This is a genomic window from Dermatophilus congolensis (assembly GCF_900447215.1).
GTDB classification, from domain to species: domain Bacteria; phylum Actinomycetota; class Actinomycetes; order Actinomycetales; family Dermatophilaceae; genus Dermatophilus; species Dermatophilus congolensis_A.
On record NZ_UFYA01000001.1, the window covers coordinates 1267495 to 1498180 of the forward strand.

Consider the following 230686-nt stretch of genomic DNA (forward strand, 5'->3'; position numbering starts at 1 on the left):
TCTACTGCCTTGCGTGTTTCGAGGCGCTCCCCCAGGTCGGCGATCTCAGCCTCAAGTTCATGCATCTCTTGCCAGCGGCTGCGGGCAATATCGATCGCCGGACGCAGATCATCGATAGTGAAAGGCTTAACCACGTAAGCCATGACGCCTGCTTCACGCGCTCGCTCAACCAGGTCACGGTCACTGAAAGCGGTCAACATGATCACAGGGGCGATGCGTTCGGCGTGCAGTTTCTCGGCGGCCGAGATTCCATCGAGGACTGGCATTTTCACGTCCATGACTACGATGTCGGGGCGCTCTGCGGTGACTAGCTCTACAGCCTCTTCACCGTCAGCGGCCTGCGCCACGACCTCGTAACCGGCTTCTGCGAGCATTTCGGCCAAGTCAAGGCGGATCAGTGCCTCATCTTCGGCCACCACGACCCGCAGGGCGTCGGATTCACGTTCGGGGGTCGACTTAGCAGGGGCCTGCTCTTCAGTCGTCTCGTTGGCTGTCACGCATCGATTCTAGGCGCCTACCGCACCTGCTGACACCGGGTGTGTTGACGTTGTTGCATGCCGCAGAACGAAAAAGAGCCCCACATCACACTTACCGACACGTAGCGATAAAGCGCGCTTGCCTCACACAGGGGCCAACACCCTGCCAGCTCGAGCTCGCAAGCCTGCATTACGAGAAACAATCACCCACGTGGTTGGCCACTCATCGGGAGGTTCCACAGATGAGCCAGTGGACGTAAGTCCGCAATATATGACTGATACCTCTGCTAGGCATTGTCGATCGAGGACTAAGAGTCCCTAAAGGTCAGAGCGCCGGCAGTAGGTCTATTCAATGACGCCGAGCCTATTCAGGCATCCCCCCAAACGCAGTGAATCCCCGAACCTTGTAGGTTCGGGGATTCACCATCAGAGTGCCGGGAGCGGGATTTGAACCCGCACGACCGTTAGGTCAAAGCATTTTGAGTGCTCCGTGTCTGCCATTCCACCACCCCGGCGGGCCCGGGAAAACCCGGCGTAGAACAGGTCTCCACTATAACCCCTTACCCCTCCAAGCCAATAATCGACGTCCGCAACACACCCCCCACACCAGAAAGTGCACCCAAAAAGCAGGTGGGGCACCCATCCGAAGACGAGACGCCCCACACAAGCTGCCATCACTCAAGGCAGCACAACCCTCACGTCATTCCAAAGAGCTACCAACCTTGTGCACCTGGATGCTGTTCGTCGTGCCCTCTACTCCACGACGTGTACCTGCCACGATCACCACCAAATCACCGGGAACAGCGCGCGCGAACTGCGTGCTCTCCGACAGCAACACTCGATCCACTGCCTCAACCATTTTGCGCGTCGAGTTGTAATCAGGAACCAAGTGAGCATTGATACCCCAGGTCAAACACAGTTTATGTTGAGTTTCCTCACGCTGAGTCAATGCAATCATCGGCACATCAGGGCGAACCCGAGACATACGGCGTGCAGAGTCACCCGAAGTAGTAAACACGGCCAAATACTTAGCGCCGAGGTAGTTCGCGATCTCCGAAGCTGCACGCGTAATCGCGCCCCCTGGGGTGCGCGGCGTCGTCATCAACGGACGAATCTGTGACAACCCCCGGCCTTCTGTCGAAGAAATAATCTTCGCCATCGTCCGCACAGCTTCAACCGGGTACTTACCTACGCTCGTCTCACCCGAAAGCATGATCGCGTCCGCGCCATCCAACACCGCATTAGCGCAGTCACTAGCCTCAGCCCGCGTAGGCCGCGAGTTCTCAATCATCGACTCCAAAACCTGCGTGGCAACCACCACCGGTTTAGCGTTACGACGGCACAGCTCGATAGCGCGCTTCTGCACCAGCGGGACCTCCTCCAACGGAAGCTCCACACCTAGGTCACCACGAGCCACCATCACGCCATCGAACGCAGCCACAATATCGGCGAGGTTCTCCACCGCCTGCGGCTTCTCGATCTTGGCGATCACCGGCCGGAAAATCTCTTCTTCGCGCATAATTTCGTGCACTCGATCAATATCAGAGGCATCCCGCACGAACGAAAGTGCGATCCAGTCCGCACCCTCACGCAAGCCCCAGCGAAGATCATCTTCGTCCTTATCGGACAAGGCAGGAACACTCACTGCCACACCAGGCAAGTTGATGCCCTTATTGTTCGAAATAACCCCACCCTCAATAACCCGGGTGACCACGTCCGTGTCCGTCACCTCAACGGCCTCTAGGCGCACTTTCCCATCGTCGATGAGGAGCGGATCCCCCACCTTCACATCGCCAGCTAGACCCGAGTAGGTAGTCCCCACCATTTCCTGATTACCGTCAACCGGCCGTGTAGTGATCGTGAAAGAATCACCATTTTCCAGGCGCACCGGACCTGCCGAAAAACGCCCTGTCCGGATCTTGGGTCCTTGCAAATCAACCAGAACAGCAACTGGCCGCCCAGCTTCATCGGCAGCTTCACGCACCCAGGCAATTTGCTGCGAATGCTCCTCATAATCACCGTGAGATCGGTTAATCCGAGCGACGTCCATACCCGCGTCGACCAGCTCCTTAATCTTTTCAAGGCTGCTGACAGCGGGACCGAGTGTGCTGACAATTTTGGCTCGACGCATAGTTTTCATTCTACCGAGCACCCATCAGGTAGCGATTCCCCTTAGATAGAGTTCCCGCCCTATTGCGCACGAATTACGACAATAAATTGCGCGAATGCGCATATGAAAACGATTTTCCGCATTTATTGCATGATGTATCTAATAAAAATACTGCGGGGTGTGAGACAGAACACTGTTTCACACCCCGCAACACACTCACGAGAGCACTCAGACAAGCAAAGGCCGATCCGTCGGTGAAATCGGACGCGGCAACATCGTGCCGCCCGTCAGCCACGCATCCACCGCAGCCGCTACCGACCGTCCCTCAGCAATAGCCCACACAATAAGCGACTGCCCCCTACCAGCGTCACCAGCAGAGAACACTCCCGGAACCTGCGTCATAAAGTTCTGATCCCGACGCATATTGCCCCGCTCATCCAGAGCGATACCCAGCTGAGAAACAATCCCGTCACTCTCGGGGCCCACAAAACCCATCGCCAGCAGAACAAGCTGCGCATCAATGACCCGCTCCGTGCCTTCCACAGGCACAAAGCGCCCATCCTCCAGCACCACCTCAACAACCTTCAGACCAGCAACATTGCCCTGGCCATCATCAAGGATCTCCGTGGTACTCACTGAATAGACGCGTTCACCGCCCTCCTCATGCGCACTAGCAACACGGAAAACAGTCGGATACGTCGGCCACGGCTGATGCGCCGGACGTTCTTGCCCCGGCTGCGGCATAATCTCAAGACTCGTCACCGATTTCGCGCCCTGACGCAGGGCCGTACCAACACAGTCAGCACCCGTGTCACCACCACCGATGATGACCACATCCTTACCCGTAGCAAGGATCTGCCCATCCACCGACTGCCCCACACTCGAACGATTCGCCTGCGGCAGATACTCCATTGCCTGATGCACACCATTGAGCTCAGTCCCCGGAACCATCAAGCCACGTGGCTTAGTGGAACCCACCGCAAGAACAACCGCGTCATAACGCCGACGCAAATCCTGACCAGTCAGATCCACACCCACGTTCACGCCCGTACGGAACCGTGTCCCCTCAGCCCGCATCTGCGCCAAACGTCGATCAAGAACCGACTTTTCCAGTTTGAACTCCGGAATGCCATACCGCAGCAAACCGCCAGCCTTATCAGCCCGCTCGATCACCGCCACCGTGTGCCCAGCCCGTGTGAGCTGCTGCGCAGCAGCCAACCCCGCAGGCCCAGACCCCACCACCGCAACAGTGCGGCCAGACAAACGCTCCGGCGGGTGCGGCAACACTTGACCGCTCTCAAACGCCCGCTCGATCACCGTCTGCTCCACCTGCTTAATCGTCACCGCAGGTTGATTAACACCCAACACACACGCCGACTCGCACGGCGCAGGGCACAAACGTCCCGTGAACTCCGGGAAGTTATTCGTGGCATGCAGCCGCTCAATAGCCGCATCCCAACGCCCCTCCCAAGCGAAGTTGTTCCACTCCGGAACCAAGTTCCCCAACGGGCAACCGTTATGGCAGAACGGGATACCGCAATCCATGCACCGCCCAGCCTGCTCCTGCAAAGACTCCACCGGGAACGGCCCATAGACCTCTTTGAAGTCCATCAACCGCAATGGAACCGGTCGCCGCTGCGGCAGCTCACGCTCCCGCTTCGTCAAAAAGCCACGCGGATCAGCCATGGGACACCTCCAAGATACGACCCCACACCTCGGAGCCGTCGACGTCGAGACCCTCACGTTCGGCCTCAGCACGAACATCGAGGACGCGCTGATAAGCGCGAGGAAGGATAAGAGAGAACCGGGCACGCGCAGCAGCCCAATCCGCAACCAACGAATCCGCTAACGGTGACCCCGTCTGCTCCACATGCCGACGCAGCAAATCAAGAACCAACTCATCGTCGCTCTCACGCAGCGGAACCACGTCAACGAACTCACCATTAACCACCCCAGGGTCAAGATCCAGCACAAAACCCAAACCACCGGACATACCAGCAGCCAAGTTCCGGCCGGTAGGACCGAGAATGAGCGCAACCCCACCGGTCATGTACTCCAACCCGTGATCGCCGACTCCCTCAACAACTGCCTCTGCGCCGGAGTTACGCACACAGAAACGCTCACCGACCGTGCCGCGCAAGAAAATTTCCCCGCTCGTGGCTCCGTAACCGATCACGTTCCCGGCAATGACATCCGTCGCGGCAGCCGCTCCTGCAGGGCGCACAACCACTCGACCACCAGAAAGCCCCTTAGCGACATAATCATTGGCCTCACCAGTAAGAGCGAGAGTGATTCCCCGAGGAACAAACGCACCAAACGACTGGCCCGCACAACCAGTGAAGTCCACATGAATACTGTCCTCATCCATGCCGAACGGATGCGCAGCTGTCACCTCATGGCCAAGCATGGTGCCCACCGTGCGGTGCGTATTGCGGATCTGTGAAGAAATAACGACACGGCCACCTGAGTCGATAACCTCCCTGGCCTGAGCAATCAGCGAATTGTCCAACGCGCGCTCAAGACCATGCTGCTGCTCACGCACAGCGCGACGCTCCCCCGAAACCGGCACCGCTTCGCGAAGAATCGGGCTCAAATCCAGGCCAGAAGCTTTCCAATGGTCAACTGCCTGCTGCATCTCCAGCACAGAAGCCTGACCAATAGCCTCATTAATAGACCGGAACCCCAGCTCTGCCAAAAGCTCACGGACTTCCTGAGCGATGTACTCGAAGAACGTCACTACGAACTCCGGCTTACCGGAGAACCGCTGCCGCAGTTCAGGGTTCTGTGTAGCGATACCTACCGGGCACGTGTCCTTCTGGCAGGCTCGCATCATCACGCACCCAGAAACCACCAACGGAGCGGTAGCAAAACCGAACTCTTCGGCCCCCAGTAGCGCAGCGATCACCACGTCACGGCCCGTTTTCAACTGGCCATCAACCTGCACGACGATGCGGTCACGCAATTCGTTCTTCACCAAGGTTTGTTGAGTCTCAGCAAGGCCCAACTCCCACGGCCCACCTGCGTGCTTCAACGACGTCAACGGCGCGGCACCCGTGCCACCATCGTGCCCAGAAATCAGCACCACATCTGCGAACGCTTTCGACACCCCCGCAGCGACAGTGCCCACACCAATCTCAGAAACCAACTTCACGTGAACACGAGCCACCGGGTTGGCGTTCTTCACATCGTGGATGAGCTGCTTGAGATCCTCGATCGAGTAGATGTCGTGATGCGGCGGCGGTGAAATAAGTCCAACACCCGGGGTGCTGTGGCGGGTAGTTGCCACCCACGGGTACACCTTCGGTCCCGGTAGCTGACCGCCCTCGCCTGGCTTAGCGCCCTGCGCCATCTTGATCTGGATGTCTTTCGCCTTCGACAAGTACAAACTCGTCACACCGAAACGCCCAGAAGCAACCTGCTTGATAGCGCTGCACCGCTGCGGATCCTGCAGCCGCTCCGGATCTTCCCCGCCCTCACCGGTGTTTGAGCGGCCACCCAAACGGTTCATAGCGATCGCGAGAGTTTCGTGTGCCTCACGGCTAATCGACCCGTAGCTCATCGCACCAGTGCTGAACCGTTTCACGATTTCTGAAACAGGCTCAACCTCGTCAATCGGAACAGAAGGACGAAGATCCGTGCGAAGCCGGAACAAACCACGCAGCGTCATAAGCCGCTCGGCCTGCTCATTCACCCGAGTCGTGTACTGCTTGAAGATGTCGTAACGACGTTCACGGGTGCCGTGCTGCAGCCGGAACACCGTCTCGGGGTCAAACAAGTGCGGCGGCCCTTCACGGCGCCACTGGTACTCCCCACCCACCGGCAGCAGACGGTGGGTCGGGCTGATCCCATCGCGGGGGTAAGCAACCGCGTGCCGGTCAGCTACCTCGCGAGCGATCTCCTCAAGACCGATGCCACCCAAAACTGTGGTGGTTCCAGTGAAGTACGCCTCAACCAGATCTTCAGCCAACCCGATGCACTCGAAGATCTGCGCCCCACGGTAGGAAGCTGCCGTAGAAATCCCCATCTTCGACATGACCTTCAACAGGCCTTTACCGAGCGCCTTAATGACGTTCTTGCTCGCGGTTTCTGCGCTCACCCCACGGATCGCGCCTCGCCGGACCATGTCTTCCACGGTCTCGATCGCCAGGTATGGGTTCACCGCCGCAGCGCCATACCCGATGAGGGTGGCCACATGGTGAACTTCACGCACGTCTCCAGCCTCAACGATGAGGCTGACCTTCATACGGTCTTTTGTGCGGACCAGGTGGTGGTGCACTGCCGCAGTGAGCAGCAGCGAGGGGATCGAGGCGTGATTGGCATCAGAGTCACGGTCAGAGATCACGACATACCGGGCCCCTCGGCTGATAGCGGTCGTGACCTCGTTGAAGATCAGGTCTAGGCGTTTCTTCAACGCCGCTCCCCCACCAGCAACCTCGTAGAGCCCAGAAACCACAACTGTGGCTTCACCTGGAGTATCCGAGTCAGCGTCGATGTGGACAATCTTTGCCAGATCATCGTTATCCAGGATGGGGAAGTCGATAGCGATCTGGTGAGCGTGCTGCGGGTCCGTTGCCAACGGATTAACCTGCGGGCCCAGCGTCGCTTGCAGGCTCGTCACCATCTCTTCACGAATCGCATCAAGCGGCGGGTTCGTGACCTGCGCGAACAGCTGCTGGAAGTAGTCGAAAAGCAACCGAGGACGCGAAGACAGAACCGCCATAGGCGTGTCGGTTCCCATCGAGCCGATAGCTTCAGCCCCGTTGAGGGCCATTGGCTGCAGAATGAGGCGCAAATCTTCTTGGGTGTACCCGAACGCCTGCTGCCGCCGCGCCACGGACCGCGGCGTATGGAACACGTGTTCACGTTCAGGCAGATCAGCCAAGTGAATGACCTGATCTTTCACATATTCCTGGTAGGGGTGCGCCGAAGCAAGCTGGGACTTGATCTCCTCATCAGGGATGATCCGCCCTTCAGCGGTATCGAGCAAAAACATGTGGCCAGGGGCAACGCGGCCACGCGTGACGATCCGTTCTTCGTCAATATCCAACAACCCAGCTTCCGAGCCGAGCACAACGAGACCATCGTCTGTGACCCAGTAACGGGAGGGGCGAAGCCCATTACGGTCCAAGACCGCACCCAGCACAGACCCGTCCGTGAATGTCACAGAGGCCGGGCCGTCCCAGGGCTCCATAAACATGGAGTGGAACTGGTAGAAGGCGCGCCGATCAGCAGACATCGCTGTGTTGTTCTCCCACGCCTCAGGAATCATCATGAGCATGGCATGCGGGAGAGAACGCCCCGCCAGATGCAGCAGTTCGAGGACCTCATCGAAGCTGGCTGAGTCTGATGCTCCAGGGGTGCAAATGGGGAACAAACGCTCAATGTTGGGACCGAAGGCATCCGAGGCGAGCAAGCTTTCGCGGGCACGCATCCAGTTACGGTTACCCCGCACCGTGTTGATCTCACCGTTGTGCGCGATCAACCGGAACGGGTGAGCCAAAGTCCAGCTAGGGAACGTGTTTGTGGAGAAACGAGAGTGCACGATGGCCAACTCGGATTCGACACGTTCATCAGACAGATCCGGGAAAAACTCCGGCAACTGCATCGTGGTGAGCATGCCTTTATAGACATGCGTGCGGCTGGAAAGCGACGGGAAGTAGACGTTATCCAGCTCATGTTCGGCACGTTTGCGCAGGCAAAAAGCCAAGCGTTCTAGAGCTAAACCATGATTCTCTTTATCACTCGGCGCGAGGAAAACCTGCCAGAAAGAAGGCATGACCTCACGGCTCATTGCGCCCAAAACATCTGGGTTCGTGGGCACTTCTCGCCACCCCAGGACTTCTAGTCCTTCTTCGGTAGCGATGCGTGTGATGCCGGCGCGGGCGTCGGCTGATCCACTGAGGTCAGCAGGAAGGTAAGCGAAGCCGGCAACGTAGTGGCCGCGCTCAGGCAGCTCCACACCAGCAACGTCACGGAAGAACCGGTCCGGCACCTGCATCAAAATGCCTGCACCATCACCCACGAGCGGGTCAGCGCCAGTAGCGCCGCGGTGATCCAGGTTGACCAGCGCGGTAACCGCGTGTCGCACGATGTCGTGGCCAGGTGTACCACGTAACGTGGCGACCATCGCGACACCGCAGGCATCGTGCTCGTGACGCGGATCGTAAAGACCGTCACGCTCGGGTAGGGCGGAAAAAGGCAGAACGGACACGGGATTCACCGTCCTATGGCATGAAGGGGAGCGCCGCTGCGTCCCAGGCGGGGGTTTTCGGACGTCACTGTCCGTCACGCGGCCGCACTGTTCAGGGCCTTGGGCACGTGCAAGCGCTCCAGTAAGCCACATGAATCACCTCGAGCTCGGGTACAGAGTTCGAGGATGCGAACCGCCGTTTGGATACTAGGGGACGTCAACGCAGGCCCGGTGCCGTATCTCGCCCACCGGAGCGATGATTAACGAGACCGAAACATGGGAGTTTTGTGGGAGAAACACCGCTCACACGTCGGACATCACTGCGCAGGTTTTTCCTCTGAAGAAATTTCCTTCCCGCTGTTGTCAGTCTGGCTGGTGGTGCGATGGCGGCGCCCCAGCATCCACCACAACACCGCGCCGAATACGAACACAATGATCGACGTCCATACGTTGAGGCGCAGCCCAAAAACAATCTCGGCTGTGTCAATACGTAAATACTCGATCCAGACTCGCCCCAACGTATACCCCATGATGTACGCCGCGAACAGCTGCCCCGGGCCCCCCCTCCCCCGGCGAGCCTTCTCAATCCCCACCAGCACAAGCGAAAGCGCCGCACACCACAACGCCTCGTAGAGGAACGTGGGATGGAACGTCCCCACAATCACTGCGTGACCATCTGGCCCAACCTGTGCCCGACCTGCAGCGAAATCCCAGGCATGAATCTGCAAACCCCACGGAAGATCCGTGGCAGCTCCATACAGTTCATTGTTAAACCAGTTACCGAAGCGACCAATGGCTTGAGCCAGGGGGAGCGCAGGAGCAACGCTCTCGGCCACGGCGAGGAACGACACCTTTGTCTGGCGGCAGCCAAGCCACACACCCACAGCCCCTAAGGCGACTGCACCCCAAATCCCGAGTCCGCCTTCCCATACCTTGAAAGCATTCCAAGGATTGCCGTTGGGACCCCAGTACGGAGCAGGCGTAGAGAACACGTGGTAGATGCGGCCACCGATGATGCCGAACACTACGGCCCACATCGTGATGTCCCACATCGCATCTGAGTCTTCACCGCGCGCAGCGAGTCGTTTCGATGTCCACCAGGCCGCGATCACTACACCCAGCAGAATGCACAGCGCGTAGGCCCGGATAGGCACCGGGCCTAGAAACCACACGGCCTGTTCTGGACTCGGGATACTCATCAGCACGAGGAACTCCTGGATTGTTCAGTATTCTCCCCGCAGCGGGGATGGTCGTCGGTGGGGTGTGGCGAACCTACCGGATAAGCCCAGGCGGGTACAGGGTGTCCTGTACCCGCCTGGGCAATTCTGCTGCTTTCACCACGATGGCCAAGAACGGCGCGCGGTGGATCAGTTGGTCGGCTTCGTTCCGGCAGGTTTGCCGCCAGCGGCGGTCACCGCGTTGATGAGGTCTTCACCCGTCGTTGTTTGTTTAAGCTCGAAGTCTTTACCGTTCAGACGGTAGGTGGGCGTCCCTGCAATCTTGTCATCACGGCTGGTGCGTTCTTCGACCGCTTTGAGGTACTTGCCGTAGCGATCATCAGAGAAGCAGCTCTTCCACGTTTGCAACTCGTTTCCGCTAATTCCCGAGTCGGTGGCGTACTGCTGCAGCTGAGCATCAGTCCAACCCTGTCCTTCTTCTACAGGACGGTTCTTCTCTGCGAAGAGGGTGTCGTGATACTGAACGAACTTGCCAGCATCGACGGAGCACATGAGGGCATTACCTGCCCGTTTCGACGAATCGTTGCGAAGATTGTCGTCCAAGAATGTTTTTACGTGATAGGTGACTTTTGCCGACCCTGCGTCACGAATCTGCGCCACAGCCGGACCCAAAGCCTTCTCCGCGAAAGCACATGCCGGGCACTGCGGGTCTTCGTAAATGTCCAGAGTCGGAGCCTTCGGGTTGGCCTTGTCTGCGTTAACTACGACTCCACCAGCAGGCCCTTCTATGCCCTTAGGGATCGGATAAGAAGCTGAAGAATCGCTCGAATTCGATTGCATCCCTGCGAAAATCGCCCAAGCCACTCCAGCGACCACCGCAACCACGATCACGGCAGCGATCACCGGCGTCGCTTTTGACTTCTTCGGTGCGGCCGCGGCGATTTTCTCTGCCCGGCTCGAGGAAGGCTGCTTTGAAGCCATGTGTTTGGTTCTCCTGCGTGTGGGAGTAGCGGAGCGCAGCGCGCCTCGCCAGCACCCGTCCGATATGACGGCGTAGCGGTCGCCCCGTACTGATTCAACTACGAAGTAATGATTGAACTACGAAACGAAGCTAGAGATTCCCAGCGACGTACCCAATCAGTCAAACTTTCAACCTGCGCGCCGCGACAACCACGCATCAAGAGAAAGAGCTGTGACCGGGCGCCACAACAGCCAGGCGCCAGCGGCAACAAAAACCACGTCCCGGGCAATATCTTGCGGGTATTTCGTTTTCCCCGGCTCTACAAACCCGCCATCACCGAAACAGCCACAGTCAATCGTCAACCCGCGCGCCCACGCCGAGGCGATCCCAATGATGAAAATCACCATGATGACCGTGCCCAACAAAGCAGTCCACCGCGTGAACAAACCGGACACAATCAGCAACCCCAATGCAATCTCCACCACCGGCAAGGCGTACCCGATGACAGCAGCCACCTCAAAGGGGAAGATCTGATACGCCTGCACCGACCGAGCCGAGGTTAAAGGGGTAAAAATCTTCGAGAACCCGGCCAGCAAAAACGCCCCACCCAGCACGAACCGAGCCACCAAGCCAATCCACGGCGAGTACCGAGCCAACCGGTCGCCAGCGGTGGCATCACCAGAATTTTCTTGTCGACTTAACCGCGTTTGTTCATCCACTGCAGGGTCGTTCACTGCCACTCCTGATCGTTACTTTCACACGCGCCGGCGCGCTCCGAGAAAGAAACGACCAACGCTCCCCCAACAATTCCCGTGACAGCTGTCACGGGATATTCAGCGTCCTTCACGCACACCAGCACAAAGCTGACGAGTCAGCTCAGCCAGCGCAGGCAAGCTCTGGGCGAGAGGTTGCTGCGCATCGACACATTTCACCAACGCCGACCCCACAATTACTCCATCAGCATAGCCAGCGATCTCAGCCGCCTGCTCACGGTTAGAGACCCCCAAGCCCACCGCCAACGGGGCGTGCGTAACTGCACGAGCGCGCTGCACAAGCTCACGCGCTGGATCACCCACGCTGGAGCGAACCCCTGTCACACCCATCGTCGAAGCCACATACACAAATCCACGGCAATGCCCCGTCGTCATCGCCAATCGCTGCGGCGTACTCGAAGGAGCCACGAGAAAAATAGGAGCCAACCCATACTTGTCAGCAGCAGCCAACCAAGCACCGGCCTCATCTGGAGTTAAATCAGGGATGATCAACCCACTGCCGCCAGCCTCAGCCAAATCGGCAGCGAACTGCTCCACCCCGTAGTGGAGAACAAGGTTCCAGTACGTCATAACCACCGCAGTGCCACCGGCAGCAACAACCGTACGCACCGCAGTGAACGCATCGCGGGTCCGTACCCCATTCTCCCTGGCTATGTCCCCAGCCAGCTGAATCACTGGACCATCAAGCACCGGATCACTGTACGGAAGCCCCACCTCAACGACGTCGGCGCCGTTATCCACCAAGGTGGTGAACACATCTAAAGAGTCCTCCACCTTCGGATACCCCACCGGGAAATACGCCACAAGAGCAGCCCGACCCTCTTGAGACGTCCGCGCAAAAACATTGTCCAAACGCGCCTGCCCCGATTCAGCCACACTCATCAGCGATCCCCCTGCCCCGCAACGCCTTCACTGCCACCTGCACCAGAATCCGGGAGCATGCCGAACCAACTCGCAGCCGTATCCACATCTTTATCGCCACGCCCCGACAGATTGACCAGAATCACTGCCTCCGAGCCCAACTCACGCCCCACCTTCATGGCGCCAGCTAACGCATGAGAACTCTCAATAGCTGGGATGATGCCCTCAGTCCGGCTCAACAGCCTGAACGCCTCCATCGCTTCCTCATCTGTAATCGGCGCATATGTGGCACGACCCGAATCATGCAGATACGCATGCTCTGGCCCCACGCTCGGGTAATCCAACCCCGCCGAAACAGAAAACGAATCAATCGTTTGCCCGTCAGGATCCTGCAACACATATGTCGCCGCACCATGCAAAACACCAGGGGCCCCACCACTAAAACGCGCAGCATGCTTACCCGTCTCCACACCGCGGCCACCAGCCTCGAACCCGTACAACCGCACCTGCTCATCAGGGACAAAAGCGTGAAAAACACCCATCGCGTTCGATCCGCCACCTACACATGCACACACCGCATCCGGCAGACGCCCAACCTTGTCCACAATCTGCTGCCGCGCCTCAACCCCAATAATCCGCTGGAAATCTCGAACCATCTCCGGGAACGGGTGTGGCCCAGTCACCGTGCCCAAGGCGTAATGCGTGCTGTCCACATGCGCAACCCAGTCGCGCAACGCCTCATTAATCGCATCCTTAAGCGTGCGGCTGCCATGCGTAACCGCGATCACCTCGGCACCAAGCAACCGCATCCGCGCCACATTCAGAGCCTGCCGCTGCGTGTCCTTCTCCCCCATATACACCACGCACTCCAGCCCCATCAGCGCTGCAGCCGTAGCAGTAGCAACACCATGCTGGCCAGCACCTGTCTCAGCGAGAATGCGAGTCTTCCCCATTCGCTTGGTCAACAACGCCTGCCCAAGCACATTGTTGATCTTGTGCGAACCCGTGTGATTCAAATCCTCACGCTTAAGGAACACCCGCGCACCGCCGCAATGCTCAGCAAAACGCGCCACCTCCGTCACAACGCTCGGGCGGCCCACATACTCACGCTGCAAACGCTCCAACTCGGCCACAAACTCCGGGTCTTCCTGAGCTTTTCGCCATTGAACGTCGACTTCATCCAGCGCCGCAACCAGCGCCTCAGGCATATACATACCGCCATAAGCGCCAAAACGCCCCGGAACGTCATCACCCTGCACAGACACGCGATTCACCGACCAATCTTTCCCTGCGTAGACGGATGCGCACCGGCCGCGACAAGGTCACGCACCGCACCACGTGGGTCTCCCCCCGTCACCAGTGACTCCCCCACCAACACCGCGTCTGCTCCATCACGAACAAAATCCATCACGTCATACGGCCCCCGCACCCCAGACTCAGCCACTTTCACAACCCCAGAAGGAATCACCGAAACCACCCGCGCAAACGTACTCCGATCAACCCTCAACGTTTTCAAATTACGGTTATTAACCCCCACCACCCTGGCCCCAGCAATCACCGCACGCTCACACTCTGCCTCATCATGAACCTCTACCAACGCCGTCATCCCCAGCGAATGCGTCCGCTCCACTAAGCTGATCAGCTGCTCCTGCTCCAAAGCCGCCACGATCAACAACACCGCATCCGCGCCGTAAGCCCGCGCCTCCCACAACTGATACGGATCCACCACAAAATCTTTACGCAGCAGCGGAACATCAACCCTGGCCCGCACCGCCTCTAAATCGACCAAACTGCCGCCAAAACGTCGCTGCTCAGTCAAAACACTGACCATCGAGGCCCCACCAGACTCATACTCCACCGCCAACGCAGCGGGATCAGCAATCGCTGCCAACGCCCCCTTACTCGGACTTGACCGCTTCACCTCCGCGATCACTGCGACACCATTACCGTCACCACGCAACGCAGCCTCAGCGTTCAACGCTGAATCCCGTGAAGCAGCAACGTCTTTGAGCTCCTCCAGCGAAACAGCACGCTTACGTTCAGACAGGTCCTCTACGACCCCTGCGATGATCTCGTCAAGAACGGTACCCACCCTCGACAGGGTAGCCGTCACAGAAAAACCCGCTGAATCGTCTCAGCGAGCGGCCCGCCACCAAACCCGCCCGGCGACGAGCCACCCACCAACACCAAAAATCAATGACCGTGCGGTTTTTCCTGATTAAAACCCATGCGGTTCATCGCAGCCCACACCACGACACCAGCCACCACACCCACAACACCAACTATCCACATCCACGACTGCCCCAACACCATGCCCAAAGAAATAAGAGCAGACGCCACGAGCAAAATCACCGTACCTGTCCACGCCGCAGGAGTGTTGCCATGCCCAGGCTCAGCGTGAGTGCTCTGCTGGACGGGCTCAGGGGCCTGATGACTCATCGGAAATCTCCACTCTCCTGACAATGCGAGGCCCTACGCCCCACGAATCTGCATATTGGGTTTCCACTACATAATCGGCGCCACGCCACCAGTCATGCGTTATCCAGAACAACCAGATAGCGCGCCACAGCACGTAACACCCAACCACACTCAATTGTTACAGCCGAAACCATATCCCCGCACCGCCCTCACCAGGACCGGCGCGCCACGCCAGCATCCACTCACACCGTCGGATCCTCACCCCGACTCAACGCATCCCAGTCCGAGACCGCATCACCTCCACCTCTACCTCCACCAGCATCAACACCAGCCGGCGAAGAAAACCGCGACGACGCACGACCCCACCTGCCTGCCACACACGCACCAACCCCACCTGCCACACACGCAACTACTCCCCCAGCCACAGCAACCCACCCAGCAACACCAGCCACAGCCCCACCAGCCACAGCCACCCCCGCCAACACCGCCACTCCAGCTCCCGTGGCACACACCAACCCACCAGCACACCGCGCCCACACCCCCTGTGTAAACGCACCAAAGGCACCAGCAGCTAACCCCGCCAACGCCATCGCCAACACACCCGGAGCCACCTGCGCCCCCGTCAACGTCACCGCACCCGCAGGCCCCACCCCTGCATCAACAGTCCACGGCACCTGCGTCACCACAGCAACCACCGCATGCGCAACTAACCCCGCAGTAAGAACAACACTCTTACGAGCCCACACAACCCCACTAGAACCAGACACTTCCACACTCACGGGCACCCCATCGTCGAAGCAGCAGCAACCGCACGCAACACAGCCATCGCCTTATTCACCGTCTCCTGATATTCCAACTCAGGAACCGAATCAGCAACAACCCCCGCCCCCGCCTGAACATGCGCCTGCCCACCACTCAACAAAGCCGTACGAATAGCAATCGCCACATCCACATCACCATGCACATCCAGATACCCCACAACCCCGCCATACAACCCCCGACGGCTCACCTCCTGCTCATCAATAATCCGCATCGCACTGGGCTTAGGGGCACCCGACAACGTCCCCGCCGGGAAAGTAGCCACCAAAGCGTCATACGCACCCTTCCCCTGCTGCAACACCCCCTCCACACTCGACTCAATGTGCATAACGTGGCTATACCGACGCACCCTCATGAACTCCACAACATCAACCGTGCCCGCACGACACACACGCTGCAGATCATTACGCGCCAAATCCACAAGCATCACATGCTCAGCACGCTCCTTCGGATCAGCTAAAAGCTCCTCCTCCAAACGCTGATCCTGCACAGGAGCCACCCCCCGCGGACGCGACCCCGCAGTCGGATGCGTAATCACCCGATTCCCCGTCACCCGAACCAACGCCTCCGGACTAGACCCCACCACGTCATACCGACTGCCATCCGGACGCTCAAACCGAAACATGTACATATACGGACTCGGATTACTCGCCCTCAACACGCGATACACATCCAACGCATCAGCCTCACACGACATCGAAAAACGATGACTCGGCACAACCTGAAACGCATCACCAGCCCGAATATGCTCCTTCGCAGCCTCCACCATCGCCACGAACTCCTCCGCCGTGCGATCCGAAACCGGCTCCGGCACAGGAGTATCAAACACCGCCACCGAACTAGGCGCAGGCCGCGATAAACCAGCCACCATACGGTCCAACCGCGCCACAGCACCCGCATACGCATCAGCCACCCCCTCATCACCGCCATCCCAATTAATGGCATTAGCAACAAGCAGAAGCGACCCATCCGAATGATCAAAAACAGCCAGATCATCCACCAAATTCATCGCCAACTCCGGCACCCGCACCACATCCGGATTGCCATCAGGAACCGAGGACTCCCACCGCCGCACCGCGTCATACGAAATATGCCCCACAAAAGCAGAGGTCATCGGCGGAAGCCCCACCAACGGGTCCGAAGCCAACAACGCCAACGACTCCCGCAACGCCTCCAACGGATCACCACCCACCGGCAACCCCGCCGGAGCAGACCCCAACCAAAAAGCCTGACCATCCTTCTCCGTCAACGTGGCCCGACTCGACACCCCCACAAACGAATAACGATCCCACTGCCCCTGCTCAGCAGACTCCAGCAAAAACGTCCCCGCAGCATCCCCCGCAAGCTTGCGATACACCCCCAACGGCGTCTCACCATCAGCAAGCACCCGCCGCACCACCGGAATCACCCGCCGCCGCGCAGCAAGCTCCTCAAAAGTCGACAACTCAGGCCACGTCACACCCCACCCCACCTGCGGAACACTCACCGACATCCCACCAACACCCTGCTGACTGCATCGCTCGTCACTCACGCCCCCATTCTGCCGCCCCGACACACCACCCAAAACGCCACAACCCCAACCTCCCACGCCAGAACAACCCCAAGATGGTAAAAGTGAGCAATCCCCTCACTCACGCACAGTCCACACACACTCGAAGGAGAGGACGTGGAACCCATCGCGTCCCCCACAGCATCGCGACAAAAAATCCTCTTCTGGAGCGGACTCACCCTCGCTGCAATCACCGCAATCAACAGCAACAACGAACTCATCCTCGACCTGGTCTGGCTCCTATTCGCCATCACCATCACCATCGGACCCCACTGCCACAAACTCAAACCCAAAACCGCCGCCCTAGCCTCAATACCCGGAATCCTCCTCACCCTCGACGGCATCCTCGAACTCATCCCCGCCACCTCAAACACCATCATCGGACCACTCTGGCTTAGCGAATACGTCTTCCTCCTGGCCTACCTCGCCCTCGCCATCGGCCTCATCAAACTCCCCCGACCAGCCGGACACACCCACCGCGCCACCGCGCTCACCGACGCTCTCGCCACAGCCGTCGCCACATTCCTTGCCTTCTGGACCGTAGCCAGCGGCGCCGTACACGGCGGCGAAGACCTCCCCCACGCCCTCATCATGGCCACCTACCCAGCCATGGACACTCTCCTACTCAGCCTCAGCACCCACCTAGCCATCCAACGCCGCAACATACCCACCAGCCTCTGGTGGCTCATCGGCACACTCACCGCCGTCACCGCACTCGACGCAACCCTGTCCACCTACGAACTCATCGCCCCATCCGACACACCAGCCATCCTCGACTCACTTCAAGCCTTCACCGTCTTCGGCGTGGCAGTCGTAGTCATCCACCCCACCTTCCCACGCCTATTCACCTACACACCCCCACCCCAACACGCCCCCCGCACACACATCGCCCTCCTACCCCTCACGCTCTCCCCCACCGCCCTAGCAGCAGCCACCCCCGCCACCAACACCATCGACGCACTCGCCCGCGCCTTCCTCGTCATCACCCTCCTGGCCCTAGTCGCATTACGACTCTGGATTACCTTCGGCCACCTCAACACCGCCGTCAAAGACAGCACATACCGCGCCACCCACGACCAACTCACCGGCCTGCCCAACAGAGCAGCCACCCTCGAAGCCCTCAACCACAAACTGCTCGACACCACCCCAAAACGACACAACACCACCGCCGTCATCTTCCTCGACCTCGACGAATTCAAATCCGTCAACGACCAACACGGACACGACACCGGCGACCAACTACTCCGCCACATCGCCGCGATCCTCTCCTCCGTCACCCGCCCCGAAGACATCGTCGGCCGATACGGCGGCGACGAATTCGTCATCATCGCCGACAACCTCACCCCCGCAGACGCACAAAGCGTCGCCGAACGCATCCTCAACCACTTCACCTCCCCCCTGCCCCTACGCGACGGCATCACCTGGACCGCAACCTTCTCCATCGGCATCGCCCTAGCCACCCCAGAAACCACCTGCACCCCCCAACAACTCCTCGCCCAAGCCGACGCAGCCATGTACAACGCAAAAAAACAAGGAAAAGGCAGATGGGCCATCGCCACATAAACATCACCAACACCAAAACCACCGCACCCTGACAAAATGACCCCATGACCGGACTGGCGAAAATCGAACGACAACAGTTCGCATCTACCCTCATGCGAGTCGGCCCACAAGCGCCCACCCTCTGCGAAGGCTGGAGAACCAAAGACCTCGCGGCACACGTAGTGCTACGCGAAAGACGCCCCGACGCAGCCATAGGCGTCCTGCTCAGCGCCGTCGCCGAACACACCCAACGCGTACAAGACGAATACGCCGAAAAAGCCTGGCCCCAACTCATCAACATGGTCCAAGAAGGCCCCCGCGGCTGGTCCCCTACCCGTCTGCCACACATGGACGACGCCATCAACCTCGTCGAGTTCTACGTCCACCACGAAGACGTCCTACGAGCCGCCCCCGACTGGACCCCCGAACACACCCGCACCCTCAACGCCGACTTACAAACCGCCCTATGGGCACGCCTGAAACAAGCCGGACAACTCATGTTCCGCAAATCCCCCACCGGCGTCGTTCTCGTCACACCATCCCACGGCCGCTGCGCCGTCCACCGCCCCACCAAAAACGGCACAGTCGTACTGCGCGGCGAACCTTCCGAACTCGTCCTCTACGCCACCGGCCGCACCCACGTAGCAGACATCGAAATCACCGGCGAAGGCGAAGCCATCACCGCCTTTTGCGAACTAGAACTGGGCCTATAAACCCACACCCCGGGTCACAACCCAAGCACACGCTCCAGTGACCCGGGAACAAGATGTTCAGTCAACGCATCCGCCACCGCATCAAGCATCCTCTCCCGACGCGAAGCAAAACCCAACGACGAAGACGCCACCCACCCCTTACCCACCCGCGAAGAAACCTCCGCCAAAAACACACGCCGAAACGCATCATTCTCAAACGCACCATGCCAATGCGTCCCAAACACCCCACCACGACGCACCCCATCAAGAAACGCCTCGCCATCCCCCTCATCCACAGGAGCAGTGAAAACCGGCGTTCCATGATGAATCTCGTACCCACCAACCTCAGCGCCACGCCACACACCACGCGGAGTTCCCAAATGCTTCTGCGCGGTAAACACCACCTGCACCGGAAGAAGCCCCAACCCCTCCACGTTCACCGGACTAGGCGCCTCCACACACTCCTGATCAATGACCCGCTCAGCAAGCATCTGATACCCGCCACAGATACCCAGCACCGGGCGCCCCACACGAGCCCGCTGCGCCACCACCTCATCCAAACCATCAGCACGCAAACCCGACAGATCAGCAAGCGTGGACCGCGACCCGGGCAAGACAAGCAGATCAGCCCGAGCCAGCACATCCGGATCGCGCGTCACCGTCACATCGACGCCTGGCTCCGCCGCGAAAGCATCCACATCCGTAGAGTTCGAAATACGGGACAACGCGACCACAGCAACCGTCAGCCGATCCTGGCATGCCTTATCGGCACCTGCTCCGGATCGCTCGAATGCCCCTATGGTCAAAGCATCCTCACCATCTAGCCACGCATCTGCCAGCCACGGCACCACTCCCAACACCGGCACACCGGTGCGCTCGTGCAGGATGTCCAATCCCGGACGCAACAGCGCCTCGTCACCACGGAACTTGTTAACTATCCAGCCAGTAATCCGAGCCCTGTCCTGAGCATCAACAATCCCCCAGGTGCCGTACATCGCAGCCAAAACGCCACCGCGATCAATATCCCCAACAACAACCACCGGAAGGGACTTCTCTGCAGCCAAACCGAAGTTGACGTAATCACCGGCCCGAAGATTCACCTCAGCAGGGCTGCCAGCTCCCTCAGCAATGACCACCTCGTAACGAGAGGCAAGGTCATCCCATGCTTCATACGCCGCTGCAGCTAACTCCCGACGCCCCGTGGCCCACTCACCCGTCCCCAGGCGTCCATGCGGCCGCCCCATAAGAACAACGTGGCTCGTTCGATCTGTCCCCGGCTTCAATAGCACCGGGTTCATCGCCGCTTCTGGAACGGCGCGAGCAGCCAACGCTTGCAGCCACTGCGCACGACCAATCTCTACACCGTCGGGTGTGACCATGGAGTTGTTGGACATGTTCTGGGACTTAAACGGAGCTACACGCACTCCTTGTCGCGAAAAATAGCGACACATCCCGGCCACGAGCAGGCTTTTTCCTGCATCAGAGGTCGTTCCGGCAACAAGAAGGCCATGAGCGGTCACAGCGTGCTCCTGGGGGTAGTAATGCGGCGTCGACCAGGCAGCACCCATGCAAGGGCTACACAGGCCGCGGTAGCTGTTGCAGCTACCGTGCGAGTGAGGGTGATGGCGCGGCGTACGTCATCCACGACTGGAGCTGGCCCTGTTCCAAGCTTGCCGCGTGTTTCCCGGCTACCTGCATACGTGTTGGTGCCGCCTAGAGAAACTCCCAATACACCGGCTGCGGTGGCTTCAACCGGGCCCGCGTTGGGGCTGGGGTGAGCAGGGGCGTCATGCCGCCATGCCAGGCAAGCTCTGGTCACTGCCGCGTAGCCACCAAAGGCTGGAGCGATAGCGACTGTGACCGCTGCGGTAACCCTAGCGGGGAGGTAATTGAGCAGATCATCCAGGCGTGCAGAGGCCCACCCGAATTTCTCGTAACGGTCGCTGCGGTATCCGACCATTGCATCGAGAGTGTTGGCTGCGCGATACAGGACTATGCCCGGTACGCCAGCTACAGCCCCCCAAAAGACTGCGCCAGTGACAGCATCCGATGTGTTTTCAGCCAGTGATTCCACTGTTGCGCGTGCGAGCTCATCGGCGGTGAGGGCACTTGCATCACGACTACACAGGTGCGAAAGGCGTTCCCGGGCCGCGGTGAGGTCCCCTGAGATGGCCGCTGTGTCCAGGCGAGTGGCCATTGCTTCGCCTTCTGCTTCAAGCGATTTACCCCCAAGAGCGACCCAGGTGCTAGCGGCGGTGAGTAAACAGCGTTGCCAGGGGGAACGGGTTTGGGAGTTGATAACCAGGGCAGTTCCGGTCACTGCGGTGAGCAGTAATGATGTGTAGAGGATCCCGTGCTTGCGACTGTTGGCCCATATGTGTTTTTCGGTTGTTGTGGCTAGCTGCCCAAACCATGCCACGGGGTGGTGTCGGGGAGGATCTCCCAGAATCCGGTCTGCTACGTACCCCAGGCATAGGCCAACCGCTACGGATCTACTCACACACACATTTTGCCCGTATATAGGTGGCGTGTGCGCTCGCCCACGCCACCTGCGCGGTGGTGCGTCGTAGGCTCGGGGTCAGGATCCTTCGTTGAGCGCTGGGAGCGTGACTTTTCGTGACGGTAATGCTGGTTCTAGGCGGTGTTCGTAGCGGGAAAAGTCGTTTGGCTGAGCGGCTGGCTGGGGCGTATGAGCGGGTCACGTATGTGGCTCCTGGGCCGGTTCCAGATCCAGTGGCTCCGCAGGATGCTGAGTGGCGGGAGCGGGTGAGGGCGCATCAGTTGCGCCGGCCGACTCATTGGGTGACGCGTGAGACTGGTGATGTTCCGGGGGTTATCAGCTCTGTCGCCGGTGAGTCTGCAGGTGGGCGCGGGGCTGTTTTAGTTGATTGTTTGGGCACGTGGACTACTCGGCTTATTGACGATGCGGGGGCGTGGGATGAGCGTGATCAGGCAATGGGTGTGGTGGAGCAGGGGTGTGCGCGGTTGGGTAGTGCGTTGGAGTTGACCGGTGGTGCGGGGGTCGATGTGATTTTGGTGTCGAATGAGGTGGGCTTTGGGGTGGTTCCGGCTCATATGTCGGGACGGCTTTTCCGAGATGCGCTTGGTCAGGTGAATCAGTGTGCGTCTGCTGTTGCGGACCGGATGGCGTTGGTTGTTGCTGGTCGGGTGGTGGATTTGACGGGGTTTCCTACGGTCGATGATGTGGCGATGGGGTGGGGAAATGCGCGGTTTGGTCGTAGGGGTGCGTGATGGTGCGTGATGTGTTGTGTTTGGCGTTTGGGACGTTGACGACGTGGCGTGTGCCGCCGCCGAGAAATATTGATGCTCGGGTGGCTGCGGGAGCGATGTTGATTGCTCCGGTGGTTCTTGTGCCGTTGCTTGTGTTGATGGGGTTGGGGGTGTGGGTGGGGTCTTTTTTGTCTGTGTCTCCTGCGGTGGTGGCTGCGTTGTTGCTTGCTGTTCTTGCTGTTTCGAGCCGGGGGGTGCATCTGGATGGTTTGGCTGATACGGCTGATGGGCTGTCGGCGTCGTATGACCGCGCGAAGGCTCTTGATGTGATGAAGCGCAGCGATATTGGCCCTAGTGGTGTGGCTGCTGTGGTTTTGAGTGTTTTGGTGCAGTTCAGTGCGCTTGTTGCTTTGGTGCAAAGTGGTGCGGGTTTGGTTTTGTCTGTGGTGGCGGTGGTGGTGTCGCGGGCGTCGTTGGCGTGGGGGTGTCGGCGTGGGTATCCGGCGGCTTCGTCTTCGGGGTTGGGGGCTACTGTGGCCGGTTCTGTTTCGCCGGTGGCGTTGGCGGTTGTGTCGGTGGTGATTGCGGCTGGTAGTGCGTTGGTTACTCATGTTTGTGGGGGCGGTTGGTGGCATGGTCTGGTTGTGTTCGGGGTGGGAGTGGTGGCTGTGTTGTTGTTGTTGCGTCATGCGCGGGCGCGGTTAGGTGGGATGACTGGTGATGTTCTTGGTGCGGGAGTGGAGATTTCTTTGAGTGTTGCGTTGGTTGCGGGGGCAGTGCTTGTGGCTGCTTCGTGATGTGAGGGTGGAAAGCGGCGAGGGTGCGGACCGGGTAGTTCCGGTTCGCACCCTCATTGTTGGGCAGGGGTGGATCAGTCGGCGACGCCGGTTTCAACGAAGGGTGGGCGCTGCACGATGGCTTTCAGCTTGCGGTTGCGTACGGCGATGAATACCTCGTCTCCGGCTTTGATGCCGCGGTCGATCAGGCCCAGGGCGATGCCTTGTTTGAGAGAGGGGGACATGGTTCCTGATGTGACAACGCCGATGACGTTTCCGTCGGCGTCAAGGATTTCGCAGTCTTGGCGCGGGATGCCTTTGTCTTGGACTAGCAGGCCCCAGGAGAGGCGGGCTTTTTTCTCTGCGCGCTGGGTGGTGAGGAAGTCTTTGCCCCAGAAGGCGGGTTTGTCCCATCCGATGGCCCAGACGGCGCGGGCCATGTTGGGGGTGATGTCGAGGTTGAGTTCGTGGCCGTGGAGGGCGTAGCCCATTTCCATGCGGAGGGTGTCGCGAGCGCCGAGTCCGCAGGGGCGGCCGTTGAAGGGTTCGATGGCTTTGAGGAGTTCGCGCCATAGGTCTGCGCCTTTGTCCCAGGGGCAGACGAGTTCGTAGCCTTTTTCGCCGGTGTAGCCGGTGCGGCAGACGGTCATAGGGATGCCGTTGTGTTCTGCCTGTTCGAAGGACATGTATTCCATGTCGGTGGGTAGGCCCATGGCGGTGAGGACTTTGGGGCTGTCGGGGCCTTGGACGGCGATGATGGCGTAGTCGGTGTGTTCGTTGGTGACGGTGATGCCTTCGGGGGCGGCTTCGGTGAGGAGGCGGACGACTTCGCTGGTGTTGGCGGCGTTGGGGATGAGGAGGATGTCGTCTTCGGCTCGGACGTATTGGATGAGGTCGTCGACTACGCCGCCGGTTTCGTTGCAGCACATTGTGTATTGGGCTTTGCCGGGGCCGATTTTGCGTAGGTCGTTGGTGAAGCAGGAGTTGACGAAGTCGAAGGCGCCTTGTCCTTTGACGGTGGCGTTGCCGAGGTGACTGACGTCGAAGATGCCGACGCGTTCGCGTACTGCTGCGTGTTCGGTGAGTACTCCTCCGCCTGCGTATTCGATGGGCATGAGCCAGCCGGAGAAGTCGGCCATTTTGGCGCCGAGGGCGAGGTGTTCGTCGTGGATTGGGGAGAGTTTGTCTTCGCTCATATGGGTCACGTTAGGGCCGTGGGCGTTTTGGCGCAGCTACATGTCGCTTCCGGGCGGGGTGGGGCGTGTTAAAAGTGGGTGTTTTTTGGGGATCGGCCTGTTTGGTGTGGACAGGCCGATTGGGTTGGTGTGGGTGGTGGTGTTATGGGCGGGGGTTGACGACCATGGCTGATCCACCTCCGCCGCGGGTGCGTTCGGCGGCGGGGATGAATACGCCTTGGGCGGGCATGGCGATGGCGGTGGCGCGTCCGAGGGTTTTGGCTTCGGTCATGGGTTGTCCCATGGCGCGGAGTGTTTCGCCGGTGGCGGATTTCATGAGTTGTGGTTCGGCGCCGGCTGCGGTGTTTCGTGATGACAGGCGTGGGGTGTTGATGGCTTCGACTGCGGTGAGGTTACGGTCGAGGTAGCCCAGGAGGATTTGGGCGGTGGTGCTGATGATTGTGGATCCGCCTGCGGCGCCGGTTGCGAGGATGGGGCGTCCGTTGTTGGTGACGATTGTTGGTGACATGGATGAGCGGGGGCGTTTGCCGGGGGCGGGGAGGTTGGGGTGTGGGATTCCTTTGGTGGGGGTGGTGAATTCGAAGTCGGTGAGTTGGTTGTTGAGGAGGAATCCGTAGCCGGGGACGACCATGCCGGAGCCGCCGAATTGTTCGATGGTGGAGGTGTATGAGGCGACGTTGCCCCATTGGTCAGCGACGGTGAGGTGTGTTGTTGAGGCGCCTTCGTTGATTTTTCCGGGTTTGCCTGCGGGGTGGGGTTTGCAGGGGCCGTATTTTCCGTCGGGGTTTCCGAAGGCGATGGGGCGTTGTGCGGCTTTGTCTGGGTTGAAGCCGCAGGCGCGTTCGGTTGCGTAGGCCGGGGAGATGAGTTCGTTGACGGGAGCTCCGGGGACGTCGGCTACCCATCGGTTGCGGTCGGCGAAGGCAGCGGCACTGGCTTCGGCGAAGCGGTGGAGGTATTGGGTGTTGTCTGTTTTTGATACGGGGATGCCTGTTTGTTTTTCGGTTTCCTGCATGAGGTTGAGGATTTCTGCTACGGCGGTGCCTCCGCCGCTGGAGGTGGGCATGCCGTAGATGGTGAGGTTTTTGTGTTTGCTGATTATGGGGTCTTTGGGGAGGGCGCGGTAGTTGGCGAGGTCGTTCATTGTCATTCCGCCGGTGGGGACGGTGACGCCGGGGGCGGTGGCGGGGTGGTTGACGGTGTTGACGATGGCTTTGCCGATGGGGCCGTGGTAGAGGGCGTCGGGGCCTTGGGTGCGTAGGAGGTGGTAGGTGCGGGCGAGGTCGGGTTGGCGCAGTACGGTGCCAGGTTGGATGGGTTTGCCGCCGGGCAGGAAGATCGCTGCGGTGGCGGGGAATTTGGCGAATCGTTTGGCGTTGTCGGCGGTTTCGGTGCTGAATGCTTGGTCGACGACGAATCCACGGCGGGCGATTTCTTCTGCGGGTTGGAGCATTTGGGATAGGGATCGTTTGCCCCATTGTTTGAGTGCCATTTGCCAGATGGCTGGGTTGCCGGGGACGCCGACGGATAGGCCTGAGTTGACGGCTTTGTCGAAGTTCATGGGTTTGCCGTCTGGTTCGAGGAAGGATGTTTCTCGGATGGAGTTGGGGGCGGTTTCGCGTCCGTCGATGGTCTGGACTTTTTTGGTTTTGGCGTCGTAGTGGACAAAGAATCCGCCGCCGCCTAGGCCGGTGGCGTAGGGCTCGACGACGTTGAGGACTGCTGTGGCTGCTACTGCTGCGTCTGCTGCGGTGCCGCCGCGGGCGAGGACGTCGATGGCGGTTTGTGTGGCGATGGGGTCGACGGAGGCTGCTGCGCCTCCGGAGCCGGTCATGGTTGCTTTTTTGGGGAGGCGGTGGCTGATGTGGCTGTTGCTGTGGGGATGAGGGCTAGGGATAGGGCGAGCGCGAGCGCTGTGCGATTTTTCATGAGCGTGACCATACGTCAACACTGTTGTGCCGCAGCTGTGTTGGCGGGTGTTTGCGCTGTGAGGTGGGGTCGTTGTGCTGGTTGGCCAGCCGGCTGGGGGTTTTGTTGGGGCTTGTTGTTTCTCTTGCCTTTTGGGCAGGCTGGGCGCTCTATTGTCGGTGGTGACACGCATGTCCAGGTTGGCTCGTTAACGCCATGCTTATCCCTCATGTGAGAAGCCACATGTATGGCTGGGGCATGCACACAATGGGGGACGAGTTGTCCGTGTTTTCTTCAATTTGAGAGGTTTTTCGTGATCGATATCAATGTGAGTGTCCAGAGCGCTGCTGAGGCTGGCGTTGATGCTGTGGTGGTTTTTGCGACGAGTGTTTCTGGGCGGGCTGTGCTTGTTCCTGGTTCGCGGTTGCCGCAGGAGACGCAGGCTCATGTGGAGTCGGTGTTGGAGGCTGTGGCTGCTTCGGGCAAGGCTGATTCTGTGACTGCTGTGGTGGGCGCCCCTGGTGTGGCTGCCAAGCTGATTGTGGTCGTGGGATTGGGTGCGGGTGTTCCGGAGAAGTTGGCGCCGGAGAAGTGGCGTCGGGCTGCTGGTGCTGCGGCGCGTCATTTGTCGGCTCACCGTCAGGTCGCGGTGGTTGCGCCTGTGGCTGATGAGGATGTCGTGGGTGCGCTGGCTGAGGGTGCGGCGTTGGGGTCGTACCGTTTTGTGGGGCACTTGTCTGCGAAGGTGCGGGAGCGTCGTGCGGCTAAGCAGGTGGGGCCGACGTCGGTGACGGTGTTGTTGGAGCAGTCGTCTGAGGAGCTCGCTGATGCTGTGGCGCGGGCGAGTGTGGTGGCTACTTACCAGTGCTTGGCTCGGGATTTGGTCAACACGAGCCCGAATGTGTTGTACCCGGAGACGTTCGCTGATCGTGCAGTGGAGCTTGCTGGCGAGCACGGCTCGTTGTCGGTAGAGGTTTTAGACGAATCTGCTCTGGTTGAGGGCGGCTTCGGCGGGATCGTGGGTGTGGGGCAGGGGTCGGTGCACCCGCCGCGGATTGTGACGCTTTCTTACCGGTCTGAGGGCGCAACGACCACGGTGGCGTTGATTGGTAAGGGCATCACCTTCGATTCGGGTGGTTTGTGCATTAAGCCTGCCGACAGTATGGCGACGATGAAGTGCGACATGGGTGGCGCTGCGGCGGTGCTTGGCACGGTGTTGGCTGCTGCTGAGTTGGAGCTGCCGGTGGCTGTGACTGCGTACCTGTGCTTGGCTGAGAACATGCCTGGTGGGGCTGCGCAGCGCCCGGGTGATGTGGTGACCATGCGTGATGGTTCCACGGTGGAGATCATCAACACAGACGCTGAGGGTCGTTTGGTGATGGCTGATGGGTTGGCTCTGGCTGTGGAGTCGGGGCCGGATGCGATTATCGATGTGGCTACTCTTACCGGCGCTGCCATGGTGGCTTTGGGGTCACGTACGGCTGCGATCATGGCCAACGATGATGATTTGCAGGTAGCGCTCACTGAGGCTGGCGGGTTTGCTGGTGAGGCTGTGTGGCCGATGCCGATTGCTGAAGAGATCCGGGCAACGTTGGATTCGGATGTGGCGGACTTTAAGCACACGGGTAGCCGTTTGGGTGGTGCCATGTCTGCTGCGGCGTTCTTGCGTGAGTTTGTGCCTTCCGGTGGCGCTCATGGTGTTGGTGCGGCTGAGTCTGGTGATGGTCAGGTCACTGATGGTGCTGAGGCTGTGGCCGCCGATGACAAGAAGCACATTCCGTGGGGTCACATTGATATTGCTGGGCCTGCTTTCAATGAGGCGAGCGCGTATGGGTACACGGTTAAGGGCGGCACGGGATATGGCGTCCGCACATTGATCGCTTTCTTGGAAGGGCTTGAGTAACAGCGAAATCGGTCGATTCGGGGAGGAGTGATCTCCGGTCCTGGCTCTAGTGCCGGGGCTGGAGGGGTCACTCCTCCTTGACGTACCGCGTGGTGCGTTCACCTCGAATTAGTGGAGGCACCTCCCTCGTGACCACGTTGCTCAATAGTCCTGCTCAGCGCGGTACTCGCGCTGCCCGTCATACGCGGGTGGATTCTTTGGATGGGATTCGTGCGTTGGCGGTGATCGCGGTGATCGCTTATCACGTGTCGTTGCCGGGGGCTGATGGTGGTTTCCTTGGGGTGGATGTGTTTTTTGTGTTGTCGGGGTTTTTGATCACCACGTTGCTGATGCGGGAGCTGACTGGCACGGGGCGGATCGATTTGGGTGGGTTTTGGGTGCGGCGAGTGTTGCGGCTGCTTCCGGCTTCGCTGTTGTTGATTGTGACTGTGGTTGGGGTGTCTGCTTTTGTGGCTGCGCCGTTTCGGCGGGCTGATATTGGGGCGGATGCGTTGTGGTCGTTGTTGTATGTGGGGAATTGGCGGTTTATTGATGCCGCTGGGTATTTCAGTAATGACGGCAGTACTTCGCCTTTGCAGCATGTGTGGTCTTTGGCTGTGGAGGAGCAGTTTTATGTGGTGTGGCCGTTGCTGTTGGTGGCGTGTGTAGCGCCGTGGGTGCGGGCGTGTAGCCGTGTTGTCGGTGTTGAGGGTGGTCTTGATTCTGCGGCGCGTTCGGAGATCGCTGCGGTGCGGCGGGTGGCGGTGCGGCGTGGTGTTTTTGTGGTGGCGTTGGTGGTGGGGGCGGCTTCGGCGGTGTGGTTTGCGTGGCTGTATGACCCGCACACTGCTGAGCGTGCCTATATGGGCACTGATACGCGGGTGTTTGCGCCGTTGGTGGGGGCGGCGGTGGCGGCGTGTATGCAGGTTCGTGGGGTGCAGTTGTTTGTGACGCGTCGGGCTCAGCCGTTGATGGCTTTGGGGTTGGTTGGGGTGGTGGCGGGGTTGTGTTTGTTGGGTGGCCAGCACAGTCCGCGCCCGGCGTATTTTTTGGGTGGCGGGGTTGCGTTTGCTGTGGTGGTGGCGGTTTTGGTGGCGGCCACGAGTGCGGCGGATCGGCGTGAGGGGCTCACGCTTGTGTTGGGGTCGACTCCGTTGGGGTGGATTGGGCGGATTTCGTATGGCATGTATTTGTGGCATTGGCCGTTGGTGGTGTGGATCATCGGTGATCGGCAGTGGAGTCCGGTGCGTGCGGCTGTGGTGGTGGTGGCTACGGTTGTGGTGGCTCAGTTGTCGTACACGCTGGTGGAGGTGCCGTTGCGTACGGGTCGGTTGCGTGCGGTGGCGCCGGTGCGGTTGCTTCCGGCTGCCGCTGGTGTGGTTGGGGTTGCCACGATGGTTCCGGCGGTTTTGGGTGGCACGGTGTGGAATCGGGTTATTCCTGCTGTTGCTGGGCCTCAGGTGGGGGAAACGTCGTTGGTGTTGGTGGGCGATAGTGTCATTCAGCGTTTGTTGCCGGCTTTGGATGTTGAGGCCAGGCGGCGTGGGGTGACGGTGCTTAGTGGTGCCCGGGGCGGTTGTCCGGCGTTGTTGGTGAAGGCTACTAATGCCAGTGGGGCGCCGTTGAGTGGCGGTAATTGCGCGGCGCAGGTAGGTGAGCGTCAGGCGAAGGCTGTCGATGAGGCTAAGGGGGGTGTGGTGGTGTGGTGGTCGCGGTATGAGATCGCGGATCGGGTGGGTGCTGATGGTCGTTTTTTGGCTGCGGGGTCTGCGGATTTTTGGGATGCGCAGATCGCGGATTTCCGTAAATCTGTGGATGCGTTGACGGTGCGGGGTGCGCGGTTGGTTGTGGTGGAGATGGATCGTCCGGGGGTTGGGTTGGATAGTCGGTGTTCGCCGACGGATTGTCCTGAATTCCTTTCGCGTATGCGTAACCGTGATGAACTTCGCGTTGAGTGGAATTCTCGTTTGCGGGAGTATGCGGCTTCTGACCCGCGGGTGAGTGTGATTCGTATGGACGATTTGTATTGCCGGAATGATGTGACTCCGTGTGATGATCATGCCCCTGCTCGCGCGTCGGCCAAGGATGTTTTCCCTTCTCCGGAAGGTTCTTTAACGCGACCGGATGGGGCGCACTTCTCGCCGGCAGCGGCTCCTGGGGTTGCTGCTGCGCTTCTTGACCGCGTCGCTGCTGGCTGAGGCCGCGGTGGGTTGCGCGGTGGTTGAGATACCGCTGGCCGCTGTGAGGTCGTCCTCATGGCACGTGTCCACTGACACATCGGCCTAGAGTGGTACTGAACAAACGACTACGGAGGGATCGCTTTCATGTCCGATCGCGTCACAATGCCGACTCTCGGTGAGTCTGTCACCGAGGGCACCGTCACCCGCTGGCTCAAGAGCGTGGGCGACGAGGTGGCCGTTGACGAGCCGCTTCTCGAGGTTTCGACCGACAAGGTCGACACCGAGGTGCCGTCCCCGTTCAGCGGGACGCTTGTCGAGATTCTCGTCCCCGAGGACGAGACCGTTGAGATCGGTACCGATCTCGCCGTGATCGGTGACGCCTCCGAGGCGTCTTCGGCCCCTGCTGAGGAGGGCGCGCCTGAGCCGGCCGCTCCCGCCGAGGAATCTGCCCCTGCTGAGGAGGCCGCTGCGGCTGCTCCGGCTGGTGAGGTTTCTGGTGGGCAGGAAGTGAAGATGCCTGCACTGGGTGAGTCTGTCACCGAAGGCACCATCACCCGCTGGCTCAAGGAAGAGGGCGAGGAGGTCGCCGTTGACGAGCCGCTGCTGGAGGTTTCGACCGACAAGGTCGACACCGAGGTGCCGTCCCCGTTCGCGGGCAAACTAACCAAGATCCTTGCCGCAGAGGACGAGTCCGTCGCGGTGGGTGGCGTGTTGGCGATCATCGGTGGCGAGGCCGCTGCTGCTGCACCGGCTGAGGAAGCCCCGGCTCCTGTGAAGGAAGCCCCGGCTGCTCCGGCGAAAGAAGCCGCTGCCGCACCGGCAGACTCGGCTGACTCTGGTGCTGCCGCGTACGTCACCCCGCTGGTGCGTAAACTCGCCGCGCAGCACGGTGTGGACCTGTCTAAAGTCAAGGGTTCGGGTATCGGTGGCCGTATCCGTAAGCAGGATGTCCTTGAAGCCGCTAAGCCTGCTCCGGCCCCGCAGGCCCCGGCTGCTGCTGCCCCCGCTCCGGCTGCCGCTGCTGCACCGGCTGCTGCTCCTGAGGTGAAGGTCTCGGAGAAGCGCGGCACCCGCGAGAAGATGACCCGTTTGCGTAAGGTCATCGCTCAGCGCATGAACGAGTCGCTGCAGATTTCGGCTCAGCTGACCAGCGCTGTCGAGGTTGACATTACGCGGGTTGCGCAGCTGCGCGCGAAGAACAAGGACGCGTTCCTTGCTCGTGAGGGCGTCAAGCTGACCTACCTGCCATTCATCTCGTTGGCCACGGTTGAGGCGCTCAAGCAGTTCCCTGAGCTGAACTGCCAGGTTGAGGGTGAAGAAATTGTCTACCCGGCGGCTGAGCACCTGGGCATCGCCGTGGACACCCCGCGTGGTTTGCTCGTGCCGGTCATCAAGGATGCTGGCGACCTGAACATCGCTGGTATTGCGCGCAAGATTTCTGACCTTGCTTCTCGTACTCGTGACAACAAGGTCACACCGGATGAGCTGGGTGGCGGCACATTCACCATCACGAACATCGGTTCTAACGGTTCGATCATCGACACCCCGATCATCAACCAGCCGCAGGTTGGCATCTTGGGTACGGGTGCGATTGTTAAGCGCGCAGTTGTTGTCACTGACGAGCTTGGCAACGACAGCATCGCGATCCGTCACATGATGTTCTTGACCCTGACCTACGACCACCGCGTGGTTGATGGTGGCCTTGCTGGCCGCTTCTTGACCACGATCAAGAAGCGCCTCGAGGGTGGCGCCTTCGAGATCTGAGTTGTGAATGCTTGTCTGGGTGGCTAAGCCCAGATGGACATAAGTGAGGGGCTGTTTCCTCCTGATCGAAGGAGGCAGCCCCTCACTGTTGTTGGGTTTTCTCACCTTGTGGGGAAGATCTTCGGTGATTGCACTGACTGCGCAGCTGGCCAGGTGGGGGGTCTAGGCTGGTGTTATGCGTTTCGAGCACGTGGGTTTGGCGCCTCATTTCGTCGATTATCAAGCCGGCTGGGACTATCAGCGTGAAGTGCACGCGAAAGTTGTGGCTGGTGAGCTCGAGGACACTGTGCTGCTGTTGGAGCACTCCCCCACCTATACGGCGGGTAAACGCACACAGGACAAGGACCGCCCCAAAGACGGCACTCCTGTGATCGATGTGGACCGGGGCGGGAAAATCACGTGGCATGGCCCGGGGCAGCTGGTGGGGTACCCGATCGTGCACTTGCCTAACCCGATTGATGTGGTGGCGCATGTGCGGCGTTTGGAGCAGGCGATCATGAATGTCTGTGACCATTTCGGGGTGCCCACGATGCTCGTTGAAGGGCGTTCGGGCGTGTGGGTGGCTGCAGATGAACGCGGACCGGAGCGTAAGATCGCCGCGATCGGTATTCGGGTTACGCGGGATGTGACGATGCATGGGTTCGCGATCAACGCGAACTGTGATTTGTCGTGGGCGCAAAACATCATTCCGTGTGGGCTTGATGATGCCGGGGCGACAAGTTTGTCTTTCGAGCTGGGGCGAGATGTCACGGTCACTGAGATCCTGCCAGTGGTGGAACGTGAGATTTTCCAAGTGATTTCGCCTTACACGAGCGTCGCGGAGCAGGCGCACCGAGCCGCAGATCGGGTATTGGGTTTGGGATAGAGGTGAAGCGCTGACCGCCGCGGCGGCGCTACGCTCACCATGACCTGTCCTGTCTGGGCGCGCCATGATGCTCCCGCCCGGGCGTAGTCTGTTAGGACACATTCGTCGATGCCCTTGGAGACACTTTCGTGACCGCAGCACCTGAAGGCCGTCGCCTCCTTCGCGTGGAAGCGCGTAACGCCACCACGCCGATCGAGCGCAAACCCGAATGGATCCGCACGACGGCCAAGATGGGTGAACAATTCACCCAACTGCACGGCATGGTTAAACGAACCGGCCTGCACACTGTTTGCCAGGAGGCGGGGTGCCCCAACATTTACGAATGCTGGGAGGACCGGGAAGCCACATTCCTTATCGGCGGTGATATTTGCACCCGCCGATGCGACTTCTGCGATATCGCCACTGGCCGTCCTCGACCGATGGACCCGAGCGAGCCGCGCGCGGTGGCTGAGTCGATTAAGTCGATGAATCTGCGGTACGCCACGGTGACGGGTGTTGCCCGTGATGACCAGCCCGACGGGGCCGCCAAACTGTACGCGGACACCATCCGCGAAATCCACGCATTGAACCCCAACACGGGCGTGGAGATCCTTCCTCCTGACTTCGGTGCACAGCGTGAACTAGTGGAGCAGGTGTTTGAGGCTCGACCGGAGGTGTTCGCGCACAACCTGGAGACGGTGCCGCGCATTTTCAAGCGGATCCGGCCGGCGTTCCAGTACGACAAGTCGTTGCGGGTTATCACGATGGCCCACGAGTACGGGCTGGTAACCAAATCGAACCTGATTTTGGGGATGGGCGAGGAAGACCACGAAATTGAGCAGGCTATTCGTGACCTCCACGAGGCTGGCTGCGACATCCTCACCATTACGCAGTACTTGCGCCCCTCTAAGCTGCACCACCCGATTGATCGTTGGGTCAAGCCGCAGGAGTTCGTAGCCTGGTCTGATTTCGCTAAGTCGATCGGTTTCGCTGGAGTGATGGCTGGCCCGTTGGTGCGCTCCAGCTATCGCGCTGGCCGCCTGTGGGTGCAGGCGATGCGGGAGGCTGGCCGTCCACTTCCGGAGAACCTGAGCCATCTTGGTGAGGGCATGGATGAGCCCGCACGTCAAGAAGCCGTGTCGTTGGTGGAGAAGGCAGCTGCCAAAGATAAGGCGGCTTGCTGACAGCCTCTGACGTGGCACGCGACCGATTCGGTAGGCTTCACCGGGTCGGTCGCTGCGTGCATACGCCCGCACGTTACGGCCCTTGATAGACATCACTCTTTCTGCGGTTTCACCCTCATTCTTCGACGAGGAGCCCCACCGGACATGGCAACCAGCGAACGCGGCAACGACAAGCCCAAGAAGAAACGGTTCAGCCAGCTCAAGCAGGTATTTGAGCTTGCCTCTCGTGAACGCCCGCGCATCCTGTGGGAGATGATCGGGATCGTCGTCGGGATGGCGCTGCTTGGCGCTGTGATCGGCGGGTCTTTCGGGCACCCGATTTACGGCGGTTTCTTGGCTGTTTTGATTGGCGTGTTGGCGGCAATGTGGCTTCTGAGCAAAACTGCTGAGCGGGCTGCGTATGCTTCTCTTGAAGGCCAACCGGGTGCTGGTGGGGCTTTGCTGCAGAGCGTGCGCGGCTGGGCAGTAGAGCAGGAGCCTGTCGCTATCGAAGGCGGCCGCAACCCCTCCATGCACGACGCAGCCCTGGTGTACCGCGCGGTTGGTCGCCCCGGTGTAGTTCTCGTGGCAGAGGGCCCTCGTGGGCGCGCCACCCGCCTGCTGGCTAACGAATCGAAGAAGACTGCCCGTTTGGTCCCGAATGTGCCGGTTCACACTTTCCGCCTAGGCCACGATGAGGGTGAGGACGCCACCCGCCCCACCATGTTGACCAAGCAGATGCGTAAACTTCCCAAAAATCTGACCAAGCACGAGGTCGGTGAGGTAGATCGGCGTTTGCATGCTCTTGGGCGAGTGAAGGCACCGATCCCCGCAGGGATCGACCCCACGAAGGCCCGCCAGATGGGTAAAGGACAGCGCCGTCGCTGACCTTCACCGAAAGGTCTGCAATTCGTGTTGGGGGTGTGCACACCCCCAACACTTTTATGCGCTGCTGCGGGTTTTAGCGCCGAACAATCACTGTTCCAGCCAAGAGATCATGCAGGCCTCGCCCATCGGTGTCATTGATGAACGGGGGAATCGCTAGACACAGCAATACCGCCCGAATCGTCCCGGCTTTCCATCCGACCCACCCCCGGGGCAGCCGCTCCACCCTGATCCCCAACAGACGATGACCGATAGTGGTCCCCACCGTAGAGACGAGCACGATATTCATAACACCCAGCACGAGCAGCGGTTTAAACGCATCAAGTCCGGGCGCATTTGGGGTGAACCCCAACAGTCCCACGGCGATGATCTGGCTGATGAAACCATCAATCAAGATGGCCACAACCCTGCGCCCGATACCGGCCATCGAGCCGCTGCCTTCTTCAGGTAGGCCTAGACGTTCTCCCGGGTAGGCTCCCCCACCCACTCGCTGGGGGCCTTCCAGCCACGAGCCAATGTCTTCACGATTAACCACACCACCAGCTTAGGGTGGATGCGGCCCTGCGTAACGTGGCCGAAACAATAGGGTCATTGCGGGGAAACCGGCACCAACTAAGGTTCGAACCGAACGACCATCACGTCTCATGCAATGGGTGAGGCGACGACAGGAGGCTGGCGTGTTCACCAAACCCGAGGAAGTCCTCAAATACATCAAGGACGAGCAGATCGAGTTCGTCGACATCCGATTCTGCGATCTGCCGGGCGTGATGCAGCACTTCAACATCCCCGCTTCCACCGTGGATGAAGATTTCTTCACCGAAGGTCAGGCCTTCGATGGCTCCTCGATTCGTGGTTTTCAGGCCATCCACGAATCCGACATGAAGCTGATCCCGGACATCAAGTCCGCATATCTGGATCCGTTCCGCATCAACAAAACCCTCATCATGAACTTCTCGATCGTGGATCCGTTCACGGACGAGCCCTACTCCCGCGACCCGCGCAACATCGCAGCCAAAGCAGAAGCGTACTTGAAGTCCACAGGCATCGCGGACACGGCATTCTTCGGCGCCGAAGCCGAGTTCTACGTCTTCGACGACGTACGTTTTGAAACCAACGAACGCTCCGGCTACTACTTCATCGACTCTAAAGAAGCAGCCTGGAACACTGGCCGCGTCGAAGAAGGCGGAAACCTCGGTTACAAAACGCCGTACAAGGGTGGCTACTTCCCCGTCCCGCCGGTAGACCACTTCGCCGACATGCGTGATGAAATGTCCAAGGTGATGGCGCAGGTCGGGCTCGAGGTAGAGCGGGCACACCACGAGGTCGGCACCGCTGGTCAGCAAGAAATCAACTACAAGTTCAGCACCTTGCTGCACTCCGGCGATGACCTCATGAAGTTCAAGTACGTCATCAAAAACGTCGCCTGGCAGGGCGGGAAATCCGCGACTTTCATGCCCAAACCGCTGTTCGGCGATAACGGCTCGGGTATGCACACCCACCAGAGCCTATGGAAAGACGGCAAACCGCTGTTCTACGACGAGGCCGGCTACGGCGGCCTGTCTGACATCGCCCGCTGGTACATCGGTGGCTTGCTTGAGCACGCCCCGGCAGTGCTGGCATTCACCAACCCGACCGTGAACAGCTACCACCGCCTCGTGCCTGGGTATGAAGCACCAGTCAACTTGGTGTACTCGGCACGTAACCGCTCGGCGTGCATCCGCATCCCGATCGCTGGGGCCTCCCCGAAAGCCAAACGTATCGAGTTCCGTATCCCGGACCCCTCAGCTAACCCGTACTTGGCGTTCGCAGCACAGCTCATGGCAGGCCTGGACGGCATCCGCAACCGTATCGAGCCGCCGGAGCCGGTCGACAAGGACCTGTACGAGCTGCCCCCGGAAGAGCACGCACAGATCAAGCAGGTTCCCGGATCGCTGCCGGAGGTGCTGAAGGCACTGCGTGAGGACCACGACTTCCTCACCGAAGGTGACGTGTTCACCGAAGACCTCATCAACACGTGGATCGAGTGGAAGACGAAGAACGAAGTGGACCCGATCCGCTTCCGTCCCCACCCACACGAGTTCGAGATGTACTACGGCATCTGAGGCGTAACTAGCTGAAAGACCAGACAAACGTGGTGGGGTTTCCTGAACCAACTGGTTCGGAAAACCCCACCACGTTTTTGCTGATATGGGTGCGTACTTTACGCAGCCGGGCCTGGACGGACCTGCCCTTCAGGGTCAACACGTTGAAGGATCTCGTTCGTGATCTCACCGAAACGGCAAATCTGTTCCCGGGTGAGTGGGTCCATAAGGAGTTCACGAACCCGTGCAACATGCCCCGGCGCTGCCGCCTCAACTTTCTCCCGACCCAACGGGGTCAGCCGGGCCAGCGTCGAACGACGATCCGCAGGATCCGTAGCCCTGACAATGAGACCTTCCCGCTCTAGCCGTTTAGCAACATGGCTCAGCCGAGAAAGCGACCCACCAGTCAGGACCGCCAAGTGACTCATCCGCACCTGAGGTGGCTCTTGTTCGCTGAGCATGGCCAATACCATGTACTCAAAGAACCTCAACCCAGAATCGCGCTCCAACTGCCCATCCAGCAGGGTGGGTAATTTAATGAGCAGCCCAGCAAAGCCCACCCACGCTTCACGCTCATCACTGTCGAGCCATCGTGGCCCCTGCGGCTCTGGCACTGCATTGCCGGCCGCATGGGCGCCACCGCTCTTACAATCCCCTGACATGTGTTCAAGTCTACGGCAGTAGTTGAGTGTTTCTCTGGGCTACTTCGCTGGTACCCAGGTCATCTCATCGGAACCCACCAGTGCAGCAGTGTCCCTCCTTCGAGACGGCGATGGGCGATAAACGCTCCCCCATGACTGCGCGCACGGTCAGCCAAATTATCCAGACCGCTACGGCGCCCGCCATCAGCGATCCCTACCCCATCGTCAATAATCACTACCGACACCGCTTCATTATTGACTCGCACAGTCACTGACCCATCTGTGGCCCGCGCATGCCGCACCATGTTCGTCACCCCCTCACGGGCGACAGCAACAACATCGCTTTTTACCTGCACGGGTATCTGTTCGACACGCCCTTCAATCACTAATGCGGGAGCAAAAGGCCCCGCCGCCGCTGCCTGGCGCACCAAGGACTCCAGCTCGTCTTTCACCTCACCTGCAACGGGGATCAAGCTTGCGCCAGCAACCACCTCACGCAGCAACGTGACTGTCTCTTCCATGTCACGCACAGCATCATCCAGGCGGGTTCGGGTAGCACCACCAGCGGTACGTGCCGCCACCTGCAACGACATCCCTGAGGCGAACAACCGCTGAATCACGTGATCGTGGATATCCCGCGCGATACGTTGCCGCTCCCGAGAAACTTCCTGCCGGGCGTGCGCACACGCACGGCGCTGCTGCTCACGAGCCGCCTCAATGACCCGAGCCGCCCAGGTAGCAAACCACGACAACTGCCCAACCCCGCCACGTGGGGCACCAGCAGACATCGGCCACCCGAGCACCAAAAGTCCCACATCACGTACCGCAGTGAACATCGGCAAAACCAATAGTACCGTCGAGCCCTCAACACCGATACAGCTACGCAGGTCCTGCACAAGTTCCCCCGGGCATTCCCCTTGCTCACCTTGCGGGAAAATAACTGGGTCATGATGACGCAGAATCCGCCCCCACACACGGCTACGAAAAACACCCTCACCGACAGCAACATCCCACGAAGGATCGACCGCCTGCATACGCAGACATCCCCCCTCACCAGGCAAAGCAACTACAGCAAAACTAGCCGCACTAGCCTGCCTAGCCTGCTGCGCCACCACAGCAAACAACTCCGCTTGCGCGCATCCCTCCAGCGCAGCCATCGACAGCATCAGCAGCGCCTGCACCCACGATTCCCGCTCAGTTAAAGAGGTCATCACTGTGCGTTGCTGCAAACACCGCGGCCTGAGTACGTCTCTTCATTCCCAGCTTGGCCAGGATCGCCGTGATGTAGTTCTTCACAGTTTTCTCCGCAAGGAACAAATCCTCACCGATCTGCCGGTTCGTCATTCCCTGCGCCACCCGCGCCAGGATGCGCAGTTCTTGCGCAGTCAAGCTCTGCAGACGTGGATCAGAAACATCAGTCCCCCGATCAGTGCTGCGCTGTGGAGTGCAGACCGGACGGCGAGCATCCAGCCGTGTCTGTCCCGCGGCGAGCGCACGCACGTCGGCAAGAAGTTTTTCACCCCTGACGTCTTTAATGGCGTAGCCGCAGGCTCCAGCGCGCAGCGCTGCGGTGAGAGCTTCTTCGTCATTGAAAGAAGTGAGGATGAGTGAGCGGATTTTTTCATCGTGGGCGCGTACCGCCCGACATACATCGACACCCGACCCATCGGGAAGTCGCATGTCGAGGATGGCAACGTCCGGGTGGGTGGATGGGATGTGTTGTACAGCTTCTGCTACCGAGGAGGCCTCACCGACCACAGTGATGTCTGGTTCTAGCTCCAGCAAGTCGCGCAGGCCACGGCGCACGATTTCGTGATCATCGAGCAGGAACACGCGGATCGGTTTGGAGGGGGACGCGGCCTGCAGCGTGGTCATAACGTCTCCTGTCCGTAAAAGCGGCGTTCCATCACCTCGCGTGAATGACGCGCCAGTCGTAGGTAATGCTCACCTGTTTCTGGCCCAGATCCCGGCCCCCAACCGAGAATACGGGCCATCGCTTCTGCATCGACGACATGCTCCGGTACCGAATCAGCGGATCTGCCTCGCCACAGCATCACCGCGTCACGCATTTGGGAGGCGGTGACCCATGCTTCCTCTAACGCCACGCCCTCGATCTGAGTCAACAATCCCAGATCAACGGCGGCTTGTAGAGCTTCTAGGGTGCTGGTGGTGCGGAGTGTCGGGTGTTTGTGGGCATGTTGTAGCTGGATCAGCTGCACTGTCCATTCCACATCTGAGAGACCACCGCGTCCCAATTTGAAGTGCCGGCGAGGGTCGGCGCCGCGCGGGAGCCGTTCACCCTCCATGCGGGCCTTGAGTTTGCGGATCTCCCGGACCTGTGCATCGGTAAGTCCACCTTCGGCCCAACGGTAGGGGTCCACCGCCTGCACGAATTCTTCTCCCAAGTCGTCGGGTCCTGCGATCGGCCGTGCACGCACCATCGCCTGCCGTTCCCAAGCTTGCGCCCATCGTTGCATGTAGCTGCGATACCCGGCGATGGACCTACTCAATGGCCCGGTTTTACCTTCGGGGCGCAGGTCCATGTCGAACCCTAAAGAAGGGTCTGGACCCGGGGCGCTAAGCAAAGAACGCACCTGTTGGACGATCTCTTTCGCAGCTGCTGCGGCGTCTTCATCACTGACTGCCTGACAAGGACGGTGCACAGCAAGAACGTCCGCATCCGAAGCGAACCCGCATTCCCGCCCCCCCAAACGGCCCATCCCGATGAAAGCGACCTGCACCGGCAGCTGCCCATGCTCGACGATATAGATCCGTTCAGCGACATCCAAAGCCGCCTGCACAATCGCTTCATTCAGGTCAGACAATCCACGCATCGTCTCTTCGGTAGAAGAGGTATCGATCAGGTCACCCAACGCACACCGGAACAATTCCGAACGCCGCACTTTCCGGGCCGTCACCATCGCCTCAGCTGGGTCGTCTTGGCGTTTCATCGCAGCGCGCATCGTGGCTAACACCGCTTCCCGCGAGCGCGGCAGCACTGCGGCATCACCGGAAAGGATTCGTGCTGCATCGGGGGTTTGTTCCAGCAGCGACACTAAAAACCTGCTGCGCGCCAACACTCGGGCTAGCCGTTCTGCTGCTTTGCCTTCATCACGCAGCATCCGCAGGTACCAGGTGGTGTGCCCCAAAGATTCACTGATACGCCGGAAGGCGAGTAGCCCGTTGTCTGGGTCGACTTCTTCGGCGAACCAGCCCAGCATCACTGGCAGCAGTGTTCGCTGGATCGCTGCTGTGCGGGAGACCCCTGCGGTGAGTGCTTCGATGTGCCGTAGCGCTCCGGCGGAATCGCTGAACCCCAATGCGGCGAATCGTTCTTTCGCTGCCTCTGGGCGCAGCCTGGCGTCTTCGGGGCGTAGCCGCGCCACCGCGGACAACAACGGTCGGTAGAACAACAGTTTGTGGATCTGGCGGACTGTGCGTTTGTGTTCTTGCCACACCGCGGTCAATGACTCCGCCGCGGGCGCGGCCAGGCGCAGTCCCCGCCCGATTCGTTGCAGGTCGTGTGGCCCCTGCGGCATGAGGTGGGTGCGTTTCATCTTTGCGAACTGCACCCGGTGCTCCACTGAACGCAAAAACCGGTATGCCGCATCTAACGCGGCTGCGTCTTCACGGGCTACATAGCCCCCGGCGGCGAGCGCCGCTAACGCCTCCAGCGTGTTACGTGATCTGAGGGATTCATCGGTGCGGCCATGTACTAGCTGCAGCAGCTGCACGCTGAACTCGACATCTCGTAATCCGCCTGACCCCAGTTTGAGTTGGCGGTCTACCTCTGCTGGTGGGATGTGGCGTTCTACGCGTGCTCGCATGGCCTGCACATCCGTGACGAAGTTTTCACGGCTGGCTGCCTGCCACACGAAGGGTCGGATAGCTTCCTCGTAGGCCTGCCCAAGCTCTGCGTCTCCGGCGACGGCGCGGGCTTTCAGCAGCGCCTGGAACTCCCACGTTTTGGCCCAGCGTTTGTAGTAGCGCACGTGCGATGCCACGGTCCGCACAAGTGGCCCTTGTTTCCCCTCAGGCCGCAGTGCCGGATCCACCTGCCACAATGTCCCTTCACCCGTGTGGGCAGAGCAGGTCCGCATCACCTCAGCGGCCAATACTGTGGCTGCTTCGATGCCTTCCTCCTCGCTGACTGCCTCAGCGGGTTCGCTAACAAAAATCACATCCACATCCGAGATGTAATTGAGCTCCCGGCCACCGCACTTACCCATCGCGATCACCGCTAACCGGGCCTTACTGCCCGCCTGCGGGTGGGTTTCGTGTGCCACGGCTACTGCGGCCTCCAGTGCCGCCCCAGCTAGATCGGCTAACGCCGCGGCAGTGTGATGGACCGTTGCTTGCGGGTTCGGTGCGCTCACATCAAGGGCAAGGATGCCTAGCAGCTGCCGCCGATACGCCACCCGCAGCGCATCCTGACTGCTCAGATCACCGCGCCCCTGCGGACAGACGGCCTGGAGAAGATCACGCACTCGCTCTGAGGCCTCCATGGGGACGGCATCAATCACAGCGCAGATGTGCTCTGGGTGGCGCACCAAGTGATCCCCCAACGCCACCGACTCCCCCAGCACCCGCAGTAGCCGATCCCGGCCAAGGGACTGTGTCGTTAACAGGTCCTCTAACCGGCCCCGTCCCACCGCCGCGACCAGCCGGACCAGAGTTTTTAACGCCAAGTCCGGGTCAGCGACCTGAGATATCGCCGTCAGTAATGACCCGCCTGGGGCGCTCCATCCTTCCAGTTCTGCAGCGGTAGCAAACCGTGCCGCTGAGGCCGTATCTTCAAAACCTGCACGTGCCAACCAGCCCGTCAAGGACACCGAACGCGTATCCATGTCAGCGGTCGGGCAAGAACTGCTCGAGCTCGAACTTGGTCACCTGTGCTCTATACCGATCCCACTCGTCGTGCTTGTTCCGCAAGAACGCCTCGAAAAGATGCTCCCCCAACACTGCGGCCACCAAGTCAGAGCGTTCCATCTCCACGATCGCTTCCTTCAACGACTCCGGCAACGGTTCAAAACCAAGCACCTGGCGTTCCCGGTGCGTCAACCGAGAGACATCATCTTCTGCCTCCTCAGGCAACGCGTACCCTTCCTCGATGCCTTTGAGCCCGGCCGCGAGGATCACCGCATACGCCAAATACGGGTTCGCCGCTGAATCCAGTGTGCGCAACTCGATCCGGGTGCTGGCTTCCTTATCCGGTTTGTACATGGGGACACGGATCATGGCACTGGAGTTGTTGTGCCCCCACGAGATATACGCCGGTGCCTCCGCCCCGCCCCACAGCCGCTTATACGAGTTCACCCACTGATTCGTCACCGCGCTGATCTCACGGGCATGCTTCAGCAGCCCTGCCATGAAAGACCGCGCAGTTTTACTCAACTGATACGGCGCCCCCGGCTCATAGAACGCGTTGCGCTCCCCTTCAAACAAACTCAAATGCGTGTGCATCCCCGACCCGGGAGCGCCAAACATCGGTTTAGGCATAAAAGATGCCAACGCGTTCTGATCGAGCGCGATCTCCTGCACCACAGTCCGGAACGTCATGATGTTGTCGCACGTGGACAGCGCATCCGCGCTACGCAAATCAATCTCGTTCTGCCCTGGACCAGACTCATGATGCGAGAACTCCACCGAGATCCCCATCTGCTCCAAAATTTGAATCACCGTGCGCCGGAAATCCTGGCCCAACCCATGCGACACGTGATCGAAATAGCCAGCACGGTCAACCGGATCCAACGGGTCACGGGAATTAGCGGGCTGATTGAACAGATAAAACTCGATCTCCGGGTGCGTGTAGAACGTGAACCCCATATCGGCGGCCTTCTGTAACTGACGCCGCAAAGCAAAACGCGGATCAGCGTAACTCTGCGACCCATCCGGCAACAAAATATCCGCGAACAACCGACCCGTACTCGGCGCCTGCCCCCGCCACGGCAAAATCTGGAAGCTACTCGGATCAGGCTTAACCAACATGTCAGCTTCCGTGATACGCGTGAACCCCTCGATCGCACTACCGTCGAAGCCGATACCCTCCTCGAACGCGGACTCCAACTCCGCCGGCGCAATAGCCACAGACTTCAACGTGCCCAACACGTCGGTAAACCACAACCGCACAAAGCGGACATTGCGCTCCTCCACGGAGCGAAGGACGAACTCCTCTTGGCGATCCATACCGCCGATCATGCATCATCCCGGCGCCGCCTCGCTGGACGACGGCGCCTCACACCCAACCAGTCACCCCAATAACCCCTCCCCCGGCTCACGACCCGAGAAACGAGCCTCCTCTTCCTGGCGGCGACGATCCTCCGCATCCCAGGCCGCTGTCCGCTCCCGAGCAGAACGCAACGCACCAGCAGCAGCCTCCCGCGTCGGATACGGGCCCATCAAATCCCCCTTACGGCTATGCGAAAAATCCTCCTCCACCTGACCAGTAGCGATGTTGAACCAAAACTTCTGCTCGACCTCAGACACACGAACCTCCCAGAAAGAAAAACAACACCACAACACATACCCGCACCAACACACCCAGCTTAACCATCAACCCTCAACGCCACATCAACAAAACCCGCGCATGCTCACGAAGAGTGTCAACGCTCACCACCCAACCCCCTACGAACACGACATACCTCATGCGTAAACTCGGCAAACATGAGCGAGGCCCCCCAGAAACACCTCCCCCCCACCGCCACCGCCACACTCGACAGTGACCTGGAACTCCTCTCAACCCTGCACTCACACGTCCTACGCGACATCGGCGGTGAAGCCCTCCTCACCCGCGTCGCTGAACTCGTCGACGCCTGCCGCGCCCCACACACCACCAGTAGCACTGTCGAAGACATCCTCACCGACCTCACCCCCACCCAAGCCCGCGACCTCGTCAATGCCGTCACCGTCCACCTCCACCTAGCTAACCTCGCCGACGAACGCCACCGCGTCCGCTCCCTACGCCACGAAAACGACGACTACACCGACAGCATCGAAGCAGGCGGAGTCGCCGCCGCCATCACCGCGCTAGGCCCCACCGCCGAAAACGCTCTCACCGGCCTACGCATCCACCCCGTACTCACCGCACACCCCACCGAAGCACGCCGCCGAGCCATCACCTCCGCCCTACGCCGCCTCGCCTCCTGGCTCGACGAACACGACGACCCCACAGCCGGCCCCACAGCCCGCCACACCGCTCGGCAACACATGCTCGAAGAAATCGACATCCTCCAACGCACCAGCACCCTGCGCCGCGAACGCCCCCAACCTGGCGACGAAGTCAAAACCATGACCTCCATCGTCGAAAACACCCTCTTCGACGTTGTCCCCCAGGTCTACCGCGCCACCGAAAACGCCCTCCCAGACCGTGAAAACCCCACCAGCCCTCACATCCCCGCATTCATCCGATTCGGTTCCTGGATCGGCGCCGACCGCGACGGCAACCCCTACGTCACCGCAGCAGTCACCCGCGCCACCGCCACCCAACAGTTCCGCGTCACCCTCGACCTACTCGCTCACCGTGTCGAAACCATCGCCCGCACCCTCACCATGGACGAGCACGACACCCCCGCTACCGACACCCTCATCGACGACCTCGCCCGCGACGCCGTCCGCATGCCAGAACAATTCACCGAAATCACCAAAGACGCCCCCGGCGAACCCCACCGGCAAAAACTCATGGTCGTCGCCGCGCGCGTCAACGCCACCCGCAACGAACACGCAGGACTGGCCTACGCCTGCCCCCAGGAGATGCTCACCGACCTACGCCTCATCCAAAACAGCCTTCACGCCGCCGGAGACCACCGAGCCGCTAACGGAAACCTCCAAAACCTCATCTGGCTCGTCGAAACCTTCGGATTCCACCTCACCGAACTCGAAGTACGCCAACACAGCGCCGTCCACGAAGCCGTCCTCACCGAAGCCCTCCACCTCGCCGGCCACGACAACGCCGCTGAACTGGCCACCGACGCAACCTTCCTCGACCATCTCGCCACCCACGGATGGCCCCAACGCATCACCCCCACCAGCAGCAAAGCCACCGAAGTCCTCAACACCCTCCGCGTCATGGAGTACATCCAAAGCCGCTACGGACACCGCGCCTGCGGACGCTACATCGTCAGCTTCACCCGCAACGCCGCCGACCTCGCCGCAGTCCGCGCCCTGGCCCGCCTAGCCACCGACAACAGCGAACTCCACCTCGATGTCATCCCCCTCTTCGAAACCGGCAAAGACCTCCAAGCCGCCCCACACATCCTGCGCAACTGGGCTGAACTACCCAGCACCCAAAACTGGCTCACCCACACCAACCGAGCCGTCGAAGTCATGGTCGGCTACTCCGACTCCGCCAAAGACGTCGGTCCCGCCAGCGCAACCCTCACCCTCGACACCGCCGAACGCGCCCTCGTCACCTGGGCCAACGAATCCAACATCCACCTCACCCTCTTCCACGGACGCGGCGGATCCCTCGGACGCGGCGGCGGCCCCCTCCACCGCGCCATCATGGCCCAACCCACCGGCTCAGTCGCCGGACGCTTCAAATGCACTGAACAAGGCGAAGTCATCTTCGCCCGCTACGGTGACCCCACCATCGGACAACGCCACCTCGAACGCCTTACCTCCGCCGTCCTCCTAGCAGACTCCCCCGGCATCGCCACCCCCCGCGAAAACGCCACCGAGCAATACCGCGAACTCAGCAACACCATCGACACCCAAAGCCGCGGCGCCTTCCTAGCCCTCATCAACAAACCCGGATTCGCCGACTTCCTCGCCAACGTCAGCCCCCTCGACGAAATCGGCGAACTACGCCTAGGCTCCCGCCCCTCCCGACGCAGCGGCACCGACACCGGACGCAGCCTCGAAGACCTACGCGCCATCCCCTGGGTCTTCTCCTGGAGCCAAACCCGCATCAACCTCTCCGGATGGTACGGACTAGGAAGCGGACTGGCAGCCGTCGACGACATCCCCCTCCTACGCCGCACCTACACCCAATGGCCCCTCTTCGCCGCCATGATCGACGTGGCAGAAATGAGCCTAGCCAAAGCCGACCGCACCATCGGAAACAAATTCCTCGACCTCGGCAACCGCCCCGACCTCACCGAACAAATTCTCACCGAATTCGACCTCACCCGCACCCTCATCCTGGACATCCTCGAACAAGACGAACTCCTCGCCCACAAACCCCATCTCCAAACCGCAATCCGGCTCCGCCAGCCCTATGTCGATGCCCTCAGCCACCTCCAACACCATGCCCTCCTAGCCCTGCGACACCACACCAGCACCCAGGACTTTCACGCCTGGCACCGCGTCTTACTCCTGTCAGTCAACGGAGTATCCGCAGGCCTACAAAACACCGGCTGACACCCACCCAACCCCCGCACCTATCCACCACACAGAAAGGCAATTTGTGAGCACTGTTTTCACCCGCATCATCAACGGAGAAATCCCCGGACGATTCATCTGGTCAGACGAACACTGCGTCGCCTTCCTCACCGCTGGCCCTATCACCCCCGGCCATACCCTCGTCGTCCCCCGCGACGAAATCACCCAATGGACCGAAGCCACCCCTGAACTCATCGCCCACCTCACCGACGTGGCCCACACCATCGGCAAGGCCATCCAAACCGAATGGGGAAGCCCCCGCATCGGCCTACTCGCCCAAGGGTTCGAAGTACCCCACCTACACCTGCACGTCTGGGCCGCTTACAGCACCAAAGACTTCGACCTGTCAGCAGTTGATGACTCCCCCGACCCCGCCATGATGGACCAAGCCGCCCAACGACTACGCAACCGCCTCCACACCCAACTCGAGGGCATCCCCACCGCCACCCACATCGCCTAACCCCACCCCGGCAACAAAAATGTGTGCCTGCGCGGCCCCCACCGCGCAGGCACACGTATCAGCCCTGACGATCCGTCAAAACCGGATGCGGCGTAGGCTGCAACCCCGCCGCCGGATCAATCGGAGCAGGCGGTTTCCTCACCGAATATTCCGTGTCATGCGGGTCAACCCCCACCACGGAGTAATCAAACGGATCATTGCCCGCCAACACCAAACGCGCCCGCTCAACATCCAACGTGCCCGTCCACTTGCCCACCAAAAACGTTGCCACCGCATTACCGGAAAAGTTCGTCAACGCACGCGCCTCGGACATAAACCGGTCAATCCCCACAATCACATCAACCCCGGCAACCAGATCAGGGCGGTACGCCTGCAACCCACCAGCCAACGTCGCCAGCCCCGCACCAGAAACCCCAGCAGCCCCCTTAGACGCAACGATCATGAACACCAACAAACTGATCTGCTCACCCATCGCCATAGGAGTACCCATCGCATGCGAAATAAACACCGCTGACATCGTCAAATAGATGGCAGTGCCATCCAAGTTGAACGAATACCCCGTAGGCACCACGATCCCCACCGTGGACTTGGACACCCCCGCATGCTCCATCTTCCCCATCAGCGAGGGCAACGCCGACTCCGACGAAGAAGTCGCCACAATGAGCAGATACTCCTTAGCGAGATACTTCAACAACTGGAACACGTTCAGCCTGGTCACGGCCCACAAAATCAGTCCCAGCACCACTACCACGAACAACACACACGTCACATAAAAAGCGACCATCACCAAACCAAGCTGGGCTAGCGCCTTGGGTCCAGTGCTGCCCACCACCGCAGCAATCGCACCGAAAGCACCAATCGGTGCCACCCACAGCACCATCGACAACACCCGGAAAACCAACTTCTGCAAATGCGCAACTCCACGCAGAATTGGCTCCCCATCTTTACCCATGCCCTGCACCGCAAACCCGACAAGCAGCGCCACAAACAGCACCTGCAGCACCGACTCTTGAGTTAAAGCACTCACGAGAGTGGTCGGCACAATACTTCGCAAAAACTCGATCGTCCCACCCGCATGCGCAGCCTTAGAGGCGTGTCCGTTCCCTGCTCCCGTATGCGGAATTGCCAACCCATCACCAGGGTGAATCACGTTCCCGACAAGCAGACCAATCCCCAACGCCACCGTCGACATGGCGATGAAATACACCAGCGCAATGGCCCCAACCTTGCCCACTGACGCCGCAGCCCGCACTGAACCAATACCCAGAACAATCGTGCAGAAAATAACTGGGCCGATCATCATTTTGATCAGCGCAACAAAAAGCTCTCCAAGCCATTTGAGACTTTTAGCGAACTCCGGAGCACTTAACCCGATACCGATGCCTGCGATGACGGCAACGATAACGAGGATGTACAGCCAGTGAGTGCGGTCGCGCCGTGGTTTCTTGGGCTCAACAATGTGTGCTTCATTGACGGCATGCGCCATTGCATGACTCCGATCTACAGAAGGGGGCTGGTGGAGCATCACGTTTCTGGCTAGAAAACGTGACCAGAGTATGTGACAGGCCAGCAGGTGACCGTCTCTATAGAAGAGAACGATCACCTGCTGGATACGTGCCGAACAATCCCAGACAGATCAGGCCTTCGCCAGCGAGCGCAGAACGTACTGGAGAATGCCGTCGTTACGGTAGTAGTCAGCCTCCCCAGGAGTGTCGATGCGCACGACCGCATCGAATTTCACTGCGGTGCCGTCTGTTTTTGTCGCGGTCACTTCAAGAGTTTTCGGTGTGGTTCCTTCGTTGAGGGCAGTGATGCCGACGATATCGAAGGTTTCAGCGCCATCAAGGCCGAGGCTGTCGGCTGATTCCCCAGCGGGGAATTGCAGCGGAAGCACACCCATGCCGATGAGGTTGGAGCGGTGGATGCGCTCGAAGCTTTCGGCGATGACGGCTTTAACTCCCAGCAGGCGGGTTCCTTTCGCGGCCCAGTCACGTGAGGAGCCCGATCCGTATTCTTTGCCTCCGAGAACAACAAGGGGAACACTGGCTGCTTGGTAGGCCTCAGCTGCCTCGAAGATGGTGGTTTGTTCACCGTTGTTGAGGAAGTTGCGGGTGAATCCGCCTTCAACACCATCGAGAAGCTGGTTCTTCAGACGGATGTTGGCGAAAGTACCTCGCACCATGACCTCGTGGTTACCGCGGCGAGAACCGTAGGAGTTGAAGTCTTTGCGCTCCACGCCATGGTCGGCGAGGTATTTGCCTGCGGGGCTGTCGGGTTTGATGGCGCCTGCGGGGCTGATGTGGTCTGTGGTGACTGAGTCGCCCAGTTTGGCTAGGACGCGTGCGCCGGTGACGTCTTGCACGGGGGTCAGCTCCATCGACATACCGTCGAAGTAGTTGGGTTTGCGCACATAGGTGGAGTTTTCGTCCCAGGCGAAGGTGTCGCCGTCGGGGGTGTCCAGGCCTTGCCAGCGTTCATCTCCGGCGAAGACATCGGAGTATTGAGAAGCAAACATGTCTCGGTCGATGGAGGCGTCGATAGTTTTCTGGACTTCCTCGGCGCTGGGCCAAATGTCGGCGAGGAAGACGTCGTTGCCGTCGTTGTCTTGGCCAAGTGGTTCGGTGTCGAAGTCGAAGTCCATCGTTCCGGCCAGGGCGTAGGCGATGACTAGCGGCGGGGAGGCCAGGTAGTTCATCTTCACGTCGGGGTTGATACGGCCTTCGAAGTTGCGGTTACCGGAAAGCACGGAGGTGACTGCCAGGTCGTTGCTGTTGATTGCTTCGGAGATGTCTTGAGGCAAGGGGCCGGAGTTACCGATGCAGGTGGTGCAGCCGTAGCCGACGAGGTGGTAGCCCAGTTTCTCCAGCGATGGCCACAGGCCTGCCTTGTCGTAGTACTCGGTGACGACCTTGGAGCCTGGCGCCATGGAGGTTTTGACCCAGGGTTTGACTTGTAGTCCTTTGTCTGCGGCTTTCTTGGCGAGCAGGCCCGCTGCGAGCATCACCGACGGGTTCGAGGTATTCGTGCAGGAGGTGATAGAGGCGATGGAGACAATGCCGTGGTCAATGTCGAATGTTTGCCCATCGCGGGTGATGGCAACCCGTTTGTGGGGGCGGCGCATTGCGCCAAGCATTGAGGTGCGGGGGGCGTTGCCACCGGAGTCGGTGTCGCTGCCGGGTGCAGGTGCATCCGATGCGGCCATCGACTCGGCTCCGCTTTCGGTTTCGGTGTCCAGGGCGTTCTTGACGTAGGCGGGCAGGGTTTTGCGGAAGGAGGTTTTGGATTCCGAGAGGAGGATGCGGTCTTGGGGGCGTTTGGGGCCGGCGATGGAGGGGACCACTGTGGATAGGTCGAGTTCGAGGTATTCGGAGAAGCGGGGTTCGTTGTTGGGGTCGTGCCAGAGTCCTTGTTCTTTGGCGTAGGCCTCGGTGAGTGCGATTTGTTCTTCGCTGCGGCCGGTGAGTCGCAGGTAGTTGATGGTTTCGTCATCGATGGGGAAGATCGCGCAGGTGGAGCCGAATTCGGGGCTCATGTTGCCGATAGTGGCGCGGTTGGCCAGGGGGATGGAGGCGACCCCTTCACCGTAGAACTCGACAAATTTGCCGACTACTCCGTGTTTGCGGAGCATTTCGGTGATGGTCAGGACAACGTCGGTGGCGGTGACGGCGGCGGGAATGTGTCCGGTGAGTTTGAAGCCGACTACGCGGGGAATGAGCATCGAGACGGGTTGACCCAGCATGGCGGCTTCTGCTTCGATGCCGCCGACTCCCCAGCCGAGCACACCGATGCCGTTTTCCATGGTGGTGTGGGAGTCGGTGCCTACGCAGGTGTCGGGGTAGGCCTGGCCGTCGCGGTTCATGACAACGCGGGCGAGGTGCTCGATGTTGACCTGGTGGACGATGCCTGTGCCTGGGGGGACGACTTTGAAGTCGGCGAAGGCTCCTTGGCCCCAGCGGAGGAATTGGTAGCGCTCTTTGTTGCGGCCGTATTCGAGTTCTACGTTGCGGGTGAAGGCGTCGCGGCGTCCGAAGACATCGATTTGTACTGAGTGGTCGATGACGAGTTCGGCGGGTGAGAGGGGGTTGACTTTTTCGGCTTTGCCGCCGAGTTCAACGACGGCTTCGCGCATGGTGGCCAGGTCGACGATGCAGGGAACGCCAGTGAAGTCCTGCATGATCACGCGTGCGGGGGTGAATTGGATTTCGGTGTTGGGGTGGGCGTTTTCGTCCCATGAGCCGAGAGCTTTGATTTGTTCTGCGGTGACGTTGGCGCCGTCTTCGGTGCGGAGCAGGTTTTCGAGGAGCACTTTGAGGCTGTAGGGCAGGGTGCGGCTGCCTTCGACGGCGTCGATGCGGAAGATGTCGTAGGAGGCGCCACCGACCTGCAACGTGTTTTTGGCTTGGAAGCTGTTCTGGCTCACACTCGCTCCTTCACTGGGGGTGTTTGGTGCGGTGGCTGCTCGCCTAGGGCAGGGCGTGCGCGACCGTTGTGTCACACACTACCCGAGATATCTTGACATCAAGATACTTTTGGGTTTCGCGGCACGTCACACACTCCGCATGACGCACAAACTCGAAAACCCAAGTGGCCCTCACCGTCACCGAGGGCCAGGCCGATCAGTCGATGGGGCTAACTCGGATGAGGCAGCCGTCACACGAGTCCCTGAGCGTAACTACGCACCCTTATCAGAGATGCTCTTCATCGCCCCTTCTGGATGGTCATTGCGGCCCCGTACGGCCTGGCGAGCAAGGCTGGCTCGTGGTACCTCGTAGCCGATGTCGATGGGCAGCCCCGCATGTTCAACACCAGCCGCATCGAAAGTCGAGAGTTTCTTAGCGATACCGCGGCGCTGCGACCAGAGTGCTATCTACCGCCCACTACCCTGACGTCGAATCGGTGCGGCGGCTGCTCCAGTTCGGTGACCACATTCGTCTCTTGAGCCTACCCGAAGCAGTCGAACGGTTCGGCGCCATTGCTACCCAAATGATGCGAGCTCATCAGTCGAGCAGCTCATCCACCTTGCCAGGTCACTAAACCCCCGCCGGTCAGGCGAGAGCTTGCTTAGGGAGCCTTTGGCTCCCACGTGCGCGGCGCCTGACCAAACGCAGCCCGCACACCCTTGACCACTGCCCCGCCAGCGGCATAGTTAGCGGCCCCACCAAGCACCGCTCCCACACCAAAAGGCAACGCTCGACCAACAATTCCCGCGCTCTTACGCACCGCGAACCGGGTGATAAACGTGCGTCCCAAGCTGCTCCCGCCGCGCGAGCTGGGCAGCCGTGCCCCCAACTGCCTGGCCCAGCCTTTCTCACTCGACCCCACGGTCCGCTGCGCTGCCCGCACACCAGACTCCCCCAGCATTACCCCCACCACCAGAGCACGACGCCCCTCAGAATTGGCAGGCAGATCCCCGTAGATCGCCGCGACAGTCAGCACATACCGAACCGTCAACTCAATAAACGACACCACCTCACCGGCAGACAACGCCAGCGATGCCGCTGTCCCCACACCAGGAATAGCAGCAGTCGCCCCGATCCCCGCTCCCGAACCAACCGTGACCCGTGTGTACTCGGTAGTCAGATGCTCAACCAACTCGGCAGGTGAGGCTTCGGGGAATTTCTTTCGCAGCCCCGCCACCCGCCGATCAGCCGCGCTGCCGTAACGCTCAACTGCTGAATCAACAAGCTTAACGATTAACGAGTCGCGTCCTTTGTCCTGCAGCAGGTTCATGGCTCACCTTCACTGTGCATGTGGGCCAACCGTGGACACACCACCACGCACCGCTGTTACACGCGCGGGGAGTCACCGTGCCAGGCGCGAGCGTCGGCCCAGTGACTCCCCGCACCCGAATCAGATGCTGCCTTGTCTGCAGACAGTAGCGACGCATTCGACATGGTGAGTCATCGGAAACATGTCGAATGCACGTAGGTCCGTCAGCGTGTATCCAAGCTCACCGGCGCTGCGCAAATCACGCGCAAGAGCTGCTGGATCACACGCGACGTACACCATCACCCGCGGCTCCAACGCAGCCAGATGGCGCATAACTGCAGCACCAGCGCCTGAGCGAGGTGGATCCAAAACCACAACGTCAGCTCTGCCCCCGGCTAGGCCTTTGTCTAACGCATCCTCGGTACGTGATTTGATCACCTGCACACGAGCGTCATCGTTAAAGCGACGCTGTGCGCACACCACCGCAGCCGGATCTGACTCAACAGCGATCACCGACCCACCTGGGCCTACCTGAGCAGCCATCGCCGCCGCGAAAAGCCCCACTCCCGCATACAGGTCAAGACAGGTATCTCCTGCGGTAATCGCAGCACCTTCAAGAACCGCATCCACCAATGTGGATGCTGCACCTGGGTGAACCTGCCAAAAACCACGCGTAGGCACGGTGAAATCTCCGGTGAAACCGTTGTGCCGCTGCCCTGCTGGCACAGCGACATGCTCGGTCACTGTCTTGGCTCGCTTGGTTCCACCAGGCACTGGCACCACCTTGGTGTCGCTGCTATTAGGGACCACAACTTCAACAGCCCTGGCCCCGCCCCACCGCCTAGCGAACACCCCAGATTCAGTGACTTCCTCAGCGGCGATCGGGCAGTCCTTTAACCGGATGACGTCCCGAGACCGGAACCTGCGCAACCCGGCGCGGCGAGAACGGTCGACGGCGAAATCCATCCGAGTCCGCCAACGCAACCCGTCGTGGTCTCCCGGTACCGGCTCCACCTGCACATCACGATCAATGCCACCCAGTCGGGTGAGCTGCTCGCTAATGACTTGTGCTTTCAACTCGCGCTGATGGTCAAGATCAACGTGCTGGAAGTCACAGCCTCCGCAGCCGCCGGGCCCGGAAACCTCACAACGCGGCTGGACCCGGAACGCGGATGTAGTGAGGATTTTTACCGCATCAGCGAAAATAAACCGGTCGCCTGGTTTTCCTTTGGTGACGACAGCCTCGACATCTTCACCTGGCAGGCAATGCCGGACGAACACGACCTGCCCGTCGTCAGTGTGGGCGACTGCATGCCCGCCATGGGCAATGCGTTCGATGTGGAGCTGCAATCGTGTACCGATCACGCTTGACCTTTCCTCGTGATGCTGCCGGGCACCAGCGTGTTATCCCGGGGGCCGTAAATAGACGATGCTCGGGCACCGCCGCCATTACGGAAATGTTGTTCGGCCCCGTCAGAGGATTCCAGACGCCACGGCACACTCACCATGACCACCCCCGGTTTGAACAGGAGCGCGGCTTTGAGTCGCAATGCACTTTGGTTGTGCAACAGGTGTTCCCACCAGTGTCCGAGGACATATTCAGGCACATAAACGCTGACGATGTCGCGGGGGTTCTTGCGACGCAAATGGTCGATATACCCCAGCACAGGCCTGGTCATTTCTCGGTACGGGGAGGCAAGCACGGTAAGAGGAACAGGAATTTCACGCCGCTCCCATTCGTGGACCAGGGCCTCGGTGGCTTCAGGGTCGACAGCAACAGTCACCGCCCCGATGTTCGAGCTGCGGGAGGCACGGGCATACGCCAGAGCACGCATGGTGGGCTTGTGCACTCTGCTCACAAGAACAACGGCGTGCACCCGTGAAGGCAGGGCGCGTTCTTCACGCACATCCTCAGATAGCTTCAGTTCTTCACCAACAGCGCGGTAGTGCTTCTTGATGCCGAGCATCATCACGAAAAGGATGCCCATCCCTGCCACGGCGAACCCAGCACCGTGGGTGAATTTGGTTAGCAGTACCACGATGAGCACCGTTCCACTCATGGTGGCGCCGATAGCGTTGATGACCCGTGAACGCCGCATACGGGAACGTTCTTGACCTTCAGCCAGCTCCAGGTTGCGGTTCCAGTGCCGCACCATGCCGATCTGGGACAGCGTGAAAGAAACAAACACACCGACGATGTACAGCTGGATGAGTCGGGTGACGTCAGCGTCGTAGATGATCACAAGAGCCAAGGCAGCGGTAGCCAAGATGAGGATGCCGTTGCTGAAAGTCAGGCGGTCACCTCGCTGGGCGAGCTGCCGTGGAAGCAACTCGTCGCGAGCCAGAACTGAAGCCAGCACTGGGAAACCGTTGAAGGCAGTGTTCGCGGCGAGGATGAGGATGATCCCGGTGACCGTGGCCATGTAGAACATGCCGGCGGGGAAGTTGTTGAAAACGGTGTGGGCGAGTTGACCGATGACGGTTTCTTGGATGTACCCAGTACCCACGGGCTGTCCATTGAGGAGAAGTTGCTCGCTGGGGTGCTCGGCAAATTTCACGCCGGTGAGGTTGGCAAGTGTGACGGTAGAGAGCAGCATCGTGATCGAGATGACACCCATGAGCACGAGCGTGGTGGCGGCGTTTTTGCTGTGCGGTTTTTGGAAAGCCGGCACCCCGTTGGATACCGCTTCGACACCGGTCAAGGCTGCACACCCGGATGAGAACGCTCGAAGAAGCAAAAAGACTAGGGCCAGCTGGCCTAATTGTTCGTAGCCGTTGGCGGGGGCCATCTCGAATGGGGCGCTAGGAGCCATCGGCAAAGTGCCAGTGAAGTGACGCACAAAACCCCACAGACACATGCCGATCACCCCGATCATGAAGGCATAGGTGGGGATGGCGAATGCGGCACCGGATTCACGGACACCGCGCAAGTTCAATGTAGTGAGCGTGACGATCAAGACAGCAGCGGCTATAGCTTCATGACCGCGAATCCAGGGAAGGACGAGCGCGGCGTTCTGAACCCCGGAAGAAACCGACACAGCGACAGTAAGGACGTAATCGACCAGCAAGGCGCTGGCGACTGTCACCCCCGCTTTTGTGCCGAGGTTAGTGGTGGCGACCTCGTAGTCTCCTCCACCGGATGGGTAGGCGTGCACGTTCTGACGGTATGAGAGCACCACGATGACCATGACGAACACGACGGCCAAGGCGATCTGCCATGAATGGGTTGCGGCGAAAGCTCCACCAGCCAGGCCGAGGGTAAGGAGGATCTCATCGGGGGCGTAGGCGACGGACGAGAGTGCGTCGCTGGCGAATACGGGAAGAGCGATGCGCTTGGGAAGCAGCGTCTCGCCGAGCCGGTCTGAGCTCATCGCCCGCCCGACGATCGCACGCTTCAGGGCGCGGGTGAGGTTTGACACGGAGAACACTGTAGAGCCGAACGCCGTGAACGGTGGGGTCGTCGCGTGTTGGACGCGTCGCAGCGTTCTGGTCTGATTCAGCTGAGTCTGGGTGCTGCACTGATGGCTGCCTGGTATACGGTCGTGACGTGCACTTCGTCATCATGGGCTGTGGCCGGGTGGGAGCATCTCTCTCCCGCAATCTTGCCGAGCGTGGCCACGATGTGGCCGTCATAGATCAGGATCGGCGTGCTTTTCGCCGTTTAGGACCAGATTTTGAGGGCCGCCGCGTGGTCGGGCAGGGCTTCGATCGTGAGGTGTTGATTAAGGCGGGCATCGAGAATGCGTACGCCTGCGCAGCAGTGAGCAGCGGCGATAACTCCAATATCCTCACGGCGCGGTTAGCTCGGGAAACATTTGGGGTACAGAACGTCGTAGCGCGTATCTACGATCCCGGCAGAGCGGCCGTATATCAGCGGCTCGGGATCCCTACGGTAGGAACCGTGCGCTGGACCAGCGACCGGATCATGCGGCGTCTGCTACCCCATGGAGCAACGCCCCAGCACGCTGACCCAAGCGGCCGCGTAGTAGTAGCGGAAGTGGCGCTGCATCACGCCTGGATCGGGTTGACGTACTCAACGATGGAACAGCTCAGCGGCGCCCGTGTCGCGTACGTGATGCGGTTTGGTGAAGGGATGATCCCAACAGCAGAACACGTCTACCAGGCCGGTGACATCGTAAGCGTGATCACCACGGCCGAAGCGTTGGGCCAGACCGAACGGATCCTCGAGTCCGCACCGGAGTTCGAATGAGCATCAACGCCATAGTTAGCGCAGCTGTTGCGCAGTCGTTCATTGTTCGAGGGGAACAGGCATGAGGGTCGTTATTGCTGGGGCAGGCAGCGTAGGGCGCTCTATTGCCCGCGAGCTGATCGGTAACGGTCACGAAGTACTACTCATCGATAAAAATATCGACGTCGCTGAAACCAAAGTAGTCCCCGATGCCTCCTGGCTCCTGGCTGATGCCTGCGAGCTGTCTTCTCTGGAAGAGGCCGGGCTGGAGTCAGCTGATGTGATTGTGGCGGCCACCAGCGACGACAAAGTGAACCTGGTGACTTCACTGCTGGCGAAAACAGAATTCGCGGTGCCGCGCACAGTGGCACGCATCAATAACCCGAAGAACGAGTGGCTCTTTGATGAGAGTTGGGGTGTAGACGTAGCAGTGTCTACACCACGGTTGATCACCGCGCTCGTTGAGGAAGCTGTCACAGTCGGTGAATTGGTGCGAATTTTCGAGTTCCGTCAATCTGGGGCAAGCCTGGTGGAGATCACCCTCACTGAAGACAGTCCCTGGGCCACTACGCGCGTCGGAGATGTGCCCTGGCCGCCAGATACGGTGTTGACCTGCCTGGTGCGCGATGCGCGCCCCATCGGCCCTACTGCGGACGATCTCCTCGAGGCCGGCGACGAACTGATCATCGTGACTACTCAGGCTGAGGAAAACGAAGTACGACAGCTTTTCTCAACCGCCGACAACATCGAGGACTAAAACGCAACGAAGAGGGCGGAACAGTAACCCTGTCTGTTCCGCCCTCTTTTCATGTTTTATGGCTTCAGGAAAAAACCATCATCGCCGCTGGAGACGGTGATGATCTTCCGCTTATCTGCTGGCTGACTATTTTGTTGCCGAGGCCGGGGCAAGCACATCAAAGCTCGGGTTATGCATAACAACCTTGTTGCCGTTACGCATCACACGGCCCTCCACGCGCATCCGCACTCCCGGAACAATTCCGGGAATCTCGCGGCGCCCCATCCACACCAACGTCAGATAGCCAGAGCCGTCAAAAATCTCCGCGGAGATGGAAGGCGTGGACCCAGCAGCCGGGCGCGTCACCGACTTGACCATTCCCCGCATCGTGTAAAAGCCACGATCAGCACAGTCACCAATCTCGGTAGCGCCGCACCCGTTGCACTCTTTGCGCAGGGCAGCGTTGTCAGCTTTCGCCTGGGCGCCCGCCAACCGCTCAAGCAGCGATGAGATTGCCGCCATTACCAAACCTTTCACACATCATGACAAACCCTTCAGGCAGGTATACCTTTGGGGCGAAAACGACTGTAAACCCACCAATCCTGTGGGCGCACTCGCGCCGCGCTTATGCGCATCCACGCAGCGCAGCAGCAAGAACAATCAGACTCAGCGGATCTCAGTGATCTCCGGTCCACGCTCGAACGGGTCCAGTGTGGGAGCTTGCTCTCCATTGTCGTGTTCACCGATGTCACGCGGCATGTGCATAGGCAGCAACTCACGCGGCGCCATCGGCTGACGCCCACGGTGCACAACAACCACCCGCAGCAAATCGATGAATGCCTGCCCCACATCCGGGTCAGATGCAGCCGGTCCGCTAATCACACCACGCAAGAACCAGCGAGGGCCATCCACACCGATAAACCGCATCGGCATCAACCCCGACGGTGTGGGCACAGCAGCCATCAGTTCTGCCCCATAAGGGCCTTCAGTGATGTCTGCCTCGCCACCACCGTTACGCAAGCTGGTTGCGATTTCCTCACGGATATCGCCCCACAAGAACTTCGATTTCGGTGCCGCGAACACCTGCAGCTGCAACACCGACTCCTCGATCTGCAGACGCATCCCCGTAACTTCGTTGCTCTGCTGATCGGTCTCCACCATGTACGTCACACCAGGGATGTTCGGCAGCCACACCGAACCAAAATCGAGGAACCCCTCTGGACGAACAACATCACCAGAGTCGAAAGGACCCAACTGCTCAGCCGTGTGCTGACCAAGCACAGGCACACCCGCGACGGGTTCTTCCTGCCAGTGGGCACCTTCGTCAACAGCCGCGTCATGCTGCGGCACAGACTTAACTTTGGATCGTTTACGACCGAACAGCCCCATGTCTGCTTCCCTCCTCGCGCCGACGGCGCTCCTGAACCCGACGCTGCACAACACAACCATCGGGGACGGCACAACGACTCACTTCAGAACGAACGCGCATCGGCCGCAATACGATCCCGACTAAGCTCGCTTTAGTCTGTCACAGGCACACACTGGCGATGTCGGGCTGGCCACAACGCGCCAACCAGCCCGAAATCACACCACATGATCAGTCGCGGCGCTCACCGAATCCACCGGAAGCACCGAAACCACTTTCACCACGTTCAGTGCTGTCTAGTTCGTCAACCTCGTTCCACACGATTGAGGCAACCTCTTGCAGCACCAGCTGGGCAATGCGGTCTCCGCGCGTAATCGTGAACGCTTCAGACCTGTCTACATTGATGAGCGGAACACACACCTGGCCGGTGTAACCAGCATCAATCGTTCCCGGAGCATTCACCACCGTCACACCATGACGGATAGCCAATCCAGAACGCGGATGAACCAAACCGACAAAGCCACGCGGCACCGCGATAGCTAAACCGGTCGGCATAAGAAAACGTGCCCCCGGTTCAAGGACCGTATCGACACGCGCGCATAGGTCGACCCCGGCATCCCCATCTCGCGCATAGCGCGGAAGTGGGAGTTCGGGGTCAAGCCGACGTACATTTACACGAACCTCAGGCAATGCATTCCTTACAGACAGCCAAACCGTTGTTCTCACCCGCGTACTGACTCCGGTGACGCACCAGGAAGCAGCTACCGCAAGTAAATTCATCAGCCTGCTTAGGTACGACGCGCACCGTTAACTCTTCATTCGACAGGTCTGCGCCCGGAAGCTCAAACCCCTCTCCAGAGTCACGAGCGTCGTCGTTGTCGACGTTCGCCGAGGACGACTTCTCGACGCGCCGCGACTTCAGCTCTTCGATCGAGTCCTCTGCGTCCTCGTCGGATTTACGCGGGGCATCGTAGTCAGTGGCCATTCAAGCCTCTCCATTTCATAAAGATGTCGGGCGGCTTCACAAGGGGGTCGGGCGACACCGCCATCGCACACACCATCCCCGGACGTACTCGCTCCGAAGACAACGCACACTGCGGCAGCGATGCTCCCGCAGGGCAACGCTGAACCCGACCACACCATTCCATGAGCCGGGACGGTGAGGGGATTGTGCACCACAAGACAGGTGTTAGTCACGTCCTGGCGTCTTCATGCCCGTGTGTCACCTCACACGGGCACCCAAAACCCTCACACAGCCCGACCACCCTAGACCGAACCAGCAACTCACAGCGACTACCGGACTGGCGTAGTAATCACCGACAACGCCTCCCGCAACGCACCATGAACCCCCGGCGCCGCAGCAATCACCCCATCAGCCAACGGCGCCTCAGCACCAATACCACTAACCACCGCGCCAGCCTCCTGAGCAATCAACCGCGCCGCAGCCACATCCCACACATGCACCCCCCGCTCGTAATACGCATCCAATGTCCCCGCAGCCACATCACACATATCCAACGCTGCACTCCCACAACGGCGCACATCCCGAATCCGCGGCAACAACGCAGCCAACACAACCCCCTGCTCAGCACGCCGCTCACTGGCATACGCAAACCCCGTCGCCACCAACGACTGCCCCAAATCCGTCGTCCCCGACACACGCAACCGCCGCCGACGCCCCAACAAATCCACCGCAAACGCCCCCGCCCCCAACCTCGCGTGATACGTCAACCCCCGCCCCGGCGCCGAAACCGCACCCGCCACCGGCCACCACAACCCAGGCGCCGAAACATCCCCCACCACCACCGACACCGACACCGCAAAATCCATCCGGTCATACAAGTAATTGACCGTGCCATCAATCGGATCCAACACCCACGTCAAACCCGACTCCCCCACCTCTAAAGCCCCACCCTCCTCCTCCCCCAAAACCCCATCACCCTCACGAATCCGGCGAATGCGCCCCACCAAATACTCCTGGGCACGACGATCCATCTCCGTCACCACATCAGTCTCGGTTGTCTTCGTATCCACCTCCATCCCCTCCGGCCGCTCCGTCACCACCAAACGACCAGCCCCCGACGCCAAATCAACCGCAAAAGACTCCAACTGCGCCAACACATCAGCATCCGGAACCAACTCAGCCGGAATCACTGACCCCAATGACGCCCCCGCAACACCAGACCTACCCAAAGAAAGACCCATCACAACAACACTCCTCTCTGAGAAAACATCTAACGAAACAGCACATTCACGACGCGCAACCGCGCACAAGCCGTGACCTACTTCACCCCTCAAACGCAGCCACCGGCCGTTGCGTCCCCGGACGCAACGGCGCAAGACAACAATCCACCTGACACACCCCCGGCTCTTGCCCGGCATTTAACGCCAACTCCACCAACCGTTGCGCCACCGCTTGCTCATCACGCAACGTCGGCGCCCGCAAAAACTCCATCCCAATCCCCGCAGCCGTGTCCGCAGCCTCGGTATCCAAGTCCTGCACCACCTCCATGTGGTCAGCCACAAACCCGATCGGAACCAGCACAACGCTGCGCACCCCTGACCCTTGCAACGCTGCAATCGCATCATTGATATCTGGCACCAACCACGGCTGCTCCGGACGCCCTGACCTGGAACAAAACACCAGATCCCACCCGGGCTGAGCTCCCAAAAACTCCTCTACCGCCTGCACACAAGACTGGGCAACTGCCATCAACTCACGCTCATACGTCCGCGGATTCCCCTGCGGCCCCGAATGCACAGCTGCTCCTTCTGGAATCGAATGCGCCACAAACAACACCCGAACCTCATCCAGCGACACATCCCCCTGCACCGCACGCCCCACAAACTCCACCGCACGCCGCTGCCAAGCAGCCACCACAACTGGCTCCAGCCCCCACGGACGCACATACACCAGCTCTGGCACCCGCTCCCCTGCAGCTTCCAATCGAGCCACCGCAGCGGCAATATCTTCTCGATACTGCCGACACGAGGAATATCCTGAATACGCACTCGTCACCACCACCGCAGCGCGCTGCACCCCAGCCTGCGAAGCTGCCAACAACGCCTCATGCACATACGGATCCCAGTTACGATTTCCCACAAAAACAGGAACATCCCCCCGCCCAGCTCGCTCCAATGCCGAGCGCATCGCTTCAGCTTGTGCCTGCGTCTCAGCATTAATCGGGCTCACCCCACCGCGAGCGAAATAATGCTCCCCCACCACCATCAAACGCTCCCGCGGAACACCTCGACCGGCAGTCACGTTCTCCAGAAAAGGCACCACATCGGCCTCGCCTCGCGGTCCCCCAAAGGACACCAAAACGATTCCATCAATCATTTCTGCATTCACATGACTCACCGATCCAACGTATTACTGACACGATCCAGGGTGCGACCCCGATAGGCTTCCTTTGACGCGGAAAGTGCATACAGCGCTGAGACGGGCCACGGTGACCCCCGAGACCGAGACTCCCGACTCCGACCGGATCCCGAGGCGGTCGGCATCGGCATCCCGCGCAGCAACGACAGACGGGAGACTGACACATGCGTGACCTCTACCTCATCGGCGTTCACGAGAGCGGTGAATACGTACTACTGGGCTCGCACGACAGCGATATCCGGTACCGCCTCACCCTCGACGACGCCTTCCGTGAGGCCGCGAGGTGGGAACGCAGACACGTCGCCCACGAAGAACCCAAGCAGATCATGCGTCCCGCCGAGGTCCAAGCACTCATCCGCGCCGGCTACACCACCGCGGAAACCGCTGAGCGCGCGGGATGGACGGAAGAGAAGGTCAGACGCTTCGAAGGACCAATCCTGGCCGAACGTGATCACGTTGCCGGCCTGGCGCGTCGCGCTCACATTCGGGGGCACTCTTTCGGTCAAGCTGTCGAACTTCGTGAATTGGTGGACACGTATCTACGCGAGCGTCATATCGACACCTCCGCTACACATTGGGACTCCTACCGCACCGATGACGGCCAATGGGTCGTGGAAATTACCTTCGTGGCCGATACACAGGCACACCTGGCTCGGTGGCGTTTCTCCCGAGGAACTATGACCGTTTCGGCCTTGAACGCTCAGGCCGCGGCAATCACGAACGAGGAATCCCCTGGCGCGGATCATTTCGCGCGTTCTGCCCCTCTGATTCCCCGTTCGGAAGAAGATGCTGGGGCTGAACACGGAGACTGCGAATTGGTCGCTGACCTACGCGAACGTATCTACGCACGTAATCGGCGACGCCTCAAAGGCGCAGAAGAGCTACCTGCACCAACGCCCGTTGCAGCTATAGCGCCACCGGAAGAACCAGCGGAAGAAACCGCTGGAACGACATCGCCTGCCGAAGAAGTACTCGAGGCCGTTGTCGTGGAAAGCAATGTTTCTGTCGAGCAGGATGCCCAGCCCCAGGAGCTTACTGAAGTAGCCGAGGAAGCTGCCCCGCACGCAGCAGAGGAGCCCCCTGCCGCCCCGGAGCCGGTGGCTGAGGAGCAGGAGGCGGATTCTGCTGCGGATGCGCAAGCGGTTACTGAGCCCTCAGCTGAGGAAGCCACTGCCAGTGAGGAAGAGTCTGCAGCAGAGCCAGTCGCCGAGGGGAATTCAGAAGAACCACCTGCTGAGGTCTCTGATGCCACACCCGAGGAAGACACTGCCGCGCAAGCCCCGGAGCCAGTGTCTGATGAAGCAGATAGCGAGCCAGCAGATGTCCCTGAAGCGCCGGTAGCAGAGGCTGAGCAAGAAACACCAGTGGTAGAAGAACCGGCCGAAGCATCCGTTGCTGAGGTGGAAGATTCTCAGGCGCAAGCTGCGCAAGAGCCCGCACCAGAAACGGAACCAGACCCAGAGCCCACATCAGAGGCAGAAGCTGTCTCGGAGCCAGAGTCAGCGGAAGATCCTGCTGTGCAAGCCGATCTAGCACCTGAATCTGATGATGCGCCTCAACCTGAGGGTGAGGTTACTCCCGAACCAGAACCGGCTCCCGCACCCAAGGATGCAGCCGAATCGGAAGCTGAATCTGATTCGGACAAAGCCACGCAAGAACCTGACTCAGCCGAATCCGCTGTTGGGGAAGCAGCTAGCGAACCTGCTCCCACGACGCGACGCAAACGCACTGCACCGCGCAAAACAACATCGCCACGGAAAACAACCACTCGCAAAACGTCAGGAACGCGCAAGACAAGCTCGACGAAGACCGCTGGCGCCAAGACTTCAAAACCCAAGGCCTCTGCAGCGAAATCCACGGCGAAGGAACCGGCTGATTCTGCTGTTGAGCAAGCAGCTGAGGCCTCAACGCCTTCTCGCACTAAGAGCAAGTCTTCGCGTGGTCGGGCGAGCGTGCCTTCGTGGGACGACATCATGTTTGGGGCCAGGCCAGGAGGTAACTAAGCCCGTAATTTGCGGCGTGCCCACTCCCCTAGCAGCTTCAGGGAGCGGGCACGTCGTTTTTGTCTGTGGTTAGCGGGGCGGCAGGCTCAGCAGTGGTACTGCGAGTTCATCGACGGTGGTTGACCCGTGGTGGCCGACCAGGCGCAGCAGGCCGGGTTTGTCGCGGCGGGAGTCCAGGATGACGTGGTTGTCGTTCATGATGACGATGAGGTCACCGATTCTGGCAGCGACTTCATCACGGACGGGGCCGAAAACACCTGTTTCGATTGCTTGTTCGCGGGTGAGGACAGTGCCGCGGTGGCCGAGTTCAGCGCTCCAGGTGGCGGCAGTGTCGGCGCTGGTTCCGGGTTTGAGGTGTAGGTGGGGTGCCCGGGGGTCGCCGGTGACATGGCTGATGTTGGTGGTCATGGCTGGGCGCAGGCCGATGTCGAAGCGGGTGCTGTCGTTGGTGTCGATCATGCCGTGGTCGGCGGTGATGTGGATGGCGGTTCCTGTTGGGACGCGCCGGGCCAGTTGTCGTAGTGCGGCGTCGATGCGTTCGAGTTCGTCTCCCCATTGCCACGAGCCGCATCCGTGTTCGTGGCCTACTTTGTCGACTTCGCCCCAGTAGAGGTAGATGAGGGCGCGTGGGTGTGTGCGCAGAATGGTGACGGCGGCGTCGATGCGGTCGTCGAGGTCGTCGGCGGGGTTGTATCGGGGTCCGCGTAGGGATGCGCGGGTTAGTCCGGAGCCTTCGAAGTGGGTGGGGCCGATGCTGAAGGGCTCGAGGTGGGGGGCGACTTTTTCAAAGACGGTGGGGAATGGCTGCCATAGTTCGGGGTCGGGTCCGTTTTCCCAGCTGAGGGCATTGAATCGTTGGTTGTTGTCGGGGTTGTGCCCTTCGTATCCGATCATGCCGTGGGCGCCGGGGGGTAGTCCGGTGCCCAAGCTGGTGAGGCTGGTTGCGGTGGTGGAGGGGAATCCGGCGTGGAGGCGGCGGCCGTTGTTGAGCAGGGAGCGTAGAAAGGGGGCGTGGCCGCTGCGGCGGCGGAGGAGTTCATCGCCGAGGCCGTCGACGAGGACGACGACTGCGCTGCGTGCTTGGGGTAGGTCGGTGTCCCATTCGCTGAAGCCTGGGACGTTTAGGGAGTGCGCGACTGAAGGTAAGACGCCGAGCAGTCCGTGTGTGTCGTAGGTGGGTTTTTCGTGCTGTCCCCCGGTGTTGGTCATTATTCTCCTGCTCCAGCGGTAGCGCTTTGGAGTGCGTGGGCGAATGCGATTGCTTGGGTAACTGCGTTTTCTCCATCGGCCATGGCGCTGACGCGGACGCTGATGTCGTCGGCGGTGATGGTGCCTTCGTAGCCGTGGTCGGCTTCGCAGTTGGGTTCGCCGCAGGAGGCGGGGATGAGGTCGATTCGGGAGACTGATCCCCAGCCGATGGTGACGGTGAGTTCTTGGCCGTGGCTTTCGGGGGTGTAGGAGGCGGGGTCGCTGACGACGTGGGTGAGCATGACTGCCCGGATACGGCTTAATGGCACAGATTCGCTGGTGGCGGTGGCGGTGGCGTGGGCGGTGCCGGCTTGGGAGTCGTCGTCTGCGTGCATGACGACCAGGCGGGTGGGGGTGATGACCAGGACTGTGATGTGTCGGCGGATGGAGTCGTGGTCGAAGGTGGTTTCTTGGTGGACCAGGTGTGAGACGACGCTTTCGCCGGCGAGGGCTGTTTGCACTACCTCGTGGACGAGGGCTGGGTAGTAGCCTGCTCGTTCGACGTCACGAACCAGGTCGGCAGGTAGTGATGAGCCGTGGGCACTACGGCGAGGAAAACTCATGATTCCCATTGTGGTCCACGTTGCGGTGGTTGCGGGTATGGCGTGTCGACTACGTGTGTGGTGGTGTGGCGGGTGGTTGTGGTGCGGGAGTTTGTCTGTGTGAGTCGGGATGTTTCACGTTCGTGAAAGCAGTGAACGGATTAGGCTGTGGCCGAACCTCTCAGGCGTCTACTGGTCGGATGTGTCCAAGGTTGTTTGCGACGTGCGGCGCGCGAGGTTGTTGGTTCCCAGGCAAGGAGAATCGTGAGACTGATCACCACCGAGCATGTGGCATTGGATTTAGTTAGTCAGGAGCGCAGGTCAGCTATTGCGTCTTTGACTGATTTGCTCGCTTCGGCGGGGCGTGTCACCGATAGTGCGGCGTTTATCGCTGATGTTGAGTATCGCGAGTCGCAGTTGGCGACGGGCCTTCCTGGTGGGGTGGCTATTCCGCATGCGCGTAGCGTTGCGGTGACTGAGCCGAGTGTGGCGTTTGGTCGGTGTGTGGGGGGTGTCGATTGGGGGTCGGTTGATGGTCCTGCTGATTTGATTTTCCTTATTGCTGTTCCGTTTGGAGCGCCGACGGATCATTTGGCTATTTTGGCGAAGTTGGCGCGGCGTCTTACGCATACGGATTTTCGTGGGCAGCTTCGCACGTTTACTGATGCCGCGGCTGTTGCGGATTTAATCCAGGAGGCTCTTGAGCGGTCCTGATAGACAGGGGAACCCACGCTCTTTGTTGGTCGGTGGGGGCAACTATGGTGGCTTCGCTCGTGCGTCGTGTGCCACCTGCCCCTCGGATGAGGGATTATGAACCGGGCTTGCGCTCGTGTCGTGTCTTGATCGTGTGATTGGGATGTGGTGCGCCCGCTGGCTTGTCCCCCGCCCCAACGTTCCCGGAGGTCCCCGGATTTATGGCCCCCTCGAAGAAGTCCACGCGTTCTGCTGTACCGGTAGAGGAGCGCATCGTTGACATCGATGTCGAGGAGGAGATGCAAGGCGCGTTCTTGGAGTATGCGTATTCGGTTATTTATTCGCGGGCGCTGCCGGATGCTCGTGATGGGTTGAAGCCGGTGCAGCGTCGCATTATGTATGCGATGCGGCAGATGGGGTTGCGGCCGGATCGTTCGCATGTGAAGAGTGCGCGTATCACTGGTGAGGTGATGGGTAAGTATCACCCGCACGGTGATGTGGCGATTTATGACGCGATTGTGCGGTTGGCTCAGCCGTTTACGATGCGGGTTCCGTTGGTGGATGGGCACGGGAACTTTGGTTCGCTTGATGATGGTCCTGCTGCTGCGCGGTATACAGAGGCGCGGATGGCGGCGGCGTCTCGGGCGCTGGTGGAGAACCTCGATGAGGACACTGTTGATTTTGTTCCGAACTATGACGATTCGTTGACGCAGCCGTCGGTGTTGCCGGCGCAGTATCCGAATCTTTTGGTGAATGGGGCCAGCGGTATCGCGGTGGGTATGGCTACGAATATGCCGCCGCATAATTTGCGTGAGGTGGTGGCTGCGTGTCAGCACTTGTTGGCTCATCCTGATGCGTCGTTGGATGACATCATGCGGTTCATTCCTGGCCCGGATCTTCCTGGTGGGGGCCGGATTGTTGGGCTGGATGGTATTCGGGATGCGTATGCCACGGGTCGAGGCACGTTTAAGACGCGCGCTACGGCGCATATTGAGAAGGTCACTGCCCGTAAGCAGGGCATTGTGGTGACTGAGCTTCCGTATTTGGTGGGTCCGGAGAAAGCGAAGACGAAGATCGCTGATCTGGTGAAGGCGAAGAAGATTGAGGGCATCAGCGATATTGATGACTTCACGGATCACGAGAATGGTTTGCGTCTTGTGATCGAGATTAAGAATGGTTTCAATCCTGAGGCTGTTCTGGAGAAGTTGTACAAGTTGACGCCGTTGGAGGACAGCTTCGGCATTAACAATGTTGCGTTGGTGGACGGACGCCCGCAGACGATGGGGCTGCTTGACCTACTGCACGAGTATGTGAATTTCCGTATCACGACGGTGCGTAGGCGTAGCCAGTTCCGGTTAGGCAAGCGTAAGGAACGTCTGCATCTGGTTGAGGGGTTGCTTGTCGCGATCCTGGATATTGATCGGGTTATTGCGCTTATCAGGGCCAGCGATGACACTGCGGCAGCGCGGGCTGGGCTGATGGAGCAGTTCTCGTTGACTCAGGTGCAGGCTGATTACATTCTTGAGCTGCAGTTGCGGCGTTTGACGAAGTTCAGCCGTATCGAGTTGGAGAATGAGCAGGAAGAGCTGCTTGCTGCGATCGCGGATTTGGAAGAGCTCTTAGCTGATGAGGGCAAGCTGCGGGAGTTGGTGTCCTCGGAGCTGGGTGAGGTCGCTGATGAGTTGGGTACTGCGCGGCGCACGGTTTTGCTTGAGTCGGCGGGCACTCCGGCCGCGGCGGCTGCTCCTTTGGAGGTGGCTGACGATCCCTGTTACGTGTTGATGTCCAGCACTGGGTTGATTGCGCGTACGCGTGGCCGTGATCCGTTGCCTACTGGGGGGTGTCGTAGCAGCCATGACGGTATCGCTGCGATTGTTCCTGCGACTGTGCGCGGTGAGGTTGGTGTGGTGACTTCGGCGGGCAAGATCGCTCGGGTTTCGGTGTTGGAGTTGCCGACGTTGGTGAATACCACTGGTTCTCCTGATTTGTCGGGGGGCACTGCGGTCAGTGCGTATGTGTCGTTGGCGGCTGCGGGTGAGGCGTATCGCGGTTCTCCTGCTGAGGTGCCGTTGACGTTGTGTTCGTTGGCGCCGGATTCTGCTGGGCTTGCTCTTGGTACGGCTGAGGGTGTGGTTAAGCGTGTGAACACTGACTATCCGCCCTCGGGTAAGGGTGATTGGTCAACGATCACGCTCAAGGGCAAGGACCGGGTTGTGGGCGCGGTGGAGTTGTCCACGGGTGAAGAGGACCTTGTTTTTATTACCTCGGATGCGTATTTGCTTCGTTTCTCGGCTGAGAAGGTGCGTCCGCAGGGTCGTGCTGGTGGTGGTGTGGCTGGTATCAAGTTGGCTGAGGGGGCGTCGGTGTTGTTCTTCGGCGCTGTCGATACTGCGGTGGAGAATGTGGTGGTTACTGGCGCGGCGGTGGCTGGGCGTAGTCCGGGGTCACCGGTTGATGCGTTGAAGGTGACGCCGTTGTCGGAGTATCCGAGTAAGGGCCGGGCTACGGGTGGGGTGCGTACGCACCGGTTCTTGCGTGATGAGACGCATTTGGGGTTGGCGTTTGCGGGTGCGGCGCCAGTGTTTGCTGCGTCGTTGAAGGGTGCGGCTCGTTCGTTGCCTGAGATTGTTGGGCGTCGTGATGGTTCGGGGTCTCCGTTGAAGGCTTCGGTTGCGTTGATTGCGCCGTCGTTGCCGCAGTGGGCTACTGCCACGGATGAGGATGTGCAGGTGAGCGCAGAGGCAGGCCCGCAGGAGCCGTCGGTGGTGGGGCGTGCGCGTGGGTTGGCTACTCAGCCGGGGTTTGATTTGGATGTTTCTGCGCCGGCGCGGCAGCGGCCGCATGTGAGCCGTGATGACTATGACCCGGACAGTCTTGAGGATGTGGTGCAGACCGGGCAGGAGTAGTCATGGTGTTTCCTGCACCTGGGTTGTTTGACCCACTGCTGTGTGGTTAAGCGGGAGGATGGGTTCATGGAGAACATCATCGAGTGGACCTTGGTGCAGGAAACGGATATCCCTGCTGATGTGCAGGATTTGTTGGTGCCTGGGGAGTCAGCGGTAGCGGCGTATAAAACTTTCCGGGACTCGGCCACGTTCACCACTCACCGTCTTATCGTGCGTGATGCGCAGGGGTTGCGGGGCAAGAAAGTCCAGGTGTATTCGTTGCCGTATTCGGCGATCAATATGTGGTCGACGGAGAACGCGGGCACGTTTGACATGAACGCAGAGATTGAGCTGTGGACCCGTGCGGGGCATATCAAGATCAATGTTGGTTCTGGTATTGATGTGCGGGCTTTGGATCGTGTTATTTCTCAATCTGTGCTTGGTTGATGACAGTGTGGAGCGGGCTAGTCGGGGCCTTTTACTTGGCCTCAACTAGCCCGCTCGTTTTCACCTATCTGTGTATGTGTGGGGTTATTTGACGGGCTGCATCCGGATGAGGGCAGTGCCTGCTGACGGGTTCGCGATTTTGCTGAATGCGGCGGCGGATAGGTCGAGGCAGCGGCCGCCGACGTAGGGGCCGCGGTCGTTGATGCGGACGGTGACTGTTGCGCCGGTGGTGGGGTTGGTGACGCGCAGTTTGGAGCCCAGGGGAAGGGTTTTGTGGGCGGCGGTGAGGGCGTTGGGGTTGAACCGTTCACCGCTGGCGGTCATTTGGTCTTCGTCGTAGAAGGAGGCGCGGCAGGTGGTGGCGGGGCCGGTAGCGGCGGTGGTGGTGGTTTTCTTGTTTGTGTCGGTGGTGGTTTTTTTCTTGGTTTTCGTTGTTTTTGTTTTTGTTTTTGTGGTTTTGGCGTTGGTGGCTGGTTTGACGACGGCGGGCTGGTTGGTTGTGGGAGCGGGTTGGGCTGAGGTCAGTGGGGAGACTGCGATGGCTGCGGCCATGAGTAGGTACAGGGTGGTAGGCATAGTTGTTCCTCCGAAATGTGTCGGTGTGGGTCAGGCGAGACGGCCGTAGCCAGCAGGGGTGCCGTAGATAGGTGCGATGGCGATGTTTTTCCCGGTGTGTGGGGCGTGCAGCATGAGTCCGTCGGCGAGGTAGATGCCGACGTGGTGGGCGCTGCGCCCGTAGAAGACGAGGTCGCCGGGGCGGGGTTTGCTGGTGGGTGTGAGGGCTTGTTGTTGCTCTGCTGCGGTGCGTGGTAGGCGCAGCCCGGCTTTTTTGTAGACGTATTGCGTGAATCCGGAGCAGTCGAACCCTGTTGGTGTGCTGCCGCCCCAGAGGTATGGGGTTCCTACCTGGGTTTTTGCGATGGCGATGATGCGGTCGCGGAGGCTGATTCCTGGCATTTTCATCGCGGTGGCGAGGTGGTTGGCGTTGCTGGCTTTTTGTTGCCAGGTCGCGTGGGGTGCTTGCTGGGCGTAGGCCTGGGCAGTGGTGAGTGCGGCGTGGCGGGTGATGTTCACTGAGGAGAGCGCCAGGGCCGCGTAAGGGGTGGTTTCAGTGCTGGTTGTTTCACCGGGGGCTGCGTGAGCTGGTGAGGCGATGATGGACATGCTTGTTAAGGCGGCTGCGGCCGCCGCGAAGATGTGACGCATATGCGTGGGGTATCCGGAAACCGCCTACGGAAGGTCCATCTGTCGGGCTAGCGAATCCGGTTCGCTGCGTGTGTGCTGTGCCCCGAGCCGCGCTGGCGCGGCGGTGGTGATGGCTCCCGTTCTCGTCCTTGCCGTCGTTCCTTCCTGGCGTGGTGGCGCTCATCTTCCTTGGTGAGTGCGGTAGGTCAAGGTGTGCTGCTGCGGCCCCAGGGACGAGATTCGGCGAGGGCCGCACAGGCTGTGTCGGTAGTGCTGTGCAGCAATCGTTGCCGGCTGGGGGTGTTGTTGGCGGCGGGTGTGGGACGGGTGACCAACTTGGTGGCGCTGGGCGTGGTGAGCGAATGCGCTGCTGCTTCAGTGTTGTTGGGGCTTTTTAGGGCGTGGCTGTGTTGCATGCATCGCGCGAGTTTGGGGGTGGGGTGCTGGCCGCTTCCCTCGCAGAAGTGGGCGTGTTTTATTGCGCACTAAATAGTTTTTTAACGCCGAGTTGGTCGGAGGCATCAATAAAACAGCGTTTTACGATGGGGGCCATGCTCACGCCCCACCGTGCCCACAACACCTCATCAGGACGTCAGGTGAGCAGCGAAAATCAAAAAAATGCAGGTACTGCGAAAACACTTATGAAGGGAATGAGCTGGCAAACGAGCTGTCAACTTATTCCTCTCATTGTCAATCTGGCTATGACGCCGTGGATCATCCATGGTCTTGGTCCTGCTCGGTACAGCATTTTTATGCTGGTCACGAGCTTCACTACTTTGCTGAGCCAGTTTGATGGCGGTATCGGCCCGAGCGCGATGCGCTACTTCACTATTTATGCCGGGCGTGATGACCGTGAGTCCACCACCCGGCTGCTGTTGTCGGTCGCAGCTATCGTTTTTACCGGCGGGTTGATCATTTCACTGACTGTTTTTCTCACCACTGAGAGTATCTTGCAGTTTTTCCGCGTCGATCCGCTTTTCCTTCCCGAAGCGTCTTTTCTTCTACGCACGCTCACGATGATCATTGCTTTCATCTTGGTGCGGAATCTTCTCAATGCTGTCATCAACGCTCGGCAGCTGTTTCGTTACACCTCGATGGCGATCTTGGCTGGGTATGGGGTGTATATCGTCGGGATCACTGCGTCGATCATGTGCGGGTGGGGACTGTATGGCCTGGCGTGGACGATGGTGATGCAGCAGGTTGTTGGTTCGATTATCACGGTTCCTGCTGCTGTGCGTTATCTGCGTCGAGCCACTCCGTGGCATATGAATCGTGCGGATCTTGGTGAGTTTTTCCGTTACTCCTGGAAGGTGCAGATCACTGGGCTGACGGGTCTTCTTACCAGTCAGAAGGATCAGTTGGTTGCTGGGCGGCTGCTTTCTGCTCAGCAGTCGGGGCCGATTGGTCAGGGGACGAACTTTGCTCAACAGCTTCGGCAGATGCCGTTGAATGCCACTTATCCAATGCAGGCGTTGACGGGGACTGAGGTTGCGCGGGTGGGTTCTGCTGATGCTGTCGCGAAGATTGAGAAACTGCAGCGCATCTGGGTCCGCGCCATCGTGGGTTGGTGTGTGATTGGCGCTATTGCTGCGCTTTTCGCCGTGCGTGCGTGGCTTCCGGATTCTTTCACTTTGGCGGCGCCTGTGGCGGCTGCGTTTATTTTTGGTTCTGTTTTCCAGTTGATCCGCCATGTTGCGAATCTTTGGTGTTTGACGCTGGGGCATTCTGAGATTGAGATGCATGCTGGGGTGGCTAGTTTTATTGTCAATGTCGTGCTGTCGGTGGTGCTTTACTTCCCGTTTGGTGTGGGGGGTGTGGTTGCGGCCACGGTTTTGGCGCAGTTGGCCTCTGTCCTCTTTTTTTCTTGGCAGTATCATTCGCGGGTTCCGGTGCGGCCGCGTTTGTACACTCATGAGGTCCCGTTTGTGGGGCTTGTGGCCGGGGTTGGTGTTGCGGTGGCTGTCGAGTGGCTTGTGCACCCTTTTCTTCCGCGTGGAGCGCTTGGTTTACTGAGCGGGGCGCTGTTGGCCGCGCCTGGCATGCTTGTTTATTCGGTGTTGGCTTTTAATAAAACTGACTTGGCCACTGCTAAGGACATTTTCCGTCGTACTCCCCCATCGCGCTCATAACGGAAGATTCATCCGCACTCGGTTTTTATATATGCAAAAAATTTCACGGAGGCTGGATATCTTTTCTCGTAGTTTTCGGTCTCATCGTCTCCGGTGGCGCTGCGGGTTTTGATGGTCCTTCGATAGATGCCTCTGCTCGGTCTCTTATTACGCCTGCTGAGTTTCCGCGGGCGATGAGTGCAGAGCAGGCGCGAAGTTCCACTCTTCATATAGTTGGAAGCCCAGCCTCGGGAGCCATGTATTCTGCACTTCCAGCTTTGCCGTTTGTTCTTAGAATCGTATGCGATGCAGGCTTTTTGCTGACCCTGTGAAGAGTTAATAAAGATTTGAGGCCAACCGGAACTGAAGGTCTTGATTCGAAGTTGAAAACTTTAGTCAAGTCAATGTCTGGGTATAGAGAATCATTTGCTTTCATACAAAGCAAATAGGCCTTGATGCGCATCCAAGTAGCGGCACCTCTAGTAAATCTGATGGTTTTTTCGGTACGTCGTAGGCTATTTTTAATATGTCTCATTCTGGTGCTGGCGGCTTGACTGCTTGTTTTACTGTTTCTGGGTTTGCGATTGGGGTGCTTCTAGTAAGTCCGATCGCCCTGTTCTTAACCGATAAGTTTACTCCGGGCATGCCTGCAATCTCTGGTCTTTCTTGAATGACTCTGATTTTTGCCCTCTTGTTTATTTACGGGGAAACCCGTGGGCACTATTTTTTCTTGCGATTTTAGGCATGGCTCCCTCTCCAGCTTTAAATGGCAGTCTTTTTGGGCATGTTTTCACTGAAACCCCTGGGGACATGCAGGGAAGGGTGATGGCTACATTCAGCCTTGTTGCTGGGTTGGCGGCCGTAGTGGCTCCAGTTTTTTCAGGGTGGGCAGTTCAGGAAGATTTGAATGTCTTGTTAGGTTTCGCTACGTGCTCGGTTGGGCTTATTGGAATTTTGATTCTTACATCATCTTCCGCGGTAAGAAATATAAAAAAATTAATTAGCTATCGAAGTGCACGCATTGCAGTGAACTGAGCAGTTTCTTGCACATCGCAGGATTTTTAGTTTCCCTGAACACACATGAATTGGGCTAGTTTTTTTGCGCGATGCAAGTTAATGTCTAGGGAAGAACTCGTGCATGTGGCTCTCTGGGGAGGAAACTTGAGCAGCGTAACTAGCAGCAGCAAAGATGAGCGGGGGCAATCTACTCATCTAAAGCGTCGCCAGCGATTCATGCTTGCGTTTATTTTCATTTGGGGTCTCTTGCTCGCTTTTAGTGCGATAGTAGCTCGGGGGCCATCTTTTCTAGGCAGAGACGGCTTTGTTCTGCTTTTTTCTATGGCCGCAATAGCATCAATTTATGCAGCAAGTGAAGCTGGCAAAAAAAGCTGGGATTAACACCACGGCTGCGCACCTTATGTTTGCACTTGGGGCCGTGGCATACTTTCTTTATTTTAAATTCTTCATCGCATAGAAGTGCTCAGATTTTCTTTTTCTTAAGGAAATGCTACTTCGCAGGAGCAGTGCTCGTCTTAGGCATCGCCATCAGCAGCAGTAGTCATTTTTAGGGCATGGCCCATCCCGACATGAAGAATTTTTTATTATTACTCCCCCTATCGGATCACTTTCGCGACCGCGTTGTGGAGCCTCAGGCGTAAGGGATAGATGAGCCGCAAAGTTACGACACGATGGAATTTAAGCGCCCTCAATATGCCGATAGGCATGCGCGATAGCTAGAGTCTTGGAAATCAGGAGTTCTCTGCAGTTCCTGTCATCATCGCCCGCTAGAACTCGTGAGGTAATCTCCAGTGGGAAAGATCCATAAGTCGGAGCAAATAACATCAGCAATATTACTTGCCTTCATAGTAGTCTTCCTTAACGACTTGCAGTTCACACGCACTACGAGAGACTTTCTGTTGATTTTCCTCGCTTTTACTTTGTCTTTTCTTGCCACAGGCGCATTCTCCTATGGATACAATCGACTAAGTGACCGATTCTCCGGAGAGAAAAAGCATTAATCAATTTTTTTAATTGCATTACTGCGAGACTGCCTGTGTATGATTCAACGACAACTGCCTAAACCGCACATCGTATGCTTTACCGCAAATAATTGGTCTTTTTGCTCTTTAGCGATAGCGATCATCGGATTATTTAGTGATGCGGTCGCTCGTTCCTCCTGAATTTCCCATTTAGGAGGAACGAGCTTTTAGCAGAATTGATGAGGCCCGCAACGTGCTCTTTAAAACTCAACTTCTTTTTGAAAAGAAACTTGCTAGGTCTCTAATCGTTCGTGAAATAACTGCACCGCTAGCCATAAAGAGGATGGCAGACTGAATTGCGTCCTCCCTAAGGTTCCATGCAAGAAGAATAAGCACGACACTGATTACAAGTAAGGCGATTACAGAATAGATATTCAGCCCTGACCCTTCAGGGCTGGAATCTAATCCAAAATATTTTGTCATGCTTTTTGGACTACCGGAACTCATCGGGCTATCCCCTTCCGTAAGTTACACACAGCGTCTTCTGACCGACGGTTGTTAGGCAAACTCTGCAACTTTGGATGTGTGTTGGGCATAAGGTAACAAGAAAGTTCATGAAATCCAGCGAAACGCGCCCAAAGTAACTTTGTCGTCCAGACTTTTACCGCGCATACAGGCCGCTAGGGATGGCAGCAGCATCCTGTGGGTTATGGCAAAGGCCCCGCCTAGGCTATGTGAGGAATGTGGTCAACGAGGCATAGTTTTTTCGATGATGCTTAGAAGTAGAAGTGACAGATTTTGACAAGAATCTTGAAAAGTATGGACCCCAAGTTTACGGAGAACATGTTCCTTCATGGATGCGCGATGCGAAACGTTAGATCTTGATGGCTGCGGAGTTGGAGATGGAAGATAAGCGGGGAGCACGGCATATAAATGCTCTCCGTTTCTCTTCTGGGGTATTTATCGACTACGCCCTGAAGGTACTCCAATTAATCCAGTGTGGGGGTGAGTTTGTCTTCGATATTGGAGATTAGCTAGAGACTTTCTGGGAGTTTTCCGTATACACCGGCGCATCTTCTTGCCGTATGCAACCCGCGTCCGGATCGAGCAGAGGTAGCAGTTCTAACTGACTATATTTGTGTCTTCCGGAACGGAATATCTGAAAATAAACCTGTTCAATCGATATTAAGTGCGAGGAGATTTCATCTCCTTGAGAACCCGGATGCTGGAAACGTTATATGGTGCTGATTTTTTCTTCATCGGACGGTAGCCGATTTAGGGTCAATATTCCGCATTAGGGGTGCATTAGTGATACGTAAACTCGTCCACGCTACATCAGTATTGGCATCGGTTAATACTAGTAATTGACCAGAGGCCAATAATCCCTCCCTGAGGGGCGGGGAGTGCATGATTTGAATAAAAGCAGAGTTCGTATCCTGAAGTAGGTAGGAAGATTTTTCTTTTATTTTGTTGGAATTTCTGGGTTGGTCTTGTTGATTCTAAGTTTCTAGTTCGATACTAAAAAAACCGGAGGCAACTTCTGTATGGTTGCGATTATTCCCGGATGATGCAGAGTTCCGGTCGGCCTTCTTCGCCTATGCCGAGTGGGGTTCGCGCCGCGCCATGGCAACATCTAAACCTGGCGCGCCCCTCAGCTGCCGCGAATCCATGCCCCATTGGGGCTGGGGAGAAACTCCTCCCGGCACCGACTAAGAGGCTCCAGTCAGCACATCGGTAACACCGGTGCTAGACAGCGCCACTGGCGCGGTGTGGTGACAGCTAGTTGTGGGTCCGGTATCTCCATGACTTCTCCCGAGAAATCAAGAAGTGTTTCCTAAAACGCAGCGGGATGCGTTGACAAGGATTCCTTTATAAGAAAGGTTTAATCATGCATCTCAATGCTGGAAAACTTGTCCAGGCTGCCGTTGTCGGGGTTGGAGCGACCCTGGTGATGGACGGAGTGGCCGAAGTGCTTCGCCGAACCCGCGGTACCAGGTCTTTGGACTACGCCATAGTTGGCCGGTGGATCGGACACATGCCGGACGGTGTCTTCAAGCATGACGCAATCTTCGCCGCCGAGCCTGTCCGGCATGAGAAGGAGCTGGGTTGGGCTGCTCACTACACCATTGGAACGGGCTTTGCTGTCGCCTTCGCTGTTGCCACACCAGAATGGCTGAATCGTCCGCGATTCTTTCCAGCTGTTGCATGGGGACTTGGTACGTTGGCGGCTCCTTGGTTTCTTATGCAACCCTGCTTCGGTATGGGAGTGGCTGCATCGAAGACCCCCAATCCCACTCAAGCGCGCTTGGGAAGCATCCGCGCACATAGCGCTTATGGAGCTGGCCTTTGGCTTTCAGGGCTGCTCGTCCATGGGATCGTCAGCCGGAATAGCTGAGTCGAGATTTAGCAATTCTGCGAGTCGGACCCATTCATCTGGGCCCGTTAGCTGGCTCATGTTTTCCAGGTGCAGCATTTTGTTAGCGCCACACAGATAATGTCATGAGTAGTTGATGCGTTGGCACCATACGTGAATGAGACACATTTGCGTTTTTCCAACTCAATCCGCTTCCTTGTGGGAGTGACCGGATCTATGGCGGCCACTCGAGTAGCTGACCACTTAGGTGCCCTACGGGCTGAGTTTAGCGGTACATACACCGTCGTCATGACAAAGACAGCCGAGCATTTCGTCACTCCCCAAATTCTGAGACTGGCGGCCGACAGAGTCGGTACACGGTGAAGACCCCGCCGACTGGTCGACCAATCAGCCCTCACGACTGGCAGGTGACCATGACCTCGTCATCGTGCTGCCGTCGACTGCTCACATGCTGGCCATGGTTGCAAGCGGTGCAGCACCAAACCGGCTTGCTACGGCAATCCCCTCCTCACCGCGACCAAGCGTATTTTCCCCACATGGGCTCTGCGATGTGGAAGGCGCCGGCCGTCATCTGTAAGGTCGCTCAGCTGCGCGCTGATGGCGACTTCGTTGTCGATCTTGTATGGGAGGAGGCCTACGACATCTTGACTGGCAAAACGAGTCAACATCCTGCCTTACCTACTCCCGAGGGCGTGGTAGCCGAAGTACAGCGGATTCTTGAAAGCAGCGAACTAGCTTTTTAATCCACATGAAGAGTCGGACATATTGTTGGGTTGCGACTCGGAGCCCGAGACATGAGCACATTTGCAGACGCCCCCGTAGGTATACGGCACTGCAAAAAGAGAACAAAAACAACACGGCGACTACACCCCACCGCTTGAACGATGGATTCCATCGACTCACCACTGGCGTAACGCTGCCTGACTGTCGCTGCCTGGGCAGCATTTAGTGCCGGGCGGCGGCCTTTGTAGACGCCTCGGGCTTTAGCTGCTTCGATCCCTTCGGGCTACCGCTCCCCGATCAAAGCGCGCTCGAACTGGGCAAAAGCGGCCAGCATCTACCGCTGAAACACCGCAAACAGGTCGCTCTCCCCCGCGCTGAATGTCAGCCCATTCGAGACGAGCTCAACCGTCACTCCCCACCTAGCCCCCCTCAGCTGACAAAAAGACTGCTCAAATGCTAAAGACGTTTAGCCACGGTGGTGAGGGTGCCAGGGAGAATAGCCCGGTAATACTCCTCTGACTGCCCACGTGTGAGGTGCCGGTGCCCTCGTGGAGGCAGTTGTGGCCTCCATTGATCCTGTGGCAATAGGCGTGAGTGATCGAATGCTGTGGCGCACGCCTCGGACGCGTGAGCACCTCATCGAGGCAGTGATAGGCCTGACCGGCACCACCGTTTATGAAATGGACCCTCATCTGCGATAGGCCTGGTGCAGGTCCTGGCCAATATGGCCGGACCTATGTTCGGCGGAGGTCAGCGCTCGGCACCCTCGTACCACAGCGCGACGCTCCAGCACGCAGAAGGATGATCTGACACGCCTTCACTGAATTGGGGGGAAGTCAGGACTGAGGCGAACTCGGTAAGTCGGGTCTGGCCGCACGAGCAAGAATCGCAACCCCCACCAAAAGAACACCTAGGGTGACCAACAGGCCAGCAGGGGCACTACCGCCCTGGGAGAAAGGCAGCGCAACTGCCAGGATGAGCGCAATACCAAGCAAAACTATGATGGTCATGCAGGCCAGAAAAATCTTGTAGGACTGCTTCATGTTCGCCTCCTAGAAGCAACTTGCGATGGCAGTGATAGAAGCACCTCCGGCCACTGCAAAGCCGCCCGCGAGAGCAGTCGCAGCCTGCTTGAGTCCCTTACGCTGCTGAGCCTCGGAAATATATCCGACACCTGTATCTTCATTGCTCTTCTTAACCACACCATCTACATAGGTAGTGATATGGAAGTTACCCGAGCTTGCCTTAGTAAACACAGACTCCGCCTGCTGGACGGGCCTACCGGAAGAGTTCAGAAGGATCGTCCGCCATTTGGCCATACCTCAGTTGAATCAACTTGGGCTGTCATGCAGTGCACTGCATGACAGCCCAAGTTAGCGAGTTTTAGCGCGCTGAGCCTTGTCCAAGAATCTTCCGGAAAGCAACATCAGCTGCGCAGATGTGTCCCTTCAGGCTTTGCTCGGCCCTTCATTAAGGTTGTGAGCTTCGCGGTAAGCCTGCTCAAGACTGGCTGGGATACGGCCACGGTCTTTAACCTCGTGCCCTTGAGCACGAGCCCACTGGCGGATGTTTTGCAGCAGTTCAGGTGAACGTGCCGTGTCCCCTGCCTTGGCCTTGCTCTTCGTGGTTCGGCGGCCGCTGACTCGGTGAGCTTTCGCAACCCAATCAGCAAGTTCGCTTCGCAAAATTCCGGCGTTCTCGGCAGAAAGGTCGATCTCGTACTGCACACCATCAAGCTCAAATTTCACGACCTCATCGGCTTTACCGCCGTCCATGTCGTCGATGAGAGTGACCTCAACCTTTTTCGCCATAAAATTTTTCTCCGTTCAAGGAAAGTTTTATTGATTATTGATCTTGGGTCGTATATACCCAGCCGGATCGGGATGACAACGCTGCTGTAAATATCATTCTCACCGCGGGGATAGCGAGTAGAGAAAACAGCTATGGAGAGGTCAATGGCATAGTTGCCGGTTGCCTTAGCAACTGAGGCCGCTATCTCGTCAAGTATTAATTTACTTCCAGGAAATCTAACACTCAATATTCGGATACATACGCGTCTGAATATTGAGTGTCATGCAGCTTCTACCATCTGGTCAGTGACTCGGCAGCATCGCCCCTGCCTCAGAGGGCACCATCGGCTACACACACCTGCCACCACCTCAAACCTCACCTTAGATGAAATTGTAACCCCGCAAACGTTAGTCCCCTAATCTCTGCTGTGAATAATTGCTCAAAGGGGCACAGGCCAGTGATGTTTTCAACGATGTTCTTACCCAAAACACCTATACATGGAGGCCAGCATCAGCAACCCGAGACGTAAGATCAGCTTCACTCGAATCGCAACAGATGTGGCATTGCTTCCCATAATTTGTCCCCAAAATTATTGGGAACAGATAATCCACGATGAAGGTGAAATTTTATGGCCGATCGGCGCACGAGAAAATTCAGCAAGGCCCTCAGCAAGGCACTATTTATACTCCTCGTTCTCACATTGGCTGCCACACCAATGGCCCTTTATCACTCAATCACCCTGGAAATAAGTTCCCTAGGATCAGGTTCTTTCTTGTCTTTCTTGAGCACTTTTGCGTGCATCCTTGCATTTATAGTGCTTTGGTGGCGTATTGAATTCGCCTGGGAGGTAAGGAAAGATAAAAATCAGAAATCCATAAGTCCGATAACCCAGACCTAAAGTCAGGAATTCAGGGGAAAGTTAAAGATCGCTCTCAAGATCAATGATCACAGCAAACGGAGGCGCTGGTGAAGAAATAAATTTTTCATGCGGCAGCTGAAGACCCGCGCAGCTTGCGCCGAGAAAGCATGAGGTGCCACCCGTGAGCAATCACTCCGAAAAAGATGGACATGTAAGGACTGAAAAGAATAAGCAGTATGGATACTGCCGGAATAGACCGCGGCATAGAACTCCGCTTAACGATCGCAACCAAATTTGCAGAAAACGCCAATGCAGCAAATAACACTAAACCGTACCAAAGTACATTCAATGAAGGATTAATCATCCTCAATGGCCCCCTACGTTTCATTAAGTTCGCAAGCAACTTACCGCACGCGCGCCGACAGCAGTAACTGTTATGTACCGGCAGAACTGTTAACACTAGCCCGACAACCGACATACGTTGATGTGTTCACCTACATGTATCAACCCGGGATGCGTCACATTCGCATATACATCGATGGTCATATCCCGTTGGAGGGCGAGAGGTTTAAGCCAACCTCCCGTGGCCTCGACACCATCTTGATTGATGTCAATCATGCGGCAACGTGGGATTTTTTGACGAAGTCAAGGTCAGCTGCCCCAAGAGAGGCAGAGCACCCCAACCAAGACTCTTCGATAAATGGCTCGCTAGTTTCGAGCACAATATTGACTCGCAGACGGCGAGGGTCCGCATTAAGTCCCCATTTATCGGCACACCACTGCAATGTGGCTGTACCGATAAGCGATAGCGACCCCATATCTTGGTGAGGAACGGCTTGCTCGGCGGACACCGTTACGGGCTCGCCAACATTCTCCGACAAGTGCGCATTCAAATCAGGATCACCAACGAACCAGTTTCCTCCATCACCGTGGGTGACGCGAACATCATTCCCTACCGTGGCAGCTGAGTATTGAAACACCTCGTCGTGCCGCCGGAAACGGCGCGTGTTTTCCCGGATGCAAAGTGGCCTTCACTGTCACGGACCGCGAACCAGCGATCTCGGATTATCCCGCGCTCATCAAGAGCTACCGAAGGAACATCCTCACCCCCCCATCGACTTAACCGGATACCGTCGAATCCGAATAATCTTTCCCTCCATAGGAAAAAGATATCAGCAACAGATCATTCATGCGGCATCAAAGATAAATATTTATTCGATACTTTTTCCGAAGTATCTTGAAATCCTAAAAGCTAAAGAATATGAAGGGTCGCACTTATTCTTCTCAAGCGAGATTACAGCCTGATGAGACGCCTGTAGAGCCCCTGCTAAAGCGGTCTGCGATACCCCTTTTAGCTTCCGCAGGTCGAAGATCCTGTTTTCCCACGCCAGGATTCCCGTCGACATATAATTAAATTATTAATTAAAAGGGAAAATGCGGCAACTATCCCTATGTGCGTAGATGCAATAGGTGACAACTGAGGAATCAATTCCCAGACTCTTCCCGGTACATCAATCCACACAAGAAGCAACTTCCATAACAAAACCTGTTCACCATCGGCAGCTACGCAATGAAAGACTCCAGCAGAAAGCCCAGTGACCACCAAAAGGCTAGGAGTTTCTTTGATGTCAAGTTTCTGCTCACAGTGATCCCCTAGGTTGTCATGTAAAGCTTCCTTTACATGACAACCTAGGGGTGTCAACTATTTTTCACCGATGCGTGGCTAGTGGTTTTAATGTGTTGGGTCTTGTTCGTGTGCCTCAGCGAACCATCGCCGCGTTTCTTGCTCAGGTAGGCCGATCTCTTTTGCAATGCTTTCCCAAGAAGTGCCAGTCAGTCGAGCTTTGCTGATCGTGGTACGTAGTTGACTGACAGCATGAGCAACCTTGCTCCCCGGTTCTTCATGACTGGCACCATAGCTGGTTAGGATGTCATCTAACGGGCCTGCCGCCTGCTGAATCGCTTCGACAATCTCCGACGCCGAGGAATACCTCGGCGGATTACATGCCAGTAGGTAAGCAATAAGGAATTTCCGGTCGTCTGCAGTGAGAATGTCACTGAGACGTGAAATGACTTCGAGCAGGGATGTATCTGCCGCGTAGTTACGTCCCATCAGGCTTTTTACTTTCCCCCAGTGAGGTTGTGAGCTTCACGGTATGCCCGTTCAAGGTGTGCCGGTATGCGGCCGCGTTCGTTGATCTCATGCCCATGGGCACGCGCCCACTGGCGAATGTCTTTCAACAACTCAGAGGAGCGTGCCATGCCTGCAGCCTTGCCCTTCGCTGCGCGGTCGCTACTGACCCGACGGGCTTTCGCTACCCAATCTGCCAAGGTCTGCCGCAGGCGTTCAGCGTTCGCAGCGGACAGGTCTATCTCGTATTGCACCCTGTCGAGTTCGAATTTCACGACCTCTTCAGCCTGCTTGCCGTCCATGTCATCGAGCAGGACGACCTCAACCTTTTTCGCCATGCGTGTTCCCTTGCGGTAGCTGGATGTTCCGGTGAATCAATGAGATATGAAAATACTCGGATTCGGCTCCGGATAGCCACGCTGTGAAAATTTTGTCCACATCGCTCGCTGGCGGCAAGCGTGCACTCTTGCGCCTAAGGCACCCAAAGCAGTTAACAGCAGCACAAAGGATAAAAGTTTGCCTTCACCAATAAATTTTTTGTTAGAGAGCCACTTCCTCACGGAGATTTCTGTATCAAGTTTCCGCATGCCAATTAAACTGACATAAAGAAACTATCAACAACCTAGACGTAGACATGGTCTCGTGACTCTCTAAACCCTTTGCAAAGATGCAGAAACTTTTAGTTATTGGTCAGTGACAAGTAGCTCCGCACTTCGTAACGTCAACGCATGTCCCCCGAGCGTTTTCTCCCCAGACCTCGCCCAACCCACAAACACACTTCTCGCCCCGCTCAAACACTGTGGGAATCGCTGCATCAGCACTCCGGCCTGAGCACCCTCACCTCAGGGCGTTTGGGCTACACCGGCCGAGCCCGAACCACAGCACGCATCCTGCAGCGCAGTGCACGCGCACTCACCCACTCCGCAGTTCTGCGCTCACCTACCCTCATCGCGGCATTTTGGTGGGAAGAAGTAAAAAACTTCGGAGACCTCATCACTCCCCTACTACTGCGTGACCTGGGCATCATCCCCATCCTCACGCCCGCTGCCCGCGCAGCATTGATCGGTGTCGGCTCTCTTATCCAACACATCGATGACAACTATTCCGGCACCATCTGGGGGGCTGGCCTCATCGCAAACACCCCCCGCACTATCCCCGCAGCCACTACTTTGGCTTTGCGTGGCGAACTCACCCGCGAGCAGTGCGGCTCCCCGCATGTCGAAGCCCTCGGGGATCCTGGCCTCCTCTTGGCCGAATACATTTCTCGACAACCAAAACGGTGGGATGTTGGCCTGGTCCCCCACTATGTTCACGTCGGGGACAGTGACCTAACCCGCCTGCTCCAGTCAGCTTCGCAGACGGTCACTGTTGTAAATGTTCAGTCAGATCCCCTGCGCGTTGCCCGCCACATCGCTGCATGCAGAACCATCATCACTACGTCGCTGCATGGGCTGATTGTGGCCGACTCCTTAGGCATCCCAGCTCTATGGCTGCGTCTGCCGCGCGCGTTGAGCGGGGGTGACTTCAAATTCCGTGACCACGAGAGCGTGGTTCGCCCTTCTCGGCCACGAGGCATGGATATTCGTGATGTGGAATCGATGGCTCATGCCGTCTCAGTGGCACGCAGAGCAAACGCGCAACGTGTCGAACACGCGATCGGCGCTATTAAACGCTCAGGCCGGATGATCTTGGATGTAACTCGTCACGAAACTACGAGTCTTCCCCGTGCGATTATGCGTTCCGTGATGAGCTAGCTGTGTTGGTTTACGAGGGGTGCATGCCGTGCTGACGCCGCCGGCCGGGTGCGCGAAAAGTTCCGTAAACCCGGCCGGCAAGCCCTACCGCATCGATCGCGGCACGCGATGCCCGCACTGAGTCGCGGCGCCACGCCGCGGCAGCGATATTCACCGGTAACCAGCGAGCGTCAGTAAGCACTGAACGTAGCGCCGCGCCTTTGCCGTGCTGACGCGCGGCGCGATTGCCGGTGACCTGATTGCTCAGAAAAGCCCGACCAAAAATGGCTGCAGCTGTGAGCCGCTCGGGCCCTGCAGGTTCAACCACTTCGGCTTCATCACACCAGGCAAATGTGCCGCCGCGTTCCTGCAATCGAGCGAAAAAGTCTGCATCTTCGCCGCCTACACGCCCCAGCTCTGTAGCGAAAGGCGATTCACCGAGCAGGTCGATCGCCCGGCGTGAGACCACAATGTTCTGCGCTCCGTTCAGTCGATCAACGAAGCCCGTTGGTTGCCGAGTGCGTCCTGCGTACACGCTTCCCCTTGCTAGCGGTGAAGCACCGTCAGGTAGTTTCCCAAGTACCGGACCTGCAGTGACGTCAGCATCGAGCTTGTTCACCGTATCCATGAGTGGGGTGAGCCATCCGGGCAGCACGTACCCGTCATCATCCAACATCACTACATGGGTCCAGTCTGGGCGTACCTGGTTGGCAGCAGCGAGAATCGCGTTACGCACTTGGGATATGCCTCGCTCAGCCACCGGCACGTAGGTCACAGGTAGATCTGTATCGGCGAGGAGCTGCGCGATTTTCTCGTCGCAGTCGTTGTCTGCGACGAGAATCGCAACCCCGGTTCCTGTTACTTCTGCTCGCAGGCTTCCCAAAAGTCGAAGCAATAAATCTGGGCGCCGAAATGTCGGAATACCAATGACCACCCGCTCATATTTGGCCACCTCTCACCACTCCCGCCCGGAAAGAAACTCACCGCCGCTGTTGACGACTGTCCATCACGCTTGAAACAGCAAAGGCGCATCGCCCTCACCCGACCAGCTTTTCACCCGATGCCCTCTGCTCAGCGATCTTGGGCAGCGACACGCAGATATGTGTGAGCATCGAAGATAGCTATTTACGGAAAGGGCTGATGCGCCAAAACAGCACCGCCGAGATAATCAGCGCTCCTGTTACCCACACCACCAAGGAAAAGAAGGCTGCCTGGTTGCTCATGTCGTAGGAGGAGAAAACAGAAGATCCAGAAAGGCGACTGGTGGCAGGTTTCATCAAAACTGCGGCCCCATTTCTGGGGTCCCACACACCCAATATGGGAAGAGCAACGATACCTAAAACCATGATCGATGAGCAGATGGCAGCCGATCCAATAAGTAACCCAATTGCTCTACCAGCAAACGCAGCCAGAAAAACCATGAATAGGCTGGCAAGGAACGCAACCCACACCACAGAGACATCGGGGAAAACGTCGAGTCTTTTACTACGTGAGGGACTTTTGCGGCATTGTATGCGGCTTGCGTACCGAAAGCACCTAGCTGCATTCCACACGCCGTTGCAACCACCGCACCGAAGGTCACGAAAAGAAGCTCGAGGGTCTGCGACAGGTAAACCCCGGCGACGCCCTAGAAGACACATGCGAACTTTGAGCATGCCACTGTTCTTTTCCGAGGTGGATAAAACAACACCAACGCACGCAGCCACCAGACTCAAGAAAACAGAACTAAAGGGTATCGACTCAATTAGAGGCCCCAAGCCTGGGGAAAGCGACTTCCATGCAGTAACTGCTTTTTCGAAGTCATAACGGAGCGAGTTCTCTATATGAATACTGTGTGCATCTTCTTGAGCAACAACAGGGCGAGATAATGCGTCCTGTAAAGTCTCCCCATTTTTAGCACTGAACTGCACAGCAGAATCAAATACCTCCATACTGTTCTGGAACTGATTCAACCGCGTACCTTGAAAACCAACACCCACCACAAAAGCTGCAAGAACCAACCACCGCACATACGGCTGCTGCAGCACCCGACGCACTTCACACCCCACCCAGCTACCCCTGACGCCCCCACCAGCCGTAACGCTCTCATTCACAGGCATTGAACGAGCCTTCCTTTGTCGAGCTCAAACACACGATCTTGGACCTGAGAGAACGCTCTTCGATCATGCCCCGAGGCCAGGAGCACACACCCCGCATCTTTCTTTGCCTTCATGATTTTCACGAAAGCTTCAATCCCAAGATCGTCAAGACCATTAGTGGGCTCATCTAACAGAACAACTCGAGCATCGGAAAGAAAAACCGCAGCAAGACTGAGCCGCTTCTTCTGCCCCAATGAATAGCTACTCACCCGACGACCAAGCAGCAAAGGGTCGAAAAAATCTTCAACAAGATGCCCGACCTCTCTCATCGAGAGAAACCTGCCAGACAAATACACAAGATTCTCCAAACCAGTAAGGTTTGTCATCAACGGCGAATCATCAAACAGCCCAAAACACTGCCGCGCCCGCGCATGCAGCGGTTCACCATCAAACAACACCTGCCCCTCCACCGGCACAAGCCCGCCAATCGCAGCCAATAACGTTGTTTTCCCAGCGCCGTTCTTCCCCCGAATAACCGTCAAACTTCCCGGACAGGCAGAAAAATCCACCCCCGGAAAAAACAACAGTCTTATATTTTTTCTTCAACCCTTTGACCGAAAGCACACTCTATCCCTCACCCAAAAACACTCCGGCCCCTCATTAAACCCCACCGCACCAGCCAAAACACCTAAAACACATCCGTGCACCCCAGCGCTATCACCACGCCACCCCAAGCGGGATACGCTCAAACCATGGCCGAGCCACCCACCACCCCACAACCCCCCTGCTCCATCCAGTGGGACAAAGCCACCGACCCCGCCTGGGGAACCACCTCACCAGCCCTATTCTGGATCGCGATGGAACAACGCGGGCCATGGGGACGCAAAGCATTCACTCAATCCCGGCTCGACCCCACCATCGGTCAAACCCTCGAAAAAAATGCTGAAACAGCTGGCGGACGCGCCCTACTCATCCGGCAACCCAGCGCGGCCCGAGAAACCGCAACCCCCTACCCCCGACACGTCTTCCTCAGTGGCGGTATGGCACAAGGCAACCCATGGCTCCTCCACGGCATCCACCCTGACCCCGCCGTCATCGCAAACCTGCCTTTCGAAGCCGCAGCAGCAGGAGACATCGACACCGTCCGTGAGCACGCCCCCTGGCTTACCCCCACCCACACATCCATCCTCTTGATCTGCACCAACAGCAAACGCGACCAATGCTGTGCAAAACGAGGCCGACCCATCGTCGACACAGCATCACCACAATTCCCCGAACGCATCTGGGACTGCACCCACACCGGCGGGCACCGCTTCGCTCCCACCGCAGTCCTCCTACCCCACGGCCTGGGACTAGCCCGACTCAGCGACACCCACACCATCCCCGACCTCCTCACAGACACCTCAGGAACCCCCAGCGACACCACCTTCACCACCGCCACCACCCCCCACACCCTCACCACCAGCTACCACCTGCGCGGCCTATCCCACCTACCCGCCGCCGAACAAGCTGCCGACGCCTACATTCGCACCCACCTAGCCACCAATAACGAAGCCGTCCCCATCCTCGCCCTGACCACCACCGCCACCATCACCGAAGAACGCACCACCCCCGTCACCGTCACCCACACCGACGGACGCACCTGGAACCTCCTCGTCCGCCAAACAGACCGCCACGACCTGCCCGCCTCCTGCGGCGGCGCCCCCATCACCGCCACCGCCCACTACGTCGAACCCGCCACCTAAAACAACCGCGCCCCCACTCCCACCACGGGGAGCAGGGGCACCGATCAACCCAACCGGGCTACCACCCATCAGGCATCAATACGCTCGGCATTCAACTCATGCGCCGAAGCCACAATGAAATCCTTACGCGGGGCAACATCAGACCCCATCAACAAATCAAACACCCGACTCGCGGCCTCCACATCAGCGACCTGAACCCTGCGCAACGTCCGATGCGAGGGATCCATCGTCGTCTCCCGCAACTGCGCAGCATCCATCTCCCCCAACCCCTTATACCGCTGCATCGGCTCCTTCCACCCCTTACCCGACTTACGTAGCCGCTTGGTCAACGCCAACATCTCAGCCTCCGAGTACGTGTACACGTACTCGTTCTTCTTCCCAGGGCCAGCATTGACCTCCAGCCGGTGCAACGGCGGAACCGCCGCGAACACCCGCCCCGCCTCCACCAGCGGACGCATATACCGGAAAAACAACGTCAACAACAACGTCCGAATATGCGCACCATCAACATCAGCGTCGGTCATGATGATGACCTTGCCGTAACGGGCAGCCTCAACATCAAACGTGCGCCCCGACCCCGCACCCAAAACCTGAATAATCGACGCGCACTCAAAGTTGTTCAACATATCCGCGATAGAAGCCTTCTGAACGTTCAGAATCTTTCCGCGAATCGGCAACAACGCCTGAAACTCACTATTACGCGCAGCCTTAGCCGTACCCATCGCCGAGTCACCCTCAACAATGAACAACTCCGAACGCTCCACATCCGAAGTACGGCAGTCATACAACTTCGGCGGCATCGACGAAGACTCCAACGCCGTCTTACGCCGCTGCGTCTCCTTATGCTGACGCGCCGAAATACGCGCCTTCATCTCCGCAACGACCTTCTCCAACACGCCCGTAGCCTGCTGCTTCGTTGGCCGCTTCGTCGACTCCAGCAACGCCGTCAACTGCTTATCCACCACCCGCGAAACAATGCCGCGCACCGCACTGGTGCCCAACACTTCCTTCGTCTGCCCCTCAAACTGCGGCTCAGCCAGACGCACCGTCACCACAGCCGTCAACCCCGCCAACACATCGTCCTTCTCCGGCTTATCACTGCCAGGACGCAACGCACGAGAACGTGCCTCCACCTGCTTACGCACACACTTCAACACCCCGGCCTCAAAACCAGCCAAATGCGTCCCCCCCTTGGGGGTCGCAATGATGTTGACGAACGTACGCACTTTCGTCTCATACCCATCCCCCCACCGCAGCGCCACATCCACATCGCAATCACGCTGCACATCCGTAGGCGTCATATGCCCCGACTCATCCAACACAGGCACCCGCTCGGTAAACGTACCGTGCCCCTGCAACCGCCACACATCACTCACCGGCTGATCCGTAGCCAAAAACTCCACAAACTCAGCAATCCCACCCTCATGCTGGAACCGCTCCTCCACCGGGCCGCTCTCCCCCGGCGTCCCCGGCAAACCACGCTCATCGCGTACCACAATCCCCAACCCCGGGATCAAAAAACTTGTCTGCCGCGCACGACCAGCCAAATCCTCATACGAGAACTGCGCCGTCGACAAGAAAATCTGTCGATCCACCCAATACCGCACCCGCGTACCAGTCACACCACGCTTAGCCTTACCCACCACCGGGGGAGGCGTGGGCTCCTCATAGGCAGTAAACGGCGCATCCGGACGCGGATTACCCGGATCAGCATCATCAAACACCCCTGGCACTCCCCGACGGAATGACATCTGATACGTCTTCCCGCCACGATCCACCTGCACATCCAGCCGCTCCGAGAGCGCATTCACCACCGACGCACCCACACCATGCAAACCACCCGAAGCCGTGTATGAACCGCCACCAAACTTGCCACCGGCATGCAGCTTGGTGAACACCACCTCCAGCCCGGACAGCCCCGTCCGCGGCTCCACATCCACCGGAATACCACGCCCATAGTCACGAACCTCTACACACCCATCCGGCCGCAACACCACCTCAATCGAATCACCATGACCACCCAGTGCCTCATCCACCGAGTTGTCGATGATCTCCCACAAACAATGCATCAACCCCCGCGAGTCCGTAGACCCGATGTACATCCCCGGGCGCTTACGAACAGCTTCCAGCCCCTCCAGAACCTGCAAATGCCGCGCCGTATACCCCGCCGGCTCTCCCGACTTACCGTTCTTCGCACCAGCTGCGGCCACTACCACACACCTACTTCCATCCAGCGGACACCCGACCAAACCAGCCGAAGCACCACGCAATTCACCAAAACACACCCCACCGAGCGGCCCAAAACCCACCCAGACGGAGACGATTCCTCACGAGGCTACCGTCAGGGCCGATGAGGCTCGAAGATCTCACGCCCACCCCGCTGCTCGGCAACCACCGCACACAGCTCACAAACACTTGCAGACAACGGTGACAAACCGGGAAGGATTTGGCGTGATTGACTGTTAAAGACGGCGAAAGGAACTCCTCATCGCACGGATGAGTCCTCCCGACACTGACGTCGACAGCAACACACCCAAGCGAATCGACGGAGTTTCGACAACGACGCCACCGGCATCCCGGCAGGCGTCCTGAATGGACGGAGTAGGGCTGACGTGACTACCGCTGTTTTGACACCGATGACCTCGGCCGACCGCTGCGACCGGTGCGGAGCACAAGCATACGTACGAGCAACCCTGCGCAGCGGCGGCGAACTGCTGTTCTGCGCCCACCACGCACGCGAACACGCCGACCGACTCACCGAGATAGACGCCACCATCCACGACGAGACTGAACGTCTCCACACGAGCTAACCACCAGCCCAACAACAACTCCATGTGTGGGGGGGAGCTACCAAAATTGGTAGCTCCCCCCCACACATGGAAAAACTTTTTTCAGCAGCACACCACGCCGCAGATCAAAAACCGTTCTCCCGACGACGCCGCTCCCACCGCTGCTCCAAACGCTGCGAGAACGACCCCGATGACGAAGCACGACGCCCCCCAGCAGAACGCCCAGAAAAACCTCGCCTCGGCGCAGACTCTGCCTGCTTACGCTTCAATGTCGCTGGCGTGAAAGCCCAGGCCATACCACCCACCATCGCAACAAAACCCACCACACCAAGCCAAATCAGGTTCCCGGCAACACCACCCAAAACCAACCCCAAACCCACCACTGCTCCCACACAACCAACCACCACCCGCTGACGAGACGACCCCCCGGCCACCCCACCACGCATAGACGACGCAAACCGCGGATCCTCCGCATACAGGGCGCGCTCCATCTGATCGAGCATCTTCTGCTCGTTCTCGGACAGGGGCATCGCAACCTCCTCGACCAACAAACCACCGACCGCCCCACACCGGGGACGCACCACAACAACTCCAAAAACCCGCACCCCATAGACAGGGCTGAACACCAGAATAGGTGTCGGGCCACAGTTTTTACCAGGGATTAGGCCGCGGGTTGCGTCCCACCCTCTCCATCAGCCACCCAACCGCGTGACCCACCTCACTCACGCAGCCTCATCCCATCCTCGCCAAGGTCACGTTTCAACAAACTCGCCGGCCGAACAATCCCCTGACCAAATCGTGCACTCACCGCATCTACTGCCACCTCTGCCTCACGCCACCCTTGCTCTGGCGCGAACAGATCCCGCTGCACCGCAACCTCAGCACGACGCACCAGACCTTCCAACCGCACCCCCACCAACCGCACCCGCATTCCCTGCACACCAAGGTTGTCGAACAAACCTCGCGCCTGAAGAAAAATTTCCCGACCCACATCAGTGTGCTCCTGCACAGTCACCGACCTAGTCACCGTCGTGAAATCTGAAAAACGCACCCGCAACGTAATCGTTCGCCCCACCATCCCTGCCGCCCTAGCGCGAGCAGCGGTCTTTTCACACATCGCCAACAACCGCCGCTGCAACTCAGCCACATCATCAATATCGTGCTCAAAAGTTTGATCCGCCCCGATACTCTTCTCCACCCGTTCAGGGGTCACCACACGCGGATCTTTACCCCAAGCCATCGCATACAAATGCTCACCGGTAGCACCCAATGCGTGCCGCAGCGTCGATACCGATGTAGTGGCGATATCCGAGACGTACCGCAACCCCAACCGATGCAAATGCTCCTCAGTTTTATCCCCTACACCCCACAACGCCCCCACCGGCAACTGCTGTACAAACTCGACCATCTCCGCCGCCGGAACCACCAACATGCCGTCCGGCTTAGCCATTCCCGAGGCAATCTTCGCCACAAACTTTGTCGACGCCACCCCTACCGAGCATGTGATGCCCTGCTCAGCAAAAATCGCTGCCCGGATCTGCTCGGCGATGACCGCCGGTGAACCCAACCTGCGCACCGCACCCGACACATCCAAAAACGCCTCATCCAACGACAACGGCTCAATCACAGGCGTCACCGTCGCGAACGTTTCCATCACCGCAGCCGAAACCGCCCGATACCGCTCATGCTGAGGCGGCAATACCACTGCCTGCGGACACAGCCGCACCGCGCGTGACATCGGCATCGCCGAGGCCACCCCAAAAGCTCGCGCCTCATACGTGGCAGATAAAACCACCCCTCGCGTCCCACCCCCGATGATCACCGGCTTACCTATCAAGTGCGGGTGATCCAGCAACGTGACCGAGGCATAAAACGCATCCATGTCGACATGCAGAATGACGCAGCCAGTGTCATCAACAGGGCTGTGGCTGTGCCGCGCCGGGACCGGAAAACGTCGTCTACTCACCGTGAGCACCCCGACACGACACAACCACAACTCACCACTGCACCTATGCACACAGCAAGCACAGCACCATCAAAATCACTGCCCCGAATCAATCGCAGCTTTGCTCGCCAACACGTGCAAAGACGCCCCAATGTGCGCCAAATGCGCCGATGCCGGATGCCCCGCCACGGCACGCTCCAGCGCCCGTAGTGACTCACGCTCAGCATCACTGGAAACCAAAGCGGCTGGCACAAGCCCCTCAAACACGCGCACGCCCTCTGCATCCACGATTTCCAAACCGCTACCTGCGAGCAGTTCAGCAATCTCTGCAGCATCGAAACGACGACGCAACGGATCCTTTTCACCCCAACGCCCATCTTCACTGAGCAACACCTGCCGAGCTTGCTCGAAACGACCACTCAGCGCCCGCGACATCACTGCGCCCACTCGCTGTGCCACTGTCAGACTGAGTACCCCGCCATGGGTGAGCACACGCGCAAGCTCGGCAACAGCATCGGCAGGGGCCTCCACGTGCTCTAGGACACCGTGGCACAACACCGCATCCACTCCCGCTGCGGGCACAATTTGGCTCAAGGAATCCACGTCGCCTTGAACAGCGGTGATGTTCTCTAATCCACCAACTTCCTGTGCGCGTTGAGTCAGGGACGCCAAAGCGTTGGGGCTGGGGTCAACAACAGTGATCTCATACCCTCGCCGCGCTAGCGGCACAGCTAACCCACCGGCTCCTCCACCAAAATCAAGGATCCGTAGTGGCCGCCCTACGGCCTGGGCTCGTGAGCGCAAGGATGCAGTGACAGCCTCCCAGACTGCGCTAGAGCGAGCAGGGCTTTCGCCGAGGGGGGTGAGTTCACTCGCTTCTTCGGCCATGGGCAGGCTCCTTCCTGAGATGGATTGCATGGGTATCAAAACCCATTGCTCACCATACGTTCCATGCGTTGTTCATGGCCGTCTGTTCGTGGTGGCCTAGTGGTATTGGCTGATGGGACTAGCAGGAGTTAAAGGCACTCCGAGGACAGCTGCTGTGAGGTCGACGAATGTTTTTGCTGCCTCAACAAACGAGGCTGCTTCATCGTCGCTGGGTTCCCACAGGCCGTTTTCGATGCGTTGTCTGCGTGTGGTTGCGCGGGCGAAATAGATAGACCAGTCACTGAGTTCGGGAGCAAGCTCAGCAACAGCGGCCCAGGCTCCTCTGGGCGCGGGAGTGCCCAGCTTGGCGGCCACAATTGCTCCCGCGGCGCGCAATGCCGCCAGATGGGCGTCGACGTAGCGTTCGGGTGCTGTTTGTGCATTGAGCGTTCGAGTGCAGATGCTGTGGGCTTTGGCCAGTAGATCCAGGGCGGCGGTGTTGCTGGCTGTGCTGCGTTTTCTGGTGGCGGTTCGTGGAGCCATTGTGAGGTCTTTCGTGGCTGGTGGCCTTAATAGCCAGGGCTACAGGCTGGAGGGTGCGGCGTAGATACATTTTCTTTCTCGCATGCACCTGTCGTAATACTCGAAAAGACAGCTGAAATGTGAACTTCTCGAAGATCAAAGTAAAACCAAATACAAGCAGAGCAGAACACCAGGGCGTGCTACTTGCAATAATACAATTAAGTCACCACATAAACCCCTAATGAGAAGAACAAAAACAATTCTGTTTCACCTGTTAATCAGCCCAGGTTCCTCTTGATTTCAATCCCTGCTCCACGCCGTGGGGAAAACAAACTGACAGAAACTCTTCATCATCGCCGCGCTTTCGATAACCCACCAGAATCGCTGCTATTTTCGGAAAGTGACCTCAGAACGATGTGGTCGCCTACCTGCCTGGTAGCCTCCCACGGTCCTTACCCAAACCCCATCCGCCGCCATGCACTCGGGTGCCTGTAGCACGGCACGATGGGTGGTGTGCCGCTGGCACCCGTCGGCACTGCCAGACGTAACACACCTAGCCAGCAACGCTCGAGAGTGCATACAAGCACTAGGCTGGAACGGACCACCCGCTCTGGAGGACCCGTTGAACTCTTCCCTTCCCCTGGCCGATTTCCGCCACGAAGTACAACAGGCAATCGACTCCGCCTTGTCGGAGCAGCGAGCCCTCGTGACACCTGTCGGCCCGGAAACCGATCAACTCCTCGACGCCATCGCGCAGCTACTGTCAGGCGGAAAACGCTTTCGTGCTCTCTTCTGCTACCAGGCATATAAAGCAGCAGGAGGCACACATGACCACGCAGCTGTACGCGTCGGAGCAGCTCTGGAGTTTTTCCAAGGCGCAGCACTCATCCATGACGACGTCATGGATGACAGTGCCGTACGCCGCGGAGCCCCTGCAGCCCATGTCGCTTTCGCCCAAGCCCACCGCGAAGCCGGCTGGGAGCGCTCCCCTGAGCGGTTCGGGCTCTCCGGCGCAGTACTAGCAGGTGATCTATGCCTAGTCGCCAGCGAACAACTTTTCCTCGACAGCGGACTACCCCTTGAGGAACTCAACCGAGCCCGTATCGAATTCAACACCATGCGTAGCCAACTCATGGCAGGACAATGGCTCGAATTCGTCATCTCAAACCGTGGCTGGAAAAACATCAGCACAGCCGAACGCATCGAACAAGCCCGCAAAGTCGTTCAGTTCAAAAGCGCGAAATACTCCATCGAACAACCCGCCCTCATCGGTGCTGACGCCGCAGGCATCAACCCCACTGACCGAGAACTCCTATCCCGCTATGGCCTAGCCGTCGGTGAAGCATTCCAACTACGTGACGACGTCCTCGGCGTTTTCGGGAATCCTGAAACGACCGGAAAACCAGCCGGAGACGACCTACGCGAAGGAAAACGGACCGTACTACTAGCCCTCGCGCTCGATGCAGCCTCTCCAGAAGAAACACACTTTCTCGCCTCGCTTATTGGTGAAGAAAACCTCACCAGCGAGCAAGTAGAACGAGCCCGTGAAATCTTCATCACCACCGGCGCGATGGAACGCCACGAAACCATGATTCGTGCCGGGGCCCAAACCGCCCACGAGGCGCTCGCTGCAACTACAGAACTCACCGTCGAAGGCAAAGCAGAACTAGCCGAACTCATCCACGTCGCCACTGAGCGCAACACCTGAGTGCACGTGAAAGGGCGGGGCATATGACTGACCCCGCCCTTTCACAAAGTTCGATACGCCTCTTACAAAGCGCTTTCCATCGCGCGGCGACGCACCTCGGTGACGAAACCAGCATCAAAGGCATCCATTGCGCTGCCACCGCCAGGGAGCGTGGCATCTGGGGTGAAAAGCCATTCGAGTAGTTCCTCGTCAGACATCCCACCATCACGCAAGACTGTGACGGTCCCTTTCAGCCTGGGCGCAGGCGCGTTGTCCACGAGGAATCTCGCTGGAACATAGACCGCGTTGCTCTCTGTACGGCGAATGCCCACAAGGTCGCCGTCCTTGAGCTGCCTGCGCACGTCGTTCAAGCGCAGCCCCTGCATTTCGGCAAGTTCGGGGATGCTCACCCACGCGTCCACGAGTTCTTCCAAAGCTGCCGCGCGACGCTTCTGCTCGTCACTCGGCTGCGGCGTCGAGTCCTGTGGTTGGCTCGATACGTTCAGTTCGTCGTTCACAAGATCAAGACTGCCACCTACAGACAAATGTGGATGGACTCACCTGACTAGACGTCCTCTTAGACTGGAGCAATGGACGCAGTGGGGGACGTGACGGGTAAGGTCTTGGACGGTCGTTACACGGTGCTGCGCCACATCGCCGATGGCGGTATGGCTGCCGTCTATGTGGCTCGCGACGAACGTCTCAGTCGTGAAGTGGCGCTGAAAATCATGCACCCCAACCTGGCTCAAGATCCTGAGCGAGTAGCTTCTTTCCGACACGAAGCCCAATCCATCGCCCGACTGGATGATCCACACGTCGTCGCCGTGCTCGATCAAGGAGACGACGGTGACCTCGTTTTCTTGACCATGGAATTTCTGCGGGGAACCACCTTGCGGGCGCGTCTACACGAGCTAGGTGCCTTCACTCCTCGTGAAGCCCTCAAAACATTGGACGGCATCCTCGCTGGGCTATCAGCAGCGCACAAACTCGGAATCGTGCACCGCGACATCACACCCAGCAATGTGATGATTCGTCATGACGGCATCGTTAAAGTCACTGACTTCGGTTTGGCTGCTGCAGTAGGAGCAGCAGCAGCCGGATACATCACCCTTGCTTACGCTGCCCCCGAGCAGCGCGTCGGCGGTGTCAGTGACCCGCGCACAGATGTCTACGCTGCCGGTCTGGTTTTGGCTGAGATGCTGACTGGTAAGCCTGCCTACGACAATGACGGCCCCCCCGAAGGGGCCACTTCAGCTGACATAGCCGCTATCGATGCCGAACTTCCAGCGACACTAGTTGAGCTCGTCGCAGCCGCCACTGCCACCAATCATCTTTTGCGCCCTGCGGACGCCGCCGAGTTCCGTGATAGGGCACGTGAAGTACATCAGGGACTCACCGACGAAGAACTAGACCGTCTTCCTCCCGCAGCGCTGGAGCGCCCCGCAGCACAGGAAACTCCCGCCCCGCACGACTCCACCCAGAAGTACGTCAGTGACGCCACGCAAAGCTTGGCTGTCATCGGCTCCCCAGAAACCCGCAAGCTACCTGTTATCACTCCCCCATCAGCATCTGAAGAAAAAAACCCAAAAAAGAAAAAGGGCTGGAAGAAAAAACCCGCAGCAGCGAAATCTGCCCGCGCTACGCGCCCCAAAAACACGAAGCGACGCATCCAGGCCGGGATCGTCGCGGCTGTTTTGGTCGCTGTCATTAGCACTGGGTCTTGGTTCTTCACCGCAGGACCTGGCGGAGCAGTAGACATCCCCACCCTTGCTGGCGTGACTCGTAAAGATGCCGAAGCCGCGCTTAATGGTTTGGGTCTTGAGTCCACCGTGACCCAAGAATATTCAGAGACAGTGCCTAGTGGCAGCGTCATTCGCACTGAACCACCTGCCGGCACAGCAACTCACCGCCAAGATCCGGTGACCCTCATCATTTCAGGGGGACCGGAACGGTACAACGTTCCCGAGCTCGCCGGATCAACACCGGATGCAGCTGCCAAACTCCTTGAGCAAAATCACCTCGTTTTGGGTAAGCGCACAAAAGAGTGGAACGAAAAAGTACCCGCCGGGACCGTGATTAGTTCCAAACCTGCTGCGGGCACATCGCTGCGCCCAGGGACCGAGGTCAGCGTCGTTGTTAGCCGTGGCCGAGAACCAATCAGCGTTGATGACTTCACCGGCCGTAGCCTCTCTGATGCCACTGCTGAACTGGAACGGCGTGGCCTGCGCGTGCGCGTGACCGGTAAAGAATTCTCTGACCGTGTCCCGCCTAATGCTGTACTCCGGCAGTCTCCATCCGGCGGCAAGCTGCACCGCGGCGACACGGTAGAGATCGTTGTCAGTAAGGGACCAGACGTCGTCAACGTTCCGGATGTCTCTGGCATGTCTGAGGCTGACGCGCGGAATGCTTTGGAGTCAGCTGGGCTTGCGATGCAGGCAGAAAAAGTCGTTGGTGGCTTGTTTGACACTGTCCGCAGCACCGACCCAGCTCCGGGCACAGCAGTGCCGCGTGGCAGCGTCATCAAGGTGTATGTGGTGTGACTGTGAGGTCACTCTTGGTGAGCGTAAATGTGGCCATCACTGACTTTCCCCACCATGTGATAGCCACGGCATTCCCAGAATCCTGGTTCTGGCGCCGTGAGGTAGCTGATCTCCAGCAGCCATTTCACGCTTTTCCACCCGAACAGGTGCGGCGCGAATAAGCGCAAGGGGGCTCCGTGCTGAGGCGTCAAGGGAACTCCATCAACGCACGTGGCCAGAATCGTTTCCGGATGATTGAGGTCACGTAAACGAAGAGTGCTGGAAAAGCCGTACGCCGCAGCAGCTAAAGCGTGGGTGGCCTTGGGGTCTGGCGGAGCGATGCTCAGCAGGTGTGAAGTGGGTACTCCCCGCCAGATCTGGGTAATACCTCGGCCTTGTTGAGCACAGTGGATCGTTCCAGGCACGTCGATCATGGGCATGTCGAGTATGTCGTCCCATGTGTAGCAATACATGCCTTCACAGGTGGCGCCAGTGATAGCTAATCGCCACCTGTTTATATCTAGGCGGGGCACAGGGCCATAGTGACGAGCGCTGGCGCGTTGGGGCCCATTACATTCCTCGCCTCTACCAGTACCCGTCACATCGCCATGGCCCATACGTTCTCGTCCCGTTCAAGGATTCCGTTCGCGACCGTGCCGTTTGCTTAAGCTCGGTGAAGAAGTTCTTCACCTGTTCTACTCTGTTCGGACAGGATTTCGGCAATGACGAAAGCCATCTCAAGACTCTGCTGGTGGTTAAGTCGCGGGTCACAGAGGGTTTCGTATCGCCGTTCGAGATCGAGATCGTCCACCTTGAACGTGCCGCCTAGGCACTCGGTGACGTCATTGCCGGTCAGTTCTAGGTGAATGCCGCCTGGAACAGTTCCTACGTCTCGGTGGGCGTCAAAGAATCCACGGACCTCTTCGACAATGTCTTCGAATCTGCGTGTTTTGAACCCCGTAGAAGACTCGAATGTGTTGCCGTGCATAGGGTCACAGACCCACGTAATGCATGCCCCTGCTTCTTTCACTCCAGCCAATATCGGTGGGAGTTTTTCGCGGATAGTTTTTGCTCCCATCCGCGTGATGAGGGTCAGGCGCCCAGGGGCGTTAGTCGGGTTCACTTTTTCAGCGATGGCGAGGATGTCTTTTACATCCGCGGATGGGCCAACTTTCATTCCTACCGGATTAGTTATTCGAGAGATGAAGTCAATGTGAGCGCCATCAATGTCCCTGGTCCGCTCACCCACCCACACAAAATGCCCTGACGTGGCGTAAGGCTTTCCCGTACGAGAATCAATGCGTGTCAATGGTTTCTCGTAGTCAAGGACGAGAGCCTCGTGGCTGGCCCACACATCGACGGCTTTCAGCGCGTCGAAATCAACACCGCACGCCACCATGAAGCGCATGGCTTTATCGATATCGTGCGCAATCCGTTCGTATTTGCTGTTGGCGGAAGATTTAACAAACCCTTTGTTCCACTCGTGCACATAGCGCAGATCAGCGAAACCACCCTGCGTGAAAGCACGAACAAGATTCAGCGTTGAGGCACTGGCGTGATAGGCCTCAACGAGCCGGTGAGGGTCAGGGGTTCGTGCCTGCTCAGTGAAAGCGAAGTCATTAACCAAATCACCACGGTACGAAGGAAGAGTGACCCCGTCCCGCGTCTCACTGTCTTTGCTCCGCGGTTTCGCATATTGCCCCGCAATACGACCAATTTTCACCACTGGCATACTCGCGCCATACGTCAAAACCGCTGCCATTTGCAGAATAGTTTTAACCCGGTCACGAATATTGTCAGCGGTTGCTGAAGCGAAAGTCTCCGCGCAGTCACCACCCATGAGCATGAATGCTTTGCCTTGCGCAGCCTGTGCAATACGAGAACGCAGAATGTCCGCCTCACCTGCAAATACAAGGGGCGGGAAACTGGCCAGCCGTGCCGAAGCGTCAGCGAGCGCGGCCTTGTCTGGCCAAATCGGTTGCTGACGTGCTGGCAGATTGGGCCAGGTCAGAGGCGAAGCAGAAGTCACATGCCCAAGAGTACGACGCACCCATGGCCACATCACCCAACTGCTGGGATACGATCACCACATCCGCTCTACCTGCCCTTACCGCAGAAGGAACAGCTGCACGGAAAACGCTTAATTCGCTGCGGGGCTGCTATCTTTTGGCCCGCTGCGCGCGGCTTGCTCCTGCAAAAATTTTTTCCGATCAGCGGCGTATTCGTGGACATATTCCTGCCCGGAAAGGTCCGCTAACGCCTGCATGACCTGATCTGTTGCGGCACGAATAAGAGCTTGGTCATCTTCTTTTCCGACAAGATGGTCGAGGTGAATCGGGTCACCGAAACGCACTTCGATGGGAACGAGTTTGGGAATTTTTTGGCCGGTGGGTTGCGCGATATCAGTGCCTATCATGGCTACTGGAATGATTGGCACGCCAGCGCGCATAGCCATCCGGACCATGCCTGTTTTTCCTTTGTAAAGGCGCCCATCGGGTGAGCGGGTACCTTCTGGGTAAATACCGAAGAGTTCGTCTCGGCTAAGAACTTCCAGTCCTGCTTCGAGAGCGGCAGCACTTTTGGGACCACCGGAGCGATCAATGGGGATTTGCCCTACACCGGTGAAGAAACCTCTTTTTATGGCACCGACCAGACCGGGCTGGGTGAAGTATTCAAGCTTGGCTGGGAATGTGATTCGGCGTGGAAGTGCCACGGGGAGAAAGATTGAGTCCGAGAAGGACAAGTGATTGCTCGCCAGGATTGCTGGGCCTTGGGTGGGGACTTTCTCCAACCCGTGCACCTTCATGCGGAACGCAGTGCGCAACACCGGTCCGAGCAGTCGCTTCAGTGTCCAGTACAGCAACGTAGGTCCTCCCCTATGGCACCCCGTGTGGGCGGCTGGGTGCTTCATCACAACGCGTTTGGCTTAGCTGTCCGCTCTGGTGCGAAGAGGCCGCGGTAGCTGCATCGGGTACGCGCCTGGGTCACTTTACGGGAGCTTGGTCCGCCCCACACGCTATGTGCGATCTCGGTTCGTTTCTGCGCCACGTGCCACACTTGTTTTAGCCGTTGGGTATGCCTGCGGCCCGGTGGGTGTCGCTGCGGCAGTGTTGCGGTCTCACCGGTGTGCACCGTTGAGTCAGAAAGGCTAATCCGATGTCGCGCATGGACACTCCGCGCCCCGGCTCACACGGCGATGACAAGGACGGGATCGATGCTGCGTTCGCTAGGATCATCGCGAACTGGGATCAAGTAGCCGACCAGAAACCCCCCACGCCGGAATCTTCCGCTCATCAGGACAACTCCGCGCAGGGCGAGGAACCAGGTGCAGGCGTGCGCCGCCCTGCAACTCCGCAAGAAGTTTTCGGTTCACGAGTAGACCTTCCTCGCGGGTGGCGAACATACACCCCTGCCGAAGAGGGCGAAGAAGAGTTCATCCCCCCGAACCCGGAAAATCCTTTCCATTTCCACAACCCAACCTTGTGGGGCGCGGTGCTGGGAATGGTCGGGGGGCCGCTGATGCTGATCGTTCTTGTCGTGTTCGCTCCGGGGGCGCCTCGGTATCTGTTCTGGCTTGCAGTGGTTGGCACGTTTGTGGGCTTCGGTCTCATGGTTTCTCGGCTTCCTGCCCGTCGAGACCCTGAAGAAGAAGACCGCAACGACGGCGCTGTCGTCTAAGCCTTCACGGGATTAGCTCTGTGCTTCTGATCGCGCTAAATCTGCAGCACCGATCAAACCAGCGTCATTACCCAACGCAGCCGCAACCACTTTGGCCACCGGCCGGTACCCCCGGCCAGTCAACTTTTTAGCGAACATCTCCCGCGCTGGTTTCACGAGAAGATCCCCCGCGGCGCTCACACCGCCTCCCACAACAAACAGTCCCGGATCTATCGCGGCAGCGAGGTTGGCCATCCCCACCCCTAACCATTGCCCTACCTCGGCGAGTAGCTCCACCGCAGTAGCGTCACCGTTGCGCGCCGCTTCCGTCACCAGCGGCCCAGTCAGCACCCCGCCTGCCTCCTGCACGCGTGCAGCCAACTCCACACTCATTGGCGACTCGTTCTCGATCAATGCTTTTGCCTCACGCACCAACGCATTGCCCGAGGAGTACTGCTCCCAACAGCCACGGTTGCCGCATTCACAACGCCGTCCATCCGGAACCACCTGCATATGCCCATACTCACCCGCAATGCCGTACCGACCCCGGCGTAGCCCGCCCTCTTCAAGCAAACCTCCCCCGATACCAGTGCCCAACGTGATCATCACGACGTGCGACTCTCCCGCAGCGCACCCAAAGCGGTATTCCGCCCACAATGCCGCATTAGCGTCGTTCTCCACATGGACCCGCATCCCCAAGCGCTGCGCTAAAGAATCCCGCAATGGCTCATTCCGCCACGACAAATGTGGCGCAAAAACGACCCGGGCTCCATCCACCGACACAAAACCAGCAGCGCCGATACCGACCGCCGAAACTTCTAGCCCATCAGTCAGCTCATCAACCACAGCCACGATGGTGTCTTCAACTACGCGCGGACTTTTTGACCGATCTGGTGTGTGCCGCCGCGAACGCCGCAAAATCCGGCCATCCTCACCCACAACCCCACCGGAAACCTTGGTACCGCCGATATCGATACCTACGGCCAAACACTCACTCATCTGGCATAACCCCTTCCGCAGACCTTCGACATCACACACTTACCCACCAGGAGTGCCCGGCCGCGCCATTCTCACCCCTACAGCCCACCTGGCGATAATCAACCCCCTCCAATAAACAGTCGTGGCGCACAACACCGAAAGGTCATGAAACACTAACGGCACCCTCGGCTCGTCCGCACCGCGACGTAGCCCGTCCCCTCTCTTGCCGGAAGGCCACGATGAAGGAAATCCACGTCCCTAGCCCGGAGCACCAACCGCTTCCCTACAGCACACTCGCGGACCTGCTCACCGTGCAGGCGGACGAGGACCCACAACACATCCTCTTCGACATCAAAAACATGGCCAGCAATGACCACCTCTGGGAACCGCTGACCGTGCAACAAGCTCACGACCGCATGGAAGCCACCGCCCGCGGTCTGCTTGCCTCAGGTATCAAGCCTGGAGACCGCGTAGGCATCATGAGCCGCACTCGCTTCGAGTGGACTCTCATCGATCTGGCCTGCTGGCGCATCGGCGCAGTAACTGTCCCGATCTACGAAACCTCCTCCGCCGACCAGGTAGCCCACATCCTGGGGCACAGCGAAACCACCGCCGTGTTCGTTGAAACATTCGAACACGAAGCAACAGTGGACTCCGTGCGTGATCGGCTCCCCGCCCTGCAACACGTGTGGCAGATCGAAGGCGGCGACGTCGACATGATCATTAGCCGCGCAGACCAGACCGACGAAGAGACCCTGCGCGCCTCCCGCGAACATCTCACTCCCGATTCGCCGGCCACGATCATGTACACCTCCGGAACCACCGGAACCCCCAAAGCCTGCCCCCTCAGCCACGCCAACTTCATTGAACTCACCGAGTCAATCCGTGAAGTCTTCGCCGAAATCCTGTTCGCCGAAGACGCTGCCATGCTGATGTTCTTGCCACTGGCGCACGTGCTCCAGCGTGTTATCTCCGTAGCCGCGATCTCCGCTCGGATGCGCACCGCCCACGCCCCCGATGTGAAAAACCTCATGGACGACCTGCAGTCGTTCAAACCCACCTTCATCCTTGGCGTACCACGAGTATTCGAGAAGGTTTACAACGCCACCAACAGCAAACTTTCCGCACAAGGCCACCGAGGCCTCTTCACCTTGGCCACCCGCGTCGCGATCGCCTACAGCCGAGCAATCGACAAAGGCCGCATCCCTGCACCATTGCGGCTGCAGCACAAACTGTTCGACGTGCTCGTGTACTCCAAAATGCGTGAAGCCATGGGTGGGCGAATCCGCAATTCCGTCAGCGGAGGAGCGCCCCTAGGTTCCCGGCTAGGGCATTTCTTCCGCGGCATGGGCGTGGACATCTACGAGGGTTACGGGCTCACTGAAACCACCGCACCAATCAGCGCCTGTAACCCCGCCCTGCACCGTATCGGCAGCGTCGGCCGCCCCATGCCCGGAACATCAGTGCGCATCGCTGACGACGGAGAAATCCAAGTAACCGGCCCTGGAGTGTTCCACGGATACGACGGCGACGAAAAAGCCACCGCGCAGGCGTTCACCCCCGACGGCTGGTTCCGTACCGGCGACCTAGGCAGCCTGGACTCCGACGGGTGCCTGTACATCACCGGCCGATCCAAAGAAATCATCGTCACCGCAGGCGGGAAAAACGTCTATCCAGCACCTCTGGAAGAGGCAATCAGGTCACATCCTCTCGTCTCCCAAGTCATGGTGGTCGGTGACCAGCGCCCCTTCGTCGCTGCTCTCATCACGTTGGACGCAGACATGATCCCTGCTTGGGGTAAAGCACACGACATGCCTGACCTCACCCTCGAAAAAGCCCTCCAAGACGAGTTTGTCAAAGAGCGCATCCAGCTTGCAGTCGACCGCGCGAACAAAGGCGTCAGCCGAGCCGAATCCGTGCGAAAATTCCGCCTCGTCAAAGAAGACTTCACCGAAGACAACGGCATGCTCACACCTTCCTTGAAGGTCAAACGCGAAGTCGTCCTAAAGAAAAGAGCCCGCGAAGTAGAAGCCCTCTACGCTGAGCCACGCAACTAACAGGTAGCCCTCAGCACCGACGAGCCGCTCTCACCGCCCGCATAGGCAAACGAGAGCGGCTCAGCTGTGAACTCCCCACCACGCCCACAAACCTTGTCAGTCGTAGACGTTAGGGTCACGAAATGCACGCCATCCAGGGGACTCTCGACGAACTGGGCACACCGTTGTCACAAGTCACGTTCGTGGTAGTCGACCTCGAAACAACCGGCAGCAACGCAGCCAGCGGACGAATAACCGAGATCGGCGCCGTCAAAATCTGTGGCGGAGAAATCACTGGCGAATTCCAAACACTGGTCAACCCCACCATCCCCATCCCACCGTTCATCGCCGTCCTCACCGGAATCACTGACGCGATGGTCGCCCAAGCCCCCGAAGAACACATCGCCGTCCCTGCATTCCTAGAATTCGCCGCAGACGCAGTGCTCGTGGCCCACAACGCCCCCTTTGATATCGGATTCCTCAAAGCCGCCACTGAACGACTCAACCTCACCTGGGGCAACAACCACGTCGTCGACACCCTGCCCCTGGCACGCAAGCTCGTCTCCCGAGACGAAGCCCCCAACCACAAACTCGGCACCCTCGCCCACCTCTTCTCCACCGAGACCACCCCCAACCACCGAGCCCTCGACGACGCCAAAGCCACCGTCGATGTCCTCCACGCGCTCATCGCCCGTGTAGCAGGCCACGGCGTCACCACCCTCGAAGAACTCGACACCTTCTCCACCACAGTCACCCCAGCACAACAACGCAAACGTAACCTCGCCGACAACCTCCCCTCAGCTCCTGGGGTGTATATCTTCAAAGACAACTCTGACCGGGTGCTATATGTCGGCACATCCGTAGACATTCGCCGCCGTGTCCGCTCCTACTTCACCTCCTCGGAAAACCGCTCACGCATCCGCGACATGATCAACATCGCCGCATGCGTCACCCCTATCGTCTGCCACACCATCCTCGAAGCACAGGTACGCGAACTGCGACTTATCGCTGAGCACAACCCTCCCTACAACCGCAGATCCACCCGACCCCACAACGCCCCGTGGGTAAAACTCACCAACGAGCCTTTCCCGCGCCTATCAATCGTGCGAGCCGTCCGCGACGACGCCGCCACATACGCTGGCCCCTTCTCCTCACACCAACGAGCCCGCGACGCTTTGGACGCCCTCAACGACTCCCTACCCCTGCGCAGATGCACAGACCGACTCTCCCCCACCCGACACACACACCGATGCGCCCTAGCCGACATAGGCCGCTGCGGCGCCCCCTGCGACGGTTCCCAAAGCCACACCGACTACTCCCGCATCGCTGCGGACGCACGCGCCGCACTGCGCGGCGACGCCACCGCAGTCGCCGACAAACTCGCCCACCACATGGTCACCCTGTCACTGTGTGAACGGTTCGAAGATGCCGCAACTGCCCGTGACAGGGCTCACGCCCTCATGCGCGGCGCCCAGCGCGCCCAAGAAGCACTCACCTTCGCCGCCATACCCCACATCGTCGCTGGCCGCAGACGCCCCGCCGGAGGCTGGGAATTCGCGTGCATCCGCCACGGGCATGTCGCAGGAACCACCGTTTCACCACCCCGAGCCGACCCCATGCCCTACATCGAGGCCATGGTGGCCACCGCCGCGCACATCCCCGCACCTACCAACGGTTTGGGGTCAGCGCTAGCCGAAGAAATCACCATCATCCTTCACTGGCTCACCACCGAAGGAACACGACTAGTGGAGATAGAAGGAACCTGGACCTGCCCAGTCGGCGGAGCAGGAGCCCATGTGCATCGGTTTATCGAACACGTGGAGTGAACTAAGCACGCACGCTCAGCTCACCCCACGTGATTCGCTACACCGAAACAGTCGTCGCAGCTCTCCACGCCTCAAGCGTGGCAAGTGCGGCACCAGAATCGATTGCCTCACAAGCTCGATCCACGCCGCGCTGCAACGCCAACTCAAACGTTGCTTGATCAACCACCGCGTGAGCATCCCTGTCAGCGACAGCTACCGCCAAACCAGCATTAAGGGCCACAGCATCCCTCACCGCATCTCGGCGACCCCGCAGAAGCGCCCACACGACCTCAGCATTCTGGGCAGCATCTCCTCCACGCAGCGTATCGACCGGAGCACGGTCAATGCCGAAACGAATCGGGTCAACCGTGAACTCCGCGATCTGACCTTCACGAACCCACAACACTCGTGACGTAGTCGCCAACGTGAGCTCATCGAGACCATCATCACCACGACACACCGCCGCAGAAGTTCCTCGCTCTGCGAGCACACCTGCGATCACCGGAACCATCCGTTCTTTGGCCACTCCAATCACCGAATATTGCGGTTGAGCGGGGTTGGTGAGCGGCCCCAGAACATTGAAGATCGTGGCAATTCCCAACTCACGACGTGGGGCCGCAGCATTGGTCATCGACGGGTGAAACACCTGCGAAAAACAGAAAGTGATCCCCGCTTCTTGGGCTACAGCTGCGACCTTTGACGGAGGAAGAGTCAGATCTACTCCCAACGCCTCCAGGCAGTCAGCAGCGCCAGATTTTGACGATGACGCCCGGTTTCCGTGCTTGACCACAGTGATCCCCGTAGCTGCCGCCACAATCGCAGCCATCGTGGAAATGTTCACCGTGTTGGATGTATCTCCCCCGGTTCCCACAATGTCCAGACTGTTCTGCGGCACATGCAGTGGCCGAGCATGCAACAACATCGTGTCAGCAATGCCTCTCACCTCGGCAACGGACTCCCCCTTGGCGGCCATCGCCACCAAAAAACCTGCTATCTGCGCAGGCGACGCGAAGCCCCCCATGATCTGCTCCATCGCCCACGCAGATGCTTGCGTGGACAAATCATGCCCAGCGATGAGATCCGTAAGCAGGTTCGGCCACGTGAATCCGGCCGAACCATCGCTCATCGGGCGACCTCTGCCCCAGCTGGGATAGAACCGGTTTTCGATTCACGAGCCACATCGGCAACAGCGTTGGCCATCACCAGCGGGTCGATCGGCTGCGGGACAGCCCGGTCAGCCAAGGACCAAGCCGCCAGCCACGCATCCTGAGGACGCCCTGTGAGCACAATCACAGGGGGGCAGTCATACACCTCACATTTGAGCTGCCGACACAGCCCCATCCCCCCTAGCGGAACCGACTCCCCATCAAGGATGAGCAGATCCAGCCCCCCGGCTTTCACATGCTTTTCGGCGATCACTGGTGTAGCGCATTCAGTCCAATCAACGACCTCGACATCACGGGCAGGCTTACGGCCAACCGACCGCTTTACCTGCTCACGCACGGACGCATCGTCGCTGTATAGCAACACACGCACCTTGTGCGTGCTCTGGCCCGTCGTCCCGGACACTGCTTCGGCTTGCACACCCCCCGCAGCAGCGGGTGTAGGCGTGGTGCTCGACCCTGCCAATTCACTCATGGGCCGATCCTAACGACCTAACTCGTCGACATCCGCTCTGCAGCACGAAAGACCACATTCGTGCCTGTCAAAGCACCATTGAGCAGCGAAATTAGCGCCGAAACCGAGAAAAACCTGAGATTCGAGTCGGACTCACGTGCATACTGGGCCACCCGAGGGTGATGTTCGAGACATAATGGCCTGCGTGACGAGCGTTACCCCCAACTCATTCAGCAGTCCGAACCCGCGCCCCCATCCGAGGTTCGGCCAAGGTCCCGTGACACGACCAAACATGGCAGCCGTAGGCACCATGGTTTGGCTAGCTAGCGAACTCATGTTCTTCGCAGGCATGTTCGCAATCTTCTTCAGTATCCGCGCAGTCCGCCCTGACCTATGGGCCGAGGAAACTGCCAAGCTCAACGTCCCCTTTGCTGCAGCGAACACACTCATCCTGGTTATCTCTTCGATCTGGTGCCAGTTGGGTGTTTTCAAAGCCGAACACGGCATCGGCAGCCGCCAGGGCACTATCTGGCAGTTCAGCAAGTGGGGCATGCGCGAGTGGTACGTGCTCACCTACATCTTCGGTGGCATCTTCGTCGCCGGGCAGGTCATCGAGTACGCCACCTTGTGGTCCCACGGCTACGCACTACACACCAACGCGTACACCTCGGTCTTCTACCTCACCACCGGATTCCACGCGATCCACGTGGTCGGCGGTCTCGTGGCATTCCTCATCATCATCGGCCGCAGCATGACGACACGCACGTACACTCACCGCCAAGCAACCGGGGCGATCGTGACGTCCTACTACTGGCACTTCGTCGATGTCGTGTGGATCGCCCTGTTCGCCGCGATCTACCTCCTCAAATAACCCGCCGAGAACGTATACGCACCGCAGGTGCCGACGCCGACCGGCCCCACCTGCGCGATCGTCACCCGACCGCTAAGGAAATCCCGTGAACGCTCAAGCCATCCACCGGCGCCATCCCGCCGTCTTCGTCGTACTGCTCATCGTTGGCCTCATCGCCATGGGCTCCCTGTACGCGCTCGTCGCACCCGGCAGGGCCGACGCCGGTGCTCCCGTCGCAACCGCCAGCGGTGACGACGTGTCCGTGGGCAAACAGCTGTTCCTGACTAACTGCGCGTCTTGCCACGGCTCCAACGGCGAGGGGACCAAATACGGCCCCTCGCTTGTTGGTGTCGGCGCGGCCTCTGTCGACTTCCAGGTAGGCACCGGCCGTATGCCGCTAGCCGGCCCCGGCGTCCAGGCACAGCGCAAGAACCCCCAGTTCGACCAGAAACAGATCGACCAGCTCGCCGCCTACGTCGATTCCCTCGGCCCCGGACCGGCCGTACCAGACAGCAAATACGCCAGCGGCGTCGGCGGAAACATCGCCCGCGGTGGCGAAATCTTCCGCGTCAACTGCGCCATGTGCCACAACTTCGCCGGCTCCGGCGGCGCACTCACCCGCGGAAAGTTCGCTCCCCCACTGCACAACATCGAAGGCAAGCACATCTACGAAGCCATGGTCACTGGCCCCCAATCCATGCCGGTCTTCAACGACCAGAACCTCAACCCCGAGGCCAAACGCGATGTCATTGCTTACCTGCACAACCTCGACAAAAACGAAAACCACGGCGGGCACGCCCTGGGCAACCTCGGACCGGTTGGCGATGGCTACTTCCTCTGGGGCCTGGGCATCCCGATCATGATCGGCGCCGCAGTCTGGCTCACCCGCAAAGCGGCCTGAGCCCACACACTTTCCTCACACCAGCACCGACAGGATTGACACCAACATGAACGAACACGGAAGTCCCGGATCGGGGATCGCCGGCCAAGAACCGAGTAGCGAGGCTGTGTCTCTCAACTCGGGCCATGTCGTCGGAGACGGCGGCATCCCCGAGCGGTTCACCAACCCCGGCCTGCCCCCGCACCAGCCACGCCACGCCGACCTCGACCCTAAAGCCGCCAAGCGCGCCGAGCGGCAGGTCCTGTTCTTCTTCACCCTGTCGATCCTGGGCACGATCGGCTTCGTCATCGCCTACTTCGCGATCGACCGCTCCACGCTGTTCTTCATGCCCTTCTTCGGCTACGTCAGCCTTCTGCACACCGTCATCGGTGTGTGCATGGGTCTGAGCCTGCTCGGTATCGGCTTGGCTGCCGTGCACTGGGCCAAAACCCTCATGCCCGAAGAAGAAGTCGTGGAACAACGCCACGTTCTACGCTCCAGCGACGAAGACCGCATCGGCTTTGCTGAAACCCTCTCCGAGGGAGCCAAAGGAGCCCAGCTCGGACGCCGCCCCATGATCGGCATCCTCGGCGGCACCGCACTGGGCATCTTCGCCGTCCCGCCGGCCCTCCAGCTCGTCGGAGGTCTAGGACCGCTTCCCGAAGCCGACCTGTCCGAAACTTTCTGGCAGACCGGCATGCGCCTCATGCGTGACCCTGAAATGACCCCCATCAAAGCCTCCGATGTCACTATCGGCTCGGCCTTCCACGTTCTCCCCGAGCACATGGAAGCCAGCCTGGCCGAACTGGACAAACTCGGTTACGTCTCCGCAGAGGAAAAGCGCACCGGCAAGTACCGCTTTGACCAGGACCTGGAATACCTCGAGCGCAAAGCCAAAGCCCCCGTCCTTCTCATGCGCCTGAACCCAGACGACATCGAAAGCCAAAAAGAACGCGACTGGGGCTACCAAGGCATCGTCGCCTACAACAAGATCTGCACCCACGCAGGCTGCCCCGTCGGCCTGTACGAACAGCAGACACACCACCTGCTCTGCCCCTGCCACCAGTCAACCTTTGACCTCAAGCAGGACTGCAAAGTGGTTTTCGGTCCGGCGCACCGCGCCCTGCCGCAGCTGCCGATCACAGTCGATAAAGAGGGATACCTCGTCGCTGCGGCAGGCTTCAAAGAACCTGTCGGCCCGAGCTTCTGGGAGCGTGGATGAGCACCACAACAGCCAACGACGCAGCAACCACCCCCGCCGATAACGGGCCCCGCAAGCCCGCAATAGGCGGAAAAATTGGTGGCTGGTTCGATGACCGGACCGGCCTAGCTGGCCCCGTCCGTCACCTTCTTCACAAGGTCTTCCCGGACCACTGGTCCTTCATGCTCGGTGAAGTGGCGATGTACTCCATGGTCGTCTGCCTCATCACCGGCGTGTTCCTGACCATGTGGTTTGTCCCCTCCATGAACGAGGTGACCTACGAGGGCTCCTACGCACCACTGAACGGTCTGCACGTCAGTGCAGCCTTCGACTCCACCATGCACATCTCCTTCGAGGTGGCTGGTGGTCTTCTCATCCGCCAGATCCATCACTGGGGCGCGCTGTTCTTCGTGGCTGCGGTCGGTTTGCACGCAGCACGCGTGTTCTTCACCGGTGCTTTCCGTAAGCCCCGCGAGATCAACTGGGTCATCGGAACCGTCATGTTGCTGCTAGCCATGATCGAAGGTTTCGCCGGATACTCCCTCCCCGATGACCTGCTCTCTGGAACCGGTCTGCGCGTGATGCAAGGCTTCTTGCTCTCCTCGCCGGTGATCGGTAGCTACATGAGCTACTTCCTCTTCGGTGGCTCGTTCCCCGGAACGATGATCATTCCCCGTCTCTTCACGGTGCACGCGCTGCTCATCCCAGCGATTCTCATCGCTCTGCTGGCAGCCCACCTGATTCTGCTCGTCGTGCAGAAACACACCCAGTACCCCGGCCCGGGGCGCACCAACGACAACGTCGTTGGCTACCCCGTCATGCCGGTGTACGCCGCCAAAGCCGGCGGTTTCTTCTTCATCGTGTTCGGTGTCATCACGCTCGTCTCGGCGCTAGTGGCAATCAACCCCGTGTGGATGTACGGCCCCTACGACCCCTCGCCGGTGACCGCAGGTGTCCAGCCTGACTGGTACATGTGGTTCTCCGACGGCGCGCTGCGTCTGCTGCCCGGCTGGCTGGAGTTCGAGATCCTCGGTTTCACACTTAGTCTCAACGTTGCGCTGGGCTCGATCGTCCTACTCCCGGTGGTCTTCATCATCATGGGCGCATATCCCTTCTTGGAAGCCTGGGTCACTGGCGACAAGCGTGAGCACCACCTGCTCGACCGTCCCCGCAACCAGCCGGTCCGCACCGCTATCGGTGCTGGAGCACTCACGGCTTACCTGTGCTTGGCACTAGCCACCACCAACGACATCATCGCGATTAAGACAGGCCTAGCAATCAACGACATCACTGTCTTCTTGCGGATCTTCTTCTTCGTTGGCCCGGTTCTGGTGTTCTTCGCCGTCAAGCGGCTCTGCCTAGCTCTGCAGCTGCAGGACCGTGAGAAGGTGCTACACGGCCACGAATCTGGTGTCATCCAGCAGACCGCTGATGGCCGCTTCTACGAGGTGCACGAGCCTCTGTCGGAGTACGAGAGGTGGGCACTGGCTGGCCATGAGGTGCAGCGTCCCTTGGAGCTTGTCACCGGGCAGGACGGCAACGGTGTTGACGCCCCCACCGCGGGTAATGACAAGCGCCGTGCCGCATGGTCACGCTTCTTCTTCAGTGACCGTGTCGAGCCGCCGACACCAGCGGAGGTGGAGGCTGCTCACCACCACGGACACGACGATAACAACGACAGCCATGCTCTAACTGGCCGTCACTAACTCGCACTATCCAACAACGCCGTGGCGGGGCCCCGACCTTCGGGGCCCCGCCACGGCGTTGTTGTCCTAGCGTTACGTGACACCGCTATGCGGGACTCAACTGGCCAGCCTCGATTACTCCGCCGTCGATCTGCGTGCGAGACGGTTGGAAAGCCTCGCGCTGTCTCGCGCGATTTCCTCCAAATCCGCTGTGGGCCAGCTAGCGTCCGGCGACTTAGAGTAAGCAACCATCTCGCTCGTGACATATTCGGTTACCTCATCCAGCCTCGCCGCAAAGTAGCGGCCAAACATCACAAGCCCGCGATCTGTCGCATCCGGCTGATCGACCAGCACAGTCTCATAGTGTCCCAAGAGCTCCGCTACCAGCTCGGGCGGGAACTTGGCGCCTGAAGCGGCAAGCACAGTTTGGATGAACGTGTCGAAACGCTCACTATTGGCCTCTTTCCAATCCCAGTTGCACCCATTGCCCCAGTCTTCGGGCACGGCCGAGCCGAGTTCTGCCACTACGCCAGCAACGTCCCCCTTCTCCACACGTTCGACAAATTCCGCTAGCTGCTCATCCCGCATCACTTCCCCCTTTTGTCACTCATTCACACTTGATCCTGCCGCAGGAACAGTCAGAGCCGCGATTATTTATTGACCTGGTGTGGTAGAGCTACTAGCTGTAGGCGTTGGCTCCGCGGGTGCCAGTGCACTGAGCTGTTTCCATTCTTTCCACGTGTACAGCCACACTGGCATGCCATCTTCTGGGGACATCTTTCGACTAGAACCAACAAACTCGGCGGGATCCCCGATGATCGTGCTGTTAAAGAACTCTCTTGCTGCCCTAGGACTCATATTCACGCAACCATGCGAGACGTTCCGATAGCCCTGCGCAGACACAGACCACGGAGCAGAGTGGAAAAACTCTCCCGTGTTTGTGACACGCACTGCGTACTTCACCTCAGTTTTGTAATAGTTCGGATCGTTAGCTCCGACGCCGAGAGTGCCTGCATCCATGACAAGGCTTTCATGCAGCTCAGTGATCACTTTGGTGCCCGACCGGGTTTCCCAAGAACCGATCTCCCGGCCTGCGCTAATCGGATACTGCGCTATGACTTTCCCGTTCTCGACCACTTTCATGTTGTGGTCACTGAGGTTGACTTTCACTACGCGTGCCCTGTTCGCGATCGTGAAAGCAGCTTTCTTACTCTTGCGGGTCCATTTACCAGATCCGGTCTGAACGCCTTCCAGGTCAGCGTTGACTGAAACCTTCGTTTTCGGTTTCCAATACGACATAGGGCGCCACATCAACGTGAACTGGTCAGTCCATCCCCATGCGCCTTTTGTTTTCGTGGAAGTTCGCACAGATACGCGTTTTTCTACTTCAGCGCGTTGCGCGTCGGTCTCCACCGGGCTGTCAAACCTCACCACCACTGGCATGCCCACTCCCACCGTGGACCCGTCGGGGGTGACCGTGTAGGTAGCGTCCACTTTCGGGGTGACTGTGGAAAATGTTTGCTCGATTTCGGTGGACTCGCCCGCCGCATTGACGGCAGTTGCTCTCACTACGTATTCGGTATCTAAAGAAAGCGGCTCACTATTGACCCACGTTCCTGTCTGATCAATGGCTCCACTGAGCTTTCCTGGTTTGTCTTTAACGGCGACTTCCACCTTCGATAGTTTGCCGTCGGTGGTGATCCGCAAAGGAGTCATCGGAGTGACATTCTTTGCTTTGTCTTTCACGGAAGATTCGACTTTAGCTGCCGGAGCAGACGTCGTCGTTTCCGATCCGCCGTTACACGAACTCAATCCAGCTACTCCGGCCAAGAGCACCGCTGCAGCCCATGTCAGCGTGCGGGCACGCGCTGAGAACACAGGAATCGTCATCCTCTCCTTAGCCCCCATCAGCGTGCGTTAGACACCACGCACGCTTTGACGCGGCAGTGTCTGATCTACCTGAGGCTAGCCAACTCATGAGCTTAGACCCGGCATTCAAAGACGTGCCTCTCCCCCTTGTATACCGAGGTCAGCCCTTTTTTCATCGCCGCCTCAGGTATATAAACACAGGCCGTAACACGAATGGCCGAGATCCCTCACAAATTGAGGGAATCCCGGCCATTCAGAAGAAAAATTGACTCAGATCACATCGCCACGGAAGTACTCAAAGCACCATCCGAGCAAAGCAACAATGCTGAATACAACACCGATGATGAACATCCACCATCCGATAGCCAATCCAGCGAACACGGTGGTCGCCCCGAAGGCTAGGAAGACCGGCCACCCGGATCCAGGACTAAAGAAGCCGTAGTCGCCCGCAGCCTCAGCGATCTCAGCACGAGGGTTGTCTGCTGGGTCCTCGTCTAGCTTCTTGCTTGCCGAGCGCAGCCCGAACGTGCCCATGAGGCTCATGATGCACAGCAGCCACAAGGCCACCGATCCGGTCCACTCAATCTGGCCCGTAGCGTTGGTCCAGAAAGTGTAGATAACAGCAATCGGCAGGAAGAAAATTGCCATCAATGTGAAGACATTGCTGACTTCCCTCATCGCTGACCACCCTTCGCGTCGTTGTGGCTGGTGCCGCTGAGCTGACTGAGAACCTCGCGGTCAGCGACCGGCGAGGCGACCTCAGCCACCTGCGGGTGGTGCAAGTCGAACGCGGGACGCTCTGAACGAATCCGGGGAATGGAGTCGAAGTTGTGGCGCGGTGGCGGGCACGAGGTTGCCCACTCCAACGACGCACCGTATCCCCACGGGTCATCAACGGTGGCCTTCGGAGCGTACTTCCAGGTCTTCCACACGTTGTAGAAGAAGGGAAGCATCGAGATCGCAAGCACGAACGAGGCAACCGTGGAAATCTGGTTGAGCAGGTGGACGTTGTCCTCGATGAGGTAGTCACCGTAACGGCGAGGCATGTTCTGCATACCCAAGACGTGCTGAACAAGGAAGGTGCCGTGGAACCCGAAGAACAGCAGCCAGAAGTGCAGCTTGCCAAGCTTCTCGTCGAGCATCTTTCCTGTGAACTTTGGCCACCAGAAGTAGTAGCCAGCGAACATCGAGAAAACAACCGTGCCGAAAATCGTGTAGTGGAAGTGCGCCACCACGAAGTAGCTGTCCGAGAGGTGGAAGTCCAATGCTGGGCTGGCGAGCACAACACCGGTCAACCCACCGAAAAGGAAGGTGACGATGAAGCCGATCGTCCAGAGCATCGGCGTCTCGAAAGTGAGCGACCCGCCCCACAAAGTGCCGATCCAGTTGAAGAACTTCACGCCAGTAGGAACGGCGATCAGCATCGTCATGATCGAGAAGAACGGCAGCAGCACCTGGCCGGTGACGTACATGTGGTGAGCCCACACAGTCACAGACAACGCGGCGATAGCGATCGTGGCGAAGATCAGGCCCTTGTAACCGAAAATCGGTTTACGGGAGAAGACCGGAAGGATCTCCGAGACGATGCCGAAGAACGGCAGCGCGAGGATGTACACCTCAGGGTGTCCGAAGAACCAGAACAGGTGCTGGTACAGGATGGGACCGCTGTGTGCTGGGTCGTAGATGTGCATTCCGAACATGCGGTCACCAGCAAGAGCGACCCAGGCCGCAGTCAAAACGGGGAAGGCCATCAACACCAGGATCGAGGTGACAACAACCGTCCAGCTGAACACTGGCATCCGGAACATTGTCATGCCCGGTGCACGCATGCAGGTGGCGGTGGTGATGAAGTTGACCGCACCCATGATCGAGCTGAAACCGGTCACAGCGAACCCGAGGATCCACAGGTCGCCGCCCAGGCTGGGGCTGTAGGTGGCGTTCGATAGCGGCGTGTAAGCAAACCAGCCGAAGCTCGCGGCCCCCGAAGGCAGAAGGAAGCCAGAGCAAGCGACCAAGCCGCCGAAGAGGTACAGCCAGTAGGCCAGCGCATTCAAGCGGGGGAACGCTACATCGGGGGCGCCGATCTGCAAGGGAAGCAACGCGTTCGCGAAACCAGCGAAGAGAGGAGTCGCGAACAGCAACAGCATGATCGAGCCGTGCATCGTGAACATCTGGTTGAACTGCTCTAGGTTGCGCACGATCTGCAATCCTGGGTCGAACAGTTCAGCGCGGATCACCAGCGCGAGGAGGCCACCAAAGCAGAAGAAGAACATCGTGGTGGCGAAGTACATCATGCCGAGTAGCTTGTGGTCGGTGGTGGTGAGGATTTTGCCCACCAAACCACCCTTAGGGCCACGCGGTTGTTGTGTGCTCTCAGTACGTTCGATGAGGGCGCTCATCCGATCAATCCCTTCCGTTGATGGACGGCTGGTTCGGGGCCATCGGGTGACGGTTCAAATCTGTTCCGAGAATCCCGGTGTTACCTGCGGCGCGAAGCTTTTCGATGTGTGCGTCATATTCGGCCTGGGGAACGACCTTGACGTTGAAAAGCATGGTGGCGTGGTAGGCGCCGCACAGCTCCGCACACTTACCTTGGAATGTGCCCACTTGGGTGGGGGTCACCTGGAACTTGTTGACGTTGCCGGGCACCATGTCGAGCTTTTGCTGGAAAGCCGGGACCCAGAACGAGTGGATGACATCACGCGATGTCAAAGTGAACTCGACGCGCTTGTTCACCGGGAGATAGAGAGTCGGGAGAGTCTTAGAGACACCGTCTTTACCAGTCAGGTCTGCTTGCACACCGGAGTCGTGGACGTTGGAGTCCATGTAGTTGAAGTCCCAGCTCCACTGCTTACCAGCGACGTTGATAACAACATCGGGCTTCTGCGAGGTGTCAGACAGGACCCGCTCGTCCTGGTAAACGAAGTAGAACATCACCCCGACCATCATGACCGGGATTACGGTGTAGAGCATCTCGATCGGAACGTTGTACCGCAGCTGTGGCGGGAGGCCGACGTCGTCTTTTTTACGTCGGAACCGAATCATGCAGTAAATCGTCAAACCCCATACCAGGGCACCAACGGCCAGGGCAGCGATCCACATACCGATCCACAACTGCGTGACTCGTTGTGCACCTGTGGTGGCGCCGTAAGGAAGCCACCCCGTGGAAATGTCTCCTTTACCGCACGCGGTGAGCGCGACCATGAGCAGGCCGAGCGTACCGACCGCGGTGGTCAACCGCCGGGCACGGCTCCTCGTCGGTGTGAGTTGTTGCGTGCGCAATGTGCACCTTCCATCCAGATCCATCGGCAAGCATCGGGCCTCGACCCTGCCGCGACGACGCGGCCTGAACCCAGTTAGCCACAACCGACCCTGAGTGTGACCTGGAAGTCAGATGAGAGACTTAGGCCACGTCGATACCGACTGCAAGCATACGTCGCTCGACGACACGATCGGGGCCGGTCGTGTCCCTACAAGCAACGGAATTACTCAATTTGGGAACTTTTGGCCCCTCTCACGCGACCTCTCAAGCGCTACACCCTTCCCTTCGGCTGCTGCACAGGGGTCGTAGAGCATTCTTTCAGATCACACAGTGCTGGACATGCCGCCTCGCCCATTCGCTAGCGAACCCTGCCGGGACGGGCAGTTGGACAGCCTGTTGTGCTGCCACTATGTACTCATCCCTGCTTATTTCGCTCACACCTAGGCTGGCCAGGTGCGCAGTAGCCCACTGGACGTCAATGAGGCGTCGCTCATCGCCGTCATCGCCAACAATGTCGACCAATTCCATCAGTGCCACTTTTGACGCATCTCTGCTTGCGTGGAACATCGATTCGCCAGCAAATAGACCACCAATGCTGACTCCATAGAGGCCACCTACTAAATCCCCGTTAGACCAAACCTCCACTGAATGAGCCCACCCCATCTCGTGGAGAGCTACGTATGCATCCACGATGTGATCGGTGATCCATCGGCCCTGCCGATTCGGGTCAGCGCATCTGCGCATCACCGCCTCAAAAGCACGATCCACGCTCACCGTGTAATGCCGCGCAGACTTACGCAACGATCGATGTACTCGCAGATCAGCCGGGCGGAGCACGCCACGCTGCAACGGCGACCACCACCCCATCGGCTCGGCCCCGCACTCCCCTAACCCCATGGGAAAAACACCATTGATGTACGCGTGCAACAACGTCGCCGGGTCTAGATCACCACCAACCCCCACCAGATCGTCTTCCGGAGAGAGCCGCAGCGGCGGAAGACCGCTACGGCTCTCCGGAACAACAGGTGGGAAAACAGGATCCCCCGGACCCCGACTTTCCTCATCCATCATGGGTGTACCTCAGCAATTCGTTCATGAGGTACATCATCAACTCACTCAGGCAAACGTAGGCAGGTGCGCGCCGATCTCATTGGCAGCTTCCTCGCCGTACGCCGCACGCAGACGCTCCAAGGCGTTACCAAGGTTGTGCTCGTACTCCTGGGTGCCGACTGTCTCAACTACGTGAGTGGCAAGCATCGCGCCAGTCTGAGCGCAGCGCTCGTGTGAAAGGCCCCAGTGCAGTCCCGCCAGGAACCCAGCCCGGAAGGCGTCGCCAACACCCGTGGGGTCAACAACTTTCTCCGCAGGGACAACGCCCACTGTGATCGTCTCGCTGCCCTTGGTGGAAATAGTCACGCCATCTTTACCGTGAGTAATGACGCGAGTAGTAACCCGCTGGGAAATCTCTTCGGAGCTCCACCCCGTCTTCTGTTCGGTCAAGTGAGCTTCGTACTCATTGGTGAACAAGTATTCGGCACCGTCGATGAGGCGGCGGATGTCCTCACCCTCCATAAAGGCAAGCTGCTGCGAGGGGTCGGCTGCGAACTTCATCCCGCGCGAACGGCACTCATCAGTGTGACGAACCATCGCCTCCGGGTCATTGGGGCCAATAAGAACCAGGTCAAAACCGCCAACCGACTGCGAGATCGGCTCAAGCTCGATCTCACGCGCCTCAGACATAGCACCGGGGTAGAAGGTTGCGATCTGAGCCGAATCACGGTCCGTTGTGCAGGTGAAACGAGCGGTGTGACGCTCGGTCGATACCTTGACACCCTTGGTGTTCACGCCGTGACGGTCAAGCCACGCACGGTAGTCATCAAAATCAACACCGGCGGCCGCCACCAGGTACGGCTCCAATCCAAGGACACCCATACCGAAAGAAATGTTGCCGCCCACACCCCCACGACGCACCTGCAAGTCGTCAGCGAGGAAAGACAGGGAAACTTTGTCGAGCTGCTCAGCCACGAACGAGTCGTGAAAACGCCCCGAGAACGTGAGCAGATTGTCATGGGCTAGAGAACCAGTGATAGCAATACGCACTCCACCACGGTATCGGACCAACGCCGCCCTGACACTCCCCCATCCCACCCCGTGCACACACGAAACGGCTGGGCCTGTGCGCCACGCACACACCCAGCCGTCACCGATCCCGCACATACACGGGAATACGCACACCAGCGATCAGCTGAAGCTGTCACCACAAGCGCAAGAGTTACCTGCGTTCGGGTTGTCGATAGTGAAACCTTGCTTCTCGATGGTGTCTGCGAAGTCGATCGTGGCACCGTCCAAATACGGAGCGCTCATGCGGTCAACAACTAGCTCAACGCCATCGAAAGATTTCACAGCATCCCCATCAAGGGTGCGCTCATCGAAGTACAGCTGATAGATCAAACCCGAGCAGCCTCCCGGCTGCACACCAATGCGCAGACGCAGATCGTCACGGCCTTCCTGCTCCAGCAGGCTCTTGACCTTAGCGGCAGCAACGTCAGTCAACACCACTCCGTGCGTGGCGGTCTCGTTCTGGACGGTCATAGTGACTACCTCTCGACCTCGATGTGGCAGCAAGTACCAGCGACGGCACCAGCCTGCACACCCTCGCGGTGCTCTCGTTCGATTGATCGGTCCTGCGACCGAAGTCCATTCTCAGGCTACCCGCAGTCCACGCAGACTGACAGCCAGGCCCGCCAGCAACAACACTGCCCCACCCAGGGGTATTCCACCCGCTGAGCAACGCTCATCATCTACTCCATGTGCGAGCTAGACGCTGCGCACGATCGGCGATTGCCGAAGCCGGATCAGCCATCACACTGGCCACATCCCCGCCTCTACCGACAATCCCATACACCGCAGCAACCCCCGCACTCATCGACTCTCGCCGCCCCACCTCGACCTGGCCCGCCAACACCATTGTGGGAAGAGCGAACTCCGCTGCCGCAGCCGCCACGCTGACCACCACCCCCGCATGCACAGAACGGCCGTCAAAACATCGCTCCCCCGTGACCACCAAATCATGCCCACCCAACAACTCACGCATACCCCACAAACCCATCACATGCGAGACCGCGTCCTCAACCCGCGCACCCAACACCACAAGCCCATACCCCAAGCCACCACCAGCCCCCGCCCCAGGAACCCGCGTCACCCGCCGCGGCAACCCCGTCAACAAATCAAGCCCCGCCGGCAAAACCCGCTCCACCACATCCACGAAATGCCCCAACGAACGCTCCAACTCCTGCGTCTGCTCCACCGAAGCGCCCTTCTCCGGCGCAGTCGTGGCCGAAGCCCCACTGAACCCCAACAACGGCAACGCACCCTCCGCCGCAACCACCAACTCCACCCCAATCAAACGGTCCCGCACCGCCTCCAACCCCGCCACATCATCTGGCGAAACCTGACCCAACGCGCCCCCACCTGAACACAACGCAGGCCCCTGCCCCGCCCCCAAAGCAGCCAACATGCCCGCACCAGCATCATTCGTACCCGTCCCCCCACACGCCACCACAACCCGCGAAGCGCCCTCAGCCACCGCCACCTCAATCATCTGCCCCACCCCAAACGTGCTCGTCACACACGGGTCACGATCAGCGGCATCCAACAAATGCAACCCCGCCGCCTGCGCAGCCTCCACAAACCCTGTACGCACCCCACCAACCTCAGCCAACAACACCGTCGCAGGCACATCACGCCCCAACGGATCAGCAACTGTCACCCCCACCGAAACCCCACCAACAGCCGCCTCCACCACACTGGCGAAACCAGCCTCACCAGCAGACAACGGGGCACACGTCACCACATCACCAGGAGCCTGCCGAGACCACCCATCAGCCATCGCGTCAGCGACCTGGCCAGCCGTCAACATTCCGGAATACTGCGAGGGAGCGAACAAGACACGCACGCTTCACATGGTGCCAAACCGCTCCCCCGCAGCGGAACAAATCAGCCCTTCCACACCTGCGCGATCTTCTCAAACATCAGCGCTTCAGCCACACACGCATGCTCAAAATCACCCAAGTGCAGCCCCTCATCAGTACTGTGCGCACGCGTATCCGGGTCTTCCACCCCCGTCACCAACACCACTGCCTGCGGGAAGGTGTCATTGAACTGGGCCACAAACGGAATCGACCCACCGATACCGGCATCCACCGGCTCAGTGCCCCACGAAGAGCGCAAAGCCGAACGGGCCGCTTCCACAATCGGACCCGAGGCGGGCAACGCAGAACCCGGCGCTGCATCCTCAACCTCAACCTCAACCTGAGCCCCCCAAGGTGCGTTGTCCTGCAAGAACTTCGTCACCGCCGCAGCCGCAGCCGCAGCATCCTGCGCAGGAGCAATCCGCACCGACAACAACGCCGAACACGAAGGCGACAACAAATTCGCCGCACCCTCCACCGCAGGGGCGTCAAAACCAACCACAGTCACCGTCGGCTGCAACCACAAACGCGAGGCAAACGTGCCCTTACCAATCAGCTCTACACCATCAAGAACACTGGAGTCACGGCGAATCTCCTCCGCGGTGTAATCCACCCCCGAAGTTTCCTCACTCACCAACCCCGGCACCGCCACCGAACCATCAGCGTTATGCAACGTCCCCAAAAGACGACACATCGTCGTAATCGCATCCGGCACCACCCCACCAAACATGCCCGAATGCAATCCATGCGCCAACGTCGACAACGTCACCTTCAAACGCACATTGCCCCGCAACGACGTCGTCAACGCAGGCGTACCCACCGCCCAGTTCGACGAATCAGCAAGCACAATCACATCGCACTCAAGCTCATCCCGATACTTATCCAACAAGGCAGGAAGACTCGCCGAGCCAGACTCCTCCTCACCCTCCACAAACACAATCACCTCAACCGGAGGCTTACCCCCAAAAGCACGCAACGCAGCAAGATGCGCCATCACACCAGCTTTATCGTCAGCAGTACCGCGACCATACAAACGCTCACCACGCTGCTGCGGCTCAAATGGCGCACTGGCCCACTGCGACTCCACACCAGCGGGCTGAACATCATGGTGGGCATACAGCAACACCCGTGCCGGCCGTTTCCCACCAACCGGCTCAGGGCCCGCCACACGGCCAATCACCGCAGGCTTACCGCCCTCAGCAACCACCTTCACCTCAGCGCCTTCAGCACGCAATAATTCCGCCACAGCTTCCGCGCTGGCTTGCACGTCTTTATCGTGCTCAGGCAACGCAGACACACTCGGAATCCGCGCCAACGCCATCAAATCTTCTAGTACACCTGGCATAAGATCAGCGATTTTGGTTCGCAACGCCTCTGTATCCGTCATGGCCGAACAATATCCCCGCCAACACCACCCAGAACCCCAATAACACTGACAACGCACCTCATCTGACCTAGATCCTCCCCCCCATCTGGCCACAACACAAAACCATCACCTACACCGCAATCCCTGCAGATCAACAGCACCTACCACCGCGCAGATCACCCATTCAAAGACATCACCAAGCTAGAGTGTCCAAGGTGTCCAGCAAGAAATCCGCCGACCAGCCCAACGGCGCCACGGAAACCACGTCCACCGTTGATCCAGCACCCGCGCCTGCCACCACCAAATCCACAGGCAAAGGGCGCCCCACCCCCACACGCAAACAAGCCGAAGCAGCCCGCAAACGCCCTCTCGTTCCCGCCGACCGTAAAGCCGCCAAACGGCAATCACGGCTAGAAGAACGAGAACGCCGTTACAAAATCCGTCTCGCCATGGAAGCTGGCGAAGAATGGGCCCTACCCCGCCGCGACCGCGGAACCGAGCGCCGCTTCATGCGTGACTGGATCGACGCACGCCGCTCCTTTGCTGAATACCTTTTGATCGTCATGGTGCTGGGCCTGCCCGTCACACTCATCACCCACCCCACGATCATGGCAATCGGATACTGCATCGTCTACGGCGCAGTACTCATAGCAGCCATCGACGTCACCGTGATGTGGTTCCAAGTCAAGAAAGCAGTCACCACCAAATTCGGCGCACCACCAGCCAAAGGTGGCCTGTGGTACACCATCACCCGCGCACTACAAATGCGCGTAGGACGCGTCCCCAAACCCCAAGTCAAACGCGGCCAGTACCCCTCCTAACCACTGGGCACGCCACCTGCCAACACACCTGTGAAGGGCTGTTTTCCTCACCAAGGGAAAACAGCCCTTCACACATATGCACCACCAACATCACTCCTGCTCAAGCGACATCGGCCCATACACAACCTCACCCCCACACAACAACGACACCGACACCACCCCCAACTCCGTCAACCCCAACCACGACTCCCCCAACCACGCCTCCGCATCCTCCCGCGACTCAAACGGCACCTCAGCATCAGCAACCCGCACCTGAGCGCCACCATCATCAAACGCTTTCCACACCCAATCACTCATAAACCCACCCTAGACCCACCCCTGAGCCCCAACCCATCAACCTGCTCAAACAACACCTCACGCTCCCGAGCCCCCCGCACAGCAATCCGCAACCACTGCGGACCCAACCCCGGAAACGTATCCCCACGCCTCAACCCCACCCCTCGCTGCCGCAACACCTCACGCACCCACACCGCCCGCTGATGCCGCACCAACACAAACGGCCCAGCAGCCCCCGAAACCACATCAAACCCACGCTGCTGCAACCCCTGCACCAACACCTCACGATCCCGCACCACCCGCTCAGCCACCCCCGCCGCAAACTCCTCCCCCTGCCGCGAACACACCGCACGCATCGCCGCCAACGCCGGAACATTCACCGACCACGGCGACTGCACCTGCCGCAACTGCTCCACCAACCCCGGCTCAGCCACCACAAACCCAGCCCGAACACCCGCCAACCCAAACGTCTTCGTCAAACTCCGCAACACCACCAACCCCTGCGTGCGTGCAGCATCCACCAACAACGACTCCGACCCCCGCACCCCACCAACACCGACCGCAACATCCATAAACGCCTCATCCACCACCACCACACGCCCCGGCCTCAACAAACTCAACACCTCACCACGCGGATGCAACACCGACGTCGGATTAGTCGGATTCCCCACCACCACCACATCAGCACCCTCATCCACCTTCCCCGCACGCAGCACAAACCCATCCTCAGCATCCAACAGATGCCGCACCACCTGATGCCCCGCACCCCCCAACGCCGCCTCCGGCTCAGTGAACTGCGGATGCACCACACACGCCCGCTGCCACGACCGCAGCCGCGCCACCAACCCAAACGCCTCCGCCACCCCATTCACCAACAACACACACCCCGGATCAACCCCCACATGCTCAGCCACCACCCGTCGCGTCGGAAACTCATCCGGATACGCAGCCACCCCACCCAAAGACTCCCGCAACGCCTCGGCCACAAACAACGGAGGCTCCCCCACCGCAACATTCACCGCAAAATCCCAACACACCCCCCGCGCCTCCACATCACCGTGATGACGCAAATCCACCCCCTCAATCACCGCACACCACCCCGCCATGCACACGCTTGCGCCACCAAACGAGCCGCGAACTGCGGCGCACCAGCCCAATGCGTGTGCAAATACCCCGCCACCACATTTCCCGACACCACACCATCAACCTCGACCCGATCAGCATGATCACGCAACACCCATGCCCCCGGAACCACGCCCGCATCCGGGGCTGGCGCCACCCGCGTGCGATGGAACACATGCCCCGTCACACGATCACCAGCAGCAGACAACACCGAGTCACAATCAGCCACAGCCTGCCGATACCCCAACACCAACCGCGGATGCATCGAGGCAATCAACGGCAATACACCCGTCATCTGCGTGCCATCCAACTCCTGCGCCAAATAAAGCATCCCCGCGCACTCAGCCACCACCGGAGCCCCCGAAGCTGCAAACCTGCGCACCGCATCCAACATCGACCGGTTCGCCCCCAACGCCGAGGCATACACCTCTGGGAAACCACCCTGAATCACCAACGCATCAGCCTCAGGTAACTCTCTATCCCGCAGCGGATCAAACGACACCACCTGCGCCCCCGCAGCCTCCAACAACTCCACATTCTCTGCATACCCAAACGTGAACGCAGCCCCACCAGCCACAGCAACACGCACCCCACTACCAGTAGAAACACCCCCAACAGAGGCCAATGCAGCCCCAGGAGACCACACCTGACCCTCCAGCTCAGGCGCAGACTTAGCCACCTCCACAATCGCATCAAGATCCAAATGCTGCTGCGCCATACACGCCAACGCATCCACCGCAGCCAACGCCTCCGGACGCCGCTCCGCCGCCGGAATTAACCCCAAATGCCGACTCGGCACCACAATGTCCGGCAACCGCGGAATACACCCCACCACCGGAACACCCACCCCAAGCACCGCAGCCCGCGCCTCCGCCTCATGACGCGGCGAAGCCACATTATTAAGAATGACCCCCGCCACCCTCACCTGCGAATCAAACGAAGCAAAACCATGCACCACCGCCCCCACACTGCGCGACGCCGACGCACAATTCACCACCAAAATCACCGGAGTCTGAGTCAACTTCGCCACATGCGCCGACGAAGCAAACCCCTCCCTACCCAACGCGCCATCAAACAACCCCATAACACCCTCAATCACCGCCACATCAGCCACCGACGGCGACAACGCACCATGCAACAACAACGGCACAATCCGATCCACACCCACCATGTGCGCATCCAAATTCCGCCCCACCCGAGCACACGCAGCCTCGTGATACCCCGGATCGATGTAATCAGGCCCCACCTTGTGTGGAGAAACCACCAACCCACGACGATGCAACGCCGCCAACAACCCCGTAGTGATCATCGTCTTGCCACTACCAGAAGCAGGCGCCGCAATCAGCACACGCGGCAAACTATGAGTCCTCACCATTCGATCCCGCGCTGCCCCTTCTGACCAACATCAAATGGATGCTTCACCTTCGTCATCTCCGTCACTAAATCTGCCGCATCCACCAACACAGCCGGCGCCCTGCGCCCCGTCACAACCACATGCTGTTTACCAGGACGCCCCCGCAACGTCTCCACCACCTCATCGACATCCACCCATCCCCAATCCAGCGGATACGTGAACTCATCCAGCACATAAAAATCGTGCTGCTCCTGCCCCAACCGCCGAGCAACCTCCACCCACCCCTGCCGCGCAACCTCAGCCTGCTCCACCTCAACATCACCACTATTGGAACGCGTCCACGACCACCCCGACCCCATCTTGTGCCACTCAACCGGCGCCCCCACCGCCGGATCCTCCTCATTCAGCTGCCCCAACCGCCGTAACACCGCCTCCTCACCCACCTTCCACTTCGGCGACTTCACAAACTGAAACACCACCACCGACAAACCTGCATTCCACGCCCGCAACGCCATCCCAAACGCAGCCGTGGACTTCCCCTTCCCCTCCCCCGTATTCACAGCCAAAACCGCGCGATCCCGCCGCTCACGCGTAGTTAACCCATCATCAGGAACACAACTCGGAACACCACGAACCACAACAACCTCCTCAACAACAACCCAACAACAACCAAAATAGCCCCCACCCCACACTCCCCCAGAACCAGACCAAACACCGCCACACCCAGGCAACGAACACAACACCCCCCACCCCTGTGAAAGAGAACACCCCCACAGCACCACCTGCGCCTTAACACACAACCAACCAATAACTAAACCCCCCTCCCCGAGTAGGGTTTTTTCCATGACCGCGCCCACCACCCCCACCGGCGACCGCTGCCCCGGCGCACTCCGCCTCCACCACGCCGCCGACGGCGACCTCGCCCGCATCCGCATCCCCGGCGGACTCCTCACTCCCCAAGCCACCCGCACCCTCGCCCACCTAGCCACCACCCTCGGCGACGGCCACATCCGCCTCACTGCCCGCGGCAACGCCGAAATCCGTGGCATCCCCACCGGATCCGAAACCGACATCGCCACCTGCCTCACCACCGCCGGGCTCCTGCCCTCCCCCGCCCACGAACGCATCCGCAACATCGTCACCACCCCCACCGCTGGGCTCGACGAACACGGAAACACCACCGGAACAACCCTCACCAACCTCCTCCACACCCTCGACAACGCCCTCATCAGCGACCCCGAACTCGCGCAACTGAGCGGACGATTCCTCTTCGGCATCGACGACGGTCGCGGCGATACCCTCGCCCTCGAACCCGACCTAGCCCTCACCGCCAACAACAACGACCACTGGACCATCACCGCCGCCGGCACCCCCCTGGGAGTCACCCACCGCACCAACGCCCCCACCGCACTCACCCTGGCCGCACACACCCACCTAGCCACCGCACACACCCACAACCAACGCGGCTGGCGCCTCACCGACCACCCCAACACCCCCGCCCTCATCGCCAACATCCGCAACACCATCAGCCACCTCCTCACCCACCACACCCCCCACACCCCCGCCCCGCACACCACCCCACCACCCCTAGGACTCATCCCCCACCCCACCAACACCACCTGCACCATCGCCACCCGACTTCCCCTAGCCGCAGCTCCCGCCGAAACCTGGCAACACTTCGCCGACCTCGCCGAACACGGCGACAACCTCATCCGCACCAGCCCAGCCCGCACCATCCTCATCGCCAACCTCACTCACCACCACGCAACAACCGCACTCACCCACCTATCCACCCTCGGACTCATCAGCGACCCCCACGCACCCCTAGCCCACGTCACCACATGCACTGGCCTACCCGGCTGCACCTCAGCCCTCGCCGACGTCCAATACGCAGCAGTCACCCACCACACCCCCAGTAACAACAACACCCCCGTGCACTGGTCAGCCTGCCCACGACGCTGCGGCCGCCCAACCACCAACCACGTCCAAGTCCTCGCCACCGAAACCGGATGGACCACCGCCCTAGTCAACACCGACACCCCTGGACACCCCGCCACCAACCAACACCCCGTCACCGACGAGAATCTCACTACCGACATCACCAACCGACGACAGGAAATCACCCCATGACCACTCCCAAAACTCCCTACACCTACGAAACCAACGGCGCCAACATCTACCGCGAATCCTTCGCCACAATCCGCGCCGAAACCGACCTCACCCACCTCACCCCCGAGGAAGAACGCGTCGCCGTCCGCATGATCCACTCCTGCGGATCCACCGACCTCATCAATGACATCATCTTCTCCCCCAACGCCGCCCACGAAGGCATCACCGCCCTCAACAACGGTGCCCCCATCCTCACCGACACCCACATGGTCGCCAGCGGCATCACCCGCCGCCGTCTGCCCGCCAACAACGACATCATCTGCACCCTCCACGACGAACGCGTCCCCGAACTGGCCGCCACCCTCGAAACCACCCGCACCGCCGCAGGCATCCACCTATGGGGCGAACGCATTGACGGCGCAGTCATCGCCATCGGCAACGCCCCCACCGCACTCTTCCACCTCCTCAACCTCCTCCACACCAACCCCTGGCGTCCTGCCCTCATCCTGGGCATCCCCGTCGGATTCGTCGGCGCCATCGAGTCCAAAGAAGCCCTCCACAACGACCCCCTCAACCCCCCCCACATCATCGTCCGCGGCCGCCGCGGCGGCAGCGCCATCACCTGCGGCGCCCTCAACGCCCTCGCCAGCAGCGCCGAATAACCCACCACCCCAAACCGACACCCCTACCTCCACCGCAGAAAGACATCACATGAACCAGGCCGCCCCCGGAAAACTCATCGGCGTAGGAGTAGGCCCCGGCGACCCCGAACTACTCACCATCAAAGCCGCCCGGGCCATCGAAAACGCCGACGTTATCGCCTACCACGAAGCCAAACCAGGCTCTTCCAACGCCCGCGCCACCGCCGCAGACCATATCCACTCCCACCACATCGAACTCCCCCTCACCTACCCCATCACAACCGGAACCACCAGCCACCCCGGCGGATACACCGGGGCAATCAACGACTTCTACACCGAAGCCACCCACCTCATCGCCACCCACCTCGACGCTGGCCGCACAGTCGCCGTCCTCGCCGAAGGAGACCCTTTCCTCTATAGCTCCTTCCAACACCTACACGAACGCCTGGCACACACCTACCCCACCCAGGTCATCCCCGGCATCAGCTCCATAACAGCTGTAGCCACCGCCCTTGGACGCCCCCTCGTCGAAGCCACCGAAACGCTCACCATCCTGCCCGGAACCCTACCCACTGATGAGCTGGCCGCTCGCCTAGCCACCGCCGACTGCGCAGTCATCATGAAACTGGGTCGCACCTTCACCTCCGTGCGTCAAGCCCTCACCACAGCCGGGCGCCTTAACGAGGCTTGGTACGTCGAACGCGTCAGCCATGACGAACGCGAAGTCGTCACGCCTCTAGCAGACGTCAACCCCGACAATGTTCCCTACTTCTCTCTAGCTGTCATTCCCAGCCGTGTCGGAGCAGCCGAATGGATGCCTGTACCCGCACCTCCCAGTCAGAAAGAAAGCTCTTGTATCGGGTACGTGGATGTCTGCGGCTTAGGGCCTGCCGGAGCAATGTGGCGCTCCCCTCAAGTCACAGCAGCGCTAGCCCAAGCCACTGACATCATCGGTTACACCACATATGTCAAACGCGTCCCAGAACGCCCTGGTCTTACCCGACATCTATCTGACAATAAAGTTGAGCTAGAGCGCGCAGAATTCGCTCTGGACCTCGCACTACGTGGCCACCGCGTAGCCGTCGTCTCTTCAGGTGACGCAGGTATCTTCGCGATGGCTACCGCTGTTCTCGAGGCAGCTGATCAAGAACGCTATCGCCACATCCCTGTGCGGGTTCTGCCTGGAATCACTGCTGCTGCGGCTGTGGCTGCAAGTGTCGGTGCTCCCATTGGCCACGACTTCGCGACCATCTCATTGTCTGACCGGCTCAAACCGTTTGAGGTGATCCGTGAGCGAGTCCGAGCAGCTGCGCAAACGGACCTTGTTATTGCTCTCTACAACCCCGCAAGCAAAGAACGCACCTGGCAGCTGCGCTCCATTATCGATGACCTACGTACTTTCCGAGCCGAAACAACCCCCGTCGTTGTTGCCCGCGCGGTGGGCTCTGAGTCTGAAAAAGTCACAGTCACAACATTGGGCGACCTTGACCCAGACACCGTAGACATGCGCACCGCACTCATTATTGGATCAAACCAGACACGTTTGAGCACGCGTATAGCCCCTGGGGGCAGGAGCACCGGCGCAGCGTGTGAAGACGGCACTCAGCGCGTGCTCTGGACTCCCCGCACTTATCCGCAACAGTGACATGGCGGGGCTGCCCAGGTGGGCTTTACCGAGGCAGCCCCGCTATGGGGGCGGGGACTCCTTCGGCGCGTCGTTCAGCAGCACACGCCATTGAGTACAAGTGGCTGTCTGGGAATTCTTTAGCGCTGAGGGCTTGTCCGACCAGGATTACTGCTGTTCGGCGGATGCCAGCTTCTTTTGTTGCGGCAGCGATGTTGTCCAGTTGGCCGCGCAACACAATTTCATCGGGTCGGCTAGCGAGGGCAACGACGGCGGCGGGGCAATCTGGCCCGTAGTTGGGAAGCAATTCAGCGACGACATCGTCGATGTGCGCGGTGGCTAGGTGCAGGACAAGAAGGGCTCGGCTTGCCCCTAGAGTGGCGAGGTTCTCCCCTGGTGGCATGGCGGTGGCGCTGCGTGAGATGCGGGTGAGAATGACGGTTTGACCAACTTCGGGCACAGTGAGTTCGTGTCCGAGGGTGGCGGCTGCTGCTGCGAAGGCCGGGACACCGGGAGTCATTGTGTAGTCGATGCCGACAGCTTGGAGTCGTCGGATTTGCTCGGCAACTGCGGAGTAGATGGATAGGTCACCGGAGGCTAGGCGGGCAACATCGTGGCCTTCGCTGTGCGCTTTTTGGCACTCGTTGATGATGCCTTCGAGGTCGAGGGTGGAGGTGTCGATAAGTCGAGCGCCATCAGGGCAGTGTTCGAGGAGTTCTTTGGGGATAAGGGTTCCTGCATAGAGGCAGACGGGGCTGTTTTGGATGATGCGTAGGCCGCGGAGGGTGATGAAGTCGGCGGCGCCGGGGCCTGCTCCGATGAAGTGGACAGTCATGGTGGTCCTTTCGTGAGGGGGTGTGAGGTTATGGGGTGATACGGCCGATGGCGATGGTGCTGGATCCGTGTGAGTGATTGGCGATGTGTTTGGGGATGATGAGGCGGGCTCCGGTGGCTAGGACTGCGGCTTCTGCGACGGAGGGGGTGCCGGTGAGGTCTGCGACGTGAGGGTTGGGGTTAGGGGTGTCGTGTTGGGCGAGGGTGTGGGGGTCGTAGACCTTGACGCCGATTTCGTGGCGGTGGTTTTTTTCGAGGTGTTCGAGTAGGAGTGCGGTTTCGGTGAGGAGTCCGTATTTTCCGTTGCGGTCGATGCTAACGAGGGTGGCGATGGCGCCGGAGGCCAGGAGGTTGGCTGACATGATTTCGCGTAGGTGTTTGAGGATGTCGCGGGCGTTGATGCTGCTGCCACCACCGACGCCGATGATGAGGCTGGGCGGGGTGAGGATGAGGGTGGGGGTGTCGGTGCCGAATTGCATGGCGGCGAGGGGGTCCATGTCGGTGACGATGAGTCGTGCTGCGATGTGTTGATGGTTGGTGGCGAGGGTGTCGCCGAGTGGGGGTAGGGGCCAGTTGGTGGGGTTGTCGAGATCTACTGGTTGGTGGTTGTCCAGGGCGTGGGCAACGTCGTCGAGGGCGCCGGTCCAGGGCCATCGGAGTTGGTGGATGGTATGTGCGGTGGAGCTGTGTGTGTTGGTGGTTGTTGTGGGGGTGGGGGGTTGTTGGTGGGTGGTGGGGCGGGCGTTGATGCGGGCGAGCCAGAGGAGGGCTTCGGGGAGGGATTCGGCAATATCTATGTCGTCGGGGAGGGTGGGGCGTTGGATCATGATGACGGGGATGCCGGCGTTGCGGGCTGCTTGGAGTTTGGGGGCGGTGGCGGCGCCTCCGGAGTTTTTGGTGACGAGGACGTCGATGTGGTGGTTGTTGATGAGGGTGGTTTCGCCCTCGAGGGTGTAGGGGCCGCGGTCGAGGATGAGTTCGTGGCTGGTGGGGAGAGGTTCGGTGGGGGGTTCGATGGTGCGGATGAGGCAGTGCGCTTTGACGTGTGTGAATGCGGCGAGGTCGCGGCGTCCGGTGGTGATGAGGGCGCGGGTGCCGAGTGTGTCGATGTGTTGGGCGGCGTCGGTGGGGGTGGTTGCGGTGTGCCAGTTGTCGCCGGGGTGGGGATCCCATTGGGGGCGTTGGAGGCGTAGGTAGGGGATTTCGTGTCCGGGGATGGCGGTGCGGGCTGCGGTGATGGTGTTGGTGGTGATGGTGTTGGCGAAGGGGTGGGTTGCGTCGATGATGGCGCTGATTCCGTTTTCGCGTAGCCAGGTGGCCATGTTTTCGGGACCGCCGAATCCTCCGGTGCGGGTGTCGCCGGGAAGGTTGTGGGTGGTGTGGGTGCGGCCGGCGAGTGAGTTGGTGATGTGCCAGCCGGGGAATGCGTCGGCGAGTTCGTTTGCGAGGAGACGGGATTCGGTGGTTCCGCCGAGGAGGAGGAGGTGGGGGGTGCTCATCGGGTTGTTCCTTCGTTGATGAGGTGGGGTTTGCGTGCTCGCCATTGGGTGACGGGGCGCGCTGGGGTCCATGAGGTGTAGGTGCCGATGGGTTGTGCGCGGCTGATTTGTATGTGGCCTAGTTCGCCGCCCCAGGTGGTGTGGGCGTTGATGAGGCGGTTTTCGGTTTCGATGGTGACTGCATTGGCGACGATGCGGCCTCCGGGTGGGAGGGCGTTCCAGCATGTTTCGAGGAGTTGGGGGGTGGTTGCGCCGCCGCCGATGAAGATGGCGTTGGGTTGGGGTAGGTCGTGGAGTGCTTCGGGTGCATGGCCGGTGATGGTTTGCAGGGTGGTGTTGACGCCGAGGTTGTGGGCGTTAGTGGTGATGTTGGCGGTGCGGTCGGGGCGGGTTTCGATGGAGATGGCGTGGGTGGTGGGGTGGGTTAGGCACCATTCGAGGGCAATGGTTCCGGTGCCGCTGCCGATGTCCCAGAGGAGTTCGTGGGGGCGTGGGGCCAGGGCGGCGAGGGTGATGGCTCGGGTTTCCCATTTGGTGAGTTGGCCGTCGGTGGTGAAGGTTTCGTCGGGTAGGCCTGGGACGAGTCCGGGGTGGCGTGGGTTGGGGTTGGTGGTGGGGGTGTTGGTGTTGATGGCGGCGATGGCGAGGGTGGGCAGGTTGGTGTGGTGGGTGGTCCAGGCGGTGGCGGTGGCGGTGGTGTGGGTTTCTTTGGGGGTACCTAGGTCGCTGAGGAGGGTGAGTTCAGCGTTGTGGTAGCCGTGGTTGGTGAGGTGTTTTGCCAGGTCGATGATGGTGGTGCCGCGTGGAATGAGTGTGAGGATGCGGGTATTGGGGTGTAGGTGGCGGTTGAGGGTGTGGGTGTCGCGGCCGACGGTGGTGATGATGGTGACGGTTTCGGCGGGCCATTGCATGCGGGCGCAGGCTAGTGCCATGGATGAGGTGGTGGGGATGGTGGTGAGGGGGTAGTGGGTGCCGGTGTCGTGGGTTTCGTGGGTGAGTTCTTCGGTGAGGGCGTGGCCGATGCCGTAGTGCCAGGGGTCGCCGCTGGCGAGGATGGCGAGGTTGTTGTTGGGGGCGTGTTGGCGGATGAGGGGGCGGATAGAGGGGCGTAGGGGTTTTCCCCAGGGGATGTGTTGGGCGGTGATGGTGGCGGGGAGGAGGTCGAGTTGGCGGGGGGCACCGATGATGGTGGTGGCTGTGTGGAGGGTGTGCTGTGCGTGGGGGGTGAGGCTGTCCCATCCGTCGGCGCCGATTCCGATGAGGGTGATGGGGTGTGTGTTGTGTTGATGGCTTGTGGTGTCCATGACTATTCCTTGACCTAATACGTACCGACCCCATCCGTATGTTGGGTGGGAATCTGGTGATAGGTCCGTAGAGTTGTTTGTGGTTGGCCAACCTCCCCCCCGGTTGGACGACCTTCGATGGCCCCGGTCCCCCCCACCGGGGCCATCGTATTTTTTTGCGTGTGTGTCAGTGGTGTGTGGTGTGGGGTGGTGTTCGGGTGGGTGGTTACGTGTTTGACCTTACCTGGGGTTTAGAGGCGTATGAATGCCTTCCAGGTTGTGGGGTCGGTGATACCGGTTTGGGGGGTGCGGAGTTTCTTTTGGGTGGTGGTGAGGGCGTTGCGGGTTGCGGGGCCGAAGATGCCGTCGGCGGGGATGCGTAGGAGGGTTTGGAGTGCTTTGACGGCGGGGCCGCGTGAGCCTGGGCGCAGGGTGGTACCTGTGTATGGGAGCCAGGGGTAGCGGTTGAGTTCGGCGCGGTTCCAGGTTTTGAGGTTGGTGGTGCCGGTGGCGGGGAGTTTCCACTTTTTTTGGAGGGTTTTGACTGCGTTGGTGGTGCGTGGGTCGTATGTGCTGGTGGTGGGGATGCGTAGGAGGGTTTGGAGTGCTTTGACGGCGGGGCCGCGTGAGCCTGGGCGCAGGGTGGTGGTGCGGTAGGCGGTGGCGGGGGTGGTGATGGTGCTGGGGGTTTGGCTGGGCGAGGGTGAGGGTGCTGGCGTTGGTGCCGGAGCTGGAGTGGGTGTGGTGGTGAGTGAGCTGGGGTCTAGGGCGGCCCAAGTGGATTGGTCTAGGACTCCAGTGATGGGAATTGAGGTGCGTTTTTGGTAGGCGATGATGGCGTTGCGGGTTGCGTAACCGAATTTGCCGTCGGCGGTGATGCCGAGGAGTTTTTGGGCTTCAGTGATTTGGGGGCTGGTGTTGCCGGGGACCCAGGTGGTTTTGGTGGTGCTGGGCCCGGGGGTTGGGGTTGGGCAGGGGGTGGTGCGTTTGCCGGTATAGAGGAGGGCCCAGGGGTTTCCTGTGGTTGCTCGGCAAGGGCCTAAGTCCAGGCTGGTGATGGCGGTTCCGGTCCACCAGCTGGTGCGCCGGTTGGCTCCGTCCCAGGTGAGGGAGATGTGGATGTGGTCGGTGTGGGGGTTTGGTCCGGTGTAGGTGGCCCAGCCGCGTTCGGGGGCGTATGCGCGCCACATGGTGGCATTCCAGATGATGTATTGGATGCCTAGGCGGCGGGCGTTTTCGCCGTTGTTGGCGGTGAGCCAGGTGGCTGCGGTGTCGCCGATGGTTTTTTGGGTGGGGTTGGTGGCATCGAGCATCCAGTCCAGGGCGCGTCCGTCGTAGTGTTCGCTGGTTCCGCCTTCGGAGCAGAAGCGGGAGTAGCCGACGTAGCCGGTTTTGTAGGTGTTGACCAGGAGGTTGCCTAGGGCGAGGGTTCCTGGGCGGTCGATGGGATCGCAGGAGATTTGGGGGATGTAGCTGGGTTGAATGTCGATGGTGGTTGGGAGGGGGGCGGAACTGGTTGGGTTGGTGATTTGGGTGTTTTTTGTGGTGGTGATGGGGGTGTGTGCGCTGGTGGGGGTGTGTGCGCTGGTGGGGGTGTGTGGTGGTGGCATGGGGGTGCCTGCATAGGTGTCGGGGTTGCCGGTGTGGTCGCCGTGGGTGGCGGTGGCGGGGATGGGGGTGGTGATGAGGGCGGCGGCTAGGGCTAGGGCGAGTGTGGTGCGCATGATTCTCCGGGCGGGCGGGCGTCTCGCTCGGGTGTTCAGGACGAGGCGCGGCGGGCAGTGGTGTCCGCCTATCGGCTGCGCTGGGGGGTGTGTGAGGGGTGGTGGGGGTGCAGGAGGGCCGGCACTGATCGTGCTGATCGGTGCCGGCCCTGTAAAATTGTGTTGGGGGCGTGTTGCTTAGCCCTGTTGTGGGTTAGAGGTCGATGGTTTGACCTGTTTTGGCTGATTCGATGGCTGCTTCGGCGACTTTGACGTTACGCATGCCTTGTTCGAGGGTGACGATGTCGGAGTCTTTTCCTAGGACTGCGTCGCGGAAGTTTTCGTGCTCGACGAGGAGTGGTTCTCGTTTGGAGATTGCGAATCGGGTGTAGTCGCCTTCGGAGACACCTTTGAATTGGGCTAGGCCTTGCCATTCGGAGGTGACGTTGCCGTTAGCGTGGAAGGCCAGTTCAGCGGTGAGGGTGTCGGCGATGAAGGCACCTTTTTCGCCGGTGATGAAGGTGATGCGTTCTTTGAATGGTGAGAGCCAGTTCACGGTGTGTTGGGTGATGGTTCCGTCGGCAAGTAGACCGTTCATGAGAACCATGTCTTCGTATTCGCGTCCGGAGCGGAAGGCGGTGCGGGCGCCGACGGAGGTGTAGGCGCTGGAGCGCAGCCAGCTGGTGAGGTCGATGTCGTGGGTGCCGAGGTCTTTGACGACACCGACATCGGCGATGCGGGCGGGGAAGGGGCCTTGGCGGCGGGTGACGATTTGGTACACGTCGCCGAGGTCGCCTGCTTCGATGCGGGCTTTGGCTTGTTGCAGGGCGGGGTTGTAGCGCTCGATATGTCCGGTGGCGCCGATGAGTCCTGCTTTGTCGAATGCGTCGACGAGCTTTTGGGCCGAGGAGGTGTCTTGGGCGAGGGGTTTTTCGATGAGGGCGTGGACCCCAGCTTCGGCCAGGGCGAGTCCGATTTCTAGGTGGTAGACGGTGGGGACCGCGACCATGCAGTAGTCGAGGTTGTGGGCGAGGAGTTCCTCGATGCTGTTGACGAGGGGGCGCCCTTGGGCGATGTCGTGGGGGTCGCCGTTGGGGTCGGCGACGGCGACGAGGTCGACGCCGTCAAGTCCTGCCAGGACGCGTCCGTGGTGGCGGCCCATCATGCCGAGGCCGATGAGGCCTGCGCGGAGGTTTGCCATATTTATGCACCTGCCTTGGCGAGGGTGTTGACTGCGGTGACGATGCGCTCAAGTCCGGCGCGGTCCACGCTGGGGTGGACCGGTAGGGAGAGGCACTCCTTGGCGGCGCGTTCGGTTTCAACCAGGTCGCCTGCGGTGCGGCCTGCTGCAGCAAATGGTTTGAGGCGGTGGTTGGGCACGGGGTAGAACATGCCTGAGCCGATGCTGTATTCGTCTTTGAGGGCTTGGGCGAATTCGTCGCGGCCTTCGGGGATGCGGATCGTGTACTGGTGGTAAACGTGTACGGCGCCTTCGGCAACTGGTGGTGGGGTGACTCCGCGTAGGTTGCTGGAGAGGAATGCAGCGTTTTCTTGGCGGGTTTTGGTCCAGGCGTCGACTTTGGTGAGCTGGACACGGCCGATGGCTGCGTGAATATCGGTCATGCGGTAGTTCATGCCGACGACTTCGTTGTGGTACTGCTGCAGCATTCCTTGGTTGCGGTAGAGGCGCAGGTTGTGCTCGATGTTTTCGTCGGCCGCTGAGACCATGCCGCCTTCGCCGGAGGTCATGTTCTTGGTGGGGTAAAGCGAGAACATCGCGAATGCGCCGAATGCGCCGACGGGGGTGCCGTGGAGGGATGCGCCGTGAGCTTGGGCTGCGTCTTCGAAGATTTTGATGCCGTGTTTGTCGGCGACGGCTTGAAGAGCGACCATGTCGGCGGGGTGGCCGTACAGGTGGACGGGCATGATGCCGACGGTTTTGTCGGTGATGGCTGATTCAACCGACTCGGCGCTGAGGCAGAAGCTTCCTGGTTCGATGTCGGCGAAGACGGGGGTGGCTCCGGTCAGGGCCACGGAGTTCGCGGTGGCTGCGAAGGTGAAGGAGGGGACGATCACCTCGTCGCCGGGACCTACACCTGCTGCGAGGAGTCCGAGGTGGAGGCCGGAGGTGCCGGAGTTCACGGCCACGCATGCGCGTCCGAGACCGAAGTGCTCGGAGAACTCCTCTTCGAATGCCTTTACCTGCGGCCCTTGAGCCAGCATGCCGCTGCGCATCACTGCATCGACGGCAGCGCGCTCCTCATCGCCGATCAGCGGCTTTGCCGGAGGAATGAACTCGGTCACGTAAGGCCCCTTCGTGAAGCGTGTTTCCGGCGGCCCCACGTGTGGCCGCCCTGTCTGCACTGATTCTTCAGGCGTGTTCCGGACGACCGTGTGGACGTGGGTCACTTTGGCTTCGCGCCGCCGGTAGATTGTTCGGTTTATCGTTTCGTTCCTTCCGCGTTTCGCTGTATGCGTGGTGCGGTAGGAGCGAGGTGCCGTCCGCTTGGGCCGTCACCTAAGGCCACACTACCGTGGTGCCAAACAGCAGAAAGGGTTCACCATCGTGAAGGTCCTCAGTGTCGTCGGGGCAAGACCGCAGTTTGTGAAGTTGGCGCCGGTGGCGCGGGCATTTGCTGCGGCCGGGAATATCGAGCATGTGATTGTTCACACAGGGCAGCATTACGACGCCATGTTGAGTGATGTTTTCTTCGATGATCTGCATATTCCGGCGCCGGATGTTCATTTGGGTGTGGGGTCAGGCAACCATGGGGCACAGACGGGCCGGATGCTTGAGCAGATTGAGCCGGTGTTGTTGGAGCACAAGCCGGATTGGACTTTGGTTTACGGGGATACAAACTCGACTATTGCTGCTGCTTTGGCAGCGGTGAAGCAGCATCTACCTGTTGCGCATTTGGAAGCTGGGTTGCGTAGTTTTAATCGGCGGATGCCTGAGGAGCACAACCGGGTGTTGACCGATCATGCGTCGGATTTGTTGCTCTCCCCTACCCAGGTAGGTATGGATCACTTGGAGCGTGAAGGCTTAGCAGAGAAGTCCGTGCTGGTGGGCGATGTGATGACCGATGTGTGTTTCACGGTGCGTGATGGTGTGGGGTCCGAGCCACTGCAGTTGCCTGCTGATGTTGATGAGCGTTTCGATCCGGACAAGCCGTTTGTGTTGGCTACGATTCACCGCCCGGATAACACGGATACTCCGCAGCGTTTGGGTGAGATCATCGCGGCTTTCCGTGATTTGCCTACGCAGGTGTTGTTGTTGGCGCATCCGCGGCTAGTAGCTAAGGCTCAAACTCACGGTATTGATCTTTTTGGTGGGAATTTGCACGGCGCTTCTCCGCTGGCGTATCCGCAGATGGTGCGTGCGGTGATGGGCGCTGCTGGTGTGGTGACGGATTCGGGTGGTTTGCAGAAGGAAGCGTTCTTGTTACAGACGCCGTGCACAACGATCCGTCCGGAGACTGAATGGGTAGAGACGCTGGAGGGCGGCTGGAACATTCTCGATAACGATCTGGCTCAGTTGCGTGATGTGGCGGTGCGGCAGGCCCCTGCTGGGGAGCAGGGCGCGCCGTACGGTGATGGGAACGCTTCAGAGAAAGTCGCGGCTGTTTTGGCTGAACGCGCTCACTGATCTTTGAGGCGGGGCTCGTATCAGATTTCTTGATACGGGCCCCTTTGTTGTGCATCAGATCTGGTGGAGCGTTTGCGTAGTGATGCGATGACTGATCCGACTCCCGCTCCTAACATTGATGGCGGGGTGATGAGGATGAGGAAGAACGGAGCGACGTCCGCGATGTTTTCCACGCGTGGACGCAGGGCTCCGCCGGACCATCCGTCGACGGTTATTCCCACGACGATCGATGACAGGAGAGCTACTGCGCACCACAGCAGTGCGACACGGCCGAAACTTTTTCTGTATCCGTCGATCCCGGACCATAGGAACGCTATTGCCATGGTGAGCAGGGAGGCTGCCAGGATGGCTCCGACGTCGACTCCTACTGTGTGCTCACTTGATGAGTAGTAGATGGAGATTCCGTGCAACGCCACTATTACAACGATGGAACGAATCACGCAGGCCACAAAGAATCGCATTTGTAGATTGTCTCAGCTGCGCGCAGATAAATAAGTAAACGCGGCGGAGATAGCGGCACGCATTTGTTTCGCTCAGGGCAGGATGAGGGTATGGACCTCACTCTTGATGCTGGTTTCACGTTGTCCGACATCAGTACTGTGGCTGAGCAGGCGATGCGGGAGCTTCTTGAGGTTGCTGCTGTGCCGACTGGTGGGTCGGTGGTGTTGGGGTGCAGTAGTAGTGAGATCCGTGGGGAGCGGATTGGCACGTTCGGCAGTGAACAGATCGGGGTGGCGGTGGTTGCGGGGGTTCGGCGGGGTGTGCTGGAGCGTGGGGTGTGGTTGGCGGTGCAGGGCTGTGAGCACATTAATCGGGCGTTGGTGGTGGAGCGTGAGTATGCGTTGGCGCAGCGGTTGGAGGTGGTGAGTGTGGTTCCGGCGTTGCATGCGGGTGGTTCGGTGTGTGTTGCTGCATTTGATGCGGCGCAGGATCCGGTGATGGTGGAGCATGTGGTGGTTGATGCTGGACTTGATATTGGTGATACCGAGGTGGCGATGCATGTGCGGCATGTGCAGGTGCCGGTGCGGTTGGCGGCGCGGCAGGTTGGGGGCGCGCGGGTGACGGCAGTTCGTTATCGGCCTAAGCTTATTGGCGGGCAGCGGGCTCAGTATCAGCGTTGATGGTGCGCGGATGCGATGCGGGTGGGTTTGTTGTTTGTTTGTCGTTGGGGCGTGGCGGTTCTGAGGTAGCCTTGCGAACACGAAGGGGAGTAGTTCCGATCGCTGGCTCATGCTGGCGTGGGGCTTAGCGTCGACATACTGGCGGGGAATGAACCGCCCGGCGCACCATCCAGCAGGTGGATGAACGAGACCTTCGACACCGCCAGGGTGTCGAAGTGTCGTATCTGCTTACTTCGGGCACCCGTGACGAAAGGTCACTCGCCCGGATGTCTGTGGTCACTATGTTTCTTGTGGCGTTTGGTGTTTCTGCTGACGCTTTCGCTGTTGCTCTTGGTAAGGGTCTAACTCTGCCTCGTGTGGATATACGGGCTGTGTTGGCTGTCGCTGTGACGTTTGGGGCGTTTCAGGCGGCGATGCCGTTATTGGGGTGGTTTCTTGGTGCCTCTTTCGCGCCGTACATCGAGGCAGTGGATCATTGGATTGCGTTCGTGCTGCTGGGTGTTATTGGTGCTCACATGATGTGGGGTGCGCTGCGCGGCGGTGATGAGGCTGGTTTTTCGGATCGTCTTACGCTGCGTTCATTGCTTGTGTTGGGGGTGGCTACCAGCATTGATGCTCTTGTCATTGGTGTTGGGTTGGCGTTTATGAAGGTAGATGTGTTTGTCACGGTGGCGATTGTGGGATTGGTGACGTTTCTTATCAGCGCTGCCGGGATGCTTGTTGGTCAAAAGATTGGGAACCGTTGGGGTACGCCGGCTGAGTTGTTGGGTGGATCGATTCTTATCGGTCTTGGTGTGTTGGCTTTATGGGAACACTTAGCTGCCTAAGGGCAAAGAGTGGGGGCAAAGGACTTTCCTTTGCCCCCACTCTTTTGTTGCTTAGTGCTGGGTGTGTTCGGTGATGATTTTTTTTACTGCGTGGGCGTCATTGGGGGCCTGGATGACGTGACGTTCGCTGTTTCGTAGGTGGGCGAATCGTTCTGGCAGAGGTGGGGGTTCCCCTATTGCTTCGGTGATGGTTTCGGCGAATTTGACGGGTAGTGCTGTTTCAGCGACGAGGACGGGCAGGGTGATGCTTGCCTCAGCGAGTCGGTCGCGGGCGACTTTGATGCCGTCGGCGGTGTGGGGGTCGATGAGGATGCCGTCGTTGGCGTGCACGCTGGCGATGGTGGCAAGGCGGTCCGTGTGGCTGGAGGCGCCGGTGCGGAATCCGTAGCGTTGTGCTACGTGGGGCCAGTTTTTTTCGTTGGCGAGGGTGAATTCTTTTTCTGTGGCGAGGGTGGGCCCGAACAGTTGGGCGGTGCGGGCGCCGTCGCGGTCCAGAAGGTCAAAGACGAAGCGTTCGAAGTTGCTGGCTTTGCTGATGTCCATGGATGGACTGGATGTTGCGTGTGTTTCTGCTGCCCCGCGGATTCGGTATGTGCCGGTGGTGAAGAATTCGGCAAGTACGTCGTTTTCGTTGGTGGCGCAGACCAGGCTGGTGATGGGGATTCCCATCTGTTTGGCGATGTGACCAGCGACGATGTTACCGAAGTTGCCGGTGGGGACAACGAAAGAGACGGGTTCGTCATTGTCTGTGGTGGCGTAGAGCCATCCGGCGATGTAGTAGACGACTTGGGCGAGTAGGCGGGCCCAGTTGATTGAGTTGACGGCACCGATGTTGTGGGTGCGTTTGAAGTTGGTGTCGGCGTTAACTGCTTTGACGATGTCTTGGCAGTCGTCGAATACGCCCGCCACGGCGATGTTGACGATGGCGGGATCGTTGATGGAGAACATTTGGGCTTGTTGGAAGGGGGTCATGCGCCCGGTGGGGCTGAGCATGAAGACACGTACTCGGTCTTTGCCGAGCATGGCGTATTCGGCTGAGCTGCCTGTGTCTCCGCTGGTGGCTCCGAGGATGGTGATATGGGTTTGGCGGCGGTTCAGTTCGTATTCGAAGAGTTCGCCGAGCAGTTGCATTGCCATGTCTTTGAACGCGGCAGTGGGGCCGTTGCTCAGGTGCAGAAGATGGATGCCTTCGGTGAGCTGTGAGACGGGAACGATACGTGGGTCAGTGAATTTTTCGCTGCTATAGGCACGTTCGCAGATGCCACGCAGGTCGTCGCTGGGGATGTCGTCGATGAATAGGCTGGTGACGGCGTGTGCCAGTGCCGCGTAGCCCTGGGTGGTCAGGAGTGTTCTCCACTGCGCCCGTGTATTTTTGTCGATGTGGGGGTAGCGCTCGGGCAGGTAGAGGCCGCCGTCTGGAGCGAGCCCGGCGAGCAGAATGTCGCAGAAGGTTTGGTCGGCGACGCCGTTGGGGTCACGTGTGGAGAGATAGCGCACGTGACCAGACTACGAAAATGGGGGTTGGTGGCGGTATTGGTTGTGTGGCGGCACGTGGTGGAGAGCGCTGAGTTCTCGTCACTGCGTGCAGTGACGAGAACTCAGCGAGGGTGTTTTATTCGGCGGCGCGGCCGACGGTGCGGAAGGTAACGTCGGTGAAGTTGTCGGCGTTGAGCCAGCAGCGGCCATCGATGACGGTCCTCACGCCGGGCAGATCACGCGTGGTGAGCTGTGCGTATTCGGCGTGGTTTGCCTGCAGGATCGCGACGTCGATGTTGCTGGTACCGAGTGTGTAGGGAGTCCAGCCGTAGGCGGCGAGTTCTTCGTCGGTGTACATGGGGTCGTGGACCACGACGGTGGCGCCTTCAGCGCGTAGAGCCTCGACGGTGTCGAATACGCCGGAGAAGGCTGTTTCTTTGACGCCGCCGCGGTAGGAGGCACCGAGCACAACGACGGTGGCGCCTGAAAGGTCACCGTGTGCGCCTTTGGCGAGGCCGACGGTGTATGCGGGCATACCCTTGTTGGTTTCGCGGGCAGCACGCACGACGGTGGCATCGGGGTCGGTGTAGAGGTAGAGGCGGGGGTAGACGGGGATGCAGTGTCCGCCGACAGCGATTCCGGGTGAGTGGATGTGGCTGTAGGGCTGGCTATTGGAGGCTTCGATGACTTGGTAGATGTCGATGCCGTGTGAGGCGGCGAATTTGCCGAACTGGTTGGCCAAGCCGATGTTGACGTCGCGGTAGGTCGTTTCGGCAAGTTTGGCGAGTTCTGCTGCTTCTGCCGAGCCCAGATCCCAGACACCGTTGCCGCGTTCGAGGTCGGGGCGCTCGTCGAAGTCGAGGACGGCGTTGTAGAACTCGATGGCGCGGCGAGCTCCAGTGCCTCCCAGGCCGTCAAGGCCTCCGACGAGTTTGGGGTATTTGCGCAGGTCGGCGAAGACCCGGCCGGTGAGGACTCGCTCGGGGCTAAAGACGAGGTGGAAGTCGGTGCCTTCGTTCAGGCCAGAACCTGCTTCGAGCTGGGGTTTCCACTTGCCGCGGCTGGTGCCTACGGGCAGGGTGGTTTCGTAGATGACGAGGGTGTTGTTTTCTTTCCGTAGGCCGCGGGCGATGTCGGCGGTGGCTGATTCCATCCACCCGAAGTCGGGTTGTCCGTCGTTGTCAACGAAGAGGGGGACGACAACGACGACGGCCTCAGAGTCAGCGACGGCGGCAGCGGTGTCGGTGGTGGCGTGGATGTTTCCAGCCTTGACTGCTTCGGCAAGTTTTTCGTCGAGGTGGGCTTCGCCGGGGAAGGGTTCAGTTCCTGCGTTGACGAGGTCGACAACGGTGGGGTTGGTGTCGGCTCCGTGTACGAAGTGGCCTTTGGAGGCGAATTGGACTGCCAGCGGAAGCCCGATTTTGCCGAGTCCGACGACGGTGATCTTCACGTGTTGCCTGCCTTTGCTGTTGGTGGTCCGTCCGGGCTGCGCTGGTGCGTCAGTCTCGGTGGGCTGCTCCGTTGCCGGTTGCGACGTGGTCGTGGTCGGTGTGGGAGTGGCGGCGTGCGTGTGGTGCGCGTCCGCGTCTGGCCCTGGTCACTCCTCTGATCTTAGAGGGGTGTTTTGGTTCCGTGTTGGCGGGAGTGTGGGTGTTGCTGTGGTTGATGGGTTCGGTGCCGTATCCACTGCGGTCCAGGACGGTTTCGAGGGCGGCGACTGCTTTGGGGTCGTATTCGTAGCCCAAGCCGAGGTAGATGCGTTCCATCGCTTCGTTGTGGGCGTCGTTGTCAGCGTCGGCGAGGGTGCCGCCGACGTAGTCGACGTAGGCGTTAGCGACCTTGAGGACACGTGCTGTTTGTGGGATGCGGGCGCGGTTTTGGACGAGTTGGTAGTAGGGAACGGCTTGGGCGGCGAGGGTGTCAGTGACGGCGTTGAGGCGGCCGATGTGGTCGACGATGGAGGCTCCGGTGGCGGCGAGGTGTTCTTGATCGGCGGGAGCAGCCAGGACTGTGGCTCCGGAGGGGATGGGGCGGCGCAGGATTACTTGTCCTAGGTCGTGGAGGAGCGATGCGGTTTCTAGGTGGCCAATTTCGCGGGCGGTCAGTCCCATTTCTTGGGCGATGGCCACTGATAGGCGGGCTACGGAGGTTCCGTGGCCGCGGGGTAGCAGTCCGGCAATTTCGGGCAGTTTGGACAGGGCGCGGATGCTTTGCCGCTGGGCGCGGTGGACGCGGGCTTGGTGGAGTACGGCGGTTTGGGTGGCCACGAGGGGCACGAGTCCTAGTGGTAGTGCGGCTAGGCCGATTGCTTCTTGGGCTAGGGCCAGGCTGGCGCTGCTTGCGACGACGACGACGGAAAGGGCCAGTGGGATGCGGGCGTCGCTGGTGTGGCTGTTAAGAGCGTCGACGCGCATGAGTTGGTGGTAGAGCCAGACGCGGAAGGGGGCTTCGATGCTGAGGATGAATCCGATGGCGCTCATGAGGACGATGGCGCGGCGCCATCCGGGCCAGGTGAGGGTCATGTCGACGACGTGGTTGCCGTGTAGGAGTGGTAGTTCACGCACGAGGATTGCTACCGCTGTGACGGTGAAGAGGCGTAGTGCGCTGTCGGCGAGGAGTTCGTGGCGCTCGCCGCGGGCGCGGGTAACCCATAGGAAAGGAATGGCTAGCAGTTGTGAGGTCAGAACTAGTGCCGCGATGTGTGTTGCGGTGAGCTGGATGGGGCCTTGGGGTGTGGTGACTGAGACGGCTAGGGCTAGGCCGACGGCGTGTGCTGTGGGGGCGGTTTCGAATCGTCCGCGGATGCGCAGTCGAAAGGCTTCAGCGATCGTTAGGACAGCCAGGTAGGCGAGGATGCCAGGGATGGTCATGAGGTGGCTTCCTTGGTGCCGTGGTGTTTTCGGTGGGCGAATTGGTGGGAGTGCTGGGGTGAAGTGTGCCGGTGGCGGCTGGTGGCGGGGTGGTTGGTCAGGTCAGCTAAGAGGTCGAGGCCGCGGCTTGAGCGCAGTTCGCGGATGAGAGCATCAACGACGATGGGGTCTAGGGTGCTTCCGGCGTGGTTACGTAGTCCAGTGATGAGGTTTTCGCGGTCTTCGACGGTGGCGTTGAGGGTGGTGCCAAGGGATTCAGCGATATCGGCGGCGGCGATGATGCGTGAGGCGAGGGGGATTTCATCTCCGGCGAGGCGGCTGGGGTATCCGCGGCCGTCGTAGCGTTCGTGGTGGTGCAGGACGGCTTCGGCGCAGTCTTCAAGGAAGTCGATGTCGGTGATGATGTCGGCGGATATGCGGGTGTGGCCAGCGATGTGGTCAAGTTGTTCGTCGGTGAGGTCTTCGGGGCGGGTGTCGAGGATGCTCCATGGGATGGACAGGATGCCAACGTCATGCAGGGTGGCGGCTTCGCGGAGGATGTCTTGGTCGCGTCCGGATAGGCCCATTGCGCTGCCAGTGGCGGTACAGACGCGGGCGAGGCGGTAAGGGCGGTCCAGTGTTCCGGATCGTAGTTCGCCTGCTCCGGCTAGGGCCTGGAGGAGGCGGTGGTGAATGTCGCGTTCTTCGACGTATTCGAGGTAGGACCAGCGGGACATCATGAGGGGGGCGAGGATGAGGACGAGGGCTAGGGGGCCTAGTCCTACTGGTGCCCAGAGCACGACAAAAACGAATGCGGTGATGCCATATCCCAGGCAGAGCACGGCGAAGACGGTCATGGCTCCCGTGACGAAGTGGCGCAGGCGTTGGCGGCTTTCGAGGGCAATGAGGGCTGCTACAAGGATGCTGTTGAGAACGATGAATACGAGGTCGGCGAGAATAAGTGGGATGCCGATTTTTGTGAAGAGCAGGGTAGGCGTCCAGGGACCGGTGCCGATGTGGATACCACCGAAGAGGGCGTAGGTCAGGGCGGCAGCGCTGGTGACCAGCGCCATCATGGATGCGTTGACGAAGAAGGTCAGGGCGGTGCGATTGGGGAGGGCTCCGGCGCCACGCATCCGGCGGACGAGGTTGGATGCCAGTGGGCTGAGCAACATGATGAGTGGGCCCAGGATGGTGGCTGGGACGGGGCCGGTGAGGGGAATGGCCCCCAGGAGAATCATAGCGGTGAAGGAAAGTTCGACTTCTTCGTCGTGTGAGCGTTCGCGTAGCCCGTCGGCAAGAACTCCCAGGGCAAGGAGGCCGAGGAAGGGTTCAAAGGAGGAAATGAGCTGCGTGCCGTGGTGGTGTAGCAGGGTGGCCTGTGTTGCCAAGAAAGCTGCCAGGATGATGTTCATTACGGCAGCGGTGAGGGAGATTGCGCGTACGCGTGCACTGGGTTGTTGGCTTGAGCTGTGCATTGATCCCCACAGCTCGGTGTCGTCGGTGAATGATCCGGGTTGGTTGAGTCGGTGAGGTCGGATGCTCACGCTGTCTCCGCGGGGGTGTGGGGCGGTAATGGCCTGAGCAGGGCCACGCCCGCTCCCCTCAGCGTGATGCGGCCATGCCTGTGACCGCGGCCATGTGTTTCATTTTTTGGGCCGTGGGCTCCAGTAGACAACACCGCAGGGCTGCTGTGTGTCGTGAGTGTTGATAAACATTTCTCACTCCTGCCGATAAGCGACGGTCGGATGCCTTGATGACCCCCCATAGGTCGATTCAAAGTGTCCCCATCGCTTTTCCGTCTAGTAAGTACGAACAACTTGGACGGATAGCGATAAGAATTCTTTCGATGTCCGCCAGCATATCCTTGGCTTCCCATGAAGACTCCTTCATCTTCACCACCCTTGAGTAAACATTTATCTATAAGTGAAGATCACTTATCCAAGTCAGTCGTTCGACTATTTTGAAAATAAAATTCACCCACTATTAATGAGTGAAGAAGATTATTTATTTACGCGAATCCATTTGATTCACAGTCTCTTACGCTTGCCATTCATGGCACTCTCCCCTGATGCAGCAGCTAGGCACCCCAGCATGTCCACTGTCGCATCCCTGACTTCTCAAGCGATGCCTCATCCTTCATCCGCCCCGAGGCGAAGCACACTAAGTTATAGAGAATGTATATCACGACTAATTCAGTCGATCACTTTGGACGACCTATCTAAACAACACGAGAAGTTCACGTAATGCGATAGAAACACATAGTCTTGATCAATCGTCCAAAGCGCTCGTTCACATAGGGAAGAATCCAAAAAACACAAGAACGCAGGAAAGTGCCGGTGATACCCCAAGGCGCTACACCAACAGAGAACCCCGACTGAACGACTCCCCCAACTGCCTCCCACTACCCCACCGCCTGAGAATCAATCCCGAAACTTTCCACTCCACGCCCGAGGCGTGAGACAACTGGGTACCCAGAACACCCCTCACACCCACCAGCTAGCGTCAGAGGGCACCGGATCGCCCCCCTACCAGAGCGTGTGACAGAATCAGATGGTTCAGCGATGTGGCCGCATGCGGCCACATCCAGACATAGAGGAGATCATCATGAGCAAGCGCGCACGCAAGCGTCGTTCCCGCAAGGGCAGCGCAGCCAACCACGGCCGCCGCCCCAACGCCTGAGCAGACCTGCCACTGCCAGCGAGTGCATAAATGTGTGGGTGTCACTTCAATTGAAGTGACACCCACACATTTATCCGGCTCTGAAATACCTACATCACCTCAGAGCTCAAAAGTCTTCATACTTATCCTGGTAAGAATCTGAACACGTAACGACTCGGGCGCTTCCTCACAATGACAAGAGCGTCGGATCAGTGACTTCAAAACAAGATCACGCTCATAGTTCTGCGCGCACGATCGACACGAAGCAAGATGGGCTTTGATTGCTTCACAATCAGCGGCAGTCAGCTCCCCATCAAGATACGCAGTCAGCGCTGCATAGAATTCCTCACACCCTCCGGGACTGTGGCCATCAGCATTCACTGCCCCACCTCCGAGGCTGTGCCGACATAGCCACGCTCAGCCGCGTAATCAGTGAGCAAATCCCGTAGCGCCCGCCGCCCCCGGTGCAGTCGAGACATGACCGTACCAATAGGGGTATCCATGATCTCAGCGATCTCTTTGTACGCAAATCCTTCAACATCTGCCAGATACACCGCAATACGGAAGTCTTCACCGATCTGGCTCAACGCCCGCGTCACATCACTGTCGGGCAAATGGTCCAGCGCCTCCACCTCAGCCGAACGCAATCCGCGCGAAGAATGAGCCTCCGCACGAGCAAGCTGATAGTCCTCCACATCGGCAGCATCGGACTGCTGGGGCTGGCGCTTTTTCTTGCGGTAGGTGTTGATAAAGGTGTTCGTAAGAATTCGATACAGCCAGGCTTTGAGGTTAGTTCCCGGCTTGTACTGGTGAAACGCAGCAAAAGCCTTCGCAAACGTTTCCTGAACCAAATCTTCGGCATCCGTAGGGTTGCGAGTCATCCGCAACGCGCCACTGTAGATCTGATCCAGGTACACCATGGCATCAGTTTCAAACCGACGGACCCGCTCATCGTGCGTCTCCTGAGAAGGATCAACGATGGTTTCATCAAACACCGGTTCACCGGTCAGCGACGGCTCGAGTATCTCAGTACCCGCCGCACCATCGCGTATCTCGTCGCTGTTCATCAATGTCCAGGGTAGGCGCTCAGAGGTATCTCCGCCTTGAGCATCCATCCCAGTAGAGACACCATCAACCGCCTTAGGTGCAAGAACCAACACGTATGACTCCTATTCCGCCCGACGTGGCGTGTCGGCGTACGAGGGACGGTGACCCCGAATCAGCCAGACAGAACTGCCCGTGGGCAACTGCTCACGGGCAAGAACGCACTACGTGACGATGACATTCCCACCCACGCCACACTGCGCATCAACCCCGCCCAAGCTGACCTGTACCGATGTAATCAAACAAGTTCAACTCCCCCGCATTGCCGCCATCCCGGTCACTGCAGAGCTGCTCAGCTACAAAACGCTCCTGGCGAGGCGGGGACAACAACGGCAGCACACTCTGGGCATCATCGCGGCGTGGATCCAGCCAGGCATCCCAATCCTGCGGCTCGATAACCAACGGCTGACGCGGATGCACATGCTCCACCTCTGCCTGCGCCGGATGCGTAATGATCGAGAACGATGCAACCCATGCCAACGGGCCCGGCTCCCTAACTGCGGGGTCACGCCAAAACTCGAAGAAACCCCCGAAAGTCAACGGCGCACCATCGGCTCGGCGCAGCGAAAAGAGTGGCTTGCGCTGCCTGTTACCCGCGGGCGCTGTACCCCACTCGTACCAGCAATCAGCAGGAACCAAACATCGCCGCGAGCGCACTGCCTGACGGAAAGCTGGTTTTGTCAGTACTGATTCGGCTCGCGCGTTGATCATTGATACTGCGCTGCGTGGGTCCTTGGACCATGAGGGCACTAAACCCCACGTCAGTAGGCGCAGCGAGCGCTCTACGTCTACTAGTTCGCCTGTCTGTGAGCGTCGGAGACGTTCTACAACGACGCGGGCGTTTTTCGTGGGCGCGACATTTTCATCTGGGGTGCCTGCAGGTGGTTCTTGGGGCGAGGCCAGAAGGGTTCGTACCGGCGCTCCTGTCATGTCGACGTCTGCTTTGAGTGTTGTGACCAGTTCAGTATTTGTTGCTGTTGCGGCGTATCTACCGCACACGTGTTGCCTCCTTGCTTGTTGTCGCCCACGACGCGCCTGCCTCCATGCTGAACAAGCCGCCATGGGAACAGCTGTCCCGACTAGAGTCGGCATGTGGGCCGCGTCATTGGCATGCCTGGTCCAGCATCACACCACCACGCAAACACGGAAGCGAGTGATCTTCTCCATCGTGCCCACCACCGACCTTTGGAAAGCACCTGCTGCAGCCGACGTAGCTACTGCATTAGACGCAACGGTGCGCCTTCCTGGCAGTAAATCACTGACGAATCGGTTCCTTGTTTTGGCTGCACTGGCTGATGGAGAGTCACGCCTGCGCGCCCCTTTGCACTCTCGTGACACGTTATTGATGGCTCAGGGGTTGCGCGCTATGGGGACCAATATCACTGATCTTGGTGACGCTGACAGTGGCGATTGGCATGTTCGACCTGCCGCTTTGCGGGGTAACGCTGCGGTCGATTGCGGTTTAGCTGGCACTGTTATGCGTTTCTTGCCTGCGGTGGCAACGCTGGCTGCTGGTCCGGTGCGTTTTGATGGGGATGCCGGTGCCCGGGTTCGCCCTATGGCCCCGGTTCTTCAGGCCATTACCGATCTGGGTATTCGCACCGAATCTGCTGGTGGTTTTCTACCCGCCACTGTTTATGGGTCAGGGACTGTCACCGGTGGCGCGTTGCGTATTGATGCTTCGCATAGCTCGCAGTTCGTTTCAGCAATGCTGCTTGTTGGTGCTCGTTTCACTAACGGGCTGGAGCTAGTGCACACCGGTTCTGCACTTCCTTCCCAGCCTCACATCGATATGACTATCGAGGTGTTGCGTGATGTAGGGGTTGAGATCGATGACGACACCCCTCACCGTTGGGTCGTGGAGCCAGGTGATATCCGTCCTTTGGATGTCACTGTGGAGCCTGACTTGTCCAACGCGGCCGCATTTTTGGCCGCCGTGCCGATTCTGGGTGGCCGCCTGCATATTCCTGATTGGCCCGCGCACACCACGCAAGCTGGGGATCGGATCCGCGACATTTTGGCTTTGTTGGGTGCTCGTGTCGAGCTGGATCGCACGGGCCTGACTGTTACTGCTGATTGTGGCTTTGAGGGGTTTGATCTGGACCTTTCTGAAGCTGGTGAGCTCACTCCTACGGTCGCGGCGCTTGCTGCCTGTGCCCACTCTCCCTCCCATCTGCATGGGGTGGCCCACCTGCGTGGCCACGAAACTGACCGGTTGGCCGCTTTGGCCACTGAGATCAACCGTCTTGGTGGGGATGTGGCCGAAACTGATGATGGGTTAGTGATCCGACCTTCTCCTCTGCGCCCGGCTCAGATCGCTACTTACCACGATCATCGGATGGCGACTGCCGCGGCAATCTTGGCTTTGAAGGCGCCAGGAAGCAGCATCGAAAATATCGCCACTACCAGCAAAACTTTGCCGGGTTTCGCAGATATGTGGATGCGGATGCTCGGTGTTGAAACTGCTGCCGAGCGCACGGTTGTGGCCTCATGAGTTCTCGCCGCGCTCTTCATGACCGCTACGACGAATCACATGCACGAATCCGACCTAACCGCAAAGGCACTCGCCCTCGCACTAAAAATCGCCCCAAACATGCTGATGCGGTTATTGCGCGTGTCGTGCGGGTTGATCGTGGCCGTTTCACTTGCATTTTGGACGGCGTCACAGTTACAGCGATGAAAGCTCGTGAGCTGGGTCGTCATTCTGTCGTGGTGGGTGATGAGGTTGCTCTGGTTGGTGATGTCAGCGGAGCCGAAGGAACTCTGGCGCGGATCGTACGTGCCGAACCTCGCCGTACTTTGTTGCGTCGCACTGCTGATGACACTGACCCCGTCGAGCGCATCATCGTCGCCAACGTGGACATCATGGTGATCGTTACCGCTATCGCTGATCCCGAGCCACGCCACCGGCTCATCGATCGATGCCTGGTAGCGGCCTACGATGCGGGTATTCACCCCATTCTTGTGGTGACAAAAACGGACTTGGCCGATCCGAGTGAATTTCTCGCCTCATTCGCTGCCTTGGATGTTGATGTCATCACCAGCGGACGTAGCGATTCCTCCCCCATCTCAAGCGATGCCTGTGCTTTGGATCCAGCAGCAGTCGAAGCCATCCGACATCGTCTAGCTGGCCATGCCAGCGTGCTTGTGGGGCACTCGGGGGTGGGTAAATCCACTCTTGTCAACGCATTGGTTCCCGGCTTGGGGCGCACCACGGGTCATGTCAATGAGGTCACCGGGCGTGGTCGCCATACATCCACTTCAGCTATCGCGGCTCCGCTACCTGATGATGATGGCTGGATTGTCGACACCCCGGGGATCCGGTCGTTTGGCTTAGCGCATGTGCACCCCGAACAGATCATTAGTCATTTTCCCGATCTTGAACCTGGAACCGACGGTTGCCCACGTGGTTGTAGTCATGATGAGCCGGACTGTGCCTTGGATGAGCACGTGGCCAACCATCCCAATGCAGAACTTCACGCATCCTTAGAAGCGCGTTTGGATTCTGTGCGCCGGCTTTTGCGGGCACGGCGTGGCGAGAGTGATCCACCTACCGAAAGCACGCCTCGCCCGTAGCAACAGCAGCTGACTCAGCGGCGCATCAACACCGATTCCCCACGGTGCCACGCCAATCCATGCTGGACAGATAGCGTAGAGCTGTGTCCACATACACCGATGACCTGCGCCTTGCCCACGTGCTCGCCGACACGGTTGAGCGCATCACTATGCCCCGCTTCAAATCAACCAATTTGTCGGTGAACACCAAACCCGACATGACCCCTGTCACTGACGCTGATATCGATGCCGAAGAGCTGATCCGCGGTCAGCTCGCCCGTGTTCGTTCTCGCGACCGTGTGGTCGGTGAAGAGGGCGGCACGACAGGCACGGGCTCACGCCGCTGGATCATTGACCCGATTGACGGAACTGAAAACTACGTGCGCGGTGTCCCGGTGTGGGCCACATTGATTGGGCTTTATGACGGCGATGACCCTGTCGTTGGTGTGGTTGCCGCACCTGCGTTGGGGCGACGTTGGTGGGCCGCTAAAGGTGCTGGTGCGTACACGGGACGTTCTTTGTCTTCGGCTACCCCGATCCATGTTTCGCAGGTCGCATCTTTGTCGGATGCTTCCCTTTCCTATTCCTCGCTTAAGGGCTGGAAAGAAAAAGGGCGTTTGGATTCTTTCCTCGAATTGAATGAAGCTGTGTGGCGTTCTCGTGCCTACGGAGATTTTTGGTCGTACATGTTGTTGGCTGAGGGTGCTGTTGATGTTGCCGTAGAGCCTTCGCTGGAGGTGTACGACATGGGTGCACTAGTACCGATTGTGCTTGAGGCAGGTGGGCGTTTTACCGGTTTGGATGGTCAAGACGGCCCGTGGAGCGGCAATGCTGTGGCAACGAATGGGCAGTTGCACGAGTCTGTGTTGGCGCGTATTGGTGATGATTCTCCGGGGGCGCGTGCGTGATACGTGCGCTCGTGCGTACCGTCTAGGGGTGTTCAGTGCTGCTGAACACCCCTAGACGGCGGCTTCTCACACAATTGTGATGTTGTGCCCTGCTGCACGCAGGGTGTCAGCGAATTGGTCGGCTTGGCCCACGATGACGATGCCCCATTTGCCGTGGATATAGCGGCTCCAGGCGTTATTGAGTCGTTCTGGGGTCATGGATGCCATGTCGGCCAGAACGCGGGTGATCTCGTCGGTGTCGCTTCCTGCGAGGAATTTGGCTATCGCTTCATCGGCAATGTTGTCGGCGATGGTGTAATCCCCGGGAGCGGTTTTGACTAGATAATCCACGCCAGTAGCGGTTTCGGTCGCGGTGAAGGTACCGGCGGCGCTGTTAAGGATGTCCAGAGCGCAGTCGACGGCTGCGGCAGTGACTTCTGAGCGCACTGCCCCGTTGACCTGGAAAATGCCGCCACGATTACGTGGGGTGAATCCTGCTCGCATGCCGTAGGTGTATCCGCGTTTTTCACGGAGTTCAGTATCGAGCCTGCTAGTGGTGGTGCCGCCCATGAGGTAGCCCAGAACCGGGTAGGGAGCCCAGCCTCCTTCAACGCTGCGTCCAGGTCCGGGACAGCCGATACGGATTTCGCTTTGTACTGCTCCGGGGCGGTCCACGATGACGGTGCGGGACCAGTCGGGGGCATAGGCGCCCGGTGGTTCGACGTGGTGTGGGCGTGCTGGCCCATCAGTCCAGGAGCCGAATGCGTTGGTCAATAGCTCAGGAACATCAATGCCGCAGAGATCACCAGCGATAGCTACAGCTGATCCGCTGGGGCCCAGTGCCTGGTAGTAGGCGTGAATGTCTTCGCGGGTGATAGCTGAGATGGTGTCGATGGTGCCGGGGTAAGGGCGCGCGAGGCGGTCGTTGGGGGCGAACATGAGTGCCACGAAGTGCTCAGCGGCGCGTTGCCCCGGGTGGGCTCGGGCTGCTTCGAGGTCGGCGATGGTTTGCCGGACGATCAGGTCGATTTCTTTTTGGGCCAGGATGGGCTCTTGGAGGCAAGAGCGCAGCAGATCTAGCGCTGGGGCAATGTTGCGGGCAGCAACTTGTACGTCGCAGGTGATGGAGCGTTCCCCGGCCATGACGCGAATGACTGCCCCAAGTCGTTCTGCGGCGCGAGTGAAGGCGGTGGTGTCGAGTTGGCCAGCACCTTCAGTGAGCGCTTCGGCGAGAATGCGGGCTACGCCTTCGACGTGGCGAGGCTCATAGGAGATGGGCAGGGGGATTCCCAGGGTGAGGGAAAGGATGTGTTGGCCGGGCACGTGGTAGGCCATGGCGTTCAGCCCGTGGTCGCCAATGGTGAATCGTTCGGGGGTAGGGAATTTCCAGGGTGGCGCGGCAGTGGGGATAGGTCGGGGGTTGTTCATGCCTGTTCCTTTCCAGGCTGGCCTTGGGTGCGGGCGCGGGGAATGTAGTGAAGGACTGCCCGGTGTGGCGGGTTGAGCCAGTGGCGAGCAGCTGCGGTGACGTCTTCGCTGGTGATGAGGGCGAGGCGGTCAAGGAAGTGTGCCGCGCCGGTGGCGTCGCCGTGAAGGGTGGCGTAGTGGTTGAGGGCATCGGCGCGTTCGGTGAGTCCGGCAAGCGTGGACAGCCACCCGTATTCGGCGAAGGCATTGGAGCTGGTGAGTTCGTCTTCGGTGGGGCCGTGGGTGCCTAGGGCTTCTAGTTCGGCGCAGATGATGTCTTCGACGTGCGCGGGGTCGGTGCCTTCTTCGAGTTGGACGGTGATGAATCCCAGGGAGGTGTTTTCGGTCAGTCCCATCCAGGAGACGGACACAGAGTTGGCTAGGGCGGTGTCGCGCACCAGTTTCATGTCCAGGCGCGACATGCCCAGGCCACCGAGAGCATCGAGAGCCAGGGTGGCGCCAAGGTAGGCGCGGGAGGTGTCTTCACGGGGCAGCCGGAAGGCTATGTAGAGGCGTTCGTGAGGGACGTCAGCGTGAATGCAGCTGCGGATGGGGGATGCGATGGGTGGTAGCGGTGGGCTGTCGGTATGAGTGGAGATGAGGGCGGGGTCAGGGTCGGTGAGGTGACCGAAGTAGGTGGCGGCCAGGTCTGCGGCTTTATCGACGGTGACGTCTCCGGCGAGAGTCAGGACAGTGTTGGAGGGTCGGTAGTGCGCTGTGTAGAAAGCGTGGGCATCTTCAAGACAGGAAGATTCCAGATCAGCCATGGAGCCGATGGGTACGTGGCTGTAGGGGTGTCCTGGTGGGAAGACCAGTGCGCATAGTTCGGCCATCCAGGTGCCGTAGGGGACGTTGTCGTAGCGTTGGCGCTTTTCTTCTTTGACGACGTCGCGTTGGTTGTCGAAGTTTTCTTGGGTCAGGGCGGGTAAGAGGTTGCCGTGGCGGTCAGCTTCGAGCCAGAGCGCGAGTTCGAGTGCCCCGGTGGGTACGGTTTCGAAGTAGTTTGTCCGGTCGAATGAGGTGGTGGCGTTGAGCCGGGCTCCTTGGGCCATGAGGGCGGCGAAGTGTTCTCCTTCGGCGACGTTGGCCGAGCCTTGAAACATGAGGTGTTCGAATAGGTGGGCGAATCCAGTGCGGCCGGGGTGTTCGTGACGGGATCCGACGCCTACCCAGAGATTGACTGCCACTAGCGGTACGAGAGGGTCGGGATTGATGACCACGCGCAAACCGTTGGGTAGGCGCACCTGTTGGATCTCGTACGGCAGCGGCATTGGTTCAGCTTACGAACCGGGCTTAGCGTGCACCAACTGTCTTGTGGGCCCGGTTTTTCAGGTTCTGAGGCTTGAGGCGCGGTGAGGTCTGTCGGCGTGTTTTGGTGGCGCGGCTGGTGCGGTGTTTTTTAGTGGCTTTAGTGTGGGTGGTGACGGTGACTCTGCGGTGGTGGATGGCTCCGGTGCCGTCTGCGTTGTCGGTGTGAGTGATGGCGCTGAGCGCTCGGGTGGACCTGCCTGCTGCGGTGGCAGGTGAGGTGGCTGCGAGCGTTGTCGTGGCAATGGCCAGTAGTGCGGTGGCAGCGATGCGTCCGATGGCGTTTCTCACGTGTGTGTTCCCCCTGGTTTTGTGCCGCGGTGCGGCGTAGTGGGTCCGCCTGCCGGTGTGCTGGTTCGGCGTATGTGACGGACTGTGATCGCCTCGGCCCCCCGCCGAGGCGATCCGGAGCGTTCCCCCGAACGGCCCGTCGCTGTCAGCGTTCCACCCCGGTGAGGGCCGGTTCGCGTCGGGCGATGTCTCAACTATCGGTCTTGGACAGTCGTTCGGCAAGCGGAGTTGGTCAGTCGTCCGACTAATGGGCGTATTGCTAGTAGTCACGACCTTGCTCGAGGGGTCGATTTATTTGCGAAATTTCCTGCTCATGATGAGTTTTCGATTAATTTTGGGCGGAGCGAGAGGGCGATTTTTTGTTCTTGTGATGCATCTATGGCCGCCCGCCTCACGCTTCATGCTGACGACTACTCCGGATTCTTCCGCCAAATTTTTGTCATCTATAAGCGAACATGCAGATTTCGTGACGACCATCAGATAAGGCAAAGCAATCTCGCAGTCGCTCACCGCATAAGGCCGAATGCCTCAACATGACAGTTCGGGCCCGCCACGTTGAAGTGGCGGGCCCGAACGTACAAACTGCGCATCACTGCGCAGAACGACGACAGCGAGCGTCTCTAGTTATCGATGCGCTCACCTTTGCTGCGGGGCTTTTCTCCGCGTAGTAGGGATCCAGAAACGCCTTGCCCTAGCTGGCGCATAGCCAGTCGGCCAACCATCTGCTGGTGAGTGGTGACGCGCTCGGAGCGGTCATCAGACAAGAAGGTGATCGCCCATCGAATCAAGGTAGACACACGCGATTTGAAGCCGACCAGGAAGAGCAGGTGAATGGCCAGCCATGCCGACCATGCGATGAAGCCGGAGAACTTGAAGCCTTTGACATTGGCGACACCGCGGTATTTAGAAATGATCGCCATGGAGCCTTTGTCGTTGTACGTGAAGGGCTGTGCGGCGCGCTTTTCATTGCCATCCAAGCGTGCAATGACGGTACGGGCTGCCCAGCCACCAGACTGGATCGCTCCCTGCGCAACACCAGGCACGCCTTCGAAAGCCATGAGGTCACCGATGACAAAGATTTCGGGGTGTCCTTCAATGGTCAGGTCAGGCTTGACGATCACGCGGCCAGTACGGTCAACCTCGGCTGGTGTTTTGTCCGCCAAAACACGGCCAAGGCGGTTTCCTTGCACACCAGCAGCCCAGACCTTGGTCGCTGCTTCGATGTGTTCAGTACGCCCGTCGGCGTATTTGATGTCAACACCGTCACCATCAATGTGGGTCACAAAACCGCCCAAGCGGACATCGACGCCGAGGTCCTGCAGGGATCGGCGTGCTTTGCTGCCAAGCTTGTCACCGAAGTTGGCCAGCACCTCTTTAGCTCCGTCAACGAGGATGACTTTAGCCTGGCGGGAGTCGATCTTGCGGAACTCTTTGGCCAGTGTGTGGGAGCTGAGCTCACGGATCTGGCCTGCCATTTCCACACCGGTGGGGCCAGCTCCAACAACAACGAAGGTCAGTAGCCGGTCGCGCTCGACGGGGTCTTCAGTCAGCTCGGCGCGCTCGAAGCTGTTGAAGATACGAGAGCGAAGCTCTAGGGCGTCATCGATCGATTTCATGCCCGGGGCATACGTGGCGAAATGATCGTTCCCGAAGTACGACTGGCTCGCCCCCGAGGCAACGATGAGGGTGTCGTAGGGGGTAACGGTGGTGTTGTCATGCAAGCGCGAGGTGACGGTCTTGGCCTGCGGGTCAATGTCATCAACCAGACCAAGAATCACGCGCGCATTGCGCTGGTGCTTGAGGATTTCCCGAATCGGCGGGGCAATCTCACCTTCGGAAAGAATTCCGGTAGCGACCTGGTAGAGCAGCGGCTGAAACAGGTGGTGGTCGGTTTTGCCGATGATGGTGACCAGAACGTCTTTACGGTGAGCAAACTGCTTGGCAGCGAACAAGCCACCAAAACCGGTGCCGATAATCACGACGTGGTGGCGTTGGGACGCACCCATGTTCACAGTCACGAAAGCTCCTTCAAAAAAGTACGTGTCGCGTTTCACAGTAGATCGTTCCGGAAAGGTCATCCCACTCGCCATATGAGGCTGCGCAAGGACTGCGAGTGACCTAGCCAGGGCTTCACCGAATGATCCGAGGGAAGGCAGGTATAGCAGGAATGCGCTATCCGTACTTCTGTGTGTCCACGGGATCACAGCACGACGAAGGCCGGAACCTTTGAAAGGTTCCGGCCTTCTAATCGACCAAACGCTGGTTCACAGTAGCGGGGGCAGGATTTGAACCTGCGACCTCCGGGTTATGAGCCCGGCGAGCTACCGAGCTGCTCCACCCCGCGTTGGTGAACACCACATTACTCACATCTGGTCAAAAGACCAAATCGAGAACAAAAAATCCTCAAAAAATTCTCTGACCAGCAAAAACGCTACTCCTGCTCAGATACAGACGCAGACGGCGTTGGGGATTCAGAAGCACTGGGAGCAGCCTCCTGTCTCGAATTAGACCCAGAAGACTTCTCACCACCCTCCCCAGCAACGCCGCCCTCAGGCGCCAACTGAACAGCCTTACTAATCGCTGCAGCCAACGCCTCCTGCGCCTTGCCGTAAGCACTCCAGTCACCCTGACGCAACGCAGCCTGGCTCGCCTCGTACAACTTCTGCACCTCAGCCAACGCAGCCTTCAACTGCTCCGACCGGGGCTTAGGCGAAGGCGCAGCAGGCGTATCACCCTTGCTAGAACGATCCGAATCGCCAGCACTGGCGCCTGAATCTCCCTCAAACAGTTGATCCAACGCGCTGTCGAGCGTCTTACCCCAGGCGATCTTCTTACCGAAGGAAACCACCACCGCCTGCAGCAAGGGATACGTCCCCCCATCACGGCTCGACACATAGATCGGCTGCACATACAGCAGCCCCCCACCGACTGGCAGGGTCAGCAGATTGCCTCGCTGCACCTTGGAACCAGATTGCGAAATGTTGAGGAAGTTATTCAACGTCGCCGGGAAATCCTGCGACGAGACGTTAGAAGTGTTGATCTTGCTCTGCACCTGACTTGGCCCCGGCACGTTCGTGGCACTAGGCACGTCCAGCAGGCGCATCACCCCATACCCCTCGCGCCTCTTACCCGGAGTCGACCCCGCGTTGGAATCCACCGCCAAGAAACCCGTCAAATACGGACGGTTTTCACCCGCAGGCGAGAACGACGTCGTCAACGAGAAAGACGGCTCTTTCTGCCCCGGCATCCGGATAGACAAGTAATACGGCGGCTGATCCGGGCTGTTCTGCCCCTGAGTCTGCCCCTGAGCAGGCTGAGCAGCCTGCGTCGGATCCGTTGGCACCTTCCAGTACTCACCACCGGTGTAGAAGCTGGCAGCATCGGCTACGTGGTACCGCGTGAGCAGCTCACGCTGCACCTTGAACATGTCCTCCGGATAACGCAAGTGGCTCATCAAACCGCCACTGATTTTGCTCATCGGCTGAACCACACCCGGGAAAGCCTTCGACCAAGCCTTCAAAATCGGATCAGACTCATCCCAGGTATACAAACGCACCGTGCCGTCATAGGCATCAACCGTGGCCTTAACCGAGTTACGGATGTAGTTCACCTGACCGCCACGGGCCTGCTGCACACTCTGGCTACGCGCCGTCACCGTGTCCGAGGTAGCAGTGTCAAGACTCTGCAAACGGCTGTACGGATACCGATCCGACGTGGTGTACCCATCAACAACCCATTGGATACGCCCGTCAACAACAGTCGGGTAAATGTTGCCATCCAAAGTCAGCCACGGCGCCACAGCCCGCACCCGCTCCCGCGGAGTCCGACGATCCAAAATCGTCGTGAAATCTCCGACCTGCTCAGACAGCAAAAACTTCAATTCCCGGTACTTAATCGCATACGCGGCCCGTTTGAAGAAGTTATCCAGCTTGACTCCACCAATACCGGAATATGTCGTGTACCGCTCACCGTCAACAGCCTGATAATCAAGCTCCCGCGGCTTAGCGCCTTTCTCTCCACCCACAAGCGAATACTCGTGCGTACGCTCACCGAAATAAATACGCGGCTCAAAAGGAGTCAGCTCCCCCTTCGGAGGAATATCGCGCGTGAAAAAGTCTGGCGCACCCTCATCAGTGCGAGTATTACCCCTGGCAGTCACCAACCCGTACCCATGCGTGTACACCGTGTGATCGTTCACCCAGTTACGCTGCGGAGCCCCTTCAAGATTCAACTCACGAGCAGCAACCACTGAATCTTGCTGACCATTCTTCAACCCATACCGGTCAACATCCAGCGCATCCGGGAACGCATAATACTGACGCAAACCCTGCATCTGCGTAAACGTCGGCGACACAATCAACGGATCAATAATGCGAACCCCAGGAATAGTCGCCGCATCCTGACGCAACTGCCCCGGCTCCACGTCAGTCTTCGCCGCATAGTCAGTCTTCTGAATCGACGACAACCCGTACGCGTCCCGCGTGGCATTAATGTTGTACTGAATAAACGGACCTTCCAGCGCCGCCTCCGAAGGACGTACCCTAAACGACTGAACAAGAGTCGGGTAAATCCCCCCAGCCACCACAGACAAAATCAACAGCATTGCCACACCAATAATCGGAAGCCGCCACGACGTCGTCCAAATCGTCGCTAAAAACAGCACCGCACAAATCACCGCAGCCACGGCAAGAATGGTCTTCGTTGGCAACACTGCGTACTGATCGGCATACGTCAAACCAGTAATACGGTCCGAATGACGAACCGACAAGGCATAACGATCCAGCCAATACCCCACGCCCCGGACCAACACCAACGCAGCCGCCAACACACTCAGATGAATCCGCGCAGCCCGCGTAGTCGACAAACCCTTAGGGCCAATACTGATCCCACCATCGATGTAATGCATTAACGCAGCCGCCAACAGCCCCAGCACAAAAGCCATCGTCAAGAAAGCCACCGCGAACTGCAGCATCGGCAATGAAAACACAAAAAAACCAATATCCAACCCAAAAGTCGGATCAGCTTTACCGAAATCCTGCCTATTCACAAACGCCAAAGCCATCTGCCACTGCCCAGCCGCAGCCAAACCAGCAAACGCACCAAACAACAACGGCACCAGCCACACCGCGAGGCGACGGACCGGCTCAATCATCTGCCGATACCGCTCCAACACCTCCTGCTGCGGCGTCGTCGGCGCATACACCGGCCGCATCCGATGCGCGATAACCAGCGAACTGGCCACTAACGCCCCCACCAGCACCATGCCCACCACAAACAAAACCACCTGAACCGCGATCGTGGTCCACATGACCTGCCCGGCCTGCACAGACTCGTACCACAACACCTCGGTCCAGAACTGGCTAACCACCACCAGCACAACCACTAAAGCAACCAAAGAAGCCACCGTCACCAACAACGGCGAAGGCTTCCCCCGCACACGAGCCCCCCGCGGCACCGCTCCCCCGCCAGAACCAGAACCACCCGGCGGTGAACCGCCGAACCCGCCAAAACCGCCAGCTGCATCGCTCACGTCAGCAACACCCTTCACGCACAAAAAACTGGAAACACCACGCTACCGACCAAAACCCAACCGCGCGGTCCACGCCGCGCAGAACCACACCCCCTCCACTCGCCGTACCCCACCCCCGCACGCAACAATGACCGACGTGACTGACAACACCCCCACCAACGGAATCATCAGCAACCCACTCCTGGACTGCCTCATCGAAGCCGAAAAACACGTCGCCGCAGCAGGCTGGGAACAACCCCCACGCCTATTCGCGCTCGTCCACACCACCCGACTCATCGAAATGGAACCCGCCCTAGCCACCCAACTCGGCACCCCAACCGACCCCACCGCCCTATCCAGCATTGAACAAGAAGGCATCGAAACCGCCTTCGGACACGGCCCCCTCACCGACCCCACCAACCTCGACTCACTCCTATCCTCCCTAGCCTGGCCAGAAGAAGTACACGGCGTAGCCCTAGCCATCGAACGACTCGTCCTGCCCCCCTCCGCCGCCGAAAACCTCCCCACCCAACCCGAAAAACTCGCCCAAGCAGCCGCCAACCACCCCGACCGCATCGAAGTCCGCCTCATGGCAGGCGTCACCCGCGACGGCCAAGCAACCTGCCTACTACGCCAACGCGCCCACGACACCGACGACAAAGTCGCCATCGGACACGACATCGCCCCCGACCTCATCAACGCCCTCTCCACCACCCTCGTCCCCGACGAGGAATAACCACCACGAGGCGGACGGAGCCCCACCACGCCCCGTCCCCTCACCCACCATCAACCACACGTCGGCAAAGAATCCCCCTGCCCAGCACCAATCGCCTCCACCGCACGCAATGCCTCATCAAACGTGTCAACCTTCACCACACGAAGCCCCTCCGGCACATTCCCCACCACCTCCGAACAATTCTTCGCCGGAGCCAAAAACCACTCCGCCGACGCCGCACGGGCACCATCCATCTTGTGCGTAATCCCACCAATGGGACCCACCGTGCCATCCAAAGACATCGTCCCCGTGCCAGCAATACGCCGCCCCCCAGTCAACGCACCCGGCGTCAACTTGTCATACAACCCCAACGCAAACATCGTTCCCGCCGACGGACCACCCACATCCCCCGCCCTGATCTGCACCTTCGGCGCCTTAGGGAACCGCGCCTCCAAACCAACACCAATCAACATTCGCCCCTGAACCTTTTTCGGGGTCACCTCCACCACAGAACCTGAACCCCCACGATCAATACCAATCTTGACCGGCGACCCATCAGGACGCTGCCGAACCAACTCCGCAACCTGCGCTGTACGCGAAATCGGCTGACCATCCACCGACGTGATCACATCACCCTCACGCAACACCCCCTGTGCGAGACCAGAAGGCACCACCGAAGCAACACGCGCCACCTCCTCAAAACCCAATTTGTTAAAAACCACTGCCTCAGCACTGTTATGCGAACCAGCCATCTGCGCGCTCGTAGCCCGACTCAAACTCTCCCGCGTCACATTCGGCGGAAACACCTCATCGCGAGGCACCACATCCGAACCCGGATCAAACAACGAACTCAACAAAAACCACCCATTAATCTCAAAACCAGGCCCCCCATACTGCGCCACCGTCGTGAAATCCAACGCCCCCTGCGTTGGATACGTCTTGGCATCCTCCACCGAGATAATCGCCGTCCCATCCAAATCACCCAACGTGTTCACCGCAGGACCAGCCCGCAACACCACAAATGGCGGATGAACCAACGCCCCCACCACCACAAGAACCATCACAAACAACACAACCGTCACCAGCCGCGCAGTTCTCCTCGACAAACGCCACGATGCCCTCACGGAGTACCTACCCACTCATCCGAACCATCGGCAAACAACTGATGCTTCCACACCGGCACCCGCTGCTTGAGCTCATCAATGAAAAAACGACACGCCGCAAAAGCCTCCCCCCGATGCTCAGCCCCCACAGCCATCACCACCGCCACATCACCAACCTCCAAAACACCAACACGATGCACCGCCGCCACCGCATGAACCCCCTCAAAAGCAACAGCTTCCTGCGCAACCTCACGCAACACATCCTCAGCTGAAGGATGCGCCGAATACTCCAACCCAGACACGTCCCTAGCCCCGTCATGGTTCCGCACCACCCCACAAAACGTCACCACACCCCCCACCCGCGGATCACGCACGGACCCCACAACCTCATCCAACGACAACGGCGAAGCCGACACCGCCACATACACACCACTCATTAACAAACTCCCTTCCGCACAACCAAGCCATAGTGCCCCACCATCCACACCACCCACCCCAACCAAAATCGAACCTCCACCCCCAGACGTGATTATCTGGGACAAGGAACCCATCCGACGTATCCAACGTAGGAGCAGGCATGTCGCACAACCCCGACCTCCCCCGTAACAACGGCGACGACCAACCAGACTTCATGAAAATGCTGCAAGACATGATGTCGTCGCAAAACAACCCCGCCTTCAATGAAGCCCTCAAAGGCATGGGAATCAACAACCTCGACCCAGCCACCATGAACATGCTCGCCGGACAACTCGGCGCATTCTTCACCTCCCCCTCCCCCGACGGCCTCGACACAACCATGTGCACCGACATCGCCCGAAAAACCGCCGCCGCCAACGGCGACGCAGTCGTCCCCACCCCAGCAATCCAAGCCGTCGAAAACGCCGTCCGCCTCGCCTCCCTGTGGATCGACAGCGCAACCCGCTTCGACTCCCAACCCACCACCATCAGCGCCTGGTCCCGCGCCGAATGGATCGAAGCCACCATCGATACCTGGTCCAACCTCACGCGACCCCTGGCTAAAGGCGTCACCGACGCCATCTCCTCGGCCTTCACCACCCAACTCGAACAATTCACCGACGGCGACATCCCACCCGTCCCCGGCATGCCCGCACTACCCAATGGCATGGACATGCGCAGCATGATCAACCAAATGCGCCCCATGCTCGAACGCGTCTCCGGCAGCATCTTCTCCGCCCAATTCGGACAAGCCATCGGCACCCTCGCCGGCGACGTCACCTCCGGAACCGAAGTCGGACTCCCCCTAGTCAACAACGGACACGTCGCCCTCCTACCCGCCAACATCGGCGCATTCGGAGAAGGCCTCGAAATCGACTCCAACGAAGTACTCATCTACCTCGCCACCCGCGAAGTAGCCCGCACCCGACTATTCGCCGACGTCCCCTGGCTCGGCCCCCAACTCATCCTCGCCGTCCAGGAATACGCACGCGACATCACCATCGACACCGAACGCATCCAACGCACCGTCGAACAGTTCAACCCCACCTCCATGGACCCCAACGACATGAACGCCATGCAGGAAGCCCTCGCCGGCGAACTGTTCTCACCCCACCCCAGCCCCAGCCAACAAGCAGCCCTCAGACGCCTAGAAACCCTCCTAGCCCTCGTCGAGGGATGGGTCGACATCGTCACCGCCAACGCCACTAGCAACCACCTCCCCCACAGCGACGCACTCGGTGAAGCCGTCCGCCGCCGCCGCGCCACCGGAGGCCCGGCCGAAGACCTCTTCGGCAAACTCGTCGGACTCGAACTACGCCCCCGCCGCATGCGCGACGCCGCCAACCTCTTCGCCGCACTCGAAAACCGCGGCGGCACCGACCTACGCGACAACGCCTGGCGCGACCCCGAATCAGCCCCCACCGCCACCGACCTGGACGACATCATGGGCTACGTCGCACGCGTAACCGAAAACAACAAAGACGACATCGACCGCGCCCTCGAAGACCTCCTATCCCAAAACAACAACGACAACGACAACGACAACGACAAATAACCCACACACAAGGACACCACCAGGAGGAACAGTGAGCACGGCACGCGCCCACACCCCCAAGCGCCCCCGCCGTCGCTCCACCGCCTGGATCCCACGCCAACACGGCGCCTGGGCCATCCTCACCGTCCCCATCACCGTCGGCGTCATCCGCTCCCACGGCCACCCCACCCAACTACCCCTCATCGCCTTCTGCTTCACCGCCTACCTCACATACAACGCCTTCTCCACCTGGACCACCTCACGCCACAACCCCCGCCACCTACCACCACTACTCACATACACCACCCTGGCCACCACCCTGGCCCTCACCACCCTGATCACCCGACCCGACCTAGCCCACTACACCATCCTCTTCATCCCTCTCACCGCCATCACCACCTGGTGCACCCTGAACCACCACGAACAATGGCTCCTCAACGACATCACCACCATCACCACCGCCTGCCTCTTCGGGTACATCGTCTACATGGCCGGATTTACCCCCACCGGCACCATCGGCGTCGGCCGCGCCAAAATGGCCACCGCCACCATCCTGCTCATCGCCTACTTCACCGGTACCGCCCTCTACATCAAAACCATCATCCGCGAACGCACCTCCCGACCCCACCACATCGCCTCCATCACCTACCACGCCACCTGCACCACCCTCCTAGCCACCGCACTCCTCCTAGGCCCCACCGGCATCGACATCCTCAGACTCCCCGGCCTCACCTCCCGCGGAACCCTCACCGCCACCATCATCTTCCTCCTCCTCACCATCCGCGCCGCCGCCCTGGCCGGACATAAAATCCGCCCAGCCCACGCAGGCCTAGGCGAACTCGCCGCCAGCGCCCTCCTCACCATCACCACCACCGTCCTCTGGTAACCGCCCACCCCACTCATCCACAACCCCACCCTCCGTGTGAACAACACCCCCCAACCCCCGCCACACCGGCACAGTCAAAACAACACACCCCACCACACACGGAGAAACCCCATGAACCATCCACGCCTAGCCCCCACCGTCCGCGTCCTCGACCGCGGACCAGGCTGCCTCCACATCGGACACAGCCCCTCCCACGGCATCGTCATCGACGGGCTCGACCCCACCGAAATCCACTACCTCCGCGCCCTCGAAACAGACAGCAACACCACCCTCACCCAACGCGACATCCCCACCCGTGCACCCCAACTCAACCAACTCCTCACCGACGCCAACCTCACCCACAGCACCAACACCACCCCCCTAAACATCTGCGTCACCGGACACAACGACCTCGCCACCGGCCTACGCACCACCCTGCACAACAACGGCCACCACCTCATCAGCGAACCCCACCCCGAACGCCCCCACCCCCACATCGACCTAGCCATCCTCACCGACATCGGCGGCGTCCCCTACATCGACGCCCACCACTGGAACAAAGCCAACATCCCCCACCTACCCGTCACCCTCGACGGCTGCACCATCACCATCGGCCCCTGGATCACCCCCGAAGGCCCCTGCCTACACTGCATCGACCTCACCCGCAGCGACGAAGACCCCGCCTGGCCACACCTACTAGCCCAAACCAGCGGCCGACACACCTGGGACACCACCGACCACTGCGGCAACCAAACCGCCCGCACCGCCCTAGCCATATGGCTCACCACCACCGCAATCCAACGCCTCGCCACCGACCCAACCACCCTCACCCGCGAAAACCACACCAGCCTGACCTGGAATCTCCTCGACGCCAGCGCCTCCCACACCACCTGGAACATCCACCCCCACTGCCCCACCCACACCCCCTAACCCTCACCACCAACCACCTCCTGCGGATCAGCACCCCCCAACACCGCCAACACCCCATCGGCATACATCGACAACTTCCGCGCCCCCACACCCGAGACACCAGCCAACTCACCACGATCACACGGCTCACGCTCGGCAATCGCCATCAACGTCGCATCCGTAAAAACCACATACGCCGGCACACTCCCAGCCGCAGCCACCAACGACCGCCACTGCTGCAGCCGCTCAAACAACCCCTCGTCATACGACGCAGGACACCCCTGACACCGACGCAACTTCCGCTCCGCCGGACTCACCAACAACTCACCACACACACGACACACCGCAGGCCGCTTCGGCTCCCGCTCCACCACCCCACCAACACCACCAACAACCGGCACCACCCCACCAGCCCCCTCCAACACACCACCCACACCCTCAAAAAACCGACTCAACCGCCGCGAACCACGCCCACCCGCATGCCGCGACGCCGCCCACGAAACCATCAACCCCCGCCGCGCACGCGTAACCCCCACATACGCCAAACGCCGCTCCTCCTCCACAGCCTCCTGCCCCTCAGCCATCGCAATCGGCAAAAACCCCTCACTAGCCCCCACCAAAAACACGTACTCCCACTCCAACCCCTTCGTCGCATGCAACGTCGCCAACGTCACCCCATCCACACTCGGCGCATGCGAAGCATGCATCCGCTCCTCAATCTCCCCTACCAAATCACGCAACCGCGCCCCCGGACTCACCGCAACCACACCCCGCGCCAACTCCACCAACGCCGCCAACGACTCCCACTCATCCCGCCGAGCACCACGCCCCGACGGAGCCACCGGAGACCACCCCACCCCACCCAACACATCCACCACCACATCCGGCAACGCCTTCGAACCATCATCCGAACGCGCCTGACCACGCAACAACACCACCGCCCGCACCACCTCAGGCCGCGACCAAAACCGCTCACCCCCACGCACCAAATACGCAACCCCCACCCCATCCAACGCCCGCTCAAACGCCTCCGACTGACTATTCGTCCGAAACAAAATCGCAATATCCCGCGCCGCAACGCCCCGGCCCAACAACCCCACCACACGCTCAGCAACCCCCACCGCCTCAGCCTCATCATCAGCAAAACACTCCACCCGCGGCACCACCCCAGACTCCCCCACAGCCCGCAACCGAATCGGACTACGCAACACCCCCCGCTGCCCCTCCAACATCACATTCGCCAAATTCACCACCTGCGGACTCGACCGATAATTCCGCTCCAACCGCACCACCCGAGCACCCTCAAAACGACGCCCAAACCCCAACAAATGCTCCGCACTAGCCCCCGTAAACGAATAAATAGTCTGCGCAGGATCCCCCACCACACACACATCAGAACGATCCCCCACCCACAAATCCAACAAACGCTGCTGAACCACATTCACATCCTGATACTCATCCACCACAAAATGCTGATACTGCTCCCGCACCTCCCGCACAACCTGCGGATACTCCAACAACAACCCCACCATCAACAACAAAACATCCTCAAAATCCACCACCCGCCGAGCAGCCTTCACCTGCTCATACTCCTCAATCACCCGCGCCATCATCACCCGATCCACCCCCGGAGCCACCCGCCCCACCCGCTCAGCCACCGACACATACGTCTCAGCCGTCAACATCCCCACCTTCGACCACTCAATCTCCGCAGCCAAATCACGCACCACCGCACGATCCGAAGGCAACTTCAACCGCCGCGCCACCTCAGCCACTAACGACGCCTTATGCGGCAACACATCCGGCAACGCACCCCCCACCGCACGCGGCCAAAAATAATGCAACTGCCGCAACGCCGCCGCATGAAACGTCCTCGCCTGCACCCCCGAAACACCCAACCCCCGCAACCGCTGACGCAACTCCCCCGCAGCCCGCGCAGTAAACGTCACCGCCAACAACCGCTGCGGCACCACCGCCCCCGACAACACCCCATACGCAATCCGATGCGTAATCGCCCGCGTCTTACCCGTCCCCGCACCAGCCAACACACACATCGGCCCCAACGGATTCGCAGCCACCTCCCGCTGCGCCTCATCCAAACCACGCAACACCCCCTCAGCATCACCAGAAAACAACTCCACAACACCAACCCCTCACACCGAAACCTCACCAACACCAACCAGCGGACCACCGTACCAACGCTCAATCAACCGACGCGCAATCGACAACCGCCCCGGCAACTGAACCTCCCCAGACCCCACCGCAACCCGCAACTCCTCACGCGAATACCACTGCGCCTGCACAATCTCCGCGGCATCCAAACACAACCCCACCCCCACCGCCTTGGCCTCAAAACCCAACATCAACGACCCCGGAAACGGCCATGGCTGATCCGCCACAAACACCACATCCCGCACCTGCACACCCACCTCCTCAGCAACCTCACGCACCACCGCATCACTAGCCCCCTCCCCCGCATCCACAAACCCAGCCAACAACGAACGACGCCCCACCTCCCACCCCACATTCCTCGCCAACAACAACCTCCCCCGAACATCCGTCACCGCCACAATCACCGCCGGATCCGTCCGCGGAAAAAACTCCACCCCCTCCACCAAACACACCCGCACCCACCCCGCAGAAACCACCCGAGTCGGCGCCCCGCACCGACAACAAAAACCAGACCTCTCATGCCAATTCACCAACGCCACCGCCGTCAACAACACATCCCGCTCCACCTCACCCACCAACTCCCCCGCCTCCCGAATCCCCAACCACGACACCCCACCACCAACCAACACACCCGACCCCCCACACACCGCAACCACAGCCACACCAGCCACCCTGCCCAAAAACAACACACCACGCCCCTCATCCCCAACCACCGGCGAACGAAACACCAACCCCACACCACCGCCAACACCCCGCACCACCGGCACACACCCATCAACCACCTCCAACACCCTCGTCCCCGCATCACCCAACACCTCCCCCACCAACCCCGGCACACCCCGCTCACCCACACACCTATCCACACCACCAGGCCCCAACCCACTCACACCACAAACCTCAACCACACAAACCACCTCCACAAACACCCCACCACACCAACAACACCAAAACCCTACGACCACCAACCACCCAACCAACTCCCCTCAGCCACAAGACACTCCGAAACTCCACCCCCACCCCAACCACCCAACGCCGCTACGGTGGGAACGTGATCAACCCAGCACTCACACTGGCCGCACTCGCAGACGCAGCCCTCCCCGACGCACGACCCACACGAGTCGAACACGTCACCGAACACCCGGGTGATCACTACAGCCTCGCCTTCATCGAAGACAACACCCAACGCCGCTGGGCCATCCGACTACCCACCGACCCCGTCGCCGCCGCCCTCCAAGACCAATCACTCCCCCTCCTAGAAGCCCTCCGCCACCACCTCCCCTACGCCACACCCCACCCCCACGGCTTCGCCTCCCTACGCGACGGCCGCCGCGCCATGCTCTACCCACTCATCCCAGGCCGCACCATCAAATTCGACCTCCTACCCCCCGGCCCCGGACTAGCAACCGCCCTCGGACAAGCAATCGCCACCATCCACAACCTCAACCCCACCCTCTACGACACCGCAGGCCTACCCACCTACGACGCCACCGACCTACACCGCCGCCGCATCTGCGACATCGACCTCGGCGCATCCACCGGCCTCGTCCCCACCGGACTACTCAACCGCTGGGAACCCCTCCTAGAAGACATCGCCCTCTGGCGCTTCCCCACCCGCCCCACCCACGGCCACCTCGAAGCCGACCACATCCTCATCGACTTCAACGACCCCCACGACGCCTCCACCGGACACATCGTCGCCATCACCAGCTGGGACAACGCCACCATCGGCGACCCAGCCACCGACCTAGCCACCGTCTTGACCCACACCAACCGCCGCGCAGCCGAAGCCATCTTCACCGCCTACACCACCACCCTGACCGAACCCCCAGACCCATCCATCCGACGACGCGCCACCCTCCTCAGCGAACTACGCCTGCTCGGAAAACTCCTCACCGCAAAACGCCTCAACAACCACCACGCCCTCACCCACGCAACCCAAGCACTCACCCACCTCAACGAACAGGTCGGCAACCAACCCATCCCCCACGAACCCTTCAACCCCACCCCCACCCCACCCACACCCCACACCCCCATCACCGACCTCTACTCCGCCGGCACACCCACCACCGACATCGCCTTCCACACCGAAAACACACCCACCCCCTCCGCCGAAGAACGCGCCTACACCACCAAAACCACCCCCCACCGCACCACCCAACGCCACCCCAAAGACACAACCCGCCCCGGCGGCGGCACCCAAAGCGCCGCCAACCGCTCCCACAACACACTCACCAACACCACCCCCTAAACCCCATCACCCCCGACCACCACCCAAACCAGCAACCCACGCCGACAACTCCTCCCGCGAAGGCATCACAGGACGCAACGTCACCCCATCAGCCGCATAGAAAAACGCCGCCCCCACCTCCTGCACATCCACCCCACGCAACTGCGCATACGCCAACCGATACAACGCCAACTGCATACTCCTAGACTCAACCTGCGCCGCACTCGGAGCCCGCCCCGTCTTCCAATCCACAACCTCAAAACCACCCCCCGGCCGCGCAAACACCGCATCAATCCGCCCCCGAACCGGCAAACCATCAATCACCGTCTCCACCGAAAACTCCACCTCCAACGGCTGCCGATCAGCCCACTCCGACGCCAAAAAATTCTCCTTCCACCGCTGCACATCACCCATCTCACAATCAACCCACTCCTGATCACCAACACCCCCCTCAGAGACACAGTCCAACAACGGCACCTGCGACCGATACCGCGCCTCCACCCACGCATGAAACTGCGCCCCCGCACGAGCAGCAACCGCAGGCGGACGCGGCATAGGACGCCGCAAATCAACAGCAAACCCCTCCGGATCCACCCGCAAACGCACAAGATCAGTACCCGTCACATGATCAGGTAAAACCGCCACCTGCTCACGCACCCCATCCCTGCCGGCCAACCACTCAGCCACCAAAACATCCATCTCAACCGACAAATCATCCACCCCATCAACTACCCCGCCACCACTCATCGCCGAACGCACCGCCTCCATCTCAACAGAACGCGACACCGGAGCAGACACAGGCCACACAACCTGCTCATCAAACACCGTCGGGTTTTCCGCCCCCTCCGGCGGCATATCAACCCACTCCTCAACAACAGCCCCCGGCGCAACCTCACTCAAAAACCGACTCGTCACCCGCGGGCTCTTATGCCCCTCCCACACCGCCGTTGAGACAAGCAACGCCTCCACCGCACGGGTATAGGCGACATATGCCAACCTTCTTTCCTCACGCATCGCATGTATCCCCCAGCGAGCGCGAAATCAGACAACGCATCCTGCGCACCTTGCGAATCAACTCCACGCAAATCCATCTGCGGCAACCCATTGGCATCCCCCCGCAAGGGGTAGGGAATCGCACCAAGATCACTCATCCACGCTGAATCTTTCGGGGGCTGCACCTGCCATTGATCACCAACAAACGAAACCCGTGCCGGATTCGGATAACTAGGAAACCCGCCCTCCACAAGACCAGGAACCGCCACCACATCCCATTCCAGCCCTTTACTGGCATGCACAGTCAACACATTGACAGCTCCCATAGGTGCTGGCGCAGGCATATCAAGCCCTCGTTCCTGATCAGCGGCAGCCTCCAAGTACGACAAGAGAGCATGCGGCGTTGCTGTGGCAGAACCAGCGGCAAAACCGGCGACTACTTCAGCGAACGCATCTAGCTGAGCACGCGCCGATTCTGGAGTAGCACCAGGACGCGACAACAGCTCCACTTCCAGGCCAAGCACTCGCTCAGCAGTCATCACCATTTCTGGGAGAGATTGAGACGAGGCCTCCCGCACCTGGCTCAGCGCACGTGCTAGCCACTCCAGACGAGCACGAGCTGTCAAGGTCAATTCACGGCCGTGGTTGTCTTTCCATCCTCGTTCTGGAAGATCTTCGACAGCTTCGATCAGCCCTGAGGGCTCCAGGCGAGTGTCGATACCTTCTGGGATGTCGTTTTTTGTTTCTGTATCTGTTTCTGCGGCGGGTGCCTCCTGGTTACCTACGGTTTCCTGCATAAGACGGTCTCGGTGTCGTGCCCAGGCAGCTAATACGTCGAGGTCGCGTACCCCGAGTCGGCATACCGGTCCGGCAAGAAGTCGCATGAATTTGTCAGATCGCGATGAGTCAGTCGCGGAGGCGATCAGCGCTACGAGGTCGGTGATTTCGGGGACCATGAGTAGCCCTCCTAGTCCCACTACCTCTACCGGAAGTCCTTCTTTGCGGAGTGCATCGATGATGAGGGGGAATTGTGCTCGGCGGCGGCATAGCACCGCGGCGGTACGCCCTGATCGGGGTGGTTCGCTCCCGGGGTGTGGTTGTGCGGTGTCCCACCAGTGGCGGGCAATCCATTGGGCGGTGCCGGTGGCTTCTTCTTCGGCGGTGGCCCAACGTCCTGTGTGGATGCGGCCTGGTCCTGCTGCTGGTCTGGGGCGGAGTTTGTGTACCTGGACGGTGCTGTGTTGGGTGAGTTCAGCGGCGACGGTGTTGGCTGCGGCGAGGATGGCTTGGTCGTTTCGCCAGCTGATGGATAGGGGCAGGGTGGGTGCGGGGGTAGTTGTTCCTTGTGCGTGGGTGCCGAAGAGGACGGGGAATCGGGTGAGGGTGGTTGCGCTTGCTCCGCGCCATCCGTAAATGGATTGGTGGGGGTCGCCTACGGCGACGACGGGGATGGGTGGGGGGTGTTCTTCGCTGGAGCGGGCGAAGAGAGCTTCGAGCAGGCGCATTTGGGCTTCGGAGGTGTCTTGGAATTCGTCGAGGAGGACGATGTTGAAGCGGCGTCGTTCGGTGGCGGCGACTGCGGGGAAGTTGATGGCCAGTTGGGCTGCGAGTTGGACTTGGTCGGCGAAGTCGATGACGGAGTGTTCGCGTTTTCGGCGGACGTAGTCGGCCAGGATGGGCAGGAGTTGTTGTTGTGCGGCGCAGTGTGCGCGCAGTTTTCGTATAGAGGTGGGCAAGCTGCGTTTTTTGGGGGCGAGTTCGATGCTGTCGAGGTCGCTGATGGTGGCGGTGAGGAAGGTGTCGAGGTCGTGGGGGGTGCGGAGGTGTTCGGCGAGTTGGCCTGATAGGGAGAGGATTGTTGCGGTGACGGTGGCGGGGCTGGCTTCGACGGCGTCCATGGGGCCGGTGTATTCGGTGACGCAGGAGTCTGCGAGTTGCCAGGCGAGGGCTTCGGTGAGCAGTCCTGCGTCGGGTTCGACGCCTAGGCGTAGTCCGTGTTCTTTGACGAGGCGGCCTGCGTAGGCGTTGTAGGTGGAGACGGTGGGGGCGACGATGTCGTTGTCGGTGGTGCTGTCGTTGGGGGTGTTGGGGTCGTTGTAGGGGATCCAGAGTCCTGCGGCACGGACGGCGGTGAGGCGGCGGGTGATGCGTTCGGCGAGTTCTCCGGCTGCTTTTCGGGTGAAGGTGAGGCCTAGGACGGATTCGGCGGGGACGAGTCCGTTGGCGACGAGCCAGACGACGCGTGAGGCCATGGTTTCGGTTTTGCCTGATCCTGCTCCAGCGACGATGAGCATGGATTCGAGGGGGTGTTCGATAACTGCTGCTTGTTCGGGGGTGGGGTGGTGTCTGCCGAGGGCGTCTGCGATGTCGTTGGCGCTGTAGTGGATTTTCACTGGGTGCCTCCTTCATTGCGGGTGGGGCAGATGGTGTGGTGGCTGCAGACGCGGCACCAGGGTCCGGGGTGTGCGGGGAAGGTGTTGCCGGCCATGCCGTTGCTGGTTTCTTCGATGAGTTGGTGGGCCCAGTGTGGGTCTTCGGTTTCGTTGAGGGGTGGTTGGGCTTGGATTTTGGCGGAGTTGGTGAGTCCGGCTTTGCCGATGTGGACGAGGGCTGCGCCGGCTGATCCGGTGCCGTATGTGTTGAGGGCTCCTGCTTCGAGGGCGAGTTGGTAGGTGGCGAGTTGGGCGTGGTGGGTGATGTCGGCGTCGGTGGGTTTGGTGGCGCCGGTTTTGAAGTCGATGATGCGTAGTTGGCCTTGGGGGTTGCGTTCGAGGCGGTCGATGCGGCCTCGGATGTCGGCGCGGCCGATGGGGACGTTGATGTCGGTTTCTTTTGCGACGGGTTGCCAGCCGTCGTTGGTACTGGTGTTTTGGTAGGTGGCTAGGCGGGAGATCATGTGTTGTGCCTGTTGGTGGAGGCGTTGTGAGGTCCAGCCGTCGGGGAGGTTGAGGTGGGGCCAGAGTCTGTCGAGTTCTGCGCTCATGGCGGGGTAGTCGTTTTCGTAGCGTGCGGCGATGTCGTGGATGAGTGTTCCGAGGGCGGAGGTGGTTTGGGGGGTGGTGGCTTCGCCGCCTGCGGTGGTGGCGAACCAGCGTAGGGGGCATTCGGTGTAGGTCTGGATTTTGGAGGGTGAGATGCGGATGCGGCTTTGGGGGGGTAGGACGGGTTCGTTGGTGCTGATGGGTTGGTCGGGCCACCAGGTGTCTGGGTGGGCTCCGGGGATGCCGAGGCGGGCGAGGTGGGCCAGTCGTTGGGCGTGGAGGGTGCGTTGGTGGGGGTCGGTGGTTTCGGTGAGGCGGCGGCGCAGTTCGCCGACGAGTCCGGTCATGGACATTGCTCGGGGTGTGGGGGTGGGTTGGGTGGGGGTGTCGGGGTGGCTGTTGGGTATGGCTTGTCGGACGAGTTCGCAGTAGTTGCTAGGTTGTTCGTCTTCGTTTGAGGTGGCGGTGATGATGAGTCGTTGGCGGGCTCGGCTGGTGGCTAGGGCGAAGAGGCGGGCTTCGTCGTGGATTACGTCGATGAGTTGGGCGTGGATGTTGGTGCCGCGGTTGGTGAGGATGTCGACGAGGCGTTCGGAGCCGAGGAGGGATCCGCGTAGGCGGGTGTCTGGCCAGACACCTTCTTGGAGTCCGGCGATGATGACTAGTCCCCATTCGCGGCCTACGGCTCCGGCGGGGGTGGTGAGGGTGACTTGGCGTCCGCGTTGTCCTCGGGCGGCGAGGGTGTCGGCTGCGACGTCTTGGGAGAGGAGGTGTTCGAGGAAGCTTAGTGGTCCGCTTCCGGGTAGTCGGGTGGTGTAGGCGTCGGCGGCGGCGAAGAGCGCGACGACGGCGTCGAGGTCTCGGTCGGCGCGGGCGGAGGCGGTGGTTCCGTTGAGGGCGGTGTCGCGCCAGAGCGGGGCGGCGTTGGTGGCGTTCCAGATTGCCCAGAGGATGGTGTGGCAGGTGGTGTTGGGGTGCCAGGTGGGGCGGCCGTTGGTGTTGGTGATGGTGATGGCGTGGAGTGCGGCGTGGAGTGCGGTGCGTAGGCGGGTGATGGGGGCCAGGTCGGGGTGTGGGGGTGGTGGTGTGGGGTCGAGGAGGGCATGGGCGAGGAGTTCGGGGGTTGTGCGGGTGCCGCCGTTGATGCGTTCGTGGTGGGTCAGGGCGCGGCGGGCGCGGCGGGCGGTGACGGTGTCTGATTGGAGGAGGTGGGAGGTGAGGGTTTCATCGAGGGTGAGTAGGTCGTCGGTGGTGAGGTGTTGGGGGGTGGGGTGGGTTGTGGTGGTGGGGTTTTCGGGTGTGGGGTTGTGGGCTGCGGCCCAGGCGGCGTGGATGGCGACTTCGTAGATGGCCAGGAGTGCGCGGACGGGGGTTTCTTCGCGTAGTGGTAGGCGGGCGCCGGCGATGTCGGTGGGGATGCCGGCGGCGTTGAAGGCTCGTCGTAGGGCTGCGGTGCGGGTGGATCCGCGGACGATGACGGCCATGTCTGACCATTCACGTCCGTTGAGGAGGTGTTCGCGGCGCAGGAGGGCGGTGATGTGGGCTTCTTCGGCGCTGGTGTTGTTGGCGATGATGATGTCGATTGGTGGGGTGTTTGTGCTGGGTTCGGGTCCTGGTGGTGGGGTGGCGTGTCGGTGGGTGGCGGTTCCGGTGACGCCGATGTTGTGGGTGATGTGGGTGGTGACGGCGGCGATGGCGTGGTTGGGGCGGTGTCGGGTGTTGAGGGTGTGGCAGGTGGTGGGTGTGAGTCCGTCCCAGCCGCTGGTGAATAGGTGGGGGTCGGCTCCGCGGAAGGTTTGGGTGGCGGTGTCGGGGTCGCCGATGAGGACGAGTTCGATGCCGTTGTGGTGGAGGGTGTTGAGGAGGGTGGCTGCGGCGGCGGTGAGTTCTTGTGCGTCGTCGATGATGAGGGTGCGGATGCCGCCGCTGAGGAGGTTGTTGTTGGTGGGGTTGTCAAGGAGTGCTCCTGCGGCGGCGCCGAGGATCCAGGAGGGGTCGTAGGCGCCGGGGCGGGAGAGTGCGGTGACGTTGTCGTATTCGCGTAGTACGTCGGCGGCTGCGGTCCAGGCGGGTTCGTTGTGTTGGTTGCCGAGGTGGGCGAGTTCTTCGGGTGAGATGCCGTATTCGACGGCGCGCATGATGAGGTCGCGGAGTTCTGCGCGGAATCCGCGGGTGGTGAGGGCTTCGGTGATGTCGTGGGGCCAGTTGGGGGCGGGGGCGTGTCCGGTGGTGTGTCCGGTGAGGAGTTCGCCGAGGATGACGTCTTGTTCGGCTCCGTCGAGGAGGCGGGGTGGTGGGGTGTTGTTGAGGCGGGCAAGGCGGGTGAGGATGCTGAATCCGAAGGCTTGCATGGAGGCGGCGAGGGGGCGTTGGGTGGTGGTGCCTAGTAGGCGGGTTACTTCGCGTCGGGCGTGGGTGGCGGTGACGCGTGAGGAGGTGAGGAGCATGCATTCGGTGGGGGTGCGGTGGTTGTTGCGGATACGGTGTAGGACGCTGTGTACGGCGACGGTGGTTTTGCCTGTACCTGGGGCGCCGTAGATGTGGATGAGGGGGCCGCGTGCGGTGGTGGCTGTGGTTTGTGAGGGGTCGAGTTGGTGGGTTTCGACGAGGCGGGGCCAGCCGTCGAAATGGGTGGTGTTGGTGCGAACGAGGCGTACGGGGGTGGTGTCGTGGTTGGGGGGCGGGGTGGGTTTGTTCACGGTGTGCCTCGTGGATGGTGGATGTGTTTTTCGTATTGGATCATCGTTCACTGTCAGGGTTGGTCAGGTTGGGGCGGTTACGATGCGTGAGTTTGGTGGGTTTGTGTTTTGTGGTTGTTGAGGGGGCGTTGTGGTTCAGGTTTCGGTTGATGTGCATCGGCGGTTGAGTAAGTCCGAGCGTCGTGATCATTTGTTGTTGCATGCGCGGGAGGCGTTTTCTGCGCATGGGTATCACAATGCGTCGATGGATGACATTGCTGCGCGGGCGGGGGTGTCCAAGCCGGTGTTGTATCAGCATTTTCCGGGCAAGTTGGATTTGTACCTGGAGTTGTTGGATGAGGCTGCTGAGCATGTGCGGGTGATTTTGGGTCAGGCGTTGGCGCAGGCTGGGCGGGCTGATGAGGTGGTGCGGGCAATGGTGGAGGCGTATTTCGGTTTTGTGACGGAGCCTGCTGGTGGTTTTCGGTTGGTGTATGAGTCGGAGACGTTGAGTGAGGCTGATGCGACGCGGCGGGTGCAGGAGCTGCAGGGGTGGTGTGTCGATGCGATTGCTGAGCGGGTGCGTTCTTTTCGGGATTTGTCGTTGGCTGAGTCGAATGCGGTGGCGACGTCGTTGGTAGGGTTGGCGCAGTTTTCGGCGCGGGCGTGGTTTCGGAATGGGACGTTGTCGCGTTCGGATGCGGTGGATGCGTTTACTCGGATGGCGTGGGGCGGGTTGGCTGGGTTTGTTGGTGACGTGGACTGATGGGCGTTAGGAAGTAGTCTCGTTGTGGAGGGAATTCGGTTTCGGGTTGGTGTGTTGCTGCTCGGGGTGGGTTCTCGTTGGTATTCGTTGTGTATGCCGTTGAGGCGGCGAGGAGGTTTGCTCCATGGAGGTCAAGATTGGTGTTTTGCACACCACTCGTGAGTTGAGTGTTGAGTCGACGTTGTCTCATGAGGAGGTGCAGGCGTTGGTTGACAAGGCTGTCTCGCAGGGGGCTCCGTTGCGTTTGGAGGATGAGAAGGGCCGTGTGGTGGTGGTGCCTGCGGCGACGTTGGGTTATGTGGAGATCGGTAGCCCGCGTAAGGGTGGCGTCGGTTTCGGTATGTTGTGATTTTTTGCCGCCTGCTGGCGGTTTCGTGGGGGCGTCTGGCGTAGCTGGGCGCCCTTTCGCGTGTGTCGGGGGCAGCTACGTTTCGGTGTAGCGCTGTGCCTGCGTAGAATTGTGTCGACATATTCGGTGCCCGGTCGGCATCTTCCTTGTGGAATTCGTTCCTCGTGGTTTTTGTCTTTGGTGGGCCTGCCGTTTGTGGTTGTCGGTCTGCGGGGACGCTGCTTATCGCGTATGCGTGTCGCCATTGGTGTCTGGTCGCTTGTGAGCGCGGCATTGGTGGTGTGACCGCTTGATTGTGAGCTCTGTTGGAGCTTTGTTCGGTGTGTTTCCGCTGTTAGGGGCATGTCGATGATCGTTCTTTTCCGATCGGCCCGATTTCATGCAGGCATGTCGTGTGACGCGAGCGGATGCCGTTGCCGTTTGAAGGTTGTTTGTGATGAGTGACGTGACGGGTGCTGCGGGTACCGATGATGTTGTGACGCCGGATGTTGAGGTGCAGGTAGGGCAGGAGATGCCTGCGTTTGCGGATTTGGATATTCATCCGGATATTGCTGCTTCGTTGGCTGATGCGGGTATTACGCATGCTTTTCCAATTCAGGCGAGTACGTTGCCTGTTGCTTTGGATGGTGGAGACATCATTGGCCAGGCCAAGACTGGTACGGGTAAGACCTTGGGTTTTGGTGTGCCGCTGTTGGATGCGGTGATTACTGAGGCGGATCCGGAGTTTCCGGAGTTGCGGCATCCGGGGCGTCCGCAAGGGCTTGTGGTGGTGCCGACGCGGGAATTGTGTGTGCAGGTGGGTGATGATCTGGATAAGGCGGGTCGTCGTCGGGGTATTCGGGTGGAGCGGATTTATGGTGGGCGGGCGTTTGAGCCGCAGGTTGAGGCGTTGCGTCGTGGGGTGGATGTGGTTGTGGGGACGCCGGGGCGTTTGTTGGATTTGGCTCAGCAGGGGCATTTGCGGCTGACGGAGATCACGGTCGTGGTGCTGGATGAGGCCGATGAGATGTTGGATTTGGGGTTTTTGCCGGATGTAGAGCGGATTTTGGCGCTGACTCCTGGGTCGCGTCAGACGATGTTGTTTTCGGCGACGATGCCTGGCGCTGTGGTGGCGTTGGCGCGTAAGTACATGGATCATGCGACGCATATTCGGGCGCAGTCGACTGGTGATGATCGTGCGACGGTTTCGGCGATTGAGCAGTTTGCGTATCGGGCGCATCCGATGGACAAGGTGGAGATCATTGCTCGGGTGTTGCAGTCGGAGGGTCGCGGGCGTTCGGTGATTTTCACGCGGACGAAGCGGCAGGCGGCGAAGGTGAGTTCGGAGTTGTCTGAGCGTGGGTTTGCTGCTGGGGCGATTCATGGTGATTTGGGGCAGGGTGCGCGTGAGCAGGCGTTGAGGGCGTTCCGTCACGGCAATATTGATGTGTTGGTGGCCACGGATGTAGCTGCGCGCGGTATTGATGTTGATGATGTGACGCATGTGATTAATTTCCAGGCACCGGAGGATGAGAAGACGTATTTGCATCGCACGGGGCGTACTGGGCGTGCGGGGCGTACTGGGCGTGCGATCACGTTGGTGGATTGGGAGGATATGCCTCGGTGGCGCTTGATTGATAAGGCGCTTGAATTGGGTATGCCTGAGCCGGTGGAAACGTATTCGAGTTCGGATCATTTGTTTTCGGATCAGGATATTGAGCCGGGTACGAAGGGACGTTTGCCTAAGGACAAGCGTTTGTTGGCTGGTTTGTCGGCTGAGGTTGTTGAGGATTTGGGTGAGCCTTCGCGCGGTCACGGTAGGGGGGCTGGCCGTGCTGCCGGTCGGGGGCGTGCTCGTGGTCGCGGTGGGGCAGCTGGGCGGGTTTCGCGTGCGTCTGATTCTGTGAGTGATCGGAGTGATTCTGCTGGTGGTTCGGGTAGGCCGCGTCGTCAGCGCAGGCGGCGTCGAACGCGGGGTGGGGCTTCTGGGGACGCACCTTCGGGTGAGTGATGTGGATGTGTGCACACGGGCTGATGGCGTAGTTGTGTCTGTCTAGAGGGATTTTCGTGGGGATGGATTTTGTTTTTCCCACATAGTTGAACATGCGTCCAGCATCTGCGGTAGTTTTGTTTCTGGGACGGCTTTTTTGCGCTGTTTCTTCCACGTGCATTAACTGATGTCATTCTGTCGGTTTATGCAATGGGCTGTGAGATATCGGTTTTCTTATTTTTCACAGTGTTTTTCTGCCGCAGGTGCGGAACCGTGGAGGTTCTGTTGTGCGGTGCGCAGTTCGCGGTGCCGATGGGGGTCGGCCCGTTTTATGACACGACAGGTGGGGGCCTTCATGTCTTTTGGTAGTGATGCTGTTTCGCAGCCTGATGCGGCGCGTGGCGCCGGGGTTGGCGCGAATCGCGTTGTTTTGGCGTCAGCTGTGGTGACGGGTGTTGCCGTTTTGGTTGTGCTGATGGTTGTGGGTCCGTCTCTTGTGGGAGATCCGCGGTTGTTGTTCGCAGCGTTGTTGATTGCTGCTTCGGTGACGGCTGGGACGGTTGCTGTTCGTGATGCATCGGTGTTGCGGTGGCCGTGGCAGCGGTATTGATGTTCTTTCCCCTCCATGTACGCGGCGTGTGCTGACGCGTACGGGTGTGTGGGTGGGGCCCCTCTCCTGCCCACACACTTCCCCTTCGTTGATCACTGTTGGGTGCCCCTCTACCCGGTGGTGATTGCCAGGCGCCCCACCCCCGCCACCTTGCGGGCGCCGCTTGTGTGCCCCGGGCCCTCCCTCGGCCCGGGGCACACGTGTTTATTGGGGGGCGGGCGGTAGCGGGGTAGTTAGGGCTGCAGGATGGGTGTGCCGTGGGCGTGGGCGTTGATGGCTTCAAGGGCCTGGGGGGTGGTGGTGTGATCGCCGAGTCGGTTGGTTTTGCCGGTTCCGTGGTAGTCGCTGGAGCCGGTGGCGATGAGGCCGAGTTGTGTGGCTAGGTCGAGAGCGTGTGTGGCTTGTTCGGGGGTGTGATCGAGGTGGTGGGCTTCGATTCCAAGTAGGCCAGTGTCGGTGAGTTCTTCGATGATGTCGTCGGTAACGGGGCGGCCACGGCGCTTGGTGGCGAAGGGGTGGGCAATGATGGGCACTCCGCCGGCGTCGCGGATGAGGTGGATGGCTTCGCTGGGGGATATGGATTCGTAGGGCACGTGGTAGGGGGATCCGTCGTGGAGGTATCGGCGGAATGCTTCGTCGCGGTTGGGGACGATGCGAGCGCGTATGAGTGCGTCGGCGATGTGGGGGCGTCCGATGGTGGTGGTGTCGTCGATGTGGCTGCTTATGTCGTTCCAGGTGATGGGTAGGTCGTTGGCGAGGCGTTCAACGATGCGTTGGGCGCGGTTTTCGCGGGAGTTGCGGGCGCGTTCGAGTGCGTTGAGGAGGCCGGTGTGGTGGGGGTTGTGGAGGTAGCCGAGCATGTGGATGTTGATTCCGTTGGTGCTGGTTGAAACTTCGATGCCTCGTACGAGGGTGATTTTGTTGTTGGTGGCAGCGGTGGCGGCTTCGTCCCAGCCGTTGGTGGTGTCGTGGTCGGTGATGGCAATGACGTCCAGTCCGGCGCGGCAGGCGTTTTCGATAAGTTGGGTGGGTGTGTCGGTGCCGTCTGATGCGGTCGAGTGGGCGTGGAGGTCGATGCGCATATCTTCGAGATTACGCGGGGTGTGCATACAGTTGCTGGTTGGTTCGTTGCGGGGCAGGGACGGTAGGTTGCTCAGTGGCCATTAGGCTGTGCACATGGCTGATCACTTTGATGTTGTTGTTCTTGGAGCCGGCCCTGGTGGGTATGTGGCGGCTATTCGCGCGGCTCAGCTGGGTAAGTCGGTCGCGGTTATTGAGAAGAAGTATTGGGGTGGTGTTTGCCTCAACGTTGGTTGTATCCCCAGCAAGGCGTTGCTGAAGAACGCTGAGTTGGCGCACACGCTGACCAAGGAGAAGAAGAAGTACGGGATTGAGGGCGACGCGACGATGTCGTTCGGCCCGACGCACAAGCGTTCTCGTCAGGTAAGTGCAGGCATCGTTAAGGGTGTCCACTTCCTGATGAAGAAGAACAAGATCACGGAGATTGATGGGTGGGGCACGCTGCAGGCGGGCAACACGATTTCGGTGGAGGCTGAGGATGGCTCCACGCGTGAGGTTACGTACGGTGACTTGATCATTGCCACTGGTGCGACGGTGCGCACGATGGGCATTGAGCTGAGTAAGAACGTGGTCAGCTACGAGGAGCAGATCCTCGATGAGAACTTGCCTAAGAGCATCATCATCGGTGGTTCTGGTGCGATTGGTGTCGAGTTCGCTTACGTGATGGCGAACTTCGGTGTCGATGTGACGATTGTGGAGTTCGTGGACCGTATGGTTCCGACCGAGGATGCTGACGTCTCTAAGGAACTGGCGCGTCACTACAAGAAGCTCGGCGTGAAGGTTATGACGGGCACCAAGGTCGAGTCTGTGGAAGACACAGGTTCGGGTGTGAAGGTGACGGTTTCGCCGGCTGCTGGTGGCCAGTCGCAGGTCTTGGAGGCCGAGCGGATGCTGTGTGCGTTCGGTTTTGCTCCGCGCACTGAGGGTTATGGGTTGGAGAACCTTGGTGTCAAGCTTACTGAGCGCGGCGCGATCGAGGTTGATGACTTCATGCGCACGAACGTTGAGCACGTGTATGCCATTGGTGACGTGACGGCGAAGATGATGTTGGCTCACGTTGCTGAGGCGATGGGCATTGTCGCTGCGGAGACCATCGCTGGTGCTGAGACCATGCCGATTGATTACCAGACGATTCCGCGTGCTACTTACTGCCACCCGCAGATCGCTTCGATGGGTCTGTCGGAGCAGCAGGCTAAGGATGCCGGCTACGACGTGAAGACTTCTTCGTTCCCGTTCTCGGCCAACGGTAAGGCGCAGGGTCTTGGTGAGGGTGTTGGTTTCGTGAAGGTGATCGCTGACGCGGCGCACAACGAGATTCTTGGTGTGTCGATGATCGGTCCGGACGTGACTGAGCTTCTGCCTGCGGCGAACGTGGCTGTGCAGTGGGATCTGACTGCTGATGAGGTCAGTCGCACTGTTTTCGCTCACCCGACGTTGGGTGAGGCGCTCAAGGAGGCTATGCACGGTATCGCTGGCCACATGATCAACCTCTGATCTGTCGGTGTTGAAGGCGGCCATTCACTTTTGGTGGGTGGCCGCCTTGGTCATGTTCCGGCGCTGGGGTGGATGTGGATGTGATCATGGGGGTATGGCTGATACGGGAGCATCGTTGGAGTCCGGAGCTGGCGCGCAGCAGTCGGGAGTAAAGAGGGAGCAGGAGGCGGTGTCTGAGCACCGCAGCAGGCCTAAATCGCAGGCGTTTGTTGAGTTCATGGCCTCGGGGTGGGCGCCTCGCCAGGAGTCGTTGCCGCAGTTGGCGGAGTCGGCTCGGTGGGCGGCTGCGCGGCGTGAGGCGTTGTCGGCTGCTTTTCCTGGTGAGCGGTTGGTGATTCCTGCTGGTGGTTTTAAGGTGCGGAACAACGACTGTGATTATCTTTTCCGTCCGCATAGCGCATTCGCGCATATGACTGGTTTGGGGGCGGATCGGGAACCGGATGCGGTATTGGTGTTGGAGCCGCGGGCCGAGGGTGGGCATGAGTCGGTGTTGTATGCGCGGCCGTTGCTACCGCGGGACAGTGAGGCGTCGTTTTCGGATTCGCGGTACGGAGAGTTTTGGGTGGGTGCTGCCCCGACGTTGGAGTCGTTGGCTGCAGAGTTGGGTATGTCGACAGCGCATTTGGATCAGTTTGGTGATGCTGTCGGTAAGGACCTCGGGGCGGTGTCGTTGCGAGTGTTGACCGGTGTTGATCCGGTGATGGATGAGCAGGTGGCGAAGGCTCGTCGGGATAGCGCAGATGCGCAGCTGCTTGAGTCTGCTGCTGAGGTGGATCGCCAGCTGGAAGTGAAGCTGTCGACGATGCGTCTGGTGAAAGACGAGTGGGAGATCAGCCAGATGCGTGAGGCGGTCGCGGCTACGGATACGGCATTTGCGGCGGTGGTGCGTCAGTTCCCGGAGGCGGTGCGCCGTGGTCGTGGTGAGCGCTGGATCGAGGGAACGTTTGGTTTGTATGCGCGGCATGCGGGTAACGGGGTTGGTTATGACTCGATCTGCGCCGCGGGTGACCATGCAAACACGTTGCATTGGATTAAAAACACCGGTGAGGTCCGACAGGGGGATCTGGTGTTGATTGATGCCGGTGTGGAGGTTGATTCGCTCTTTACTGCGGATATCACACGGACTTTGCCGGTGAATGGGCGGTTTTCTCCTGCGCAGCGGAAAGTCTATGAGGCTGTGTTGGAGGCGCAAGAAGCGGGTATCGCCGCGGCTAAGCCGGGGGCAACGTTCAAGGATGTGCATGAGGCAGCGATCGCGGTGATCGCTAGGTATTGCGAGCAGTGGGGTTTGTTGCCTGAGGGAGTGAATGCGCAGCGCAGTTTGCAGCCAGATGGCCAGTGGCATCGTCGTTGGATGGTGCATGGAACCAGCCACCATTTGGGTCTGGATGTGCATGACTGTCAGCAGGCATTGCGTGAGGACTATATGGACGGCACCCTCGTGCCGGGCATGGTCTTGACGGTGGAGCCGGGGTTGTATTTCAAGGCTGATGACGAGTTGGTTCCCGAAGAGTTCCGTGGGGTTGGTGCGCGGATCGAAGATGACATTGTTATCACTGCTGAGGGATGCGAAAGCCTGTCGAAGTTGCCGCGTTCGGTGGATGAGGTTGAGGCCTGGATGGCTCCTCTTCTAGCTGGAGATGCGTGATCGGCGGGTTTATTCCGTTGTGGAATCGTTGAGTGGTTTTGAGTGTTGAACGGGTCGTCGGCGTCGCTGTTGCGGTGTTCGTGTCTATGCTCGTGCCGCGCGGGCACGGGTGGGTGACGTGTTTGTGGCCGTGACGCCGCCGCTTGTTTGCCTTTGTTATTGACCACGCTTTTGCCTTGAGAACAGGACGGATATTTATGTCGCAACAGCCTTCTGCAGGTCAGGAGATCCTCAATCTTGAGTTCCCTCAGTCGTTGGCGTTGTTCGACCGGTATGCGGATGCGCAGAAGGCCGTGGATTTTTTGTCTGATGAGCAGTTCCCGGTGCAGAACGTGATGATTGTGGGTACGGACTTGCGTCAGGTGGAGCGAGTGACTGGGCGTTTGACGTGGCCGAAGGTGCTTGGTGGTGGTGTCCTGTCGGGCATGTGGATGGGTTTGTTTGTCGGGTTGATTTTGTCGATGTTTGAGGGTGGGGCGACGTTGGGTTTGATCGGTATGGCTGTGGGGGCTGGGGCGGTTTTCGGTTTTATTTGGGCAGGTCTGGGATATTCGATGTCTCGTGGTCGGCGTGATTTCACGTCGGTGAGCCAGGTTGTGGCCACGAAGTATGAGCTGTTGGTTGAGCATCGGGCCTTTGGTGAGGCGCAGGCGTTGTTGTCGAAGATGGATGGTGTGCGGGGCGCTTTGGTTACTGCTGGGGAGCCTAAGCGTGTGCAGGCTCGCCCAAATCCGTTTGAGGGGATGTACGGGCAGAAGATTGATGCCTCGAAGCCGGTCGCGTCGAGTGATTCGGCGCAGCCTGCTGCGGGATCGTCGGCGGATTCTCCAGGTGCTGATGACACATCAGCTAAGTGAGGTTGAGGGGCTGGTCTTACGGGGCTGGCCCCTTGGCGTGGGTGGTGGCGTGGTTTAAGGGGTGGTGTCGTTTTCGAGGGCGGTGATGGCCTCGGCGAGGGTGAGTGTGCGGCGGGCGGCATCGACGTGAAGTTGTTCGATCATGCGGCCGTTGTGGGTGGCGATGCCAGCTCCGTCGGCGGCGTCCCAGGCATCGATGATGGCGTGTGCTTGTTCGATGTGTGCGGGAGTGGGGCTGAAGATTTCGTTGGCTGCCGCGATGTGATTGGGGTGGATGAGTGTTTTGCCGTCGAATCCCATCTGGCGTGCCATCGTTGCTTCGGTTACGAAGCCGTCGTGGTCGTGAATGTTGTTGTGGACGGCATCGAGAATTGCGATTTTCGCGGCGCGGGCTGCCAGCACTGCCCAGGACATGGCTGCCATGAGCGGGGCGCGGCCGGGGATGTCTTCGGCGTGGAGTTCTTTAATGAGGTCGTTTGACCCCATGACGAGGGCGTGCAGGCGTGGGGATGCGGTAGCGATGCTGGGTGCGTTGAGCACTCCGAGTGGGGTTTCACACATGGCCCAGATCGCGGTGGTGGGTTGGGCGTGTGCTGCTTCGAGAGCGGCGCAAATGGCGTGGATTTCTTCGGCGGTGTTGATTTTGGGGATGGCGATGGCGTCGGGGGCGGCGGCTGCTGCGGCAGCGATGTCGTCGTGGTGCCAGGGTGTGTTGATTGCGTTGACGCGGATGATCAGTTCACGGCGTCCGTATTTTCCTGACTGTGTGGCGGCGCAGGCTGCTTCGCGGGCAGCTGGTTTGTTTTCTGGTGCGACGGCGTCTTCGAGGTCGAAGATGATGCTGTCGCAGGGCAGAGTGGTTGCTTTTTCCAGTGCGCGGGGGTTGGAGGCGGGCATGTAGAGCACTGACCGGCGTGGCCGCAGGGTGGGTTCGGGTGTTGTCGCCATGTGGGGGCGGCCTTTCGTTGACCGAGTTTCGTTGTGGGGGTGTCTAGTCAGGTTATCGGTATCGCGGGGGTGTCTTTGGTGAAGTGAGGTGTTTCCTTGCGTGGGTGAGGAAGCTGGATACGCTGGGGTTTTACCCCGAGCCGCTCAGACAGCAGAACAGTAAAGGTGAGGAATGTTACTGACGGGTGTGTCGGTTTTGATGGGTGGCGCAGTGGCTGCTGGAGGTGCTGGCGGCGGGATGACGCAGTGGATTGTCGGCATCATGGAGGCGTTGGGGGCGCCAGGGGCTGGGCTTCTTGTTGCGTTGGAGAATGTTTTTCCGCCGATTCCCAGTGAGGTGATTTTGCCGTTGGCTGGTTTCACTGCCAGTCAGGGCACGTTGTCACTGATGTCAGCGATTGTGTGGACTTCTGTCGGTTCGCTGGTTGGGGCGTGGGCGCTGTATGCGCTGGGTGTGGTTCTCGGGCGAGATCGGTTGTTCCGTTTTTTTGACTGGATGCCGTTGGTGGATGTTGAGGACATTGAGAAGGCTGAGGCGTGGTTTAACCGGTATGGCTATTCGGTGGTGTTTTTTGGCCGGATGCTTCCTCTTATTCGCAGTCTCATTTCGATTCCGGCTGGTTTGTCGCGGATGCCGTTGCTGCAGTTTTCTGTGTTCTCGCTGGTGGGTAGCGCCTTGTGGAATTCGGTGTTGATTTATGCCGGGTTCGCGTTGGGTGAGAGGTGGGATCAGGTAGAGCAGTACGTGGGGTATCTGCAGTATGTGGTGATCGCTGCGATTGTGGCTTTCATTGGCTGGTATTTGGTGCGGTATTTCCGTAAGCATCGCGCTGATGGGAATGTGTGAGGGTGTCTGTTGTTGGAGTGCGTGGTGTAGCTACCAGTGGCGGTGTGGTTGCTGCTGGTGCGTGCCTTCGTGGTGACCGGTATCGCGTGCTGCTGCCTGTCTCCGTGAACGAACCGTGCCCTCGTCGTCGTTACTCTGGTTGTTGTGCCCTCGAACACACGCGTTTTCGTCGCCCGCCTCGTCGGTCTTTCCGTTTTTGACCCTATCGGTGATCAGGTCGGTATCGTCCGTGACGTCATCGTCATGTTCAGCGCCGCACGGCGACATCCGCGCGCCGTGGGTCTTGTGGTGGAAGTGCCTGGTCGGCGGCGCGTGTTCATGCCGATGACACGCGTCACCTCGATGGATGCTGGGCAGATCATCTCTACCGGCCTGGTGAATTTGCGGCGTTTTGAGCAGCGCAGCGGTGAGGTCATGGTTGTTGCTGAGCTTTTTGACCGGACGGTTACGGCTCGTGAGCCAGGGGCTGACCCGTATTCGGCGATCATCGAAGACATCGCGATCGAGAAGGTTCGCGCCAGGGAATGGACGATCGAGAAAGTTTTTGTCCGCAAAGTTCCTAAAGGTGGGCAGCGCTCGGGCTTTGGGGAGTCCCTGGGGCTGCGGCGTCGGCGTGGTGAAACGTTGCTGCTGGACATTGATCAGGTCGCTGGATTGCGAGCGCTGGCGGTGAATCAGGGGGCTGATCTGCTTCTTGAGGGTTATGACGATGTCAAGGCTGCGGACTTGGCGGAGATGATTCGTGAGTTGAAGCCGTTGCGGCGGGTGCAGGTGGCTTCGGCGCTTCCTGATGAAAAGCTCGCGGATGTGTTGGAGGAGCTTCCTGAGGATGATCGGGTTGAGGTGCTTTCTTCGCTTTCTGGTAATCGGGCCGCTGATGTCCTTGAGGCGATGCAGCCTGATGATGCTGCGGATTTGTTGGGTGAGCTGACTCCGGATGCGCAGGAGCGTTATTTGCGTCTTATGGAGCCTGATGATGCTGAGGATCTTCGTCGTCTGTTGGTGTATGAAGAGGACACTGCTGGTGGTTTGATGACGACCGAGCCGCTTATTCTTCCCCCTGAGGCGACGGTGGCTGAAGCGTTGGCGTATGTTCGTCGGCAGGAGATCCCGCCGGCTTTGGCTGCTGCGGTTTTTGTGTGCCGGGCTCCTCAGGAAACTCCGACGGGTAAGTATCTTGGCCTCGTTCATTTTCAGCGTTTGTTACGTGAACCTCCAACGACAGCTATCGGTTCTGCGTTGGATACGGGTATTGAACCTGTTTGTCCTAGTGCCTCTCTTATGGATGTCACGCGGGAGTTGGCGACGTACAACATGATGGCTTTGCCTGTTGCTGACGAGGATGGACATTTGCTTGGGGCGGTGTCCGTTGATGACGTCATCGACAAACTTCTACCTAATGACTGGCGTGACGACCGACACGAGGTGACGCATGGCTGAGCAGAAGCGAACGGCCCGTCTGGACCAGCCGCAGGAGATCCGTGCCGCGTGGCTGCGTCGTCCGAAGATGTTTCGTGAGGGTTCTTTTGGTGTTGCTGCGGAGGGGTTTGCTCGGTTTATGGGCACTCCGCAGTTCCTTGTGTGGATGACGATTTTCTGTGCGGTGTGGCTGGCGTGGAACACGTTTATGCCTGAGGAAGTGCAGTTTGATCCGCGCTCTTTGAACTACACGTTGTTGACGCTTATTTTGTCGCTGCAGGCTTCGTATGCTGCGCCGTTGCTGCTTTTGGCTCAGAATCGCCAGGACGACCGGGACCGGGTCATTGCTGAGCAGGACCGTGCTCGTGATGAACGCAACCTTGCTGACACTGAGTATTTGACTCGGGAGGTGGCTTCACTTCGGATGGCTTTGGGCGAGACGGTAACTCGTGATTATCTGCGCTCTGAGCTGCGTGATCTTCTTGAAGAAATTCGCAGTTTGGATGATGAGGAGTGCGAGAGCGTTCACCGTCGTAAGAAGCGGAAAACGGGTAAGCGTCCTGGTGTTGCGCCCTCGGAGAATTCTCATGGGCACGAGCAGCTCAGTGATGAGGAGCGTGGGTGAGTCGTTCAACGGGGTGAGCTGGCATCGCTAGGGTGGTGGGCATGCCTGTTCCCTCTCCTGAACAACTCATGGACGCGCTTTCACGCGTCGAAGACCCTGAGATTCACCGCCCGATCACCGAGCTCGGCATGGTCGAGAACATTTCGGTAGATGATGCAGGCGTCGTCACCACCACTATTTTGCTCACCGTGGCGGGATGCCCGTTGCAGTCCACGATTGAGAAGGAAGCCACTGAGGCGCTTTTGGCGTTGGAGGGCGTCACTTCGGTGTCGGTGACTCTGGGTGTGATGAATGATCAGCAGCGCAAAGATCTGGGCGCCAAGCTGCGTGGTGGCAAAACCGAGCGGGAGAATCCGTTCGCTCGGCCCGATAACTTGACCCGCATTTATGCGATTGCTTCTGGTAAGGGGGGTGTGGGGAAGTCGTCAGTGACGACCAACCTTGCTGCGGCGATGGCCAAGCAGGGCTTGAAGGTTGGCGTGCTCGATGCGGACATTTACGGTTTTTCGGTGCCGCGCATGATGGGGGTTTCTTACGCTCCTACGCAGGTTGATGACATGATCATGCCTCCGGAGGCTCATGGTGTGAAGGTCATGAGTGTGGGCATGTTTGTGCCTGAAGGGCAGCCTGTGGTGTGGCGTGGCCCGATGCTCCACCGGGCTATCCAACAGTTCCTCGCGGACGTGTATTGGGGTGACCTGGATGCCTTGTTGTTGGATCTTCCTCCGGGTACCGGTGATGTTGCTATTTCGATTGGGCAGCTTCTACCCAACGCTGAGATCGTGGTGGTGACCACGCCGCAGAGCGCTGCGGCTGAGGTGGCCGAGCGTGCTGGGTCGATCGCGGCTCAAACGAATCAGCGGGTTGTGGGCGTCGTTGAGAATATGGCGTGGCTACAGATGCCTGACGGTAGCCGAAATGAGATTTTTGGCTCTGGAGGTGGCGCTACAGTGGCTGCTTCGCTGTCGGCCATTATGGGTGCTGAGGTTCCTCTGTTGGGTCAGGTTCCGATTGATGTGGCCCTGCGTGAGGGCGGGGACGCAGGTGCCCCGGTGGCGGTGTGTGCGCCAGATTCTCCTGCGGGTGCAGAACTGACCAAGATCGCTACCACCTTGGCTACCAGGGCCAGGGGTCTGGCTGGGCGCAAGCTTGGTGTTTCTGTGACGCCTCACTAAGCACGGTTGCTGGGCTGCGGGGTGTGGTGCCGAACGGTTGTTTGTTCGGCACCACACCCCCGCAGGTTTATGTGGCTTCGTTATCGAAGGGTGTGGGGCGATTCGGGTCGAAAGTCACTGAACGCACTGGAGTGCGGATTACGGCTTCTTCGAGCGGGGTGTCTTTCTGCTCACCGGTTTCTAGGAGGGCTTCACGCACGATACGGCGCGGGTCGTATTGGCGCGGGTCGTAGCTTTTCCAGTCGATGTCATCGAATTCTGGGCCCATTTGCTCGCGCAGCTGGTTTTTCGCCCCATCAGCGAACTGCTGCACCGAACGAACCCATTCACGTAGTTTCGCGGCATAGCCTGGCAGGCGTTCTGGGCCAATAAGCAGCATGGCTAGCACGAAGATGATGATGAATTCCCACCCGTTGATGGTGATCAGCTCCTTCGTGGCTATACCGGCGCGCGGCAATGACTGCGTGAGTCAGTACCGCTAGTTGCTCATAACCTACTGTGCGTACACACGGCATTGCTCTGGCAGGACACGTCACTGCACCGCATCCTGCCAGAGCAAAACAGTACTCTTCACCGCATCGGCCTCTTAGGCCCCACCACTGCGGGGCGGGCAGAAGGGGAAAATCACAGCGCAGGCTGTACCTCGGGCATGCGCGTGGCGCGGGAACGCTCCGCTTTAGGTGCGCGGTGCGCCAACTCTTCACGCAACCGGGCACGCCCTCGGTGGATCCGTGAACGGACGGTGCCGAGCTTAATGCCTAGAACGTCAGCGATTTCTTCGTAAGACAAGCCCTCGATGTCGCACAACACGACAGCAGCACGGAAGTCAGGAGCCAAGGACTCTAGCGCCCGCTGCACGTCGTCATCGAAATGATGCTGGTCCCATGCCTGTTCGGGGCCGCCACCGTGCGCGGGAAGCCGCGCAGCAGACTCTTCAGACAACGCATCGAAACGTATCCGCTGTTTGCGGCGCATCCGGTCCAAGAACAAGTTCGTGGTAATCCGATGCAGCCACCCCTCAAAAGTACCTGGGCGATAGGAGTCCAGATAACGGAACACCCGCACAAATGTGTCGTGTGTGAGGTCCTCAGCATCATGCGGATTACCAGTCAAACGGTAGGCAAGTCGATACACGCGCGCCGAGTGAGTCTCGACGATCTCTTCCCAAGACGGCGCGGCGTGCACGGCGTCCACGTCTGCGCACGAAGCAGGCGCAGCAGTCAAAGGGGCAGATGCACCAAAAGTCGACGAGGTAGGCACGGTCTCACGTCCTGTCTTGCAAAGGTTCGTTCCAAGACACACTCTGCCGGGACAACCTGGGCATCTCCTGTACGTTCGGTTGCGGTATGTGCACGGCGGGCTGAAAAGTTCCTGCACCACTTCCCCAAACTTCAACACCCCGCACAACGCCAGCCCCCTCACCTGCGCGCTCTGATGATTAAAGTGCTTTCTATGAGCGCGCAGAAGCCAGCAAGTTGGGTGTACACGGAAGAATTCATCTCCGACCTGCCCGTCATGGACGCTGCGCGGCGCCGCGGACACGAACTGGGCGCCACGCCCGTCTCCCCCGGTGTCGGCGCCACCTTGCGTGTTCTCGCTGCCGCGGCGAAAACACGCACCGCCGTGGAAATCGGCAGCGGCGCCGGAGTTTCCGGGCTTTACCTACTCCAAGGCATGCCTGCCGACGGAGTACTCACCACCATTGAACGCAACATGGAATGCCATAAAGCTGCCCGAACAACGTTCCGAGCCGCAGGCATCCCTACCCAACACACTCGTGCCATCAACGGAGATGCTCTCGACATGCTCCCTCGTCTAGCCGACCGCGGCTACGATCTGGTGTTCATCGACGGAGATGAAACCGAATACGCAGACTATGTGAGCCAAGCTGTGCGGCTGCTACGCCCCGGAGGGCTCTTGGTTATTGACGACATGCTTTGGCACGACCGGGTCTCAGACCCAGCCGCACGTGATGAAACCACCGTAAACCTGCGCGACCTGGGTAAAGAGCTCCGCGACGACGACAACCTTGAAGTCGCTCTTCTACCTGTGGGAGGTGGGCTACTCGTAGGCACCCGCCGCTAACCCAACACATTGATGTGGGGGGCGGGAAGACCAAATGGTCTTCCCGCCCCCCACATCAGTTTCGCGTCGGCCAAGCGATCACATGATCGTCACTCGAACGGCACTTCCGCACAGTCACGGATGGCCACACCGAGCGAAGCAGCCTCATCGGCAGTCATCTCAACGACAAGGCGTCCGCCACCCTCGATCGGCATACGAAGGACAATGCCACGACCTTCCTTGGCAACTTCCAACGGTCCGTCGCCGGTGCGGGGCTTCATAGCGGCCATGAGTTCCTCTTCCCTGGGTCACGTCGGTGCCCGAGCGCGATGCGGAGGCGACAGACAACCGCGCCATCTCACAAGTGGGCGGGCCACGTTCATCGAGACGGCCCAGCGCATCAGCACCTACTTGTACGCATCCATTATCTCCCGATAACTGCGCCGATTCGAAATTTTCCGATGAATGCGAGTGTCGACAGCAGCGAAACAGCCCCAGCACCAAGCCACAACAAAGAAACAGCCCCGCCTCCAAGGAAGCGGGGCTGTCATCGATCACGGCGGGTTATCGGCCGGCGGGGTGAACTGCCAGATATCCCAAATCCACCAGGCCTGGCTCAACAACCCGAACACCACCCATACAGCCGTCAGGGTCAGCAACCGTCGCTTTGTCAGACGTGGGCGTTTGAATGTCCACTTCCACCAGGTCACGGTGTCGGTGTGACTCTCCAATGGGTCTTCGCCAGGCTTACCCCAACCAGCGCCAAGCATGGGAATTACCCACGCAAACATCATCACCGCGTAACGGAAGATGCTGGTGGTCGGGTCCATCACGCCCCACAGATAGAGCGGATAGGCGAAACACCAAGAACGCAGCGCCAACCCCATGCCGCGACCCCAAGGGCCAAGCCCGATAGACCATGCAGCCACAAAAATGCCGACCATAATGATCGCGGTCAACGGCGCAAAGTCGGTGATGGTCCGGCTCACCCAGTCCCACCACGGCACGATCGGATAAATGTCATCGTAGGCACGCCAAGCTGTCATCGTGTCGGTGTAGCCAGTGATCTCGCCGGTGCCCATCCAGACAATCGCAGGCCACAACCAACCAGAAAGCCCACACCCCACCAGCGACCACAACATGGCCACGTACTCACCGCGCGAAATTTCTTTCCCAGGAGTATTACGCTCCCGCCAACGCGCGATCACACAGATCAAAGCAACAAGCCCCAGCGGCAGCGTGACCACACGAGTGAGTCCACTCACCACCGCCACAGTCCCGGCCCACACCCACTTACGCCGGTCCAAAGCCATCAATCCAAGAGTGAGCACCAACGTCCCGAGTGACTCGGTGTATGCCACCTGCAATGTGACTGACGTGATGCACGTAGACCACACAGTCACGCCTGCGAGCGCGACCAGCGGGCCAACCTTGGATCGCAAGAAGAAACCAATGACTACCGAGGCAGCGCCACCAACCACCAAAGACAACGTGGAACCAACAAGGGCAAAACTGCCACCTGTGATCGCCATGATGCCCCGAGTCAGCATCGGGAACATCGGATAGAACGCCCATGCGTTCTGCCACGGCTTACCAGTCCATGGATCCCGTGGAATCACCGATGGATAGCCATCTTCAACAATCTGCCGGTACCAGAACGCATCCCACAACACCGTCATACGCAAGTAGCCGGTCTCGTTCTCAAACCAGACCACATCTACCTGATGATGTCCGGTAACGATCAACATAATCGCCGAGATCAGACGAGCGATGACATAGACGCCGACAATCGCGCCAACAAAGTTAGGGGTGCGATCCAACCGCCAACGACTCTTCGGAGCCGCCTCGGTATTCGTCGCCACGGAGGTCACGTACTACTCCTTTTCTCCGCGCTCGGCGCGCTCAGCATCAGTAGTTACAGGCGCTCCCTCCGACGAAGAAGAGACGCGCGGAAAACGACGCACATTCCCCACATCAGGCACATCAGGCACATCAGGGGCTGGCGACGCCGTACCAGGATAGGCGTCACCACCCACACCAGCGCCCTCTGTGTTCACCAACGGCCTGTGCGCGGTTTCTTCCAAAGACATCCGAACCCGCTCCAACAGCGCATCCACCTGATCCATGCGATAGCCACGCACCGCCGTATCAAACCGCACACCATCAAGATCCGCACGCGTCAACGGCCCCTCCCCCGCCGCAGCCCACCCCCCAGCCGAAGACACCGGAGGAGGCATACATAGATCACTCCTGCCCCATCTACCGAGCACCGCAGCAACCGCAGCACCCAAAAGAACAATGACCGACACCACAAGTAAAACGATCACGACACTGATCGTCGCATGCCCGCAGACCGAATGAGCTCCACCGCGTGGGCAGGATCATCAGTCACCGTCACAAGTGACACCTCTTCAACAGAGATCACCCCAGCATCAACTAACGTGGTACGAATCCACTCCACCAAACCACCCCAAAAAGCAGACCCAATCAAAACAATCGGGAACCGAGTGATCTTGCCCGTCTGCACCAACGTCAACGCCTCAAACAACTCATCCAACGTGCCAAACCCACCAGGCAACACCACAAAACCTTCCGAATACTTCACAAACATCGTTTTACGCACAAAGAAGTACCGAAAATTCACAGCAATACCGACATACTCGTTCAAACCCTGCTCATGCGGAAGCTCAATACCCAACCCCACCGACGTGCCATCGGCAGTGCGAGCACCCTCATTCGCCGCCGCCATCGTGCCCGGACCACCACCAGTAATCACCGCATAACCCGCCTCAGCCAACAGCCGCCCCACCTCAACACCCCACCGGTAAGCATCACTCCCCCGCGACAACCGAGCAGAACCAAACACCGCCACCGCAGGACCCAACTCAGCTAACGACCCAAACCCCTCAACAAACTCCGCCTGAATACGCATCACCCGCCACGGATCGGTGTGCAACCAATCCGCAGCATCCCGCTGATCCAACAATCGCTGATCCGTCGTTGCCGACGGGAAATGCCCAGACCGATACTGGGCAGGACCACGGTGATACACGGAATCGTTCATGCCACGACGGTACTGACGCCAGCAGCGCCATACTGCTTAACGCTCAAACAACCGCAGCAGACTTCTCCAACGCCTTACCCACCTCACGGCGCACAACCTCAGCGATCTCCTCAACCAACTCACCATTCGTCGACGAAGCACGACGAGCCAACACAATCGACCGCGATGGTCCCTGCCCCGCAAACGGCCGCACCGACAACCCTGGTGTCACCGGCACCGGCGACACCGTCGCCAACCGCGGAAGCAACGTCACTCCCACCCCCGAAGCCACCATGTACCGCAACGTCTCCAAACTCGTGGCACGGAACCCAGCACGCTCCTGCGCCCCCACCGAATGACACACCTCCAACGCCTGATCACGCAGACAATGCCCGTCCTCAAGCAGCAACACATCTTCATCTGCCAACGCATCACTGACACTGGGCACCGGCCCCTCAGCGAAACGATGCCCCGCCGGCACAGCAAGATCAAAAGGCTCGGTGAACAACGGAGAAACCACCAACCCCGTCTCATCCGGAGGCACAGGAGAAGCAACAACAATCGCATCCAAAGACCCCGACAACAAACCCGCCACCAGGTCCGCGGTCTTCTCCTCCACCAGCAACAACTCAACCTCAGGAAGCGCTTCACTCAGCTGCTGCACCACATGCGGAAGCAAATACGGCCCCAGCGTCGGAAACACCCCCAACTTCACGCTTCCCGACCGCGGATTACGGGCTCGCTTAGCAAGCACTTCAATATCCCGCACCTCCCCCAACACGCTACGAGCCCGCTCAACCACCGCCTCCCCCGTAGCCGTGAACAACACCGACCGGCTCGACCTCTCGATGAGAGAAACACCCAAGTAGCTCTCTAGCTTCTTGATCTGCATTGACAACGTCGGCTGACTCACGTAGCACGCAGCAGCAGCACGCCCGAAATGACGCTGCTCATACAACGCCACCAAGTACTCAAGATCTCGGATGTTCATCGACGTCTCCTGGAAGAAAAAGAGCTACAACAAAATAGTGGTCGTGGCCCGCTTCCTCCCCAGCGAAGCGGGCCACGACTCGATCAAGGCACCAAAGACAGATTCGATCAAGGCACCAAAGACAGATCAGGCCTCAGCAGGAGCGCTCGTACGAATGAGATGATCGAAAGCACCCAGCGCAGCAGTAGCACCAGCACCAAAAGCAGTCACAATCTGCTTGTACGGAGCGACCGTGCAGTCACCGGCAGCGAACACACCTGGCACGTTCGTTGCACCGTGCTCGTCGATGACAATTTCCTTACGGCCAGACATCTGTACTGCCTCACCTAGCCATTCGGTGTTCGGCAGGAGACCGATCTGCACGAAGATTCCTTGCAAGTCCACGTGCTTAATCTCGCCAGTTGCGCGGTCTTCATAGTCCAGCCCCGTCACTGACGTGCCATCACCCAACACCTCACTGGTGCGCGCATTGAGAATAATGTCGACGTTCTCCAGACTGCGCAGCTTGCGCTGGAGCACCTCATCAGCCTTCATCTCCGGAAGGAACTCAAACAAGGTCACGTGCTCAACAACGCCAGCCAGGTCAATCGCAGCCTCAACACCTGAGTTACCCCCACCAACAACTGCGATGCGCTTGCCCTTGAACAGCGGGCCATCACAGTGCGGGCAGTTAGAGACACCCTTGTTGCGGTAGTCATCCTCACCAGGAATACCCATCTTGCGCCACCGAGCTCCCGTAGCCAAGATAACCGTCTTGCCCTTCAGCGAAGCATCGCCGAACTCGACCGTCACATAGCCGTCCTCACCAGCTGGCAGCAGTTTGGTTGCCTGCTGGTTCTTCACCACGGTGACGTCATACTGCTTCATGTGCTCCTGCAGGTCACCGGAAAGCTTCGGGCCTTCGGTGTACGGAACGGAGATAAGGTTCTCGATCGCCATCGTGTCATTGACCTGACCACCCAAACGGTCAGCCACCAAAGCCGTAGGAATGCCCTTACGTGCAGCGTAAATCGAAGCCGCCACACCGGCAGGACCTCCACCAACCACCAGCACATCAACCGGATCAACTTTGCCAAGCGCCTCAGCTGAACGCTGCGCGGCCCCTTCAGCATCAATCTTGGCCAGAATCTCAGCGGCTTCCATACGGCCCTGATCAAACAGCTCACCATTGAGGTAAACAGCCGGCACGGCCATGATGTTCTTCTCTTGAATCTCATCCTGGAACAGCGACCCCTCCACCGCTGTGTGCCGGATCCGAGGGTTCACCACACTCATCATGTTCAGCGCCTGCACCACCGTGGGGCAATTCTGGCACGTCAACGACATGTACGTCGTGAACTCGTAATCACCCTCCAGCGCCGCAATGGCACTCAAGAGCGCCTCATCCTCTTTCGGAGCACGGCCACCCACCTGCAGCAGAGCCAATACCAGCGACGTGAACTCATGCCCCATCGGCAAACCCGCGAACGTGACCGACACATCCGTGCCAGTGCGAACCACATCAAAGCTGGGCGTACGCGCATCCGTGCCGTCAAAACGAGCCGTCACTTTGTCAGACAACGCCGCGATCTCGTTCAGCAGATCCTTCATCTCACCCGACTTCGGGCGATCATCGAGCGTGGCAACCAACTCAATGGGCTGCTCCAACATCTCCAAGTACTGCTTCAACGACGCGGTCAGTGTGGAATCCAGGACGGACACGAAAAACTCCTTATCGCACTACGCGACCGGTGACGATCGCGGCTAAGAACGGCACACAACCCCCCATCAGGTCGCGTCCGGGTCACAAACAAGCCACTCACAAAGGCAGCAGAAGATTTCAGGTACAACGACGGCGGGCAGCCCCCCGCCACCCGCCGTCGTCGGCGCCGGTCACGTCAGAGAGAAAACCCTCATAACGCGGACCCGGTCGATCAGGTGTTACCTGATCAGATCTTGCCCACGAGGTCGATCGAGGGAGCCAAGGTGCTCTCGCCCTCTTCCCACTTAGCAGGGCATACCTCGTTGGGGTGCTTACGCACGTACTGGGCAGCCTTGATCTTGCGGATCAGCTGCTCGGCCTCGCGGCCCACGCCCTCCGGTGTGATCTCCAAGTACTGGATGACACCGTCGGGGTCAACGAGGAACGTGCCACGGTCGGCGACGTTGTCACCTTCGCGCATGTTCTCGAAGTTGTTGGTGATGACACCGTTGCGGTCACCCAACATGAAGTACTTAATCTTGCCGATCATCTCGGAAGCCTCGTGCCATGCCTTGTGCACGAAGTGGCTGTCCGTGGAAACGGAGTAGACCTCGACGTCAAGCTTCTGCAGCTCTTCGTAGTGGTCAGCCATGTCACCGAGCTCGGTGGGGCAGACAAAGGTGAAGTCTGCCGGGTAGAAGAAGAACACGGACCACTTGCCGAGAACGTCTTTGTCGGAAACCTCGACGAACTCACCGTTACGGAACGCAGTGGTCTCGAAAGGGAGGATCTTGGTGTTCAGGACGGACATGCTTACACCTCTCTGTTGGGATCGGCGCCTCCCCCACCGATGGACCCGCTACCGAAGCAGCGTTCCCGGGGAGAACTTCCGATAAAGAATCTATATGGAACAACCATGAAAATAAAGGCGAACTTGATTGAAATACGGCATCCCCACCATAGAAACCACCTATCCCCCCAGATGAACACCCCTCACTGCCCCAACCACCGACACAAAGCAGCCAACGCCCTGCGATAGTCCTCCACCGGCGCATGCTCATCAGCCTTATGCGCCAACAACGGATTACCCGGCCCAAAATTCACCGCAGGAACACCCAACGCCGAAAACCGCGCCACATCTGTCCACCCCTCCTTAGCCCGCACCAACAACGACGAAGCACCCAACGGATCCACCCCCGCAGCACCACCAGCAACCAACCCCCGCGCAACCACCTCATCCCACGAACACCCCACCACCGACTCAACAAACCCCCGAGCCACCTGCGAATCCAACCCCGGCCGAGCCCCCTCAGCAAGATCCGTCACCCGCACCTCAAACGGCGCAAACAACTCCCGCATCCGCTCCTGTGCCTGCTCACCAGACAAATCCGGCGCAAACCGATAATTCACCGTCACCACACACTCATCCGGCACCACGTTCCCAGCCGTACCACCACGCACACCCACCGCAGACAAACCCTCGTGATACGTCAACCCATCAACATCAACAGTCCTGACCTCAAACGAAGCCAACGCATCCAACACCTCCGCCGCCCGATGAATAGCATTCACACCCATCCACGGACGCCCCGAATGCGCCGCCACCCCCGGCACCACCACCTCACAACGCAACGTCCCCTTACAACCACCCTCCACCGCAACCGACGTCGGCTCCAACAACACCGCAAAATCCCCCACCAACAACTCCGGATGATCCGCCACCACATGCCCCAACCCATTCAGCGGCGCAGCCACCTCTTCATTGTCATAAAAGACAAACGTCACATCCCTATTGGGCTCAGGCACATCCAACGCCACCCGCAACTGCACCGCCACCCCACCAAGCATGTCCACCGTTCCGCGCCCCCACAGCTCCTCCACACCACTGCCCGACTGTTGAGCAGACACCCTCTTCGTCGGAACATTCCACCCAAACGGCCCCTCAACCGCCGGCACCGTATCTAGATGCCCCGCCAAAATCACCCGCTCATCCCGACCCAAATCCGTACGAGCCACCACCACATTCCCAAACCGCGACACTTCCAAATGCCCCGCCGAACGCAATAGCTCCTCCACCGCATCCGCCAACGGCCCCTCACACCCACTCTCAGAACCCACATCACACACCGCAGCAGTCAACGCAACAACATCAGCAGCAGGATCCAAACGAGGAGAAGTCATACCCGCCACCGTACCCACCACACACCAACACCTCCCCCACACCAACATCTACCAGCACCACGACCACTCTTCGACTCACTGGCCCTGCACCGCCCCTCCTGCCCTAGGCTTAACGCATGACTTCGCGATCCGCATGGGGATGGGGCCTAGCCACAGTCACCGACGACACGACCAAAACACCCGGACGCGTCCTCGACACGTGGTTCCCAACCCCCGCCCTCGGCACCCCCACCGAAGACCCCGCACCTGCTGAACTCACCGCACTTGAAAGCAGTGACCCAGCACGCAGCGTCACCACCCGCACCATCAAGGTAGAAATCGATCTCGACGCCCCACCCGCCGACACCCCCGACGCCTACCTACGCCTACACCTACTTTCACACCGCCTAGTAGAACCAAACAGCATCAACCTCGAAGGCATCTTCGCGGCCCTGCCCAACGTGGTCTGGACCAACCACGGCCCCTGCGAACCCGAAAACTTCGAAACCACCCGCCTGCGCCTACGCGCACGCGGCCCCGTACAAGTCCACAGCATCGACAAATTCCCCCGCATGACCGATTACGTCGTACCCTCCGGAGTACGCATCGGCGATGCCGACCGCATCCGACTCGGCGCCCACCTCGCCGCCGGAACCACCGTCATGCACGAAGGATTCGTCAACTTCAACGCTGGTACCCTCGGCAACTCCATGGTCGAAGGCCGCATCAGCCAAGGCGTCATCGTCGAAGACGGCTCCGACATCGGCGGCGGCGCTTCCACCATGGGCACCCTCTCCGGCGGCGGAACCCAACGCGTCCGCATCGGAAAACGCTGCCTCGTCGGCGCCGAAGCCGGCGCCGGCATCGCACTAGGCAACGACTGCGTCATCGAAGCAGGTCTCTACGTCACCGCAGGAACCAAGGTCACCCTCGAAGACGGCCGCATCGTCAAAGCCCGAGACCTCTCCGGCGTCGAAGGACTACTCTTCTTCCGTGACTCCACCGATGGCGCTGTGAAGGCAAAAGTCCGCAAAGGTAACGGAATTGCTCTTAACGAAGCGCTACATGCCAACGACTAACCCCGAAGAAGGCTCGCCCGCAGAAACCCCCTCACGGTCACGACGCCGCACCTGGATAGCAGGAGGCGTCGCTGTAGCCGTGCTGGTCGGCGGTGGCATCGCCGCCGTCGTCCAGCTCGGCGGGCCAGTCATTCTCCCCGGCAGCTGCATAGTGCAAGGCCAAGGCCAAGGCGACGCTCACGTGCGACTAGCACCCGAACAGGCATCCATCGCCTCCACCATCGGAGCAGTCACCGTAGAGCGAAAACTCACCCGACGAGCCGCAACCATCGCCATCGGCACAGGCATGCAGGAATCCAAACTCCGCAACCTCGCTCACGGCGACCGCGACTCACTCGGCGTGTTCCAGCAACGCCCAAGCCAAGGCTGGGGAAGCCCCAAACAGCTACAGGACCCCGTCTACGCCACCCGCGCGTTCTACGACAAACTGGTACAGATAAAGGGATACAAAACCCGTCCACTGACCGAAGTCGCCCAAGACGTGCAGCGAAGCGGGTTCCCGGACGCCTACGCACAGCATGAAACCGAAGCGATCACTCTCGCCGAAGCATTCATAGGAATCACCCCCCACGCGGTGACCTGCAAACTGAGCAACCGCAGCACCGTCACCCCCGCACCCACAATCGCGGCCGAGCTAGACCGAGCCTTCGGTACCAGCTCAGAAACACACGGCGGGGTTGTCTCCACTAAAACCCAAACAACGCAAGGAGCAGCAGCTATCGCCGCATGGGGCGTCGCTCATGCCGACGCATACGGCATCACATCCGTATCCCATGCAGGCCGAACCTGGAAACGCACTGAAGCGACCTGGGAAGACGATCCAGAAGGCGGCGGCCAAAAACAAAGCACCGTCATCCGAACCACTGGATAGTCACAAACACCAGGAGGGGCAGCAAGGAAACCTACTCCCCCCGCTGCCCCTCCATCGTTCTCAACACTGAGCTCAACACAACCGCGCAGCTGCTGCAGCAATACGCTCATCTGTGGCAGTCAACGCAATCCGCACATGGCCAGCACCGGCAGGCCCATAAAATGCACCCGGAGCCACAACCACTCCACGCTCAGCCAACGCAGACAGATCTTCCCAACAGTCACCGCTACGGCGAGCCCACACATACAGCCCCGCCTCGGAGTCATCAACAGTGAACCCGAACGCCTCAACCGCAGGTAACAACACGTCACGACGTGCACGATAAATTTCACGCTGCGCATCCACATGCGCATCATCTGCCAAAGCTGCGGCCATAGCAGCCTGCACCGGAGCAGGCATGATCATGCCCGAATGCTTCCGCACCTCCAGCAACGCCTTGACGATTTTCACATCGCCAGCAAGAAAACCAGCTCGATAGCCAGCCATATTGGACTGCTTCGACAGCGAATACACAGCCAAAAGCCCCTCATGGCTGCCACCACACACCCGCGGGTCGAGGATGCTTGGGACCGTAGCTGGCTGACCTGGCTCCGCAGGACCACCTAGCGCTGGAGTTCGCCAATCCAACTCGGCGTAGCACTCATCGCTAGCAACAACCACACCATGCTCCCGCGCCCACCTAACCAGCGCGGCCAGCTGCTCAGCAGGAGCAACCTTGCCCGTGGGGTTGCCTGGTGAATTCACCCACAAAAGGCGGGGCATCTGCCCTAACTCCGCCGGTTCAAAGGCAGCCACATCATCCACAGTGACCGAAGCAGCACCAGCTAACCGAGCACCGACGTCGTAGGTCGGGTATGCCAGCGACGGAAATGCAACGACATCCCCCGGGCCCAGGCCAAGTTGAGTAGGCAGCCACGCAACCAGTTCCTTACTCCCAACCAGAGGCAAAACCGCCTCCGGGTCAAGGTCAGGAACATTACGGCGCCGGGCGAACCACGTCGCAACAGCCTGTCGTACCTCACCAGAGCCATAGGTGAGCGGATACCCCGGAGCATCCGCGGCAACAATAAGTGCCTCCTGCACAACTCGCGGAGTCGGATCCACCGGTGTTCCCACCGACAAATCCACCAACCCACCTACGTGCTCACTAGCGCGTTTCCGGTACGGAACCAACGAGTCCCACGGGAAATCCGGAAGATTCCGAACTCCCACAGGCTGACCCAAAGAGTCAGTCATGCCAGTGCTCACTCCCCCTGCGGAGGAAGCGCCGCGATAAACTCGTGGTCTTTCTTAATAAGACCCAATTTGGCTGCGCCACCAGGGCTACCCAAATCATCAAAAAACTCGACGTTCGCCTTGTAGTAATCGCTCCACTCTTCAGGCACATCGTCTTCGTAGTAAATAGCCTCGACAGGGCACACCGGCTCGCAGGCACCGCAGTCGACACACTCATCAGGGTGAATGTAGAGCGAACGCTCGCCCTCATAAATGCAGTCGACAGGGCACTCCTCGATGCACGCCTTGTCCTTGACGTCGACGCACGGCTGGGCGATGACATAAGTCATTGTGAAGGAACCTCCTGGGAAACGGCGGATTTCGCCTTCAGGCGACCGGCAAAGGATATGCCGTGGCCGCATCTTCGCGGCCTCCGCTCCCCTCCAGCCTACGTCGACCTGAGCTCACCTGGACAATGGCCCATCAGTCGACCGAACGCATCTCGCCCCGATAAGTAAAAAGACCTGGCCCAACATCCACTGGCACCTCAACACGCACAACACTGCCAACAACGATGGTGTGGTCTCCACCCGGGTACTGCGCCCACAAACGACAATGAAACCGAGCTATCGCCACATCCAGACACGCCAGATCTTCTGTGGAACGGGTGTGATCAACCCGATCAAGCTGCCCGAAAGAAGGCCGACCAACCTCAGCGAAACGTGTTGCCAAATGCCGCGCTGATGCCGGCAACACATTGATAATCCAGTGTTTGCTCTCTAGCAGCGCTTCTAGACAACGCGCCTCGTTGTGTATAACAGCCAGCTGCAGGGGCGGATCCAGGGAAACCGAGGTAACCGAGTTCAGTGTCATGGCGAGGTCATGACGCCCATCGGTGGTCGTCAGCACAGATATTCCTGCAGCGACCCGCCTCATAGCGTGACGGTACTCGTCTGGGGCAACAAGGTGCCCCGATGACATGGTGACGTCGTGATTCATACAAGTCCTTCAACAGGTGCACCGATGCGGCGGGCATAGCTGCCCGTGACCGGATCTATGCGGGCAAAATATTCAGTACGCGGCAAGCGCGCCGCAACATCATTCGAAAGGGCGTAATACCCCTGATAGACAGTCGCCTGAGTGCGATGGTGAGCTAAAGCTGCATCCCGCAATGCAAGGTCTGCTGAACTGCCATGCACAACATGGGTGACGAGTTCGCGATTAACCACAGAAGGCGGGTACGGATCACCGATTGCAGGAACGCGCAGCCCGCTAGCTGGCGAAACGTGGCATTGCAACCAACGTCGATCTTCGCGGGCGACATCGTCAGGCACAAGAATCACATACAGGGGCGGCTGTTGCTCTGCGGGAAGACCTGCAATAGCAGCGCGTGTGGCCTCATGTACCCGGATATGGTCAGGATGCCCATAACCACCAGTAGCTTCGTACGTGATGACGGCATCAGGGGCGAGGCGAACAATGCGGGCACGGATACGCGCAGCTAGAGAGCCTAGGTCAGCACGGCACAGGGCGCGCGGATCGTTGTTTTCGTCGGTTCCTGCCATGCCAGAGTCACGGTAGCGAGCACCGCGCATAGTGAGCGGGTTTTCCCCCAAAACGTGCTCACGAGCCCCGATCGTTTTCATCGCTGCGCGCAGCTCACCGCGTCGGTATTGGCCAAGAGTGTTCTCCTGGTCTGGAGCATGGTGAGCAAGTTCAGGCGGGATGACTTCTCCCTCATCCCCCAGGGTGCAGGTGAGAACGTGAACGTCTGCTCCTTTGCCTGCGTAGTGGGCCAGGGTGACGCCGCTCCAGAGAGTTTCATCATCGGGGTGTGCGTGGATGAAGAGGAGACGGGAGCGCTCGTGCACGGTGGGTTCCGATTGGGGCTGTGACATAGTCTCACCGTAGCTGGGTTCAGCGGGAGGTCTTGCCTGAGGTAGACAGCCCGACGCAGCACCCCTTGCTGCTGACACTGCGCCGGGCATGCCGGTTGCTTACTCGGTGAGGAGTTTTTCACCTGCAGCGATGATGACGCAGGTGGTGAAGACTTCCATCGCCTGGGTTAGTTCTTCGAGGTCCGGGTAGGAGGGTGCGAGCCGTAGGTTGCTGTCCGCGGGGTCTTGTCCCCCCGGATAGGTAGCGCCAGCCGGGGTGAGCGCCACACCTACCTGCTGCGCGAGTTCAACAACACGCTTAGCGGTTCCCGGGACCACATTAACGCTGACGAAATACCCTCCGACAGGTTCGGTCCACTGGGCTACTTTGAGGGGTTTAAGGTCGCGATTAAGTGCTGCACCAACTGCCTCAAATTTGGGCGCAAGGATTTCAGCGTGCTTACGCATGTGTGCGATGACGCCCTGGCTATTTCCGAAGAAGCGGACGTGACGAAGCTGGTTAATTTTGTCCGGACCGATAGAGCGCATCGCATCACGGGCGAGGAACCATGCGATGTTGTCTTTGCTTGCCCCAAAGAACGAAACACCGCCACCAGCAAAGCTGACTTTGGAAGTAGAAGCGAACACAAAGGCTCGGTCGGGATTACCTGCTTGCTCACACGCATCCAGGATTGAAAGGACCTCGTCGTGGTTTTCGCTGAGGTGGTGGATGGCGTAGGCGTTATCCCAGTAAATCCGGAAATCGTCGGCTGCCACCTTCATGCTGGCTAAGCGGCGCACTACTTCATCGCTGTAGGTGATCCCGGTGGGGTTGGAATATTTCGGTACGCACCAAATCCCTTTAATCGTGGCGTCGGTGGCAACGAGTTTTTCGACGGCATCCATGTCAGGGCCGTCATCGTTCATGCCGACGGTGATTAGGTCAACACCAAGTTCAGCGGAGACGGCGAAGTGACGGTCGTATCCAGGAGACGGGGCTAGGAAGCGGACGCGCTGACCTGCCCATGCGGTGTCAGATCCAGGCAGGGGGTGGAAGAAACTGCTCGCCATGGCGAAGTGCATGAGCGACAGGGAAGAGTTGTCGCGGGCAACAAGCTGTTCGGTGGGCACTTGAACAAGCGGAGCGAAAATTTCGCGGAGTTCGCGCAGGCCTTTGCGCTGGCCTCCGTAGTTACGCAGGTCACCGTCTTCGCTGCCGGTGTGATCTCCAGTGCTCAACGCGGTGAGCATGCCTTCAGCGAGGTCGAGCTGTGTGGAACTAGGTTTGCCGCGTGTGACGTTAAGACCGAGATCGGTGAACTCGGCGTAGCGTTTCTTAGCATCTGCGAAAGCTGCGCCTAATGCTTCTGTGTCCACGCACTGCAAAACCGTCATGGTTCTCCCTCTGCTGATGGTGGTTCAGGAGTGTGGGGTTGTTGCTTGTCCCTTCTCCCCCGTACCGTCGTGATTTTTGTTGCGTAGCGCTGTCACGACCGGCTAATCAATTCTCGCTCAGAGATTATTCTCTCGTTTCGGCGTCGGTAAACCCTGTCTCACCAGCATGCGAGACCTCCCGCAGGTGAGATCACCACAAAATTGTGTTGTGAGGCAACCTCACCTACGGGAAAGCAGAATCAGTTCTTTTTGGATTCGCTACGAGCGCGGGCGGCGGCGCGGGCCCGGTCGCTAGCGTTAAGAACGACTTTGCGGATGCGTACGTCCTCAGGAGTCACCTCGACGCATTCGTCATCGCGGCAGAACTCGAGGGACTGTTCGAGCGACAGCTTCTTCGGCGGGATGACCTTTTCGAAGTTGTCTGCGGAGGAGGCGCGTACGTTAGTGAGCTTTTTCTCCTTGGTGATGTTGACGTCCATGTCATCGGCGCGAGAGTTCTCGCCAACGATCATGCCTTCGTACACCTCAGTACCAGGCTCAACGAAGAGCACGCCGCGTTCTTGCAGGTTGACCATGGCGTAGGCGGTGACGGCGCCGGAACGGTCGGCAACCAGGGAGCCTGCCTGCCGGGTGGAGATGGGCCCGAACCATGGTTCGTAGCGGTGGAACATGTGGTTAGCGATGCCGGTACCGCGGGTTTCGGTGAGGAATTCGGTACGGAATCCGATAAGTCCTCGGGCTGGAACAACGAACTCCATACGGACCCATCCGGTGCCGTGGTTGGTCATTTGTTCCATGCGTCCCTTGCGCGCAGCCAGAAGCTGTGTGATCGCGCCGAGGTGTTCTTCGGGAGTGTCGATGGTGAGGTGTTCGGTGGGTTCGTGGAGCTTGCCGTCGATTTCTTTCGTAACCACCTGGGGCTTGCCGACAGTGAGCTCGAATCCTTCGCGGCGCATCTGCTCTACCAGGATGGCTAGGGCCAGTTCACCTCGTCCTTGCACTTCCCAGGCGTCGGGGCGCTCGGTGGGAAGCACGTTGAGGGAGACGTTGCCGATCAGTTCACGGTCGAGGCGGTCTTTGACTAGGCGGGCGGTGACTTTGGAGCCACGTACTTTTCCTGCCAGCGGCGAAGTGTTGGTTCCAATGGTCATCGAGATAGCGGGCTCGTCAACGGTGATGAGCGGCAGCGGGCGGATGTCCTCGGGGTCGGCGAGAGTCTCACCGATCATGATGTCGGGGATACCAGCGATGGCGATGATGTCGCCAGGGCCTGCAGATTCGGCCGGTTTACGTTCGAGACCTTCGGTGACGAGTAGCTCGGTGATACGGACGTTGCTTGTGGAGCCATCTCGTCGGCACCAGGCTACGGTCTGTCCTTTTTTAATGGTGCCGCTGAAGACTCGCAGCAAAGCGATGCGGCCGAGGAAGTTACTCGAGTCCAGGTTGGTGACGTGCGCCTGCAGCGGGGCTTCCTCGTCGTAGGAGGGAGCCGGGATGCTTTCCATGATGGTTTTGAACAGCGGCTCGAGGTTTTCCGAGTCGGGCAGGGCGCCGTCAGCTGGGCGTTCGGTAGAGGCAACGCCTGCTTTTGCTGAGGCGTAGACGACGGGGAATTCCAGTTGCCTTTCGTCTCCACCGATGTCCTCGATGAGGTCCAGGAACAAGGAGGAAACCTCGTCTTCGACTTCTTCGATACGTGAGTCCGGGCGGTCAACCTTGTTGATGCACAGCACGACTGGCATCTTGGCCGCGAGCGCTTTGCGGAGCACGAAGCGGGTTTGAGGTAGGGGGCCTTCGGAAGCGTCTACGAGGAGGACGACACCGTCGACCATGGATAGGCCGCGCTCAACTTCGCCACCGAAGTCGGCGTGTCCGGGGGTGTCGATGATGTTGATGGTGACGCCGTTAGGGAATTCCGAGGCTGACTGGCCGTTGTAGTGGATCGCCGTGTTTTTGGCGAGAATGGTGATGCCTTTCTCGCGTTCGAGGTCACCGGAGTCCATCGCTCGTTCGTCGACGTGATCGTGTTCGCCGAACGCACCGCCCTGCCAGAGCATTTTGTCGACGAGGGTGGTTTTGCCGTGGTCGACGTGGGCAACAATGGCGACGTTTCGGATATCTCCGCGGGATTGCATACCCCCATCATTCCATCTGTGAGTTGCCTCGCAGGACATCACGCATGCGGTGGGGATGATTGCGCTGGTTTTTTTGGGGATGTTTTAGGGCTGGTGTAGCAGTGCTAGCAGGGTGTGGACGATGGGGATGTCGCCTGGTAGCCAGTCGAGTTCGAGGGCGTTAGTGGCGTCGACCCAGGTGAGTTGATCGTGAGAGTCGCCGGGTTCAACGCTGCTTCCGGGAGCGATGATTGCGCGGTAGACGGTCATGACGTGGCGGTCGCTGGTGCGCCAGCCGCCATTTTCGGGGCCAGTGATGGGGTCTGCAGCGATGATGAGTCCGCCGAGTTCTTCGTTGATTTCGCGGTGAAGCGCGCTGAGGGGGTCTTCAGCGGTTTCTACTTTGCCTCCGGGGAATTCCCATTTTCCGGCGAGGCTGGCTGGGTAGCTGCGGCGGGCGGCGAGGAATTTGGTGGGACGCTGCAGATCGTCGCAGATGGCGGCGCCGACGACAGGGATGGATTCCATGTCGGCATATGGTGCCATGGCTGTGTGGGCGTACTGGTGCTCTTAAGCCAGACGATCGCGGGGGCGGCGGCCCCTCCTCCGCCGCCTCCGCGATCCGCCTACCTATCGTCGCGTTGGTGGCGTTCCGAAGGGTTTTCACAAATCTGTCTGTGCAGGTGGGTGGTGCGACAATAAGGGCATGTCCTTGGCTCGTGCTGCGTGGCTTGGTGGGCGTCGTGATCGGGTTGTGGGTTCGTGATCGACGTTCTTGTTGGGTGGAGTGAGTCGCTGCCTTTCGCGGCGCTGTGGGTGGTGTTTTTTCTGGGTGGTTTGTTGCGGGGGCATGTTTTGTATGTGGTGGGGCGGGGTATTGCTTCAGGGGGTCGGCGGAGTCGTTTTCATAATGTGTTTGCGGGTCCGCGGATGGAGCGGGCTCGGTTGTTTGTGAATCGGTGGGGTGCGTTGGCGGTGGCTTTGTCGTATTTGACTGTTGGTTTTCAGTCTTTCGTGCAGGTGTCGACGGGCATGGCTGGGATGTCGGTGTGGCGTTTCACGCCTGCTGCGGTGGTGGGGTCGATGGTGTGGGCGACGATTTACACAACTATTGGTTTTACGGTGTGGCAGGTGTGGTTGCAGGCTGCGGCACGGTCTGTGTGGGGGGTGGCGGGGGTTGCTGTGGTGGGGGTGTGGCTGTTGTGGCGGTTATTGCGTCAGCGTGTTCGGTGAGGGTGGTTGTTGTTAGTTCAGGGTGCTTCCGGTCAGGGTGACTTCGGTGTCGTGTTCGATTCCGTGGTCTGTGACCCAGGCGATTTGCACGGTTGTTCCGGGGTCAAGGGATCCGACTGCGGTGGCGAGTTCTTCTGCGGATTCGATTTCTTCGTCGTCAATTTCGGTGATGAGGTCTCCAATTTTGATGCCGATTTTCGCTGCCGGTGAGTCGGGGGTGATTTCGACCACGGGGGCGCCTTCTCGTCCATGGGGGTCGCGGCCGACGCTGACGCCTAGGGCGGCTTTGCGGCCTAGGCGGATGTCACCGGATTCGTTGCCGGCTCGGATTTGGCGGATGATGTTCATGACTTCGCTCATCGGGGTGGCGTAACCGTCGACCTGGGAGCTGCGGATGCCTGCGGAGGCTGCGGTGGTCAGGCCAATGACGCGTCCGGTGGAGTCTAGGAGGGGGCCGCCGGAGTATCCGGGGACAACGTCTGCGTCGGTGCGGATGAGGTTATTGAGTCGTGAGGTGGATCCAAATACTTCGTCGGAGACGTCGATGGCTTGGTTAATTCCTGTGACTTTGCCGTCGAGTCGGGTGAGGTATCCCTGGCCGTTGCCGTTTCCGACTGCGTGGACGCTGTCACCTAGGCGTACTGCAGCTTCAGAGACGGAGACAGTTTTGAGGCCGTGGGCGTTTTTGAGTTGGAGGAGGGCGACGTCGCGGACTTTGTCTCGCCCGATGATGCTGGCGGTGTAGGTCTTGTCGGTGTCGGGGATGGTGACTTGGACGGTTTCGGAGCCTTCGACGACGTGATAGTTGGTGACGACTTGACCTTCGGAGGTGAGGACCATGCCGGTTCCCATGCCTTCGCCTTGGCTTTGTCGGGTGTCGATGAGGGTGACTCCGGGTGCGTTTTCCAGGCGGGTTCCTCGGTCGAGTTGTGAGGAGGCTCCGTAGGTTCCGGGGGCGCCTCGCCGGTGAGGGTTGGTGCCGCCGGGGGGCATTTCGAGTAGGTCTGAGTCTTGGCCTAGGCCGATGCCATATGGGTGAGATCCGAGGTCGGGGTTGGGGTGGGCGTTGTCTAGTTGATGGGCGCTGTGGGAGGCGATTTGTGCGGCGCCAGCAACCCCGACGACGGTAAGGGCTCCGGCGACGATTCCTACGGTGCCTCGGTGTCGGTCGAGGAATGTTTTCCTTCTTCTTCTGCGCGTTCTCAACGCGACCTCCTGATCTGGTGTCCCACCGGTGCACGCCGAGGCGACGTAACTCATCCACATCTACAGCTGATTGATGGATTCCAGTGACAAATTTAGGAATACTCGACAGCCGTACATGTTCTCGTGCCTGGGATTGTCACCCGTGCCAGTATTGCTGGACACGGGCGTGGAGTCGAGGTTCGGAGGGCTTGTATGGGCGGCAATTCTGCACAGGAGCGGATGGGGTTGCCGCTGGTGACGTTGTTTGCGTTTTCGGGTGCGGGTGCAAAGCGGATTGGTCCGGCGGTGGCTGGGGAGTTGGGGGTGCCCTGGGTTTGCCAGATGCCAGACGAGGATGGTGAGCAGGAGCTTGCTCAGCCGAGTTCGGGGCTACGTCACCTTCGTGAGGTGTTTACGCGGGCGGCGGGGCCTTTGTCGGTGGAATCGATGCATGAGCAGGCGGCGCAGCAGCAGGATTGGCTGTCAGGTCAGGTGTGTGCGGGTGCGGTGGTGTTGGGGTATAATGCAACGTTCATTTGTCGGGATGTGCCTGGTGCGTTGCATGTGAAAGTGGTTGCTCCGTGGGAGGACAGGATCGATCGTTTGGTTGCTACGCATACGATTCCGCGGGATCTTGCGCAGGAGCGCGCTGCTCGGCGGGATCGGTTGGGTGTGGAGATGGCTCAGGGGATGTGGGGGTGGGATCCGCGCCAGGACGAACATTTTGATGTGGTTTTGAATAGCTCTTCGTTGGGGGTGGATGGGTGTGTGGAGATTATCGTCACGTTGGCGCGTGTGCGGGCAGCCCAGTGTGAGGCTGATGGGGCTTAGGTGCCAGGTTTGTCGTTGTTTTTTACCTGGCGTGACTGCTGTTCAGTGCCGCTGCCGGTAACGGCGGGGTCGATGCGGGGAAGGACACCGGTGTCAAGGTCATCGATGTCCATGGCTGGTTCTTCGGCGTGGTCGATACGTCGGACGAGGTTCGGGCCGACGCGCACAAGCCCCCCTAGGGTGAGAGAGGCTGCGCTGGGCAGAATCCAGTTGCGGCGTTGGGCTAGTAGCCCTAGCACGGTGCAGCCCACGATTGAGATGACCATGCCGATGCGGTAGTGCCCTGCCTGGAGCATGAGCGTCATTTGGAAGGCGGAAACCACGGCCAGGCTGGCGTAGAGGGGATTTCCACCGAAAACGCTGGGGACTTGGTTGACCAGGACATCACGGAACATGCCGCCAAATACTGCGGTGATTACGCCGAGCATGATGCAGGGAAGTAGGTCCAGACCAGCTGCGGCGGCTTTGGCTGCTCCTGTGGCTGACCAGCATCCCAACGCGACCATGTCTCCTGCAGCGAGCAGTATTTTCCATCGGCCGTCGAGTTCGAGCACGAACGCTAGCAGTGCTGCCACGACTGCGCTGCTCATGTACCAGGGGTCGGTGACAGCTACGGGAAAAGTGGTTCCGAGGATGACGTCGCGCAGGATGCCGCCAGCCATGGCGGTGGTGATGGCCAACACCACGAATCCGATGATGTCAAACCCTTTAGAGCGGGCTACGGCTCCGCCGATGAGTGCGTTCGCGAAGATCCCGATAACGTCGGCGGCGCGGAAGAACCGTTCGGGTTCGAGGAGGTAGTCCATCGCTGTGTTCCTTCACCATGAAAGCTTTCAGGTCCTCCCCTCAGAGTGCGAGGACCTGGAAATTATTGCTTCATGAGTGGAGCGCTGGGGTGTCTGTGGTTGGTGGCGGGAAGTTAGTGCGAGTTTTCGTCGCCTTCTCCTTGAGCGGGTTGGTGGGTGTCTTTACCTCCGGCTACGGCGGGGGTGGTTTCGTCTGGGGGTTCACCTGGTGCGGTGTGTTCTGCGATGACTTTTGGGGTTTTGTCGGTGTCGCTCATACAGCCCACATTAGGAGTGGGTTGGTGGGTTGCTTGTCTTTTCGGGTTTGTGCCGTGGGTGGGTTTTGTGGCCGGGGTTCTGGAAGTGAAGAGGTACGGCCTAGCCTCGGGGGATGGCAAAGATTACGTTTCCGAGTGATTGGTGGCGGCGGCACAACAGCTCGGATCTGTTGTATGAGTTGCGGCTGAGGTTTGTCTCTGGGGCTGAGTGCGCAGCAGTGTGGAAGGTGCTTGAGAAGGAACACACGGTGGGTGAGACGGGGTCTGTGCTCATTGGTGGTGCAGCGATACAGCACCTTGGTGTGAGTGAAGGTGGCAATGCAGCTGAGGTTCTCATCATTAGTGGCGGTGAGGACGCCTTGGATTCTCTTGGTTACGCCATTGAAGATTTAGAGGAGGCGGTAAGTAAGGCTGGGGCTGCGATGCCAGAGGTTGTTGACCATGTGCGTTCGTTGGAACGTGGCTAGTGCAGCTGTTGTAGGACTGTGATGTCAGTGGGCCTCACCTGTAGCGTCGGGGGGTGAGGCCCACTGGAGGTTGCTGAGGTGTTTGTGTTAGCGGGTGAGTGCGTCGATAGCGCGTATGTCTACTTCGCCGGCGCGAGGTGCAGTGAGGTCGAGACTGACCATTGTGCCGCGGCGGGCTGCGGCGGGGAGCATGACGCGGGCGGTCTGGACGTAGTACTCGCCGGATCCGTTGGGGTGGGGCCATTCGCGTAGTGCGTTGTATTGCTTTCCGAGGTTGACGGTGTATCGGCGGCCGTCGCTCATCCTGACTGTCAGGCGCATGGGGGTGTAGCCGAGTTTGTCTTTGCGGTCACGGGTTGGGTTCAAGTGCAGAGCGATCATCTGCGGGTCTTTCGCTGTGAGTGCTACTCGTGCGCCGGTGGTGGGGCCGAGTTTGACGCGGGTCATGAAGGAGTCCGAGATGATGATTCCGTCGTCGACGTCGGGGCATCGGTAGGGATATGGGCTGGGATCCATGCGTGAGAAGTTGCGGCAGGTTCGCACGGATGCGCCTTTGCCCAGGGGGTGGCCCATTTTCCTTGGTTGGAGATGCGGCGTACGACAGTGCCTGGGGTTGCTACGAGGTAGCGGGCGGGGATGCCGATGAGCCCGTTGGGTAGTGGCTCGGTGGCTTTCATGGGGAATACGTGTTTGTCTCGAACGGTCTGGTCGAGCCAGCCACGGGTGGCTGCTAGGAGAAGTTTTTCGTGGTCGGCTGCGGTGGGGCCGTTGTCGACGCCGTTACGGTCGTCGAGGTGACGGCGGGATAGTTCGCGGTTGATGTAGCTGTGTCCGTAGTCGGTGACTTCGACGTGGAATGCCGGGGCGGTGCGGCGCTGGCCGATGAGTTCGGTCATCCATTGCGATCCGTCGTGGTCGACGTCACCGTCGGCGGTGCCAGCGATGTCGAGGAAGGGGATGTCGGCGGGGAAAGGCACGGGAGGTTCGTCTGTGGATGGTGTGTTTTGCCACGCGCCGTAGGCGAGGATTTGTTTGATGGGGGTGGGTGATTTGCGCCATGCGTTCACGGTGGTGTTGACCATGTATGCCGAGCGTGAGTGGACCATCAGTGTGGTGTCACGGCCGTCAATCATTCCGGTTAGTCCGGTTCCCCAGGCAGAGCGTTTTCCTGCGTTGGCGGAGAGCATGTGTGCTCGCAGCATTTCTGTTGTGCGCAGCCATGCTGCTTTTTGGTCGTAGGGTTTTTCGGTGTCTTGGGGTGAGTAAATCGGTGCGAGGTCTGGAATGAGCATGGAGTAGCCGCGGGCGGCGAGCGCTTCTCCAAGCCAGGCCATTCCGCGGTCGTACCGGATTTCTTGGATGCCTTTGGGGCAGGGGTAGGTCAGTGCTTTGTTGGCGCAGCCTGGCATGCGTAGGTGTCCGAAGACGATGAGTGGCGCGTGGGCTTTTGGTTTGCGGGGTGTGATGAGGGTTCCGCGTACTGGTGCGCGGAAGCGTTGTGGTGCGGTTTTGGGGCCGAGGTTGATGTCGCCGAGGTCGGCTTCTCGGATTGTGGCTGTCCTGGTGGTGCGGATTTTCAGTGGTGCTTTTTTGCGGTTGAGGGGTGAGTGGGGCTCTTCGCTAGTGGGTTTTGCTGCTGGTGTGGGGGGCGGCGTGGGCGTTGGTGGGGGCAGTGATGCTGGCTGCGGCGATCATGGCCGCGGCGATGGTGAGTGTGAGAGAACGGCGAGCCATGGGGTGCCTTCGGGTAGGTGGGTGAGGTTTTGTCACCGTAGCTCTGGTGTTCTGTTCGGGCTATGCGACGCGCGTTGTTCTCAGACACAAGGTGTTCATCTTGTATCTGGGGTGGTGCGGCGTTCTCGTTTTGTCATGATGAGGTCGAATGTGCCTAGTGCGGTGGCGGCCAGGGTGGTGCAGGCGGTGGCGGCCATTCCGATCGCTAGGCCTTGGTCCCAGCCGTTGCTGGTGGCGGTGTGGAATGCGATGGTTGTGATGACGGCGATGCCGATTGCGGTGCCGATGCGTTGTCCGGTTTGGAGGACTCCGCCGGCGCTGCCGGCGTATTGCACGGGGACGTCGGCCAGGGTGAGGGTTTGGTTGGGGGAAATGACCATTCCTTGTCCTAGCCCGAGGAAGCTGAGGGTCAGGAGCATCCACCATTCGCTGACGCCGTGTTTGTGTAGTAGTGCTACGGCGCCGGTAGTTAGCAGTGCGATGAGGACGATGCCTAGTCCCCATAGGACGAGGGGGCGTCCGATTCGTACTACGTGTTTGCCGGCGATGGGTGCGGTGATGGCTGCGGCGATGGCTGAGGGTAGGCCGATGATGCCGCTGGCGAATGCGCTGTGGCCAAGGCCTGCTTGCATGTATTGGGCGATAATGAGCCACACGCTGGTGGAGCCGAAGAAATAGACGGCGATGAGCATTGCTCCGTTGGCGAATGATCGGGTGGTGAATAGGTCAAGGTCGACCATGGGTTGGTGGCCGCGGCGGCGGTAGTTGGTTTCCCACCGTAGCCATGCGGCGACGAGGGCTATTCCAATGGCAAGGATTATCCAGATGGCTGGGCCTACTAGCGCTGCTTCCATGAAGGGGACCATGATGCAGGTGGTGGCTAGGGCGAGCAGGATCATGCCGATGGGGTCGAAGTCGGCTTTTTCCTTGGTGGCTGTGGGGTGGTTGTCGGGGTGGGCTGCCCAGGCTGTTGGGGGTAGGAGTTTGCGTGCGGCGATGGCTCCTGCGATGGCGATGGGGACGTTGACGAGGAATGCGCATCGCCATCCTGCGGCGGGGCCGAGCAGGGCGATGAGGGTGCCGCCGAGGACGGGGCCGATGGCGACGGATACGCCGATGATGCCGCCGAAGGCGCCGAAGGCGCGGCCTCGGGCGTGGCCGTTGAAGTATTGCTGGATCATGCCTGTGACTTGTGGGTTGAGTAGGCCAGAGCCGATGCCCATGACTACTCGGGCCAGGTTGAGCATGATGATGTTGGGGGCTAGTCCTGATAGGAGGGATCCGAGACCGAAGATGACTAGTCCGGTGGTGAAGAGTTTGCCTCGTCCCCATACGTCTCCTGCTCTGCCTGCGGGGACCAGGAGGACTCCGAAGACGAGTGCGTATCCGGATATGACCCATTGCAGTCCGGAGGTGCCGGTGTGTAGTGAGCCGGAGATGGCTGGAAGGGTGACGTTGATGATCGACACGCTAAGCAGAGACATGAATGCCGGTATGAGCAGTATGGCGAGGACGTGTTTTTGTTCGTTGCTGAATGTGTCGTGCGTCCTCTGTGTCATGACACCTCGCGTTCGGTGGGGTGGATTGGTGTGTTGTTTGTTTGTACGTGGTGATGCGTTCGGGCACCGCAACGACGCGCGGGTGGTGTTCATTCCCGTGTGGTGGGTATGGGTGGGTATTTAGCGTGGGGGTATGACTGAGTGGTCGGTAGGTGGGGTGTGGGGTGGTTCGGGTGATGTGGGTACGCGAGCGTTGGCCGTGTTGTCGCAGGTTTTTGGGTATTCGTCGTTTCGGGGTGAGCAGGCGCGGATTGTTGAGCATGTGACGCGTGGTGGTGATGCGGTGGTGTTGATGCCTACTGGTGGGGGTAAGTCGCTGTGTTATCAGATTCCGGCGTTGTTGCGGCGGGGTACGGCAGTGGTGGTTTCTCCGTTGATTGCGTTGATGGCTGATCAGGTTGCGGCGCTTGAGGCTGTGGGGGTTCGAGCTGCTTTTTTGAATTCGAGTCTTGATGCGGCTGCGGAGCAGCGGGTGGAGCGGTTGTTGCTTACGGGGCAGCTTGATGTGGTGTATATGGCTCCGGAGCGTCTTGTGCTCGGGCGTACGCGGCAGTTGTTGCGGCGTGTGAATGTGGCGTTGTTTGCGATTGATGAGGCGCATTGTGTTTCGCAGTGGGGTCATGATTTCCGCCCAGACTATTTGGGGCTTTCGGTGCTTGCGGAAGAGTTTGCGGGTGTGCCGAGGGTGGCGTTGACTGCTACTGCGACGCAGGCCACGCATCGTGAGATCACGGAGAATCTTGGGTTGCGTGGGGCTGCGCATTTTGTTTCGAGTTTTGATCGGCCCAATATTCAGTACCGCATTGAGGAGAAAGATCACCCTCGGGAGCAGTTGTTGCGTTTGATTACGCAGGAGCATGCGGGTGAGGCGGGGATTGTTTACTGCTTGTCGCGTAAGAGTGTGGAGAAGACGGCGGCTTGGCTGGTTGGGCAGGGGGTGGCTGCGGTTCCTTATCATGCGGGGCTTGATGCGGGGGTTCGGCAGCATCATCAGGAGCGTTTTCTGCGTGAGGAAGGTCTTGTTGTTGTAGCGACGATTGCGTTTGGGATGGGGATCGATAAGCCGGATGTGCGCTTTGTTGCGCATCTTGATTTACCGAAGTCTGTGGAGGGGTATTACCAGGAGACGGGGCGGGCTGGGCGTGATGGGCTTCCTGCGACGGCGTGGATGGCTTATGGGTTGGCTGATGTGGTGAATCAGCGTCGGTTAATTGATGCCGGTGATGGTGATGAGCGGTTTAAGCAGGCGGCGCGGGTTCGTATGGATGCGATGCTGGCGTTGTGTGAGTCGGTGACGTGTCGGCGGGTGGAGTTGTTGCGTTATTTCGGGCAGGAGTCGGGTCCGTGTGGCAACTGTGATGTGTGTTTTTCGCCGCCTAAGACGTGGGATGCCACGGTTGCTGCTCAGAAGTTGTTGTCGGCGATTATTCGGTTGGATCGGGAGCGTGATCAGCGTTTTGGTGCTGGTCAGGTGATTGATGTGCTGATGGGGAGGCAGTCGGATCGTTCGCGTGTTTCGCGTCATGATCAGTTGAGTGTGTGGGGTGTGGGGGCTGATATGTCGCAGCGTCAGTGGCGTTCGGTGGTGGGTCAGTTGGTGGCGCGGCGGGTGGTGGAGGCGGTGGGTGATTATGGGGTTTTGGTGCCGGGTGAGGGTGCTTCTGCGGTATTGCGGGGTGAGGTGGCGGTGAAGTTAGCGGTGGGTCGGGTGCCGGTTAAGCGTGCGCGGGTGGATTCTGGTGGTGGGCGTTCTGGTGCGGCGGCGGGTGCGTTGCAGGGCGCGGATCAGGAGTTGTTTGAGCAGTTGCGGCAGTGGCGTTTGTCGGTGGCGCGTGAGCGTGGTGTGGCTCCATTTATGGTGTTTTCGGATGCCACTCTGGTGGGGATTGTTCAGGCGGGGCCGACCTCGAAGACGCAGTTGGCGTCGGTGAGTGGGGTGGGGGTCAAAAAGCTAGCTGATTATGGGGATGCCGTGCTTGAGGTTGTGGCGGGGTGTAGGCGGTGAGGGGTCGGATGGTTAGTTTCCGTGGATGATGGCGGTGACGTGTCCATCGAGGCCGATGAAGATACGCCAGCCGGGGTATTCCTTGCCGGTTGAGCGGGATTTTTCGGCTTCGGCGGCAGTGATGAGGCCGGCACGGATGGCTTCATTCCAGGCGTCTGTGTCTTTGTGTCCGTTTGTGGAGGCAACGCGAGGCCATACGTAGTCGTTGCCGTCGCGGGTGGGGGTGGTCATGGTGAAGGCGCGGGCGAGGGCTTTGTAGCGTCCGTCACGGATGGGGGTGGTCCAGAAGGGTGCGGGTTTGTTTAGGGAGAAGGTTAGGCGGGTGTGGTCTTTGATGGTGCGGGTGATGAGGTTTTTGGTGTCGCAGTTAACGAGGTCGGTGAGCATGGCCCGGGCTGTGTTGAGGGATTCGGCGTCGATGTCTGGGCGGGTTTGAACTCTGCCGGGGGCGTTGGCGGCCGAGCATCGGGTGGTTGTGGTTTCAGGGGTGGGGGGCGGGGTTGCGGCGGCTGCGCCGTGGAGGGCTGACATGGTGATGACGGCTGCTGCCGTTATTGCTGCGATCCCGCGGACGATCATGTCGTGTTCCTTGTGTCTGGAAACCCTCTCGGTCCAGCGGTTCGCGGGACCGTGCCTGGAGGTTTAAGTCTACGGTGGCTAGAGGTGCCGCATTACTGAGAGTGAGACGTCGATTATTGGGTCTGCGGCTGAAAAGGAGCAAGTGTGATGTCGAGTCGGTGCGTTGTTGTTGGTGGTGGGCCGGTGGGTCTTGCTACGGCGTTGTTGTTGGCTCAGGCCGGGCATGCGGTGACGGTGTATGAGGGTGAGGAGGAGTTTCCACTTTCGGATGCTAATAGCTATCCGATTGGGGTGAATCCGCGAGGTCAGGAAACTTTGCGGCGGATTTCTCCGGCACTTTTGGAGCGGGTGCAGCGGGGTAGCAAGGTTGTTGCAGGGTGGCATGTGTTTGCGGGGCGCCGTCAGGTGGCGCAGTTGCGTAGTGGCCGGGTTCTGTCTACGACCAGAGCGTTTGTGAATCGGGTTTTGTTGGAGCAGGCAGGTGCGTGTGCGGGTATTGAGGTGGTGACGGGGCATCGTTTGGTTGGGGTTGATGTTGTGTCGAGAAGGTTGAGTTTTTCGACGATTTCTGGGGTGGTAGAGGTGGATGCTGCGCAGGCGAGGGTGTTTGCTGCTGATGGTGTTCGTTCGGTGGCGCGGGAGGCATTGAGTGAACAGGTTGAGGGGTTTTCGCCTCGGGTTGAGCCGTGGGGTGTTCGGTTTCGGGTGTTGTTTTCGCAGGTGGGGGCGCAGGCTGCGGGGGTGGACCCATCGTTTCATTACGTGTTTGGCGCTAAGGGGGTGTATGCGGCTGCGTTGTCGACGGGTGTGTGGTGTGTGTCTTTGACGTGCGTGGAGGGCAGTCCGGATGAGGGGTTGCTTATGGCTGAGGAGGCGAGTGCAGAGAATGTGGCGGCGTTGCGGAGGTTTGTGGCTGAGCATGCTCCGCAGGTTGCTCCGTTGCTGGTAGAGCAGGATTACGTGGATTTCTTTTCGCGGCGTTCGTTTTCGGGCGCAGTGGTGAGGTGTTCTCGGGTGCACGAGGGCGAGTGGCTGGTGTTGTTGGGTGATGCTGCCCATGGGGTGATTCCTCCGACGGGTGAGGGGATCAACGCTGGTTTGGAGGATGCATTGAAGGTGACGGAGGTGTTGGGGCGCGGCTCAGTGGAAGCATTTGCGCAGTACAACGCGGCTCGGGTGCCGGATTTGGAGGCGTTAGGGGTGTATGCGTCGGTGTTGGCGGAGAATGTGCGTTCGTCGGATCCGGTGGCTCGGGTCAGTGGTGTGGTGATGCGGGTGTTGGGTCAGGTGCAGAGTGTGTGTGGTTTTCGCGGTAGTCAGGTGGAGCAGCGTTTGTTTGGTCCGGGTGCTGGCGTGGCTCCGTATCGTGAAGTGATTGGGCCGTGGATTGCGCATCGGGAGAGGTACTACCCGCGGGTTTATCGGCTGGTGGAGTGGCTGCATCGGGTGTTGCGGCGCGAAGCGCGGGGGTAGGGGTTTGGTGAGCAGTTTTGCGTGGAGGTGTCCCCCATGCTTACGTGAGCATGGGGGACACCTTTGTTGTGTGATTTTCATCGGTTAGATGCCGGACTTTTCTTTAATCCAGGAGCGGTAGGCGGAAACGTTCACTACATCCATGTCTTCGATGCCTTCACGAAGCGGTCCTGTGGACAGGACACCGGCGACGACACCATCAATTTTTACTGGGCCGCCAGAGTCGCCAGCGCCAGCAACTCCGGTTCCTTTAACGAAGTTGATGACTTTTCCGTCTTCGGTGACGGATTCGCTTCGTACTTTGATTTTGGCGGAGTAGAGACCGTCAGATGGTGTTTCTTTAACGATGTCGCGGACACCGAATCCGAGGAGTGTCGCTTCCTGTCCTTTTTTAACTTTCAGGTTTTCAGCGAGTTTTTCGTAGGAGTTAATTTTTATTGGCGAGGCAAGGTGGATCAGAGCAATGTCGGCATCTTTGTGTTGAAAGATTTTTTCTGCCTTGATTGCTGGTCCGGGGTTTGCCCTAGTGTTGGTGTGATAGGTGTGGATACCATCGAGGCTTTTTGCTTCACTGACGCAGTGTTTAGCAGTGAGGACCCAGCGGTCACCAATGAGGCTACCTGTGCATCCCCAGTCTCCACCTTTTTTGAGGTAGATGTTCAACAGGACTGTTGAGTCAGATTTTGCTTTTTCTCCCCCGATGATCGCATGCGCGGCGCTGGGGTTCGCGAGGGGCGCAAGGAGGGTTGCGCCGAGGATCAGGGCTGCTGCTGCAGAGATTTTTTTACGAGAAGCACGCATTTTCTTCTTCATCACCTTTTTGTTGCATCGTAGATTGAGGCGCGCGAAATCAACGTCGTTTTCTGCGCACTTTGGATGCTTTTCAAAAATCACCAGCGTCCCTCTGGATTTTCGAAAAGCAGGGTTTCAGTGAAACTCGAGGTGCGGGTTGAATTAGATGCTCCCCCCATCACTCGCAGCTCGGTTAGGTTCACCTTAGGTAGAAGATTCTCTGGTAGCAATCCTGCGGACATAAATGTGACAAGCGCCACATAAATGTGGCGCTTGTCTTAATGATTGATTAGTGCAATAAATTTTTGTGTGAATAGTTTCCTTTGACTCATCTCACTCCCGCAGAAAAGGAGTTCCCCTGATCAGTCAAAGAACTTTCATCACGAGATGGGGCGTACGCATTGGAAAAATGTTTACTGTCCTTAGAGCACGCCCACATCTGGGTTGAGCCCCCTGTGTAAGCAGTGTCCAGCCCGACTTAGCTGGACATAAAGATTCTGCCACGAGGAATAACTACCTGTGGTACTTATGTCCGCGACTGGCGAACGAAAGTTTCCCTTTCGTTATCTACCCTCACGCATAGTCACAAAAATACGTATTAGCCGGAACTTCACCACAATCCAACACGTATTAACTTCTTTGCTAGCAGCTAGCCAAGCACCCCAGAGCCACTCCATAGATTGCACATTCGCACCTACGGGCACATTGCACTGCTTCACCAGATCACCGCCACTCCCCCACCCGCTGGCATACGCAGCTTCACGCCCTGCATGCCGTCTCAATCCAAAAGCTCGGCGCGCACAGCCATAAAAGCTATGCGCGCCGAGCACTAAAGATTTTGGTCACCAACCCACACACGCCAAAGAAGAGGGCATGTGTGAATACCTCACACGTTGAACCTGAACTCGACGACGTCGCCATCATTCATGATGTAGTCCTTGCCTTCCATACGAACTTTCCCTGCCGCTTTCGCCTCGTTCATGGAACCGGCAACGTCCAGGTCGTCAAAGGAAACAATTTCGGCTTTGATAAAGCCTTTTTGGAAATCTGTGTGAATCACGCCAGCTGCTTGCGGGGCAGTCCATCCTTGACGGATAGTCCAGGCGCGGGATTCTTTGGGGCCGGCGGTGAGGTACGTCTGCAACCCCAGCGTGCGGAACCCTTTGGTAGCGAGCTGGTCCAAGCCCCGTTCAGATACCCCTACTTCAGCGAGAAGCTCAGCGGCTTCCTCATCGTCAAGCTCAGCCATGTCCATTTCGAGCTGTGCGTTGAGGAAGATCGCTTCGGCTGGTGCCACCAATTGCGATAGGCGCTCTTGCAGTTCCGTATCGGTTAGCTGCGTCTCGTCCATGTTGAACACATAGAGGAACGGCTTGGTCGTCATGAGACCAAGTTCTTTCAGGATCGCTACGTCTACCCCTTGGGCTTCAGCCTTAGCGAAGAGCGTGTCACCGGCCTCGAGGATTTTCTGGGCACCTAGTGCTGCATCAAGAACAGCCTTGTCGGTTTTCTTGCCCTTGACCTCTTTATCGAGGCGGGGAAGGACTTTCTCCAAGGTTTGTAGGTCCGCGAGGATCAGCTCGGTGTTGATCGTCTCCATGTCAGAAGCGGGATCAACTTTGCCATCGACGTGAGTGACGTCGTCATCAACGAATACCCGAACAACTTGGCAAATCGCGTCGGCTTCACGAATGTTTGCAAGGAACTTGTTTCCTAGCCCTTCACCTTCGCTGGCGCCGCGCACAATCCCGGCGATATCAACGAACGACACCGTCGCTGGCAAAATTTTTTCGCTGCCGAAAATTTCCGCCAACCGGCTAAGGCGAGGATCGGGCAGCGGAACAACACCCACGTTGGGCTCGATCGTAGCGAACGGGTAGTTCGCCGCGAGGACGTTGTTCTTGGTCAGAGCGTTGAACATAGTGCTCTTACCGACGTTAGGGAGACCGACGATTCCAATGGTGAGTGCCACGAGGGAAAACTCTACCTGGCACGCCGCACGTGCAGCGACGAAGCTGCACGGCACACGCGTCAGCCACCCATCCCAACAATGACGGTGCTAAGTGAAAGAGTTGACTCATGAGCCAGGTGACGTTCTTTTTCGTGCTCGTTTTGCTTCTTGCTGTCGCAGCGGTCGTGGCTGCTTTCCGCCTTGGTCGCACTCAAGGTCGAATGGAAACGGGATCAGAGCTCGCTGCGGCACGAGCTCACATCGAAGGCTTGCGTGAGCAAATCACTGACATGCGTGCCGTCACCGACGCAGACAGCTCCACTCGGGCCGCGTTAGCTCCCCTGGAAAACACCATCGCCCGTGTGGCTGAACAAGTCACCACCTTAGAGCGTGACCGTCAGCAACAGTTTGGCCGTTTGGGGGCTCAGCTCATCGAGGTTTCTCGCGCCACTAGCGGGCTGCAGTCCGAGACTGCCACGCTGGCCGGGGCGTTGAAATCCTCCAATATCCGCGGCGTATGGGGCGAAACGCAGCTACGCCGTGTACTTGAACTCTCGGGGCTGGAGCGGTGGTGCGATTTCACCGACCAGGTCTCCTCCACTAATTCCACCGGTAAAACCGTGCGCCCTGATGTTGTTGTCACGTTGCCGGGTGGAAAGTCCCTCGTCATCGACTCCAAGGCCCCTCTTGATGCTTTTCTTCAAGCCCAAGGGGCTCATCTTGATGACGATGAGCGTGCTGCCTATCTCGCCCAGCACGCGACTCACCTGCGTTCACACGTGCGCGCTTTGGCCAGTAAGGAGTATTGGACTGCTTTCGCATCCACTCCGGAGATGGTGGTGTGTTTTGTGCCGGGTGATGCGATTCTTTCTGCGGCTCTTGACGCTAATCCCGCCTTGTATGAAGAGGCTCTCACCGCCAAGGTGGTACTTGTCTCCCCCGCTTCTCTTTTTGCTTTGGCGCGTACTGTCGCCTATGTGTGGAAGCAGGACTCTCTGGCTGAGAATGCTAAAGAGCTCCTCGATTTGGGCACTCATTTGCATTCACGTCTGCGAACTCTTGGGACCCACCTCACGGCCGTGGGGTCTTCGCTGTCTAACTCGGTGGCCAACTACAACAAGCTTGTTGGCACTTTGGAGACACGGGTTTTTGTGACTGCGCGTAAATTTTCTGATCTAGGGATCACTAGCGATGAAATTGCTACTGTTAAACCGCTGGATGCTACCCCGCGACCGTTGACTGCCCCTGAACTTCTCGAAAGTATTGACGATTCAGAAAAACGCAACGCAGGTTAACCACCTTTGCCACTTATCTGACAGTTCCGGATTTTCAAATCCTACCGTTAGATTCCCATTTTGGCTTTCTGGGAATCGAGAAGTTTGTCAATTAAAGGCTCAGTGATTCCACAGAATCATGTAGAATTCTGCAGGAAAAAGCGGATTTCATAATACGCCTGGATCAGGCTATCACCCCGACGCGCCGAAATAATCTACTGACCTGACTGAACCAACGAACGACAGGCGCCGCGACCCAAGAAACTCAGTTCTCATCAAACCGCCAAATTTGT

At 59.4% G+C, this 230686-nt stretch carries 204 protein-coding genes and 2 tRNA genes (1 of these 206 cut by a window edge); 74 read left to right on the forward strand and 132 right to left on the reverse strand.

The genetic code is table 11. The features are described from left to right. The 14 genes from DXZ77_RS05425 to DXZ77_RS05485 form a co-directional block, all read right to left on the reverse strand. Positions 1-497 carry the 5' portion of an ANTAR domain-containing response regulator gene (locus DXZ77_RS05425; RefSeq protein WP_115030546.1) on the reverse strand. The gene continues 148 nt to the left of window position 1, outside the view, so only the first 497 of its 645 coding nucleotides appear in the window; its start codon is at positions 495-497; its stop codon lies off the left edge, out of view. A gap of 411 nt (positions 498-908) precedes the next feature. After that, a tRNA-Leu gene (locus tag DXZ77_RS05430) sits at positions 909-991 on the reverse strand. Positions 992-1176: 185 nt separating this feature from the next. Continuing rightward, positions 1177-2607 carry a pyruvate kinase gene (pyk, locus tag DXZ77_RS05435; RefSeq protein WP_115030549.1) on the reverse strand — a complete coding sequence of 477 codons (1431 nt, stop codon included), beginning with the start codon at positions 2605-2607 and terminating at the stop codon, positions 1177-1179. 207 nt (positions 2608-2814) lie between these two features. Beyond that, the gene (locus DXZ77_RS05440; protein ID WP_115030551.1) at positions 2815-4272 is read right to left on the reverse strand and encodes a glutamate synthase subunit beta; all 1458 of its coding nucleotides are present in this window, start codon (positions 4270-4272) and stop codon (positions 2815-2817) included. Continuing rightward, positions 4265-8797, reverse strand: a complete 4533-nt coding sequence (gltB, locus tag DXZ77_RS05445; protein ID WP_258553153.1) for a glutamate synthase large subunit — start codon at positions 8795-8797, stop codon at positions 4265-4267. Before gltB ends, DXZ77_RS05440 begins: the two co-directional genes overlap by 8 nt. Positions 8798-9093: 296 nt before the next feature. Continuing rightward, complete coding sequence (gene lgt / locus DXZ77_RS05450; RefSeq protein WP_115032617.1) at positions 9094-9975, reverse strand: prolipoprotein diacylglyceryl transferase; 882 nt, start codon at positions 9973-9975, stop codon at positions 9094-9096. Between the two features lie 168 nt (positions 9976-10143). Beyond that, positions 10144-10935: a DsbA family protein gene (locus DXZ77_RS05455; RefSeq protein WP_115030555.1), complete on the reverse strand. Its 792-nt coding sequence runs from the start codon at positions 10933-10935 to the stop codon at positions 10144-10146. Positions 10936-11103: 168 nt separating this feature from the next. Then, the gene (locus DXZ77_RS05460; RefSeq protein ID WP_258553154.1) at positions 11104-11649 is read right to left on the reverse strand and encodes a DoxX family protein; all 546 of its coding nucleotides are present in this window, start codon (positions 11647-11649) and stop codon (positions 11104-11106) included. A gap of 99 nt (positions 11650-11748) precedes the next feature. Then, positions 11749-12570, reverse strand: a complete 822-nt coding sequence (gene trpA / locus DXZ77_RS05465; protein WP_115030557.1) for a tryptophan synthase subunit alpha — start codon at positions 12568-12570, stop codon at positions 11749-11751. Continuing rightward, on the reverse strand, positions 12570-13823 hold the full coding sequence (gene trpB / locus DXZ77_RS05470) for a tryptophan synthase subunit beta (protein WP_258553155.1): 1254 nt from the start codon (positions 13821-13823) through the stop codon (positions 12570-12572). The genes trpA and trpB overlap by 1 nt, the downstream gene beginning before the upstream one ends. Beyond that, complete coding sequence (trpC, locus tag DXZ77_RS05475) at positions 13820-14641, reverse strand: indole-3-glycerol phosphate synthase TrpC (protein ID WP_115032623.1); 822 nt, start codon at positions 14639-14641, stop codon at positions 13820-13822. Before trpC ends, trpB begins: the two co-directional genes overlap by 4 nt. Positions 14642-14742: 101 nt before the next feature. Next, complete coding sequence (locus DXZ77_RS11730) at positions 14743-14988, reverse strand: HGxxPAAW family protein (RefSeq protein ID WP_147279201.1); 246 nt, start codon at positions 14986-14988, stop codon at positions 14743-14745. 221 nt (positions 14989-15209) lie between these two features. After that, positions 15210-15746 (reverse strand): Trp biosynthesis-associated membrane protein, encoded by a 537-nt coding sequence (locus DXZ77_RS05480; protein ID WP_181816040.1) that lies wholly within the window; start codon positions 15744-15746, stop codon positions 15210-15212. Then, positions 15743-17278: an anthranilate synthase component I gene (locus DXZ77_RS05485; protein ID WP_115030561.1), complete on the reverse strand. Its 1536-nt coding sequence runs from the start codon at positions 17276-17278 to the stop codon at positions 15743-15745. Before DXZ77_RS05485 ends, DXZ77_RS05480 begins: the two co-directional genes overlap by 4 nt. A gap of 174 nt (positions 17279-17452) precedes the next feature. Here DXZ77_RS05485 and DXZ77_RS05490 point away from each other — a divergent pair, with 174 nt between their 5' ends. Together DXZ77_RS05490 and DXZ77_RS05495 are read left to right on the forward strand one after the other, a co-directional pair. Beyond that, positions 17453-18898, forward strand: a complete 1446-nt coding sequence (locus DXZ77_RS05490) for a GGDEF domain-containing protein (RefSeq protein ID WP_115030563.1) — start codon at positions 17453-17455, stop codon at positions 18896-18898. A 44-nt stretch (positions 18899-18942) separates the two neighbouring features. Next, entirely contained in the window at positions 18943-19590 is a 648-nt protein-coding gene (locus DXZ77_RS05495; RefSeq protein WP_115030565.1) for a TIGR03085 family metal-binding protein, read from the forward strand. Between the two features lie 14 nt (positions 19591-19604). Here DXZ77_RS05495 and DXZ77_RS05500 read toward each other — a convergent pair whose 3' ends face one another. Together DXZ77_RS05500 and DXZ77_RS05505 are read right to left on the reverse strand one after the other, a co-directional pair. Then, on the reverse strand, positions 19605-21089 hold the full coding sequence (locus tag DXZ77_RS05500; protein ID WP_258553156.1) for a cobyric acid synthase: 1485 nt from the start codon (positions 21087-21089) through the stop codon (positions 19605-19607). Beyond that, the gene (locus DXZ77_RS05505) at positions 21086-22069 is read right to left on the reverse strand and encodes a cobalamin biosynthesis protein (protein ID WP_220181597.1); all 984 of its coding nucleotides are present in this window, start codon (positions 22067-22069) and stop codon (positions 21086-21088) included. Before DXZ77_RS05505 ends, DXZ77_RS05500 begins: the two co-directional genes overlap by 4 nt. Before the next feature lie 125 nt (positions 22070-22194). On the opposite strand from DXZ77_RS05505, the gene DXZ77_RS05510 reads away from it, so the two are divergent. Both DXZ77_RS05510 and DXZ77_RS05515 read left to right on the forward strand, forming a co-directional pair. Then, positions 22195-22821, forward strand: coding sequence for a bifunctional adenosylcobinamide kinase/adenosylcobinamide-phosphate guanylyltransferase (locus DXZ77_RS05510; protein WP_115030571.1), 627 nt, complete (start codon positions 22195-22197; stop codon positions 22819-22821). Then, on the forward strand, positions 22821-23597 hold the full coding sequence (locus DXZ77_RS05515; RefSeq protein WP_181816041.1) for an adenosylcobinamide-GDP ribazoletransferase: 777 nt from the start codon (positions 22821-22823) through the stop codon (positions 23595-23597). Before DXZ77_RS05510 ends, DXZ77_RS05515 begins: the two co-directional genes overlap by 1 nt. 74 nt (positions 23598-23671) lie before the next feature. Here DXZ77_RS05515 and gcvT read toward each other — a convergent pair whose 3' ends face one another. Both gcvT and ggt read right to left on the reverse strand, forming a co-directional pair. After that, a complete protein-coding gene (gene gcvT, locus DXZ77_RS05520; RefSeq protein WP_115030573.1) occupies positions 23672-24772 on the reverse strand; it encodes a glycine cleavage system aminomethyltransferase GcvT in 1101 nt (366 codons plus the stop codon). A gap of 142 nt (positions 24773-24914) precedes the next feature. Then, complete coding sequence (ggt, locus tag DXZ77_RS05525) at positions 24915-26606, reverse strand: gamma-glutamyltransferase (protein ID WP_115032627.1); 1692 nt, start codon at positions 26604-26606, stop codon at positions 24915-24917. 387 nt (positions 26607-26993) lie between these two features. Between ggt and DXZ77_RS05530 the strand changes: the two genes are divergently transcribed. From DXZ77_RS05530 to DXZ77_RS05555, 6 genes are all read left to right on the forward strand, one after another. Further along, positions 26994-28583, forward strand: a complete 1590-nt coding sequence (locus DXZ77_RS05530) for a leucyl aminopeptidase (RefSeq protein WP_258553158.1) — start codon at positions 26994-26996, stop codon at positions 28581-28583. 128 nt (positions 28584-28711) lie between these two features. After that, positions 28712-30760, forward strand: a complete 2049-nt coding sequence (locus DXZ77_RS05535; RefSeq protein ID WP_258553159.1) for an acyltransferase family protein — start codon at positions 28712-28714, stop codon at positions 30758-30760. 126 nt (positions 30761-30886) lie between these two features. Further along, the gene (gene sucB, locus DXZ77_RS05540) at positions 30887-32506 is read left to right on the forward strand and encodes a 2-oxoglutarate dehydrogenase, E2 component, dihydrolipoamide succinyltransferase (protein WP_115030577.1); all 1620 of its coding nucleotides are present in this window, start codon (positions 30887-30889) and stop codon (positions 32504-32506) included. 175 nt (positions 32507-32681) lie between these two features. Continuing rightward, entirely contained in the window at positions 32682-33371 is a 690-nt protein-coding gene (lipB, locus tag DXZ77_RS05545) for a lipoyl(octanoyl) transferase LipB (RefSeq protein ID WP_115030579.1), read from the forward strand. A 128-nt stretch (positions 33372-33499) separates the two neighbouring features. Then, positions 33500-34534, forward strand: coding sequence for a lipoyl synthase (gene lipA / locus DXZ77_RS05550; RefSeq protein WP_115030581.1), 1035 nt, complete (start codon positions 33500-33502; stop codon positions 34532-34534). Positions 34535-34678: 144 nt separating this feature from the next. Beyond that, the gene (locus tag DXZ77_RS05555) at positions 34679-35401 is read left to right on the forward strand and encodes a DUF4191 domain-containing protein (RefSeq protein WP_115030583.1); all 723 of its coding nucleotides are present in this window, start codon (positions 34679-34681) and stop codon (positions 35399-35401) included. A 73-nt stretch (positions 35402-35474) separates the two neighbouring features. Here the strand turns inward: DXZ77_RS05555 and DXZ77_RS05560 are convergent, their stop codons facing one another. Continuing rightward, on the reverse strand, positions 35475-35933 hold the full coding sequence (locus DXZ77_RS05560) for an RDD family protein (RefSeq protein WP_115030585.1): 459 nt from the start codon (positions 35931-35933) through the stop codon (positions 35475-35477). 109 nt (positions 35934-36042) lie between these two features. Between DXZ77_RS05560 and glnA the strand changes: the two genes are divergently transcribed. After that, a complete protein-coding gene (gene glnA, locus DXZ77_RS05565) occupies positions 36043-37500 on the forward strand; it encodes a type I glutamate--ammonia ligase (protein ID WP_220181598.1) in 1458 nt (485 codons plus the stop codon). Between the two features lie 98 nt (positions 37501-37598). Here the strand turns inward: glnA and DXZ77_RS05570 are convergent, their stop codons facing one another. The 6 genes from DXZ77_RS05570 to DXZ77_RS05595 all read right to left on the reverse strand — a co-directional run bounded on the left by DXZ77_RS05570 (position 37599) and on the right by DXZ77_RS05595 (position 44606). Further along, positions 37599-38141 carry a MarR family winged helix-turn-helix transcriptional regulator gene (locus DXZ77_RS05570; RefSeq protein WP_115030589.1) on the reverse strand — a complete coding sequence of 181 codons (543 nt, stop codon included), beginning with the start codon at positions 38139-38141 and terminating at the stop codon, positions 37599-37601. Positions 38142-38200: 59 nt separating this feature from the next. Continuing rightward, on the reverse strand, positions 38201-39331 hold the full coding sequence (locus tag DXZ77_RS05575; protein ID WP_115030591.1) for a sensor histidine kinase: 1131 nt from the start codon (positions 39329-39331) through the stop codon (positions 38201-38203). After that, positions 39315-39995 carry a response regulator gene (locus tag DXZ77_RS05580; protein WP_115030593.1) on the reverse strand — a complete coding sequence of 227 codons (681 nt, stop codon included), beginning with the start codon at positions 39993-39995 and terminating at the stop codon, positions 39315-39317. Before DXZ77_RS05580 ends, DXZ77_RS05575 begins: the two co-directional genes overlap by 17 nt. Beyond that, the gene (locus DXZ77_RS05585; RefSeq protein WP_115030595.1) at positions 39992-42967 is read right to left on the reverse strand and encodes a bifunctional [glutamine synthetase] adenylyltransferase/[glutamine synthetase]-adenylyl-L-tyrosine phosphorylase; all 2976 of its coding nucleotides are present in this window, start codon (positions 42965-42967) and stop codon (positions 39992-39994) included. Before DXZ77_RS05585 ends, DXZ77_RS05580 begins: the two co-directional genes overlap by 4 nt. A gap of 1 nt (position 42968) precedes the next feature. Next, the gene (locus DXZ77_RS05590) at positions 42969-44306 is read right to left on the reverse strand and encodes a glutamine synthetase family protein (RefSeq protein WP_115032632.1); all 1338 of its coding nucleotides are present in this window, start codon (positions 44304-44306) and stop codon (positions 42969-42971) included. Positions 44307-44369: 63 nt separating this feature from the next. Next, positions 44370-44606, reverse strand: coding sequence for a methionine aminopeptidase (locus DXZ77_RS05595; protein ID WP_115030597.1), 237 nt, complete (start codon positions 44604-44606; stop codon positions 44370-44372). Positions 44607-44783: 177 nt separating this feature from the next. Here DXZ77_RS05595 and DXZ77_RS05600 point away from each other — a divergent pair, with 177 nt between their 5' ends. Both DXZ77_RS05600 and DXZ77_RS05605 read left to right on the forward strand, forming a co-directional pair. After that, the gene (locus DXZ77_RS05600) at positions 44784-47477 is read left to right on the forward strand and encodes a phosphoenolpyruvate carboxylase (protein ID WP_220181599.1); all 2694 of its coding nucleotides are present in this window, start codon (positions 44784-44786) and stop codon (positions 47475-47477) included. A gap of 46 nt (positions 47478-47523) precedes the next feature. Next, on the forward strand, positions 47524-47958 hold the full coding sequence (locus tag DXZ77_RS05605; RefSeq protein ID WP_115030599.1) for an HIT family protein: 435 nt from the start codon (positions 47524-47526) through the stop codon (positions 47956-47958). Positions 47959-48016: 58 nt separating this feature from the next. Here the strand turns inward: DXZ77_RS05605 and DXZ77_RS05610 are convergent, their stop codons facing one another. Together DXZ77_RS05610 and DXZ77_RS05615 are read right to left on the reverse strand one after the other, a co-directional pair. Beyond that, positions 48017-49444, reverse strand: coding sequence for a cation:dicarboxylate symporter family transporter (locus DXZ77_RS05610; RefSeq protein WP_115030601.1), 1428 nt, complete (start codon positions 49442-49444; stop codon positions 48017-48019). Between the two features lie 150 nt (positions 49445-49594). Beyond that, on the reverse strand, positions 49595-52378 hold the full coding sequence (locus DXZ77_RS05615; RefSeq protein ID WP_115030604.1) for an aconitate hydratase: 2784 nt from the start codon (positions 52376-52378) through the stop codon (positions 49595-49597). 294 nt (positions 52379-52672) lie between these two features. Here DXZ77_RS05615 and DXZ77_RS05620 point away from each other — a divergent pair, with 294 nt between their 5' ends. Beyond that, positions 52673-52897 (forward strand): WYL domain-containing protein, encoded by a 225-nt coding sequence (locus DXZ77_RS05620; RefSeq protein WP_115030606.1) that lies wholly within the window; start codon positions 52673-52675, stop codon positions 52895-52897. 122 nt (positions 52898-53019) lie between these two features. On the opposite strand, the gene DXZ77_RS05625 is transcribed toward DXZ77_RS05620, so the two are convergent. From DXZ77_RS05625 to DXZ77_RS05635, 3 genes are all read right to left on the reverse strand, one after another. Beyond that, the gene (locus tag DXZ77_RS05625; RefSeq protein WP_115030608.1) at positions 53020-53688 is read right to left on the reverse strand and encodes a hypothetical protein; all 669 of its coding nucleotides are present in this window, start codon (positions 53686-53688) and stop codon (positions 53020-53022) included. A gap of 120 nt (positions 53689-53808) precedes the next feature. Next, positions 53809-55032, reverse strand: a complete 1224-nt coding sequence (locus DXZ77_RS05630) for a class I SAM-dependent RNA methyltransferase (protein WP_115030610.1) — start codon at positions 55030-55032, stop codon at positions 53809-53811. Continuing rightward, positions 55029-57086 carry an APC family permease gene (locus DXZ77_RS05635; protein WP_115032635.1) on the reverse strand — a complete coding sequence of 686 codons (2058 nt, stop codon included), beginning with the start codon at positions 57084-57086 and terminating at the stop codon, positions 55029-55031. The genes DXZ77_RS05630 and DXZ77_RS05635 overlap by 4 nt, the downstream gene beginning before the upstream one ends. Positions 57087-57214: 128 nt before the next feature. On the opposite strand from DXZ77_RS05635, the gene DXZ77_RS05640 reads away from it, so the two are divergent. Both DXZ77_RS05640 and DXZ77_RS05645 read left to right on the forward strand, forming a co-directional pair. Further along, complete coding sequence (locus DXZ77_RS05640) at positions 57215-57877, forward strand: potassium channel family protein (RefSeq protein ID WP_115030612.1); 663 nt, start codon at positions 57215-57217, stop codon at positions 57875-57877. Between the two features lie 61 nt (positions 57878-57938). After that, positions 57939-58613 carry a potassium channel family protein gene (locus tag DXZ77_RS05645; protein ID WP_028326381.1) on the forward strand — a complete coding sequence of 225 codons (675 nt, stop codon included), beginning with the start codon at positions 57939-57941 and terminating at the stop codon, positions 58611-58613. Between the two features lie 126 nt (positions 58614-58739). Here DXZ77_RS05645 and DXZ77_RS05650 read toward each other — a convergent pair whose 3' ends face one another. The 6 genes from DXZ77_RS05650 to DXZ77_RS05675 all read right to left on the reverse strand — a co-directional run bounded on the left by DXZ77_RS05650 (position 58740) and on the right by DXZ77_RS05675 (position 63319). Beyond that, positions 58740-59114: an OB-fold nucleic acid binding domain-containing protein gene (locus tag DXZ77_RS05650; protein ID WP_115030614.1), complete on the reverse strand. Its 375-nt coding sequence runs from the start codon at positions 59112-59114 to the stop codon at positions 58740-58742. 144 nt (positions 59115-59258) lie between these two features. After that, positions 59259-59981, reverse strand: coding sequence for a DUF3710 domain-containing protein (locus DXZ77_RS05655; RefSeq protein WP_181816042.1), 723 nt, complete (start codon positions 59979-59981; stop codon positions 59259-59261). Positions 59982-60189: 208 nt separating this feature from the next. Further along, positions 60190-60648, reverse strand: coding sequence for a dUTP diphosphatase (dut, locus tag DXZ77_RS05660; RefSeq protein WP_243888710.1), 459 nt, complete (start codon positions 60646-60648; stop codon positions 60190-60192). Continuing rightward, on the reverse strand, positions 60641-60943 hold the full coding sequence (locus DXZ77_RS05665) for a DUF4193 domain-containing protein (protein ID WP_028326385.1): 303 nt from the start codon (positions 60941-60943) through the stop codon (positions 60641-60643). The genes dut and DXZ77_RS05665 overlap by 8 nt, the downstream gene beginning before the upstream one ends. A gap of 308 nt (positions 60944-61251) precedes the next feature. Continuing rightward, positions 61252-62163, reverse strand: a complete 912-nt coding sequence (locus tag DXZ77_RS05670) for an inositol monophosphatase family protein (RefSeq protein WP_258553313.1) — start codon at positions 62161-62163, stop codon at positions 61252-61254. 82 nt (positions 62164-62245) lie between these two features. Beyond that, on the reverse strand, positions 62246-63319 hold the full coding sequence (locus DXZ77_RS05675) for a ferrochelatase (RefSeq protein WP_208303574.1): 1074 nt from the start codon (positions 63317-63319) through the stop codon (positions 62246-62248). A 185-nt stretch (positions 63320-63504) separates the two neighbouring features. On the opposite strand from DXZ77_RS05675, the gene sepH reads away from it, so the two are divergent. After that, entirely contained in the window at positions 63505-65343 is a 1839-nt protein-coding gene (sepH, locus tag DXZ77_RS05680) for a septation protein SepH (RefSeq protein ID WP_115030624.1), read from the forward strand. Positions 65344-65412: 69 nt separating this feature from the next. Here the strand turns inward: sepH and DXZ77_RS05685 are convergent, their stop codons facing one another. Further along, the gene (locus DXZ77_RS05685; RefSeq protein ID WP_115030626.1) at positions 65413-66552 is read right to left on the reverse strand and encodes an alkaline phosphatase family protein; all 1140 of its coding nucleotides are present in this window, start codon (positions 66550-66552) and stop codon (positions 65413-65415) included. Next, the gene (locus tag DXZ77_RS05690) at positions 66552-67154 is read right to left on the reverse strand and encodes a DUF5998 family protein (RefSeq protein WP_028326391.1); all 603 of its coding nucleotides are present in this window, start codon (positions 67152-67154) and stop codon (positions 66552-66554) included. The genes DXZ77_RS05685 and DXZ77_RS05690 overlap by 1 nt, the downstream gene beginning before the upstream one ends. A 243-nt stretch (positions 67155-67397) precedes the next feature. Between DXZ77_RS05690 and DXZ77_RS05695 the strand changes: the two genes are divergently transcribed. The 3 genes from DXZ77_RS05695 to DXZ77_RS05705 all read left to right on the forward strand — a co-directional run bounded on the left by DXZ77_RS05695 (position 67398) and on the right by DXZ77_RS05705 (position 71158). Further along, positions 67398-67847 (forward strand): PTS sugar transporter subunit IIA, encoded by a 450-nt coding sequence (locus tag DXZ77_RS05695; protein WP_220181600.1) that lies wholly within the window; start codon positions 67398-67400, stop codon positions 67845-67847. A gap of 200 nt (positions 67848-68047) precedes the next feature. Beyond that, positions 68048-70732, forward strand: coding sequence for a DNA gyrase/topoisomerase IV subunit A (locus tag DXZ77_RS05700; RefSeq protein WP_115030628.1), 2685 nt, complete (start codon positions 68048-68050; stop codon positions 70730-70732). Between the two features lie 66 nt (positions 70733-70798). After that, positions 70799-71158 (forward strand): PH domain-containing protein, encoded by a 360-nt coding sequence (locus DXZ77_RS05705; protein WP_115032639.1) that lies wholly within the window; start codon positions 70799-70801, stop codon positions 71156-71158. A gap of 84 nt (positions 71159-71242) precedes the next feature. Here the strand turns inward: DXZ77_RS05705 and DXZ77_RS11735 are convergent, their stop codons facing one another. From DXZ77_RS11735 to DXZ77_RS05720, 3 genes are all read right to left on the reverse strand, one after another. After that, positions 71243-71734 (reverse strand): septal ring lytic transglycosylase RlpA family protein, encoded by a 492-nt coding sequence (locus DXZ77_RS11735; protein ID WP_220181601.1) that lies wholly within the window; start codon positions 71732-71734, stop codon positions 71243-71245. 30 nt (positions 71735-71764) lie between these two features. Continuing rightward, a complete protein-coding gene (locus tag DXZ77_RS05715; RefSeq protein ID WP_115030630.1) occupies positions 71765-72364 on the reverse strand; it encodes a C40 family peptidase in 600 nt (199 codons plus the stop codon). 185 nt (positions 72365-72549) lie between these two features. Beyond that, positions 72550-72759 (reverse strand): hypothetical protein, encoded by a 210-nt coding sequence (locus DXZ77_RS05720; protein ID WP_115030632.1) that lies wholly within the window; start codon positions 72757-72759, stop codon positions 72550-72552. A gap of 135 nt (positions 72760-72894) precedes the next feature. Between DXZ77_RS05720 and DXZ77_RS05725 the strand changes: the two genes are divergently transcribed. The 5 genes from DXZ77_RS05725 to DXZ77_RS05750 all read left to right on the forward strand — a co-directional run bounded on the left by DXZ77_RS05725 (position 72895) and on the right by DXZ77_RS05750 (position 79547). Beyond that, positions 72895-74472: an oligosaccharide flippase family protein gene (locus DXZ77_RS05725; protein WP_181816044.1), complete on the forward strand. Its 1578-nt coding sequence runs from the start codon at positions 72895-72897 to the stop codon at positions 74470-74472. A 645-nt stretch (positions 74473-75117) separates the two neighbouring features. After that, a complete protein-coding gene (locus DXZ77_RS11740; RefSeq protein ID WP_147279203.1) occupies positions 75118-75486 on the forward strand; it encodes an MFS transporter in 369 nt (122 codons plus the stop codon). 2832 nt (positions 75487-78318) lie between these two features. Then, positions 78319-78825, forward strand: coding sequence for a DUF2938 domain-containing protein (locus DXZ77_RS05740; RefSeq protein WP_115030638.1), 507 nt, complete (start codon positions 78319-78321; stop codon positions 78823-78825). Between the two features lie 132 nt (positions 78826-78957). Continuing rightward, entirely contained in the window at positions 78958-79167 is a 210-nt protein-coding gene (locus DXZ77_RS12675) for a flavoprotein (RefSeq protein ID WP_147279204.1), read from the forward strand. 173 nt (positions 79168-79340) lie between these two features. Then, a complete protein-coding gene (locus tag DXZ77_RS05750; protein ID WP_115030642.1) occupies positions 79341-79547 on the forward strand; it encodes a hypothetical protein in 207 nt (68 codons plus the stop codon). Here the strand turns inward: DXZ77_RS05750 and DXZ77_RS12680 are convergent. The 7 genes from DXZ77_RS12680 to DXZ77_RS05790 form a co-directional block, all read right to left on the reverse strand. Beyond that, positions 79544-79801 (reverse strand): helix-turn-helix domain-containing protein, encoded by a 258-nt coding sequence (locus tag DXZ77_RS12680; protein ID WP_220181657.1) that lies wholly within the window; start codon positions 79799-79801, stop codon positions 79544-79546. The two genes, DXZ77_RS05750 and DXZ77_RS12680, sit on opposite strands and share 4 nt — an antisense overlap. Before the next feature lie 562 nt (positions 79802-80363). Further along, complete coding sequence (locus DXZ77_RS05760; protein WP_115030644.1) at positions 80364-80570, reverse strand: hypothetical protein; 207 nt, start codon at positions 80568-80570, stop codon at positions 80364-80366. A gap of 405 nt (positions 80571-80975) precedes the next feature. After that, positions 80976-81338 carry a histone-like nucleoid-structuring protein Lsr2 gene (locus tag DXZ77_RS05770; protein ID WP_115030648.1) on the reverse strand — a complete coding sequence of 121 codons (363 nt, stop codon included), beginning with the start codon at positions 81336-81338 and terminating at the stop codon, positions 80976-80978. A gap of 1453 nt (positions 81339-82791) precedes the next feature. Further along, entirely contained in the window at positions 82792-83157 is a 366-nt protein-coding gene (locus DXZ77_RS11745) for an MOSC domain-containing protein (protein WP_147279205.1), read from the reverse strand. A 231-nt stretch (positions 83158-83388) separates the two neighbouring features. Then, entirely contained in the window at positions 83389-83583 is a 195-nt protein-coding gene (locus tag DXZ77_RS05780) for a helix-turn-helix transcriptional regulator (protein ID WP_115030651.1), read from the reverse strand. A gap of 326 nt (positions 83584-83909) precedes the next feature. Further along, positions 83910-84290: a hypothetical protein gene (locus DXZ77_RS05785; protein WP_115030653.1), complete on the reverse strand. Its 381-nt coding sequence runs from the start codon at positions 84288-84290 to the stop codon at positions 83910-83912. 8 nt (positions 84291-84298) lie between these two features. Next, entirely contained in the window at positions 84299-84646 is a 348-nt protein-coding gene (locus DXZ77_RS05790; protein ID WP_115030655.1) for a histone-like nucleoid-structuring protein Lsr2, read from the reverse strand. A 390-nt stretch (positions 84647-85036) separates the two neighbouring features. On the opposite strand from DXZ77_RS05790, the gene DXZ77_RS05795 reads away from it, so the two are divergent. Continuing rightward, positions 85037-86062 carry a polysaccharide pyruvyl transferase family protein gene (locus DXZ77_RS05795; RefSeq protein WP_115030657.1) on the forward strand — a complete coding sequence of 342 codons (1026 nt, stop codon included), beginning with the start codon at positions 85037-85039 and terminating at the stop codon, positions 86060-86062. 10 nt (positions 86063-86072) lie between these two features. On the opposite strand, the gene DXZ77_RS05800 is transcribed toward DXZ77_RS05795, so the two are convergent. From DXZ77_RS05800 to DXZ77_RS05805, 3 genes are all read right to left on the reverse strand, one after another. Further along, entirely contained in the window at positions 86073-86993 is a 921-nt protein-coding gene (locus DXZ77_RS05800) for a glycosyltransferase family 2 protein (protein WP_115030659.1), read from the reverse strand. A 169-nt stretch (positions 86994-87162) separates the two neighbouring features. Next, entirely contained in the window at positions 87163-88077 is a 915-nt protein-coding gene (locus DXZ77_RS11750; protein ID WP_147279206.1) for a hypothetical protein, read from the reverse strand. 53 nt (positions 88078-88130) lie between these two features. Continuing rightward, entirely contained in the window at positions 88131-88688 is a 558-nt protein-coding gene (locus DXZ77_RS05805) for an ABC transporter ATP-binding protein (protein WP_181816045.1), read from the reverse strand. A 183-nt stretch (positions 88689-88871) separates the two neighbouring features. On the opposite strand from DXZ77_RS05805, the gene DXZ77_RS12030 reads away from it, so the two are divergent. After that, positions 88872-89864, forward strand: a complete 993-nt coding sequence (locus DXZ77_RS12030; RefSeq protein WP_181816046.1) for a ferredoxin family protein — start codon at positions 88872-88874, stop codon at positions 89862-89864. A 68-nt stretch (positions 89865-89932) separates the two neighbouring features. On the opposite strand, the gene DXZ77_RS05820 is transcribed toward DXZ77_RS12030, so the two are convergent. Beyond that, positions 89933-92080 (reverse strand): DNA gyrase/topoisomerase IV subunit B, encoded by a 2148-nt coding sequence (locus DXZ77_RS05820; protein WP_371667196.1) that lies wholly within the window; start codon positions 92078-92080, stop codon positions 89933-89935. A gap of 396 nt (positions 92081-92476) precedes the next feature. Here DXZ77_RS05820 and DXZ77_RS11755 point away from each other — a divergent pair, with 396 nt between their 5' ends. Next, positions 92477-92674, forward strand: a complete 198-nt coding sequence (locus DXZ77_RS11755) for a DUF7455 domain-containing protein (RefSeq protein ID WP_028326412.1) — start codon at positions 92477-92479, stop codon at positions 92672-92674. Positions 92675-92778: 104 nt separating this feature from the next. Here the strand turns inward: DXZ77_RS11755 and DXZ77_RS05825 are convergent, their stop codons facing one another. From DXZ77_RS05825 to DXZ77_RS05840, 4 genes are all read right to left on the reverse strand, one after another. Continuing rightward, complete coding sequence (locus DXZ77_RS05825; protein ID WP_115030664.1) at positions 92779-93183, reverse strand: SCO2097 family morphological protein; 405 nt, start codon at positions 93181-93183, stop codon at positions 92779-92781. Positions 93184-93371: 188 nt separating this feature from the next. After that, positions 93372-94619 (reverse strand): DNA polymerase IV, encoded by a 1248-nt coding sequence (locus DXZ77_RS05830; protein WP_115032645.1) that lies wholly within the window; start codon positions 94617-94619, stop codon positions 93372-93374. A gap of 75 nt (positions 94620-94694) precedes the next feature. Next, positions 94695-95486, reverse strand: a complete 792-nt coding sequence (locus tag DXZ77_RS05835) for a class I SAM-dependent methyltransferase (protein ID WP_115030666.1) — start codon at positions 95484-95486, stop codon at positions 94695-94697. A gap of 96 nt (positions 95487-95582) precedes the next feature. Beyond that, a complete protein-coding gene (locus DXZ77_RS05840; protein ID WP_115030668.1) occupies positions 95583-96008 on the reverse strand; it encodes an SAV_6107 family HEPN domain-containing protein in 426 nt (141 codons plus the stop codon). A 601-nt stretch (positions 96009-96609) separates the two neighbouring features. On the opposite strand from DXZ77_RS05840, the gene DXZ77_RS05845 reads away from it, so the two are divergent. Further along, positions 96610-97695 carry a polyprenyl synthetase family protein gene (locus tag DXZ77_RS05845; protein WP_258553161.1) on the forward strand — a complete coding sequence of 362 codons (1086 nt, stop codon included), beginning with the start codon at positions 96610-96612 and terminating at the stop codon, positions 97693-97695. A 62-nt stretch (positions 97696-97757) separates the two neighbouring features. Here DXZ77_RS05845 and DXZ77_RS05850 read toward each other — a convergent pair whose 3' ends face one another. Next, a complete protein-coding gene (locus DXZ77_RS05850) occupies positions 97758-98192 on the reverse strand; it encodes an Rv2175c family DNA-binding protein (RefSeq protein ID WP_258553162.1) in 435 nt (144 codons plus the stop codon). Positions 98193-98264: 72 nt separating this feature from the next. Between DXZ77_RS05850 and pknB the strand changes: the two genes are divergently transcribed. Continuing rightward, positions 98265-100214 (forward strand): Stk1 family PASTA domain-containing Ser/Thr kinase, encoded by a 1950-nt coding sequence (gene pknB, locus DXZ77_RS05855; protein WP_115030671.1) that lies wholly within the window; start codon positions 98265-98267, stop codon positions 100212-100214. A gap of 8 nt (positions 100215-100222) precedes the next feature. Here pknB and DXZ77_RS05860 read toward each other — a convergent pair whose 3' ends face one another. The 3 genes from DXZ77_RS05860 to DXZ77_RS05870 form a co-directional block, all read right to left on the reverse strand. Beyond that, positions 100223-100810, reverse strand: a complete 588-nt coding sequence (locus tag DXZ77_RS05860; RefSeq protein ID WP_115030673.1) for a molybdopterin-dependent oxidoreductase — start codon at positions 100808-100810, stop codon at positions 100223-100225. 47 nt (positions 100811-100857) lie between these two features. After that, the gene (locus tag DXZ77_RS05865; protein ID WP_258553163.1) at positions 100858-102222 is read right to left on the reverse strand and encodes a class II 3-deoxy-7-phosphoheptulonate synthase; all 1365 of its coding nucleotides are present in this window, start codon (positions 102220-102222) and stop codon (positions 100858-100860) included. 111 nt (positions 102223-102333) lie between these two features. Continuing rightward, a complete protein-coding gene (locus DXZ77_RS05870; RefSeq protein ID WP_258553164.1) occupies positions 102334-102999 on the reverse strand; it encodes a lysophospholipid acyltransferase family protein in 666 nt (221 codons plus the stop codon). A 350-nt stretch (positions 103000-103349) separates the two neighbouring features. On the opposite strand from DXZ77_RS05870, the gene DXZ77_RS05875 reads away from it, so the two are divergent. Then, entirely contained in the window at positions 103350-103871 is a 522-nt protein-coding gene (locus DXZ77_RS05875) for a hypothetical protein (protein WP_115030679.1), read from the forward strand. A gap of 12 nt (positions 103872-103883) precedes the next feature. On the opposite strand, the gene DXZ77_RS05880 is transcribed toward DXZ77_RS05875, so the two are convergent. Next, entirely contained in the window at positions 103884-104849 is a 966-nt protein-coding gene (locus tag DXZ77_RS05880) for an ROK family glucokinase (RefSeq protein ID WP_115030680.1), read from the reverse strand. A gap of 218 nt (positions 104850-105067) precedes the next feature. Between DXZ77_RS05880 and DXZ77_RS05885 the strand changes: the two genes are divergently transcribed. Next, positions 105068-106885, forward strand: a complete 1818-nt coding sequence (locus DXZ77_RS05885) for an AMP-dependent synthetase/ligase (protein WP_115030682.1) — start codon at positions 105068-105070, stop codon at positions 106883-106885. A gap of 122 nt (positions 106886-107007) precedes the next feature. After that, complete coding sequence (locus DXZ77_RS05890; protein ID WP_115030684.1) at positions 107008-108690, forward strand: DEDD exonuclease domain-containing protein; 1683 nt, start codon at positions 107008-107010, stop codon at positions 108688-108690. Between the two features lie 37 nt (positions 108691-108727). Here DXZ77_RS05890 and trpD read toward each other — a convergent pair whose 3' ends face one another. Further along, complete coding sequence (trpD, locus tag DXZ77_RS05895; protein WP_115030686.1) at positions 108728-109795, reverse strand: anthranilate phosphoribosyltransferase; 1068 nt, start codon at positions 109793-109795, stop codon at positions 108728-108730. Next, positions 109792-110307, reverse strand: coding sequence for a response regulator (locus tag DXZ77_RS05900; protein WP_243888716.1), 516 nt, complete (start codon positions 110305-110307; stop codon positions 109792-109794). The genes trpD and DXZ77_RS05900 overlap by 4 nt, the downstream gene beginning before the upstream one ends. 175 nt (positions 110308-110482) lie before the next feature. On the opposite strand from DXZ77_RS05900, the gene ctaE reads away from it, so the two are divergent. From ctaE to qcrB, 4 genes are all read left to right on the forward strand, one after another. Then, positions 110483-111157: an aa3-type cytochrome oxidase subunit III gene (ctaE, locus tag DXZ77_RS05905; protein ID WP_442778415.1), complete on the forward strand. Its 675-nt coding sequence runs from the start codon at positions 110483-110485 to the stop codon at positions 111155-111157. An 85-nt stretch (positions 111158-111242) separates the two neighbouring features. After that, positions 111243-112037 carry a cytochrome bc1 complex diheme cytochrome c subunit gene (gene qcrC / locus DXZ77_RS05910; protein ID WP_258553165.1) on the forward strand — a complete coding sequence of 265 codons (795 nt, stop codon included), beginning with the start codon at positions 111243-111245 and terminating at the stop codon, positions 112035-112037. Positions 112038-112083: 46 nt separating this feature from the next. After that, the gene (gene qcrA / locus DXZ77_RS05915; protein ID WP_028326425.1) at positions 112084-113238 is read left to right on the forward strand and encodes a cytochrome bc1 complex Rieske iron-sulfur subunit; all 1155 of its coding nucleotides are present in this window, start codon (positions 112084-112086) and stop codon (positions 113236-113238) included. Continuing rightward, entirely contained in the window at positions 113235-114923 is a 1689-nt protein-coding gene (qcrB, locus tag DXZ77_RS05920; protein WP_115030689.1) for a cytochrome bc1 complex cytochrome b subunit, read from the forward strand. Before qcrA ends, qcrB begins: the two co-directional genes overlap by 4 nt. 114 nt (positions 114924-115037) lie before the next feature. Here the strand turns inward: qcrB and DXZ77_RS05925 are convergent, their stop codons facing one another. Both DXZ77_RS05925 and DXZ77_RS05930 read right to left on the reverse strand, forming a co-directional pair. Then, the gene (locus tag DXZ77_RS05925) at positions 115038-115490 is read right to left on the reverse strand and encodes a hypothetical protein (RefSeq protein WP_115030691.1); all 453 of its coding nucleotides are present in this window, start codon (positions 115488-115490) and stop codon (positions 115038-115040) included. Positions 115491-115556: 66 nt separating this feature from the next. Beyond that, on the reverse strand, positions 115557-116618 hold the full coding sequence (locus tag DXZ77_RS05930) for a L,D-transpeptidase (protein WP_181816048.1): 1062 nt from the start codon (positions 116616-116618) through the stop codon (positions 115557-115559). A gap of 4 nt (positions 116619-116622) precedes the next feature. Here DXZ77_RS05930 and DXZ77_RS12035 point away from each other — a divergent pair, with 4 nt between their 5' ends. Next, the gene (locus tag DXZ77_RS12035) at positions 116623-116823 is read left to right on the forward strand and encodes a hypothetical protein (protein WP_181816049.1); all 201 of its coding nucleotides are present in this window, start codon (positions 116623-116625) and stop codon (positions 116821-116823) included. 218 nt (positions 116824-117041) lie between these two features. Here the strand turns inward: DXZ77_RS12035 and DXZ77_RS05935 are convergent, their stop codons facing one another. From DXZ77_RS05935 to DXZ77_RS05970, 8 genes are all read right to left on the reverse strand, one after another. Further along, the gene (locus DXZ77_RS05935; protein WP_115030695.1) at positions 117042-117449 is read right to left on the reverse strand and encodes a cytochrome c oxidase subunit 4; all 408 of its coding nucleotides are present in this window, start codon (positions 117447-117449) and stop codon (positions 117042-117044) included. Beyond that, positions 117446-119170 (reverse strand): aa3-type cytochrome oxidase subunit I, encoded by a 1725-nt coding sequence (gene ctaD / locus DXZ77_RS05940; protein WP_115030697.1) that lies wholly within the window; start codon positions 119168-119170, stop codon positions 117446-117448. Before ctaD ends, DXZ77_RS05935 begins: the two co-directional genes overlap by 4 nt. Positions 119171-119174: 4 nt before the next feature. After that, positions 119175-120008: an aa3-type cytochrome oxidase subunit II gene (gene ctaC, locus DXZ77_RS05945; RefSeq protein WP_442778416.1), complete on the reverse strand. Its 834-nt coding sequence runs from the start codon at positions 120006-120008 to the stop codon at positions 119175-119177. A gap of 343 nt (positions 120009-120351) precedes the next feature. Then, entirely contained in the window at positions 120352-121104 is a 753-nt protein-coding gene (gene aat, locus DXZ77_RS05950; RefSeq protein WP_258553166.1) for a leucyl/phenylalanyl-tRNA--protein transferase, read from the reverse strand. Positions 121105-121149: 45 nt separating this feature from the next. Continuing rightward, a complete protein-coding gene (locus DXZ77_RS05955; RefSeq protein WP_115030701.1) occupies positions 121150-122133 on the reverse strand; it encodes a carbohydrate kinase family protein in 984 nt (327 codons plus the stop codon). Positions 122134-122274: 141 nt separating this feature from the next. Further along, a complete protein-coding gene (erpA, locus tag DXZ77_RS05960; protein ID WP_028326432.1) occupies positions 122275-122625 on the reverse strand; it encodes an iron-sulfur cluster insertion protein ErpA in 351 nt (116 codons plus the stop codon). Positions 122626-122830: 205 nt separating this feature from the next. Further along, on the reverse strand, positions 122831-123988 hold the full coding sequence (locus DXZ77_RS05965; RefSeq protein WP_115030703.1) for a glycerate kinase: 1158 nt from the start codon (positions 123986-123988) through the stop codon (positions 122831-122833). 41 nt (positions 123989-124029) lie between these two features. Then, positions 124030-125391 (reverse strand): dipeptidase, encoded by a 1362-nt coding sequence (locus DXZ77_RS05970; protein WP_115030705.1) that lies wholly within the window; start codon positions 125389-125391, stop codon positions 124030-124032. Between the two features lie 194 nt (positions 125392-125585). Here DXZ77_RS05970 and DXZ77_RS05975 point away from each other — a divergent pair, with 194 nt between their 5' ends. Next, entirely contained in the window at positions 125586-126191 is a 606-nt protein-coding gene (locus tag DXZ77_RS05975) for a DUF3043 domain-containing protein (RefSeq protein WP_115030707.1), read from the forward strand. 90 nt (positions 126192-126281) lie between these two features. On the opposite strand, the gene DXZ77_RS11760 is transcribed toward DXZ77_RS05975, so the two are convergent. Genes DXZ77_RS11760 through cobO form a run of 4 tightly spaced genes read right to left on the reverse strand, consistent with a single transcriptional unit; the run spans position 126282 to position 129788 of the window. Next, positions 126282-126488 (reverse strand): hypothetical protein, encoded by a 207-nt coding sequence (locus DXZ77_RS11760; RefSeq protein WP_084440825.1) that lies wholly within the window; start codon positions 126486-126488, stop codon positions 126282-126284. After that, positions 126485-127555, reverse strand: a complete 1071-nt coding sequence (gene cobC / locus DXZ77_RS05985) for an Rv2231c family histidinol phosphate aminotransferase CobC (RefSeq protein ID WP_220181602.1) — start codon at positions 127553-127555, stop codon at positions 126485-126487. Before cobC ends, DXZ77_RS11760 begins: the two co-directional genes overlap by 4 nt. Further along, positions 127552-128937 carry a cobyrinic acid a,c-diamide synthase CobB gene (locus DXZ77_RS05990; RefSeq protein WP_258553314.1) on the reverse strand — a complete coding sequence of 462 codons (1386 nt, stop codon included), beginning with the start codon at positions 128935-128937 and terminating at the stop codon, positions 127552-127554. The genes cobC and DXZ77_RS05990 overlap by 4 nt, the downstream gene beginning before the upstream one ends. 20 nt (positions 128938-128957) lie before the next feature. Beyond that, on the reverse strand, positions 128958-129788 hold the full coding sequence (gene cobO, locus DXZ77_RS05995) for a cob(I)yrinic acid a,c-diamide adenosyltransferase (protein WP_220181603.1): 831 nt from the start codon (positions 129786-129788) through the stop codon (positions 128958-128960). Here cobO and DXZ77_RS12405 point away from each other — a divergent pair. From DXZ77_RS12405 to DXZ77_RS06010, 3 genes are read left to right on the forward strand one after another with little or no spacing between them, the layout of a single operon-like run. Further along, entirely contained in the window at positions 129787-131073 is a 1287-nt protein-coding gene (locus DXZ77_RS12405) for a ferredoxin-like domain-containing protein (RefSeq protein ID WP_115030713.1), read from the forward strand. The genes cobO and DXZ77_RS12405 overlap by 2 nt on opposite strands. Beyond that, positions 131070-131714: a precorrin-8X methylmutase gene (locus DXZ77_RS06005; RefSeq protein WP_115030715.1), complete on the forward strand. Its 645-nt coding sequence runs from the start codon at positions 131070-131072 to the stop codon at positions 131712-131714. The genes DXZ77_RS12405 and DXZ77_RS06005 overlap by 4 nt, the downstream gene beginning before the upstream one ends. A gap of 49 nt (positions 131715-131763) precedes the next feature. Beyond that, on the forward strand, positions 131764-133338 hold the full coding sequence (locus tag DXZ77_RS06010) for a precorrin-2 C(20)-methyltransferase (protein WP_115030717.1): 1575 nt from the start codon (positions 131764-131766) through the stop codon (positions 133336-133338). Between the two features lie 25 nt (positions 133339-133363). Here DXZ77_RS06010 and cobM read toward each other — a convergent pair whose 3' ends face one another. The 6 genes from cobM to DXZ77_RS06040 all read right to left on the reverse strand — a co-directional run bounded on the left by cobM (position 133364) and on the right by DXZ77_RS06040 (position 140940). Continuing rightward, positions 133364-134152 (reverse strand): precorrin-4 C(11)-methyltransferase, encoded by a 789-nt coding sequence (gene cobM, locus DXZ77_RS06015; RefSeq protein ID WP_115030719.1) that lies wholly within the window; start codon positions 134150-134152, stop codon positions 133364-133366. 28 nt (positions 134153-134180) lie between these two features. Then, complete coding sequence (locus DXZ77_RS06020; protein ID WP_115030720.1) at positions 134181-135650, reverse strand: cobalt-precorrin-6A reductase; 1470 nt, start codon at positions 135648-135650, stop codon at positions 134181-134183. Further along, positions 135647-136954 carry a precorrin-6y C5,15-methyltransferase (decarboxylating) subunit CbiE gene (cbiE, locus tag DXZ77_RS06025; RefSeq protein WP_115030721.1) on the reverse strand — a complete coding sequence of 436 codons (1308 nt, stop codon included), beginning with the start codon at positions 136952-136954 and terminating at the stop codon, positions 135647-135649. Before cbiE ends, DXZ77_RS06020 begins: the two co-directional genes overlap by 4 nt. A 230-nt stretch (positions 136955-137184) precedes the next feature. Further along, entirely contained in the window at positions 137185-138657 is a 1473-nt protein-coding gene (locus DXZ77_RS06030) for a peptidoglycan-binding domain-containing protein (protein ID WP_115030722.1), read from the reverse strand. A gap of 193 nt (positions 138658-138850) precedes the next feature. After that, positions 138851-139837, reverse strand: coding sequence for a Gfo/Idh/MocA family protein (locus DXZ77_RS06035; protein ID WP_115030723.1), 987 nt, complete (start codon positions 139835-139837; stop codon positions 138851-138853). A gap of 2 nt (positions 139838-139839) precedes the next feature. Next, positions 139840-140940, reverse strand: a complete 1101-nt coding sequence (locus tag DXZ77_RS06040; protein WP_115030724.1) for a DegT/DnrJ/EryC1/StrS family aminotransferase — start codon at positions 140938-140940, stop codon at positions 139840-139842. Positions 140941-141202: 262 nt separating this feature from the next. On the opposite strand from DXZ77_RS06040, the gene wecB reads away from it, so the two are divergent. Beyond that, positions 141203-142282, forward strand: a complete 1080-nt coding sequence (gene wecB, locus DXZ77_RS06045; RefSeq protein WP_115032656.1) for a non-hydrolyzing UDP-N-acetylglucosamine 2-epimerase — start codon at positions 141203-141205, stop codon at positions 142280-142282. Positions 142283-142302: 20 nt separating this feature from the next. On the opposite strand, the gene DXZ77_RS06050 is transcribed toward wecB, so the two are convergent. Then, the gene (locus tag DXZ77_RS06050) at positions 142303-142743 is read right to left on the reverse strand and encodes a hypothetical protein (RefSeq protein ID WP_147279207.1); all 441 of its coding nucleotides are present in this window, start codon (positions 142741-142743) and stop codon (positions 142303-142305) included. A gap of 90 nt (positions 142744-142833) precedes the next feature. On the opposite strand from DXZ77_RS06050, the gene DXZ77_RS06055 reads away from it, so the two are divergent. Next, a complete protein-coding gene (locus tag DXZ77_RS06055; RefSeq protein ID WP_115030726.1) occupies positions 142834-143403 on the forward strand; it encodes a TIGR01440 family protein in 570 nt (189 codons plus the stop codon). 266 nt (positions 143404-143669) lie between these two features. Further along, positions 143670-144230, forward strand: a complete 561-nt coding sequence (locus DXZ77_RS06060) for a manganese efflux pump MntP (protein WP_115030728.1) — start codon at positions 143670-143672, stop codon at positions 144228-144230. 51 nt (positions 144231-144281) lie between these two features. Here DXZ77_RS06060 and thrC read toward each other — a convergent pair whose 3' ends face one another. From thrC to DXZ77_RS06080, 4 genes are all read right to left on the reverse strand, one after another. Further along, a complete protein-coding gene (gene thrC / locus DXZ77_RS06065) occupies positions 144282-145727 on the reverse strand; it encodes a threonine synthase (RefSeq protein ID WP_115030730.1) in 1446 nt (481 codons plus the stop codon). Positions 145728-145842: 115 nt separating this feature from the next. Beyond that, the gene (locus DXZ77_RS06070) at positions 145843-147156 is read right to left on the reverse strand and encodes a nucleotide sugar dehydrogenase (RefSeq protein WP_115030732.1); all 1314 of its coding nucleotides are present in this window, start codon (positions 147154-147156) and stop codon (positions 145843-145845) included. A gap of 49 nt (positions 147157-147205) precedes the next feature. After that, positions 147206-148576 (reverse strand): HD-GYP domain-containing protein, encoded by a 1371-nt coding sequence (locus tag DXZ77_RS06075; protein ID WP_115030734.1) that lies wholly within the window; start codon positions 148574-148576, stop codon positions 147206-147208. Next, positions 148573-150102 carry an HD-GYP domain-containing protein gene (locus tag DXZ77_RS06080; RefSeq protein WP_115030736.1) on the reverse strand — a complete coding sequence of 510 codons (1530 nt, stop codon included), beginning with the start codon at positions 150100-150102 and terminating at the stop codon, positions 148573-148575. Before DXZ77_RS06080 ends, DXZ77_RS06075 begins: the two co-directional genes overlap by 4 nt. Before the next feature lie 1060 nt (positions 150103-151162). On the opposite strand from DXZ77_RS06080, the gene DXZ77_RS12685 reads away from it, so the two are divergent. After that, complete coding sequence (locus DXZ77_RS12685; protein WP_371667504.1) at positions 151163-151237, forward strand: 50S ribosomal protein bL37; 75 nt, start codon at positions 151163-151165, stop codon at positions 151235-151237. A 99-nt stretch (positions 151238-151336) separates the two neighbouring features. On the opposite strand, the gene rsrA is transcribed toward DXZ77_RS12685, so the two are convergent. From rsrA to DXZ77_RS06095, 3 genes are all read right to left on the reverse strand, one after another. Next, positions 151337-151597 (reverse strand): mycothiol system anti-sigma-R factor, encoded by a 261-nt coding sequence (rsrA, locus tag DXZ77_RS06085; RefSeq protein ID WP_115030738.1) that lies wholly within the window; start codon positions 151595-151597, stop codon positions 151337-151339. Then, entirely contained in the window at positions 151594-152376 is a 783-nt protein-coding gene (locus tag DXZ77_RS06090; protein ID WP_306746764.1) for a sigma-70 family RNA polymerase sigma factor, read from the reverse strand. The genes rsrA and DXZ77_RS06090 overlap by 4 nt, the downstream gene beginning before the upstream one ends. Before the next feature lie 148 nt (positions 152377-152524). Continuing rightward, complete coding sequence (locus DXZ77_RS06095; RefSeq protein WP_181816050.1) at positions 152525-153319, reverse strand: SOS response-associated peptidase; 795 nt, start codon at positions 153317-153319, stop codon at positions 152525-152527. Positions 153320-153488: 169 nt separating this feature from the next. Here DXZ77_RS06095 and aroA point away from each other — a divergent pair, with 169 nt between their 5' ends. The 3 genes from aroA (at position 153489) to hisN (ending at position 156783) form a co-directional block, all read left to right on the forward strand. Continuing rightward, positions 153489-154814: a 3-phosphoshikimate 1-carboxyvinyltransferase gene (gene aroA / locus DXZ77_RS06100; protein ID WP_258553167.1), complete on the forward strand. Its 1326-nt coding sequence runs from the start codon at positions 153489-153491 to the stop codon at positions 154812-154814. Next, positions 154811-155896, forward strand: a complete 1086-nt coding sequence (gene rsgA / locus DXZ77_RS06105) for a ribosome small subunit-dependent GTPase A (protein ID WP_115030744.1) — start codon at positions 154811-154813, stop codon at positions 155894-155896. Before aroA ends, rsgA begins: the two co-directional genes overlap by 4 nt. An 83-nt stretch (positions 155897-155979) precedes the next feature. Further along, entirely contained in the window at positions 155980-156783 is an 804-nt protein-coding gene (gene hisN, locus DXZ77_RS06110; protein ID WP_115030746.1) for a histidinol-phosphatase, read from the forward strand. 66 nt (positions 156784-156849) lie between these two features. Here hisN and DXZ77_RS06115 read toward each other — a convergent pair whose 3' ends face one another. From DXZ77_RS06115 to DXZ77_RS06140, 6 genes are all read right to left on the reverse strand, one after another. Then, positions 156850-158190 carry a M16 family metallopeptidase gene (locus DXZ77_RS06115; RefSeq protein ID WP_115030747.1) on the reverse strand — a complete coding sequence of 447 codons (1341 nt, stop codon included), beginning with the start codon at positions 158188-158190 and terminating at the stop codon, positions 156850-156852. Next, entirely contained in the window at positions 158187-159500 is a 1314-nt protein-coding gene (locus DXZ77_RS06120; protein ID WP_115030749.1) for a M16 family metallopeptidase, read from the reverse strand. The genes DXZ77_RS06115 and DXZ77_RS06120 overlap by 4 nt, the downstream gene beginning before the upstream one ends. A gap of 22 nt (positions 159501-159522) precedes the next feature. After that, on the reverse strand, positions 159523-159828 hold the full coding sequence (locus tag DXZ77_RS06125) for a hypothetical protein (protein WP_115030751.1): 306 nt from the start codon (positions 159826-159828) through the stop codon (positions 159523-159525). Between the two features lie 620 nt (positions 159829-160448). Then, on the reverse strand, positions 160449-161846 hold the full coding sequence (locus tag DXZ77_RS06130) for an NAD(P)/FAD-dependent oxidoreductase (RefSeq protein ID WP_258553168.1): 1398 nt from the start codon (positions 161844-161846) through the stop codon (positions 160449-160451). A 252-nt stretch (positions 161847-162098) separates the two neighbouring features. Continuing rightward, positions 162099-162172, reverse strand: a tRNA-Met gene (locus tag DXZ77_RS06135). Between the two features lie 87 nt (positions 162173-162259). After that, the gene (locus tag DXZ77_RS06140) at positions 162260-165358 is read right to left on the reverse strand and encodes a UPF0182 family membrane protein (RefSeq protein ID WP_258553169.1); all 3099 of its coding nucleotides are present in this window, start codon (positions 165356-165358) and stop codon (positions 162260-162262) included. Between the two features lie 127 nt (positions 165359-165485). Here DXZ77_RS06140 and DXZ77_RS06145 point away from each other — a divergent pair, with 127 nt between their 5' ends. Continuing rightward, complete coding sequence (locus tag DXZ77_RS06145) at positions 165486-166073, forward strand: PPA1309 family protein (RefSeq protein ID WP_115030755.1); 588 nt, start codon at positions 165486-165488, stop codon at positions 166071-166073. Between the two features lie 50 nt (positions 166074-166123). On the opposite strand, the gene DXZ77_RS06150 is transcribed toward DXZ77_RS06145, so the two are convergent. Next, positions 166124-167134 (reverse strand): YlbL family protein, encoded by a 1011-nt coding sequence (locus DXZ77_RS06150; protein ID WP_115030757.1) that lies wholly within the window; start codon positions 167132-167134, stop codon positions 166124-166126. A 38-nt stretch (positions 167135-167172) separates the two neighbouring features. After that, on the reverse strand, positions 167173-167592 hold the full coding sequence (locus tag DXZ77_RS06155; RefSeq protein WP_115030759.1) for a molybdenum cofactor biosynthesis protein MoaE: 420 nt from the start codon (positions 167590-167592) through the stop codon (positions 167173-167175). A gap of 140 nt (positions 167593-167732) precedes the next feature. Between DXZ77_RS06155 and DXZ77_RS06160 the strand changes: the two genes are divergently transcribed. From DXZ77_RS06160 to DXZ77_RS06170, 3 genes are all read left to right on the forward strand, one after another. Continuing rightward, a complete protein-coding gene (locus DXZ77_RS06160) occupies positions 167733-169166 on the forward strand; it encodes a zinc-dependent metalloprotease (protein ID WP_115030761.1) in 1434 nt (477 codons plus the stop codon). Positions 169167-169197: 31 nt separating this feature from the next. Continuing rightward, positions 169198-170031, forward strand: coding sequence for a YwiC-like family protein (locus DXZ77_RS06165; RefSeq protein ID WP_115030763.1), 834 nt, complete (start codon positions 169198-169200; stop codon positions 170029-170031). Positions 170032-170142: 111 nt separating this feature from the next. Next, positions 170143-170940: a hypothetical protein gene (locus DXZ77_RS06170; RefSeq protein WP_115030765.1), complete on the forward strand. Its 798-nt coding sequence runs from the start codon at positions 170143-170145 to the stop codon at positions 170938-170940. On the opposite strand, the gene DXZ77_RS06175 is transcribed toward DXZ77_RS06170, so the two are convergent. Together DXZ77_RS06175 and nudC are read right to left on the reverse strand one after the other, a co-directional pair. Next, on the reverse strand, positions 170937-173060 hold the full coding sequence (locus DXZ77_RS06175; protein WP_258553171.1) for an ATP-dependent DNA helicase UvrD2: 2124 nt from the start codon (positions 173058-173060) through the stop codon (positions 170937-170939). The genes DXZ77_RS06170 and DXZ77_RS06175 overlap by 4 nt on opposite strands. 12 nt (positions 173061-173072) lie before the next feature. Then, the gene (gene nudC, locus DXZ77_RS06180) at positions 173073-173996 is read right to left on the reverse strand and encodes an NAD(+) diphosphatase (protein WP_181816051.1); all 924 of its coding nucleotides are present in this window, start codon (positions 173994-173996) and stop codon (positions 173073-173075) included. A gap of 143 nt (positions 173997-174139) precedes the next feature. Between nudC and DXZ77_RS06185 the strand changes: the two genes are divergently transcribed. After that, positions 174140-175339, forward strand: a complete 1200-nt coding sequence (locus DXZ77_RS06185; RefSeq protein ID WP_115030770.1) for a phosphotransferase — start codon at positions 174140-174142, stop codon at positions 175337-175339. Between the two features lie 6 nt (positions 175340-175345). Here the strand turns inward: DXZ77_RS06185 and DXZ77_RS12410 are convergent, their stop codons facing one another. From DXZ77_RS12410 to DXZ77_RS06195, 3 genes are read right to left on the reverse strand one after another with little or no spacing between them, the layout of a single operon-like run. Further along, entirely contained in the window at positions 175346-176233 is an 888-nt protein-coding gene (locus DXZ77_RS12410) for a RecB family exonuclease (RefSeq protein ID WP_258553172.1), read from the reverse strand. Beyond that, positions 176230-178704, reverse strand: a complete 2475-nt coding sequence (locus tag DXZ77_RS06190) for an ATP-dependent helicase (RefSeq protein ID WP_258553173.1) — start codon at positions 178702-178704, stop codon at positions 176230-176232. The genes DXZ77_RS12410 and DXZ77_RS06190 overlap by 4 nt, the downstream gene beginning before the upstream one ends. Beyond that, positions 178701-181991 carry an ATP-dependent DNA helicase gene (locus DXZ77_RS06195; RefSeq protein WP_147279208.1) on the reverse strand — a complete coding sequence of 1097 codons (3291 nt, stop codon included), beginning with the start codon at positions 181989-181991 and terminating at the stop codon, positions 178701-178703. The genes DXZ77_RS06190 and DXZ77_RS06195 overlap by 4 nt, the downstream gene beginning before the upstream one ends. 130 nt (positions 181992-182121) lie before the next feature. Here DXZ77_RS06195 and DXZ77_RS06200 point away from each other — a divergent pair, with 130 nt between their 5' ends. The 4 genes from DXZ77_RS06200 to DXZ77_RS11765 all read left to right on the forward strand — a co-directional run bounded on the left by DXZ77_RS06200 (position 182122) and on the right by DXZ77_RS11765 (position 185664). Beyond that, positions 182122-182736: a TetR/AcrR family transcriptional regulator gene (locus DXZ77_RS06200; protein ID WP_115030773.1), complete on the forward strand. Its 615-nt coding sequence runs from the start codon at positions 182122-182124 to the stop codon at positions 182734-182736. Positions 182737-182860: 124 nt separating this feature from the next. Beyond that, positions 182861-183085, forward strand: a complete 225-nt coding sequence (locus DXZ77_RS06205; RefSeq protein ID WP_028326469.1) for a DUF3107 domain-containing protein — start codon at positions 182861-182863, stop codon at positions 183083-183085. 436 nt (positions 183086-183521) lie between these two features. Continuing rightward, positions 183522-185075, forward strand: coding sequence for a DEAD/DEAH box helicase (locus DXZ77_RS06210; RefSeq protein ID WP_115030775.1), 1554 nt, complete (start codon positions 183522-183524; stop codon positions 185073-185075). Positions 185076-185385: 310 nt separating this feature from the next. Beyond that, positions 185386-185664 (forward strand): hypothetical protein, encoded by a 279-nt coding sequence (locus DXZ77_RS11765; protein ID WP_147279209.1) that lies wholly within the window; start codon positions 185386-185388, stop codon positions 185662-185664. Between the two features lie 233 nt (positions 185665-185897). Here the strand turns inward: DXZ77_RS11765 and DXZ77_RS06220 are convergent, their stop codons facing one another. Beyond that, positions 185898-186773, reverse strand: coding sequence for a PHP domain-containing protein (locus DXZ77_RS06220; RefSeq protein ID WP_258553174.1), 876 nt, complete (start codon positions 186771-186773; stop codon positions 185898-185900). Positions 186774-186840: 67 nt separating this feature from the next. Here DXZ77_RS06220 and lpdA point away from each other — a divergent pair, with 67 nt between their 5' ends. From lpdA to DXZ77_RS06235, 3 genes are all read left to right on the forward strand, one after another. Further along, the gene (lpdA, locus tag DXZ77_RS06225) at positions 186841-188238 is read left to right on the forward strand and encodes a dihydrolipoyl dehydrogenase (protein ID WP_028326473.1); all 1398 of its coding nucleotides are present in this window, start codon (positions 186841-186843) and stop codon (positions 188236-188238) included. A 94-nt stretch (positions 188239-188332) separates the two neighbouring features. Further along, positions 188333-189886, forward strand: a complete 1554-nt coding sequence (locus tag DXZ77_RS06230; RefSeq protein WP_115030779.1) for an aminopeptidase P family protein — start codon at positions 188333-188335, stop codon at positions 189884-189886. Positions 189887-190083: 197 nt separating this feature from the next. Next, complete coding sequence (locus DXZ77_RS06235) at positions 190084-190743, forward strand: YflT domain-containing protein (RefSeq protein ID WP_181816052.1); 660 nt, start codon at positions 190084-190086, stop codon at positions 190741-190743. 54 nt (positions 190744-190797) lie between these two features. Here DXZ77_RS06235 and DXZ77_RS06240 read toward each other — a convergent pair whose 3' ends face one another. Further along, entirely contained in the window at positions 190798-191691 is an 894-nt protein-coding gene (locus DXZ77_RS06240; RefSeq protein WP_115030781.1) for an HpcH/HpaI aldolase/citrate lyase family protein, read from the reverse strand. 172 nt (positions 191692-191863) lie between these two features. On the opposite strand from DXZ77_RS06240, the gene DXZ77_RS06245 reads away from it, so the two are divergent. The 4 genes from DXZ77_RS06245 to DXZ77_RS06260 all read left to right on the forward strand — a co-directional run bounded on the left by DXZ77_RS06245 (position 191864) and on the right by DXZ77_RS06260 (position 195757). Further along, positions 191864-192538: a DedA family protein gene (locus DXZ77_RS06245; RefSeq protein WP_243888731.1), complete on the forward strand. Its 675-nt coding sequence runs from the start codon at positions 191864-191866 to the stop codon at positions 192536-192538. A gap of 144 nt (positions 192539-192682) precedes the next feature. Next, entirely contained in the window at positions 192683-193978 is a 1296-nt protein-coding gene (locus DXZ77_RS06250; protein WP_028326477.1) for a magnesium transporter MgtE N-terminal domain-containing protein, read from the forward strand. Beyond that, positions 193971-194582: a DUF1003 domain-containing protein gene (locus DXZ77_RS06255; RefSeq protein ID WP_084440838.1), complete on the forward strand. Its 612-nt coding sequence runs from the start codon at positions 193971-193973 to the stop codon at positions 194580-194582. Before DXZ77_RS06250 ends, DXZ77_RS06255 begins: the two co-directional genes overlap by 8 nt. A 41-nt stretch (positions 194583-194623) precedes the next feature. Next, positions 194624-195757, forward strand: coding sequence for an Mrp/NBP35 family ATP-binding protein (locus DXZ77_RS06260; RefSeq protein WP_115030783.1), 1134 nt, complete (start codon positions 194624-194626; stop codon positions 195755-195757). Positions 195758-195824: 67 nt separating this feature from the next. Here the strand turns inward: DXZ77_RS06260 and DXZ77_RS06265 are convergent, their stop codons facing one another. Continuing rightward, entirely contained in the window at positions 195825-196214 is a 390-nt protein-coding gene (locus tag DXZ77_RS06265; RefSeq protein WP_306746788.1) for a twin-arginine translocase TatA/TatE family subunit, read from the reverse strand. Between the two features lie 167 nt (positions 196215-196381). Beyond that, positions 196382-196981: an RNA polymerase sigma factor SigE gene (sigE, locus tag DXZ77_RS06270; RefSeq protein ID WP_115032668.1), complete on the reverse strand. Its 600-nt coding sequence runs from the start codon at positions 196979-196981 to the stop codon at positions 196382-196384. A 228-nt stretch (positions 196982-197209) separates the two neighbouring features. On the opposite strand from sigE, the gene DXZ77_RS06275 reads away from it, so the two are divergent. Then, positions 197210-197842 (forward strand): O-methyltransferase, encoded by a 633-nt coding sequence (locus tag DXZ77_RS06275; protein ID WP_028326480.1) that lies wholly within the window; start codon positions 197210-197212, stop codon positions 197840-197842. A gap of 89 nt (positions 197843-197931) precedes the next feature. On the opposite strand, the gene DXZ77_RS06280 is transcribed toward DXZ77_RS06275, so the two are convergent. From DXZ77_RS06280 to dapE, 8 genes are all read right to left on the reverse strand, one after another. Next, complete coding sequence (locus DXZ77_RS06280) at positions 197932-198111, reverse strand: DUF3117 domain-containing protein (protein WP_028326481.1); 180 nt, start codon at positions 198109-198111, stop codon at positions 197932-197934. A 264-nt stretch (positions 198112-198375) separates the two neighbouring features. Further along, positions 198376-199692, reverse strand: a complete 1317-nt coding sequence (locus DXZ77_RS06285) for a putative hexosyltransferase (RefSeq protein WP_115030785.1) — start codon at positions 199690-199692, stop codon at positions 198376-198378. Between the two features lie 3 nt (positions 199693-199695). After that, a complete protein-coding gene (locus tag DXZ77_RS06290) occupies positions 199696-200148 on the reverse strand; it encodes a DivIVA domain-containing protein (RefSeq protein WP_208304777.1) in 453 nt (150 codons plus the stop codon). Beyond that, positions 200145-200885 carry an LOG family protein gene (locus DXZ77_RS06295; RefSeq protein ID WP_115030787.1) on the reverse strand — a complete coding sequence of 247 codons (741 nt, stop codon included), beginning with the start codon at positions 200883-200885 and terminating at the stop codon, positions 200145-200147. Before DXZ77_RS06295 ends, DXZ77_RS06290 begins: the two co-directional genes overlap by 4 nt. A 43-nt stretch (positions 200886-200928) precedes the next feature. Then, on the reverse strand, positions 200929-201855 hold the full coding sequence (locus DXZ77_RS06300) for a LysR substrate-binding domain-containing protein (RefSeq protein WP_115030789.1): 927 nt from the start codon (positions 201853-201855) through the stop codon (positions 200929-200931). Positions 201856-201981: 126 nt separating this feature from the next. Beyond that, positions 201982-203556 carry an alkyl hydroperoxide reductase subunit F gene (gene ahpF, locus DXZ77_RS06305; protein WP_220181605.1) on the reverse strand — a complete coding sequence of 525 codons (1575 nt, stop codon included), beginning with the start codon at positions 203554-203556 and terminating at the stop codon, positions 201982-201984. Positions 203557-203783: 227 nt separating this feature from the next. After that, positions 203784-204347 carry an alkyl hydroperoxide reductase subunit C gene (gene ahpC / locus DXZ77_RS06310; RefSeq protein ID WP_115030791.1) on the reverse strand — a complete coding sequence of 188 codons (564 nt, stop codon included), beginning with the start codon at positions 204345-204347 and terminating at the stop codon, positions 203784-203786. 182 nt (positions 204348-204529) lie between these two features. After that, positions 204530-205717, reverse strand: a complete 1188-nt coding sequence (gene dapE, locus DXZ77_RS06315; RefSeq protein WP_115032674.1) for a succinyl-diaminopimelate desuccinylase — start codon at positions 205715-205717, stop codon at positions 204530-204532. A gap of 116 nt (positions 205718-205833) precedes the next feature. On the opposite strand from dapE, the gene dapD reads away from it, so the two are divergent. Continuing rightward, complete coding sequence (dapD, locus tag DXZ77_RS06320; protein ID WP_115030793.1) at positions 205834-206775, forward strand: 2,3,4,5-tetrahydropyridine-2,6-dicarboxylate N-succinyltransferase; 942 nt, start codon at positions 205834-205836, stop codon at positions 206773-206775. Then, positions 206762-207646 carry a hypothetical protein gene (locus DXZ77_RS06325; RefSeq protein WP_115030795.1) on the forward strand — a complete coding sequence of 295 codons (885 nt, stop codon included), beginning with the start codon at positions 206762-206764 and terminating at the stop codon, positions 207644-207646. Before dapD ends, DXZ77_RS06325 begins: the two co-directional genes overlap by 14 nt. Before the next feature lie 72 nt (positions 207647-207718). Here DXZ77_RS06325 and dapC read toward each other — a convergent pair whose 3' ends face one another. The 7 genes from dapC to DXZ77_RS06360 form a co-directional block, all read right to left on the reverse strand. Beyond that, complete coding sequence (dapC, locus tag DXZ77_RS06330; RefSeq protein ID WP_115032675.1) at positions 207719-208882, reverse strand: succinyldiaminopimelate transaminase; 1164 nt, start codon at positions 208880-208882, stop codon at positions 207719-207721. Between the two features lie 8 nt (positions 208883-208890). Beyond that, complete coding sequence (gene fdxA / locus DXZ77_RS06335) at positions 208891-209211, reverse strand: ferredoxin (RefSeq protein WP_028326490.1); 321 nt, start codon at positions 209209-209211, stop codon at positions 208891-208893. 133 nt (positions 209212-209344) lie between these two features. Then, positions 209345-209797 carry a flavin reductase family protein gene (locus DXZ77_RS06340; protein ID WP_258553175.1) on the reverse strand — a complete coding sequence of 151 codons (453 nt, stop codon included), beginning with the start codon at positions 209795-209797 and terminating at the stop codon, positions 209345-209347. Positions 209798-209856: 59 nt separating this feature from the next. Then, a complete protein-coding gene (locus DXZ77_RS06345; RefSeq protein ID WP_115030797.1) occupies positions 209857-210759 on the reverse strand; it encodes a PIG-L family deacetylase in 903 nt (300 codons plus the stop codon). A 99-nt stretch (positions 210760-210858) separates the two neighbouring features. Then, positions 210859-212133, reverse strand: a complete 1275-nt coding sequence (locus tag DXZ77_RS06350) for an aspartate aminotransferase type Ic (protein WP_115030800.1) — start codon at positions 212131-212133, stop codon at positions 210859-210861. Between the two features lie 239 nt (positions 212134-212372). After that, positions 212373-214268, reverse strand: coding sequence for a translational GTPase TypA (typA, locus tag DXZ77_RS06355; RefSeq protein ID WP_115030802.1), 1896 nt, complete (start codon positions 214266-214268; stop codon positions 212373-212375). An 84-nt stretch (positions 214269-214352) separates the two neighbouring features. Then, positions 214353-214775 carry a (deoxy)nucleoside triphosphate pyrophosphohydrolase gene (locus DXZ77_RS06360; protein WP_115032679.1) on the reverse strand — a complete coding sequence of 141 codons (423 nt, stop codon included), beginning with the start codon at positions 214773-214775 and terminating at the stop codon, positions 214353-214355. 234 nt (positions 214776-215009) lie between these two features. Here DXZ77_RS06360 and DXZ77_RS06365 point away from each other — a divergent pair, with 234 nt between their 5' ends. Then, positions 215010-215480: a DedA family protein gene (locus tag DXZ77_RS06365; protein WP_115030804.1), complete on the forward strand. Its 471-nt coding sequence runs from the start codon at positions 215010-215012 to the stop codon at positions 215478-215480. 12 nt (positions 215481-215492) lie between these two features. Here the strand turns inward: DXZ77_RS06365 and DXZ77_RS06370 are convergent, their stop codons facing one another. Next, on the reverse strand, positions 215493-216686 hold the full coding sequence (locus DXZ77_RS06370) for a S1C family serine protease (protein ID WP_181816054.1): 1194 nt from the start codon (positions 216684-216686) through the stop codon (positions 215493-215495). Positions 216687-216878: 192 nt separating this feature from the next. Here DXZ77_RS06370 and DXZ77_RS06375 point away from each other — a divergent pair, with 192 nt between their 5' ends. Further along, a complete protein-coding gene (locus DXZ77_RS06375) occupies positions 216879-217496 on the forward strand; it encodes a cytidylate kinase-like family protein (protein WP_115030807.1) in 618 nt (205 codons plus the stop codon). On the opposite strand, the gene DXZ77_RS06380 is transcribed toward DXZ77_RS06375, so the two are convergent. Together DXZ77_RS06380 and DXZ77_RS12040 are read right to left on the reverse strand one after the other, a co-directional pair. After that, on the reverse strand, positions 217493-218302 hold the full coding sequence (locus DXZ77_RS06380) for a trimeric intracellular cation channel family protein (protein ID WP_115030809.1): 810 nt from the start codon (positions 218300-218302) through the stop codon (positions 217493-217495). The genes DXZ77_RS06375 and DXZ77_RS06380 overlap by 4 nt on opposite strands. A gap of 113 nt (positions 218303-218415) precedes the next feature. Continuing rightward, complete coding sequence (locus tag DXZ77_RS12040) at positions 218416-218559, reverse strand: hypothetical protein (RefSeq protein ID WP_181816055.1); 144 nt, start codon at positions 218557-218559, stop codon at positions 218416-218418. Between the two features lie 113 nt (positions 218560-218672). Between DXZ77_RS12040 and DXZ77_RS06385 the strand changes: the two genes are divergently transcribed. Further along, positions 218673-219026, forward strand: coding sequence for an XRE family transcriptional regulator (locus tag DXZ77_RS06385; RefSeq protein ID WP_115030849.1), 354 nt, complete (start codon positions 218673-218675; stop codon positions 219024-219026). Between the two features lie 87 nt (positions 219027-219113). Here the strand turns inward: DXZ77_RS06385 and DXZ77_RS06390 are convergent, their stop codons facing one another. The 3 genes from DXZ77_RS06390 to DXZ77_RS06400 all read right to left on the reverse strand — a co-directional run bounded on the left by DXZ77_RS06390 (position 219114) and on the right by DXZ77_RS06400 (position 222319). Beyond that, positions 219114-219542, reverse strand: a complete 429-nt coding sequence (locus DXZ77_RS06390) for a hypothetical protein (protein WP_147279210.1) — start codon at positions 219540-219542, stop codon at positions 219114-219116. Next, a complete protein-coding gene (locus tag DXZ77_RS06395; protein ID WP_115030853.1) occupies positions 219470-220435 on the reverse strand; it encodes a hypothetical protein in 966 nt (321 codons plus the stop codon). The genes DXZ77_RS06390 and DXZ77_RS06395 overlap by 73 nt, the downstream gene beginning before the upstream one ends. Before the next feature lie 420 nt (positions 220436-220855). Continuing rightward, entirely contained in the window at positions 220856-222319 is a 1464-nt protein-coding gene (locus DXZ77_RS06400) for an MFS transporter (protein WP_115030855.1), read from the reverse strand. A gap of 133 nt (positions 222320-222452) precedes the next feature. Here DXZ77_RS06400 and recQ point away from each other — a divergent pair, with 133 nt between their 5' ends. Further along, positions 222453-224324 carry a DNA helicase RecQ gene (gene recQ, locus DXZ77_RS06405; RefSeq protein WP_115030857.1) on the forward strand — a complete coding sequence of 624 codons (1872 nt, stop codon included), beginning with the start codon at positions 222453-222455 and terminating at the stop codon, positions 224322-224324. Positions 224325-224336: 12 nt separating this feature from the next. On the opposite strand, the gene DXZ77_RS06410 is transcribed toward recQ, so the two are convergent. Then, on the reverse strand, positions 224337-224903 hold the full coding sequence (locus DXZ77_RS06410) for a hypothetical protein (RefSeq protein ID WP_115030860.1): 567 nt from the start codon (positions 224901-224903) through the stop codon (positions 224337-224339). Between the two features lie 147 nt (positions 224904-225050). On the opposite strand from DXZ77_RS06410, the gene DXZ77_RS06415 reads away from it, so the two are divergent. Continuing rightward, complete coding sequence (locus DXZ77_RS06415; protein WP_115032681.1) at positions 225051-226376, forward strand: FAD-dependent oxidoreductase; 1326 nt, start codon at positions 225051-225053, stop codon at positions 226374-226376. Positions 226377-226460: 84 nt separating this feature from the next. On the opposite strand, the gene DXZ77_RS06420 is transcribed toward DXZ77_RS06415, so the two are convergent. Continuing rightward, positions 226461-227189: a S1 family peptidase gene (locus DXZ77_RS06420; RefSeq protein ID WP_147279211.1), complete on the reverse strand. Its 729-nt coding sequence runs from the start codon at positions 227187-227189 to the stop codon at positions 226461-226463. 865 nt (positions 227190-228054) lie between these two features. Continuing rightward, positions 228055-229140, reverse strand: a complete 1086-nt coding sequence (ychF, locus tag DXZ77_RS06425; protein WP_115032683.1) for a redox-regulated ATPase YchF — start codon at positions 229138-229140, stop codon at positions 228055-228057. A gap of 107 nt (positions 229141-229247) precedes the next feature. Between ychF and DXZ77_RS06430 the strand changes: the two genes are divergently transcribed. Further along, on the forward strand, positions 229248-230414 hold the full coding sequence (locus DXZ77_RS06430; protein WP_115030863.1) for a DNA recombination protein RmuC: 1167 nt from the start codon (positions 229248-229250) through the stop codon (positions 230412-230414). The last annotated feature ends 272 nt before the right edge of the window (positions 230415-230686 follow it).

Excerpts from the sequence above, each read along its gene's own strand:
- pyk (WP_115030549.1), bottom strand. The coding sequence starts at position 2,607 with ATGCGTCGAGCCAAAATTGTCAGCACACTCGGTCCCGCTGTCAGCAGC.
- DXZ77_RS05440 (WP_115030551.1), bottom strand. The coding sequence starts at position 4,272 with ATGGCTGATCCGCGTGGCTTTTTGACGAAGCGGGAGCGTGAGCTGCCG.
- lgt (WP_115032617.1), bottom strand. The coding sequence starts at position 9,975 with ATGAGTATCCCGAGTCCAGAACAGGCCGTGTGGTTTCTAGGCCCGGTG.
- DXZ77_RS05455 (WP_115030555.1), bottom strand. The coding sequence starts at position 10,935 with ATGGCTTCAAAGCAGCCTTCCTCGAGCCGGGCAGAGAAAATCGCCGCG.
- trpA (WP_115030557.1), bottom strand. The coding sequence starts at position 12,570 with ATGAGTGTGGCTGAATCGGGGCAGGCGCGTTTGGACAATGTTTTTGCG.
- DXZ77_RS11730 (WP_147279201.1), bottom strand. The coding sequence starts at position 14,988 with ATGAGTCATCAGGCCCCTGAGCCCGTCCAGCAGAGCACTCACGCTGAG.
- DXZ77_RS05485 (WP_115030561.1), bottom strand. The coding sequence starts at position 17,278 with ATGTCGGTGAGTGTTCCGCAGGTGGGGTGGGGTGTGACGTGGCCTGAG.
- DXZ77_RS05495 (WP_115030565.1), top strand. The coding sequence starts at position 18,943 with ATGACCGGACTGGCGAAAATCGAACGACAACAGTTCGCATCTACCCTC.
- DXZ77_RS05510 (WP_115030571.1), top strand. The coding sequence starts at position 22,195 with ATGCTGGTTCTAGGCGGTGTTCGTAGCGGGAAAAGTCGTTTGGCTGAG.
- DXZ77_RS05515 (WP_181816041.1), top strand. The coding sequence starts at position 22,821 with ATGGTGCGTGATGTGTTGTGTTTGGCGTTTGGGACGTTGACGACGTGG.
- gcvT (WP_115030573.1), bottom strand. The coding sequence starts at position 24,772 with ATGAGCGAAGACAAACTCTCCCCAATCCACGACGAACACCTCGCCCTC.
- ggt (WP_115032627.1), bottom strand. The coding sequence starts at position 26,606 with ATGACCGGCTCCGGAGGCGCAGCAGCCTCCGTCGACCCCATCGCCACA.
- sucB (WP_115030577.1), top strand. The coding sequence starts at position 30,887 with ATGTCCGATCGCGTCACAATGCCGACTCTCGGTGAGTCTGTCACCGAG.
- lipB (WP_115030579.1), top strand. The coding sequence starts at position 32,682 with ATGCGTTTCGAGCACGTGGGTTTGGCGCCTCATTTCGTCGATTATCAA.
- DXZ77_RS05555 (WP_115030583.1), top strand. The coding sequence starts at position 34,679 with ATGGCAACCAGCGAACGCGGCAACGACAAGCCCAAGAAGAAACGGTTC.
- glnA (WP_220181598.1), top strand. The coding sequence starts at position 36,043 with ATGCAATGGGTGAGGCGACGACAGGAGGCTGGCGTGTTCACCAAACCC.
- DXZ77_RS05570 (WP_115030589.1), bottom strand. The coding sequence starts at position 38,141 with ATGTCAGGGGATTGTAAGAGCGGTGGCGCCCATGCGGCCGGCAATGCA.
- DXZ77_RS05575 (WP_115030591.1), bottom strand. The coding sequence starts at position 39,331 with ATGACCTCTTTAACTGAGCGGGAATCGTGGGTGCAGGCGCTGCTGATG.
- DXZ77_RS05580 (WP_115030593.1), bottom strand. The coding sequence starts at position 39,995 with ATGACCACGCTGCAGGCCGCGTCCCCCTCCAAACCGATCCGCGTGTTC.
- DXZ77_RS05585 (WP_115030595.1), bottom strand. The coding sequence starts at position 42,967 with ATGGATACGCGTTCGGTGTCCTTGACGGGCTGGTTGGCACGTGCAGGT.
- DXZ77_RS05590 (WP_115032632.1), bottom strand. The coding sequence starts at position 44,306 with ATGGATCGCCAAGAGGAGTTCGTCCTTCGCTCCGTGGAGGAGCGCAAT.
- DXZ77_RS05600 (WP_220181599.1), top strand. The coding sequence starts at position 44,784 with ATGAGCGAGGCCCCCCAGAAACACCTCCCCCCCACCGCCACCGCCACA.
- DXZ77_RS05610 (WP_115030601.1), bottom strand. The coding sequence starts at position 49,444 with ATGGCGCATGCCGTCAATGAAGCACACATTGTTGAGCCCAAGAAACCA.
- DXZ77_RS05620 (WP_115030606.1), top strand. The coding sequence starts at position 52,673 with ATGGTCATTGCGGCCCCGTACGGCCTGGCGAGCAAGGCTGGCTCGTGG.
- DXZ77_RS05625 (WP_115030608.1), bottom strand. The coding sequence starts at position 53,688 with ATGAACCTGCTGCAGGACAAAGGACGCGACTCGTTAATCGTTAAGCTT.
- DXZ77_RS05645 (WP_028326381.1), top strand. The coding sequence starts at position 57,939 with ATGAGGGTCGTTATTGCTGGGGCAGGCAGCGTAGGGCGCTCTATTGCC.
- DXZ77_RS05650 (WP_115030614.1), bottom strand. The coding sequence starts at position 59,114 with ATGGCGGCAATCTCATCGCTGCTTGAGCGGTTGGCGGGCGCCCAGGCG.
- DXZ77_RS05655 (WP_181816042.1), bottom strand. The coding sequence starts at position 59,981 with ATGGGGCTGTTCGGTCGTAAACGATCCAAAGTTAAGTCTGTGCCGCAG.
- DXZ77_RS05665 (WP_028326385.1), bottom strand. The coding sequence starts at position 60,943 with ATGGCCACTGACTACGATGCCCCGCGTAAATCCGACGAGGACGCAGAG.
- DXZ77_RS05670 (WP_258553313.1), bottom strand. The coding sequence starts at position 62,163 with ATGGGTCTTTCTTTGGGTAGGTCTGGTGTTGCGGGGGCGTCATTGGGG.
- sepH (WP_115030624.1), top strand. The coding sequence starts at position 63,505 with ATGCGTGACCTCTACCTCATCGGCGTTCACGAGAGCGGTGAATACGTA.
- DXZ77_RS05685 (WP_115030626.1), bottom strand. The coding sequence starts at position 66,552 with ATGACCAACACCGGGGGACAGCACGAAAAACCCACCTACGACACACAC.
- DXZ77_RS05690 (WP_028326391.1), bottom strand. The coding sequence starts at position 67,154 with ATGAGTTTTCCTCGCCGTAGTGCCCACGGCTCATCACTACCTGCCGAC.
- DXZ77_RS05700 (WP_115030628.1), top strand. The coding sequence starts at position 68,048 with ATGGCCCCCTCGAAGAAGTCCACGCGTTCTGCTGTACCGGTAGAGGAG.
- DXZ77_RS05705 (WP_115032639.1), top strand. The coding sequence starts at position 70,799 with ATGGAGAACATCATCGAGTGGACCTTGGTGCAGGAAACGGATATCCCT.
- DXZ77_RS11735 (WP_220181601.1), bottom strand. The coding sequence starts at position 71,734 with ATGCCTACCACCCTGTACCTACTCATGGCCGCAGCCATCGCAGTCTCC.
- DXZ77_RS05715 (WP_115030630.1), bottom strand. The coding sequence starts at position 72,364 with ATGCGTCACATCTTCGCGGCGGCCGCAGCCGCCTTAACAAGCATGTCC.
- DXZ77_RS05720 (WP_115030632.1), bottom strand. The coding sequence starts at position 72,759 with ATGCAACACAGCCACGCCCTAAAAAGCCCCAACAACACTGAAGCAGCA.
- DXZ77_RS05725 (WP_181816044.1), top strand. The coding sequence starts at position 72,895 with ATGCTCACGCCCCACCGTGCCCACAACACCTCATCAGGACGTCAGGTG.
- DXZ77_RS05740 (WP_115030638.1), top strand. The coding sequence starts at position 78,319 with ATGCATCTCAATGCTGGAAAACTTGTCCAGGCTGCCGTTGTCGGGGTT.
- DXZ77_RS05750 (WP_115030642.1), top strand. The coding sequence starts at position 79,341 with ATGGGCTCTGCGATGTGGAAGGCGCCGGCCGTCATCTGTAAGGTCGCT.
- DXZ77_RS05760 (WP_115030644.1), bottom strand. The coding sequence starts at position 80,570 with ATGAAGCAGTCCTACAAGATTTTTCTGGCCTGCATGACCATCATAGTT.
- DXZ77_RS05770 (WP_115030648.1), bottom strand. The coding sequence starts at position 81,338 with ATGGCGAAAAAGGTTGAGGTCACTCTCATCGACGACATGGACGGCGGT.
- DXZ77_RS05780 (WP_115030651.1), bottom strand. The coding sequence starts at position 83,583 with ATGTCGACGGGAATCCTGGCGTGGGAAAACAGGATCTTCGACCTGCGG.
- DXZ77_RS05785 (WP_115030653.1), bottom strand. The coding sequence starts at position 84,290 with ATGGGACGTAACTACGCGGCAGATACATCCCTGCTCGAAGTCATTTCA.
- DXZ77_RS05790 (WP_115030655.1), bottom strand. The coding sequence starts at position 84,646 with ATGGCGAAAAAGGTTGAGGTCGTCCTGCTCGATGACATGGACGGCAAG.
- DXZ77_RS05795 (WP_115030657.1), top strand. The coding sequence starts at position 85,037 with ATGTCCCCCGAGCGTTTTCTCCCCAGACCTCGCCCAACCCACAAACAC.
- DXZ77_RS12030 (WP_181816046.1), top strand. The coding sequence starts at position 88,872 with ATGGCCGAGCCACCCACCACCCCACAACCCCCCTGCTCCATCCAGTGG.
- DXZ77_RS05825 (WP_115030664.1), bottom strand. The coding sequence starts at position 93,183 with ATGCCCCTGTCCGAGAACGAGCAGAAGATGCTCGATCAGATGGAGCGC.
- DXZ77_RS05835 (WP_115030666.1), bottom strand. The coding sequence starts at position 95,486 with ATGGCCGAAGAAGCGAGTGAACTCACCCCCCTCGGCGAAAGCCCTGCT.
- DXZ77_RS05840 (WP_115030668.1), bottom strand. The coding sequence starts at position 96,008 with ATGGCTCCACGAACCGCCACCAGAAAACGCAGCACAGCCAGCAACACC.
- pknB (WP_115030671.1), top strand. The coding sequence starts at position 98,265 with ATGGACGCAGTGGGGGACGTGACGGGTAAGGTCTTGGACGGTCGTTAC.
- DXZ77_RS05860 (WP_115030673.1), bottom strand. The coding sequence starts at position 100,810 with ATGGGCCATGGCGATGTGACGGGTACTGGTAGAGGCGAGGAATGTAAT.
- DXZ77_RS05870 (WP_258553164.1), bottom strand. The coding sequence starts at position 102,999 with ATGAAGGTGCACGGGTTGGAGAAAGTCCCCACCCAAGGCCCAGCAATC.
- DXZ77_RS05875 (WP_115030679.1), top strand. The coding sequence starts at position 103,350 with ATGTCGCGCATGGACACTCCGCGCCCCGGCTCACACGGCGATGACAAG.
- DXZ77_RS05880 (WP_115030680.1), bottom strand. The coding sequence starts at position 104,849 with ATGAGTGAGTGTTTGGCCGTAGGTATCGATATCGGCGGTACCAAGGTT.
- DXZ77_RS05885 (WP_115030682.1), top strand. The coding sequence starts at position 105,068 with ATGAAGGAAATCCACGTCCCTAGCCCGGAGCACCAACCGCTTCCCTAC.
- DXZ77_RS05890 (WP_115030684.1), top strand. The coding sequence starts at position 107,008 with ATGCACGCCATCCAGGGGACTCTCGACGAACTGGGCACACCGTTGTCA.
- trpD (WP_115030686.1), bottom strand. The coding sequence starts at position 109,795 with ATGAGCGATGGTTCGGCCGGATTCACGTGGCCGAACCTGCTTACGGAT.
- DXZ77_RS05900 (WP_243888716.1), bottom strand. The coding sequence starts at position 110,307 with ATGAGTGAATTGGCAGGGTCGAGCACCACGCCTACACCCGCTGCTGCG.
- ctaE (WP_442778415.1), top strand. The coding sequence starts at position 110,483 with ATGGCCTGCGTGACGAGCGTTACCCCCAACTCATTCAGCAGTCCGAAC.
- qcrA (WP_028326425.1), top strand. The coding sequence starts at position 112,084 with ATGAACGAACACGGAAGTCCCGGATCGGGGATCGCCGGCCAAGAACCG.
- qcrB (WP_115030689.1), top strand. The coding sequence starts at position 113,235 with ATGAGCACCACAACAGCCAACGACGCAGCAACCACCCCCGCCGATAAC.
- DXZ77_RS05925 (WP_115030691.1), bottom strand. The coding sequence starts at position 115,490 with ATGCGGGATGAGCAGCTAGCGGAATTTGTCGAACGTGTGGAGAAGGGG.
- DXZ77_RS05930 (WP_181816048.1), bottom strand. The coding sequence starts at position 116,618 with ATGACTCCTTTGCGGATCACCACCGACGGCAAACTATCGAAGGTGGAA.
- DXZ77_RS05935 (WP_115030695.1), bottom strand. The coding sequence starts at position 117,449 with ATGAGGGAAGTCAGCAATGTCTTCACATTGATGGCAATTTTCTTCCTG.
- ctaD (WP_115030697.1), bottom strand. The coding sequence starts at position 119,170 with ATGAGCGCCCTCATCGAACGTACTGAGAGCACACAACAACCGCGTGGC.
- aat (WP_258553166.1), bottom strand. The coding sequence starts at position 121,104 with ATGATGGATGAGGAAAGTCGGGGTCCGGGGGATCCTGTTTTCCCACCT.
- erpA (WP_028326432.1), bottom strand. The coding sequence starts at position 122,625 with ATGACCGTCCAGAACGAGACCGCCACGCACGGAGTGGTGTTGACTGAC.
- DXZ77_RS05970 (WP_115030705.1), bottom strand. The coding sequence starts at position 125,391 with ATGACGGATACAGAGGCGTTGCGAACCAAAATCGCTGATCTTATGCCA.
- DXZ77_RS11760 (WP_084440825.1), bottom strand. The coding sequence starts at position 126,488 with ATGAGTGATTGGGTGTGGAAAGCGTTTGATGATGGTGGCGCTCAGGTG.
- DXZ77_RS12405 (WP_115030713.1), top strand. The coding sequence starts at position 129,787 with ATGACCGCGCCCACCACCCCCACCGGCGACCGCTGCCCCGGCGCACTC.
- cobO (WP_220181603.1), bottom strand. The coding sequence starts at position 129,788 with ATGGAAAAAACCCTACTCGGGGAGGGGGGTTTAGTTATTGGTTGGTTG.
- DXZ77_RS06005 (WP_115030715.1), top strand. The coding sequence starts at position 131,070 with ATGACCACTCCCAAAACTCCCTACACCTACGAAACCAACGGCGCCAAC.
- DXZ77_RS06010 (WP_115030717.1), top strand. The coding sequence starts at position 131,764 with ATGAACCAGGCCGCCCCCGGAAAACTCATCGGCGTAGGAGTAGGCCCC.
- cobM (WP_115030719.1), bottom strand. The coding sequence starts at position 134,152 with ATGACTGTCCACTTCATCGGAGCAGGCCCCGGCGCCGCCGACTTCATC.
- DXZ77_RS06020 (WP_115030720.1), bottom strand. The coding sequence starts at position 135,650 with ATGAGCACCCCCCACCTCCTCCTCCTCGGCGGAACCACCGAATCCCGT.
- cbiE (WP_115030721.1), bottom strand. The coding sequence starts at position 136,954 with ATGGACACCACAAGCCATCAACACAACACACACCCCATCACCCTCATC.
- DXZ77_RS06030 (WP_115030722.1), bottom strand. The coding sequence starts at position 138,657 with ATGCGCACCACACTCGCCCTAGCCCTAGCCGCCGCCCTCATCACCACC.
- DXZ77_RS06035 (WP_115030723.1), bottom strand. The coding sequence starts at position 139,837 with ATGGCAAACCTCCGCGCAGGCCTCATCGGCCTCGGCATGATGGGCCGC.
- DXZ77_RS06050 (WP_147279207.1), bottom strand. The coding sequence starts at position 142,743 with ATGCGATTCTTTGTGGCCTGCGTGATTCGTTCCATCGTTGTAATAGTG.
- DXZ77_RS06055 (WP_115030726.1), top strand. The coding sequence starts at position 142,834 with ATGGACCTCACTCTTGATGCTGGTTTCACGTTGTCCGACATCAGTACT.
- DXZ77_RS06060 (WP_115030728.1), top strand. The coding sequence starts at position 143,670 with ATGTCTGTGGTCACTATGTTTCTTGTGGCGTTTGGTGTTTCTGCTGAC.
- DXZ77_RS06075 (WP_115030734.1), bottom strand. The coding sequence starts at position 148,576 with ATGACCATCCCTGGCATCCTCGCCTACCTGGCTGTCCTAACGATCGCT.
- rsgA (WP_115030744.1), top strand. The coding sequence starts at position 154,811 with ATGAGTTCTCGCCGCGCTCTTCATGACCGCTACGACGAATCACATGCA.
- DXZ77_RS06115 (WP_115030747.1), bottom strand. The coding sequence starts at position 158,190 with ATGAACAACCCCCGACCTATCCCCACTGCCGCGCCACCCTGGAAATTC.
- DXZ77_RS06120 (WP_115030749.1), bottom strand. The coding sequence starts at position 159,500 with ATGCCGCTGCCGTACGAGATCCAACAGGTGCGCCTACCCAACGGTTTG.
- DXZ77_RS06145 (WP_115030755.1), top strand. The coding sequence starts at position 165,486 with ATGACCGACGTGACTGACAACACCCCCACCAACGGAATCATCAGCAAC.
- DXZ77_RS06155 (WP_115030759.1), bottom strand. The coding sequence starts at position 167,592 with ATGAGTGGTGTGTATGTGGCGGTGTCGGCTTCGCCGTTGTCGTTGGAT.
- DXZ77_RS06160 (WP_115030761.1), top strand. The coding sequence starts at position 167,733 with ATGTCGCACAACCCCGACCTCCCCCGTAACAACGGCGACGACCAACCA.
- DXZ77_RS06170 (WP_115030765.1), top strand. The coding sequence starts at position 170,143 with ATGAACCATCCACGCCTAGCCCCCACCGTCCGCGTCCTCGACCGCGGA.
- DXZ77_RS06205 (WP_028326469.1), top strand. The coding sequence starts at position 182,861 with ATGGAGGTCAAGATTGGTGTTTTGCACACCACTCGTGAGTTGAGTGTT.
- DXZ77_RS06210 (WP_115030775.1), top strand. The coding sequence starts at position 183,522 with ATGAGTGACGTGACGGGTGCTGCGGGTACCGATGATGTTGTGACGCCG.
- DXZ77_RS11765 (WP_147279209.1), top strand. The coding sequence starts at position 185,386 with ATGACACGACAGGTGGGGGCCTTCATGTCTTTTGGTAGTGATGCTGTT.
- DXZ77_RS06220 (WP_258553174.1), bottom strand. The coding sequence starts at position 186,773 with ATGCACACCCCGCGTAATCTCGAAGATATGCGCATCGACCTCCACGCC.
- lpdA (WP_028326473.1), top strand. The coding sequence starts at position 186,841 with ATGGCTGATCACTTTGATGTTGTTGTTCTTGGAGCCGGCCCTGGTGGG.
- DXZ77_RS06230 (WP_115030779.1), top strand. The coding sequence starts at position 188,333 with ATGGCTGATACGGGAGCATCGTTGGAGTCCGGAGCTGGCGCGCAGCAG.
- DXZ77_RS06235 (WP_181816052.1), top strand. The coding sequence starts at position 190,084 with ATGTCGCAACAGCCTTCTGCAGGTCAGGAGATCCTCAATCTTGAGTTC.
- DXZ77_RS06240 (WP_115030781.1), bottom strand. The coding sequence starts at position 191,691 with ATGGCGACAACACCCGAACCCACCCTGCGGCCACGCCGGTCAGTGCTC.
- DXZ77_RS06245 (WP_243888731.1), top strand. The coding sequence starts at position 191,864 with ATGTTACTGACGGGTGTGTCGGTTTTGATGGGTGGCGCAGTGGCTGCT.
- DXZ77_RS06255 (WP_084440838.1), top strand. The coding sequence starts at position 193,971 with ATGGCTGAGCAGAAGCGAACGGCCCGTCTGGACCAGCCGCAGGAGATC.
- DXZ77_RS06260 (WP_115030783.1), top strand. The coding sequence starts at position 194,624 with ATGCCTGTTCCCTCTCCTGAACAACTCATGGACGCGCTTTCACGCGTC.
- DXZ77_RS06275 (WP_028326480.1), top strand. The coding sequence starts at position 197,210 with ATGAGCGCGCAGAAGCCAGCAAGTTGGGTGTACACGGAAGAATTCATC.
- DXZ77_RS06280 (WP_028326481.1), bottom strand. The coding sequence starts at position 198,111 with ATGGCCGCTATGAAGCCCCGCACCGGCGACGGACCGTTGGAAGTTGCC.
- DXZ77_RS06295 (WP_115030787.1), bottom strand. The coding sequence starts at position 200,885 with ATGAACGATTCCGTGTATCACCGTGGTCCTGCCCAGTATCGGTCTGGG.
- DXZ77_RS06300 (WP_115030789.1), bottom strand. The coding sequence starts at position 201,855 with ATGAACATCCGAGATCTTGAGTACTTGGTGGCGTTGTATGAGCAGCGT.
- ahpC (WP_115030791.1), bottom strand. The coding sequence starts at position 204,347 with ATGTCCGTCCTGAACACCAAGATCCTCCCTTTCGAGACCACTGCGTTC.
- dapE (WP_115032674.1), bottom strand. The coding sequence starts at position 205,717 with ATGACTTCTCCTCGTTTGGATCCTGCTGCTGATGTTGTTGCGTTGACT.
- dapD (WP_115030793.1), top strand. The coding sequence starts at position 205,834 with ATGACTTCGCGATCCGCATGGGGATGGGGCCTAGCCACAGTCACCGAC.
- DXZ77_RS06325 (WP_115030795.1), top strand. The coding sequence starts at position 206,762 with ATGCCAACGACTAACCCCGAAGAAGGCTCGCCCGCAGAAACCCCCTCA.
- dapC (WP_115032675.1), bottom strand. The coding sequence starts at position 208,882 with ATGACTGACTCTTTGGGTCAGCCTGTGGGAGTTCGGAATCTTCCGGAT.
- fdxA (WP_028326490.1), bottom strand. The coding sequence starts at position 209,211 with ATGACTTATGTCATCGCCCAGCCGTGCGTCGACGTCAAGGACAAGGCG.
- DXZ77_RS06340 (WP_258553175.1), bottom strand. The coding sequence starts at position 209,797 with ATGAGGCGGGTCGCTGCAGGAATATCTGTGCTGACGACCACCGATGGG.
- DXZ77_RS06345 (WP_115030797.1), bottom strand. The coding sequence starts at position 210,759 with ATGTCACAGCCCCAATCGGAACCCACCGTGCACGAGCGCTCCCGTCTC.
- DXZ77_RS06350 (WP_115030800.1), bottom strand. The coding sequence starts at position 212,133 with ATGACGGTTTTGCAGTGCGTGGACACAGAAGCATTAGGCGCAGCTTTC.
- typA (WP_115030802.1), bottom strand. The coding sequence starts at position 214,268 with ATGCAATCCCGCGGAGATATCCGAAACGTCGCCATTGTTGCCCACGTC.
- DXZ77_RS06360 (WP_115032679.1), bottom strand. The coding sequence starts at position 214,775 with ATGGAATCCATCCCTGTCGTCGGCGCCGCCATCTGCGACGATCTGCAG.
- DXZ77_RS06375 (WP_115030807.1), top strand. The coding sequence starts at position 216,879 with ATGGGCGGCAATTCTGCACAGGAGCGGATGGGGTTGCCGCTGGTGACG.
- DXZ77_RS06380 (WP_115030809.1), bottom strand. The coding sequence starts at position 218,302 with ATGGACTACCTCCTCGAACCCGAACGGTTCTTCCGCGCCGCCGACGTT.
- DXZ77_RS12040 (WP_181816055.1), bottom strand. The coding sequence starts at position 218,559 with ATGAGCGACACCGACAAAACCCCAAAAGTCATCGCAGAACACACCGCA.
- DXZ77_RS06385 (WP_115030849.1), top strand. The coding sequence starts at position 218,673 with ATGGCAAAGATTACGTTTCCGAGTGATTGGTGGCGGCGGCACAACAGC.
- DXZ77_RS06390 (WP_147279210.1), bottom strand. The coding sequence starts at position 219,542 with ATGGATCCCAGCCCATATCCCTACCGATGCCCCGACGTCGACGACGGA.
- DXZ77_RS06395 (WP_115030853.1), bottom strand. The coding sequence starts at position 220,435 with ATGCCAGGCTGCGCCAACAAAGCACTGACCTACCCCTGCCCCAAAGGC.
- DXZ77_RS06400 (WP_115030855.1), bottom strand. The coding sequence starts at position 222,319 with ATGACACAGAGGACGCACGACACATTCAGCAACGAACAAAAACACGTC.
- recQ (WP_115030857.1), top strand. The coding sequence starts at position 222,453 with ATGACTGAGTGGTCGGTAGGTGGGGTGTGGGGTGGTTCGGGTGATGTG.
- DXZ77_RS06410 (WP_115030860.1), bottom strand. The coding sequence starts at position 224,903 with ATGATCGTCCGCGGGATCGCAGCAATAACGGCAGCAGCCGTCATCACC.
- DXZ77_RS06415 (WP_115032681.1), top strand. The coding sequence starts at position 225,051 with ATGTCGAGTCGGTGCGTTGTTGTTGGTGGTGGGCCGGTGGGTCTTGCT.
- DXZ77_RS06420 (WP_147279211.1), bottom strand. The coding sequence starts at position 227,189 with ATGAAGAAGAAAATGCGTGCTTCTCGTAAAAAAATCTCTGCAGCAGCA.
- DXZ77_RS06430 (WP_115030863.1), top strand. The coding sequence starts at position 229,248 with ATGAGCCAGGTGACGTTCTTTTTCGTGCTCGTTTTGCTTCTTGCTGTC.